Origin of the sequence: Lentibacillus sediminis, assembly GCF_002763455.1 — a bacterium.
GTDB lineage: Bacteria > Bacillota > Bacilli > Bacillales > Amphibacillaceae > Lentibacillus_D > Lentibacillus_D sediminis_A.
The window spans coordinates 115,344-346,029 of sequence record NZ_NIXK01000002.1 but is presented as its reverse complement, the minus strand read 5'-3'; the positions used below and the strand labels follow the sequence as shown (position 1 = coordinate 346,029).

Sequence of the window (230,686 nt, the reverse complement as noted above, 5' to 3'; positions counted from 1 at the left end):
AATGTCCCAGCTCACGTCGCGATCATTATGGATGGCAATGGACGCTGGGCCAAGAAACGGGGGCTGCCGCGGGTGGCCGGGCACAGAGAAGGCGTTACTGTGGTGAAAGAAGTCGTACGGGCAGCGTCCAAGATGAATGTGCAAATTCTTACATTGTATACATTCTCTACGGAAAACTGGAAACGTCCAAAATCGGAAATTGATTTTATTATGAAACTTCCAAAAGAATTTTTGCATGTGTATTTGCCTGAACTGATGGAGAACAATGTGAAACTGGAAACAATCGGGGACATTGACGCACTCCCGGAGCATACAAAGGAAGTCATTCTTTATGCAAAAGATAAAACAAAGAATAATAATGGATTAATCTTAAACTTTGCTTTAAACTATGGTAGTAGGTATGAAATTATGCAGGCTGTCAGGCAAATGATGACAGATGTAGACAGTGCAAAGCTTTCGATTGAAAAATTAGATGAACATACTTTTTCCAGCTATTTATACACAAAAGGTCTGACAGATCCGGATTTGCTGATACGGACCAGCGGTGAACAGCGCATCAGCAATTTCCTGCTCTGGCAATTGGCCTATACGGAATTCTGGTTTACGGATGTGCTGTGGCCGGATTTCAACAAAGATATTCTCAGACAGGCCATCGAAGACTATCAGCAGCGCAAGCGTCGTTATGGAGGAATTTAAGGTGTTGAGACGGACATGAAACAACGAACAATAACCGCCGTTTTGGCAGGGCTTGTCTTATTGCCTGCTATCATCATTGGCGGGTGGCCATTTATCCTTTTGGTATATGTGATTGCAACGATTGGGTTATTTGAGTTGATGCGCATGCATAAAGTGGCCAAGTATTCTTTGTCTTCCATTCTCGCCACTGGTATGTTATGGCTTGTGCTTTTTCCCTATCAGGATGATTTAACCATTTTCGCTTGGTTCACCCAGATGGAAATTGTCATGCTGTTTGTTCTCTTGATGCTGACTTATACCGTTCTGGTGAAAAACAAATTTACGTTTGATGATGTGGGCTTTATTATACTTGCTGTCCTTTATGTTGGGACAGGTTTCTATTATTTAATCCAAACAGAGCATGACGGACTTAATTATATTTTCTTTGCCCTATTTATTATTTGGGCAACCGACACAGGTGCTTACATATTCGGACGGCTGTTCGGGAAGAAAAAGCTTTGGCCGTGGATCAGTCCGAAAAAAACAGTAGAAGGTGCAGTTGGCGGGATCCTGCTGGCCTGTCTGACGGCGGTGATCTTTCAGGTGGTTCACCCATTTGACTACCCGATGACTGTGGTGATCGGTGCTACGATTTTGGCTTCTGTCTTCGGGCAAATTGGTGATTTGGTGGAATCGGCGTTTAAAAGACATTATGGCGTAAAAGATTCGGGAAATATTTTGCCAGGTCACGGCGGCATCCTTGACCGCTTTGACAGTTTGCTGTTTGTCTTGCCTTTATTGCATTTTATCGGTTTTATTCAGTAAAAGAAATATAATAATTTAAATAGCTTCCTGATATAAATAGAATGTACGAGTTAATGCGCACAGCTTTTGCCATTATACTCAAGTTGCGTGAAGGAAGGGGCTTCTTATGACAACAGTTATTGCGTTTATATTTATGTTCGGCCTGCTCGTGTTCATTCATGAATGGGGACATTTAATCTTTGCGAAGCGAGCGGGCATGCTTGCACGTGAGTTTGCGATCGGCTTCGGTCCAAAGGTTTTCTCATTTACCAGGAATGAGACGTTATACACGATACGGCTGATACCTGCTGGCGGCTATGTGCGTGTCGCTGGAGAAGATCCGGAAATCATTGAACTAAAGCCCGGGCATCATGTCGGGCTGGAATTTAATGATTTCGGTAAGGTAAATAAAATAATTGTCAACAATAAATCCAAACATCCAAATGCACGGATTATCGAAGTAGAGCAGGTTGACTTGGATCATGATCTGTTCATTGAAGGCTATGAGGCGGATGAAGAGGACACGAAACTCCGGTTTGAAGTAGATCCGAAAGCATTTTTTGTTATGGATGAGAGAGAAACGCAAATTGCTCCATATGACCGGCAGTTTGCGTCCAAGCGTCCCCGCCAAAAGGCGATGCAGCTTTTTGCGGGACCGATGATGAACTTTATCCTCGCCATCTTCATCTTTATCATTCTTGGTCTGGTGCAGGGTGTACCGGCCGAGCGAGCACTGATTGAAGAGGTCCTTCCTGATAGTCCGGCAGCAGAAGCTGGGCTCCAGGCAGAGGATGAGGTGATTTCAATCGAAGGTAACCCGGTTTCCACCTGGGAAGAATTTACCGCACAAGTACGGGAAAATCCAGGAGAGGAACTGGAGATGACCGTAGCAAGGGACGGGGGACAAGAGACTCTGACAGTCGCACCGGATACGATAGAGACACCACAAGGAATAACCATTGGCCAGGTCGGTGTGCATCGTGCATTTGAGAAGTCATTTTTAGGCACATTTGAATACGGCTTTAGTCAAACGATTGATACGACGAGAACGATTTTGACCAATTTAATGATGCTGATAACGGGTCAACTTCCGATTGATATATTACAAGGACCTGTAGGGATCTATAATACAACAGATCAGGTCGTGCAAACCGGGTTTATGAACTTCATGATGTTGACAGCAATTTTGAGTGTTAACCTTGGTGTTATCAACCTTGTGCCGCTTCCGGCGCTTGACGGGGGCCGGCTGATGTTTGTTGGAATTGAGGCAGTCCGTGGAAAACCGGTGTCACCGGAAAAAGAAGGGGTCTTCCACTTTGTCGGCTTCGCATTATTAATGCTGTTGATGATCGTTGTTACCTGGAATGACATACAGCGGCTGTTTCTGTAGAAAAAGCTTGGAGGATAATTTTCAGAACCCTTGTCGCAGGTGGCAAGGGTTCTCGTTTTTAACAGGATTCCGGCTGGAGAGGTGAGATGACAGATGGATATTTCAAAAAAAGAGAAAATGGACCTATTGCTGAAACAGCTGCAAGTGCCAGAGGAGTATGTCCAGGAATATTTTCAGGACAGTTATCTGGATAAACTGCAAGTCTATAAAAAAAGCAAAACCTGGCATTTTCATTTGCATGTAAAACAGGTGCTTCCGGCAGATATTTATCAGCTGCTGCAGGCAAAACTGAAAGAATCCTTTCAGCAAATTGCCGGAGTCGAGCTGACACTTAATACGGCTGATAAAGCTTGTGATGCAGAAGTGATCGCCAGTCATTGGCAGCATTTTATTCAGTCTATGACTAATTTATCTCCTGCTTATAAGGATTTGGTTTATGAGCAAGTACCCCGGGTAAACAATAATAAGATTATGTTAACTGCGAGAAATGAAGCGGAAGCGAGTGCCCTGAAAAAAAGACTGGAAGAAGGCTTTCGCCAGTATTGCAGCAAAATCGGTGCCAACGCCTACACCCTGGAAATTGATGTGAAAACGGAAGAAGCCGATATTCAGAAATTCAGGGAGCAAAAGGCGATGGAAGACAAGCAGGCAGTAATAAAAACGGTCCAGGAAAAAGAAAAGCGGGCCAAAGAGCAGCCTGCTAAAGGAAACCAGCCATTTATGCTCGGTTACAAAATTCAAGATGAGGCGATGCAAATGGAAGAGATTCTTGAAGAAGAGCGGCGTGTAACCGTTCAGGGGTACATATTTTCCGCAGAAGTACGCGAGCTTCGTTCCGGCAGAAGCCTGCTGATCATTAAAGCAACAGATTATTCGGATTCTCTGCAGATTAAAATGTTTTCCCGCGGGGATGAAGATGCTCAGAAATTTCAAATGGTAAAAAAGGGGATGTGGATCAAAGCCAGGGGAAGCATTCAGACCGACATGTACACCAATGAACTGGCTATGATGGCCAACGATATTCATGAAATAAAAGTAGCGGAGCGGAACGACGAAGCTCCGGACGATGAGAAACGTGTGGAATTGCATGCACATACCACCATGAGTCAGATGGATGCTGTCGTCTCACCGGAGGCTTTGATTGCTCAAGCGGCTAAATGGGGACATAAGGCGATTGCGATTACCGATCATGCTGGTGTGCAGGGATTCCCGGAAGCACATGCCGCAGGGGAAAAAAATGGCATTAAAGTCTTATATGGTGTAGAAGCAAATCTCGTGGATGATGGAGTGCCAATTGCTTACAACGAGGCAGACAGGGATCTTGAGTCTGGCAGTTATGTCGTTTTTGACGTGGAAACAACCGGTCTGTCTGCAGTCTATGATACGATTATCGAGCTGGCGGCTGTCAAAGTGGAGAAAGGAGAGATTGTCGACCGGTTTGAACGCTTTGCCAATCCTCATCATCCGCTTTCCCAGACAACGATGGATTTGACTGGCATCACCGATGATATGGTGAAGGATGCACCGGAAGTGGACGAGGTATTAAAAGATTTTCATGAATGGATGAGTGACAGTATCCTTGTCGCTCACAATGCCAGCTTTGATATGGGATTTTTGAATCAGGGATTTAAACGAATAGATTACCAGAAAGCAGAGAATCCGGTAATTGATACATTGGAGCTTGCCAGATTTCTTTTCCCTGAGTTAAAGAACCACAGGCTTAATACATTGTGCAAGCATTTGGATATTGAACTGACACAGCATCACCGGGCGATTTATGATGCGGAAGCAACCGGATACCTGCTTTGGAAATTGGTTCGGAAGCTGCTGGAAAAGACAATTACCAATCATCGGGAGCTTAACAATCACATGGGGGAAGGCAATGCCTATCAGCGGTCACGTCCGTTTCACTGCACATTGCTTGCAAAAACACAGGACGGGCTGAAAAATCTATACAAACTGGTTTCCTATGCTCATATTGATTATTTTTACCGGGTCCCTCGCATTCCCAGGTCCCTTCTGCAGCGATACAGGGAAGGTCTTCTGGTAGGGAGTGGCTGTGATAAAGGAGAAGTCTTTGAAACGATGATGCAAAAGTCGGCTGAAGAAGCAGAAAAGGCAGCCGAATTCTATGATTATATTGAAATACAGCCACCGGCCAATTATGCCCATTTAATCGAAAAAGATTTGGTGCAGAATGAATCACAAATTTTGGACATTCTTACCAAGCTGACCGAAATGGGCGAAAGGATGGATAAAACAGTTGCCGCGACAGGCAATGTGCATTATCTGGAAGACCATGACAGGATGTACCGGCAAATCCTGATTGCTTCCCAGGCAGGTAATCCGCTCAACCGCCAGACACTGCCGCAGACGCCTTTCCGCACGACGAATGAAATGCTGGAATGCTTCCGTTTCCTTGGAGAAAAGAAAGCTAGAGAGGTTGTCATCACCAACCCGAATACAATTGCTAATGATACGGAAGACATTTCTCCGGTGAAAGACGGACTGTTTACCCCCACCATTGAAGGAGCGGAACAGGAGATTCGCGATCTATGTTACGAGAGGGCAAGGGCTGTCTACGGAGAGAAAGTGCCTGAAATCGTAGTGGACCGTTTGGAGAAGGAACTGGAAAGCATTATCGGCAACGGATTCGCTGTCATCTACCTGATCTCGCAGAAACTGGTGAAGAAATCTTTAAGTGATGGTTATCTGGTAGGGTCACGTGGGTCTGTCGGCTCCTCGTTTGTGGCGACAATGACAGAGATTTCTGAGGTGAATCCTTTGCCGCCGCATTATATCTGTCCGGATTGTCACTATAACGAATTCATTACGGACGGGTCTGTCGGCAGCGGATTTGACCTGCAGGATAAAGCTTGTCCGGAATGCGGATCAGCCTTGACGAAAGATGGACAGGATATTCCGTTTGAAACGTTTTTAGGCTTTAAAGGAGATAAAGTTCCGGATATTGACTTGAATTTCTCCGGAACCTATCAGCCAGTTGCCCATAATTATACGAAAGAATTGTTCGGCATTGACAATGTATACCGCGCCGGAACCATCGGCACGATTGCCGACAAAACTGCTTACGGTTACGTGAAGGGGTACGCGTCCGATCATCAGCTGGTGTATAAAAATGCTGAAATCGACCGGCTTGTTCAGGGATGCACGGGAGTTAAACGAACAACCGGCCAGCACCCCGGCGGTATTATTGTTGTACCGCAAGATAAGGAAATCTATGACTTTACTCCCATTCAGTTTCCGGCAGATGACCGGAACAGCGAATGGCGAACGACCCATTTCGATTTCCATTCCATCCATGATAATTTGCTGAAACTGGATATTCTCGGACATGATGATCCGACGGTGATCCGAATGCTGCAGGATTTAAGTGGGATTGATCCAAAAACCATTCCAATTGATGATCCGGAAGTCATGAAAATCTTCTCGGGCACCGAATCACTTGGAGTTACGCCGGAACAGATTAACTGCAAAACCGGGACACTGGGCGTTCCGGAATTCGGAACCCGGTTTGTCCGGCAGATGCTTGAGGATACCAAACCAGCAACATTTTCGGAACTCTTAATCATATCCGGGCTTTCCCACGGCACGGATGTATGGCTGGGAAATGCCCAGGAGCTGATTAATGACGGAATCTGTGAACTGCCGGATGTTATCGGCTGCCGGGATGATATCATGGTTTATCTGATGCATAAGGGACTCGAAGCCTCACTCGCGTTTAAAATTATGGAATTTGTCCGCAAAGGCAGAGGGCTACAGGATGACTGGATTGACGAAATGAAAAAACACGGAGTGCCGGATTGGTATATCGAATCATGTAAAAAAATCAAGTATATGTTTCCAAAAGCCCATGCGGCTGCCTATGTGCTGATGGCCGTTCGGATTGCCTATTTCAAGGTACATCACCCGATTCTGTTTTATGCTGCTTATTTTACGGTCAGAGCGGACGACTTCGAGCTGGATACAATGATCAAAGGCTCCGCAGTGATCCGGCAGCGTATTGACAATATTGTGGCCAAAGGAAACGATGCACCGCCCAAAGAGAAAAGTTTGCTGACGGTTCTTGAGCTTGCACTGGAAATGAGCGAACGCGGTTTTTCCTTCAGCAAAGTGGATCTTTATAAATCAAGTGCCACGGAATTCATAGTTGAGGGAAACACCCTGATTCCGCCATTTAATGCAGTGGAAGGATTAGGAACAAATGCGGCGAAGGGTATTGTGAAAGCCAGAGAAGAAGGTGAATTTCTTTCAAAAGAAGATCTTCGCGAGCGCAGCAAGATTTCCAAAACCGTACTGGAATATATGGACAATCATGGCTGTCTTGACGGGATGGCGGAGAAGAATCAGCTGTCCCTGTTCTAAAACGGACCTTAAGTATGTGAGGACAGGAGTTTAAAACAGCAAAAAAACGCGTATGCTGTAGGTAGATCCCTGTTTGCCTTGCATCCATGTTATTGGTGTGATATACTTTTTTTGGTAAGAAATGATACGTTTGTGGAAAAGAGTGGGCCTGCACCCACTCTTTCTTCATACTGCCCCAGAGTTGCACCGCTCCCCTTGCCACATCTTCCGGCGGGGGTTTTGTATTGCCAGTGACTAAATGAAAAAACACGCGGTTGTTCATAATAACAGTAATAGATACAGCCTTTTAGAAGAAGGAGGATGAATGATGAGTTCCCAAGCAGTCAATACAACTGAAAGCTTGCTTGAGCCTATTTTGCAGGAAAGAAATCTTGAACTGGTGGATATCGAGTACACCAAAGAAGGGCAGAACTGGTTTCTTCGTGTATATATTGATAAAGAGGGCGGCGTGGATATTACAGAGTGCGGGGAAGTCTCCGAGGAACTAAGCGAGAAGCTTGATGAAGCCGATCCTATTAAAGAAGCATATTTCCTCGAGGTTTCCTCTCCTGGTGTAGAGCGTCCGCTGAAAACAGAAAGCGATTTGAAAGCCAGCGTCGGCCAGCAAGTGTTTATTAAGTTATATGAACCCATTGAAGGACAGAAGGAATATGAAGGACTGCTAAAAAGTTATCAAGATCAGGTGCTGACGATGGAATATAAAGTGAAAACACAGAAAAAAACCGTAGAAATTCCGTATAGCAAAATAGCAAAAGCAAGACTTGCTGTAACGTTTTAAAGGGGGAAAATAAAAAGTGAGCAGCCAGTTGTTCGACGCCATTGATCATTTGGCAAAGGAAAAAGGAATTGATAAAGATATTCTGCTGGAGGCCTTGGAAGCTGCTTTAATTTCAGCTTATAAGAAAAACTTCAAATCTGCTGGAAATGTCCGTGTGGAACTGGATGAAGAGAGCGGCAAAATGGCTGTGTTCTCCCGGAAAACCATCGTGGAAGAGGTAGAGGACGCTCAGGAAGAGATCTCCCTGGATGAAGCAAGGGAAACCAATCCGAATTATGAGCTGGAAGATGTCATTGAAGTGGAGGTTACTCCGAAAGATTTTGGCCGGATTGCCGCCCAGGCTGCAAAGCAAGTGGTGACACAGCGTGTGAGAGAGGCAGAACGCGGCGTGATTTTCAGCCAGTATGTCGACAGGGAAGAAGATGTGATGACAGGCATCATCCAGCGGAAGGATCCACGGTTTGTTTATGTCAACTTGGGTAAAATTGAAGCAAAGCTGGCGGAACCCGAACAGATGCCTACAGAAGAATATCATGTGCATGACCGGCTGAAAGTCTATGTTACGAAAGTGGAAAATACCAGCAAAGGTCCGCAGATTTATATTTCCCGTTCCCATCCAGGACTGCTGAAGCGCCTATTTGAAATGGAAGTACCGGAAATTTACGAAGGCATTGTAGAAATTAAGTCGGTGTCCAGGGAAGCGGGCGATCGTTCAAAAATCTCGGTCCATGCACCAGATCCGGAAATCGATCCGGTCGGCTCCTGTGTCGGACAGAAGGGACAGCGCGTGCAGGCAATCGTCGATGAATTAAAAGGTGAAAAGATCGATGTCGTGGAATGGTCAGAAGATCCTGTAGTGTACGTATCCAATGCACTCAGTCCATCCAAAGTGGTGGATGTGTTGGTGGATGAGGAGGAAAAAGCAACGACGGTAATCGTTCCGGATTATCAGCTTTCCCTGGCCATCGGCAAACGCGGACAGAATGCCAGACTTGCGGCTAAATTAACCGGCTGGAAAATTGATATCAAAAGTGAAACCGAAGCAAGGGAACAAGGTCTTCTTGCGGAAGAGGAAGACATTTATTACGACGAAGATGAAGATCTGTTTTAATCAGAGACAAAAAGGTTTACGCTACCCAAGTGTTATATAGAAAAAGCAATGCCTTTTTAAAGATAAGGAGGGTGTTGACTGTTGAAAAAGAAAAAAATACCGCAGCGCAAATGTGTGGTAACAAATGAAATGAAACCAAAAAAAGAACTGATCCGGATTGTGCGAAACAAAGAAGGAGAGGTTTTTGTCGACCCGACTGGCAAAAGAAACGGGCGCGGCGCTTATTTGACAAAAGATCTGGAGATCATTTCCAAGGCGGAAAAGATGGGGATTCTGGACCGACAGTTAAATACGGCCGTCGATGCCTCTGTGTATGAGGAATTAAAACAGTATGCCGGTGGAGTCAGTTATGAAAAATAATTATTTGAATATGGTCGGGCTCGCGCATCGTGCGGGCAAATGCTCCACTGGGGAAGATTCGATCCTCAAGGATATCCGGCAGCAAAATGCCAAGCTCGTGATTTTGGCGAGTGATATTGGGCCCCAGACCAAGAAGAAACTAACGGACAAATGCAAGACATACAAAATACCATATCGAATAGCAGATGATAGAGAAACACTGTCACAAGCTATTGGAAAATCCCATAGAGTAGCAATTGCTATTTTGGATGCAGGATTTGCTGCTAAGATTAAATCGTTACTCGGGTAATTAAATTCGGGGGTGAACGTATGAGTAAAATGCGTGTATATGAATATGCCAAACAAAATAACACATCCAGCAAACAGGTCATCAATCAGCTGAAACAGATGAATGTAGAAGTATCCAATCATATGTCGATGATTTCTGCTGACACGAAGACAAAACTGGATGAAAAATTAAATGGTTCTGCTGCTTCCCGGGAGAAGCCACAGCAAAAGCAGGGCAACGCGAAAAGTAATTCACAGAACCAAGCAAAACAAAAAAGAGACAATAAAAATACGAACAGGGGAAACCCTGATCAAAAGCAAGGTCAAAAGAACCACCAGAAGAACAAAAATAATCCGCAAAACCGAAATAATTCACAAAACAGAAATCAGCGGGGCGGCAAAAGAGGAAAAGGCGGCAGACCCGCGCCAAAACAGCAGCCGGTATATAAAACTCCGGAAAAGATTACGTACTCAGGCTCACTGACAGTCGCAGAACTGGCTGAGAAACTGTACAAAAAAGAAGCAGAAATTATTAAAAAGCTGATGTTCTTGGGTGTGATGGCAACGAAGAACCAGGAACTGGATGATGATGCCATTGAGTTAATCTGTACGGAATACAATGTAGAAGTGGAAAAAGAAATTGTCCTGGAAGATACGGATTTTGAAAAATACCGTGTGGAAGAAAATGAGGCAAATCTTAAAGAAAGACCAGCTGTGGTCACCATTATGGGACACGTAGACCATGGGAAAACCACTTTGCTTGATTCCATTCGCCATACCAAGGTAACGGCCGGAGAAGCTGGCGGAATCACTCAGCATATTGGAGCATACCAAGTAGAAGATGAAGGCAAAAAAATTACCTTCCTTGACACACCAGGTCATGCTGCTTTTACCAGCATGCGTTCCCGCGGAGCCCAAGTTACGGATGTTGCCATTCTTGTGGTAGCTGCAGATGACGGGGTTATGCCGCAAACTGTGGAAGCAATCAACCACGCTAAAGCTGCCGAGGTGCCGATCATTGTTGCGGTGAATAAGATCGACAAAGAAGGAGCCAACCCCGATCGGGTCATGCAGGAATTGACCGAATATGAATTGATTCCTGAAGACTGGGGCGGCAGTACCATCTTTGTTCCTTTATCAGCGATCAAAAATGAAGGTATTGATGATCTTTTGGAAATGATCGTACTTGTATCAGAAGTGGAAGAATTAAAAGCAAATCCCAACACAAAAGCTGCAGGTACAGTTATTGAAGCCGAGCTTGATAAAGGCCGGGGACCTGTCGCAACACTGCTTGTGCAGAACGGCACCCTGAAAGTGGGAGATGCGATTGTTGTCGGCCACACGTATGGCCGTGTGCGTGCAATGGTAAGTGATACAGGACAGCGGGTGGACGAGGCTAGCCCTTCCACTCCTGTGGAGATTACCGGTCTAGGCGATGTGCCTCAAGCGGGCGATCAGTTTATGGTCTTTGCCGACGAGAAAAAAGCTCGTCAAGTAGGGGAAGCCAGGCAGCAAAAACAAATTGTGGAAAGCCGCGGAGAACAGACGAAAGTCAGTCTGGATGATTTATTTGACCAAATCAAACAAGGTGATATGAAAGAAATAAATATCATTATAAAAGCAGATGTCCAAGGGTCTGCAGAAGCGCTTGGAGGCTCTCTGAAGAAGATCGAGGTAGAGGGCGTGAATATCAAAATCATTCATACCGGGGTCGGAGCAATCACGGAATCTGATATTATTCTTGCCTCTGCTTCCAATGCGATTGTTATCGGCTTTAATGTCCGTCCCGATGTCAATGCGAAAAAGGCTGCAGAATCGGAAAAAGTCGATGTGCGGCTGCACCGGGTTATTTATACTGCCATTGAGGAAATAGAAGCAGCCATGAAAGGGATGCTTGATCCGGAATACGAGGAAAAAGTGATTGGCCAGGCAGAAGTGCGGGAGACCTTCAAAGTTTCCAGGATTGGAACTATCGCCGGAAGTTATGTCACGGAAGGCAAGATAACCAGAGATGCCGGTGTAAGACTTATTCGCAATGGTGTGGTACAGTTCGAGGGTGAAATTGCTGCCTTGAAGCGCTTTAAAGATGATGTAAAAGAAGTCGCCACAAATTATGAATGCGGCATAACCATTAAAAACTTTAACGATATTAAAGAAGGCGATACAATCGAAGCCTTTGTGATGGAAGAAATCAAGCGCGGATGATTGTATACGCCGAAGTCGAATGCATGATGTATACCGGCCATTCTCTAAAGGAGAAACGCTCCATTATTAAGCGGATCACCGCTAGGCTGCACAGAGATTTTAACGTGGCTGTAACAGAACTGGATTATCATGATCTATGGCAGCGAACCAAACTGGGAATTGTTACTATCTCCAATGAGTACCAGCATGCTGAACAGGTCATCCAGGAAGTTCTCCGGGTAATGGATTCCTATTCAGAACTGGAGCGGACGATTACAGATGTGGAGCGGGTATAGATCATAAGGCAATGATATCTCTAATGAGGTGAAAATGATGGCTGACATGCGAGCAAATAGAGTAGCAGAACAGATGAAGAAGGAAATGGGCGAAATCCTGACCCGTAAAATAAAGGACCCGCGGGTAGGATTTGTCACGGTTACCGATGTGGAGGTAACAGGCGATCTGCAGCAGGCAAAGGTATTTATCTCCGTTTTGGGGGACGAACTAGAGAAACAGGATACCCTTTTAGGGCTTGCTAAGGCAAAAGGGTTTATCCGTTCGGAAATCGGCAAACGCATCCGTTTGCGGAAAACGCCTGAAATTAGTTTTGAGTTTGATGAAGCATTAGAGTACGGGAATCGGATTGAGACCATCCTTCGCGATCTGAATAAGTAGTACCATTCTGATCTGGTCCGGCTTCGTGCGGGCCAGGTCTTTTTTCATATTAACATTTAAAGCGAAATATTAGCTGTTACATAATAGATGGAGGCTGGATTAATGAATGGAATTCTTCCTTTGTGGAAGCCAAAGGGAATGACCTCGCATGATTGTGTGATGCGGGTGCGCCGTCTTTATAAAACAAAAAAATGCGGGCATACCGGCACCCTTGACCCAGAAGCGGAAGGCATGCTGCCGATTTGCCTGGGACAGGCTACCAAAATCGTTCCTTTTTTAGTTGATACCAAAAAAACATATCTGGCAGAAGTGTCTTTGGGGGCAGCTACAGATACAGAAGATGGGCAGGGGCAAGTGGTGGAACAAAAACCGGTCACAAGCTTTCCACCCCATGAAGAAATTGATCATGTGCTACAATCATTTAAAGGGACCCTTCTCCAGACGCCGCCGATGTACTCTGCAGTCAAGGTCAAAGGCAAAAAGTTATATGAATATGCAAGAGAAAACAAAGAAGTGGAACGTCCAGTAAGAGAAGTGACGATTCATGATATCCGGCTTCTTTCTGGAAAAGCAGGCGAAAACTGTTTTAAAATAGAAGTAGTTTGCTCCAAAGGCACGTATATTCGAACGTTGTGTGCTGATATTGGCAAGCGGCTTGGCTATCCGGCACATATGGCAGATTTGACCCGGACACAAACAGCTTCTTTTTCAGAAGAGACAGCGGTTGATTTTGAAACGATTGAAGCTGCAGCCGATGCCGGGCAGGCTGAACAGCTGCTGGTTCCCTTAACTGCCGGATTGGGCCATATGGACAAGCTGGAGGTAGATTCGGAAACAAAAATGAAAGTAAAAAATGGCCGGAAGCTCCCGCAAACGCTGGCGCAGCATATGAAAACAGACCCGTTTATGGTACTGCATGAAAAAGAGCTGCTGGCAATCTACCAAACCCACCCGGAAAAACACGGTCAAATCAAGCCCGTACGTGTTTTCCCTGGATAAAAAAAGCAGGTGATTAGAATGAGAACGTTTGAATTAAGTTACCCTCATACACTGAGTCTTGAGGAACTGCCGGAAACAGTGGGAGCCATCGGTTTTTTTGACGGGGTGCATAAAGGGCATCAGAAACTGATACAAACCGCTGTAACCGAAGCAAAAAGGCAAAAGATGGAAAGCGCCGTGATTACGTTTTTTCCGCATCCATCCGTAGTACTTCAAAATAAGCACGATGTTCGCTACATTACACCCTTAAAAGAAAAGAAAGCGATTCTGCAGAAGCTTCATGTGGACAGACTGTACATTATTGAGTTTAACGAAGAACTATCCAAGCTTTCTCCGCAGAAATTTATTGATCATTTTATTAAGGGCCTGAACATAAAGCATTTGGTAGCGGGATTTGACTATACATACGGCCATAAAGGGAAAGGAAACATGACGGAAATCGACGGACATGCCGGCGGATCATTTACTTCGGAAACAATTGATGAAATCACTTCGGGCGGCAAAAAAATCAGTTCCACTCGAATCCGAGAGCTACTGGAAACGGGCAGGACCCGAGAGGCAACTCAGCTGCTTGGCCGGCCGCTCGTCCTGGATGGAATAGTCATTAAAGGAGATCAGCGCGGACGGGAAATTGGCTACCCAACAGCAAATCTTAAAGTCAATCCTGATGCACTGCTGCCAAAAATCGGGGTTTATGCGGTCAAAGTTATTTACAAAAATGAGACCTATGAAGGGATGGCCAGCATTGGGACCAATCCGACATTTACGGCGGATCGAACAGATTTGTCGGTAGAGGTAAACATTTTTGATTATAATAATGATTTGTACGGCGAAGAATTGCTGGTTGAGTGGCATCAGTACATGAGGGAAGAGATAAAATTTGACAATGCAGAAGCACTCATCGAACAAATCGGAGAAGATGAAAAAAACATCCGCAGCTATTTCCATCGTGTTTCCAAATAAATTTAAAGCCGCTGCCTCTTGCATTTTCACTCGAAAAGAGGTACGATAAGGTATGTAAAACCATCGCTTGGCAAAACGCTGCTCCGGCGGTTGCTAGGGGATTGGGGATATAAATGAACAACAGGAGGTGAACCAGATGGCAATCACACAGGAACGCAAAAATCAAATCATCAGTGAATACAAAGTCCATGACAATGATACTGGTTCTCCAGAAGTGCAAATCGCTGTACTTACTGAAGAAATCACAACATTGAATGAACATTTGCGCGTGCATAAAAAAGATCATCATTCACGCCGCGGTCTGTTGAAAATGGTTGGTAAACGCCGTAATTTACTAAACTATCTTCGCAATAAAGATGTTACCCGCTACCGTGAATTAATCAAAAATCTTGGCTTGCGCCGATAATTATTCAAAAAGCAGGAGAAATCCTGCTTTTTTTCTTAGCAGATAGGAAAGTATACGATAGAATGGAGCAGGTTTTTTTATTTCGTTTTGCTACATAAAATTTACTTTTTTCTGTGCAGAATATAAAATGGTAAATAGAATGTATGAGATCCGTCAAAAAATACAGACGGACGACTTACAGAAAACAAGGATATTCGCCTCGGCTTTAGGCGGATCCACGTTTTTCTAATGGAAAGGAGCACGGTTACGCATGTCAGAAGAGAAACAACTATTTACGACAGAAATCGCCGGTCGGACATTCACTGTCGAGACAGGTGAATTAGCGAAACAAGCAAATGGCGCCTGCATGATTCACTACGGGGAGACGTCGGTTTTATCTGTGGCCACAGCGTCGAAGGAACCAAAAGATCTGCCGTTTTTCCCGCTTACCGTAAACTATGAAGAACGGCTGTATGCTGTTGGGAAAATCCCCGGAGGCTTCATTAAACGGGAAGGAAGGCCAAGCGAGAAGGCTATTCTGACTTCGAGATTGATTGACCGGCCGATTCGCCCGCTGTTTCCGGATGGGTTCCGGAACGAGGTGCAGGTAATCAGCACCGTAATGAGCGTGGATCAGGACTGTTCATCGGAGATCGCGGCCATGATTGGTTCTTCCATTGCGCTCAGCATTTCGGATATTCCTTTTGCAGAACCAATTGCCGGTGTGAAGGTTGGCCGGGTGGATGGCGAATTTATTATCAATCCATCCATTGAAAAGGAAGAGAAGAGCGACATCGAACTGACGGTGGCTGGCACGAAGGATGCCATTAACATGGTAGAAGCCGGCGCAGAGGAAGTGCCGGAAGAAGTAATGCTGGAAGCGATTATGTTTGGCCATGAGGAAATCAAGCGGCTCATCGCCTTCCAGGAGGAAATCATCCAGGCCAGAGGGCAAGAGAAATCGCCTGTCACTTTATTGGAAACAGATGAAGAAATTGCTGCTAAAGTTGAAGAACAAGCGAGAGAAATACTGCCTAAAGCGATTCAGGTCAAGGACAAGCATGCCAGAGAAGAAGCGATTGATAACGCAAAAGCGGAAATTCTGGAACAATACGATAAGGAAGAAGAACCGGAAGTTTACAGTCAAGTTAAAAACGTACTGAATAAACTGGTCAAAGAGGAAGTGCGCCGGCTGATTACAAAAGAAAAGATTCGTCCGGACGGCCGCAAGCTCGATGAAATTCGTCCATTGACTTCCCGGATCAATGTCCTGCCGAGAACACACGGTTCAGGTTTATTCACCCGTGGACAGACACAAGCGCTCAGTGTGTGCACACTCGGAGCATTGGGGGATGTGCAAATACTGGACGGGCTTGACCTGGAAGAGTCTAAACGATTCATGCATCACTATAATTTTCCGCAGTACAGTGTAGGGGAAACAGGTCCCATCAGGGGTCCGGGCCGTCGGGAAATCGGACACGGGGCATTGGGTGAACGTGCGCTGGAGAAAGTCATCCCATCCGATAAAGAATTCCCGTACACCATCCGGCTTGTATCTGAAGTGCTCGAATCCAATGGTTCGACATCCCAGGCAAGCATTTGTGCGAGTACACTGGCAATGATGGCAGCAGGGGTACCGATTAAAGCACCAGTAGCCGGGATTGCGATGGGTCTGGTTAAATCCGGTGAAGACTATTCCATCCTGAGTGACATTCAGGGAATGGAAGATGCGCTCGGTGACATGGACTTTAAAGTAGCTGGGACTGAGCAAGGTGTCACGGCACTGCAAATGGATATTAAAATTGACGGCTTATCCAGAGAAATCCTGAAAGAAGCATTGGAACAGGCAAAAATAGGGCGGATGAAAATCCTCGAGCACATGCTTGCAACGATTGCTGAGCCAAAAGATGAGCTGTCGCAGTATGCACCGAAAATCCTGACGATGAGCATCAATCCGGATAAAATTCGTGATGTGATTGGTCCAAGCGGGAAACAGATCAATCAGATTATTGACGAGACCGGAGTCAAAATCGACATTGAACAGGACGGCAATGTCTTCATTTCTTCCACAGATGCAGCAATGAATGAAAAAGCGAAGAAAATCATTGAGGACCTCGTTCGGGAAGTAGAAGTCGGTCAGATTTATTTAGGTACAGTGAAACGGATTGAAAAATTCGGCGCCTTTGTTGAACTTTTCAAAGGAAAAGATGGACTTGTGCACATTTCTGAACTGGCAGAGGAGCGTACGAACAAGGTAGAAGACGCCGTTTCCATCGGTGACGAAATCATGGTTAAGGTAAAAGAAATAGACCGCCAAGGCCGGGTAAATCTTTCCCGTAAAGCGATATTAAAAGAAGAAAGAGAACGCAAAGAAAAGGCGAAGCAGTAGACAAAAAGTTATATCCAATGCAGATATGAAAGTTTTCGGACTTTCCTATCTGCCAAGAACGAAGAAGCTGGATCTCCAGTTTCTTTTTTTAATTTGCAAGGCTCTATTCGTATGTTTTGTTGCTCATTTATTTCGAAGTTGATGGAAACTGCGGCTCAAGCTACACTTTATTGTTGCAGAAAAATGCGACAGAGTGCTCGTTGATTTCCGCTCCGGGCATCCGCTTTCCGCGGGAAGCTGGCAAGCCCCCTTGTGCTGGCGCACAGCGGGGTCTAGCCTAGGCTTTTCTTCCCGCAGGAGTCGGATGCCCTCCGCTCCAATCAACCAGCTACAGAGTGGGTAGCTGTTGTTTAATTTACGAAGCACATCACCCAGCGAGGGGTGTTTCCGCAGCGGCGATGATAAACCCCCACTGATTTATGTCGCAGTTTATGGATTTTGTCAAAAAACATCTTTTAAAAAACATCCATTTGTATAACCGGCATCAAAGCTGGTGACAAAAAAGTTTTCTGACATCTAAACGATTTTTCTAAAGTACTGACATACCATGTCCTCTTATTTCATATGAATGAACGAGGGGGACAAGAGTATGTATCGATATAAAAAAGCAGTAAACTTTTGCATCTTCATCATTATTCTTTTTTTAGCGTTTGATCCGAGTCACAATCCATTCCAGTTTTCTTCTCAAGAGTATCCTGCATCCGATGTGGCTAAACAGAATGATTCCCTTCTCGAGGAAATCAAAAATAAACGTGCAGATTATCATGAAGAACCGGACAATGCCTACATTGATGAAGTGTGGAAAAAAACCCCTGGAAGAAACGGGCTGGAGGTAAATGTCCAAAAATCTTATGAAAAAATGAAAGAAATTGGGGAATTTGACCCCTCCTTGCTGGTCTATGACCAAGTCTCGCCAACGGTCACGCTGAAGGACCTGCCGGCAGCGCCGATTTACCGGGGGCATCCGGAAAAGCAGATGGTGGCACTATTGATCAATGTCTCCTGGGGCGCCGAACATATCCCGGATATTTTAAATATCCTAAATGAAAATAATGTGAAGGCCACTTTTTTTATTGAAGGAAAATGGACTCGTGAGAATGCTGAACTTGTTAAGATGATTGATGAACAGGGCCATCTGATTGGCAACCATGGGTATAATCATCCCGATATGGCAAGGATCTCCGAGCAGGAAGTCATCCGGCAGATCACACAGACCAATGAGATTCTTGAAGCTGTTATTGATAAAAAACCGCTATGGTTCGCACCGCCAAGCGGAAGTTACAATGACCAGGCAGTACGGGCTGCCCATCAGCTGAATATGCAAACAATCCTTTGGACAGTGGACACAATTGATTGGAAGAATCCAGCAGTATCTGTTATGATAAACCGAGTAAATGATCAGGTGCATCCTGGAGCGACGATTTTAATGCACCCTACACCGGCCATTGTAGAAGGACTTTCACCACTGATAAAAACGGTGAAAGATAAGGGCTATAAACTGGGAACGATTGAGAAACTATTGAGTGAAGAAAGATAATCTGCACGACAGGAGGCAAAACATGCTGGAAAAACATACAAGTAAAAACGGGCTTCGGGTAGTATTGGAAAATATCCCCTCCGTTCGCTCGGTAACCATCGGCATCTGGGTGCTGACCGGTTCCCGCAATGAAACAGAACAAAACAATGGTGTTTCCCATTTTCTTGAACATATGTTTTTTAAAGGAACTAATACCCGTTCACCACAGGATATTGCGGAGGCTTTTGATTCCATTGGCGGTCAGGTGAACGCATTTACCTCGAAAGAATACACTTGCTTTTATGCGAAAGTGCTTGATACATATAAAGATTATGCCCTGGAAATATTGGCTGATATGTTTTTCAATTCCGCATTTGATGAAGAGGAAATGGAACGGGAGAAGAAAGTAGTCTATGAGGAAATAAAGATGTACGAAGATACGCCGGACGACATCGTTCATGATGTGCTGGCAACTGCATCGTTTGGCAATCATCCGCTGGGCTATCCTATTTTAGGAACCGAGACACATTTAACCTCTTTTACACCGGAAACATTAAGGAATTATATGCAGGAACGCTATGTGCCGGAAAATGTCGTGATCTCTGTGGCTGGCAATGTAGATAAATCTTTTATCGGCCGTGTCGATGAATATTTTGGCTCCTATTCTTTTGGACCGACACAAACGTCGCTTGAGAGACCAAACTTTTTAGGGAAAAATATCAATCGCCACAAGGATACAGAGCAGGCGCATCTTTGCCTGGGATATGATGGATTTGCCGTTGGAGATAAGCATACGTACAGCTTAGTCATTATGAATAATGTGCTTGGCGGCAGCATGAGCTCCCGCTTATTTCAGGAGGTAAGAGAAAAGCAGGGACTTGCCTATTCGGTTTTTTCCTACCATTCCTCTTTCCTGGATAATGGACTGTTGACGATTTATGCGGGCACAGGTAACAAGCAGCTCCCAATTTTACAGGAGACGATCCATCAAACGGTAGACACCTTGAGAAAGAACGGGTTGACCGATAAAGAACTAACCAACAGCAAGGAATCATTTAAAGGGAATCTAATGCTGAGTCTGGAGAGCACGAGCAGCCGCATGAGCCGCAATGGCCGGAATGAACTGCTGCTTCGCCGTCACCGAACATTGGATGAGATGATTCAGGAAATTGATGCAGTCAGTCATGAGTCCATCCAGCATGTGATTGACGTGGTTTTCGGCAAGCCGCCGGCAAGTGCAGTAATTGCACCAGAACAGGAGGAATAGCCTATGGTTAACATAGGTTATTTTTTTTTGCATATACATGCAGTAGGGAAAAGATATGGGGGGAGTGCAGATGCGCTACAAGGATATCAGCGGCAAGGAGATTGTCAATGTGAGCGAGGGAGCCAGACTGGGGATTTTGGGGCAGACCGATCTGGAAATCAATGAAAAGACCGGGCAGATTGAAGCGTTCATTATTCCAAATTATAAATGGTTTGGTCTCAAGAAAGAGGGAGAGGAACAGAAGATCAGGTGGAACTCCATCAAAAAAATCGGCGAAGATATGATTATCGTGGAAATGGAATAGGCTCTGAACACTCAGATAGGCTGGTGTCCCGAAATGTTGGGATATCAGCCTTTTTGTATGATTTTATAAAAGTACTATCACTAACGGCTTCCTGCCACATAAGCTATAAAGAAATCATATCGAAAGCGCAGTCTGGAGGTTGTTAAAGAACAATGAGTCAATTAATAGCAGTTATCGGCGGGGATGCCCGTTATTTGGAACTGATCCGGCAATTACAGTCCATACCTGATGCAGGCATTGTCCTTGTGGGATTTGATAAATTAGAGCAGGGATTTACAGGTCTAAAGCAGAGCGACTTTACTGATTTGGATCCGGCAGATTTAGACATCGTCATATTGCCGATTACAGGGTGTGATTCCCAGGGAAATGTAGAGACCGTGTTTTCAGATCATTCCATCCAGCTGACCGGGCAATGGTTCAAAGAATTAAAACCGTCTGTCAAGGTATTTACTGGCATCGCCAATGATTTTATCAAATCGGCAGCAAAAGAAGCGAATATATCCCTCATTCCGCTCTTGAACCGGGATGACGTAGCAATCTATAACTCGATTCCCACAGCAGAAGGCGCAATTATGATGGCAATCGAGAACACCGATTATACTATCCATGGGTCACGTGTAATCGTCGTAGGATTTGGAAGGGTCGGCAATACGGTTGCCAATAAGTTTTCTGCGCTCGGTGCCAAAGTATCGGTCAGCGCCAATAGTATTAAGGATTTGGCGAGAATCACGGAAATGGGATTGACTGCAGTCCCTCTGGAAGAGTTGCATGAAGCAACGAGCGGGTGTGATTTGTTAATTAATACCGTACCGGCACCGGTTGTCAACAAAGACTCCATCCAGCAGCTGCCGTCACATGCCTTAATTTTTGATCTTGCTTCCAAGCCAGGAGGAACGGACTTCGCTTATGCCAAGCAGCGCGGAATTCAGGCAATTCTGGCCAGAAGCCTGCCCGGCGTCGTTGCACCACGGACAGCTGGGAAAATACTGGCAGATGTCATTAAGCAAATACTAAGGGAGGATGGGAGCCTAACATGAATTTAGCAGGAAAGCGCATCGGTTTTGGGTTATCCGGCTCGCACCACATGCATAAAAAAGTCTTTCCGCAACTGGAGAAACTGATGGAAGAAAAAGCAGAAGTGATCCCAATTATTTCCCACACGGTAAAAAATACAGATACCAAGCACGGTAAGGCAAGTGAACATATCGGGAGAATAGAATCCATCACGGGCAGGAAGGTCATTTCTACAATTCCCGAAGCAGAACCACTCGGCCCGAAGAACCCGCTGGACTGCATGGTGATTGCCCCAATGACCGGCAACTCACTGAGCAAGCTTGCCAACGCACTGACCGATTCTCCCATTCTAATGGCAGCAAAATCTACGATACGCAATCAGCGGCCTGTCGTATTGGGAATTTCCACCAATGATGCACTGGGGCTTAATGGGGTGAATTTGATGCGGCTGATGGTGACGAAGCATATTTATTTTATTCCCTATGGCCAGGATGACCCATACAGTAAGCCAAATTCGCTGGTGGCCGATATGACACTGCTCGAGGAGACTGTCAAAGCGGCACTCAACCAACAGCAGATCCAGCCTGTTATTATACCTTACAGCAGCTGATTTGTGGTACAATGAATAGCTAAGAGTTTACAATTATTTTAGTTACATGGCGAAGGGAGTATTTACATGACAGAGAAAACAGCTTACAACCTGGCAGTCGTCGGAGCAACGGGAGCAGTAGGACAGAAAATCATCGAAATGCTTGAAGATAAAGACTTCCCTGTTCAAACATTAAAACTTTTATCATCCGAACGATCTGCAGGAAAAACAATAACCTTTAAAAATACGGAAATTACAGTGGAAGCAGCCGTGCCGGAAAGTTTTGACGGGGTGGATATCGCCCTGTTTTCTGCGGGCGGTTCTGTATCGAAACAGCTTGCTCCTGAGGCAGTCAAGCGCGGAGCCGTTGTAGTGGATAACACAAGTGCATTCCGCATGGATGAGAAAGTGCCGCTTGTCGTTCCTGAGGTAAACGAAGGTGATATTCAGCATCATCAGGGAATCATTGCCAACCCGAATTGCTCCACGATTCAAATGGTAGCCGCCCTGAAACCAATTCAAGCGGCGTTTGGTCTGAACCGAGTGATCGTCTCGACATATCAGGCCGTCTCGGGAGCAGGAAACCAGGCTAATCTCGAACTGGAAACACAATCCAGGGATTATTTGGAAGGCAATGAAATGAAAGCAGAGCTGCTGCCCGTAAAGGGAGATGAGAAGCACTATCCAATTGCTTTCAATGCACTCCCGCAAATTGATGTATTCCAGGAAAATGGCTATACATTTGAAGAAATGAAAATGATCAATGAAACGAAAAAAATCATGCATGCCGAGGATCTGTCTGTCGCAGCAACCTGTGTCCGCTTGCCGTTTTTCACTTCCCACGCAGAAAGTGTCTATGTGGAAGTGGAAAAAGCAGGATTGCAAGTGGCAGATCTGTGGGATGTTCTAAAAGATGCCGAGGGAATTATTCTTGAAGACGATCCGGCAACACAAACTTATCCAACGCCGCAGAGTGCTGCAAATAAAGAAGAGGTCTTTGTCGGGCGTGTACGTAAGGATTTGAATGATGATAATGGATTCCATTTGTGGGTAGTCTCTGACAATCTTATCAAGGGTGCTGCCTGGAATACCATACAAATAGCTGAGCGTTTAATTCAAAATAAATGGCTGTAAGGTCGTGTTTATATGCAGATACTTGTTCAGAAGTTTGGCGGCACCTCTGTCGAGACCGAGGAAAACCGCGGCTTCGTGATTCAGCATATTAAAGCTGCACTCAAGCAACAATATAAATTGGTAGTTGTCGTCTCTGCAATGGGGCGTAAACCAGCCCCTTATGCCACGGATACCCTGCTGAATCTTGTCGGCTTTCCCGCTCAGCATAATACGAACCGGGAAATGGATATGCTTCTGTCCTGCGGGGAAACCATATCTGCGGCAGTGCTGTCCAATGAATTAAAGCAACAAAACGTTTCTGCAGCAGCTTTAACGGGTCCGCAAGCCGGCATTCTCACAACAGCGGATTTTACAGAGGCGAAGATTAAACAGGTGAACCCTAAGCGGGTTTTTCATGAACTGGAAACAAATGATGTTGTTGTGGTTGCCGGCTTTCAAGGCCAGACGGCTGCAGGGGAAATCACGACAATCGGCAGGGGCGGCAGTGATACGACGGCGACCGCTCTTGCCAAGGCAGTGGGCGCGGTATGCACCGATATTTTTACCGATGTCAATGGGATTATGACGGCAGATCCGCGTATCGTGTCTCAAGCAAGACCGTTGGATACCGTAACATACACAGAAATTTGCAATCTCGCTTATCAGGGAGCAAAAGTGGTTCATCCTCGGGCGGTGGAGATCGCCATCGAAAGCAAAATACCGATGCGCATCCGCTGCACCTATCTGCAGGATGAGGGGACGCTGGTAACCTCCTCACCTCCTAAGGGGGAAGAGTTTGACGGCGTCTCCGGCAGGCCGGTCACGGGGATTGCTCATATGACCTCCCTGACACAGATTAAAGTGCAAACGAAAGAAGAAACCAGCCAGATGCAGTCGGAGATATTTAAAGCAATGGCTGCAGCGGGGATCTCCGTTGATTTTATTAATATTTCACCAAGCTGTGTCGCCTACACCATTCCCGAGCCGTTTACAAAAAAAGCTGCAGCGATCCTCGGCCGACTGGGGTTTCAGCCGGAGATTACCGCAGGCTGTGCAAAAGTGTCGGCAGTAGGGGCAGGGATGGCGGGAATTCCCGGTGTTGCATCGAAGATCGTGCAGGCACTAATTAATGCAGACGTGCAAATCCTGCAAGCGGCAGACAGTCATACTACTATCTGGGTGCTTGTGCATCAGAAAGATTTAAAGACCGCAGTGAATGCACTGCATGAGAATTTTAAGTTAAGTTCCCATTCCCCACTTTATGCAAAAGAAAGGTGATAACAATGAATTTTGGCCGCGTGCTGACAGCAATGGTGACTCCGTTCAACAAAGAAGGCGGCGTGGATTATGAACAAACTTCCATCCTGATTGAATACCTTCTGGACAATGGCACCCAAGGACTTGTGATCAACGGAACGACTGGTGAATCTCCAACTTTGTCCATTGAGGAAAAAATCCAACTGATTAAGCATGTTGTTGATACAGTCAAGCGGCGTGTGCCTGTAATCGCAGGCACAAGCAGCAATGATACGCTTGCCTCGATTGCGCTGACGAAAAAGGCGGAAGAAGTTGGAGTGGATGCGGCAATGGTTGTTGCCCCGTATTATAACAAGCCGACACAGCGCGGCATGTATGCCCATTTTAAAGCAATTGCCGGGGAAACATCATTGCCTGTTATGCTTTACAACATTCCGGGGCGTTCTGTCGTCAAAATGGATGCAGAAACGATCATTGAACTAAGCAAAATAGATAATATTGTCTCTGTCAAAGAGGCTTCCTGTGATTTGGATCTGGCGGCGGAAGTCATTGAACGAACCAGTGATGATTTTACCCTGTACAGCGGGGAAGACGGGTTAACCCTGCCACTCTTAGCAGTCGGTGCGGATGGCGTCATTTCCGTTGCCTCGCATATCATCGGCAATGAACTACAAGAAATGATTCAGTTATACAAAAGCGGCGAGGTCAATGAGGCAGCCGCCAAGCACCGGCAAATACTGCCGCTGATGCGAGGCTTATTCAAACAGCCATCTCCTGCTCCGGTGAAAGCAGCACTGCAAATGAAGGGGCTGGACACTGGTATTGTAAGACTGCCGCTGCTTGCTCTGACAGAAGAGGAGAAAGCAGAATTAAAAGAATTAATTGACCAATAAAAAATATCGGCTGTAACAAGCCGGTATTTTTTTAACGGAAAAAAGAATAAACTTACGTACATGTAAGGTCTTGAAGCAATCATTTTTTAAATGAGACACTGATTGCCCGGTTTTTACGAAATATTAGCATGTTCCTCTCCATTTCGGTTCATACTACAGGTAGACTTTGTAATGGAAAAGGAGTGATCGGAATGACGGACAATAACAATCCGGATAAAAAAGAAGATCAGAATCAGGAGGACAAGTCACAGAATACCTCCGCATTGGTTCAAAAGATTCAGCAGCTCGGTCAGGCAAACGTGCCACAGGCCCCGGATTCCAATATTCATGTACTTACAATTATTGGGCAGGTGGAAGGCCATGTGCAACTGCCGCCGCAAAATAAAACAACCAAATATGAACATCTGCTGCCACAGCTGATTGCTGTTGAGCAAAACCCGAAAATTGAAGGGCTGATTGTCATGCTCAACACAGTCGGGGGAGATGTTGAGGCAGGGCTGGCTCTGGCGGAAATGGTGGCTTCCATTTCCAAACCAACCGTGTCGATTGTCCTTGGCGGCGGCCATTCGATTGGCGTGCCGATTGCTGTTGCGACAGATTATTCTTATATTGTACCGACTGCCACAATGACGATTCACCCTGTCCGGTTGAACGGACTTGTTATCGGGGTGCCGCAAACATTTGAATATCTGGATAAAATGCAGGATCGGGTGATTGATTTTGTTGTCAATCACTCCAATATCAAGGAAGAGAAGTTCAAGGAATTAATGTTTGCCAAGGGCAATCTGACGAGGGATATCGGCACCAATGTGGTTGGAAAAGACGCAGTGGATTATGGACTGATTGACGGGGTCGGCGGTGTCAAGGAAGCGATGGAAAAAGTCAATGGTTTCATCGGGAACCAGCCGGGAAATCAGGTGATCCAATGATTTTATACACACCATTAGCTCAGGAAGATATTTTCCCTGAAACAGCAGACCCTACTGCTGGCAGACATTTTGTTACGTATGAGGGCCGTTCTGTTTATGTGGAACAAACAGCTGACGGCTCTTATCAGCTACTGCGGCTTTTGTCTACAGACCCGCAGGATTTTTTGAATGAAAGATACGCTCCCGGATCGGTTCTGCCAAAATAAAGTGAAACTTCATTAAGTGGGTCTGACTGCCTGTTAACCTATGATAAAACCAGTACCATCTTTTTCCCGGTTTTTATGCTATAATGAAAGAAAAGCCCTTGCCATTTTCCAGGCAGGGGTTTACTATTCATGTAGGATTGCCTTAAGAGGAATCGGGGTGAAAAGATGGCGAAGAAAAGAAGAAATAAACGTAAAGGCGGCAAGCTGAAAAAACAGATGAAACTGGAACTGCTCGGATTATTATTTATCTTCCTTGCTATTTTTGGCAGCGGGGCGAGTGCGATCAGTGATGGAGCTATTCCCGGTGGCCTGGAGTATCTGTTCCGCTTTCTTTTGGGGATTTGGTATTTTGTCGCATCTCTTTTCCTGTTTATTACTGGGATCATCCTTCTTATAAAAAGAAGATGGCCGGATTTTTCCAACAGAAAGGTCACCGGCTTTTATATTCTGTTTGCCGGGATTGTTCTCTTGACACATATTCAGACAATGGAGCGGCTGCAGGTGCTGGCAGGAGACGTTTCAATCCTTGGGGCAACATGGAATCATTTCCTTTTCTATATGAACGGAGAAGGCATAGCCGTGCAGACAGGCGGGGGTATGATTGGCGGCCTCCTGTTCACCATCTGCTATTTTTTATTTTCTTCAGCAGGAGCACAAATTGTCGCAGCGTTTTCCATTATCATTGGAGTCGTGTTTATGACTGAGTTGTCTTTGGGAGATATTTTCTCTAAGACATGGAAAAAGCTGAGTGAAAGAATACTGGCTTTGCGGAAGAACCGGAAAGAGACACGAGCGAGAAAGAAAGAACAGCGTGAATCCTCCCAGCCGGTTGAATCCGTCCGTGAGGAAACGCCTCAAAAGGAAGAGCCGCTGATTGAGGATTTCAATGAAGTGACCTATTCATTTTCAGAGCCTGCTGTACCGAAAGAACAGCCTGTAGAACAAACAAGTGTTACAGAGAGCGAACCGGCGCAAGCGGACGACATAGAGGACATGCCAATGACGGAACCGGAAAACCACGAGTACGAACTGCCGTCACCGAAATTGCTGGCAGAACCCCAGCAAAATTCCCAGACGCAGGAAAAGTCGCAGATCCAGGCTACAGTGAGGAAGCTGGAGCGAACATTTCAAAGTTTCGGGGTTAAAGCAAGAGTTACCAAAGTCCATGTCGGTCCTGCAGTCACCAAATATGAAGTGTATCCGGAAGCAGGAGTTAAGGTCAGCAAAATTGTCAATCTGCATGATGACCTGGCACTGGCATTGGCGGCGAAGGATATTCGGATTGAAGCGCCCATCCCGGGTAAATCGGCTGTCGGAATCGAAGTGCCCAATCAGGAAATCGCCATGGTTTCACTGCGTGAGGTGCTTGATAATACATGGAGCAAGCAAAATGCGAAGCTGTTATTTGCCCTTGGCCGTGATATTTCCGGGGAGGCAGTAGTGGGTGAACTGAATAAAATGCCTCATCTCCTGATTGCTGGTGCCACAGGAAGCGGGAAAAGTGTCTGTGTGAATGGAATTATTACAACCATTCTGATGCGCACCAAACCGCATGAGGTAAAAATGATGATGATCGACCCGAAAAAAGTGGAGCTAAATGTATATAACGGCATTCCGCATTTATTGGCACCCGTTGTGACAGACCCGAAAAAGGCGTCCAAAGCGTTGAAAAAAGTAGTTTCCGAGATGGAGAGAAGATACGAGTTGTTTTCAGATACCGGGACGCGCAATATTGAAGGATATAATGAGTATATCCGCAAATATAACCAAACGGTTGAAGAGGCTGACCAGCAGCCAAACCTGCCGTACATCGTCGTTCTTGTGGATGAACTTGCTGACTTAATGATGGTTGCTTCCAATGATGTGGAAGATTCGATCACCCGGCTTGCGCAAATGGCTCGGGCGGCAGGTATTCACCTCATCATTGCGACACAGCGACCGTCCGTCGATGTCATTACAGGGGTCATTAAAGCGAATATCCCTTCCCGGATCGCCTTCAGTGTTTCTTCTGCGACCGATTCCCGGACGATCCTGGATTCCGGCGGGGCGGATAAGCTGCTTGGCAGAGGGGACATGCTGTTCTTGCCTGTTGGCAATTCCAAGCCGATGCGGGTGCAGGGAGCGTTTTTATCTGATGAAGAAGTGGAACGTGTTGTTGACCATTGTATTGATCAGCAAAAAGCATCGTATCAGGAGGAAATGATCCCGGAGGAAGCAAATGAAACACAAGAAGAAGTAGATGATGAACTGTATGATGATGCCGTTCAGATGATCACTGAAATGCAAAGCGCAAGTGTTTCCATGCTGCAGCGCCGCTTCCGCATCGGCTATACCCGGGCGGCAAGGCTGATTGATGCAATGGAAGACAGAGGCATTGTTGGTCCATATGAAGGGAGCAAGCCACGCTCTGTTTTGGTAACACAGTCCGCTGAAGAAAAGTCATCCTGATCATGAGGAGGGGTTACTATTTCCATTCGATCAGATGTCCGTCATTTGTACTTGCAGGTGATGGATGAAATCAAGCGGGGGATTGAATCAGTCAAATACAAAGAAAAACAGAAGCTTCCCTCCGAATTTCAGCTTTCCAGAGACTTGGGCGTTTCCCGTGCGACATTGAGAGAGGCGCTGAGGATGCTGGAGGAAGACAATATCGTGATGCGCAGGCATGGGGTTGGCACTTTTGTGAAACCTAAGCCGGTCTACTCGTCCGGCATAGAGCAGTTAAGCAGCGTTACCTATATGATTGAGCAATCCGGAAAGCATGCTGGTTCACAGCTGATCTCTTCGCAAATCACAGAACCAGGAGCAGAGGACAAAGAATATTTTGAACTAGAGGAAACAGGCAATCTCATAAAAATTGAACGGATCCGTACAGCTGACGGAGAGCCTGTTGTCTTCTGTATTGATAAGCTTCCGGCAGAGCTCATTGAACTGGAGAATGTTAAAAAGGATGATTCCCTGTTTAAGCTGCTGGAAGTCTATACAGGGAGATCTATCAGCTATGCGGTAACCAATATAGAGCCAGTCAGCTATCAAAGCAGGGTTTACGAAAAGCTGGGCTGTCATCCGGAACAGCCGCTTCTGCTCTTGAAACAGATGCACTACACGGAGGAAGACGAGCCTGTCCTGTACTCCGTAAATTATTTCCGCCCTGATTTTTTTCAATTTTATGTTCTAAGAAAACGAATGTAATCTCTTATCAGAGTAGATGGAAACTGCAACGTAACTCACTGTTGCGGAAATACCTGCGACAGAGTGCTCGTTGATTTCCGCTACGGGAAGCCGCGCACCTTAGGGCACGGCTTCAGCCTCCTCGGAAGAAAACCGCTTCCTGCTCAGGTCTAGACTCGTGCTGTTTCCGCAGGAGTCGGCTTCCCTTCGCTCCAATCAACTTTCAAAAGTGGTTAAGTGGGGTGGTGATTTCGACAGCAGTAAAGTCGCAAACCACATCTCCCAGCGGAGGAAATACCCCGAGACTCCTGCGGGATGGTAAGCCTAGGTGAGACCCCGTAGCGCGACAGCGCGAGGAGGCTCACCAGCTCCCGCGGAAAGCGAGGGGTATTTCCGCAGCGGCGGTCATAAACCCCATTGGTTTTCGTCGCAGTTTATAGATTTTGCGACAGAAGCAACAAATCTTTTCGGTAGAACTAGTAACCGCAACCCCAATCTTTCAGAAAACGGCCTTCATTCAAAAATCAGACTTGCTGTAATTAGCACGTCTGGTTTTTTTCTCGTATAATGGATGACAGCAGGAAGTGATGTACAGAATAATAGGGATTAATGAGAATTGGAGGCCGGTTAATGAATAAAGTTGAAGAAACAGTTATCAGGGAAAATGGACGAACTATCCATTTCGTTCCAAGCAGAAAGTTTAAAACGCTCAGCATTACAGCAAAGTTCATGGCGCCGCTTGAGCGCGAAACGATAACCAGGCGTGCTTTGCTCCCTTATATTTTGAAACAGGGCACTAAAAACTATCCATCAACAGAAATGTTTCAGAAAAAATTGGATGAGCTGTATGGTGCGGTCCTCTCGGTAAGTGGCGGCAAAAAGGGAGAGAATCACATCATTACATTAAGACTGGAACTGGCTAATGAAAAATTTATCGATGGGGAAGCAAATATCGTGAAAGAAGGAATGGACCTCTTAAACGAAATTATTTTTCAGCCGAATGCGGATGGAGGGAAATTTGACGAGAACATCGTTGCAAGAGAGAAGGATACTTTAAAACAGAAAATTAATGCAATCAGGGACGACAAGATGAGCTATGCCAATATGCGGCTGATTGATGAGATGTGTGAAGGGGAAGCGTATCAGCTTCATGTACAGGGATATGAAGAGGATTTGGGAAAGATTACAGCAGAGAACTTATACGACTATCATCAGACCATAATTTCAGAAGACCAACTGGATGTGTATGTACTTGGTGATTTTGCTGAAGAGGAGATGAAAGCTAACCTCTCCAGTCTGTTCCAGCGAAACACGAACGATTCGCAAGTAAGTGCTGAACCTTCTGTGGGAAAACAAAATCTTAACGTGCAGGAAAAGGTGGAGAAACTCGAGGTACAGCAGGCAAAACTTCATATCGGTTACCGTACCAATATTACGTACAGGGATGATGACTACTTCGCTCTGCAGGTATTTAACGGGCTGTTCGGCGGTTTCCCGAGTTCCAAGTTATTTCTTAATGTGCGGGAAAAGCACAGTCTCGCCTATTATGCATCTTCCCGGCTGGAGAGCCACAAAGGGCTGATGTTTGTTATAAGCGGGATTGCGCCGGAAGATTACGAGAAGGCAAAAGAAATTATTGGCCAGCAGACAAAAGCAATGAAGGAAGGCAACTTTACCGAGGAACAATTAACAGAAACGAAGGAGTTGATCGTCAACCAGCTGCTGGAAACGATGGATCATCCATACGGGATCATCGAACTGTTGTATCAGCAGGTGCTTGCTGGCAGGGATTTGCCGCCGGATGAGCTGATTGCCGGAATCAAAAAGGTAACAAAGCAAGATGTAGTACAGGCCGCGGAAAAGATGCAGCAAGATACAGTTTATTTATTAACAAGCAAGGAGGCTTCGACCAATGCATAAACAGACGTATGAGGAAATAAAAGAAACGATCTATTCCGCCAAGCTTGAAAATGGGCTGTCGGTCTTTTTGCTGCCGCGGCCGGAGATGGCCAAGACGTACGGCCTCTTTTCCACTAATTATGGTTCGATTGATTTAACGTTTGCGCCAATTGGCCAAACCGAAAAGATCACCGTTCCTGAAGGCGTCGCCCATTTTCTGGAGCACAAGCTGTTTGAAAAAGAAGACAGGGACGTATTTGCAGACTTTTCCAAGCAGGGTGCCTCCCCAAATGCCTATACATCCTTTACAAAAACAGCCTATTTGTTTGCGGCAACAAGCCAGATTGAAAAAAATGTGGAGACATTGCTTGATTTTGTTCAAAATCCGTATTTTTCCAAGGAGTCGGTAGAGAAGGAAAAAGGCATCATTGCCCAGGAGATTAAGATGTATGATGATCAGCCGGACTGGCAATCGTTTATGGGCACCATCAAGAGTCTGTTTGAAAATCACCCCGTTAATGTTGACATTGCCGGAACGGTGGAATCGATCCATCAAATCACAAAAGATGATTTGTACACTTGCTACCATACCTTTTACCACCCGGAGAATATGACCCTATTTCTTGCAGGCAAGTTTGATGCAGAGCATATGATGGCCTTTATTGAGAACAATCAGGAGAAGAAAGAATTTGAGAAAATGCACAAGATTGACCGGGAATTCCCGGAGGAACCGGTTGAAGCAGCGAAAAGGGAACATACGATAACGATGCCTGTTTCGATTCCGAAATGCACGATCGGTATCAAGGAATCTTCAGCTGAGCTGGTTAAGGATGATTTTCTGGATAAGGATCTGCTGACAAGCATGGTGCTGGATCACTATTATTCAAAGGGCGGACCGTTCTATCAGGAATTGTATAAGGAGAAGCTGATTGACGGAAGCTTTCATTTTGAAACGAATTTAGAACAGAATTTTGGCTATACCATGATCGGCAGCAACACCTCAGACCCGGAAAAATTCGCAAAAAAGGTAAAGCAGCAGCTGCTCTCCACCAATAATGCAACTCTTACAGAAGAAGAAGTGGAGCGGATGAAGAAAAAGAAAATTGGCCAATTGCTGCGTGCAATGAATTCACTTGAGTTTATAGCGGGCCAGTATACGCATTATCATACGCTGGGAATTGACTTGTTTGAAGTAATTCCCGCCATCCGCAGCCTAAATGTAACTGATGCCAATAGCTTTTTGCAAAACTGGATTACGGAAGACCGGCTCGCAGTTTGCACGATTGCCGATCATTAAGGAGACCGAAAGTTATGGGGAAGAATATACTGATTGTTGGTGCTAGCGGGGAGATCGGTTCGGCGATAGCTGAGGTGCTGACAGAGAAAGGGTACCAGCTGATCTTACATTATAATCAGAGCAGGGAATCTATTCACGAACTGCAGAAAAAGGTACAAGAAGAATCCATTTTAAGTGTCCTCCAGGCAGACTTGACAAATGAGGCGGAAATTGAATCTTTCCTTTCGCGAATTGTGTTTCCTGTCGATGCGATAATTTTTGCCGGGGGTACCGCCCACTACGGTTTATTTCAGGAGACTACCATTCGGGAAATGGAAGACCTCCTTCATTTGCATGTTCAGGCACCCTGGCGGATAACCCGGCATCTTCTGCCAGACATGCTGCAGCGAGAAAGAGGAAAAATTATTTTCATTACTTCTATCTGGGGAGATAAAGGGGCAAGCAATGAGGTCATTTATTCCTCTGTAAAAGGAGCGCAAAACAGTTTTGTTAAAGCACTGGCGAAAGAGGTGGCTGCAAGCGGAATTGCAGTGAATGCGATAAGTCCGGGATTTATTGAAACGAAAATGAATCGCCATTTGTCGGCAGCAGAAAAGGAAGCACTGCTCGCAGAAATCCCTGCAAATCGTGCCGGAAAGCCCTCGGATGTTGCCCACGCTGCAGCTTTTTTACTGGGAGAAGATGCTGGCTATATTCACGGGGAGATCCTCCATATCGATGGCGGCTGGTAATGCTTTTGTTCGTGAGATAATCGCTTATAAAATATGTGTTGTATAGTATTCTTGGCATATAATGCTACATCCAGCTCCAGCGCCCAGCGGCGTATGTGCTTTTGTTCGATTACATGTATAAATCGTTTTTTATCTCACATACTATACCTGACAATAATTGAAGGAGGCAGATGTAATGTCAGTCTTGGATAATTTTGATTCTTGGAAGGGATTTTTGTCGAATAAGCTGCAGCAAGCCCAGCAGCAGGGAATGAGCCAGCAGACAATTTCCAATGTGGCCTCAGATGTGGGAGATTATCTTGCACAAAGCGTTGATCCAAAGAATCCGGAAGAAGCTGTATTGCGTGAATTATGGAATGCCGCATCGGAACAAGAACAGCATGCAATCGCCAATACCATGGTGAAACTCGTGCAAAATAAGGGAAATATGAATTAATGAGGGCAAGGAGAAGCTGTGAATATCACCACAGCTTCTTTTTTTATGCTATGCAAAAGAATATGACTTTTCACCGGACAAAAAATCATTTATAGTAGAAATAAGACATTGCTTTTATCAGCCGGATTGGGTAACATTAAGGAGATTGGAAGAACTTGGCTCTTCGTGTCGAATATTCAGGTAGAAGACCGGGGGTATTCTCCAAAATCCGCCATGATGTATACTTTCTGACGATATATAAAGGAGTTTACTAAATGGAAAAGACAGAATGGTACCTTGAATATGAAATTCGCTATAACCGTCCTGGCTTACTCGGGGATATTTCTTCTTTGCTTGGAATGCTGTCCATCAATATTGTTACGATTAACGGGGTGGAGAATTCTAAGCGGGGCATGCTGATTTTATCGAAATATGATGAAAACATTGAGCGTTTGAAATCGATACTGCAAACGATAAATACAATTAACGTAACAAAAATAAGGAAACCGAAATTGCGCGACAGGCTGGCAGTGCGGCATGGAAAATACATTCACAGGGATTCGCATGACCGGAAGACGGTGCGCTTTGTCCGCGAAGAGATCGGCATATTGGTAGACTTTATGGCCGAACTGTTCAAAAAGGAAGGTCACAAATTAATTGGCGTCCGGGGCATGCCTCGGGTAGGAAAGACAGAATCTGTAGTCGCAGCAAGTGTTTCTGCCAATAAAAGCTGGCTGTTTGTGTCCAGCACCCTCTTAAAGCAAACGGTCCGAAGTCAGCTGATTGTAGGGGAATATAATCCGGACAATATCTATATTATTGATGGTGTCGTGTCCAAAAACCGGGCAAGCGAAAAGCATTGGCAGCTGATCAGGGAAATTATGCAGCTTCCTTCGATTAAAGTAGTGGAGCATCCGGATATTTTTGTTCAAGCAACAGAATATAATATAGAGGATTTTGATTATATTATTGAACTCAGGAGCCATGAAGACGAAGAAATTACATACGAACCAATGGAAAGACAGCAGGAGATGGAGCAAAATGGCTTTTCCATGTTTGATTATTAAAACAAAAATAAGGTAAAGGCTATTGCCTGAATGATTTAGGCTGAGTTTTCTAAAAATGGATGGTGTTTATTATGGAGATTGGAGCAAGGCTGAAAGAAGCAAGAGTTGCGCAAAACCTTTCACTAGATAGTTTGCAAGAAACGACGAAGATACAAAAACGGTATTTGCTGGCTATTGAAGAAGGGAACTTTCAAATCCTTCCGGGCAAATTCTATGCCAGGGCATTTATTAAAGAATACGCTGCAGCGGTTGGGCTGGATCCAAACGAACTTCTGGAAGAATATAAAGATGAAGTGCCAAAAACGGAAGAAGACAATGAAGTGCAGTATACAAGGATGCAAAGAACGAAAAAGGTGAGCAATCCGGAAAAAAGTTCGAACGTTTTCTCAATTATTCCGACCATTATTGTTATCCTCCTGGTGATCGGCATTTTTGCTGTTGCCTGGTATTTCATCCAGCAGGCTATGGCGACTGATGGAAGCCAGCCGGTAGAGGATCCAAATGACAACGTGATTATTAATGAACCGGCTGACAATGAGAACCCAAGCAATGCAGACAGTGGTGCAGAAGACGAGGAGACTGCTTCCGGAACTGATGAAAACGGGTCCGCAGATGAAACTGGCTCTGATTCTGAAGGCGGAGAAGATACAGAGGACACCACTGAAAGTGAAAATGAAGGCACCTTTGAAGTCGTTGAAGAGAGTGCAGCCGGTGGACGGGCGGAGGCGACATTAGATTTTGCCCATAACAGTGACGAAGTAGAAATCACAATGGAATCCTCTGGTGATACCTGGCTGGAAGTTGAAAATGAAGCAGGAGAATCCCTTTATTACAATACGCTGACAGAGGAGGCTTCACCAGAGGAGCTGACTGTCGCGAGCGGGGAAAGCATCTATTTTAATATCGGCAATGCTTCTGATTTGACGATTACAATAAATGGAACAGAACTGGAGTATCCTGCCAATCCAGATGAATATGTCGTCCAGCAAATCTGGGTGAATGTACAATAGATATGTGCATCCGCCGTTTGCTGTCAAAACCCTTCCCTGCGAGGAAGGGTTTTATACCTTATAGAACTGGAGGAATTACCAAATGAATGTACCAAATAAAATCACCTTGTCTCGAATTTTTTTAATCCCTGTTTTTATTGTACTGTTAAGCGTTCCATTTAACTGGGGAGCATGGAATATTGGGCAGGCGGAGCTGCCGGTGTCCCACTTCCTGGCAGCAATCTTGTTTATTATCGCCTCTACTACCGATTGGGTGGATGGCTATTATGCCCGTAAGTATAACCTCGTCACAAATCTCGGGAAATTTCTCGACCCACTTGCGGACAAATTGCTTGTTTCTGCGGCACTTATTTTATTGGTTGAGATGGGTCTTGCACCGGCATGGATTGTTATTCTGATCATTAGCAGAGAATTCGCCGTAACTGGACTGCGGCTGGTTGCTGCCGGTGAAGGGATTGTGCTTGCCGCAAGCAGCATGGGAAAGCTGAAAACCGTTACGCAGATTGTTGCCACTGCCGCTCTTCTGCTCCATAACTTCCCTTTCTCTTATATTGGCTTTCCGTTTGGTACAATAATGCTTTATGCGGCATTATTCTTTACTGTTTATTCCGGAATTGATTATTTTGTAAAAAACTGGCATGTAATGAGGGATTCCAAATGAAAAATTCAATGAATGCGGAAATTATCGCTGTCGGAACAGAGCTGCTTTTGGGGCAAATTTCCAATACGAACGCCCAGTGGCTTTCCGAGCAGCTCGCCCATACCGGGATCAATGTGTTTCATCATGCGGTGGTTGGTGATAATCTGTATCGGGTGGAAGAAATATTTTCTCAGGCGCAAAATCGTTCGGATGTAATTATCGTTACAGGAGGACTGGGGCCGACAGAAGATGATATGACAAGAGAAGCGTTTCAGCGCATAAGCGGTATGGAGCTTATCGAGCATCAGCCGACCATGGATAAGATCACTTCTTATTTCACCGCGGCAAACACGGTGATGACACCAAATAACCGGAAGCAGGCCCGTGTGTTTAAGCATGCCGGAGTTTTGGAAAACAACGCAGGCATGGCACCGGGGATGATCGTCAACCATGAAGAGAAAATCTGGATTTTCCTGCCGGGTGTTCCAAGGGAAATGAAGCATTTGGCGGAAAAGGATGTTTTGCCATATCTGCGAAAAACAGCAGGAACGGACGGATTGATTAAATCGACAGTATTAAAATTTTCCGGGATTGGAGAGTCGGCGCTTGAAGATTCCTTAAGCGAGCTGATCCGCAGTCAAAGCAATCCAACTATTGCTCCTCTGGCTCAGAATGACGGTGTGGTGCTGCGCTTGACAGCAAAAGCAGGGAATGCCCAAGAGGCGGATCAGCTGCTTCAGAATACCAAACAAACGATTCTCCAAAAAGTTGGTGGCTATTTTTATGGAACAGATACGGACACAATCGAGGGACAGATAGTTAGCCGGTTAAGACATCACGGCAAGAAAATTGCTGCTGCGGAAAGTCTGACAGGCGGAATGTTTACAGAGCGGCTGGTTTCTGCCCGGGGAGCTTCTGAGGTCTTAAGTGGAGGAATTGTATCCTATCATACAGACGTGAAACAGGAAGTGCTTGGCGTTTCCTCCCAAACCATTGAAAAGCATGGCACAGTCAGCAAAGAATGTGCCTTAGAAATGGCCAGGCGTGTCCGTGAATTATTGAATACATCGGTTGGCATCAGTTTCACCGGAGTGGCTGGTCCTGACGGGATAGAGGGGAAGCCGGCGGGCACGGTATATATTGCCCTGTCTGACAAGGACAGCGATGATCAGGTGGAATTGTTTACCTTTCAGGGCAGCCGCAATTCCATCAGGGAAAGGGCCAGTAAAAAAGGTTTGGAAATTCTTTTTAAACACTTAAAATAGTCATTTGCCGGGTATATGGGAAAGAAAAAACAAATTTTAGCAGTGGTGTAATAGTGGAAAATATGATTTTGCAGCTTAAATACAGCTGAAAATCGCAGAACGTTTATTCGTTTTTTGCTTGGCAAATACCGAAAAAGAGTGTATGATAGAGATAACAAGGGAAAGGGAGGCATTTACATTGAGTGATAGAAAACAAGCATTAGATAACGCATTAAGACAGATAGAAAAGCAGTTTGGCAAAGGATCCATTATGAAAATGGGAGATCAGGCGGAGCAAAAAATTGCAACGATTCCGAGCGGTTCCCTGGCATTGGATGTCGCACTTGGCATTGGCGGATATCCGCGGGGGCGGGTCGTGGAAATTTACGGTCCGGAGTCTTCCGGGAAGACGACAGTGGCGTTGCACGCGATCGCTGAAGCACAGAATAAGGGAGGACAGGCTGCATTTATTGATGCAGAGCATGCGCTTGATCCTACCTATGCAAGAGCACTTGGAGTAAATGTAGAAGAACTGCTGCTGTCCCAGCCTGATACGGGTGAGCAGGCGCTGGAAATTGCCGAAGCGCTCGTCCGCAGCGGAGCAGTGGACATTATTGTGGTAGACTCTGTCGCTGCACTTGTTCCCAAAGCGGAAATCGAAGGAGACATGGGGGATGCTCATGTCGGGCTGCAGGCAAGACTGATGTCCCAAGCATTGCGCAAACTCTCCGGAGCCATCAATAAATCGAAAACCACCGCCATTTTCATCAACCAGATCAGAGAAAAGGTCGGAGTAATGTTTGGCAATCCGGAAACTACGCCAGGCGGACGGGCACTTAAATTCTATTCCTCTGTCCGGCTTGAAGTACGCAGAGCTGAAAGTCTGAAGCAAGGAAACGAAATGGTCGGAAACAGAGCAAGAATCAAAGTCGTTAAAAATAAGGTAGCCCCTCCGTTCAAACAAGCGGAAGTGGATATTATGTATGGGGAAGGGATCTCCAGAGAGGGAGAAATCCTTGACATCGGCTCAGAACTGGATATTGTCGACAAAAGCGGTGCCTGGTATTCCTATAACAAGGAAAGGCTCGGACAGGGCAGGGAAAACTCCAAACAGTACCTGAAAGAGAACGTGGAGGTACAAGCAGAAATTCATGAAGCCATCCGCAGTCATTATCAGCTGGATGACAAGCCAAATGAAGAAGCAAAAGAGGAAGAAGGAGTTGGACAGGGCAGCCTGGATGTGTAGATAATGAAACAATCCTTTACTGACTTAATCAGTAAGGGATTGTTTTATTTCTTGCGACCGCAGAAAGAATTCTTAACTAAAGAAAGAAGAAAATTATGGCTAAGCCCCTGTATGTCAGGGGTGTCCAAGCTGCTCGTGCGGAAGCTAAAAAATTCCTTCCTTAAATAGTTGTGACGTTTCCTTGACATTTGCGTAACAGGTAATTAAAATTAATATGTATAATTTTATACTTTTTGTTATAAGATGTATGGTTATTTATGCACAGGAACATGGTACATGCCGACAATAATGAATTGTACAACTTTATAGCAATAGGAGGTGAAATCGTGGAAATTATTTATGTAATCATCTCCATTTTGCTTACTCTGATCGTCGGTATTGTTGTTGGTTATCTGATTCGTAAATCTATTGCAGAAGCTAAAATTTCCAGCGCCGAAACGTTGGCAAAGCAAATCGTTGACGAGGCGAACCGGAATGCAGATGCCGCTAAGAAAGAGGCACTTCTTGAGGCAAAGGATGAAATTCATACCCTGCGCCGCCAGACAGAAGACGAACTGCGGGAACGACGCACAGAAACACAAAAGCAGGAAAATCGTCTGACACAAAAAGAAGATAATCTGGACAGAAAAGATGAATCATTGGACAAGCGTGAGCTCTTGTTAGAGAAAAAGGAACAATCACTAACAGACAAACAACAACAAATTGAAGAAATGGAAAGCAAAGTGGAAGTGATGAAACAAGAGCAGCAAACAGAGCTTGAGCGCATTTCAGGATATACAACGGAGCAGGCCAAACAGGTTGTTTTTGAAAAGATCGAGCAAGAGGTTGCCCATGATGCTGCCTTAATGGTGAAGGAAGCCGAAAATCGCGCAAAAGAGGAAGCAGACAAAAAGGCAAAAGACATTCTCTCTTTAGCCTTGCAGCGCTGTGCAGCAGATCATGTGGCTGAAACGACAGTCTCGGTAGTTAATCTTCCAAACGATGAAATGAAAGGCCGGATCATTGGACGGGAAGGCCGTAATATCCGTACCTTGGAGACATTGACAGGGATTGATTTGATTATTGATGACACGCCGGAAGCTGTTATCTTATCAGGTTTCGATCCAATCCGCAGGGAAACGGCAAGAATGGCATTGGAAAAACTCGTGCAGGACGGCAGAATTCATCCGGCACGCATCGAGGAAATGGTGGATAAGGCCCGTCGCGAGGTCGATGATCATATCCGGGAAATCGGAGAAGAGACGACATTTGAAGTTGGGGTGCATGGATTGCATCCAGATCTGATCAAAATACTTGGCCGTTTGAAATACCGGACAAGCTACGGGCAAAATGTCCTGAAACACTCAACAGAGGTGGCATACCTCTCCGGACTGCTTGCTGCTGAATTAGGTGAAGATGTAACGCTGGCAAAAAGAGCTGGTCTGCTTCATGATATTGGCAAGGCCATTGATCATGAGGTGGAAGGAAGCCACGTTGAAATCGGCAAAGAACTTGCCATCAAATACAAGGAACATGAAGTGGTCATTAATTCGGTCGCATCCCACCACGGGGACGAGGAGCCCACTTCAGTAATTTCTGTATTAGTGGCTGCAGCAGATGCTTTATCTGCCGCCCGCCCTGGCGCAAGAAGTGAAACACTGGAAAACTACATCAAGCGGCTGGAGAAACTCGAAGAAATCTCTGAATCCTTTGCTGGTGTAGAGAAATCTTTCGCGATCCAGGCCGGAAGAGAGATCCGGATCATGGTGAAGCCGGATGAAATTGATGATATTCAATCTGTAAGCATTGCCCGCGATATACGGAAACGGATAGAATCAGAACTTGACTATCCTGGTCATATTAAAGTGACGGTAATCCGGGAAACACGATCCGTTGAATATGCTAAATAATCAACCTCTCATTTAGAACAGGGGAGGAAGGAAAAAAGCGGTCACTTGACCGCTTTTTTTCTGTTTTGACATTGTCTGCACTTTATGAAAAACTTAAAGTACTAAAAAACAGGTAGGATGATAGCGAATGAAGATTTTGTTTATAGGCGACGTGGTGGGTGCTCCCGGCCGGGAAATGGTTCAGGAATATTTGCCTAAATTAAAAGAGAAGCACCGGCCAAACATGACGATTATCAATGGAGAGAATGCAGCTGCCGGCAAGGGAATAACAGAAAAAATATATAAGCAGTTTCTAGAATGGGGTGCTCAAGTAATCACCATGGGCAACCATATGTGGGACAAGAAAGAAATTTTCGAGTTTATCGATGAGGCCAAATATATGTTGCGACCAGCTAATTTCCCTAAAGGAACACCAGGCAAAGGGCTGATTTTTGTCAACTTGAATGGGGTGGAAGTCGCCGTTATCAATCTTCAGGGACGGACCTTCCTTCCGGCTATTGACGATCCATTTACCGCTTTAGATGAATTGATTCGGGAAGCAAAAAAGCGCACCAATATTATTTTTGTAGATTTCCACGCGGAGGCTACTAGTGAAAAGCAGGCACTGGGCTGGTATGCAGATGGACGGGTCAGTACGGTTGTCGGCACCCATACCCATACGCAAACAGCGGATGAGCGAATTCTGCCTGGAGGAACAGCCTATATTACGGATACGGGGATGACTGGCCCCTATGACGGAATATTGGGTGTAGAAAGAGAGGCAGTGCTGAAACGGTTTCTGACATCTATGCCGGTACGTTTTGAAATCCCGAAAGAGGGAAGAAAACAACTAAATGGGTTTATCGTGACGGTTGATCCAAAGAGCGGCAAGGCATCCAAGGCAGAAAGAATCCTCATAAACGATGACCATCCTTACTTTGGGTGATAGAATTGTTCGAATTATTAAGGCTCACAGGGAATAAGCGAACCTCTCCACGAATATAGTAGCTGTATGATGACAATAGCATACAAAGGAGGTACCAGTCATGGAAGTATTAAAGGTTTCAGCAAAATCAAACCCAAATTCAGTAGCAGGTGCACTTGCAAACGTATTAAGGGAAAGAGGTTCAGCAGAAATCCAGGCAATCGGAGCTGGCGCGATAAACCAGTCCGTCAAAGCGGTGGCCATCGCAAGAGGTTTTGTCGCTCCGAGTGGAGTGGATTTAATTTGTATTCCCGCCTTTACGGACATTACCATTGATAATGAGGAACGAACAGCCATTAAGCTAATTATAGAACCCAGATAGACAAAAAACAATCCGGGGATAGTGTTGCGTAGAAGCGTAACGCTATTTTTTTGTTATGGTTCTTTTTTTTGCAAGTTTAGTGCTTATTTATGTCGCAGTAGATGAAAACTGCGACATAGGCTGCCGCTGCGGAAATACCCCTCGCTTTCCGCGGGAAGCTGCCGAGCCTCCTCGCGCTGACGCGCTGTGGGGTCTCGCCTATGCTTTTCATCCCGCAGGAGTCTCGGGGTATTTCCTCCGCTAACGGTGTGCTTTTTAAAAGCAACTAAAAGTTACCCACTCTGTTGGTAGTGGTTGGGGCTGACGGCAGACGACTCCTGCATGTGTCTAGACCTGAGCAGGAAGCACTTTTAAACCGTGCTTGCGGAAAGCTACTGCCTGCAACAGAAATCAACTATCAAGAGTGGTGGTTGATTTAAACAGCAGTAGAGTCAAAAAACACATCAGTCAGCGGAGGAAATATACGGAGACTCCTGCGGGAGGAATGGCCTCGGTGAGACCCCGCAGTGCGATAGCACAAGGGGGCTCACCAGCCACCCGCGGAAAGCGTAGTATATTTCCGCAGCGGCGATAATGAACCCATTGATTTATGTCGCAGTCTATAGATAAAAAGACAAACGCCTTTCGGTGGGCCGAATAGTCGCAGTCCCAATCTTTTAGAAAAAAACCTTTGATAAAATGCTTTCTACAATGGGCATTGGAAACTTTGCTATAACAACCTCTCTGCACTTTGAGAATTGATAGCCTGTTTTGCTTTATTCCACTCCCCGCCATCAGCAGGATATTTTAGTTGCTTTCTGCTTGCGATCTGTTGTTAAATTTGCTTATAGGCTTTATACTGTAATAATGTACATCTATGCAAATGGCTGTCTTCATAAACGAAAAAGGAGTGGCAGAATGAACGAGCAGCAGCTTAGGGAACAAGCGCAAATTAAACAAATCGATCCTTCTCAAGATCAGACATCTGATAAAAATAACATAGAACGAATTAAACAGCTGTCCAGTGACGAACTGATCAGCAAATATTTTCAGGCCGAGTATCAGCCGCAGTCTCCTGATATTAAGAAGGCAAGGAAGCGGCGCAAGGAAGACGTGCAGTTTCATTATGATTTTTCCATTCCGGAAGATATGCAGCACATCGGGGAAGGAAAAAAGTTTCTTATTCGTACATACGGCTGTCAAATGAATGAACATGACACAGAAGTGATGGCAGGAATTCTGACAGAAATGGGCTATGAATCCACCTCTGAGACAGCGGAGGCAGATATTATTTTGCTGAATACCTGTGCGATCAGGGAAAATGCCGAGAATAAAGTATTTGGGGAAATCGGCCATTTGAAGCCATTAAAGCTGGAGAATCCTGATTTAATCATCGGGGTATGCGGCTGTATGTCCCAGGAAGAGTCCGTAGTTAATCGCATCCTGAAAAAACATCAGCACATCGATCTGATTTTTGGCACCCATAATATTCACCGCCTGCCGCAGCTCGTCAAAGAAGCGTTGTTCGGCAAAGAGATGATTGTGGAAGTCTGGTCCAAAGAAGGCGATGTCATCGAAAACCTGCCCAGAGCGAGAAAAGGAAAGATTAAAGCATGGGTCAATATCATGTATGGCTGTGATAAATTTTGCACCTATTGCATTGTGCCGATGACACGCGGTAAAGAAAGAAGCCGGCGGCCGGAGGACATTATCCAGGAGGTGCGACACCTTGTTGCCCAGGGGTATCAGGAAGTCACCCTTCTTGGGCAGAACGTAAATGCCTACGGAAAAGATTTTGCGGATCTAGAATACGGGCTTGGCGATCTGATGGATGACATTCACAAAATTGATATACCGAGAGTCCGGTTTACCACCTCCCATCCGCGGGACTTCGACGACCGTTTGATTGAAGTGCTGGCAAAAGGCGGCAATTTGCTGGATCATATTCACCTGCCTGTTCAGTCCGGCAGCAGTGAAATTTTGAAGAAAATGAACCGCAAATATACAAGAGAAGAATACCTGGAATTGGTGAGAAAGATCCGGACAGCAATGCCGAACGCCACCCTGACGACGGATATCATTGTCGGGTTCCCGAATGAGACAGAAGAGCAATTTGAAGAAACCATGACTCTTGTCGAGGAAGTCGGGTTTGAGGCTGCCTATACGTTTATCTATTCCCCGCGTGATGGGACTCCGGCTGCCCGGAAACAGGACGATGTGCCGGAAGAAGTGAAGAAGCAGCGGCTGTACCGGCTGAATGACCTTGTGAACAAGCAGTCGGCAGCTTCGATGAGTACCTATCAGAATAAAACAGTGAAGGTGCTTGTGGAAGGGGAAAGCAAAAAAGATCCGGATGTACTGGCCGGCTACACGGAAAGAAACAAGCTTGTCAATTTCCAAGGCCCTAAATCAGCCATTGGAAAAATTGTGGATGTGACCATAACGGAAGCAAAGACCTGGTCCTTAAACGGTGTAATGGCAGAAAATACAGTTGAGGTGAACTAATATGGCTGAGTATACACGCAAAGAAGTGCTCGATGAAGCGAGAAAACTGGCAGGCATGCTGTCAAACACGGAAGAGATTGACCGTTTCAAACAAGTGGAAGCAAAAATTAATGAAAATAAAAAGGTACAGCAGCTGATTCAAAAAATAAAAACCCTGCAAAAACAGGCAGTGAACTTTCAGGCATATGAAAAAACCGAAGCGCTGAAAAATGTGGAAGCAGAAATTGATCGGCTGCAGGCAGAAATTGATGCCATTCCGGTTGTTCAGGAATTCAAGGAAATTCAAGTAGTGGTCAATGATGTCCTGCAATTGGTTTCCGGTACAATTGCCCGGGAAGTGACCAACAATGTCATTGAATCAACTGGCGGAGATATTTTGGCTGGCGAGACCGGTTCAAAAATGAAAAAAAGCTCTGGCTGCGCCCATTAGTTATTACGGAGAATGCGCCGGCAAGCGGCTCTCTGTTCGACCCCGCTGGCATCAATAGAAATACAAAACCAGGCAAGGAACTAATCCTGCCTGGTTTTCCTTTTCCGCTCTTTTCTCAGTCACTTATGCACTTTAGGTATTTGTCTTGCATAAAATGACTATGAAAATAGAGGAGGTAAACGTAATTATGTCTTTTCTCGAAAATGACTACAGAGAAATCATCACAAAAGCTGTCATCGGCAAAGGGCGCAAGTTCACCAAAGACACCCACACCGTCTCGCCGTCACATAGACCCTCCAGCATTTTGGGCTGCTGGGTGATCAATCATTTATACAATGCCAAGAAAAAATCCGAGGATACCGTGGAAATCACTGGAAGCTACGATATTAACATCTGGTATTCGTACAATGACAATACGAAAACAGAGGTGGTAACAGAGCGGGTGAACTACCATGACCTCGTACCGCTTAGTGTCAAAGATGACAAATCGCTGGATGATGATTGTGACGTTATCGCTAAAGTGATGCAGCAGCCGAACTGCCTGGAATGCAAGATTACACACAAGGGGCAGAAGATTGCAGTAGAAATTGAGCGTGAATTTGTTGTTCAGGTAATTGGGGAGACCAAATTGCGCGTCAAGGTTGATCCAAAATGGGAATATGGTGACGATGATGAGGAAAGCTGGGACTTTGAGCTTACCGATGATGAATTATCCGATGTCGAGCCGGATTTTCTGGATAAAAAGGATTAAAGAAAATTACGAGGGATCTCTTCTCTCGTAATTTTTTTCTGTAAAAATAAGGGTGTCCAGTGGGGAGATCATTTCTCCTTTCTCTGTCTCTAAACGGTCGCCTTTCTTTTTTTAAATGTGCTATAATTAAAGGAAGTTATTTCGTGATTGTTGGAGGATCAGACATGGCAAAACACACACCAATGATGGAGCAATATCTAAAAATCAAAGCAGATTATAAAGATGCTTTTTTGTTTTTCCGTTTAGGCGATTTTTACGAGATGTTTTTTGATGATGCGATTCAAGCGGCAAGGGAACTGGAAATTACTCTGACCAAGCGTGACCCAGGTCAGAAAGAACCGATTCCTATGTGCGGCGTACCCTATCATTCAGCGGAAAATTACATAAAAACTTTAATTAGTAAAGGCTATAAAGTAGCAATATGTGAGCAGGTGGAAGACCCAAAAACAGCCAAAGGGGTTGTCAAACGGGAGGTCATCCAGCTGATTACGCCAGGGACTGTCATGGAAAGCACGATGCTTGAGGAAGGGAAAAACAACTACATTGCCAGCCTTTCGCACTTTCCGGATGAAACCTATACCGTGGTCTATAACGACTTATCAACAGGGGAAAATCGAATTGCCCTTATTTCGCTTGGCTGGGATGCGGTGATTCATGAATTGTACAACCAGCCGATTCGTGAGGTAGTTATCGCTTCAAGTCTGCCGGACGAGCTGCAGCAGCAGCTCCGTGACAGGCTGCAGGTGACCTTATCCTATCAGGACGAAGTGACATTTAACGCAGAATACAGGGACCTGTGTGAGAACCTGCATGATGAGCGTTTAGTGGAGGGCTTCAGTCGTTTGTTAAACTATATTCAATCCACCCAGAAACGCTCGCTTGATCATCTTCAGCAGGCGGAAGTGATTGAACTGAAAAATCATTTATCGCTTGATATGTACTCCAAGCGTAATTTGGAATTGACCGAGACGATGATTAAAAAAGGAAAGCATGGCAGCCTCTTATGGGTGCTGGATCATACTGTCACAGCAATGGGGGCAAGAATGCTGAAAAAGTGGCTCGAACGGCCGCTCTTGAGCAGAGGGAAAATTGAAGCAAGACTGGATGTCGCAGAAGGTTTTTACCGCGGGTTTATCGAACGGGAAGATTTGCGGGAAACACTGAAGTCCGTTTATGATCTGGAGCGCCTGGCGGGAAGAGTCGCATTTGGCAATGTAAATGCCAGGGATTTGATGCAAGTAAAGCAGTCACTGAAAAAAATTCCCGCACTGAAAGAGGTCCTGCAGCAATTTGAACAGAAAGAAATACAGAAATTAGCCGATTCTCTTGCTTACCCCAGGGAAATCGTGGAACTTTTGGATGCCAGTTTAATAGAGGAGCCCCCTATCTCAATAAAAGACGGCTCGATCATTAAGGATGGATATCATACACAGCTGGACACCTACAGAGATGCTTCAAGAAATGGTAAACAGTGGATTGCCGAACTGGAGCAGAAGGAAAAACAGGAGACCGGAATCAAATCACTGAAAATCGGCTACAACCGGGTTTTTGGCTATTATATTGAAGTGACCAGAGCGAACCTGCACCTGCTTCCTGAAGGCAGATATGAACGGAAACAGACGCTGACTAATGCTGAACGCTATATTACACCGGAATTAAAAGAAAAAGAACAGCTGATCCTGGAGGCGGAAGAAAAAAGTGTGGATTTGGAATATAGGCTGTTTATCGAAATACGTGAGCAGTTAAAGGAATTTATCCCGCAGCTGCAGCATCTCGCGGAAACAGTCAGCACCATTGATGTTCTGCAGTCATTTGCGGCCGTCAGTGAAGCCAATCAGTTTAAGCGTCCGACGTTTACTGATGGACGTTTAATGGTAAAAAAAAGCAGACATCCGGTCGTCGAACAGGTGATGACGGACGGTTCCTTTGTGCCAAATGATATCTCTCTCGACGAGGAAAAGCGAATGCTGCTGATTACAGGTCCGAATATGTCCGGAAAAAGCACCTATATGCGGCAGCTTGCCCTGACGGTAATTATGGGGCAAATCGGCTGCTTTGTTCCGGCGGATGAAGCGGAATTGCCGATCTTTGATCAGATTTTCACGCGCATTGGAGCGGCTGATGATCTGGTATCGGGGCAGAGCACGTTTATGGTGGAAATGCTGGAAGCCAATCATGCCTTACAGCAAGCCACGGACCGGAGTTTGCTTTTGCTTGATGAAATCGGGCGCGGGACAAGCACGTATGACGGTATGGCATTAGCCCAGGCGATTATTGAGTATATCCATGAACACATTCAGGCAAAAACCTTGTTTTCCACCCATTATCATGAACTGACAGCCCTGGAAGAGCCCCTGGCAAACCTGAAAAATGTCCACGTAAGGGCGGAAGAACATCAAGGGAATGTGGTTTTTCTCCATCAGATCAAAGAAGGAGCGGCAGATGAAAGCTACGGTATCTATGTCGCCAAATTAGCCGGGTTGCCGGAAGCGTTAATCGGCAGGGCGAGTGCTATCCTGCAGCAGCTGGAAGCCGGAAATGAAGCGGCTTCTGCTGAAGAAGTATCAGAACCCGGGCAGCTATCCTTTTTTGCAGAGGAAGGACCACCCGAAAAGAAAGAAAAGACCACGGCGAGGGAGAGCAAGGTTATCCGTGATTTAAAAGAGCTTGATTTGTTTGCCATGACACCTTTAGAAGCGATGAATGCCCTCCATCAGTTGCAGAAAGCGGCAAAAAAACAGTAATACGGCAGAAAGGACTGGTTGCATGGAAATTACCCAAATGCCTGAAGCCTTAGCAAATAAAATTGCGGCAGGTGAAGTGGTGGAACGTCCTGCCTCGGTCGTCAAAGAATTAGTGGAAAACAGCATCGATGCTGACAGCACATGGATTAAAGTGGAACTGGCTGAAGCTGGACTGCAGCAAATCCGTGTCACTGATAACGGAAACGGAATGAGCGAGGATGACTGCGAAAAAGCGTTTCTGCCACATGCCACCAGCAAAATTAAAAATGAAAATGATCTGTTTCATGTCCAGACCCTTGGCTTTCGTGGCGAAGCCCTTGCAAGCATTGCTTCTGTCAGCAGATTGACAATAAAAACTTCAAAAGGGGATGCAGCCGGCACCCACTTGGTGCTGGAAGGAGGAAAACCTAAAAGCAAGGGCAAGAGTGATGCCCGTAAAGGAACCGAAATTCTGGTGGAAGATCTGTTTTTTAACACACCGGCACGGCTCAAATATATGAAAAGTCTTCATACAGAGCTTGGGCATATTACCGATTTGCTCAACCGACTTGCCCTTTCCCATCCGGATATACGTCTGGAGGCGATCCACAACGGCAAAGGGCTGTTCAGCAGTCCGGGCACTGGTGATCTCTTACAAGTCATCGCCCATGTATACGGGATGGGAACAGCAAAAAAAATGCTGAAAATCAAGAGGGAGAGCCTTGATTTTATTCTTGAAGGCTATATAGCAAAACCGGAAGTGACCAGAGCCTCCCGCTCGTTTATTTCCATGATTATCAATGGACGGTATATCAAGAGTATTCCATTGTCAAAAGCAGTTATGGCAGGCTATCATACCTTGCTGCCGATCGGCAGGTCGCCAATTGTTGTGTTGAGTATACAAATGGACCCATTTCTTGTGGATGTCAATGTGCACCCGACGAAACTAGAAGTTCGCTTCAGCAAGGAAAAAGAATTGTTTTCCTTAATTGAAGAGGCGATTCGTGATAAATTCCGGGAAATAACGCTGATTCCGGAAATGCAGCAAAAGCCACCAGCCAAAGAGCTCACGCAGCAGCAGTCAATAGCGTTCGATCATCTCAAGCCTTCCTTTTCCAGAAATGCAGTTGATTCGAACAGTGTCATCCATGAGCCAAAGCATTCGTTCCCTGTTTTGGAAGATCAGGAGGCGATTGAGCAAAAGCCTGCCAGAGCAGCATACCAGACAACCAGTGAAGCGGCATCGGAAAGCACGCAAGCAACATGGAAAAATGCTCAGGCCACAGAGGAGCGTGCTCAATCAACAGAGAGCAGCGCTCAAGTTACAGAGGAAACGTCTCCCTCGGAGCGAATTCCTTCCATGTATCCAATCGGACAGCTGCATGGCACCTATATTCTTGCCCAAAATGAAAATGGCTTATATATGGTAGATCAGCATGCGGCACAGGAGCGGATTAAATACGAGTTTTTCAAAAGGAAGCTGGGGAAAACGATCAATGAGGCACAGAATTTGCTGCTTCCGATGACATTTGAATTCTCCAGGCAGGAAGCTATTTTCATTGAACAGTATCGGGAGGAATTGGAAAAAGTTGGTCTGTTTTTTGAAGAGTTCGGTCATCAGACGTATGTCATCCGTTCTTACCCCAACTGGTTTCCGCACGGCTTTGAGGAAGAAATAATCAGGGAAATGATCGATCAGGTAATGATGAAGGAAAAAGTTGATGTGGAAGCAATCAGGGAAGATGCTGCGATTCTGATGGCGTGCAAGCGGTCGATTAAAGCCAATCATTCCTTGAATCAGGAAGAAATGCTCCGGCTGCTGGAAGATTTGCGTAAAACAGCTGATCCATTTACCTGTCCGCATGGCCGGCCGATCATTGTCCATTTTTCCACCTATGAATTGGAAAAGATGTTTAAACGTGTCATGTAGCAATGTATAAATCAATCCCGCCTCGTCTAAGCTAGTAAAAAAATCCAGAGGTGGTTATATGGACAATCAAAAGCTAATTTATTTCCTGAATCAGCTGCTTTCCAATTATTTTGTCATGTATGTGAAACTGCATCGTTATCATTGGTTTGTACAAGGAAGGCATTTCTTTCAGTTGCATCAGACATTTGAAGACATGTATAAGCAATTTGCCAGTGAGCTCGACGAAATTGCCGAACGTATTCTAATGATCGAAGGCAAGCCGCTTGCTGTTATGAGCAAATTTTTAAAAGAAGCGACCTTGGAAGAAGCAACGGCGGATGACAAAGAAAACGAAATGATTGCCCAATTGCTGAACGACTACCGTCAATTGATCAAAGAAATCCGTGAAACAGGAGTGCCCGTTGCCCTGGAGCAGCAGGACGAGCCAACAGCGGATCTCTTAATCAACTTGCAGAAACAGCTGGAGAAATATTGCTGGATGCTGCGTGCATACCAGGCATATGAATAATTGTAATACACTAGGGGAATACTTATGAAAACTGTGATCGTTATTGTAGGACCGACGGCTGTAGGCAAAAGCCGTTTAAGTGTGGAGATTGCCAAAAGGTTCAACGGAGAAGTAATCAGCGGTGATTCCATGCAAGTTTACAGAGGAATGGATATCGGAACCGCAAAAATCTCTTCCCAAGAAATGCAAGGGATCCCGCATTATATGGTTGATATCAGGGATCCGAACCAACCTTTTTCAGCAGCGGATTTTCAAAGCTATGTGCAATATTATATAAAGGATATCTCCTCCCGCGGCAGCATCCCTGTAATTGCTGGCGGGAGCGGTTTATATATACAGGCAGCACTGTTTGATTACCATTTTTCCGACCAGGAAAGGGATGTGCAAGTCACGGAACGCATGGAGAAGCAAATGGAAGAAGAAGGATCCATGCCCCTGTATAAGCGTTTGCAGGAAATCGACCCGGCTCAGGCGAAAAAAATCCATCCCAATAACCGCCGGAGAGTGGTCCGCGCGCTGGAAATCTATGAAACAACCGGAATGACCATGACCGAATGGCAAAAAGAGCAGCAGCTGACGTCTCCATATCGGCTTTTATTCATTGGTTTGGAGATGTCCAGGGAGCTGCTGTACCGCCGCATCAATGAACGGGTGGACATCATGCTGGAAAAGGGCCTTCTGGATGAAGTGCGAGGTCTTTATGAAAAAGGACTGGAGGGCTGCGGTTCCATGCAGGCTATTGGCTATAAAGAATTCATTCCGTATTTTAAGGGGGAGCAGTCGCTTGAGAGATCAGTGGAACTGCTGAAACGTAATTCACGCCGATATGCCAAGAGGCAGTATACCTGGTTTAAAAATAAGCTGGATATTCCCTGGTATGAAGTAACACCAGATTCAATTAATGAAAGATTTGCAACCATTTTCAACGATTTAGCAGGAATTTTAGAAGAGACATAGAAGTAGTATAGTACAGACAGAAAAGGGAGGAAGTTTCTAATGGCGCAGTCGGTGAATATTCAGGATCAATACCTGAACGAATTAAGAAAGAACCATATCTCCACAACGGTGTTTCTGACCAATGGCTTTCAGTTAAGGGGTGTGGTAAAGGCGTTTGACAACTTTACCGTGTTAATGGAAACAGACGGCAAGCAGCAGCTGATTTTCAAGCATGCAATTTCCACGTTTTCACCTGTTAAACATGTAACACTGGAAAAAGAATAACTTCAGAGCGAAGCGGGCGCATATTTTGCGTCCGTTTTTTCGTAGAAGCTAAGAGGCTAACTGGGCGTTTGTCACAACTTTTTTCCCGGGGACGTATAATGTCTTGAATGGGAGTGATGGCATGGAAACACAAATGATGCAAAACCGAAATGGAAAAATAAATATTGTGCTTAATGATAAAAAAGAAGTAAAAACAGCAAAGCGCAGTTCCGAGCATTCCATGAAAAATAGTCCGTTCATGAAAATAGACCAGGAATTATCCTCTTTCGTAGCAATGGAGGAACTCAAAACGACAATTAAAGAAATCTATGCAACGATGATGATGAATGCTAAACGGAAACAGGCAGGGCTAAAGGATACCAGACAAGTGCTGCACATGCTGTTTAGAGGAAACCCGGGGACAGGGAAAACCACCGTGGCCCGCAAGCTTGCCAAAATATATTTTGAAATGAATCTTTTGTCAAAAGGCCATTTTATTGAAGTCGAACGCGCGGATCTGGTCGGCGAATACATTGGTCAAACGGCACAAAAAACGAGAGCCATGGTACAAAAAGCGATGGGCGGAATATTATTTATTGATGAAGCATATTCCCTGGCGCGCGGAGGGGAAAAGGATTTTGGGAAAGAAGCAATTGATACACTGGTAAAGCATATGGAAGATAATCACAATGATTTTGTTCTGATCCTTGCAGGTTATCCGAATGAAATGGATCGTTTTCTGTCCTTGAACCCTGGGTTGAAATCGCGTTTCCCGTTTATTTTGGATTTTGACGATTACAGTGTGTCTCATCTTATGGAGATTGCCAGGCAAATGGCTGCAGAACGAGAATATAAGCTCTCCAGAGAAGCGGAGTGGGAATTAAGGTCCCAGCTGTTGAGAACTACCGCTCTGACAGTAAGAAATTTTGCAAATGCCCGTTATGTCCGCAATGTTATTGAAACCGCCATCCGCAAACACGCAGTTAGATTACTGGGAAAAGAAGATGCAACACCGGCGGAGCTGATGGAATTATCATTGGAGGACGTGCAGGCAGAAGGATCCTAAAGAAGTGAGTTTTGCCGGCAATTTTGTGATGGCTGCAAGACTCTGATATGATAAAACCAGATAACACACTCGTGAGATACAGAAAGAGGTACTCTAACATGGCGGAAGAAAAAATACTAATCATCGCAATTAAAAAGGGAAATCAGTCGAACCAACGTTTTCAGTCATCACTGGATGAATTGGTGTCTTTAAGCAAAACCGCAGGCGGAAATACAGTAAAAATCATGACACAGAATCGAAATGATATTCATCCAGCCACCTATATCGGTGAGGGGAAGGCGCAGGAAATCAAGCAGGAAATTGATGAACTGGACATTGATCTCGTTTTGTCCAATGATGAATTATCCGCAGGCCAGATGCGAAATCTCGGTGCTATATTTGGTGTTCGGCTGATCGACCGCAGCCAGCTCATCCTTGATATTTTTGCCCAGCGTGCCCGCACCAAGGAAGGAAAACTGCAGGTGGAGCTGGCTCAATTGCAATATATGCTGCCAAGGCTTCACGGGCAAGGAACAGAAATGTCCAGACTGGGAGCAGGAATCGGCACAAGAGGACCGGGTGAAACGAAACTCGAAACCGATCAGCGGCATATCCGGCGGCGGATTGATGATATCAAAAGGCGATTATCACAGATCGTGCAACAGCGGGAGCAATACCGTAAAAGAAGAAAAACAAATGAGGTGTTTCAAATTGCTATTGTCGGCTATACCAATGCCGGCAAATCGACTTTGTTCAACCAGTTGACAAAAAGCGATTCCCTTGAAGAAGATCAGCTGTTTGCCACATTGGATCCTTTGACAAGGCAGGTTCAGCTGCCTTCCGGTTTTCAAACGCTGGTCACGGATACGGTCGGTTTTCTTCAGGAACTGCCGACCGCACTAATTGCCGCTTTCCGTTCCACACTGGAAGAGGTCAAAGAGGCAGACTTCCTGTTGCACGTGGTAGATGGATCCCATCCCGACAAAGCTCAGCAGCAAGATACCGTCATGAAGCTGCTGGAAGAGTTAGATGCAGGAACACTGCCAATGCTGACAGTATACAATAAGCGCGATCTGTTCCAGGATAATGTAATCCCGGAACAGCATCCTTATATATTTATTGAGGCCCGTGATGAAGAAGATGTGGATAGACTGCGGGAAAGGATAGAGGAAATTCTGGTCGAAAAATGGGACAAGTTTGCGCTGAACCTGGAGCCAGATGAAGGAAGGCTACTCCACCGTCTGGAGCGGGAAACGATTGTACAGGCTAAACATTATGATGAAGAAAATAACAACTATGCTGTACAAGGGGTTATGCGGCCGAACCACCCATTAAAAAGCTTGGTAAAGGAGAAACAATAATTAATGATAGAACAGTTGATTGAACAGGCTCAAAACGATTGCCGAGAGCAGCACGAGAAAATAACTGCTGTCTCTGAAACAAACCAAAGACGCGTGCTGGATGCTTTCCGAACCCACCGCATCAGTGACAGTCATTTTCATTCCACTACAGGTTATGGATATGACGATCTTGGCCGGGAGGGACTGGAGGCTGTATATGCGCAAGTTTTTGGCGGGGAGGATGCGATCGTCCGGCCGCAGCTGACATCAGGCACCCATGCGATCACTACAGCTTTATTTGGTCTCTTACGCCCGGGGGATGAGCTGATGTATATTACCGGGAAGCCGTATGACACGCTGGAAGAGGTGATTGGCAAGCGCGGGGGGAATAACGGGTCGCTGATGGATTACCATATAAACTATCAGGAGATAAAGCTAAAAGTAGATGGCACGGTTGACGCGGATACTGTCACAGAGGCAGTCTCAAGCAAAACCAAAGTCGTAGCAATTCAGCGTTCCAAGGGATATGATGACAGGCCTTCCTTTACGATAGAGGAAATTGCCGGGATGGTGCAGTTGGTAAAATCCCAAAACCCAGAAATAATCGTGTTTGTGGATAACTGCTACGGAGAATTTGTGGAAACAAGGGAGCCTCTGCATATCGGGGCAGACGTAATTGCCGGTTCTCTGATAAAAAACCCCGGCGGCGGGCTGGTTCGCTCTGGAGGTTACATAGCTGGAAAAAAGGACCTTATCAGGCAATGCGCAAACCGTTTAACAGCTCCCGGAATAGGGAAAGAAACAGGTGCTACATTTAATATGCTGCAGGAAATGTTTCAAGGGTTTTTTCTGGCACCGCATATTGTCGGGGAAGCACTGAAAGGGGCAGTATTTACAGCAAGACTGCTAGAGTTGGCTGGATTTCAGACCGCACCTCATTATCAAATGAAGCGTACGGATCTTATACAGTCGGTCACATTTCAGACTAGAGGGCAGATGATTGCTTTCTGTCAGGCTGTACAGCAATTTTCCCCGGTCAATTCCTATGTGACCCCATATCCAAGTGAGATGCCCGGGTACGAAGACGAGGTGATTATGGCTGCCGGTACGTTTATTCAGGGGTCGAGTATTGAATTTTCAGCTGACGGCCCCATTAGAGAGCCATATACTGCATTTGTTCAGGGCGGTCTTACCTACGCGCATGTTAAAATTGCCGTAACCGAGGCCGTAAAATCAGTGATTGGTACGAGATATTGAATCGTATTCCAGCGAGATGAAAATTTCGTGTCAGGTTTCCTCACATATAATTGACAGCATACTTAACATCATGTATAATCGTTTTTAGTAACATAAAGGGGGTTCTTTGATTGAATGATCAGGACCGTCGCTCTATGCCCTTGTTTGCCATCGGACAGGTGATGAAATTGACAGAACTGACTGCCAGGCAAATCAGGTATTATGAGGAACATCAATTAATTCACCCAGAACGGACATCAGGAAATCAGCGCTTGTTTTCTTTCAATGATGTCGACAAGTTATTAGAAATTAAAGATTTATTGGACAAAGGCCTAAATGTCGCCGGAATCAAGCTTCTATTAAACGAAGGAAAGAAACCCCAAAGCAAGACTGATACTTCACGGGCAGCAGATTTATCTGATAAAGAACTAAGGAAAATTCTGCGGAATGAGCTTAATCAGGCCGGAAGACTCGGAAAGGCAAGTATGCGGCAAGGTGAACTTGCCAGGTTCTTTGTCAAACATTAGCTGATATGGAAAATGAAAGCAGGGATGTTTCATTTCTGACTGAATTTTTTCATTCACATACTTAGTAAAAATTAGGAGGAGAAACATTGGGGAAAAAGTTAACCAAGAAGGAAATCCTGAAGCAAATTGAGGAAGAAAATGTCCGGTTTATTCGTCTCCAGTTTACGGATATGCTCGGAACCATTAAAAATGTGGAAATTCCACTCAGCCAGCTGGATAAGGCGTTCGACAATATGATGATGTTTGACGGATCCTCAATTGAAGGGTTTGTCCGCATTGAAGAATCGGATATGTACCTATACCCGGATCTGGACAGCTTTGTGGTATTCCCATGGACATCCGAAAAGGGAAAAGTGGCCAGATTCATCTGTGATATTTACAATCCGGACGGCACCCCATTTGAAGGCTGCCCAAGATATAATCTGAAGCGGAACCTGAAAAAAATGGAAGAACTCGGATATGATGCATTTAATATCGGAACAGAGCCGGAGTTCTTTTTATTCAAACTTGATGAAAAAGGGGAGCCATCTCTGGAGTTAAATGACCATGGTGGTTATTTTGACCTGGCTCCAACGGATCTTGGAGAAAACTGCCGTCGCGATATCGTGCTTGAGTTGGAAGAAATGGGCTTTGAAATTGAAGCTTCCCACCATGAAGTGGCTCCTGGCCAGCACGAAATTGATTTTAAGTATTCGGACGCTGTGAAACACGCAGATGATATCCAGACATTTAAGCTTGTCGTAAAAACAATCGCCAGAAAGCATAATTTGCATGCCACCTTTATGCCAAAACCGTTGTTTGGAGTAAACGGTTCAGGAATGCATTGTAACATGTCCTTGTTCAAAAAAGGAGAAAATGCTTTTTTTGATGAGAAAGGCGATCTGCAACTGAGTGAAGTGGCATACCAGTTTACGGCCGGGATCATTAAACACGCGACCAATTTTACAGCGGTCACGAACCCGACGGTAAATTCCTTTAAGCGGCTGGTGCCAGGCTATGAAGCACCTTCCTATGTTGCCTGGTCAGCGTCCAACAGAAGCCCTCTGGTCCGTGTCCCTAAATCGCGTGGATTGAGCACCCGGATTGAAGTAAGAAGTGTCGATCCGGCTGCTAATCCGTATTTGGCGATGGCCGTATTGCTTGCAGCCGGACTGGATGGGGTCGAGAACAAATTAACACCACCTGCATCAGTAGACCGTAACATTTATGTGATGACGAAAGAAGAGCGGGAAGAAGACGGGATTAAAGATCTGCCGTCAACGCTTTTAGGTGCATTGGAAGAATTGAAAAAAGATGAAACTATTGTTCAGGCCATGGGCGAGCATTTATTCGAGCATTTTGTGGAAGCTAAAGAAATTGAATGGGATATGTTCCGTACAACAGTTCATCCATGGGAACGTGAACAGTATCTGACCAGCTATTAAACGAAAAACCGCCATTTTTGGCGGTTTTTTTCTGTTTAAATAGGAATAAAAAAGCTGCAGACGTGCTCTGCAGCTTTTTCCTTACTGGATGTTCCGGTACAGGCCGATGACTCTGCCCAGAATGGTTACATTTTCATAAATCAGTGGTTCCATTGTGGCGTTTTCCGGTTGCAGACGGAAATGGTCTTTTTCCTTGAAGAAACGCTTCACCGTTGCCTCATCTTCATCAGTCATCGCGACGACAATTTCCCCATTCTGCGCCGTAGTCTGCTGTTTGACAATCACCATGTCTCCGTCAAGAATCCCTGCTTCAATCATACTCTCCCCTTCAATAACTAATACAAACAAGTTATCATCCGGGCTTGCGCTGGAATTCGGCAGTGGAACGAATTCTTCAATATTTTCCACTGCAGTAATTGGAAGACCAGCAGTTACCTTCCCAATGACAGGCGCATACCTCGCTTCTTCTCTGGGAATATGGCTGTCTGGAGATGTATCAAGAATTTCAATCGCTCGCGGTTTGGTTGGATCTCTGCGGATATGCCCTTTGCTCTCCAGCCGGGCGAGATGGCCGTGAACTGTGGAACTCGAAGCCAAACCCACCGCTTCTGCTATTTCTCTGACAGAAGGCGGATACCCCTTTTTCTTTACCTGGTCTTTAATAAAATCAAGTATCATTTGCTGTCTTTTCGAAAGCTTTGTCATCTCGTAAACACCTCGCACATAGTATTTATATTAATAGTTTACCATTAATAGAGAAAAATAACAAACGTTAGTTCGAAAAAATCTTGACAAGACCGTACGTTCGTGTATACTATTAATTATAAGCGAACTATAGTTCTTATTTAGGAGGATGCGTTTATGTTTGAGAAAATCAACAAAACAGATGCGTTTTACTTAGTTGCTTTCGTATTGATGCTGGGATTCTTATATTTCGCTATGGTTACGAGCGGGTAATTGCAAAAGGAGAGTTTGTTAAGTGAAAGCCATCATATATTGCCGTGTAAGTACGGACAAGCGGGAACAGGAAACTTCTCTTGCACGACAGAAGCAGGAACTCAAAGACCTTGCCAGCCGTCACGGTTTTGACATTATTGATTGTATAGAAGAGAAGGAGAGCGGGTATGAAATAGACCGGAACGGCATTTTCAGCATGCTGGAATATTTTTCAGAAGGGAAAGCGGATTGTCTTTTGATCCAGGATGAAAGCAGGCTGGGTCGGGGCAACACGAAAATTGCTTTGTTTCATCAGCTATTTAAAATGAATATCCCGGTATATACGGCGGTTCATGACGGCAAATTGGAACTTTCGGATTCGGATTCCATGGTGATTGATATTGTTGGCATTGTGGAAGAGTATCAGCGAAAAATTCATAATGCGAAAATCAAAAGAGGTATGCAGAAGGCTGTTCGTGAAGGCTATAACCCTGCAAGGAATTTAGCCAATCAGCATAAGGCGCCAGGCAGGGAGCGGATCGACTTTCCAATAGAAGAAGTCGTTCGCCTCAGAGAAAAAAATCTGACATTCAGGGAAATCGCCTCTATTTTGAACAACCTCGGTTATTCTGTATCGAAAGCGACGGTGCACCGGCGGTATCTGGAATATCAAAATACTTGAATATCCCATTGGAGAAAGGTATCATGAAAACGCAGGACTATCATATTCCCTGCGTTTTCTCTATTTTTAATGAAGGCGGGATATCATGTTATCGAAGGAGAAAATTGCCCGCATCAATGAGCTGGCAAACAAATCAAAAAAAGAGGGTTTAACTGAGAAGGAAAAAGAGGAGCAAAAGGAGCTCCGCGAAGCCTATTTGAAAAATGTTCGAAGTTCGTTTAAGAATCAGTTCAAATCCATGACCGTGATTGATCCGGAAGGAAATGACGTTACACCTCAGAAGGTGCGGGACCTGCAGGATCGAAATAAAAAACACTAATATATACAGTGATCATGAAAAGGGAGAAATGCATATGTCTACCAATATTGAACAGCAATCCATTAACACGATACGCACACTTTCCATTGATGCCATTGAAAAAGCGGGATCCGGTCATCCTGGTCTGCCGATGGGTGCGGCCCCGATGGCCTACACATTGTGGACAGATTTTATGAATCATAACCCAAAGAACTCCAAATGGTTTGATCGGGACCGTTTTGTACTATCTGCAGGCCATGGGTCAATGCTATTGTACAGCCTGCTTCATTTGTCAGGCTACAATGTGACAATCGATGACTTAAAAGGATTCCGGCAATGGGGATCCAAAACACCAGGCCATCCAGAAGTGCATCATACAGACGGAGTAGAAGCAACAACTGGACCGCTCGGGCAAGGAATTGCCATGTCCGTTGGTATGGCGATGGCAGAGGCGCATCTTGCAGCAAGATTTAATCAGGAAGGTACAGCAGTTGTTGATCACCATACGTATGCCCTTGTCAGTGACGGGGATCTGATGGAAGGCATATCCCATGAGGCAGCCTCGCTGGCAGGTCATCTGGGGCTCGGGAAATTAATTGCCCTTTATGACTCCAACGATATTTCACTGGACGGGGATTTGAACCAGTCGTTCTCCGAAGATATTGAAAAACGCTTCGAAGCATACGGCTGGCAAGTGATCCGGGTAGATGACGGCACGGACGTTGCAGCCATTAGAGAGGCATTAAAAGCTGCAAAAGCGAATACGGAGCAGCCAACCTTGATCGAAGTAAAAACAGTGATCGGATATGGCTCGCCGAATAAGTCTGCTTCAGCCGCTTCCCACGGTGCCCCGCTTGGGGAAGATGAAGTAAAATTGACCAAAGAATACTATAAGTGGACGCATGAAGATTTCCACGTCCCGGATGAAGTTTATCAGGATTTCCGGGAAAAGATTGGCAAAGATGGAGAAGAAAAAGAAGCAGCCTGGCAGGAACAGCTGAAAACATACAAAGAGAAGTATCCGGAACTTGCTAAAGAATTCCAGCTGGTTTTAGATGGCGAACTCCCGTCAGACTGGGACAAAAATCTCCCAGTATTTGAAGCTGGAGAAGATACGCTTGCAACAAGGGCTGCTTCCGGAAAAGTATTGAATGCTGTCGCCGAAACGCTTCCAAACTTCTTTGGCGGAAGTGCGGATCTGGCAGGTTCAAATAAAACGACAATCAATGATGTGGATGACTTTTCCCGAAATAATTATCAAGGAAGAAATATCTGGTTTGGCGTGCGGGAGCATGCCATGGGTGCAGCACTGAACGGGATGGCGCTGCATGGTGGACTGCAGGTGTTTGCAGGAACATTCTTTGTGTTCAGCGACTATCTGCGCCCTGCCGTTCGCTTGTCCGCAATCATGCAGAATCCGGTAACTTATGTATTCACCCATGATTCGATTGCTGTCGGGGAAGATGGGCCGACACATGAGCCAATTGAACAGCTGGCTGCACTGCGAGCAATGCCTGGTCTGTCGCTGATTCGTCCGGCTGACGGAAATGAAACACAGGCGGCATGGAGACTTGCACTGGAGTCCAAGGACCAGCCGACCGCTCTCGTTCTAACAAGACAAAATTTGCCTACATTGGAAGGAACCAAGAAGCATGCCTATGAAGGCGTTAAAAAAGGTGCCTATATTGTGAGCAAATCAGAGAAAGAAACACCGGACGCATTGCTGCTTGCTACGGGCTCAGAAGTGCAGCTGGCTGTTAAAGCCCAAGCGGAATTGCTCGAGAAGGGAATTGACACAAGTGTTGTCAGCATGCCATCCTGGGATCGTTTCCGCAAACAGGAAGAGTCCTATAAGAATAAGGTGCTCCCACCGAACGTGAAAAACCGTGTAGCAATTGAAATGGCCTCTCCGTTTGGCTGGGAACGCTATGTTGGCGATGAGGGTCATGTATTCGGCATTGAAACCTTTGGCGCTTCTGCAAAAGGGGATAAAGTGGTAGAAGAATACGGCTTTACCGTGAACAATGTAGTAAATTATGTGGAATCTGCAATAAAATAAGAAAAAAGGATGGCGCCAGTACTAAGGTGCCATCCTTTCTTTTTTTAGTCTTTTTCTAATAGAGTGCTGTTTATCACAATATTTTTAAACTGCGAACTAATCCACCGCTCCGGAAATACCCCTCGCTTTCCGCGGGTGGCTGGTGAGCCTCCTCGCGCTGTCTCCGCTTGAGGGGTCTCACCGATGCCATTCCTCCCGCAGGAGTCTCGGGGTATTTCCTCTGCTGAGAATGTGCTTTGCAACTTTCTCACATTTATAACTATAACAGCTATTCACTTTGTTGATGGTTGATTGGAGCTACGGGCATCCGACTCCTGCGGGAAGAAAAGCCTAGGCGAGACCCCGAAGTGCTCATCTCACAAGGGGGCTCGGCAGCTTCCCGCGGAAAGCGGATGCCCGTAGCGGAAATCAACGAGCACTCTGTCGCAGTTTCCATCAACTGCATATGCATCAAAACTTAGGAATAAAGAATTTCTTTAAGAATACATATTGTCTATCAGAATGACAAAACATGGGAATTTTTCTGTGTTCGACAAAACTAGTGGATCTGCGCGCGATGAATTGACATGTTTCTTGAAAAGAATACGTATAATGGAGGGTAAAAGGAGCTGGCGGACCATGTATGAGTATTCTATTTTTTGGATCAAACCTGAAGTAGCAGCACGTTATTTCCATAAGAGCGGGTTATTGTACCGGTTTATAAAACTGTATCAGTCTGCTCCGGAACGGGAAGACGTGAAAGCTCAGTTTAACTATATTACCCATCCGTTTCCACCGGACCTGTTTATTGCCCGTAATTTTTATTTATCCGAACAGCAGATCACCATAAAAATAAACGGCCCATTTATTGATCTGCAAAAGGATGATAGAGCTATTTCTTTACAAGTCGGCGAAAAGCAGATAAAATTTCGTTGTAATACATTACAGGACGCTGAAGAGTTGCTATTTCCAGCATTGCGCGCATTTCAGCCGGTCTTTTTTATCACTGGAAATACGATCGAAAATTACGGCTGGACTTCCCCGCTGCCCGGCGCATGGAAAGAGCGGCAGCATGTATTGTATTCTTATCATTAATTTACTATACTGTATAGAGACAACATGAAGGAGGAAAGCGTTACATGGGCACGATTTGGGTCGTTTTAATTGCTATTGCAGCATTAATTGCCGGGGTTGCTCTTGGATTTTTCATTGCCAGAAAATATATGATGAATTACTTGAAAAAGAACCCGCCTATTAATGAGCAAATGCTTCGTACATTAATGATGCAGATGGGGCAAAAACCATCACAGAAGAAAATCAATCAAATGATGCGTGCAATGAATAATCAGACTGGAAAGTAGACAAGCCATCATTCATTCAAACAATCGCACAATACCCCTTGCTTATTGATATGTCCGGCAAGGGGTGTTTTTAATGGAAATTTAGAATGTTTGCTGGACCTGCAGAAAAATTCGGGGGATTGTCATTTCTTCAGTGCATGATTTGGCAGTTTCTCTGTTAAAATGAAGAAAGCGTATGCTCAAATGCCAGAGGAGGATCAACTTGGAAGAAATCAATATTTTTCTTGCATTCGGTGCTGGATTCCTTTCATTTGTATCACCATGTGTGCTGCCTTTGTATCCAGCCTTCTTATCGTATATTACCGGAATGAGTGTCAGTGAAATCAATGAGGCAAACAGCAGGCTGAACAAACGGGCACTGCTGCATACTATTTATTTCCTGCTTGGATTTTCCAGTATTTTTATTATGATCGGATTTACCACCACGATGATTTCCGAGTTTCTAATGACTTATCAGGATCTTATCCGTCAGATTGGCGCAATATTAATTATATTTTTTGGATTGGTGATTGTTGGAATTCTTAACTTTGAATTTCTGATGAAAGACAGACAAATCCGGTTTAAGAACCGGCCTGCCGGGTTTTTTGGCTCCTTCCTGATCGGTACAGCCTTTTCACTGGGATGGACGCCTTGTACAGGGCCGATCCTGGCGATTGTGCTGTCACTTGCAGCAAATAATCCGGAAATCGGGCTTGTCATGATGATCAGTTACATACTGGGTTTTTCCGTACCCTTCCTGCTTCTGGCCTTTTTCATCGGGAAGCTTACCTGGTTTAAGCGGTACAGTGGCCGCATTGTGAAAATTGGCGGCTATCTTATGATTGTCATGGGGGTTGCACTGTTTTTTGACTGGACGACAAAAATCACGGCATTTCTAGCTGGCTGGTTCGGTTTTTACGGATTTTAATGGATTTTTGTGCCACATTATACTATTATGGTAGTAGTTAAGAGGTGAGCGATTTATGTATAAAACAAATGATCTGATATTGCGTACGACAACATCCTTAATTGCATTTATGATGCTCGGCTTTGCCATCTATCTATTGATTGCCGGTCATAACGCCCCAGGTGGCGGTTTTGTCGGCGGTCTGCTGACGGCTGGAGCAGTACTTTTGATGTATATGGCGTATGGGACGGAAGCTGTGGAGAAAATGATTCCGATTAACTTTACAACTCTTGTGCCGATTGGTTTGGCTGTAGCTGTAGGAACGGGGGTTGGCTCCTTTATTTTTAATCAGCCGTTTTTATCTCACACCTTTGGCTATTTCACCTTCCCGATTTTTGGTGAAATTGAACTGGCCACAGCGATGCTTTTTGATGTAGGGGTTTACTTAACTGTGGTAGGGGTGGTAATGACTATTATCCTGACGATTGCAAATGATCGGTAACCCGGCGGGAGAAAGAGTGATTTTTGATGTTCTGGTTAGTGCTGTCGACGACTGTTGCTGCCTGTATGGCGGCGGCGATGATTGTGATCCGGCTGCGGGCTGCAAAAAAACCCGCTTCTGTCAAAAAAATAGTGCTGCCGCCTCTATTTATGAGTACAGGGGCGCTGATGTTTGTTTTTCCGGTGTTTCAGATTAATGTCATTCAACTTTTTGAAGCAGCGGCGGTCGGGCTGGTTTGTTCCTTTTTTTTGATTAAAACGTCCCGTATAAAAATCCAGGAGCAAGAAATTTATCTCGTTCCATCGAAGTGGTTTGGTGTTATACTGGTGGGCCTTTTGCTTTTCCGGGTTGCCTTTAAGCTGGCTATCGGAAGCTCCATCTCTTTTGGGGAGACGAGCGGAATGTTTTTTATTCTCGCTTTCAGTATGATAGCCACATGGAGAATTGTGATGCTGCTCCAATATCTGCAGCTGGAAAAACAGCTGAAATTTAAAAAAATGCGCCAGACCAATTAGGGGTCGCGGCGCTTTTTGTTATGAATGTTTCTGCCGCCGCCGGTATTGCTTTTGCCATCCTTCTGTATAATCTTCCTTGGATTTGGCGAAAAACGGTTCATATGGAGCGACGTCAATATTTTTCTGTGCTAACTTTTTCCGGAGAAACTTATGGTCACGTTTCGGTGTGGCGATGATATAACCTTCAATTAGTGTATCCTGGGTGACCTTTTCCTCCTTTTTCTGCAAAGCAACCTCACCGACTTTGCTTGCAATTTTGTGTCTGGCCACATCTCTAAACAGTTCCGGGACAGGAGAGATTAGTTCTTCCAGCAATGCCTTTTCATTCTTTTCCCACATATGCTTTGTTTTTTCCATATAATGCTTTTCCCAGTCCATCACTGATTTGCCATCTTCTTTTGGCAGCTGTTTAAGGAATTTGCGAAACATAAAAAATCCGCCGACCGCCATAAAAGCAATCATGAAAAATCCCCATAATATGATGAAATAATCAACGAGTCCACCCATGTTTTCACCTGTTTCCGTCAAAATAGTTGCTTTTAATTATAAAACAATTTATTTTCTGGTATTTTTATAGTAATATTACTAATAATTGAACGTTGTCATGATGCTGGTCCGTGACTGTTTATAGTTACATTATAGTTGGAATTTGGCTGACAGACAAGCAACATATTACATAATAGACCATCATAAGATGAAAAAGAGAAGAGGATTTGTCGATTTAAAAAAGCTTATTTGTGTGAGCAGGATGGAGGGAATGTAATGGGATCTGATGAATTGGAGCAAAACAAAAATCAAGCTGCTGTACTTTCAGACGTTATTAAGGAACAGAGAATGTTAACCGACTTAGCCAGTCTGCCTCCCCATATGCTTACCTGGATCGGGAACAATCAGAACGATATCATCATTGTTTGGGACCAGGAAGGACAGGCACTGTATATCTCAGATACCATTCAGCGAATACTGGGATATGCACCCGCGGATTTCATTTCACTGAATTGGTATGAGCTTATTCCACCAGAAGATATCGCCAGAATTAAAAAAAGCCTTGGTCAGAATGTCAATATGAGTCAGGAATTCAGCTTACGAATTTTAAACGAACAGGGTAAATATATTGACTCGGAATGCACGATCGCCCTGATGCAGGATAAAACCAGCGGCCAGTTATTTTACATTTCAATAATAAAAGATGTGTCTGCCCAGGCGGAAACAAATGAAATGATGATTCACTATGAAAAGATGTCTGTGGCAGGCCAGCTTGCTGCAGGGATTGCTCATGAAATTCGCAACCCATTGACCTCGATGAAAGGATTTCTGCAATTACTGGAAGCAGGAATCAAAGGTAGCGAGGAGTATTATAAAATTATGCTTGATGAAATTGAGAAAATGGAAACGATCACTTCTGAACTACTATTTATTTCCAAACCGTTAACGGAACATTTCACCAGGCAGTCTCTGGAAGAAATGGTTCATGATGTTAAAGTATTATTGCATCAGCAGGCTAAGGCAAATGACATTGACATCGACACAGAAGGAATCAAGGACGGTTATGTATATGGCGACCGAACGCAAATTAAACAGGTTCTGATTAATCTTATAAAAAATGCAATCGAGTCGATGGAAGAAACAGGAAAAGTCATTATCCGTGCAAAAACATTGGAAAAATCGGTAGAACTGGAGATTATCGATGAAGGTGCTGGCATTCCTGCTGATATTATTAATAAACTTGGCGAGCCCTTTTTTACTACGAAACAGAACGGGACAGGCCTTGGAGTCATGATTACCAGGCAAATACTGGATCGTCATAATGCTGTTATGGAAATTTTCCAGAATGAGGTGAAAGGCAGCACATTTCGCATCAGCTTTCCGTTACCAGAGAATAAATAACCCACCGGAGACTGTTTCTGCATCTGTGTATAAGTAAAAATTATCAGAACGCATAAGTTTTTAATATATAACGTTATAGCTCAATCGATTGTTTTCTTTCCCGGATTCGTATACTATAGTTACTGTAGATAAATTTCTATTAACCTATGAAACATGAAAGATATTGTCGTTTGCAGGCGTTTACACGCTGGGATATGTAAGCAAACGATGAATGGAGAAAGGGGCAGTCTAAATGGGGAAGACCAATGCATTCAATGCAAAAAGTGAGTTTGAATCAAATGGAAAAACCTACAATTACTATCGTTTGAAATCTTTGGAAGAAGCGGGTTTGGGTACAGTATCACGCCTGCCTTTTTCTGTCAGAGTCCTGCTGGAATCACTTCTCCGGCAGCATGATGGCCGGCAGATTAAAGATGAACATGTTGAGGCACTTGCCGAATGGGGCAAATGTGAAAAGACAGCAGATGTGCCGTTCAAGCCTTCACGGGTTATTCTGCAGGACTTCACCGGTGTTCCGGCAGTTGTTGACCTTGCGTCACTCAGAAAGGCAATGGTTGATATGGGCGGCGAGCCGAATAAAATCAATCCGGAAGTGCCGGTTGATCTGGTTATTGACCACTCTGTCCAGGTCGATCAGTATGGCACACCAAATGCCCTGAAAGCAAACATGGATCTGGAATTCGAGCGGAATGCTGAACGCTATGAATTTCTGAACTGGGCGCAAAAAGCATTTGATAATTACCGTGCCGTTCCACCGGCAACAGGTATCGTCCATCAGGTAAACCTTGAATACATTGCTAACGTGGTGCATGGACTGGAAAATGAAGACGGAGAATTTGATGCTTTTCCTGATACGCTTGTCGGTACCGATTCCCATACTACCATGATTAACGGACTTGGCGTTCTTGGCTGGGGTGTCGGCGGTATTGAAGCAGAAGCGGGCATGCTGGGACAGCCATCTTATATGCCTGCACCGGAAGTGATCGGGGTTAAATTTACCGGCAGTTTTCCAAACGGAACAACCGCAACCGATCTCGCTCTGAAAGTAACCCAGGTGCTGCGGGAGAAAAAAGTTGTCGGCAAATTTGTCGAATATTTTGGTCCCGGACTGGCAGATATGCCGCTGGCTGACCGTGCCACTATTTCCAATATGGCACCGGAATATGGAGCTACCTGTGGATTCTTCCCGGTGGATCAAGAGGCATTGAACTATCTGCGCCTAACCGGCCGCAGCGATGAGCAAATTGATTTGGTAGAGAAGTATTGTAAAGAAAACGATCTCTGGTATTCCTCCGAACAGCCGGATCCGGAATATACCGAGCTGGTGGAAATTAATCTTTCCGAACTGGAGCCGAATCTTTCCGGGCCAAAACGCCCGCAGGATTTGATCGCGCTATCCAATATGCAAAAAGAATTCAATAAAGCAATCACTGCTCCCGAGGGTAACCAGGGATTCGGACTGGACAAATCCGAATTTGATAAAGAAGTTACCGTGGAACATCCAAATGGCAGTGAGTCTGTCATGAAAACAGGATCCCTGGCAATTGCAGCTATTACATCCTGTACCAATACGTCGAATCCGTATGTCATGCTCGGAGCAGGTTTACTGGCCAAAAATGCGATTGACAAAGGACTAAGCGTTCCGGACTATGTAAAAACATCTCTGGCGCCGGGTTCAAAAGTTGTAACACGATATCTGGATGATGCCGGACTTACCCCGTATTTGGATCAGCTCGGCTTTAACCTGGTAGGCTATGGCTGTACCACATGCATCGGCAACTCCGGTCCGTTGCGTCCGGAAATTGAGCAGGCGATTGCCGACAATAATTTGACCGTTTCATCGGTGCTGTCCGGGAACCGGAATTTTGAAGGAAGAATCCATCCTCTGGTCCAAGCTAACTACCTTGCCTCACCGCCGCTGGTTGTTGCTTATGCTCTGGCAGGTACGGTGGATATTGATCTTACCAAAGATCCGCTGGGCACAGATAAAGATGGCAAGCCAGTGTTTATGAACGATATTTGGCCGGCAATGACGGAAATCAAAGAAGCGGTCGATGGCGTAGTTACACCGGAAATCTTCCGCAAAGAATATGAAAATGTCTTCCACTCCAATGAAAGATGGAACGAAATCGACACAACGGATGAGCCGTTGTTTAGCTGGGATGACGATTCCACCTATATCCAGAACCCGCCGTTCTTTGAAGGTCTGGCAAAAGAAGCTGGTGCGGTTAATTCCCTGGAGAACTTGCGCGCGATTGGCAAATTCGGCGATTCCGTAACGACTGACCATATTTCTCCGGCTGGGGCGATTGCCAAAGATATGCCTGCAGGTCAGCATTTACAGGATAAAGGAGTTTCACCACGGAACTTCAATTCCTACGGCTCACGACGCGGTAATCATGAGATTATGATGCGCGGCACATTTGCCAACATCCGTATCCGCAACCTGCTGGCTCCTGGTACAGAAGGCGGCTATACCACTTATTGGCCGACTGGCGATGTTATGCCAATTTATGATGCGGCAATGAAATATCAGCAGGATGGTACAGGACTGCTCGTAATGGGCGGTAAGGATTATGGAATGGGATCCTCCCGCGACTGGGCAGCCAAAGGTACGAATCTCTTGGGCATTAAAACCGTTATTGCCGAGAGTTTTGAACGGATTCACCGTTCCAACCTCGTCATGATGGGAGTGCTCCCGTTGCAGTTCAAACCGGGAGAGAGTGCTGATAAACTTGGTTTAGACGGAAAAGAGACATTTAACGTGGAAATCGATGAAACCGTCCGCCCGGGTGATTCACTCAAGGTGACTGCAGTCGGGGAAGACGGAAAAACGACAGAGTTTGAAGTCACCGCACGCTTTGATAGTGAGGTGGAAGTGGATTACTATCGCCATGGCGGTATTTTGCAAATGGTACTCCGCAATAAAGTCGGTGCATAAGACCGAGAGTCTAAACCCTGTACGAACTTTACTGGTTTGTACAGGGTTTTTTCTATCGTCCGATAAATGAACGTTTGGTGAAACATGAAAGCACTGTCTTTACAAAATCATCATCGGCAAATATCATAAGAATGGGAAGACAGATGCGAAGGAGCGGCTGTATGCAAAAAAAAGTACTTGGGGTCATGCTTTTGCTAGTATTGGCAGGCATTGCCGTATCACAGTTTATCGAACAAAACAGCAGCGATCAAGACAACGAGGCCAATAATAGCAATTCAGAAGGCGGAATGATTGCTCCTCAGGAAACGGCCGGACTGGAGCCTGGTTCAAAGGCACCGGATTTCGAGCTGGAAACCTGGGACGGGGAAACGATTCAGCTTTCTGAACTGGAGGGAAAAAAAGTCATCCTTAACTTCTGGGCCACCTGGTGCGGACCGTGCCGTGAAGAAATGCCGGAGATGCAGGAATTTTACCGGGAGCGGGGAGATGAAGTGGAAATCCTTGCAGTGAATTTGACAAATACAGAGACTAGTCTTTCTGACGTGGATAAGTATATGGAGGAATACGGGTACAGCTACCCTATTTTACTGGATAAAGATGGGGAAGTAAGTGAAATGTACAGAGGATCGGTAGCTGTGCCGACTACATATTTCATTGGTACGGATGGGCGTATTCAGGCACCGAGAAAAACCGGCCCGATGACCTATGCGTTTATGGAGGAAACAATCAATTCAATCGATTAAATGTTATAAAAACAATGATTAGTGGCGATACTCTTTTATAAAAAGAGGTGAGCTGCTATGGCGCTTAAAAAGAAGCTGACATTTGAAGAACTGGTACAGGAAAATCGCCGCCAGATCCAGGAAGACCGACTGCTAATGGAAAAAATCGAACAAAATCTGGAACAAAAACGAAACGAACGAGCAAAACAAAAAGATCTGAAATGAGAACAAAAGCGGAAGCGCCCGTTTAGCGACATATGGGCTGGACTGAGCCGATGTTGACTTATCGTACGGAGTGAGGGGAGTCCACTAGTCGCTGGAGCTAGCCGTGGCATACCCTGGCTCTGATTAACCACAAAGCGTAGTGATTTTCAATTTCCTAAACAATTAAAAAAGCCTCTTTCTGGTGCGGGTGCCGGGACGGGGCTTTTTAAATGGCATTTTTTCCCTGAATAACCCTTCTGCATTATTGATAAAATAACAACGAACTTTCAGTAATAAAGGAGAATACCGATGCCAGAACATGATAATCAGCCAAAGCTGGATGACCGCAGTGATAATGTGGAAAAGCTCCAGGGAATGGTGCAGGATACCATTCAAAATATCGAAAAAGCGCATGATACGATGAAATTTTCTTCCGGGGAAGAACAGCAGCAAATTGCCGAGAAAAACAAAAGGCGTGAACAAGCTATTGACGGCATGCGTGAGGAAATCCAGGACGAATATAAGGATCATCCGAATCACTAAACAAAAGGCTCTCTGCGGCAGGGAGCCTTTTTGCTTTCGAGCGTTTGCTTCCTATACGTGGCAGATTGTATGATACGATAGAATTGAATGCAGAGTCAAAGGAGGAAGCAGGATTGAAAAAAGTAATCACTCCTATTGAGGTGCGATATCAGGAAACGGACCAAATGGGTGTTGTCTATCATGCAAACTATCTGGTTTGGTTTGAAATTGGCCGAACAAAATATATTGAAGATCTGGGTTTGAATTATGCAAAAATGGAAGAGCACAATGTCGTATCCCCAGTAACGGAGGCTGAGCTGTCATTTAAACAGCCAATACGATACGGGGAAAAAGTGCGTGTGGAAACCTGGCTTGAACAATATGACGGCATCCGCACGGTCTACGCCTATCAAATTGTCGGTGAAGCAGGGAATGTGGCTGTCAGCGGCACTACCAAGCATGTAATTGTAAAAAAAGACAGTTTTCGTCCACAGTCCCTCAGAAAGGCTTTCCCGGACTGGCATGCAAAATACATAGAACAGCTTGAAGGAGAATAAAGCATGGCATTTGGCGTGCAAAGGGAAGAATTAAAGGACTGGAAGCAAAAAGTAAAAGGTGGAGATATTGCTTTTTTGACCCATTTTTGGCTGGATGAGCGGTTTCCCGGTTGCACCACGGTCACCAAGGTCGGCTGCAATGATCTAAAGAAATTGAAAGCCTGGGGGAAACGGTACGGCCTTCGAGAAGAATGGATTCATTTTGACCTGACATATCCGCATTTTGATCTGTTTGGAGAAAGACAGCGGAACATCCTCAAGCAGGAGAATCAGCTTGAGCAGCTCAAGCGATTTAATTTGCTGTAACAAAATATTAAAAAGCCCAAGATCCATCAGTTTCGGATCTTGGGTTTTTATTAATAAATCAAACGTATTTCAGGTCAGGCTCATCTAATTTATGGTTTAGATTGATTTTCAAGTCTTTCCCTTCGAAATACCAGGCATCATTCTGTTCAATAAAAAACGTGACGCCCTCTACTGTTGTGGACGTATGAATCTCCTCCGGTGCTCGCCGGCCAACTCCAAGAGAAAATCCCGGTATGTTGCCGCCGAAACCGCCGTATCGGACATAAAAACGCACATGCGTATCCCCGGTGATATCGAGTTCTTTCCTGTACCATTTAGCAGCTTCTTTGCTGATTTGTATATTCATGGATGTTCGCTCCTTAATCCCTTTCGTTTCTACTGGGTAGCTTATCCGGAACCGTGTCTATCCCGCCCTGGTGAAACGGATGACACTTTCCAATCCGCTTTAATGCCAGGTATCCGCCCTTGATTGCACCAAACCGTCTTAGGGCAGTCACGGCATATTCTGAACAGGTGGGATAAAACCGGCAGGTGGCCGGGGTAAACGGACTGATGGCTTTCCGGTAAAAGTGCACAAGTCCAAGCAGCAGATATTTCATGAATCCTGCCCTATTCCTGTTCGTTACGCTTGTCGTAATGGATCGAGGCGACGGCATCATGCATGTGAATCGATTCCTCATTTTGGCAATGGACATGGAATTTGTTTACAAAAGGCATTTCATATAAATCTGCCGCAACGAGTCGCACAAGGTCCTCAACAAACCGGGGATTTTCATAAGCCTGTTCGGTTACCATTTTCTCATCCGGACGCTTCAGTACTGGATGAATTCTTGCACTGGCATTGCTTTCAGCCGCTTCGAGCAGCTGTTCTTTCCAGTCCATTTCCTGTTCGTCAAATACCTCATCCAGCGATACTTCTATCTTCACGCTTCCCCGCTGGTTATGCGCACTGTATTCGCTGATTTCTTTTGAACATGGACATAAAGTCGTAATCAATGCCGAGAGAGAGGCTTCTATGGCATACCCCTCTTCTTTATCGTACGTGACAGTTAGCGTGACATCTGCATGATTCATCCCTGCCTGTCCAGTAGCAGGACCTTTTCTCTCATAGAACCAGGGAAATGCAACTGTAATCGTGGCATCATTTTGTTTCAGTCTTTCCGCTAAGACCTTCGTAAACTGCTTTAAGGAGGAAATGTCAGCAGTGAATCCATCCTTATGGGATGCCTGCAGCTGCTGGGTGAACCGGCTCATATTGATGCCTTTGCTTGTATTTTTCAGACTGGAAGTGAAAGTGATGGTTCCTACCGTCGTCTGGGTTTTTGGGTGCAGGTGGCTGTTTACCGTGATCGGATGTTTGACATTGGCTACGCCTACTGCATCGATATCAAATAAGAAATCTTTTCTTGTATTCTGCAAGTCTGCCATATCCGCTTTTTCAACAGGTTTTGTTTTTTTCGGTGGGGTGACAGAACCGAATAATTTATGTCGAGCCGCTTTGTCCGGCAATTGCTTTTGCGGGAATGCTGTCGTTTTTTCCATAATAATCCCCTTTCCTGATTGTCTCTTCATCCAGTATACTAAAAAAATCTGTACGGATTCAATTTATTGAACCGTACAGATAAGGCAGCCCATAAGCGTGTTACATCCATTTAATTTTTGGTTCTGTCTTGTTTTTAATCCGTTTAATATTTTCCCTGTGCCGGTAACAGACAAATATCGCCAAAATCGATGTTACAATCAGGAGCCCTGTATCCCGAAAGAGAAGGGAAGCGGCAACAGCTACCACTCCGGTGACCATAGAGGCGAGCGAGACGTATTTTGATATGTACAACGTCAGAAGAAAACTGGCAACCACAATAACGAACAGTAATGGGTTTATGCCCAATATAATCCCTCCTGAAGTAGCAACCGCCTTACCGCCTTTGAATCTGGCAAAAAGCGGGTAGGTATGTCCGATGACAGCAAACATTCCGATAACCAGACGGTTCAGTTCCGCATCTCCCAACAGCGGCAGCAGCACAGCAGCAGTTCCTTTTAAAATATCCCCTAGTGTGACGATAATTCCCGCTTTCATGCCAAGCACGCGAAATGTATTCGTGGCGCCGAGATTTCCGCTTCCATGTTCACGGATATCCAGCTGGTAGCCGACTTTGCCGACGATCAATGCCACAGGTATAGAACCAAGAATGTATGCAATAATAGCAAATAAAATATACTCCATCATCAAGCTTCCTACTTTCCCGATTAGTTAGATAAAGATGATCTGTTGTTATTTTAGCATGAAGTGCCCTCAGAAAGAACCTTTTATTTCGATAAACAGGCAATTTTGCTGTCTATATGAGGTTTTCTACCTCCAGAAACCGGGAAGGTAAAAAAAGCAGACTATAATCAGAAGAAAAAGGAAGAGGCAGATGATTGAATTTAACCAGGCAACGAAAATTTATCCGGACGGAACCGAGGCGTTAAAAAACTTCTCGCTGAAGGTGGAAAAAGGGGAAATTGTCACCTTGATTGGTCCGAGCGGCTGCGGGAAAACGACGAGTCTGAAAATGATTAACCGTCTGATCGAGCCCACATCAGGCACAATATACATAAACGATGAGCCGATTAATGATCTGAAAATGCATGAACTTCGTTGGAATATCGGCTATGTGCTGCAGCAGATTGCCTTATTTCCCCATATGACCATTGAGGAGAACGTTTCGGTTGTTCCTGAAATGAAAAAATGGAAGAAAAATAAGGTTCGGGAGCGGACCGAGGAGCTGCTTCACATGGTAGGTCTTGAACCTGATCAGTACCGCAAACGGATGCCCGGAGAACTTTCGGGCGGACAGCAACAGCGTATCGGAGTGATTCGGGCACTTGCAGCAGACCCGGATATTATTTTAATGGACGAGCCATTCAGTGCACTGGATCCCATCAGCCGGGAGCAGCTGCAAAAAGACATACAAAACCTGCAGAAGGAAATCCAAAAAACGATTGTGTTTGTAACGCATGACATGGATGAAGCATTGGCTCTGGGTGACAAAGTCTGTTTGATGAAGGATGGCGAGGCTGTGCAGATTGACACGCCGCAGCAACTGATTTTGCATCCAAAGAATTCATTTGTAAAGGACTTTATCGGTGAGCGAAAATCCCCATGGCAGACCATGGTGGATATTATTGCCGACCGAACCGGAACCCATGTCATCTCCAAAGCCGACTATGATGAGGGGAACATTCCAGAGAGCGGTTTTTATGCTGTGGCAGGGGAAGAAGATACCTTCGCTGGAACGATTAATAATGGAAACTCTGTCGCAGCTGCCACATTGGATAATAATCCTACCCTGTATAAGGCAACGGAGATTATAGAAGCCAGTAACCAGCATGTTTTTCCAGTTGTCAAAGGGAGCAAACTTATTGGTACGATTACCTATAAGGATATTGTGGAGTTTCTGAGAAAGAACACGAAGATGGAAAACGGGGTGATCACCCATGAATGAGTTTCTTTCCGTTCTCGATCAGCGGCAGGGACAGCTGCTGGAAACAACATGGGAGCATTTACAAATCTCCCTGATTGCCTTGATATTTGCGGTGATCATCTCGGTACCACTCGGGCTGCTGCTAACAAGATATCAGCGTGTGGCTGATCCGGTCATCGGTGTATCAGCAGTGCTGCAGACAATTCCGAGTCTTGCTGTGTTGGCATTTTTGATTCCGTTTTTGGGGATAGGAAAAGTACCGGCGATTGTAGCATTGACAATTTATGGACTGTTGCCGATTCTCCGAAATACGTATACAGGTGTAAAGGAAGTCAGTCCACCACTAAAAGAGGCGGCAACTGCCATGGGGATGAACTCCTTTAAGCGGCTAACCAAGGTGGAATTGCCGATTGCCATGCCAGTAATCATGGCGGGGATCCGCACATCAATGGTATTAATTGTAGGGACAACTACGATTGCTGCACTGATCGGAGCTGGCGGTTTAGGTGAACTGATTTTACTTGGCATTGACCGCGGTGCTGATATCAATTTAATTATACTAGGTGCCATTCCTGCAGCACTTTTGGCTATCATCCTTGATATCATTTTACGCGGATTTGAAAAAATCTCCGCCAAAAGCGGATTTAAATCAATTATTGTGCTCATGCTTGCTGCCATTTTAATTGTCGCTGCCCCATTAATGGTTAATCCTTCAAAAGGCACTGATCTCGTGATTGGGGGGAAACTTGGTTCCGAACCAGCGATTTTAATTAATATGTACAAATTGCTGATCGAAGAGGAAAGCGACCTGAATGTCGCATTGGAGCCGGGACTTGGAAAAACTGCTTTTGTCTTTGAAGCTCTCCAGGGAGGAGAAATTGATATCTATCCGGAATTTACCGGGACAGCGCTTGTTACCCATCTGGATCAGCAGGCAGAAAGCAATGACCGTCAGGAAGTGTATCAACAGGCAAAGCAGGGAATGAAAGAGGAATATAACATGGAATTCCTGCAGCCAATGGCTTTTAACAACACCTACGCGGTAGCCACGACCCAAGAGATGGCCGAAGAGTACAATCTGGAAGAAATTGGTGATCTCAAACCGATAGAGGATGAAATTACAGCAGGTTTCACGCTCGAATTCACTAACAGGTATGACGGCTATGTCGGCATGCAGGAAGTTTACAACCTGGACATCGACAATATTCGCACCATGGAGCCAGGCATCCGTGAACAAGCACTGGCAAACGGCGAGGTGGATGTGATTGATGCTTATGCCACAGACAGTTACATGGTAGAACTGGGACTGGTTACCCTGGACGATCCGGAAAATCTTTTCCCTCCATATCAGGGGGCACCGCTGATGCGCGAAGAGACCCTGGAAAAATATCCGGAGCTTGAGGGTATTTTGAATCAGCTGGGAGGGAAAATAACCGATCAGGAAATGCGCCAGATGAATTATCAAGTCGATTATGAAGGACGAACACCAAATGAAGTGGCGCGGGAATATTTGATAAATGAAGGATTGCTTGAGAATTAAAGGAGGAACTGAAAATGGCTTGGGAAAATCCGTCCAACGAACAGATGAAGGAGATACTCGAATCAGCGAAAACCATTGCGGTCGTAGGGCTTTCCGCTAATCCGGACCGAACGTCCCATCAAGTTTCCAAAGTAATGCAAGAGAACGGATACCGGATTATTCCGGTGAACCCGACGATAGATGGAGAGGTTCTGGGAGAAAAAGCATACCCTTCCCTAAAGGATATACCGGAGGAAGTGGACATCATCAATGTTTTCCGCCGGCCGGAGCATCTGCCTGAGGTCGCAAAGGATGCAGCAGCTGTAAACTGCCGGGTGTTTTGGGCACAGCTGGGGATCAGCAATGAAGAAGCCTATCACTATTTGAAAGAGCGGGATTTCACCGTCATCATGGATCAGTGTATTAAAGTGGTGCACAGTGTACTCGTTGGCAAGTAATACTGGGAAAGAAGAAACTTACTAAATAGCACGCCAGTCCACAATCGCGGCTGGTGTGCTGTTTTTTGTTTGCTGGCGTTTGTTTGGACGCCTCAAACATTGCATGGTTGAAGGGTAGCTGTTATAGTAATTCGGCAAGATCTTGCCCAGGGATCGCTGCAGTTTCTCCGCGAGAAATGGCAAGGAATCGGGAATTATAGTATACTAATAGTTACACTCTAAGCGTTTTGTGCTAGTGGATGAACAGGGACAGAGAAGCACAAGCGAAATTTCATTTGCCAAAAACAAACATTCGTTCTATTATAATAGTAAAGAGAGAAATTGTTATGTTGAAAGGAGACATGGTCAATTGGTTAATCAGTCAACCCAATATACCGACGAATCCATCCAAGTGCTGGAAGGACTGGAAGCGGTAAGAAAAAGACCGGGAATGTATATCGGCTCGACCGATATCCGAGGACTGCACCACCTGGTATTTGAGATTGTAGATAATGCAGTAGACGAGGCATTATCAGGATATGGAAATACCATTAATGTTACGGTACATAAGGATAACAGCATCTCGGTAGAGGACAGCGGGAGAGGGATCCCGACCGGCACGCACCGTACCGGAAAATCGACTGCTGAAGTTATTTTCACCGTCTTGCACGCAGGAGGAAAATTCGGGCAGGGCGGCTACAAGACGAGTGGCGGACTGCATGGTGTTGGGGCTTCTGTTGTCAATGCCCTGTCAGAATGGCTGGAAGTTACAATTTTCCGCGATGGCTACACCTACCATCAGCGTTTTAAAAACGGAGGTATTCCTGCTGGTTCTCTGGAAAAAGGGCGTCCTGTAAGGAAGACGGGGACGATTATTCATTTTAAGCCGGATCCGCAGGTATTCTCCTCTATTGTTTATGATTATGAGACACTGTCAGAAAGGCTTAGGGAATCTGCATTTCTGCTAAAAGGGCTGAAAATTGAACTGGACGATAAGCGTTCAGACGAGAAAGAAGTTTTTCAGTATCCGGATGGACTGAAATCTTTTGCTGCCTACCTGAATGAGGAAAAAGACGTCCTTCATGAAGTTGTTTCCTTTGAGGGAGAACAGCAGGGCTTTGAAGTAGATGTTGCGTTTCAGTTTAATGATGGCTACGCAGAAAGTATGCTTTCTTTTGTAAACAATGTACGGACGAAAGACGGGGGTACCCATGAATCCGGTGCGCGCACTGCCATCACCCGGACATTTAATGACTACGCAAGGCGAAATAATCTGATCAAGGAAAAAGAAAAGAACCCGGAAGGCACGGACATTCGTGAAGGCTTTACCGCCATCGTATCCGTAAGAATTCCGGAAGAGAAGCTGCAGTTTGAGGGTCAGACAAAAAGTAAGCTGGGGAGTCCGGAAGCCCGTTCGATTGTTGACAGTGTCGTTTCCGAAAAACTTTCCTACTTTCTGGAGGAGAACCCGGATACCGCAAGTCTCCTGATCAAAAAGGCGATTAAGGCAAAAGAAGCACGCGAAGCTGCAAGAAAGGCTCGTGAGGACGCGAGAAGCGGAAAAAAGAAACGGAGAAAAGACACACTGCTCAGTGGAAAACTGACACCTGCTCAATCAAAAAATCCAAAACGAAATGAATTGTATCTTGTTGAGGGGGACTCTGCCGGCGGTTCAGCCAAACAGGGCAGGGACCGAAAATTCCAGGCTGTCCTGCCACTCCGTGGGAAGGTCGTCAATACGGAAAAAACCAAACTGGAAGATGTCTTTAAAAATGAAGAGATTTCCACGATCATTCATACAATCGGAGCTGGTGTCGGCGGTGATTTCGATCTGGAAGATGTCCAATATGATAAGATTATCATCATGACCGATGCAGATACCGACGGAGCCCACATTCAGGTGCTTCTTTTGACCTTTTTCTATCGCTATATGCGCTCGCTTGTGGAAGCAGGCAAGGTGTTTATAGCACTCCCGCCTTTATTTAAAATATCCAAGGGCAAAGGAAAAAAAGAACAGATAGCTTATGCGTGGGATGAAGAAGAGATGGCCAAAACAGTCAAGAAATTTAAAAACGGCTATATCATCCAGCGCTACAAAGGTCTTGGAGAAATGAACGCAGATCAGCTCTGGGAAACAACGATGAACCCTGAGACGCGCACATTAATCCGTGTGACAATCGATGATTTGGCCAAAGCCGAACGGCGGGTAACTACCTTGATGGGTGATAAAGTCGACCCCAGAAGGAAATGGATAGAAAACAATGTGAAATTCGGCATGGAGGAAGACTCCAGCATTTTGGAGAACGAGAAAATTTACAGCGAGTAAGGGGGATTTGGCATGTCACAGCAGGAAACATACCTGGACCTGCCATTGGAAGAAGTTATCGGCGACAGATTCGGGAGATACAGTAAATATATCATCCAGGACCGGGCGCTGCCAGATGCAAGGGACGGACTAAAACCCGTGCAGCGGCGAATTCTTTTTGCCATGCATGAAGAAAAAAATACGTTTGATAAAAATTTCCGCAAGTCCGCTAAAACAGTGGGCACGGTCATCGGGAATTATCACCCGCATGGCGATTCATCGGTTTATGAAGCAATGGTCCGGCTGAGCCAGGACTGGAAAATCCGCAATGTGCTGATAGAGATGCACGGAAATAATGGAAGCATGGACGGTGATCCATATGCCGCGATGCGTTATACCGAGGCAAGGCTTGGAAAAATAGCTTCTGAATTATTGCGGGACATCGACAAAGAGACCGTGGATTTTGTCCTAAACTTTGATGAGACTTCTGAGGAACCGGTCGTTTTGCCGGCAAAATTCCCCAATCTTTTAGTTAATGGGTCCACCGGGATTTCTGCCGGATACGCCACAGACATTCCGCCGCATAATTTAGCGGAAGTAATTGATGCGGTAATCATGCGAATGGAGAAACCCGAGGCAGAAGTGGACGAGCTGATGACCGTGATCAAAGGCCCTGATTTTCCCACAGGCGGGATTATTCAGGGCACGGATGGGATAAAAAAAGCGTATGAGACCGGTCGCGGGAAAATAGTTGTACGGGGTAAAGCGGTGGTGGAAAACCTTCGCGTCGGACGACAGCAGATTGTCATCGATGAAATCCCGTATGAAGTGAACAAAGCAAGCATGGTTAAGAGAATGGATGAACTCAGAATTGACCGGAAAGTCGAAGGAATTGCGGAAGTCCGCGATGAGACAGATCGGACCGGCATGCGGGTCGTCATCGAACTGAAAAAGGACGCCAATAGTGAAGGGGTGCTGAATTACCTGTATAAAAACACCGATCTGCAGGTTACTTATCACTTTAATATGGTGGCGATTCAGGATAAAACTCCGAAGCTTCTTTCACTGCCACAAATGCTGGATGCCTATATTGGCCATCAGAAAGACGTGGTCACAAGGCAGACCTCCTTTGATTTAGCCAAGGCGAAAGACCGCGCGCACATTGTCGAAGGATTAATTAAAGCGATCTCCGTTCTTGATGAACTGATTGCTGCAATCCGTGCATCCAAGGATAAGCAGGATGCCAAAAAGCGGATCATGGGGGCGTATGGTTTCACCGAAGCACAGGCGGAAGCGATCGTGACACTGCAATTATACCGTTTAACCAACACGGATATCACCTCACTGGAAAACGAGGCAGAAGAGCTCAGCAAGCGGATCACGGAACTGGAAGCTATCCTCGGGAGCGAGAAGAAGCTGCATCAAACCATTAAAAAAGATTTGAAGCAAATAAAGAAAACCTTCGCTGATCCAAGGAGGTCTGTTATTGAGGAGAAGATTGAGGAGCTCAAAATTAATATTGAAGTGACCGTCGCCAGGGAAGATGTCGTGGTTACAGCAACCAAAGACGGTTATGTGAAGCGGACAAGCCTGCGTTCCTACGGAGCCTCAGGTGGCGAGGATCTGGCAATTAAGGAAGGAGACCATGTAATTGGTCTTCTCGAATTGAATACAACAGATAAGATTTTGCTCTTTACCAATAAGGGAAGGTATCTCGTGCTGCCTGTCCATCAGCTGCCGGATATCCGCTGGAAAGACCTTGGGCAGCATATGTCCAATTTTGCAGCCCTGGATAAGGATGAACAGGTCATTCAAACGATCCCTGTCCGCACATTTGAAACAGACCAATACCTTGTTTTTTTCACCAAAAATGGCATGGTCAAACGAAGCGAACGGAAACTTTATGATACAAAACGGTTTGCCAAGGCGCTGGTTGCGTTAAACTTGAAGGCGGGGGATGAGGTGATCAATGTATGCCAAACCAGCGGACATTCGGAACTATTTGTTGCTTCAAACAAAGGATTTGGACTCTGGTATCATGAAACCGAGGTTTCCCCTGTCGGGCAGCGGGCGGCAGGAGTAAAAGCGATTCAATTGAAGAAGGATGAGTATGTGGTCAACGGCCAGGTGTTTGATGAACTGGCTGCGCCTTCACTGGTGCTCGTCACCCAACGAGGGGCATGCAAGCGGATGCGGCTGCAGGAATTCGAACGAACCGGCCGCGCCAAGCGAGGGGTTGCCATGCTGCGGGAATTAAAACGAAAACCGCATGAAGTACGAGGATTTTTTGCTTTGGAAGAAAGAGATAATTTGCGGTTCACCACAACAAATGGAGTCTCGCACAGCGTTTATCCATTGCAGTTATCTGTCAGTGACCGGTCCAGCAACGGCTCGTTTATCGTAGATTCAGATAACCAGGGCGAAGTGGCCGAAGTATGGAAGGAAGCCGCTTATGTTAAACCATTCGCGGAAGAAGAGGAGAAAGAATAGCGCAATCGTAAAATGGTTCTGCTTCAGCAATAATCCTTTATACATTCTGAAAAATATGGTAAAGTATGAGAGGATTTTGTAAAATGGAGAAGAGGGGAAACGGGCAAATAGATTTTCAAGTTTTCCCTCTCTATCCCGTTTATATCCGATTCAATTAAGATAAAGCACCGGACACTCGGAATAAGGAGGATAAGAGATGGATTTCGAATTATCAAAAGAACAGCTGATGGTTAAGAAGATGGTAAAAGAATTTGCGGATGAGGTTATTCAGCCGCGGGCAATAGAGATTGATAAAGAAGCAAAATTTCCTGTTGACATTTTTGAGCAAATGGGAGAGTTGGGCCTTTTGGGGATTCCTTTCCCAGAAGAATACGGCGGCGCTGGAGCGGATACACTTTCTTATGCACTGGCGGTAGAGGAAATCGGCCGTGTCTGCGGCAGTACCGGTCTGAGCTACGCAGCAGCGGTCTCACTTGGAGCAAGTCCTATATACTACTTTGGTACAGAAGAACAAAAGCAAAATTACCTGGTCCCACTGGCAAAAGGGGAAGCCTTGGCCTCCTTTGGGCTGACAGAGCCGAATGCCGGGTCTGATGCCGGGGGGACACAGACAACTGCAGTGGAAGATGGAGACGATTATGTCATTAACGGAGAAAAGTGTTTTATTACCAACGCAGGGTATGCCAAGTTCCTTATTGTAACCGCTATCACAGGAAAAAATGAAAAAGGGCAAAATGCTATTTCCTCGATCATTGTGCCAGCGGATACGAAAGGAATCACCATCAGCAGTGACTATGACAAAATGGGCGTCCGCGGTTCTGATACAGCAGAGATCGTTTTAAACGACGTGCGGGTTCCAAAAGAAAATTTGCTGGGGGAGGCACATAAAGGCTTTAACCAGTTTCTGCATACATTGGACGGGGGAAGAATATCAATTGCTGCACTTGGCCTCGGCATTGCCCAGGGGTCACTGGACAGGGCACTCAGCTATGCAAAAGAGAGGAAGCAATTCGGAAAGCCAATCTCCAGCTTCCAGGCAATTCAGTTCAAGCTTGCCGATATGGCGATGGAAGTGGAACTGGCGAGAAATATGGTACATAAGGCAGCCTGGCTGAAAGATAACAACAAGCCATTCGGCAAAGAAGCTGCTTATGCCAAATTGTATGCTACGGAAACCGCCTTCCGCAATGCCAATCAGGCTATTCAGATTCACGGCGGTTATGGATACATGCGCGAATATGAAGTGGAAAGGTATTTGAGAGACGCGAAACTTTTGGAAATCGGGGAAGGTACATCAGAAATTCAGCGTATGGTGATTGCGAGGCAACTAGGCTGTTAGTTTAATAGATGCAGCAATTCGGGATGAGGGGGAAAATCTATGATTCGACGAGTGCTTATTGCGAACCGGGGAGAGATCGCAGCAAGAATTATCCGCACCTGCAAAAAACTGAATGTGGAAACGGTTGCTGTATATTCAGAAGCCGACCAGCAGGCGCCATTTGTTTCTATGGCTGATCAGGCGTATTTGATTGGCCCACCAAAAGTAAATGAAAGCTATTTAAACATAGAGAAAATTATTGAGGTGGCCAAAGAAAGGGAAGCAGATGCCATTCACCCGGGCTACGGCTTTCTGAGTGAGAATGGGCAATTTGCTACAAGATGCCGCGAAGAAGGGCTGATTTTCATTGGTCCTTCGAGTGAAGTAATGAAGATAATGGGAAGTAAAATTGCTGCTCGAAAAGCAATGCAGGAAGCGGGAGTGCCAGTCGTTCCGGGAACGGATGGTGCTGTTGCTTCTGCGGAAGAAGCAGTAGAAATCGCTCAGTCCATTGGCTATCCAATCATGCTGAAAGCTTCCGCTGGCGGTGGAGGAATCGGCATGCAGGTCGTTCGAGATGATAAAGAGTTGAAAAAAGCATTTTCTGCAAACTCCAGGCGTGCCGAAACCTTTTTCGGTGACGGCGCGATGTTTATGGAAAAGAAAATTGAGCATGCCCGCCATGTGGAGATTCAGCTGCTGGCAGACGAGCATGGTAATGCCGTACACCTGTTTGAACGAGAATGCTCCATTCAGCGGCGCAACCAGAAAGTAATTGAAGAAGCCCCTTCTCCGTTTATTTCCAAGCAAACACGAAACAAAATGGGGGAGACAGCGATTAAAGCGGCCAGGCAAATCGGCTATACCAACGCCGGAACGATTGAATTTCTAGTGGATGAAGAAGAGCAGTTCTATTTTCTTGAAATGAATACACGCATTCAGGTGGAACATCCGGTTACAGAAGAGATTACCGGCCTGGATATTGTAAAAGAACAGCTGAATATTGCAGATGGCAGAGCACTTAGTATTGTTCAAGATGAGCTGGTGATAGATGGTCATGCCATCGAGGCACGAATCTATGCAGAAGATCCGGTCACCTTTTTCCCATCGCCGGGACATATCTCTGTGTTTGATGTACCTGACGGCCCAAAGGTACGCAACGAAATAGCTGTAAGGAGCAATTATGATGTAACTCCGTTTTATGATCCGATGATCGGTAAGCTGGTCGTAAAAGGGGCCGACCGCAAGCAGGCAATCGCCCGGTTAAAAGAAGCACTCAGCAATTATCATGTGGAGGGGATCAAAACAAATATCCCCATGCTCAGGATTATTGCGGATAATGAACATTTTCAGGCAGGAAATACAACAACTGCCTTTGTCGAGCAGTATTATCTGCCGGAAGTAACCCAAAAAAAGGAGGAAAAATCATGGAAGAAGTAAAAGCAACCATGGCAGGGAACGTATGGAAGATCGTTGTGAAAGAAGGCGAGCAGGTAGAGGAAGATCAGGACATTGTCATCCTTGAATCGATGAAAATGGAAATCCCTATCGCAGCAGAAGAAGATGGTACCGTGAAAGAACTAAAAGTGACAGAAGGCGATTTTGTCAATGAGGGCGACGTTATTGCCATTATCGAATCCTGATAAGTTTGCAGGACTGCCTGCAGTTAAAGGAGTTAGATTATGAATTTAGTGCAAGTTACCCGAGTGGGTGAACATATAGCGGTCATTACATTAAATCGTCCCCAGGCAGCTAATGCCATGTCATTGGCATTGCTGGAAGAACTGGAAGAAGCGTTCAGCAATGCAGCAGAAGATCCGACAATTTATTGTGCCATTCTTACTGGCGCAGGGGAGAAAGCGTTCTGTGCCGGAGCAGATTTAAAAGAACGAAAAGGAATGTCAGATAAGGAAGTGATTAAAGCGGTCAGGCAGATCGGCAATGTAGCAGCTGCCGCTGAAAACTTGCCGGTTCCACTGATTGCAGCGATAAACGGAGCAGCTTTTGGCGGCGGTTTGGAACTCGCCCTGGCCTGTGATATCCGTATCGCTCGAATAGATGCAAAAATGGGTCTTACAGAAACGTCATTGGCGATTATCCCTGGAGCTGGGGGCACTCAGCGCCTGCCTCGGCTGATCGGCATCGGCCAGGCAAAGCGCTTAATTTTCTCAGCAAAGCCGGTCGATGCTGCTGAAGCACTAAGATTAGGGCTGGTAGAACAGCTTTCCGAGAGAGAAACGCTGCTGGAAGAAGCTATAAAGCTTGCCGAAACCATTGCGGCAAATGGCCCGATCGCCTTAAGACAGGCAAAGATAGCGATCAACCAAGGCATGCAGACAGATATCCATACCGGTTTGTCGATTGAACATTTGAGCTATAAAGAAACCATTCCTACCACGGACCGTCAGGAAGGACTGGCTGCCTTTAAGGAAAAACGAAAGCCTGACTACAAGGGAGAATAGAGCGAGGAGGGTGAAGATGTCTTATATAGATGATTTAGAACAGCGCATAGCAAAGATAGAAGAAGGCGGAAGCGAAAAGTATCATCAGAAGAACGAAGCAAAGGGAAAGCTGTTTGTCCGCAAACGGCTGGAGCTGATGTTTGATAATGGAATGGATATAGAAGATGCTTTTTTTGCCAATTGTATAGATGGAAGCCTTCCCTCTGACGGTGTTGTCACCGGGATCGGCAAGGTGAATGGCCAGGATGTAGCGGTTATGGCCAATGATTCTACCGTCAAAGCGGGATCCTGGGGAAAACGAACGGTCGAGAAAATTCTACGCATTCTGGAAACCGCTGAAAAGCTGGAAATTCCTATGATCTATCTGGTTGATTCAGCCGGAGCGCGGATCACAGACCAGATTGAAATGTTTCCAGGCAGACGCGGTGCCGGGAGGATTTTCCATAATCAGATAAAATTATCCGGCAGAGTGCCGCAGGTTTGTCTGCTGTTTGGACCTTCAGCGGCAGGGGGAGCTTACATCCCTGCGTTTTGCGATATTGTCATCATGGTCGAGGGCAATGCCTCGATGTATCTAGGCTCACCGAGAATGGCGGAAAAGGTCATTGGAGAGAAAGTAAGTCTCGAAGAAATGGGCGGAGCCAAAATGCATGCATCTGTCTCCGGCGTGGGGGATGTACTCGTAAAAACCGAAGAAGCTGCAATTGATTACACCCGTAATTATTTAAACTACTTTCCGGCCAGTTTCCGGGAAAAGCCGAAAACTATTCAGGCTAAAGAAGCTAAATCATTCGAGAAAAGCATTACCGATTTAATTCCGGAAAATGATAACGCACCATTCAATATGCATGATTTGATCCAGCAAATCATCGATGAAGACAGCTTTTGTGAAGTGAAGAAAAAGTTTGCCAAAGAGTTAATTACTGGACTTGCACGGATAGACGGCAGACCGGTGGGGATTATCGCCAACCAGCCGAAAATGAAAGGCGGGGTGCTTTTTCCGGATTCGGCAGACAAAGCGGCTAAATTTATCCAGTTATGTGACGCTTTTAATATTCCTTTGCTTTTTCTTGCAGATATCCCAGGATTCATGATCGGAACAAAAGTGGAACAGGCAGGCATCATCCGTCATGGAGCAAAGATGCTGGCAGCGATGAGTGAAGCCACGGTTCCTAAAATTTCTGTAGTAGTAAGGAAAGCATACGGAGCGGGCCTATATGCCATGGCCGGGCCTGCCTTTGAACCGGATTGCTGCATCGCACTCCCCACTGCAAAAATTGCGGTAATGGGGCCGGAAGCAGCTGTGAACGCGGTTTATGCCAACAAGATTGCCGAACTGTCGGAAGATGAACGCGCGGCCTTTATTAAAGAAAAACAGGAAGAATACAAGGAAAATATTGATATTTACCGTTTGGCATCCGAGCTGGTAATTGATGCAGTGGTTAATCCGGACAAACTGCGTGAAGAATTAAGCCGGCGATTCACCATCTATGAAGCAAAACATGTCACCTTTACAGAAAGAAAGCATGGTGTCTATCCAGTGTAACAGCATATAAAAGCTTTGATATTTTAATATATCAGAGCTTTTTTTGTGGCTTATTTGCAATAATAATATTATGTAAACCCAAGGTGTTCAGAACCGATTCAACATCACCGAATAGTATGGTAAAATGGGGGATGGAATACACTTGAACAAAAAAGCAGTTGAGTAAGGTTCAATGGGAAGGGAAAGAAAGCCGTTGGTTGTTAAGAGCCGCATCACAGAACAAACATCACCAATACTAATCGCAGCACTTTACCAGATAATGATCAACCATCAGGATGAGATAAACGCTGCGAAACTAAGCGATATTTATGAAAAATCACAGCAAGGGGAGCTGGTAATCAGTTTTGCCGGGCATTTCTCCGCCGGTAAATCCTCGATGATTAATGCTCTTTTGGGTGAAGAAATTTTACCGAAAAGCCCGATACCGACCAGTGCCAATATTGTCAAACTCACTTCCGGCAAAGGGATAGCAAGGGTGTTTTTCAAAGAAGGAAGACCGGAAGAATACCATGAACCATATGACATGGAAATGATAAAACAATACACCAAGGATAAGGAAGCGATTAAAAAGATAGAGATCAGCACGGCAAAACAGCTGCTTCCGCCTGGTACTGCTCTGGTTGATACGCCGGGGATCGATGCGGCTGATGATGCCGACAGGGTGATTACAGAATCTTCCCTGCATCTGGTGGATCACTTGTTTTATATCATGGATTATAACCATGTGCAATCCGAGGTGAACCTCGTGTTTCTGCAAAATTTGCAGAAACAACGAACCCCATATTCGATTATTATTAATCAGATTGATAAGCATGATGAAACAGAAATCGCCTTCTCTGCATTCGAAAAGAGTGTTAAACAAACGTTTGATCAATGGGAGTTGAAACCCACCAGCGTGTTTTATTCCTCTCTGAAAGAACAAGGGGCGAGCCATAATCAGTTTCCTGCTATACAACAAACAGTTAATGAGATGATGAAAGAAAAAGAATCGCATTGGAATATCGATGCATCTGTTAAACAGGTAGTCAGGGAGCACGAAGCATTTCTTCAGTCCAACTATGAAGAAATGCTCGCGGAATACGAGGAAGAAGCAATTAGTCCTATTGAAGCTCTTTTTCTTGAAAAAGAGGAATTAAAACGTGAGCTTATGGAGCAAAAGAACGAGCCTGCTGATATGGGAAGCAAGTATAAACAGGAATTGAACAATACGCTGAAAAATGCTTATTTAATGCCGGCAGACCTTCGTGATAAAGCAGAACGGTTTCTCGTGTCCCAGGAAAAAAATTTCAAGGTGGGAATATTTGCTTCAAAGAAAAAAACAACGGAGGAAAGAAAGGCTAGAACAGATGATTTCTTAATGGCTCTCCAGGAGAATATCGAGGCAGCCGTTCAGTGGAAACTGCGTGATAAACTGCTACAAGTACTAAATAGTTATCAGGTGGATGATCCCAGTCTGCAAAAAAGGCTGCAGGACCTCAAAATTAATTATACAATAAAGGATTTGCAGCGCCTGTTAAAGCCAGGAGCCAAATTAAACGGGGATTATTTGCTGAATTATACCAATGACATTGCAGCTGATGTGAAACGGCGTTATAAACAAAAAGCTAACGATATATGGACTGCTGTTGAGGAGGCGGTCTGTCAGAAAAACAGGCAATTTATCAAAGAAACCGAGGACAGGCTTTCCCGGCTGGAACATTTACAAAAGCAATCCAGAAAACGATCGGAACTTCAGTCGCAATGGAAAGAAGCACGCGAACTGCTGCACCGGCAGTACTCCGATCCAACACTTGGCGATTCAGGCAGGGTGCTAATAGAGGAAGTGATCAGATCCAGATCTGAACTGGTTATAAAAGACGCCGATACAACAAGAAATAACAAGCGGCAAGCATCTCCAAAGCAAGACAAAATTGCCAGCAAGCCGCGGGAAGAGAACAAAAACCAGACACCTGCAGAAAAAGTCCGGCAAAGCGTGAACGAGACACTTAAAATTATCAATGATCTGCCAGGGTTCAACTCCTTCGTTCCAGACTTGCATGCAAAAGAGGAAAGTTTAGCTAATCGAAGCTATACGATTGCCTTGTTCGGTGCCTTTAGTGCCGGCAAATCTTCTTTTGCCAATGCTCTCCTTGGAGACACGGTTTTGGCTGTTTCGCCCAACCCAACGACTGCTGCGGTAACACGAATTCGCCCAGTCACCGCAGAAAGGAGGCACGGGACTGCCGTTATCACCCTGAAGGATGAGGATAGCTTACGGACTGATTTATTGGAGATCACGAAGCATTTATCGCCAAGTGAGAAGAACCTTAACGGAATGCTTAATTGGATCAGCGAAGAAAAAATTGATCAGAGCGAGACATTAAGCAATATGCATCAAACTTATTTACAGGCAGTCATTGCCGGCTACCCGCAAAACAAGGAAAACATTGGAGAAACAATTACGGTATCGCAGGAAGCGTTCGCCTCTTATGTTACGGATGAAACGAAAGCCTGTTATATTGATTCCGTGGATTTTTATTATGATTGCTCCGTCACCAGAAAAGGGATTACGCTTGTGGACACCCCGGGAGCCGATTCGGTCAATGCGCGGCATACTAATGTATCGTTTGACTATATCAAACATGCGGATGCCATTCTTTATGTCACTTATTACAATCACGCCCTGTCCCGTGCTGATAAAGATTTTCTCATGCAGCTGGGTCGTGTAAAAGACGCATTTGCCATGGATAAAATGTTTTTTATTGTTAATGCTGCAGATTTGGCTGCCGACCACCAGGAATTGAAGCTGGTCACGAATTATGTCCAGGAACAGCTGCTGCTATTGGGAATACGTTTGCCGCGCCTTTTTCCCGTCTCGAGCAAACAGGCGGTGAAAGAAAAGAAACTGGGGCAGAGTCTGAATGCAAATATGGAAGAACTGGAAAGAGAATTTTTCGGTTTCATTCATAATGATTTGCAGGCATTGACGGTTCAATCAGCAATAGAGGACATCAGGAGGGCGGATCAGGCGCTAAAGGATTACATGAAGACCATCCAGCTTGATGCAGCGGAAAAAGAAGATCACAGACAGGAACTGCTTCGTAAAAAGGTGTTGCTTGAACAGGTGATTACTGGGGTGGAAACTGATCTTTTCAGTGAACAAATTAAGCAAAAGACAGAAAAACAAGTCTATTATATTCATGAACGTCTTTCGATCCGCTACCATGACATGTTTAAGGAATCATTTAACCCAACGACCATCACCGAGTCGGGGAAAAAGGCAGTGACGCAATTAAAAACTGCCCTCCAGCAGCTGATTGATTATGCAGGAAGGGAGATAAAGCAGGAGCTACAGGCAGTTTCTCTAAGACTGGAATCCTATATCGCCAGCTGTGAGGACCAGCTTCAACAGCGTCTGGCTAAATCCTCAAGGGAAACCGATGAGACATTTAAGCTGCCGGAAATCACACCTGCTGATCTGGAAACACCCTCCTATCAGCGAGCATTTCAGCATCTCGAACTGACCGAATTTGCCAAGATTTTAGCTGGTTATCGAGGAACAAAAGCTTTCTTTGTTAACAATGAAAAAGAACAAATGAAAGAACAAATTTTCACCGTTTTAAGCGATCATATGAAAGCCTATCTGCAGGAAAACCAGTCGCTGATGCAAGAGCACTATCAAAAGCAATGGAATCGTGCAGCGAATCAGAAAATAAACGAAGCATGGAAGCGGGCTGATGAGCATATTACCCGGCATTTGGAAATGATGGACACACCTGCGGATATGGAGTTTTTACAGGAAAAACAGCAGATGCTGCAGGAGATTACCAATCAATATAAGGAAGAGGAGATGGGATAATTGGATAGACAAAAAGTGCTGCTGGTTGATGGCATGGCGCTACTATTCCGAGGTTTCTTTGCCACCGCTTTTCGCGGAAATTTTATGATGACAAATAGAGGTCTCCCGACGAACGGGGTGTATCAGTTTATGCGTTATTTTCTCGATGCGGTAAATACCTTTCATCCGACCCATGTGATCTGCTGCTGGGATATGGGGAGCAAAACCTTTCGCACAGAGATGTATGAAGGATATAAAGCAAACAGAGGGGAACCGCCGGTCGAGCTGGTTCCGCAGTTTGATCTGGTAAAAGAAGTTACGGAAAGCTTTAATATGCCCAATATCGGTATAGAAAACTTTGAGGCAGATGACTGTATCGGCACCTTGGCAAAAGCTTACCAGAAGGAGAATGACGTGGTTATTCTGACGGGTGATCAGGATATTCTGCAGCTTGTGGATGAAGGCATTGAGGTAGCGATCATGAAAAAAGGGATTGGTAATTACGAAAGGTTTAATGCCAGCAATTTTTATGAGAAAAAGGGAATTACACCAAAGCAGATTATTGACTTAAAAGGCCTGATGGGAGACACCTCGGACAATTATCCTGGTGTAAAAGGAATTGGAGAAAAAACAGCCCTCAAATTGATTCAGGAGTATGAAACGATTGATCAGCTGCTGGAGAATCTTGAACAATTGCCAAAAGGCGTACAAACAAAGATTAAAGCAAATATGGACATGCTGCAGCTGTCGAGACAACTGGCCGAGATCAAATGTGATGTGCCGGTCCATTGTGAACTGCCCCAAGCCATCTGGCAGTATGATAAGAATAAAGTAGGGGAGAAATTCACAGAGCTGGAATTTCGGAATCTCGCTAAATTACTGTAATAGATCGATAAAAAGTCGCCTGAGCGGGCGACTTTTTTATGGTTTCAAAACCACCTTAATACAGGAATCTTTACGCTCATTAAAAATATCGTAGCCATAAGACGCTTCTGCTAAAGGCAGGGAATGGGTAATAATGTCAGTCGGATCTATCTCTTCGTTCACAATTTGCTTATACAGTTTATCCATATAACTCCTGGCAGGTGCCTGTCCCATTTTCAAGGTTACATTACGGACAAAGAATGGCCCCAGCGGAAACATATTGTAAAGCCCGCCGTACACCCCGGTAAGTTGAACAGTACCCCATTTTTTTACTGCTTTTGTGGCGATTTGAATCGGTCCCAGCGTGCCGCCCTGCAATTTCAGTTTTTGTTCCACATATTCCAGCGGGGATTTTTTGCCATCCATCCCCACGCAATCAATTACCTTGTCTGCACCGCCTTTGGTGATCTCTTTCAGGGTTTCTCCCATATCCTTGTCTTCCGTGAAATCAAACACTTCTGTTTTATTGGTTTGTCTGGCAGATTTGAGCCGGTAATCCAGATGATCTACAGCAATGACTCGTTCTGCCCCTTTCTGCCAGGCAAATTTCTGTGCCATTAACCCAATCGGCCCGCAGCCAAGCACAATCACTGTATCGCCCGGCTTGACTCCGGCATGCTCCACACTCCAATAGGCGGTAGGGAGCACATCGGAAAGAAACAGCAGTTTTTCATCCTCCAATTCGCAGTTCTCCGGTATCAGAAATGGCGTATAGTTTCCGAAAGGCACACGTAAATACTCTGCCTGCCCGCCTGGGTAGTTCCCAAACTTCTCGGAATAGCCGAAATAACCACCGGAATCATAATGCGGGTTGGAATTGTCACATTGACTCTCCTGATGGTGATTGCAGTACTCACAGTTGCCGCACGCCACGGTAAACGGGATTACCACACGGTCACCTTTTTTCACCTTAGTGACATCGGGTCCTGTCTCTTCTACAATTCCCATCGGTTCATGTCCGATGATATAGCCAATCGGCAAGGGAAAATTGCCCTGATACAAATGCAGGTCGGAGCCGCATATTGCGGTTGACGTCACACGGATAATGACATCTTCCGAATCCTGGATCGTTGGCGCTTCTACCGTTTTCACAGCAATTTCCTGTTTTCCTTGATAGGTAACAGCCTTCATTAATTTATCTCCTTTTACGTGCCTTTTCCTTAAATTTTACTAAACGCCCCAATTTATACGACCGGGTAATGGGCATACCCAAGGGTGTACCCTTATATACCCCACAAGTTGGACTTTATACACTGCTGGGTATATAGGCATACCCCTGGCCCTCCTCTCGTTGACTTACTGTGGGAAGCTGGTGTACGTTGGAAGAAACAATGATTTTTCGGGGAGGAAATACGATGAATTATCTTTTTGTTTATGGCACGTTATTGCGTGGAGAGAAAAATCATCATTATTTGCATGATGCGGTACTTGTTTACCAGCAGGCCTGGGTGAAGGGTGCCCTGTTTGATACAGGACGCGGTTATCCTGTTATGAAACGAGAGGAAAATAAACGTATCTATGGGGAGATTTATCAGGTAACTGAGGAACAATTGCAAAAGATAAACCAGCTTGAGGAATATAAGGAAAATGCCAGTGATAATTTGTATGAGCGAATCACTGTTTCTGTTTGGAATGATAAGAGTGAGAAGGTCGACGCTCTCACGTTTATCACCGGAGCAGAATTGGCCCAATCCAATAAGGAAACCCCATTTGGAGATTGGAAAGTTTACCACTATTTGAAACGTGAGTCGATCTATTATTTTGCCTATGGTTCGTGTATGGATGATGAACGTTTTCGGCTGGCAAATGTAGAGCAGTATTTTTCAGCGATCACAGGCAAAGGACTACTGCATGATCACGGCTTCCGTTTCACCCGCAATTCAGCAGACGGTGGAAAGGCAGATATCATTGAATCCAGAGAGGAAGTGGTCGAAGGAGCTGTATATAAAGTTCCCCTGGAAGCGATCGATTATTTGTATGAACGGGAAGGTGTGTACAAGCAGGCTTACCGTCCTGCCGTTGTGCTCCTTGAATTGCCGCAGGGAGAAAAGGTGGAGGCGCTCACCTTTATTGGCATAGAAAAAAGTAAGGAAACGAAGCCAACCGAGCACTATGCCACCGAAATAATCCGTGGTGGAACTGGATTGTTGAGCGATGATTATATCAATAGTCTGAAGACACACATTGACCGCCTGATGAATTAATCGCTTCAATATCCTCCCAAAAGGTTTAGCTTTACAGCAATCAGGTAAGAGAAAAATAGAACCATTCATTGGGAGGTAATTTTTTGACTGCAGCTAATTCAACACACATTCAATCATTTTGGAGACAGACAGGCGAAAAAAGAACATATGATAAACTGAATGAAAATCTGGAGGTGGATGTTCTTGTCGCCGGTGCGGGCATTGCCGGAATAGCTTCGGCATATCTTCTTGCAGAAAAAGGCTTTAAGGTAGCTCTTTTGGAAGCCCGGGAGATAATGAGCGGCACAACTGGTTTTACAACAGCCAAGCTTACTGCGCAGCATAATCTGATCTATGATGAACTGATCAACCGCTATGGTCAGGATATGGCCAAGCTTTACTATCAGGCGAATATGGAGGGCATCGCTTTAGCCAGAGAGCTTGCTGAAAAACATAACATCGACGCTGATCTTGAGGAACAGGATGCATTCGTATTTACCCAGGATGCCAAAAACAGAGACAAGGTAAAAAAAGAAGCAGAAGCATATGAGAAATTAGGAATAGAGGGAGCGTTCATTGAAAATCTTCCATTAAATATCGATGTAGAGGCTGCGGTGATGATGCGCAACCAGGCACAGTTCCACCCGGTAAAATTCCTCAATGGACTGCTCAAGGAATTGGAGACAAAAGGAGCAAAGATATTTGAGCATTCCAAACTGATGGAAGCAGAAATAGATGGAGAAAAAGTCCTCGGAAAAACTGATGCAGGGCATACGGTCACCTGCCGTCACTTGGTCCAGGCCACTCACTTGCCGATAGATGAACGGGAGGAAAACTTTTACTCTGCGAATCTTAATCCGGAAAGCTCTTATGCCCTTGCAGTAAAAACAGATAAAGAGTTTCCAGATGGAGTATATATAAATGCTGATCTGCCAAAACGTACGATACGGAAAATGAAGGCAGACGGGGAGGATTACATTCTGGTTGGCGGGGAAAGTCACCCAACCGGAGACGGACTTTCTTCCGAAAAACGCTATAAAGAACTGAAGACATATGCAGATGAACTTCATGGCAATAAGGAAGTTGCATATCAATGGTCTTCCCATGATTATATATCAGCCGACAGAATTCCCTTTATTGGCCAGCTGCATCCGGATGAGCAAGGAATCTACACGGTTACCGGTTTTGGAAAATGGGGGCTGGCAAGCGCCTTAACCGGTGGAAAGTTATTATCTGACATCATCAGTGGGAAAGAAGACAATCCATATCAGGAGCTTTTTTCACCGCAGCGGGAAATCAAAGAGATGGAACATGTCGAACCAAAAGAGGAAAATGATGAGAATTATCCGGATTCCAGTTCCGCTGCATCACGACCAGAGGATTTGCAGGAGAATCAGGGCGCAGTAATGAAGGTCGGCGGCGAAGATGTCGGCGCCTATAAGGATAAAGGCGGCAGCGTTCACTTGCTTGATTTGACCTGTACTCATCTAGGCTGTGGTGTGCAGTGGAATGATGGGGACTGCACATGGGATTGTCCATGCCACGGCTCACGGTTTGGCGCCACTGGCGAAGTAATTGAAGGACCGGCTGTGGAAGACTTGAAAAAAGTAAACGAATAATAAGTTGGATGAACCGGGCAGTAGAGCTGATGCTGCCCGGTTTTCTGCGCAGCTGGCGAGACGCAGTAAAATGCTTGGGAATAAAAGGGAAAGTAAGCTATAATTGGAGTACTACGCAAGTGAAGGGGTTTTTCCAATGTATTTTCGTTCCCGGAAAGATACATGGCTGACCATTCTCATCTGGGGAATTGCCCTGTTTGGGGTTGCTGTACCGATAGCAGGCGGCAACATATTTGGCATGCTGTTTATTCTTCCACTATCGCTGGTGCTTCTTTGGTTCTGGTTTCAAACCGGCTACAAAATTGAAGGGGACCTGATCAGAATTAAATATGGTCCTATCAGGATGAAAGTAGAGATCCAGAAGATCATTCAGATTAGAAAGCATCGAAGCATTTTTGCGGCTCCTGCATTATCCATCCACCGGCTGGAGATTAATTCCGGGCGCTTTAATATCATTTCCATCTCTCCGGAAAATGAAAAAGAATTTATTAATGAAATTTTAAAAATAAATCCGGAACTGGAAATGGAAAGAATAAGACGCTAAAAGCAGAAGGAAGGGACATAAATGAACCGGGCAGACAATATCGCAGAATTAATCGGCGCAACACCAATGGTAAAAATAAATAAACTTCTTCCTGACGAGGCAGCGGAAGTTTATGTAAAACTGGAATTTTTCAACCCCAGCAAAAGCGTGAAAGACAGGGCGGCATACAGCATGATTAAGACAGCGGAAGACGAAGGTTACCTAAAACCCGGCGCCACCATTATTGAGCCGACAAGCGGCAATACCGGCATCGGTCTTGCCATGAATGCAGCAGCAAAGGGCTACAAGGCGATCCTGGTCATGCCGGATAACAGCACGCTGGAAAGGCGGAACATTCTAAAGGCGTACGGTGCGGAAGTCGTGCTCACTCCAAGTGAAGAAAGAATGCCCGGCGCCATCAAAAAGGCACAGGAACTGCAAAAAAGCATTCCAGGCAGTTTTATTCCGCAGCAATTTGAAAATAAAGCCAATCCGGATATTCACCGGACGACAACTGCACTGGAGATCTATCAGCAGATGAACGGCAAACTGGATGCTTTTGTCTGCACAGCCGGTACAGGAGGAACCGTCACAGGAACCGGAGAGGTGCTCAAGGAAAACTTGCCTGATTTACACATTGCTGTCGTGGAACCTGAAGGATCGCCAGTGCTGTCTGGCGGGAAACCAGGCAGCCATAAACTTGTCGGTACGAGTCCGGGTTTTGTGCCGGATATATTGAATACAGAGGTTTATGATGAAATTATCCGGATTGAAGACGATCAGGCTATCAGCATGGTAAAACAGCTCGCGCGTCAAGAAGGTATTTTTGTCGGTCCATCTGGAGGTGCTGCCGTTTTCGCAGCAATTGAAACTGCAAAGCGAATTGGCTCAGGAAAAAAAGTTGTCTGTATTGCACCGGATTCAGGTGAACGGTATTTGAGCATGAATCTGTTTGATGATTGATGGAAAGGGAGGCAGCGAAAGGAACGGTCACTGCCTCCCGATTTAATTAAATTTCCTCTAGTTTACATAATATTTATTATCGGAACTAAAAAATGATCATGAATTTTTTGTGTCACAATTAAAGTATTCTTGTGATAGTGAGACAAAACGAAAATTTTACTGCTTACATGAGCTGTTGATTTCTGCAATTTTATAAGTGGCTTATGATTTGGTCATATTTGATTACTGCTTTTCATTTATGCGGCAGTAAGTTTTTTAGTTATTGAATCTTCAACTGTCATTTCCATACATCCATTATGACTCAAATAAATGATCACAGCTTCACACGTGTAATTCCTGATAAAAAATTTTTGCTGATCCTTGTTTGCCTGGCAGATTTTCAAACTGATTTCTCCATACTATTCGAATCCTCACACGATCTTCTCATCCACAAAGCAAGCATCGTTTAAATTCCTTTTATTTCGGGCATACGTTTAGTAAGGAAAAAATTGAGGTGATACACATGCACAAACACTTAATTGTAAGCGGACGTGTTCAGGGTGTCGGCTTTCGTTTTACCGCCCAGCAAAAAGCAGCGGAATTCGGGTTAACCGGTTGGGTACGGAATAATTCGGATGGTACGGTGGAAATGGAGATCGAGGGCGGAGAACAAAGCATCCAGCCATTTATGGAGCAGCTGAAAGATGGCTTTCATTCCTTTATCCGTGTAGAACATATCGAGGAAAACAGCTCCAATGAAGAAAAAGGTTTTGACACTTTTTCGATAAAATAGCATTAGAAAAAGCCGCTTAACTGCGGCCTTCTATTGTTCTTCAAAAAACTTAGCATTTAGGTCAATATATTTATGCTCCTTTTCAGGAACCTCGTCTTCCATATAAATTGCTTCTACAGGGCATACTGCTTCGCACGCTCCGCAATCAATGCAAATATCCGGGTCAATATAAAACATGTCCTTGCCTTCTTCTATACAATCCACAGGACATACGTCCACACATTCTCCTGACTTTTCACCTATGCAAGGTGATGTAATTACGAAAGCCATGTCTGTTACCTCCTTTATGTATTGCTCTAGCCTCGGCTGAGTTTTTTGCCGCAACTGCAATTATATCGTATTGCTGTTGAAAATAAAACAATCTTCCAATTCCTGAAAGCGAAAATAACAGAGGGAACCACCGGGTTCCCCTGTTAATCCTCTTTAAAGTATTCCTTCAAAAATCCACCGATCCGTCCACTGTTGTCAATAATGAAATAGAACTCGTCCGTTTCGTTCTTAACATCGTATTTCTTTCCAGGTGTTAATTTATTGTCTACAACAAATTTTTTCGCATTCGCATGAACGCATTCAATTTGCTTGATTGTTTCCCGATTTTCCCAATGAAGGTGAATCATTGTGTTCCCCGCTTTCTATTCCTGGTCTTATTTAAACAGGTAGAGATAGTTTTCGTACCCTTCCTCTGCCATCTTTTCTTTTGGAATAAAGCGCATGGCCGCAGAATTCATGCAATAGCGCAGACCGCCCGCTTCTTTCGGTCCATCCTCGAATACATGGCCAAGATGGGAGTCCGCTTTGCTGCTGCGGACCTCAGTCCGTATCATGCCATGTGATGTGTCGGTATTTTCGTTAACCTGGTACTTGTCCACCGGTTTTGTGAAACTTGGCCAGCCACATGCGGCATCAAATTTATCTTTCGAGGAAAACAGCACATCGCCGGATACAATATCCGTATAGATCCCCTCTTCCTCATTATCCCAGTACTCGTTTTGAAAAGGAGTTTCCGTCCCATTTTCCTGTGTTACCTGATACTGCAGCGGTGTCAGCTTTTCTTTCAGCGTATTTTTGTCCACTTCCGGCTTCCATGTCCTTTTAATGAAATCTTCTCTTCCAGACCCCTTTTTATAAAGCCGGTAATGGAAGGATTGCTTTTTATAATAATCCTGATGGCTTTCTTCTGCCGGATAGAAAGTTTTAGCGGGAAGAATCGGTGTTGCGATTGGTTTGGCAAATTTTCCGCTGTCCGCAAGTGCTTGCTTAGATTGTTCTGCCAACTGTTTTTGTTCTTCATTATGATAATAAATTGCTGTTTGGTATGATTCTCCCCTGTCATTAAACTGTCCTCCGGCATCGGTCGGATCAATTTGCTGCCAGAACGTTTCCAAAAGCTGCTGATATGACATGATTTCCGGATCAAAAGTAATTTGGACGGCTTCTACGTGCCCAGTTGTTCCCGAGGTAACCTGTTCATAGGTTGGATTTTCCACCGTGCCACCCGTATATCCGGATACAATTCGATGGACCCCCGGCCGTTCGTCAAATGGTTCTACCATACACCAGAAACATCCGCCTGCAAATGTTGCAACTTCCTGCTTTGCTGTCATATTTTAAACCTCCCATGTCTTCTGTGTCATATCTCTATTTTTTCGTGTATTGGATAAAAAATCAAGTTGTGCGACTTATTATCAGATAAATAATTTCGGCTGGGAGTCTCTAGGTCCGGACTTTCCAGCATTATTGCTATGGCTGCCCGCTTGCTGTTCCGTATATTCTTTCGTGGGAGAGTGCTTCTTCACGTCCTCATTCTTATCATCTTCCGTCCCTTTATCTTCACTTTCCATATCCTTAAAAGCTTTCATCATTTTGTACATGGCAGGCAGGTTTTTAACCATGGGACCGTATTCCTGAATCATTGGCGCAGTTGTCTCCATAACCTTCAACACCTGCTGTACACCGTTTAAGGACTTCGATACACCATCTACCCCTTTATTAATAAGATCCGCTCTTGACTGACCCTGCAGCAGCTTGCCAATCGGATTGCCGCCAGGAGCTTGACTTCTATGCCCCCGCTGAGGAATAAGCTGGTAGGGAGAGCGTCCAGTTGGCCTGTGATGATTTCCTTGCCGTGGTGCGGGAAATAACATGATATATGTCCTCCTTATCATTGTATCTTATGATTTAGTTTATGCGCTGCCCCTTTAACTGTATAGGCATCCGGGCATTATTCTTCAAAAATACAAGATATCCATGGCAATAATCCTGTAAATATTTCCTGGGCAACCGCAGAAAGCAACATATTATATGCTTTCCGCTTTTATGTTTGTCAAAAAATGCAAAATCATGTTGTCATTTGCCACGAAACCAATCTGTGCTCAGAATGGTTGCATTATATAATTTCGTTATATTTTATCTATATTAAAATATAAATTCAAACAAACGTTTGATCAATTTTTTGATAAAAATAAAACCGGGAATTCTCCCGGCCTCAGACTATTCAATATAATTTTGTGTGTATTCTCCCCAGAGCTGGTCAAACGCTTTTAACGCGTTGGGAAAAGGGCTGTTCCACTCCAGGTATTCACTGATCTCATTATAGTCAGCAGAATACTTGGGAAAATTATGATCAAAAAATGCCCAGTCAGCCAGACGGCTATGGTCATCCGGACGTTTTTTCCCGCGATGCGTCAGCAGAAATTGATAAAAAGTTTTCAAGCATGCTCCCTCCCCCGCTATGTTAACTGATCATTTTTCATAAATTCTTCGTGTTTCTTCTGTCTTTTCCGGTAAACAATTGCAGATAAGTAAATACTTATTTCATAAAGAATGATCAACGGCACCGAAATCAATAGCGGCATGATGAAGTCCGGCGGGGTAACCATCGTGGAAATGACGATTAATATTAAATAAGCATACTTTCTGGAGCGGCGCATAAGCCCCGGGTTTAATACCCCCAGCGTTGTCAAAAACATCGCGATAACCGGGATTTCAAACAACACGGCAAATGGCAGTGTTATCCGCAACAGGAATTTGAAATATCGCTCGGTGGTAAACATCTCATTGAACATGCCTTCACTCAGTGATAATAAAAATGGCAGGATGAATTGCATGAACATGACATAGCCAAATACGAGTCCGCCGATAAACAGCAAAAATATTGCCGGAATATAGGCAAGAGAAACCTTTCTTTCATGCGGACGTAATCCTGGCTTTATAAATGCCCAAATCTGGAATGCAAGCACGGGAAGTGTCCCGGTAATCGCTACTAAACCTGCCATGGTGAAATAAAGCCAGACCACCTCGCCTGGGCTGAGAATGCTCAACTGGAAATCGAGTCCATTTGTAAAAAATCCATAAATCTCTTCAACATATATAAAACCGAAAATAAAAAACAGGACAAAGAAAACAGCTGTAACGATCAGCCGGTTTCTCAATTCCGATAAGTGTCCGGTAAGGTTCATTTCCTTGCCATCCATCCGAGTATTTTCATCGGCCATCCTTTACACCTCCATGCAGGTAAACATAAAAGAAGATGCAAGGCAACTCCCTTACACCTTCTTACCATCAGTTTTTCGTTACTTATGTTTTATCCCGCTTCGTCTTCGTATCGTCATCAGCCATCATGTTGCCGGCAGCATTTTTAAATTCACGCAGCGTCTGCCCGGCCGCTTTGCCAATTTCCGGCAGTTTCGATGGTCCAAATATCACGAGTGCAACGACCAGAATTAAAATTAACCCAGGGACTCCAATACTGCTTAACATAGTCTACACTCCCCAAGAAATTATTTAGAATTTTTTTCCTGAACGATATCCTTTGTTTCTTTTACTTCATCGGATACATCGCTGGTCAAATCCTTCGTGGAATTTTTAAACTCCCGCAGTGTCTGCCCTGCTGCTTTACCGATTTCCGGAAGCTTCTTTGGTCCGAATATCACCAGAGCGATGATCAGAATTAAGATGAGGCCCGGAATCCCAATACTTGATAACATCCTTACACCTTCTTTGATATATTATCTTCATTATAGTATAGTGTTTTTATTTCAAAGGTATATCCATTTCGACAAAAATACACATTTCGTTCACAACGGTTCATCTGACAGATTCAGTTTAACACGTATTCCCCATCGGAACAAGCTGCAGTCCACGAGGATCGCCTATAACTTTCTATCGTACTGCATAAAATAATAGTCATATGGATTGGCCTCGTCTTTTATCCCTTTTACGTTGGAAGTAAGTGTCCACTCATCTTCTGGAAAAGTAGGAAAATAAGTATCCCCCTCAAACGCTTCGTTTATCAAGGTGATGTACATACGGTCCGCAAAGGGAAGAATCTGCTCAAAGATATCTCCACCGCCAATTACAAAGAATTCCTTGTCAGGCTCCGCTTCACTCCACTTCTTTATTGTATCCAAATCACGAATTACTTCCACATCACTCGGGTAATTCACCTGTTTTCTCGTGAGCACGACATTTTTCCGGTTGGGCAGAGCTCCATCAAGGGAATCATAGGTTTTGCGGCCCATAATCATTGTCTCACCGGTGGTCTTCTCTTTGAAGAAGCGAAAATCTTTTGGCAAATGCCATGGCAGGTCATTATTCAAACCGATCACACGATTTTTATCCATTGCAAGCAATAAGGAAATCACGCTGCATCCTCCTTTTAACTGGTTTGTATCCGTCTCTAAACAGCGATCGGTGCTTTTATCGCTGGATGAGGGTCATAGTTAATCAGTTCAAAGTCTTCCGGTTCATAATCAAATACCGATTGCTTGTCCTGACGGATGTTCAATGTTGGAAACTGTCTCGGGGTGCGACTCAATTGTGTCTGCACCTGCTCTACATGATTCAGGTAAATATGCGCATCCCCCAGGGTATGCACAAATTCGCCCGGCTCCAGCTGGCATTCCCGGGCGATCAGACAGGTGAGCAATGCGTAGCTGGCGATATTAAACGGAACCCCAAGAAAAACATCCCCGCTGCGCTGATAGAGCTGGCATGACAGTTTGCCATCCGCCACGTAGAACTGAAACAGGGTATGACATGGAGGCAGCGCCATATTCGGCACATCTTCCGGATTCCAGGCGGAAACGATATGCCGGCGTGAGTCGGGATTATCCCGAATCGAAGCAATAACTTCTTTTAATTGATCAATCGTATCATTTTGCGATGTCTTCCAATTCCTCCATTGTTTGCCATAAACCGCCCCAAGGTCCCCGAATTTCCTGGCAAATTCGCTGTCTTGAAGGATTTTCTGTTTGAAAGCTGCCATTTGCTGCTTATATTGCTCATTGAACTTGGGGTCTTCCTGACTGCGGAGTCCAAAATTGTTCATATCAGGGCCGTCGTATTCCCTGCTTTTCACCCATTTTGCAAAGGCCCATTCGTTCCAGATATTATTGTTATTCTCCAGCAGATAGCGGATGTTTGTATCTCCTTTGATAAACCAAAGAAGCTCTGAGGCAACGAGCCGAAATGGAACTTTTTTGGTTGTCAGAAGCGGGAACCCTTCGTTTAAGTTGAATCGCATCTGGTGGCCAAAGACAGAGTAGGTTCCTGTGTTGGTTCTGTCCCCTTTTTTCACTCCGTTTTCCAAAATATAGCTGCATAAATCCAAATATGCCTGTTCCCCTGCGGCCATGAATCTCCCTCGCTTTTTATATCATTTTGTTTTCCTTATTGTAACATAACCGTAAAGCATGAACCCACTATTTCTACATAAGTCTATAAGGCAGTGACAAAAGGAAAGGAGATTTTATATGGTGCCGCAAACAGTGGATCATGTCGTGAAGCACTCTGTCCTTTACAGTTTTGCGCTGTCTCAGCCATTTATTGCTATAGCAGACGCATCTCCTGTTTCTCAGAATAAATCATTAATGGAGTCCGAGCAAGCAGAATACGGACATCACGGAGAAACCGTTCGCCTTCTGCAAAATAAATTAAATCAGCTGGATTATTATAAAGACGCCCTCGACAGTGAATATGGCCTTTTGACCGAGCATGCCGTCAAAAGGTTTCAATATGATCAGCGACTTCCTGTCAATGGCCAGGTAAACAAAGAAACCATTTATGCAATGATCAAAGAAGATGTGAAATCCCAGCTTGAAGAAATAGAATCATTTTCCGGTCCAGTGTCCCCGGGCGTGGTCGATGAAGAGGTAAAGGCGGTGCAGCGCGCACTGGAATATTTTGGCCTTTATGAAGGTGAAATTGATGGAATTTATGGGCCGATGACGAAACAGGCATTGGAAACAGCAGAAGAAGAACATGGACTGGAGATCAGTGAGGAAGTAACAAAGGATTCCTTAATAACCCTGTATGAACAGGCATTTCCCAAAGAAACGGAGCCGGAAACTCCTCAGCTAGCCCATCAGGAAACAGACAACCAACCGTCTGAGTCAGCAGAAACTGGTTCGAATGAGACAAAATCAAAATCTGAAGTGAGTAATCAAGAAAAAACCGTGAAAGAAAATAATCCGGAGAACAAACAAGCGCAAGTAACAAGCTCTGTACATACTGATCTCGCCCAACTGGCCAAATCTTTCATCGGTGCTCCCTATGTGTTTGGCGGGGAGACTCCGTCCGGTTTCGACTGCAGCGGCTTTATCCAATACGTTTTTCAACTGAAAAACGTCAGCATTCCAAGAACAGTAAGTGAGGTCTGGAATTTCGCCAGTCCAGTCGGTTCCCCCTCTGTTGGAGATCTTGTTTTCTTTGAAACGTATAAACCAGGCCCTTCTCATATGGGTATTTATCTCGGCAACGGCACGTTTATCCATGCCAGTTCGTCAAATGGGGTAACAATCAGTGAACTTGGCAGCTCCTATTGGCAGCCCAAATTCCTGGGAGCCAAACGAATTTCCTGGTAATTCGCAGATTCGTGTTTAAATTCGATTCATCCCTCTTTATGAGTAAAAAAGCGTGTCAGTTTCTTGACGAACGCAGTAAAATAAGCTATATTGGAACCAAGCAAAGAAGATGTATGGAATCATTAGGCAACAGGCAGCTTCTATAGAAGTGGGTGCGTTAGTGATCCTTACTTCTATAGGTGCTGCCTATTTTAGTGTTTCTTTTATCGGCTTTGTATTACCACGTATTGCGTGAAAGTTTTTAGGAGGATTATTCACATGGAAAATGGCGTAGTAAAATGGTTCAACGCGGAAAAAGGATACGGGTTCATTCAACTCGAAGAAGGAAATGACGTATTCGTCCATTATTCAGCAATTCAGGAGGAAGGCTTCAAGACACTGGAAGAAGGTCAGGAAGTTTCTTTTGAAATCGTTGAAGGAGAACGCGGACCACAAGCTGCAAACGTAGAAAAAAAATAAACGGATCCTATAGATAAGCGGTAATCTTTTTAAAGATTACCGCTTTTTTTGCTGCCCGCAAATTCGGTCAAGGCCTGCTCTTCTGCCGGTATACGCACAGTCAAAAGCAGAATATGCAAAATCGGAAAGATAATAGCCGTAACAGGTGCACCAAACAAAAGCGGGATGATAAACAGCTCCACTCCGACAATGACATAATTCGGGTGCTTCATGTATTTATATGGCCCCTCTTTAACCAGAGAAAAGTTGGGCGCGATAATAATTTTCGTATTCCAGAATCTCCCCAATGTTTGGATGCACCATATTCTAGCCGCTTGCGTGATTAGGAATAGTGCAAACAACACATAATGAAAGGTTATTTCAGGTGAGTTCAAGAGCATCTCTACCAGCAGGGAAAGAAAGAATGAAACATGCAGAATAATGAACAGGAGATAATGACCGGATCCCCGCTCTATGCCTCCTTGATTCTTCATCCATTTTTCATTTCTCTTGGCAATAACAAGTTCCACCAGACGCTGCAGCACGATAAGCCCTAATAAAACCCATAATGCAATAGGCATAGTCAGCACCACTCCAATAATAATAGTTCCGAACTGAATCCTGGCCCCAATGCGGAGAGAATGCTTTTTTCCTGCTTATCGGCCCCCTGCTTCATTGCTTCGGCCAGTACATATAAAACAGTTGCAGAAGACATATTGCCATGCATAGCCAGCACTTGATGCGAATGGTGAAATTCCCGGCTTGAGCGGTTTACCACTTCCTCCATTGCGTCCAGCACCTTTTTTCCGCCGGGATGAGCCAGAAAGGAAAGTATGCTTGCTGAATCGAGGCGTGTCTCCTGCAAAAATTGCTGAATATGTTCCTTCCAAAAGGAATGTACCAGTGCCGGAATGCTTTTAGAGAACACCACTTCAAGTCCGTGATTCGTAACGTTCCACCCCATTACCGAGGTACTGTGTTTTTTTGTTTGTGAACTTGTTTGCAGCATTTTTGGTTTGTTCTTTTTGCTCCGGTTTAGAAAGGGAGACTCTTCCCCCGCTACCAGCACAGCCGCTGCTCCATCACCAAACAATGCACTGCCCACAAGATTGCTCTTCTTGGCGTCTTCCTTCTGAAACGTAAGACTCGAGAGTTCGCAACAGACGACTAAAGCTAATTTTTCAGGATATGCTGTGGTCCAGTCTGATGCACGGGAAAGCCCAATTGCTCCGCCAGCACAGCCCAGTCCCCATAATGGCATGCGTGCTGTATTCGTGCGGAAGGGCCTGTCATTAAGCATTTCCACCTCCAGGGATGGAGTAGCAATCCCAGTACTGGAAACAAAAACAATCAGATCAATCGCCTCAAATGGAATATCCTCATGCAAAAATTCACTGTTAGACAGACATTCATCAGCCGCGTCCAAGCTGTGCTCTTTGGCAAACGACTGATAAAGTTGATTTCGCTCTTGAAAGGAATGAGGCTGCCTCAGCCATTCTTTATCAACCACAAATTGCCGGTTATTCACTTCGGCATGGTCGAATACAGGCAAAAGACGTTTGATTTTTTTCTCCGACCCGGAAAATACCTCGAGCACTAATTCCTTAATTTCCTCTTGTGTCATATGGTGCCTGGGAATGCCAGTGCCAGCTGAGATAATGAACGACATCTTCCACCCCCCTTTCTGTAGAAAATTTGGCTTGTCGCCAATCTTTATGCGACAAGCCAAAGCCTGAATGAATGCAGGATAAGAAAATTATTATCAGGACAATCGGTAAACAGCAGAATACTTTTGCGTTAAATATCGCACCAGATGATCGGGATTCAATCCCTCGTTTGTCACATTTTTTATAATTTCCAGCGGTTTTTTCATTTTGCCATGCTTGTGAATATGCTCACCAAGCCATTGTTTCACCGGCTGAAAGTCGCCGCTTGCGATGATCGACTCCAGGTCATTTTCACGGGAGAAACGGTCGAAAAATTGAGCTGCATACATGTAGCCAAGCGCATAGGATGGGAAATAACCAAAATCCCCACCGGCCCAGTGAATGTCCTGAAGCACACCCTCTCTGTCTGTTGGCGGCTGGACACCGAGATAGTCTTTCATCTTTTCATTCCACAAACCTGGCAGATCAGCAACTTCGATTTCATTGTTGATTAATGCTTTTTCCAGTTCATAACGCACCATAATGTGGAGTGGATAGGTCAATTCGTCCGCTTCAATCCGGATCAGCGATGGTTTTACCTCATTAATTGTCTGATAGAAATCATCAAGCGGAACATGCTGAAAACTGGCTGGAGCATATTTTTTAAATAAATCATAGTTGGCTTCCCAGAAGGCTTTGCCCCTGCCTACAAAGTTTTCCCAGAATAATGATTGTGATTCATGAATCCCCATAGAAGTCCCGGTGGCCAGTGGCGTATTTGCAAGCTCATCAGCAATATTCTGTTCATACAAGGCATGTCCGCCTTCGTGGATCGTCCCAAATACAGCCGTGCGGAAATCTTTTTCGTCGTATCTGGTTGTAATTCGGACATCCTGCTGATTTAGCGCAATCGCAAATGGATGAATTGTTTCATCCAGCCTTCCCGATGAAAAATCGTAGCCCATCTTTTTTAAGATCTCCATACTGAACGCTTCCTGATCCTGTTTTGGGAAATGATCAGTTAAGATGGAAGGATTCGGTCTAAATGGGCTGGCACTGATTCTTTCAACTAGCTGCTGCAGCGAATTTCTAAGAGATGGAAAAACCTCATCCAGGGTTTTCACCGTAACACCAGGTTCATAATTATGTAGGAGTGCATCATATATATTTTCTTCATAACCCCAATAGCTGGCGAATTTCTTATTGTACTCTACCAGTTCTTCCAAATAAGGCTGAAATAAGGAAAAATCGGCTTTTTCTCTCGCTTCCTCCCAAACCGCCTCCGATTTAGACTGCAGCATGACATATGTTTTATATTCGTCTGTCGGGATTTTGCGGTTTCTTTCATAGGTTTCTTCCTGTTCGGTGACAATTTTTTTCATCACGTCATCTTCCGTATTGTCTTTCAGGATGTCAATGAAGTATTTCATTTTTTCCGAGGTTTCTATCTGATGGATTTTTTCTGCAAGGAAACCAACAACCTCCGCACGCTGTTCCACAGCATTTTTAGGTATTTTTGTCCGCATATCCCACTGCATCAGATTAATTGTTTCTTCATAAGCGCTCCGTTCTTTAAGCAGTTCGTGAAAGTCCTTTTCAATCAGGTATGTATTATCCATGTTACTCCCCCTTGTTTTTTCGTCCGAAGTATTGATGAAAATCGGTACGGATAAAACCATTAAACAATTTCCTTTTTTTTGTGGCCTTTTGGCCGTAATGCTTTTCGAATTCTTCAAATGCAGTCAATACATATACACTCCAGCTTGGGTGATTTTTCATTATGCTGCCAAGCTGGCGGCTGATCTGAGCTGCGGTCTCTTTGTCGCCAAGTCGCTCCCCATATGGCGGATTGCCTATAATATACCCGTTCTCCCTTCGGATAAACAGATCACTGACTTGCATCTGCTTCCAGCTGATCAAATCCGAAAGACCTGCCTCCACTGCATTTGCTTCGGCTGTCTGGACTGCTTTATGGTCAATATCTGAACCCGTAATTTGTAATTTTTGCTCATAATTGGCTTTGTCTTCAATTTCTTGAAATGCTTCATCCCAATAGCTACTTTTAACGAGCGGCCATTCTTCCGAGACAAAGCCACGATTAAAGCCTGGAGCAATATTCTGACCGATAAGAGCTGCCTCTATCGGAATAGTTCCTGAACCGCAAAATGGATCGATGAGCGGATACTCTGGCTTCCAATTGGTCAGCAGTACAAGGGCTGCTGCCAGTGTTTCTTTTAAAGGAGCTTCCCCTTGACCGACTCGGTATCCTCTTTTATGCAATCCTGCTCCTGTGGTGTCAATCGTAAGTGTTGCCATATCCTTCAGAAGGGCAACTTCAATTTTATACATCGCTCCTGTTTCCGGCATGTTGGATGCCATGCCGTATTTAAGCTTCAGTCGTTCAGCTATAGATTTTTTCACGATTGCCTGGCAGTCCGGCACACTGTGGAGCTGGGATTTTACCGATTTTCCGGTGACAGGGAATTTGCCATCTTCCTCAATGAAGTCTTCCCAGGGCAGCGCCTTTGTTTTTTCAAACAGTTCATCAAAGGTTCGTGCTTCAAAGTTGCCAACCAGCAATTTGACACGGTCTGCTGTACGAAGCCATAAGTTGCAGCGAGGAATAGCGGATAGCGGTGCTGTGAACAATACTTTGCCATTTTCCGTCTTCGCTTCATAGCCCAACTGCTTTACTTCCCTGGCGACCACCGACTCCAGCCCCATGGCAGCGGTTGCGATCAATGTTACATTCTGCATAGCAATATTCCCTTCATTCGATTATTTGTTTTTAGTTTATCATATCCTTTGAGAGAAAACGAAGAATGGCATACAAAAAACCCTTCCAGCGGCGATTGCTGCTGAAAGGGTTTGTTTTTAGCCTGGACCAATAAATACTCGATAAGCCATGTTCTGTCCCATTGTACTCCAAACGGGGGTCAGCCTCGTACTCCGGGGGTAATCATCTATCTGCAAGCATGCATGCCTGTCTCTTATTCGGTTGAATTCCCTACTAAAAGAGTGCCCCTACCATGTTTTGGGTTGCTCACTCGCGGGGTTTACCTCGTTCCACCCGAAAGGTTTCCCTTTCAGCTCCGTCACTGTGGCACTTTCAAGGATAATTCCCTATCCTTTTAAAAGAACGTAGGAATCTCTCCTGCCGTTAACCTAGTTGGTTACCTTGACTTATGATTTCGTCAAGCACGAACACTACAAACATCTCAGTTTGTGTGAGCATGGACTTTCCTCTGTATGAAAATACAGCGATTACCTGAGTATCTATTTTTTGCTCAGAATGATATTGTACCATAAGCAGGAGGATTAATCAACAGCTTGAAAAGGCCATACAACCAACCCGCCTGCGCTACGATTCTGTTGAATTCTCTTCCTCGGTGTATTTTTTGCCAAACACAGCCTTCTCCAGGTTTGAAAGCCTTTTTAACACATCATAATTAACCTGTGTTGTTTGCTGTTGGGCAGAGCGTGATCTGGTTTGCTCCCCCGTGTGATTCCGCTTCAGCTTTTCATTCTCCTGCTGCAAGCGTTCAATTTCCTGTTTAAAGGCATCATAGTCCTGAATAATTGTGTCCAGGAACTCATCGACCTCTTCCTGATGATACCCGCGCATGGTGGTCTTAAATTCCTTTTCCAGAATATCTTTTCCACTTAGTTGCATATTTGCTGCCATATTCATTCACCTCGTTTTTTTTAAACCATTCATTTCACAGTGCATCAATAATAAATGTTTATTGTTGTCTTGTCTGTTTATGACTTGCTGATATAATTTATTATAGCATAAAACAGGAAACTGAAAAATCAGCTTCCTGTTTCGCTGTTATTCCTTATTATAAAGGGAATGCGTTATTTTTCAAACAAATCGTGCTGGGTGAAAGAAAATGGCAGCAATTCTTCCATGGTAACCGTTTTGGAATCTCCGTTCAGATTGGTCAGATGAATTTTCATATCCTGGGCAAAAAATTCGCTCATCACTTGCCTGCATGCCCCGCAAGGCGATGCAACTCTTTTCGTGTCAGCCGCCACTGCCATCTCGGAAAAATCTGTTTCCCCCTGGGATATTGCTTTGAAAATAGCCACACGCTCTGCACAACATGTTACCGGATAAGCAGCATTTTCTATATTGACGCCTGTATATAGTTTTCCGGATTTTGTAAGCAAGGCTGCACCAACAGGGAAATTGGAATAAGGAACATAGGCTCTTTCCCTGATTTGGATTGCTTCCTGCAGTAATTCGGTCTTGTTCATAATTCGAATCCCCCTCTTAAAAAATTAGCCGGACACATAAGTAAATGGCTGATTATAATTCCCGCAGCAGCTGATCAAATATATAGTGGATCGAACGATGCAGCTCCATATATCGTTTGCGTCTGACATCAATATAATAACTGTGCATCATAAAAAGTTCCGCGTTTTCCTTTGTGGAGGCAATCTGCTGCGGATGCACATTTACATTTCTTGCTTTCACTGCTTTGAGTGCTTCTGTTTCCCAGTTTTCCAGAAGGTCATAAATGGGTGTTGTTTCTTCTTTGACCCGCATGAAAAGCTGTTTGTCTTTTCTGTTTTCTGGTGCCGGTGTGGTCTCATATCTGTCTTTTAGCCAGTCGATATGCTGTTTCAGCTGTTTCGTTTGTTCTGTTAAATCCATGGGTCGACCTGCCTTTGTAAAATGCTTCTCCCTATTATACCATTTTTTCTAAAGATATGGCATTCTTTTGACAGACCGCTGAATGGAATTAATCTGCTGCAGCTGGCTTTGAAAGTCTTCCCAGATTTGCTTACTTGTTTGCCGGGAAAGCTGCTGTTCCATTTGCTGGACCTGAACCGTCATTTGTTTAATTGCATTTTCGAACTCCTGGTGGGTGACTCCGTTTTTTGCGTAACTGTAAGATTGGGCTGCAAGGGGCATGCTTATCCCTCCTGTTATATGGTTTAGATATAGTTATTCGCCGCGAATTTTCACTCTCCTGCCTGTTCGACAAAACTAGAAGAAAAGGGATAAAACAAGTGCTATTCCTCATCTTTTCATGAAAATAAGACAAACTACAGTTAAAAGGAGGGTTGCATAATGGCTAAGAAAAACAATAAGCAGAAAACAGCCGAAAACGGGACAAAACAATCGCTGAAAACCGGTGACAAAAAGCTGGCCGGACCAAACAGACCTTCCACTTAAAAAGACTTCTTTATGAAAAAGGATTTGCAGTCACTGCAGGTCCTTTTTATTGCACACTCAAATTTTCTTTCCGACGCCCCTATTACCGCCGCTCTCTCCGTAATTTATACTGATAAAGTAAACTCCTCAAGCTGCCAGCAAAAGTTCAGAAATTGTTCAAATAACCTTTAAGCGAATCAGGAAACATTTCCAATATGCCTCTGTTTCTTCCTGACGTACTGGGAAAAACAGGGGTAATTGCTTTTCTTCCAGGGTATCGTCTGTTATATAATATACGTATGGCATGAAGGATTACATGAGTCAGAAATTGCCAGGAATAAGGACTTCCCTTTATTAGTCAGGCGTTTTTCTGGTATGATACTGTCATGATTAAGGGGGAAGATGCGGATGAATTATCCGAACGGAAAGAGACCCCGGAAAGGCACCAGTTCACAGCCAGCCACACGGAACGGGTTTGGCAATCGGGGTATGACATTGGAAGATGACATAAATGCTACCAACCAATATTATTTGGACACGGATAAAGCAGTCATCCACAAAAAGCCGGTTCCGGTTCAGATTGTCAATGTTAATTATCCAAAACGCAGTGCTGCCGTGATTAACGAAGCTTACTTCAAACAGGCCTCCACGACAGATTACAATGGCCTTTACAGGAGCCGCTATATTGACTTTGAGGCTAAGGAAACAAGAAATAAAACTTCTTTTCCCCTGGCCAATATTCATGAACATCAGGTAAAACATATGGAGGCAATTGTCCGTCATGGCGGAATTTGTTTTTTAATTATCCGATTTGCCGTCCATCAGGAGACTTATTTTTTCCAGGCGGAGAAACTTTTTCCTTATTGGCACGACAAATTAAGAGGCGGAAAAAAGTCGGTTTCCTATCAGACAGTTAAAAATGAAGGATCGCTTATCCCCTTTGGTTATCAGGCCAGAGTAGATTATTTATCAATTATTGACAAGCTTTATTCATAGATCGGAGGACATAGAGTTATGGCAGAAAACAGCCAGTCTCGTACAGCAAGGAGAAAACAAAAGAAATCCGGAAAAAAACCAATATGGAAAAAAATCATCATGACTGGATTAATGATTTTCTTAATTTTAGGTGTAGTTGGCGGGGCGCTTGCAACATATTGGATAGCAACAGCACCGGAAATGGAGGCATCTAAGCTTTCCAGCCCGTTATCTTCAAAGGTACTGGATAAGGATGGAGAAGTATTTGCCACACTGGGGGAAGAGCAGCGCACCAGAGTTGAATTTGACGACCTTCCCCAAGTGCTGATTGATGCAGTAATTGCCACAGAGGATGCCCGTTTTTTCAGCCACCCGGGGATTGATATCAAAAGAATCGGCGGTGCCATTATTGCCAATATTACCGAAGGGTTTGGCTCAGAAGGCGCGAGTACTATTACCCAGCAGGTAGTGGAAAAGTCCTTTTTGCCTCCGGATAAAAAAATCAGCTTAAAAGTGCAGGAAATGTGGATGGCACTAAAACTGGAACGCAATTACTCAAAACAAGAAATCATGGAATTTTATTTGAACAAGATCTATTACGGTGCCGGTGCTTACGGGGTTGTCCAAGCTGCAGAAACTTATTTCGGCAAGACCCTGGATGAGCTGACCCTTCCGGAAGCGGCAATCCTGGCAGGTCTGCCGCAGCGTCCGTCCGGCTATAATCCGTTTGAGAATCCGGAATTGATGAAGGACCGGATGGAGACTGTGCTGTATTTGATGGTTCAACACGGAAAAATTTCACAGGAACAGGCAGATGAAGCGGCACAGGTGGATATTCCTTCCCTTTTAAATGAATCAGAACGGGATTCCACACCGTATGAAGCGTTCCTGCAGCAGGTAAGAGCAGAAGTGAGCGAAAAAGTAGACGGTGCGGATATTTATACAGACGGGCTGACGATCCATACAACGCTTGATACGGATGCACAGGAACATGTGGAATATCTCCTGTCGAACAGTGAAGACAACCCAATAGTCTATCCGAATGAAGAACTGCAGGCAGGCATGGTCGTCCTTGATTCCACTAATGGTGCCATACGGGCAATTGGTGGAGCGCGTGGCGGCCTGGAAAATGGTGGCTATAATTTTGCAACCGACGGCGGCCGGCAGCCAGGGTCTGCCATCAAACCGATTGTGGCTTACGGGCCTGCCGTGGAGTATCTGGACTGGTCTACCTATCATCAAATAAATGATAATGAGCCATACCAAATTGGCGACGGTCATGCCGTCAATAATTTCGATAACTCTTTCCATGGCTGGGTATCCATGCGGGAGGCATTGGCAATGTCCTATAATGTTCCCGCACTGAAAACCCTGGAAGAAGTCGGAACTGCCAATGCCCAGGAATTTTCCGAGAGTCTGGGTATTCCAATTAGTAACCAGATTGGAGAAGCAATCGGTGGAACAGAAACAACTGTTACCCCATTGCAGTTAGCGGGGGCATATCGTCCATTTGCCAATGAAGGGATTTATAACGATCCATATGCCGTAACAAAAGTGGAATTCGGTGACGGACGCACAATAGAACTGCAGCCTGAACCGGAAGCGGTGATGTCAGAAGCAACGGCGTACATGATTACCGACGTGCTGAAATCCGTGATGACAGAGGGAACCGGAACTTCTGCGAATATACCAGGACTGCCTGTTGCAGGGAAAACAGGAACAACCAACCTTCCAGGCGGCGGAGCACGGGATGCGTGGTTCAGCGGATATACGACCAATTATACGGTTTCCGTCTGGACGGGATATCCTACTGGAAGCGAGCCACTGGAAGATACAACGGTCGCCCGGCAGCTATTCCAAAACACGATGTCGCAAATTTCCCAGGGCATCGAAACAGCAGACTTTGAACGTCCTGACTCTGTTGTAGAGGTGCAGGTTGAAGAAGGCTCCCGTCCAGCTGCGTTGCCGAGTGAATATACACCGGAATCGCAGATCATTACAGAATTATTTAAACGCGGCACCGAGCCAACCGAGACTTCCGAAAGATATGATCAGCTGGATCCTGTCAGTGATCTTGCAGCCGAATATAACGAGTCATCCAATGCTATTGAAATATCATGGGGCTATGGAGCAGACGAAGATGTCTCCTTTGAAGTAAGTGCCAATGAAGACGGCGGTTCAATGCAAGGACTGTCCACTACGGAGGAAACATCACTGGAAATTTCCGATGTGACGCCAGGTACGGAGTATGAAATTCAAGTAGTAGCGGTGAGCAATGAAGATGAGTCGAGTACAAGTGAAGCAAGCACCGTCTCTGTAACTGTGCCGGAAGCGAACGAAGATGAAGAAGAGAACGAAGAAGCGGAAAATCAGGATGAAAATAATGAAGGTGAAAACGGAGAAGAAGAGCCTGCAAACATTGGCTCTGTCTCCGGCTTAACCGGAACGTATGTCGCCGAACAGGGGATAATCGATGTATCCTGGCAATATAACGGCCCTCCTGCTGCTTTCGAGGTGGAAGTAAATGGACAGACACAAACCGCCTCATCTAACGGTATAGAGATAGGCGGTGTACAGCCTGGCCAGAGCTACACGATTAATGTTACGCCAATCGGTCAGAATGGAGCGAACGAAGGAATCCGCGGGGATACACAAAGCACAGAAGTTTCCGTTCCAGAAGAAAATACAGATGATAGTGAGGAAAACGGAGGAAACGGAGGAAACGGAGATAACGGAGATAACGGAGATAACAATGATGATGGGAATAACAACGGTACCGGAAATGGCAGCGGAGATGGGAATAATGATGAAAACGGAAATAACAACGGAGATGAAAATAACGAAGGAAACGGAAATAACAATGGAGATGGAGGAAACAATTAGTAAAATAAGAAGATGAAAAAGAGCAATAAACTCATAAAAAAGATGTAAACCAGCCCGCTGGTTTACATCTTTTTTATACGCTTCTGCCCTTCCCTGCATAATTCAAGCAGCGGACATTCCGGACAGTTCGGGCTTCTTGCTTTGCAGTGATAGCGGCCGAAAAAGATCATCCGGTGATGCGTTTCGCTCCATTCATCTCTTGGCACTTTGCGCATCAGGGTTTCCTCTACTTCGATCACACTGTCTTTCCAGCGGGAGATAGCGAGCCGTTTGGAGACACGCTCCACATGGGTGTCAACTGCGATCGCTGGTTCATTAAAAGCAATGGAAGCAACCACATTTGCTGTCTTCCTCCCCACCCCGGCCAATTTGACCAACTCTTCTTTGCTTCGCGGTACTTCGCCGTCATACTCATCGATCAGCATCTGACACAGCTTCTGGATGTTTTTGGCTTTATTGCGGTACAGTCCGATCGAGCGGATATCATGCTGCAGTTCTTCCAGCGGGACTGCCAGATAATCCTCCGGCGTTTTGTATTTCTTAAACAGACCCGCGGTGACTTTATTGACGAGCGCATCCGTACATTGGGCGGACAAAAGGACCGCAATCACCAGTTCAAATGGGTTGGAATGGCGTAATTCGCCTTCCGCGTTGGGGAACATCTTTTTCATTTCATCAAGACAAAAGCGGATTTGCTTTTTATTCAGCATGACTACTCACTTCCCCCTTCAAGCCAGTTATAATAAAAGGAAGTATCGCGCTTTTGTTTCGTTTCCTGCTGGTTTCCCTGTCTTTTGTGAAAATGCTTGCTTGCTTCTCTGGCCTGTTCCACGGAATGGATTCCTTTCTTTTTCCACTCCCTGAGGATCCGGTCGATGTATTTAAAATTCAATTTGCCCATCAGCACCGACTCCCGCAAGCCGGCTTTAATCAGCGAAGGAGAAATCCTGTCCTCATCAAGCCAGACATTTACCGTTTCAATTTCAAACGGAGACAGTGGTCTGCCAAATTCCTGTTCAAATAAAAGAAAAATAGTCCCTTCCATATTCCCTTCCTCTGCAGGCGCTGGCCCGTACAACTTTTCCCAAAGCGGATTTAAGGAGTAGGCTTCACTGATTTTCTGCTGGCTGTTTTCTTGCTGTTCAATGGCCAGAAAGCTTTTTTGAATCAAGCTGCGCAGGATATTGGCGCATTCCTTTTCATTTATCGTCATCCCGGCAGAAATTTCATACGGTGTAGGGAAATCATTGTTCTGCTGAAGAAAACGGTGCAATTGCATAATAACCATCACTTCCTGCTCAGTCAGCCCCAGTGAAGCATAATTGCTGATGAGTTTCATCGGCACTGGCAGCTGGTCGAGCAGAACATGCTGAATCGGCACAGAATTCGTCATGGTACCACCTCATCTCTAGTATAGCATGGAAAATCCCTTGCAGTAATTGGCAAGGGATTTTCTTCTTTAACCTTTTTATGGATAAAGTCTGTTTAACAATCTTGGGAATGGAATGGTTTCCCTGACATGCTCCACACCTGCAATCCATGCTACGGTTCGCTCCAGGCCAAGTCCAAATCCGGAATGTGGCACACTGCCGTATTTCTGAAGTTCTAAATACCATTCATAAGCAGGTCCTGTGAGGCCGTGCTGTTCATACCTCTCCTGCATTAATTCCAGGTCGTCAATCCGCTGCGATCCGCCAATAATCTCCCCATAGCCTTCCGGTGCAATCAGATCGGCACAGAGCACCACATCTGATCGGTCTGGGTGAGGTTTCATATAAAATGCTTTAATTTCTTTTGGATAATTGGTGATAAACACAGGTTTATCATAGCTCTCCGCAATTGCCGTTTCATGCGGTGCACCGAAGTCCACTCCCCATTCTATATCGGTGAACCCTTTATCCCGAAGCAATTGAACGGCGTCGTCGTAAGAAATTCTTGGAAATGGCGCCTGCATCTTCTCCAGTTTGACAGTGTCTCGCTCGAGGGCTTCCAGTTCCAGCTTGCAATTCTCCAGTACCGCCTGTATCACAAAGCTTACATACTGTTCTTGAACTTCCAAGCTTTCTTCATGATCAAAAAAGGCCATTTCCGGCTCAATCATCCAGAATTCAATTAAATGTCTGCGTGTCTTTGATTTCTCCGCCCGGAAAGTCGGTCCAAAAGAAAATACTTTGCCGAAAGCCATAGCTGCGGCCTCCATGTATAATTGACCGCTCTGTGATAGATACGCTTCTTCATCAAAATACTGTGTATGAAATAATTCTGTTGTTCCTTCAGCCGATGACCCTGTAAGAATCGGCGGATCAATTTTCACATAGCCGTTGTCATTGAAAAACTGATAGGTTGCCCGAATAATCTCATTGCGGATTTTCATCACGGCATGCTGTTTTTTGGAACGAAGCCACAGATGACGGTGATCCATTAAAAATTCGGTTCCGTGTTCTTTTGGTGTGATAGGATAATCACTGGCTTCATGGATTAATTCCAGGTCTGTTACCTGCATCTCATAGCCAAACGGGGACCTTTTATCTTCTGCAATAGTACCAGTTATGTACATCGATGATTCCTGTGTCATATTTTTGGCCAGCTGAAAAACTTCTTCACTGACATCATTTTTAACCACGACACCTTGCATAAAACCTGTCCCGTCACGGAGCTGCAAAAAGGCGATCTTCCCGCTGGAACGTTTATTTGCAAGCCATGCACCGATTGTTACTTTTTCACCCGTATGTTCGGGTGCCTGCGAAATCGTTATTTTCACTGTATTTCCCTCCAAATTTAAGATTGATGACGGCTGACAAAGCGCTTGATTCGTTTGGCTGCTTCCTCCAATACATCGAGTGAAGCGGCATAAGAAAGACGCACATTGTCAGGGGCGCCGAACCCGGATCCTGGAATAAGAGCGACTTTTTCCTCTTCCAGCAGTTCTTTGGTCCAGTCATCTACATTGACAAATCCATTCATGAGAGCAGCCTCTTTTACGTTCGGGAATAAATAAAATGCTCCCTTTGGCTTAATACAGCTGATACCTGGAATATCAATGATCAGACCGTATAACTGATCAAGTCGTTCGGAAAACATTTTATTCATTTCCGCGGTTGCCGAACTCTCGCCCGCTTCATAAGCAGCTAATGCAGCAAACTGAGAAATCGATGTCGGGTTGGACGTCGAATGGGAAGCAAGGCTGGTCATTGCCTGAATTATTTTTTCCGGTCCTGCGGCATAGCCGATTCTCCATCCCGTCATAGCGTGGGATTTGGACACACCGTTAATAACAACAGTCCGGTCTTTTAATTTGCTGGAAATTGTTGCCATGGATACATGCTTATCTTCTGTGTAGATCAATTTCTCATATATTTCATCAGAAATAATCAGGATATCATGTTTTAGACAAGCGTCCCCAAGCTTTTCCAGTTCTTCTTTGCTGTACATCATGCCTGTCGGATTGCTTGGAGAATTGATAATCACTGCCTTGGTTTTAGCCGTTATTGCTTTCTCCAGTTCCTCAGGATTAATCTTAAATTCATTTTCCTCTCTGGCCTCGAGAATAACCGGTTTGCCGCCTGCCAGCTTTATCTGTTCCGGGTAGCTTACCCAGTAAGGAGCAGGGACAATTACCTCGTCCGCTTCGTTTAAAATTACCTGAAACAAGGTAAACAGCGCATGCTTGGCACCTGTAGTGACGATAATTTCTTTGTTGCTGTAATGCAGTCCGTTGTCGCGCTTAAATTTTTTGGCAATGGCATCAAGCAGCTCCGGTGTGCCGCCCGCAGACGTATATTTGGTTTTTCCGCTGTCCATTGCTTCTTTAGCAGCCTGTAAAATATAATCCGGTGTATTGAAGTCCGGTTCGCCCGCCCCGAGTCCGATCACATCATGACCCTGGCTTTTTAGTTCTTTTGCTTTTGCCGTAATCGCCAGTGTAGAAGATGGTGTTAATGTTTTTACCCGATTTGCTAATTCCATATTCTTGATCACCTTCCTTAATTAAACATTGAAGTAAAACGATACTTCTCATATTGTGCGCCGTCATAAATGGATAAATAATCAAATACATAGCGCCCTGATTCATCGATATAAGTCATTTCCCATAAGGCGTTTCCATCCGAGAGCGCAGGTATTACTTCGATGAGTTCACAATCTGAGCACTGCTCCTGCCATTGTAACTGAACCTGATTTTCCGGGATGATTTCACTCTTGTCAATGGTCGTCAGATTTTTTTCGTTTCCTGCCAAAGGATAAAATACAATTTTTTCTTCCCCTTCCCCATTAACTCCATGCACGACATGATAGGACTGTGCTCCATTAAACTGTTCGATTGCGGTAATTTCTGTCAGGGAAGTATTGGCTAAAAGCTGCTGTCTTGTCTCCTCATATCCGCTTACTTTGCTCTCTCTGATATCTTGATATAAATAAATGGCCAAAACAAGAAAAATCACGGACAAAAGCAGCAAAATGAGCAAACTCCATTTCAGCCATCCGGGAAATTTTCTGCCGGTAAACGCTCCATTTTTCATCATTGTCCTTTGATGTCCTTTCATCTGTTATGTCCGCTTGCAATTTATCTGCCTTTCCCTTTTTATCAGCTTCTGTATTTATCAATTTTTGTCAGTCATAAGATGCCGTTTCTGCTCAAATAATACAGGTAAGGTTGATATGAAATGAAGCACATGTACAGTATAACAAGCATTAGCATGAAAGTGTTTTGTTTTTAATTAATTCAACAAATTTTTTCCTGCCTATACCATTTATTGCTGTTACTGATGCTTGAAGGCCCCAAGCATCAGTATTTTTTTCTGGGCTGTTTTTCTTTAGACTGCGACGTAACTCCTGCCGCTCCGGAAATACCCTTCGCTTTCCGCGGGAAGCTGCCGAGCCCCCTTGTGCTGGCGCACTTCGGGGTCTCGCCTAGGCTTTTCTTCCCGCAGGAGTCTTCGGGTATTTCCTACGCTAGTAGTGTGCTTTTTAAGTTCAACAACAGCAAACTACTTGTTAATGGTTGATTAGAGCGGAGGGCAATCGACTCCTGCGGGAAAGCACGAGTCTAAACCTGAGCAGGAATCGGGGTTTCCATCAACTACGAAATAAATAAACAATAAAAATTAAGAATAGAGCCTTTACTTAAAACCATTCCTTCGCCTTTTGAATCAATTTATTCGTGGAATCGACCGTCGTTGGGACATCAGGAATCGATTCTGTAAAGAACTTCCCATACTTCGCTTTCGTCAGCCTGGCATCACAGACAAATACGATGCCTCGGTCACTGGTGGAGCGGATCAGCCGGCCGAAGCCCTGTTTAAATCGAATCACCGCATTTGGCAGGGACAATTCAAAAAAAGCATTCTTCCCCTGTTCTTTCATATGGCTGGATTTTGCTTCATATACCGGGTGATCGGGCGGCTGAAAGGGAAGACGAACAATCATTAGACAGGATAAATCCTCCCCGGGAATATCGACCCCTTCCCAAAAAGAACTCGTTCCCAGCAAAATCGCTTCATCAAACGTTTGAAAATTTTTCTTCAGTCTGGTTCTGCTCCCGCTTGATATCCCCTGGGCAATCAATACATATTTGTCGATATCGAGAGTTTCCTTTAACAAGTTGTGTGCCCTTTTCAGCATGTCGTAGGAGGTGAACAGCACAAGCATTCTTCCGGACGTGATCTCCGCCAGGGAAATAATCGCCTCACAGGTAGCATAAATAAACTCCTCCTGGCTGTCGTATTTGATATCGGGAAAGTCAGTCGGCACCATCAGCTGCACCTGCTCCTGATAGGAAAATGGTGAACGGATTTTTTCCGTCACGAGCCGATCGCCAGGGAGCCCAAGCCGATCCCGGATAAAGGAGAATGAATTCCTCATCGTAAGTGTAGCACTAGTTAAAACAACACTTTCTTTCACAGCAAAGAAATCAGCTGCCAGCAGTTCCGAAATATCCGTTGGCTCACTGTACAAGTATACGGCGTTTTTTGCTCCATAGGCTTCAATCTCAATCCATTTTACTTCTTTTGTCCGGTCTTCTTCCAGCAAAAACAACCGTTCCAGCTGATCAATGAATGTTTGCAGAATCTCCGTATTACGCCGGATCATATCTTTTTCCGTCTGCTGGAGCGTATCCTTCTTCTCCGCTTGAACCTCGGCGACCGACAGGACATGGATCATATCCCGCATGAAAAAGGTGGAGCGGGTAACCATCTCTTTAATCGGCCCCCACTTCTCGGTGGGTTCCTTTCCGTTTTCAAATCGGTATTGGGTTCTGCCGACATCGCTCAACGACTTATTGTACCGCTTTTGTTCGGCCACATACGTAAACAATGCCCGGAATAGATCGTCTAATTCATATCTCCCATCAATAAAAGCATCATCCCACTTTTCTGCCGGAAAGTCTTCCTCATGCAGTTCCGCACGCTCCAGCAGCTTGCTGAAGGATTTTCCTTCATCAGTGCTTCCAAGCTGGTTAAACACATACTGCATGTTGATATAATCCAGCTTCAGGCCATAATGGCGGGAGGCTGTTTCCTCCAGATGGTGTGCTTCATCAATGATTGCCCTGTCATAGCTTGGCAAAAACTGATAGTCGTTGAACATATCGGTACACAATAACGAATGATTGGTTATAATGATATCCGACTTCCTGGCTTTCTTGAGCGCTTTTTGATAATAGGATCTCCCAAACCAGGGTGAGCGGGGGTCTATATACCCTTCTGCATCTGTTGAAATGCGCTTGAAAAACAAGTATCCGCTTAAAGGCAGTTGAATCTCATCCTTATCGCCTGTTTCTGTTTCCGTAATCCAGACAAGCAGCTTTGCTTTTGTTAATACAATATCATAATTATCCTGCTGGGGCGAATCGAGTTCCTGCGCAAATTTCTCCAAGCTCAAGTAATGACTTTTCCCCTTCAGTAACGCTGCTTGAAAAGGAAAGTCAATCAATGTTCGGATGAGCGGAATTTCCTCTTCCAAGAGCTGTGATTGCAACTGGGTGGTGTATGTACTGATAACAATCCGCTTTCTGGTCCTTACTGCTTCATACACAGTCGGGATCAAATAGGCTAGCGATTTTCCTGTCCCGGTCTCTGCTTCAATCAAGGCATGCTCTTTGGATTGGAATGCATCATGGATCGTCTCAGACATTTCACGCTGTCCTTTTCGCTTTTCATAGTTGCTCATCCGCTTGGCCATGGACCCTTCCATCTCATAAATGCCATCGAGATAATCACCATATGATACGTTTACAGAAGAGGCCTCTGTCTCCAGCTGTTCGATTCGTTTGAACGCCAATCCGCTGTACGTATCGATGTCCTCTCTTTCCTCGGAAGAAAAAGCCAATGCCTGCTGCCTTTCTTCCAATAAGCTGTATACATCAGATTTGAACATTTTTTCCAGCCGGATCAGATGGGTAATCGTTTCATAAGGAAGAGAAGCAAGTTTTTCCTTCAGCTTCAGGAAAAGTTTTGCCGTTACATATGCATCAGATAAAGCCCGGTGCGGGTCCTCATGGGAAATACCCAGAAATTCTGCAAGCTGTCCCAATTTATAGCCGGGAGCCTGAGGATAAAGGATACGCGCCAGCTCTACCGTATCCAATACAGGATTATGCAGCTGGCTCCGCCCAGCATTTGCAAGCTCCACATTTAAAAATCCCAGGTCAAATGGAACATTATGGGCAATAAAATAGCTTTCGGCAAACAAGTCTTTGATTTCCCCCGCTTTTTGATGAAAATGAGGCGCCTCTGCCACATCATCATCCTGTATACCAGTCAAGTTGGCAATAAACGGAGGGATAGGCTTGCCGGGATGGAAAAACGATGCAAACTGGTCGGTTATCTGATCATTTGCAATTACTACGGCTCCGATTTCAATAATCCGGTCACCTTTTGTGGCGGTATGACCGGTCGTTTCCAGATCGATTACGACATATTTTTCCATATGGTCACCTCCTTTTTCACCGCAAGAAATAAATCAGTGTTTAGAGAAAATCGCTTCATCCTCAAGACCAGTCAATTTCTGCGGAATAGAATTTTTCCGTTTCGCCATTTTTATCTGTGGCAAGCAGTGCACCATCCTCCGCAATTCCAAGGAAGGTTCCTTTCCAATGATCACGCATTGTTTTTATTGAGATGGTCCGGCCAACTTTATAACCGTAGCTTTCCCATTTTTGTTTCACGTCACGAAAGCCTTTTTCCATATACAGGTCAAAAGCTTGCTCAAAGGTTGTCAGTATTTCCTGAATCAACGATTGAATCTGCCAATTTTTACCTGTTTCCAGTTTTAGCGACGATGCCCTTCCTTCCAGTTCTGCCGGAAGTTCGGCACTGGAGTGGTTAACATTTAATCCAATGCCAATGACCAGGTACTGAATTTGATCTTGCTCCGCCTGCATTTCTGTTAAAATCCCGGCTATTTTTTTGCCATTAAACAAAATATCGTTCGGCCATTTGATTTGCGGATTCTTCCCGGTATGCTTATGGAGCACATCGGCAAGCACCGTTGCTGTCATTAGTGTAAGCTGCGGAGCCAGCGATGGTGAAATTGATGGCCTTAAAATAATGCTCATCCATATGCCTTTGCCTTTTGCCGAATGCCAGGACCGGTCCATACGCCCCTTGCCCTTTGTCTGCTCATCGGCGATTACTACTGTGCCATGAACAGTGTTTTCCCGTGCTTTTTCATGGGCGATAAGCTGGGTGGAAGCAACCGTCTCTTTATGCAGAAGATTTTTGCCGATCCATGCTGTGTCAAGTCCCCATTGAAGGGTGTTCTCGCTCAGTTTGGCAGGTAAGCTGATAATGCGATACCCTTTTTTCGGTCTTGATTCTATTTTGTACCCATCCTTTTTCAATTCATTCATATGTTTCCAGACAGCATTGCGGGAAATATTTAGTTCGTTAGACAGCTGCTGTCCGGAAATATATGTATCTGGATAAGCATCCAGCAGTTTAATTAATCTGTTTCTGGTGGATTGCATTGGATCCATTCCTTTAACTCAAACGTCGTATTTTTCACCCTGCCGCGCACTACTTCTTCCTCAAGCTGCTGGATCAGGCGCTTAAGCCAGGGTCCTTTTTTAAAATCGGGAAAGATGGCCGCAATTTCGTGGCCTTTGATCGCCAAATCCCGTTTTGATTCAATTGGCAGTTTTGCTGCAAGCTCCTGCACTTGAGAAAGGTTCACTGTTTTCTCCAACTTCAAGTTATTGATTAAGTGAATGAAGCCGTAGAAATAGGCATTGTCAAGCCGGTACACAAGCCATTCGTCCAATCCATTCTCCATAAAATAACGGATGGCTTCCACTAATTGCTTTGCCTCCTGTCTCACTTTATTGGAACATTTCCAGGCACGGCTCCACCTTTCCACTGTCTGCCCAGGCTCCAGCAAGTGAAAAAGCGCTATTACCTCTCCAAAAGACGATAATGGCTGCAGTGAATCCGGGATCCTATGGATGATATGCGAAGCTTCTCTCAAAACCGGCAAGTAATAATACAGGCCGGTACGCTTGATATAAGCGATCCCGTCTCCAAGATAATTTCCGGCAAACAATTTGGCCATCTCATTGGCCAGCCGTTCCACAGCAAGGTGTTCGATTTCCTGTTTAACTTGTCTCATTGCTTCCAGTGTTTCCGGGTCAATGGAAAACCCTAGTTGGCTCACAAAGCGAACGGCACGGATGATGCGCAGTGGATCTTCCTGGAAACGCTGGCGTCCATCTCCGACTGTCCGGATGAGACGTCTGTCTAAATCCTCACGCCCGCCGAACAGATCAATTATTTTCCCGTCTTTGCCCATGGCAAATGCGTTGATCGTGAAATCCCGCCTTTTGAGATCTTCATCGATTTTATCTATGAATTCAACCGAATCCGGATGCCGCTGATCGGAATAAGTTCCATCCACACGGAAGGTAGTGACTTCATAAGACCCGTGATTATGCCGCACAATAACCGTGCCATGTTCAACTCCCACTGGGATCACCTTGGCGAAAATCTCTTGCACCATTTTTGGTGAGGCCGATGTAGCAATATCGATATCCCCGATCTGCCTTTTCAGCAGGAAATCGCGCACACAGCCACCTACAAAGTATGCCTTGTACTGATGGGCCTCTAATTGTTCCAGAATTGGCATCGCCTCCTGAAAATCCTTTCTAAGCAAATTAATCACCTTTTCCTCATGTGGAGTGATAGAGATCCAAGTACTGGCTGACAATTCGCTGGGAGTGAAATTGCTCACTGGCATGCTGTTTGGCATTTCGGGAAAATTGTTCAAGCAATGTTTCATCTTCCAGCAGTTTAACGGCATACGCTGCTGCAGTCTCTGTATCACCAAGATCGATGATAAAGCCGGTTTGGTCATGGGAAATCACTTCAGGAATTCCGCCGATGTTTGTTCCGATGCAAGGCACCTCGCAAGCCATTGCTTCCAAAAGCACCAGTCCGAAGCTCTCTTTTTCTGACATCAGCAATTTCAAGTCAGATATGGATAGGAGGTCACTTATATTCTTCTGTTTACCCAGAAACAGCACTCTATCCTGCAGCCCCAGATCATGAACGAGCTGCATCGTGTCCGAATACTCAGGCCCGTCGCCTATAAGCAAGAGCTTGCTGTCTACTTGTTTTTGTACCTTGTTAAAGGTACGAACCACATCACCGGTCCGCTTCACTTTACGGAAATTGGAAATATGAACAAGCACTTTTTCGTCTGGAGCAATGCCGTATTGCTGTTTCAACTCCGGCAAATCCTTTTTATAATACTCTTTTTCATTAACAAAATTATAAATAACGGAAATGTCTTTGTTCACATCCAGCATCCGCCTCGTCTGTTCCACCAGACTATGTGACACAGCAGTGACTGCATCTGACTGTTCAATGGCATGTTTGATCATTTTCTTAAAGGTATGGTCAATCCCGAGTACAGTAATATCCGTGCCGTGCAAAGTGGTAACGATTTTTACATCATGTTCGGCCATATCTTTTGCCAAAATCGCGCAGACAGCATGTGGCATGGCATAATGCACATGCAGAATATCCAGCTGTTCCTGGTCAATGACCTCGGCCATTTTTGTGGCAAGTGCCAGATCATATGGCGGATACTGGAAGACTGGATAGTGATTCAGCTCCACTTCATGATAATACACCTCCGGGTAGACCTTATTAAGCCGAAAAGGCAACCCTGAGGTAATAAAATGAATTTCATGCCCCCCCTCAGCAAGGAGCAGTCCGAGTTCTGTAGCAATCACACCAGAGCCGCCGACTGTTGGATAGCAGGTAATCCCGATTTTTTTCATAAAGACCTTAGCTCCCTATAAGATGTTTTCCATGCCATAAATTAGCTCTTCCAACTCCATTACCTCTTCTATTGCCAGCTTAATGCCGTCCATAAAGGATTCCCTGTTATAGGAATCATGTTTGATCGAGAGAGTTTGGCCAGGGCCGCCGAACACTACCTCCTGATGTGCCACAAGACCCGGCAAACGGACACTATGGATACGCATTCCTTCATATTCCGCTCCTCTGGCTCCCGGAAAAGTCTCCTTCTCTTCAGGATGCCCCTGGGATTTATAAGAGCGGGAGTCTTTGATCAATTCCGCTGTCTTAACCGCTGACCCGGATGGCGCATCGCGTTTATTGTCATGATGTTTTTCTATAATTTCCACATCCGGTAAGTATTTTGCCGCCATTTTGGAAAAATGCATCATCAAGACGGCGCCAATTGCGAAGTTAGGGGCAATCAGACCGCCAAGTCGTTTTTCCTTTGCGAGCATTTTTAGATCTTCCAGTTGCACTTCAGTAAATCCTGTCGTGCCGATTACCGGCCTGACGTCATGTTCAAGTGCTGCTTTCGTGTGCTCATATGCCACATCCGGAACAGTTAAATCAACGAGTACATCTGCGTCCGTTTCCTCAAAACATGTACTGGTATCTTCGTAAATTGGTATATTAATATCAGGAAGTTCTTCGATATCCTTCAGGCTCATCCCATCGTTTTTGCGGTCAATACAGGCAACTAATTGAAAGTTCTCCTCTTGCCTGACCATTTTCACTGCTTCCGAACCCATTTTTCCTCTGGGCCCGGCGATAACTACCTTAATCGTCATTGCTGTCTGCCTCCTCAGTCTTAGGTGTCCATCGGTTTTTGTCCCGCGTTTCTATTTTTGTCATGGCGATATCAAAGGCTTCAGACATGTCAATGTCCAAGCTGTTCGCAAAACAGGAAAGCACAAACATAATATCACCCAATTCTTCTTCCACTGTTTTTTCTTCTTCTGTACGCTTTTTCGGTTTCTCTCCGTGATAATGACTGACCTCTCTTGCCAATTCGCCGACTTCTTCCGTAAGCCGTGCCAATTGGCTTAAAGGTGAAAAATACCCTTCTTTATATTGCGAAATATAGTCATCTACTCGTTTTTGCATCTGATTTGTGGTATATATTGGTGTATTGATAATAAGTTCCCCTTTGCCGGTTGCGTCTCTTATTATGTTAGCTAATCGCTGTTCGTTTGACAAATTATTTATACGAAAACGCAAAAATCTAAAAAGGCAGGAAAGGAGCGGTATTATGCTGTTCGGGTTAAAAATCAAAAATATTTTATTCATTTTGCTGGGTTCTGCCATCTTTTCGTTTGGAATTGTTCATTTCAATATGCAGAATAATTTAGGAGAGGGCGGTTTTACCGGGATCACTCTTCTGCTTTATTTTCTATGGGGATGGGACCCGGCGATCAGCAATATTGCGCTGAATATCCCCGTGTTTTTAATAGGATGGAAGTTTCTAGGCCGCAATACATTTTTGTATACGATCATTGGGACGGTAGCAGTGTCGGTATTTTTAAGTGTGTTTCAGGAGTATCAGTATTCATTTGACCTGCAGTCTGATATGACTCTGGCTGCATTGTTTGCAGGTGTATTTATCGGGGTCGGACTGGGGATTGTCTTCCGGTACGGCGGAACTACCGGGGGTGTGGATATCATTGCCAGGCTGGTTAATAAGTATGCCGGCTGGAGCATGGGCCGGACCATGTTTCTCTTTGATTTTGTCGTGATTACCACTTCGGTTCTGGTAATTTTAGAACTGCGGGAAGGAATGTACACCTTGGTGGCTGTCTATATCGGTGCAAGGGTAATTGATTTTATTCAGGAAGGCGCGTATGCTGCCAGGGCTGCCATGATAATTTCTTCTCACAGCCCGGCAATTTCCCAAAAAATAAACCAGGAGATGGATCGCGGTGTTACTGTGCTGAGCGGTCGGGGAAGTTTTTCCGGAGAAAACCGGGATGTGCTGTACTGCATTGTCGGCCGTAATGAAATCATCCGGCTAAAAACGATTATCAACCAAGTGGATCCCCACGCCTTTGTAGCAATGAGTTCCGTGCATGATGTGATGGGAGAAGGGTTCACCCTGGATGAAAACAAAAAACCTCTTCATAAAGAATAAAAAAAGATGGATGTGTGGTTGCACATCCATCTCTCTACTCTCTCTGGCCCAAATAAATAAGAATAAATCTGGCCAATTCCATGACAGCTACAAGGGCTGCAGCTACATACGTTAAAGCAGCCGCATTCAGTACTTTTTTCGTTTCCCTTTCCTCGTTGTTCCGAATCACTCCGGAAGCAACCAGCTGTCCCATCGCCCTGTTGGAGGCATCGAACTCCACAGGCAGTGTAACCAGCTGGAACAGCACTGCGGCAGACATGAAGATGATCCCTAGAAGTAGCATGTTGGTCATACCGAAAAATATTCCCATGAGGATAAAGAAGAAAGATATATTGGAGCCGAGACTGGCAACGGGAACCAGCGTACTTCTTAATTTCAAGAAGGCGTATTCCTGTTGATCCTGGATGGCATGTCCGACTTCATGAGCCGCGACCGCTGAGGAAGCCATCGATCTGCCGTCATGAATCCCATCTGAAAGCTTGAGCACTTTCTTTCTTGGGTCATAATGGTCGCTCAAAGTCCCTTTGGTCCGGCCAATTTGCACACTGTACAGGCCGTTGTCATCCAAAATTCTTCGTGCCACCTCTGCTCCTGTCATTCCGGAAGAGATTGGTCTTTTTGAATATTTTTTATACGTGCTTTTCACCCTGGATTGCGCCCATAAAGGTATCGCAATCAAGAGGACAATATAGATCAGATAACCACCTAATCCCATGTGGATTCCTCCATTTATAATTATCTCTTGCTAAGGTCAATTTTAGTCAAAAAAGGCAAATTAGTCAATTGTTTTGTCCTCGTCTGCTTGCTTTTGTTTTTCCCCTTTATATTTTTTCCAGCTGACGTAGGATAATGTAAGGATAATACATCCTCCCACCAGTAAAACCGGCCAAAAAAAAGAGCTTGCCTCCGCCACTGCCTTGCTCTCAGGGACATTCTGAGCAGCTTTAGCTGGCATTGCGGCCATAAAATAAATAACGATCCCTATAGGCAAAAAAAGGAAGACGCGCGCGTTTCTTTTAACCCTTTTCAACACAGAGATCACCTCACATATATCTTCTCCTTCCAATATATGTGAAGCAACTCGCTTTTATAACGCCGGGACATACTGAAACCAGCCGGCTGATTGACCAAGAACTACTCATTCCTTTTATTGCAAAATCTATAGACTGCGATATAAGTCAATGGGTTTTATGATCGCCGCTGCGGAAATACCCCTCGCTTTCCGCGGGAATCTGCCAAGCCTCCTCGCGCTGTCGCGCTGCGGGGTCTCGCCTATGCTTTTCATCCCGCAGGAGTCTCGGGGTATTTCCTCCGATGGGTGAGAAGCCTTTTAAAAGCAAACAACGACTACCTACATTGATGATGGTTGATTGAAGCGAAGGGAAGCCGACTCCTGCGGGAACAGCACGAGTCTGAAGACCCCGCAGGAAGTGTTCTTCTTCCGAGGAGGTTGAAGCCGTGCCCGCGAAAAGCAGCTTCCCGTAGCGGAAATCAACGAGCACTCTGCCGTGGATATTTCCGCAGCGGCAGCCTAAGTCGCAGTCAACTGCGAATTAAAAGCAACAAATTTATGAATCACAGCCGAAGTTTCTTGTCCGAACTGCTGATGGTTAATTTATACGCAATAAAAATGGACAATATGCTCAGCCAGAAGGTGAAATATCCGATTTCATTCATATAGCTGGTTAAGGAGGAATACATTGGCATCATTTCAAAGACGTAATCAATTACGTCATTATGCAGTGTCCAGACTGCAGCAAAAACGATATGCCTCAATTTAATATTGTAATATGGAGCGTAAAGCAGCCCCTGCACCGCCATCGCCCCGTGTGAGGCCATCAGCATATATCCCTGCCAGCCAAGTGAACCATCCACCATAAGTGTCAGCAAATTCATCACAACAGCCCAAACCCCATACTTAAACAGCGTAATCAGACCAAGCGCTTCTATATAGGGGACGTTTTTGCCAAATATAAAGAATAACAGGAAAATGGTAAAAAACAGACTTGCCGTCGGGCTATCCGGCACAAAAATTAAAAAGATATCCGGTGTGATCGACAGTTGCCCCTGATACCAAATGTATCCGTAAATAGTTCCAAAAAAGTTTATTAAAAATAATAAAATCAAAAAGCGTTTATCAAGCAATATGTATCTAAGCATACGTTGATCCTTTCCGAACACATCCATTTAGTAAAAAACACCTTCGCCAACTGTAATGGCAAAGGTGCTTTTACTGTATGTGCCGCTTATTGTTGTGCTTGTTCATTTACCGTCATGATAAAATCAACAAGCTGTTCGAGTTCTTCATCTGTTCCGGTAAACTGATCGGGCGGCATGGAGCCGACCCCTTCTCGGGCAATTTGTGCAATCTCCTCAGCGGAACGGTCAATTCCAATCAGCGTAGGACCGGCGCCCCCGCCTTGGAGTGCATCGCCATGACAGCTCATGCAGTTACTTTCATAAATAGCATAGCCTTCATGGGACGTATCGACCTGTACCTGTTCATCTGGAGGAATTGGGCGATTCTGTTCTGCACGTGCTTGATAATCTATTGGCGCAGCAGAACTCCACGTCAGCCAAATTACAGAAACAAGCCCAAGCAGCATCATACCGACTGCGACCGGACGCTGATGCGGTCTCCGGCCAGGACCAGTATCCAAAAATGGTGCCAGGAAGAGTGCCCCAAAAGCAATGCCCGGGAGGACAAGAATACCCATAAGTGTCCAATTCCCACTGGCAAATTCGTATTTTAACAGTTCATATAAGAACAGGAAATACCAGTCAGGCAACGGTATATATGATGCGTTTGTTGGATCAGCCATTCCTTCCAGCGGTGAAGGATGGGCAAGTGTCAAACAGAGAAATCCAACAAGGAATACTGACCCTACCAGCCATTCTTTAAGTAAATAGTTCGGCCAAAACGCTTCCGTTCTTCCTGGGAATTCCGAATAATCTTTTGGTATATAAGGATTCCGTTCCGCGGAAATTCGGGAATCTCCGACAAACTTCATCCCTTTTCCCTTTTTCACAGCTTTCCCTCCTTTTTATAATGGTCCGGAAATTCCTTGCTTACGAATCAAGATAAAGTGAATGCCCAGCAATGCAAACAATGCAGCTGGCAAGAAGAATACGTGAATCGCAAAGAATCTCGCTAATGTCTGAGCCCCGACAATGGTTGGATCACCTGCAAGCAGGGTTCTTAAAGCATCACCTATAAACGGAACCTGCTGGGCAATTTCCAGTCCAACCTGGGTAGCAAAATATGCTTTGTTGTCCCAAGGCAGCAAATAACCGGTGAATCCTAAGCCAAGAATGACAAAGAACAAGAGCACACCGACCATCCAGTTTAGCTCACGCGGCTTTTTATAAGAGCCGGTGAAGAACACACGACAGGTATGTAACAGCAGCATAACAACTACTACACTGGCGCCCCAGTGATGCATGCCGCGGACAATTTGTCCATGTGCAACTTCCGTCTGTAAGTAGTAAACCGATCTCCAGGCATTTTCAATATCTGGAACGTAATACATGGTTAAGAACATGCCGGACAAAATCTGGATCACAACAACGAAAAAGGTTAAACCGCCAAAACAGTAGACAAAAGCTGAGAAATGATGGGCCGGGTTAACATGTTCCGGTACTTCATGATCCGCAATATCTCGCCAGATTGGCGTAACATCGACACGTTCATCAATCCAGTCATAAATTTTTTGCAGCATTGATCATTACGCCTCCCCTCTAGGTATTGGTTGACCTAAGTATAGCATACCGTTTTCCACACTATGTTCATAAACACTCAGCGGTGCTGTAGGCGGGGTGCCCGGGACATTCGTGCCATCCTTGTAATAGCGTCCATTGTGGCACGGACAGAAGAACTGATCCGGGTATTCTTCACTGCCTTCCCAGGAAACAACACAGCCAAGATGTGTGCATATTGGCGAAAATGCCTGAATCTCATCATTTTCATTGACAAAAACCCACGCTGATTTGGTAACCTCTGACTCATACCAGCCATCCACCTGGGTAATTGTCCAGTCTACACGCTGCGGCTCATTTGTGATATCTTCTACTGCCAAACCTACGTTTGCCATATCACCGGCACCCGACTCCTGAAGCACAGGATCGATAGCCATACGAACCATTGGAGCCAGCATTCCAGCCGCCATAAATCCGCCTAAACCTGTAAGCGTATAATTTAAGAACTGTCTGCGGGTTACTTGCTGCTTTTTTTCGCTCATGATTTTCCCCCCTCTTTCCTGTAATCACGGACAATTACGTTTTAATCATATTACTAGGACAATACAATGATAGCGCAAACTTTTTGCCCGGTCAATCAATATTGTGGACTTCACGATAATTTTTAAACAATAGTCCAGCCTGTATAGCTGTCTGCTATCCTTTTCATTATTACCAATAAGAGCGGATTAATTCGCCCATTTCCTGTGCCTGTCCCCGAATCATTTGATGAGTTTCTGACGTCTGCATCGAATCTGTTGCCATTGCCGGAAGCCATATCAGTGTGCCGGCGAGGGCTTGTTCATGTTTTTTCCATGCTGGATCAAACGTAATGAAAAAGATATGGTTAAACGGCTGCTTTTGAATTTCTTCGCACCAGCTGCTCAGCCGCTCTCCCTCTACTTGTCTGTCAGAAGTTTTTAAGTAAGTGAATTCAGGGATGAGGAGAACCCGGCCGGCCAAATCCCTTTCAATTTCCCCTGCAAAAAGGTTCAAAACTTCACGCTGGAAAGCATTTTTCTTCAGCTCCTGACCCTGAGATAGCTGGAAAGGCACAAGTGGAATTACCGCCGTATCTATGTAATCCTTTGCCTCTTTATATGTCATCATGTCCTGTTGAATCCATTTCATTATGTTCTCCCTCTTTTCTATTTATCATGCTGCCTAAGGAAACGAATACATTATTTAGTAAATCTTATCTTATATGCACAAAAAAAATCAACCTATTGCTTTTGCAATTTAGGCTGATTTGGCTTCTGGAGCTGATGCAGCTGCTCTACCAATTCTGCAAATTTCTGCTGATCCATTTCGTCCAGCGCCTGGTCAATTTCCTCAAGCAAAGTCTGTTTTTTAAATTCATAGAGGGATTCTTCAAGCAGTTTTGCTGCCGTTTCCTGATCCTGTCCAGTGATATAAAACTCTTCCGGAAGATAGGGGTTTTCTACCAAAACCGCTGCATAGCAGGCGTTTTGTTTGGAATTTTTAAAGTTCAGCTGCAGGAACAAAGGCTGATCCCGGTTCAGGCGAATATCATGAAAGGATTTTTCCGCATCCGTTGTGACCAAATGGTTCTTATAAAAACGAAAAGGGGTATCCTCCGCACATTGCGCCGTCATTATGATCCCTCTTGGGCAAAACTTAACCTCCCGGACAAAATGCACATTCTCCAGCAATTCCGGATGGTTTAATAAGTAGTTCAAAATCCAGACGCTTTCCCGCTTTTTTAATTGGCAGGAATTCAGAAACCATTGAATAAATTGCTTCTTATCCTCCACGGACACAGGAGACTGCACGACATTCATACCTCCTTCATGATTTAACAAGCTGATTTACGCTTCATTTTCCTGCCTGAGACGGGTTAAAAACTCCTCTGTTTCCGTATCTTCCGGCTGCTGCTTGAGATAAGCTTCAAAAATCCGGAGAGCCTCCCGGGGTCTCCCCTCCTCGAGCAGAAAATAACCGTATTCCTTCATAAAGTCACTATCGTCTTTAAGACCATTATATGCTTCGTTGTAGTGGTTTAATGCAAGGTCATAAGATTCCATTTCATTATAAGCCTTAGCTAATTCCCATTCGTAAAGCGGATCCTCGGCTCCAGTATTTTTAATTTCTGTAAGAAGGTCGGCAATAGCCGAAAAATTCTCTGCTGTTTTAAATAATTCAATCAGAAACAGCACTGCCTCTTTATAATCTGGATCAAGCGCCAGTGCCTCCCGCACCAATTTTTCACTCCGCTCATCCCGGCCGAGCTGATGAGCCAGACTGCCTGCCAGAAAGTATAATTCTTTATTAAATTCGTCAATTTCCAGGCCTTTTTCAGCTGTTTCGTAAGCCTCTTTCGGCATTTTTTCTTCGTCGTACACTTCAGCAAGCTGGTAATAAACACTATGGTAATAGGCATCTAGCTCAATGACCTGCTCCCAGGCCTTAATGGCGATATCATGACGGCCGGCCTGTTTGGCAGTAAATCCGTATCGGAAAAGGGTATCCGGATTCTCACTTTCTGTTTGCTGATAAAATTCAAGTGCCTCTTCGTATTGACCTGATGCGGCATGGGCCTCGGCGAGTCTGTCATGAATCGATATATTGGCTACTTCTTGTGTTTTTCCCAGCAGTCTTTCATAATAAGTGATCGCACGGAGGTATTCCCCAATAGAGAACAGCAATTCTCCTAAGGCAAAATCAATAATCGGTTCATTGGGCTCTTGCTGTTTGGCGAGCAGCAATTTCTGCTCAGCTACTTCAAAAAGTCCTTGGGCCTGGTACAGATCCGCCAGCTGAATCAAGGCCTGTACAAAAGCTGGATCATCTTCACCGATCTCATTCAGCAAATTAATTGCTTGTTCATCAGCTTCCATTTCAATGTATATATCTGCAAGTTTTACTTTTATTTCACTTTCTCCGGGATATCGCTCAAGTAATTCCCGGAATACCTCGCTTGCTTCCTGCAGCATTCCCCACTGCATATACAATTCGGCAATCGTATACCTTTCCTCTTCTTCAGCTTTTGGCAAGTAATTTTCCAATAATTCAAGCGCCTTTTCAGACTGACTGCTCTCCATTAACTTTACTGCTTGCATGATGGTGTCCAAAGTGAACATCCTCTCTTGTCTTCCTGGTTTCATTATAACCAATGATCCGGCCTTATTAAAGCAGAAAACATCCGCTAAGAAAGGGTGCGGGGACCTAAGATTGTATTTTGGTTAAATCTGCAAAAAAGTCCGGATAGGAAACTGAAATAGAAGAGGCATCATCAAGTACGACTTCGCCTTTAGCAGCCAGTGAAGCAATTGCTGCCATCATCGCAATTCTATGATCCTGGTAAGAAGCTGCTTTTCCCCCTGTCAGTTTGCTTTTTCCATGAATAATCATCCCGTCTGCAGTTGGCTCAATGTCAGCACCGAGTGTTTTTAATACGTCACAAACGGCCGAGATTCGGTCTGTTTCTTTCACACGCAATTCCTCTGCGTCACGAATAACTGTCTTCCCTTCTGCCTGTGTGGCAAGTAAGGCAATTACAGGGATTTCATCAATTAAACGGGGAATCAACTCACCTTCAATCGTTATGCCATGAAGATCTGCATAGCTTACCGTTATGTCGCCAATATCTTCTCCTCCACTGGATTTTCGATTGCTTATCCGGATGTCTCCCCCCATCTTTTGCAGAACGTCCAGCAGGCCTGTCCTTGTTTCATTTAAACCGACAGCTTTTAACACCAAGTGGCTGCCGGGAATAATAGCAGCTGCTGCCATAAAGAAGGCAGCAGAGGAAATATCGCCAGGGACATAAATATTTCCGGCTTCTAATTTTGCTCCGCTCGAGATGCTGGTTTGCAGGCCATTTGCAGTAATATCTGCCCCAAAGGCCTGAAGCATCTTCTCTGTATGGTCCCTGGTGGCTGAACTCTCCCGAACAATGGTCTCGCCACCTGCAAATAAACCGGCGAGCAGCACGGCTGATTTTACCTGGGCACTCTTGACAGGAAGAGAATAATCGATTCCCTGCAGTTTTTTTCCGCGGATGGCCAAGGGCAAATAGCTGCCGCTTTCTCTTCCGTTCATTTCGGCTCCCATTTGTCTCAGCGGATTGACCACACGATCCATCGGTCTGGCAGAAAGCGACGAATCACCATAAACCACCGTAAAAAAGGGCAATCCTGCAAGCAAGCCGAGCATCAACCTTGTCGTCGTACCGGAGTTCCCAAAATATAAAGGTGCTTGTGGTTCTTTTAAGGCTTCTGGTCCATTGCCATGAATTCTTAATACAGGCCCTTCTCTATCAATCTTTATGCCCATCTGCCGAAAAGCTTCTACCGTCCGCATACAGTCTTCCCCTTCCAGGAAGTGACGGACCTTTGTTGTCCCATATGCCAGCGCACCGAAAATAACAGAGCGGTGAGAAATGGATTTATCCCCTGGCACTTCAATTTCTCCTCTTAGCGGCCCGGATGCTGGCTGGAAAGTAATATGTGTCATGTGAGCTCTCCACCTTTTTTAATCTTGGATCATTACTTCATAACCATGTGTTTTGAGCAGGCGGTAACTCGATGCCTGCATTTCCTCTGAAGGAAAACTAACCCGTAAAGCACCGGTTATTCCCTCTCTTATTTCCAGTATCTGGATGTTCTTAATACTAATCTCTTCTTTTGCAAGCAACTGAACCACAGAAGCTAGCGCCCCGGTCTGGTCCTGAATATCCACATATATATCATAAAAGGATGGGATGGCTCCTCTTTTTGCTGCCGGCATATCATCCCGGTATGTTTTTGCCTGATCGAGGTAATCGATCATTGCAGTTTTCTCATTTTCATCGACCAGCTTCTTTAGTGAGGACATCTCAAGAATCCATTCTTCCAGCAGCCGTGACATTTTCAGGCGATTATGATAAAAGATGTCCTGCCACATTTTCGGATTGCTGGAGGCAATTCTGGTAATATCGCGGAATCCTCCTGCTGCAAGTTTAGGAAGAAACGAATGGGTTTCCTCCCAGTTTTTCGCCTGATGCACGAGTGAAGACGCAATTAAATGAGGAAAATGTGAAACCACCCCAGTCATCTCATCATGTTCGTCTGGGTTTAGGATAAGAAAATTGCTGTTCGTGCTGGCAAGCATCCCTTTTAATCCGTCAACCTTCACAGATTCGCAGCCATTTGAAGGAATTAGCACATAGATGGCATTTTCGAATAAGTGTGGTTTAGCAGCCGATATTCCCTTTTTATGGGAGCCGGCCATCGGGTGCCCGCCGATAAACGTGATTCGGTTGTTTGTCAGGCCATTTGCAGCTTCCAAAATACTGCCTTTCACTGATGCCACATCGGAAACAAGCACATCATTGGCAAAGGTTATCTCGTTTAATTTATGAATAAGTGCGATGGTTTCCGAGATTGGTGCTGCCAGAATGATCAGATCGGCACGTTGCACTGCTTTTGTAAAATCCGTTTCCGCTTCATGGATAATGTTGTTTTGTGTGGCGTATTCCAAGGTCTCAGGGCAAATGTCATAGCCAATAATATGATGTTCTCCAGTTTGCATGAGGCTTTTCGCCAGCGATCCGCCGATTAGTCCAAGACCTGCTATTGCTGTCGTTTGTGTCACCTTCTATGTCTCCTTGCTCATTTTTATCTTAGTTCCTTGAGCGTTTCTTGCAGGCGCTTCATATCCGATTCTGCGCCTAGTGTGATCCGTATGGTACCCGGACATCCGATAGCCTCTCCGGGACGGACAATAAATCCATGTTCAAGCAGGTATTGAAAAGCCTTCTCCCCGCTTACAGGGGTGAAAACTAATATAAAATTTGTCTCGGAGTCATAATAATGCCAGCCAGTCTTCTTCAGGAACTGCTGAAAGGATTTTTTCACCGCAAGATTCTTTCGCCTCGTCTCCTCAATAAAATCTTGATCATTCCATGCAATCAGTGCTGCCTGCTGCGCCAGGGACGTTGTATTAAACGGACCTCTGACAACATTTAATGCGGCAATCAGCGTTGCGTTTGCAATTGCGTATCCGATACGCAGGCCTGCAAGCCCGTAAGCTTTGGAAAACGTACGCAGGATTATCAGATTTGGATAGGAAGCAAGATGACTGATTGCTTCCGGATCGGCTGAGGAACTCATATATTCATAATAAGCCTCGTCCAGCGCAATTACTGCATGTTTTGGACAGCGATCTAAGAAGTCATAGAGAGATTCTTTGGCAATCGTGCTTCCGGTAGGATTATTTGGAGAACAAACCCAAACCACGGCAGTATTGTCATCGATTGCTTCAAGCATCTGATCAAGGTCATGATGCCCGTCTTTTGTCGGAATTTCCCTGACCTCTGCACCTTCAATCAACGCATTATGCTTATATTGCGGAAAGGTGGGAGCAGCCATTACCGTATTTACACCAGGGTACAGGTATGCACGGCAAATCATTTGTACGATCTCCTCTGAACCACTGCCAAATAGCAGCTGATCCTCCTTCACATTTAACCGTTCGGCGATTGCAGTACGCAATTCAGCAGTATGCCCATCCGGGTAAATTTCAAATACAGGTTCATTCGTTTTCATATACGCTGCAACGCGGGAGGAAAAGCCGTATGGATTTTCATTCGACGCTAATTTTACAATACGGTCCAGGCCATATTGTGCTTTTATATCTTTTATTTGTTTTCCCTGCTGGTAAGGGGTCAATTGCTGCAAAACCTTTTTTCCTTCCATGACGTGCCCTCCTCGTAATAATTTGCTCTCCGCTATACGTTAGCCTTTTCGCTCTGCTAATAAATCGGGACGCAGCTTGACGGCTTCATGATGAAATGTATGCACAATCTCCTGCTGCTGCTTTTCGGTTTGTACCACCATCATTACTCGAATGCAGAGCTCCAGACTGCCGGGCACATCGATTTCTTTCATGCACATAACAGGAACATACGTCCATCCTGTCAACTGCCGCAGTGCTTTTGCCGGAAACCCGGCATTTATATCCTTCGTGACAGAGATAAATATATGGGAAATGTCTTCCGGATGCACCTGATTTTTTTCTGTCATTTCTTCAATCAGTTCTTTTGTACGGGAAATGATCTGCTCTTTCTCATTTTTTTCGATGGTCGTTGCTCCTCTTATTCCCCTTGTCATTCTTCCACCAGCCTTTTCGCAAAAGATTTTAGAAAAACACGCAGATTGTCTTCGGTTATTTCAACCAGTGCCGGTTTGCCGACAGCTTCTAAAAGCACCATCTTCACCTGTTTATTTACGCTCTTTTTATCTGTTTTCATTCTCGAAATAATAGCCTCTGTATGGAATTTTTGTACATGTTCCAGCGGATAATGGTTAGCCCTGATCCAGTGTAGCAAAGGACGAAAAGGAAGCTTTGCAGAAAAATGGAGTTCACTTACATGCAGTGAAAACAAGAGTCCAACAGCAACTGCTTCCCCATGGGTTAACACTCCATATCCCAGTTCTGCTTCCATCGCATGACCGAGTGTATGACCCAGGTTTAAATACATTCGACTTCCAGCTTCTTTCTCATCCTCTTCAACAATATTCGCTTTTATTTTTATTCCTTTAAATAAATGTTCTGTTAACTTTTGAGACGAAATTTGAGACAGATCGCTTTCTAATAATTGATTAAAAAATTCTTCATCTGCTATTAAAGATTCTTTGATAATTTCCGCATAACCTGAGCGGAATTCCTTTAAGTTGAGCGACTGCAATGTACACGTATCATAAATTACTGCACGGGGCGGGTAAAAACTGCCGATTAGATTCTTTCCCAGCGTGTGGTTAATTGCTACCTTGCCGCCGACACTTGAGTCATGCGCAAGAATGGTTGTAGGCATTTGCACATAATCGATCCCTCTCATGAATGTTGCTGCGACAAAACCTGCCAAATCGCCGACCACTCCGCCACCGAGGGCGATAATCAATGATTTCCGGTCCAAACCGTTAATAATGGCATCGGTATGAAGCTGGTAAAAAAGATTCGCATTTTTTGAAGCTTCTCCAGAAGGAATGATCGACCAATGCACATTGCTTCTTGGGAAAAACTTCTCAAGTCCTTCCCGGTATCTCCGTTCTACTTCTTCGTCCGTTATGATCAAGATCGAATTGTATGTTTTCTTCAGCAAATGCTCCGCCTCAAAGCGGACGTTCTCCCCAATATAAACAGGGTAAGTATGGGAACTGGAGTGTACCAGAAGCTTTTTCACTAAAAACACCTGATTTCTTCACGATAGTCTTCGATGGCCTGTTTTAGCTTAGGGAATTGATCACTTGGAAATTGTTCGGTGATCGCCTTCGCTAATTCAAATGCGACCACATGTTCCATCACCACCGCAGCTGCTGGAACAGCGCATGCGTCAGAACGCTCTACAGTTGCCTTAAATGGTTCCTTTGTCTCAATATCCACACTCTGAAGTGGCTTAAGCATCAGTGTGGGAATTGGTTTCATTACACCTTTTACTACGATTGGCATTCCTGTTGTCATTCCGCCTTCGAATCCGCCAAGACGATTGGTCTTGCGGTAATATCCCTTTGTGTCATCCCAAGCTATTTCATCGTGCACCTGGCTGCCGTTTTTCCTGGCAGCTTCAAATCCGATGCCAAATTCCACCCCTTTAAAGGCATTGATGCTGACAACACTTCCAGCTATCCGGCTGTCAAGTTTTCGGTCATAGTGGACATAAGACCCGACCCCGGCCGGCATTCCTTCCACATAAACCTCTACGACACCGCCAATAGAATCTCCTTCTTTTTTTGCCTGATCAATCGCAGCCATCATTTCCTCTTCCACGCTTTCATCCAGTACCCGGACCGGGGAGTTCTCCGACACAGACTGGCGCTCCTGAACTGGAATTTCTGTTTCAGCAGAGCGGATCCCAGCAATTTCTTTAACATAGCCGCTCAGCTCAATTCCTAAGTGACGCAGAAGTGTTTTGGCAACAGCACCAGCCGCCACTCGCGCCGCTGTTTCTCTTGCCGATGAACGTTCCAGCACATTCCGCAAATCGCGGTGTCCATATTTTAATCCGCCATTTAAATCCGCATGGCCGGGACGGGGCTTTGTCACCACTCTGCGTATCTTTGCATCTTCTTCAACCGGGTCTTCTCCCATAATGTCTGTCCAATGCTTGAAATCATCGTTATGGATAACGAGGGATAGCGGAGAACCCAATGTATAGCCGTGCCGGACACCACTGGTAATATCGGCTGTATCTTTTTCGATTTGCATCCGCTTGCCTCGGCCATGCCCTTTTTGCCGGCGCAAGAGCGACTGATTGATATCTTCTTTCATCAGGGGCATTCTGGCGGGAACCCCTTCAATGATTGTGGTAAGCTGTTTCCCGTGTGATTCTCCTGCTGTTAAATAACGCAAGTGACATTCTCCTTTGCCAGATTTAATTTTTTCTGAGGCTTTTCTTATCATGTATAAGTATCATTATGACTTGTCGCCTCAAGTTTTTCTAATAACTATACCATAACTTTGTTGTAAGTTGGTAAGATTCTTTGCAAAAACTGTGTTTCCTGTTAGTCAGTCGGTGAATGAGGCTGCCGGCTGCATTTTTTGGTAAAAAAAGGTATCCAGCAATCGCAGCTGATACTGATCCGCATGAAATATCTGTTCCGTGCTGCCGACAAACAGCACGCCGTTTAAGCCGAGTGCCTGACTGAAGTTCTTAAGAATAATTTCTTTTGCTTTATCTGTAAAATAAATCAGCACGTTTCGGCAAATGATCAGGTCTATGTTTTCCGGGTAGGTATCTGCCAGGAGATTGTGCGCTCGAAAAGTAATAGCTTTGCGCAGTTCTGGATCAACAATATAACGGCCATCCGCCTCTGTGAAATAATTATCCTTCATGGTATGTGGCACATCCCGGAGAGCCTGCGGGGAATAAGCACCAAGTTTTGCCTGTTGCAGTGCGTTCTTATCCAGATCTGTAGCCAAAATGCGGAAGTCTTTTTCAGGATAGAACTCTTTCAGCATGATGGCAATGCTGTATGGCTCCTCCCCGGTTGAACAAGCAGCACTCCAAATGTGGAGCGTTCCCTGTTTATCCAGAAGCTGAGGAAGGATTTTATGCTGAAGCACATCCCACCGCTTTGGGTTGCGGTAAAATTCCGACACATTGATCGTCAGCCGGTCGATAAATTCATCCAGCAGCCCTTTTTCTGCTAGTAGTGCCTGGTAGTAGGAATCAAAGTCAGAAAAACCGCGTTTATCCCGCAATGAGGTGATTCGCCGCTTCATTTGCGCTTCTTTGTATAAACGGAGGTCAATCCCCAGCGTCAAATAAATCCGCTCGACAAACCCTCCATATTCTTCTGCCATATGTATCCCTCATCTCCCCGAGTTATCACTTGTCAGCCCAGAATGGAATAAAGTTCCACTAACAAGATGTAAAAAGCCCCCCGTTTTACAACGGAGGTTGCTTTTTAATAAATCCATTCACTGTCCTGTTTGGTATAAGAAAGAATGTCCGCCTGATCAAAGAAAAGGCTAATCTCTCTGGAAGCACTCTCAGCAGAATCCGAGCCATGAATAATGTTCTTTCCAACTGTCACTCCGAAGTCGCCACGGATAGTGCCAGGAGCTGCTTCTTGCGGATTGGTCTTTCCCATCATCTCCCGCGCTGTCCCAATTACATTCTCACCTTCCCACACCATCGCGAAAACGGGTCCGGAAGTAATAAAGTCCACCAGTTCACCGAAGAAAGGCTTGTCTTTATGTTCTCCATAATGGGTTTTGGCAAGCTCATCTGTAATATTCATTAATTTTGCTCCTGCCAATTTAAATCCTTTTGCTTCCAATCTTCCTACGATTTCTCCTACCAGGTTGCGCTGTACACCATCTGGCTTTACCATTAAAAAAGTCTTTTCCATGTTCCACCTCACTGATATGTATTAAAAAAACCAACCGATAAAATTCTATCAAAAGTTTAGAAAAATAACAATAGCCTCAGGTTCGTCTTTTGCCGATATATTTGGCTATATCTGTCAGAGTCTCTTTTGCCTTAAGGGCTGGCAGGTCCTCCAGAGAATGCAGCGCTTTTTGCAAATACAAGTCACTCAGCTGGTAGGATCTTTGAATGGCATCTGTTCCCTGCAATTGCTGCAGCAGCTTTTCCATACCTCTTTCTGAAACGGTGTCCGGTTCCCGGAATGTGCTGCGGAGAAGCGCATCAAAGGATGGATCTTCCATAGCGTACAGGATCGGCAAAGTAACATTCCCCTGCAAGAGATCATTACCGACAGGTTTTCCCAGCTCCTTGGCAGTGGACGTGAAATCCAGAATGTCATCAATGATCTGGTAGGACATTCCAATATTGTAGCCATATTGAAACAGCTTTTTTGCCTGTCGTTCCGGCAGTCCGCTTACCATTGCACCAAGCTGGCAGCTGGTCGCTATCAAAAGAGCGGTTTTTCGTTTGATTCTTCGCAAATAATCACGCACCGTTTGATCCCACATGTATTTATCTTTAATCTGCTCAATTTCCCCAACTGAAACTTCCACAATTGTTTTAGACAGCAAGCGATGCACATCTGCTTGTTTAATTGAGGTAATTTCCTGCAACGCTCTTGCCAGAATATAATCACCGGTATACATTGCCACCCGGTTGTTATACATGTGCTTAATCGTCGGCTTTCCTCTGCGCAGTTTTGCATCATCTATGACATCATCGTGTACAAGTGTAGCCATATGAATTAATTCCAGTGACACGGCAACAGTGCGGACCTGCTTTTGATCATAGTCTCCCAATTGCCCTGACAGGACGACAAAAACCGGGCGAATCCGTTTCCCCCCGGCTTCAAGAAGTGCGGTGGAGGCTTCGCGTAATACCGGGTGTTCTGCCTGAATGACCTGGTTGATTGATTTCTCTATTTCCTCTAAATCTTTTTTAATATATCCATAAGTCTTCGCTAATTTCATCTGTGTCACCTTTATTTAAAACCAGTATTATTCTTTCGTTGCCATGTGCATGGCTGCGACTCCTCCTGTGTAGCTTTTCACCCGAATGGAAGAAAAACCTGCATCGAGAAACATTTGCTTCAGCTCATCTTTTCCCGGGAAATCCTGAGCTGATTCATTTAACCAGGCATACTCCTGATAGCTTTTTGCCAGTATTCTCCCGATGAATGGCATAATATAGCGGAAATAAAAATAATATAATTGCCGCCAACCAATAAGTGTTGGCTGGGATGTTTCCAGGCATACTGCTTTGCCTCCGGGTTTTACCACTCGGCGCATTTCTTTTAAAACTGTCATATAGTCCGGGACATTTCTGAGGCCGAAACCAATCGTCACATAATCAAATGAATCATCGGCAAACGGAAGTTCCATGGCATTTCCATGCAGCAAATGCAGCTGGTCAAGCTTCAGTTCATCTTTTTTCTCTTTTGCCACAGAGAGCATATTTTCGCTGAAGTCAAGACCTGTTACCTTTCCATCAGGCCCGACTGTCTCTGCTAATGAAATGGCCCAGTCACCGGTTCCGCAGCACACATCCAGCGCTTTGGCCCCTTCTTCCACTTGCATATGTTTCATTACATCCTTGCGCCATGCCTTGTGCCGCTGAAAGGAGATGACAGAATTCATCGAATCATAGTTTGAATATATTTTCTCAAATACGTGGTGAACACGCTGCTCTTTAGATGGTTCAGTCATTGGTTATCCTTCTTCCGCAAATGATGTGGTATGAGTCGGATATTTGCCTATTATGGATGAAAGATGATGCTTGTAAGGCCGTAAACGCTGCGGGAGTTCAGATAAGGCAAATTCGATATCCCGTTTTTTTGCCGCTATCTGCTGATGAATCAGCTGCAGCAATTCCTCGTTGGAATAACTTTGGTTATATTTTTGCCAATGTGCAAACAAAGGGGTAAATTCTCCTCTTGCAACTTCATCCTTCTCTTTTATCAGTCTTTGGGTAATCAGCCACGGCCCAATTATATTATTCAGCGCCGGTTCCCCGAGAAATCGAGCAACATGTAAAATGAGCAGAGCTTCCACTTTTTCAGCTATACTGATAAATTCGTCAAATGAGCGTGCTTCGTTATAGTAGAGGAGCATTTTGTATTCGTTAATCTCTTTAATTGCTGCAGCTAAAATATGTATGAAATCGAAATCATCAATCTTGGTAAGCAGAAGATAGTACAATCCACTATAATAATCGCCAGCCAAAACAGTTAACTGTTTTTTAGAATTCCGCTGTTCGCGGTTTTCCGTCTGATTCACTTCCGGCACAAGGTCATGAGTGTCCAAAGCTACCTGAGCGAGCATGGCGGACGTTATATAGTGTTCTTTTTGCTTCTTGGATAAAGATGTACAGTCTGTCAATTCGGCCAGAAGAATCAGCTTTTCCTCTTCTATTGCAGGTCTTTTCAGTACACTATCCAAGTATGTATGCTCTAATTGTTGTTCGATATTCGCCTTTAATTGCTGAATCTCTGCACTGCCTTTACTCAACGAAATCACCCAAGTCCTTTCATCCATTCATTTCTTGCTAACCAAAGTATAACACATAACAGGCAGCTTCGATAATAATGCATACCGCGGATGATGCTAGAGGAGTTTCCTGTTCTATTAATCGTTCTCCAATTGCCCGTGGCTGGTCTGGATGATCGCTTTTCCCCGGACTTTCACAGCAGAAGTATGCTCGGTAAACTGGGCAATCATTATTTCGTCTTTATCCAGTTTTTCTGAATGATGAAAGCGTGTATCGGTTCCTCTGGTTAAACCAATCACGTTGACACCGTCTTCCAGTGCTTTAATAACAAAGAAATCACTATTTACGTTTGTACTTGTCATTTTTTGCCCCCCTGTCTTTTTTAAATATCGCTTAATCCTCGCTCAAAGTCAATGAAAGATTGGAAAAATCAGCTTATCGCTTTACTTTCTTCCCTGCCAATATAAAAAGGGTGCGTAATATACGCACCCTTTTTTGCCCTATGTAAATTATTTTACACTGTCTTTCAGGGCTTTTCCTGGTTTGAAAGCAGGAACTTTGCTTGCAGGGATTTCGATTTCTTCTCCAGTTTGTGGGTTGCGGCCTTTGCGGGCTGAACGCTCACGCACTTCAAAGTTGCCGAATCCGATTAACTGAACTTTTTCACCTTTTGTAAGTGAATCCATGACAGAATCGAAAACTGCATCTACGGCTTCCGCAGCATCTTTTTTGGAAAGGTCGCTTCTTTCAGCAACGGCATTTACCAGATCTGTTTTGTTCATGACATTCACCTCCTCCCAATAAAGTCAATCAACAGTTGAACAAATAATCAAGTTACCACCATTTGTTCACCATTTTACCAGCTTTTATACTTTGATGCCATCAGTTTCAAATGATGACAAGGCTTATATTAACCGAGTTTGCAGCAAAATTCAACAATTATTATCCATTTTTCCTTTATTTCTTGAAGAAAGTAGCCCGGAATTGTTAATTTTGATGCCTGTATCTCTACCTCGGGGTAAATATAAGCATATCGCTCATGTACATATATACGACAAGCTGGCGATAATTCCTGCTGTTTGTCCCATTTTTTTTAATAAAAATTACAGAAATGCTTCTTTGAGGTGAAAATTTCAGAAGATCAGGTTTTCGATCACACCCCTCACCACGAATATTTTTGTGGCCGAGAGGCTTTTTGCACAAAAAAAAGCAGCGGTTAATAGCTGCTATAAAATAATCGCTATTAAACCGCCTGAGCCTTCGTTGATAATCCGTTCCAATGTATCTTTTAACTTGTATCTTGCATTCTCTGGCATAAGGGAAATTTTGCCCTGGATGCCTTCCCTCACAATCGAGCTGAGGGATCTTCCAAAAATATCTGATTCCCAAATCGACAATGGATCTTCCTCGAAATCCTGCATTAGATAGCGGACAAGCTCTTCACTTTGTTTTTCGGTGCCGATAATCGGTGAAAACTCCGATTCCACCTCTACTCTTATCATATGAATGGATGGTGCGACCGCTTTAAGTCTGACACCAAACCGGGATCCCTGACGTATGATTTCCGGCTCATCCAACTGCATATCTTCAAGCGTTGGTGCTGCGATGCCATAACCTGTTTGTTTAACCATTTGCAGAGCGCCTGCCACCTGGTCATATTCCCGCTTGGCGTGGGCAAAATCCTGCATCAGTTCCAGCAGGTGGTCTTTGCCGCGTATTTCTTCCCCGACAATCTCTTTCAGCACCTGGTCATATAAGTAATCCGGTGCATGCAGATCAATTTCCGCTACGCCTTCACCCATATCCATTCCGGCGATATTCGCGTTTTCGATGTATTCATAGCCGGAAAACTCCCCAACGATATGATCAACATCCCGAAGCCGTCTGATGTTTTTCACTGTGTCCTGAATGGCCTCCTGGTAGCTTCCTTTCAGCCAGTGGTTATCATTCAGCACCATTACCCAGCTCGGCAGATTGACGTTTACCTCAAGTACCGGAAATTCGTACAATGATTCCCTGAGGACGTTGTAGACATCATGTTCAGTCATGGATTCGATGCTCATCGCAAGCACTGGTATGTCATATCTTTCTGCCAGATCCTGCCGCAGCAGCTCTGTTTCCTGGCTGGTTGGATGTACGGAATTAACCACCATGATAAATGGCTTTCCAACTTCTTTCAGTTCTTCTACCACTTTCGCTTCGGATTCCTCATAATCATTTCTTGGAATCTCGCCGATTGTTCCATCTGTGGTGACAACTACCCCGATGGTCGAATGCTCCTGAATGACCTTCCTCGTGCCGATTTCAGCGGCATCGTGAAAAGGTATCGGATCTTCATACCATGGCGTGTGCACCATTCTCGGCCCATTTTCATCTTCAAATCCTTTCGCACTCTCGACCGCGTATCCTACGCAATCGACCAGTCGGACATTGACATCCAGTGCATCATCTACGTTAATGGAAACCGCCTGATTTGGAATGAATTTGGGCTCCGTAGTCATAATCGTTTTGCCTGCAGCACTTTGCGGAAGTTCATCATGAGCTCTTGCGCGTTCTGATTCTTCTTCGATATTGGGGAGCACAACCAACTCCATGAATTTCTTGATAAATGTCGATTTCCCCGTACGGACAGCCCCTACAATTCCCAGATAAATATCTCCGTCCGTGCGCTGTGAAATATCCTTAAAGATATCAACCTTTTCCAAAAGATCCCCTCCCGATCTCTTCGTACGTTTTCTTAGAAAAACTACGAATAATTGACATTACAAGTCTATGATGTTGTCCTATCAAAATATGCCATAAATAAATATAAAGATTAGAAAACCTGGCTTGTCGGCAAACCTTTATGGCGGCAAGATTTCATCGCACGTAAACAGCATAGGAAAAACTTAAATGAAAAAACCCTCGAAACAATATATGTCTCAAGGGCGGGAATATGTTAGATAAATTTTAAGCGAGAGCATTTATGCTCTCTATTGGTAAATTAGCTTGCAGCAGAGAATACCGGCTCTCCATCTTTAACAGCATACGGGAGAGAGTAAGCGGGTACAAATGGCGTATGTTCTACCAGAAGGTAACGAAGATCTTCTCCATTGCTGTAGCCTTCCTGTCCAAACTCTTTTAATGCCCGGGTGAGATCCAGTCGGTAATCAATATAAACGTTTCCCTCTATATCCATTACCAGTGGAAGATTTTCCTTGGAATAGGGACTTATCACACGTGGAGGACTCTCTAAGCCCAGCTCCTGGTAATCTATGGTAAAAACACCCTCAGCGATCTCCTCACCAAACGGGGGATAGATATGTTCATTCCGGTAAAAATTCATCTGTACATTCACCTGCCTGACTGCTTCTGTTAATCGCAGGTCAAGCAATTTCACACGCGGATTATCTTCCGGAGTGATGAGGGTGTATTGGTAATAACCACCATTTTCAAATGCATTCCCAGGAATTTCTGTGAGTGCGTTCGCTTGTTGCAAAGCGGTGAAATCGATTAAATATTTTTGAAATACAGGCGTGTCGCTGCCTTTTGTTTTGATCGGAACTAATCCGCGTCTATTTTCCCTATACGTCTCAACCGCCGTCTGTACCATCTCCAGCTGCGCCTCATTTGGCAGATCATTTTCTGCACGCTCACTCTGCGGATAGAGACAGCCGCTGAGCAGAATGGTAAACAGCAAAACTGTAAACAAGCGGAAATATGTAAATTTCATGAACAGTCTCCTTCTGTATCTATGATGTCGGACCGCTGAATACGGTATAAAATACAATTAAGGCACCCAAAAGAAAAGATCCGTATGCAAGAAATGAGACTGCTGCTGCAAAAATCCCTTTGAGCTTGTGCCTGCTTAACAGGATAAGCCCCATGGCGACGATAAGCAGTCCCATACCGATAAACGATACCCACATTTTATCCATTGAACTCAAAGTAAATCACTCCTGACTTCACACGCTGGCTCTGGACCACCGCAATTTGTATTATAACATATGCTTGTCCTGCCAGGCATTATAAAATATTTTTCTCTTGTTGCCAAGGAACACTTCTTTTTCCGACTACATTAAAATACGGGATGAAGGGGGGCAGCTTCATCCCGAAATGACTAAATAACACCCGCAGCAAACTCTATCCATGAATGCTTGTGCAATTTATTTTATGCGAGCATGCGGCACAATGTATCCTCACTTGCCCAGGTACCGTTATTTTTTAAATAAGGAATCAAGGGAGTTCATATCAGCGGGAACGTTGTTTTTTGCAATAGATTCCACCAACTTATCTTCCTTTTCCTTGGACAGCGGTTTGTTCGCCATCTTTGCTAGCTGGCGCACCAGCTGGCGAACGGTCTTTTCGTCCGAAAAATCGGCATGTTTTACAGAATCTGCAACTTTATAGATTTCATCTGGACGAATGTTGGAATTTTTTTGGATTTTGTCAAACATTCCTTTTTGAAAATTATTCACCAGGTCTCCTCCTTGCATTCTAAATTCAACATATTATATGCAAGGAGGCCATCCTCTGTTATTGTGAATAGCGTTCGCTAAGCAATTTAGCAATATCGTCCATTTCTTCACGCTTCGATCGGTTCATTAACTGCTCCACCATTTCTCTGGGATCTTTTTCTTCAAACAGAATTTGATGCAGCCCTGAGGTGATAGGCATTTCCACCTGCTGCTCTGTGGCAAATTGATAGGCCGCTTTGACGGTCCGCACACCTTCTACGACCATCCCCATTTGTTCCAGTACTTCATCAAGCTTATGCCCTTTTCCCAATAAATTTCCTGCCCGCCAGTTGCGGCTGTGGACACTCGTGCAGGTCACAATCAAGTCGCCGACCCCGGAAAGGCCCAAAAAGCTGAGCGGATTAGCTCCAAGGGAGGTACCCAGACGGGCAATTTCCGCCAGTCCCCTGGTGATCAACGCCGCTTTTGCATTATCACCATACCCCAGACCGTCGGAGATCCCTGCTCCAAGTGCGATAATATTTTTCAGCGCTCCGCCAAGTTCAATTCCCAGCATATCCGGACTGGTATAAACCCTAAAGGACTCATTGATAAACAGATCCTGCGCATGTTGGGCATTCTTGTGATTTTCTGAAGATACTGTTACGGTAGTCGGCTGTCGTAAGGCCACTTCTTCTGCGTGGCTTGGGCCGGATAATACCACAATATCTTCTTGCGCCACACGCATCATTTCTTCACTGATCATTTGTGAGACGCGTTTTAATGTGACTGGTTCAATCCCTTTCGTTGCATGGATCAATGTCACTTCAGACGTAAGTACCTCATCCAGCTGTCTGCAGACTTCACGAATTGCTTTGGCTGGTACGACGATAACAACCGCGGAAACATCTTCTATTGCTTCCTTCATCTCGTAATAAGCCGTAATCGACGCAGGTATTTCCGCTTCCAGATACCGTTTATTCTGCTTGGTGCGGTTGATCTCCTCCGCTTGGTCTTTGCGGTGTGTCCATAAACGAACATCATGGCCATTATCAGCCAGCATGATGCTCAATGCGGTCCCCCAGCTTCCTGCTCCAAGTACTGCCACTTTTTCCATTTACATCTCCCCCTTTATTGTCTTCTTCTGGCAAAGATTTTTAACGGTGTACCAACAAAACCAAACGCTTCTCTTATTCGATTTTCCAGAAACCGTTGATAAGAGAAGTGCACCAACTCTGGATCATTTACAAAAACAACAAAGCTTGGTGGTTTGACAGCCACCTGCGTGGCATAGAGTACTTTCAGCCGTTTGCCTTTTACCGTCGGCGTCGGGTTCATGGCCAGGGCATCCATAATCACGTCATTAAGCACATTGGTCTGCACCCTTTTGGCGTGGTTTTCGCTTGCTGTTTTTATTGCAGGGACCAGGGTGTGCAGCCGTTTCTTTGTTTTCGCCGACAGAAACACAATTGGCGCATAGTCAAGAAACTGAAAATGATTACGGATATTTGTTTCAAATTCCTTCATCGTTTTATCGCTGGACTGAATGGTATCCCATTTATTAACGACAATGATGACAGCCCGACCTGCATCATGGGCATAACCGGCAATTTTTTTGTCCTGCTCTCTTATTCCCGATTCCGCATCAATCAGAACAAGTACTACATCGGAGCGCTCAATGGCTTTCAAGGCACGCAGCACACTGTATTTTTCTGTTGTTTCATACACTTTGCCGCGCTTTCGCATCCCTGCCGTATCAATAATGACAAAATCCTGGTTATCCTTATGTAAATGTGTATCAATGGCATCCCTTGTCGTGCCTTCCATCTCACTGACGATGACCCGCTCCTCGTTTAGGATGGAATTAACCAGTGAAGATTTGCCGACATTTGGCCTGCCAATCAGACTGAAATAAATCGTGTCTTCATCCTTTTCTTCGTGCTCTCTCTCCGGAAAATAATCCACTACCTGGTCGAGCATATCACCAAGTCCTAATCCATGTGATCCGGAAATTGGGTAAGGATCCCCGAATCCAAGTGAATAATACTCATAAATGGTTTCCCGCATCTCCGGATTATCTATCTTGTTTACCGCAAGAACAACCGGTTTATTCGATTTGAAAAGCAATTTTGCCACTTCCTCATCCGCTGCAGTGATTCCTTCTTTTCCGTTAACGAGAAAAATAATGACATCAGCTTCATCAATCGCAATTTCTGCCTGCTGCCGCATTTGAACGAGCAGCGGCTCATCTCCCATATCAATACCACCTGTATCAATCAGGTTAAAACGAGACGTGAGCCACTCGGCTTCAGCGTATACCCGGTCCCTGGTGACACCTGGCACATCCTCTACAATAGAAATTCTTTCACCAACCAAGCGGTTAAAAATGGTCGACTTTCCTACATTCGGCCTGCCAACAATAGCTACAACAGATTTCCTCATAAAAGGAACATCCTCTCTCTATGTGTCATTCTTTATTTCACCAGCAAAGCAGCATGCCTGTGTCAAATGTTCTGGCATGCTTTCGCGTAATCCTATTTATTCTAGCAAAACTGATACATATTAACAATGGATATCAGTGTTTGACAATGATAAATACTTCCTCACTAAGTGCGTGGGCAATCCCGTCCGTAATGGCTTCTATGTTAGCTGCGGCACTCTCCAGTTCTTTTTTATTGTCACAAATGAAGATCGGTGCTCCTCCGGCTACCCGTGTTTTGTCTGTGGTAATAACAGCCAATATCGCTTTTTCCAGTTTCAATGAGCGTCCTCCTCCTTTTTGTTTGAATCAGATTTGGAGGGCATGCGGAGAGCATTTTCCAGTACAGGCACACTGCCAATTACTTTCTTTGCCTTTTCCACATCGCGCACTTGAGGCAGGATAAAAATACCGATCCTGCCATCATCCAGGTCCCGCTTGATCAGCGGGGACAGGGCGGGAGTTCCCGAGTCGCGGAAGACACCAAGCGATACAGAAGTATCATGCAGGATTGCCTGGCGCTGGCCAAGGTTTCCAATCGTTGTGACTACATTAATATTATTCGGTTTAAGGACGAACCCCATGCCATATTTGCGGATCTCCTCCTGGCGTTCTGGAAGCCCAATGTTCATAATATAAATATTATCCACATACAGACCTGCCCCATCGAACGAGATCTCTTTGTGCTGAATATCCACGATATCCTTAATTGTCGAGCCGCTCATTAAGTATTTTTTGCCAATGAAAAAACATATGGCCGTACCCAAAAGTGCAGCATATATATTGAAAATGATGTACAAAAGCGTCCCAATGAAAGCAGTGAATATAACCAGATAGTTTCTGCTTTCAAAAGAAATAGCAATTCCTTCAATATAAGTTTTCCCGCGGGAGACCAATTCAAACTCATCTACTTCTTTAAGCGTGTTTCTTTCCATATTGCGCACTTCCCGGAATTGCGTAGCTGCAACAGTCAGCAGTGTGACGGCAGTAAATTCCATCTCCATCAGCGCAGGGACTGCTAGCGCACCAAGTGATGCAGCGATAAAACCAAGGGAGACGTGAATAATTTTTCCATGTAAATAGGTAGGGTACTGGCGGTAATCTGTTTTTAGCATAAGCATGCGTACGATGGTGCCGATGATAATACCGAATAGAATGGGGAGGGTATATTCATTCATTTCGCCACCTCCATTGGTGTTTTTGGCAGCTGGGAAGCGATGGTCACTCTCTTCCTGCCTTTTTGTAGTATGTCTATCGCACCGATTATTATCATTACAGCGAGCAGATTATCTAAAAAAGCCATTTCCCCTACTGCCTCCGGGAAACCGTAACTGGAAAGTGTCAATGCATAAACAATTTCTCCGCAACATACCCCAAACAACCCTATTCCCGCCTGACTGATGAACTCCTTAGCCAGCAGGAAAAGAATGAGTGACAGGAGAAAAGAGAGGAGAAATGTGCGCGGCAAAAACAGCCATACTGGAGAGGCCTGTGCCCAATAAAGCATCCCTGTATAGCCAATCGTTAATGTAAACGAAGCAAATATATGATAGGTTACCCTCGGCAGCTGAAGCAGCCAGATAAGGGCCCCAAAAAAAATCCATACAAACCCTAGAGATAGATCATGTTCATTGATGATGATGTATGCATCCGCAAAAATTAATACAAGTAGAATCCAGCAGGCAAGCAATGTACGAACCCTGCCTTTTTTCATAAAAAACGTAACAATTATCCATAATATCCAGCTAAACCAGTAAAACAACATGCCTGTCATAAACGTCACCTGCCATTAGGCATTATAGCTGGTGTGAGCTGTTTTTATACATCAAAGGTCCTGTGCTAGTGACCATTAAAAAGACCCTCCTCTAAAAAGAGAAGGGCCTGCCTCGTTGAAACTTTACTTGTATTTATTTAATTTATCGCCAATGAAGTCGCCAAGCTGGAAGCCAGATTGATCTTCATCTTTTTCGTACTCTCGATATTCACTTGCTTCCTGCTCCTGCTCAAGTTCTTTAATGCTGAGAGAGATCCTTTCTTCTGTCTCGTTCACATCAAGCACTTTGACATTGACTTTTTGGCCGATTTCCAGCACTTCCTGCGGGGTCCCAATATGGCGGGTGGCGATTTGCGAAATATGCACCAATCCTTCCACCCCTGGCTGAATCTCGACAAATGCTCCGAAGTTTACCAGACGCTTTACTGTGCCTTCCAGTACATCTCCCTTGGCGATTCGCTCTTCAATTCCTTCCCATGGTCCGGGAATGGTATTTTTATGGGACAAAGATATACGTCCATTGTCACGGTCTACAGCCAATACTTCCACTTTAATCTTGTCTCCCTCGGAAACAACATCGGAAGCATTCTCGACATGTTCGTGAGCCAATTGGGAAATGTGAACCAGTCCATCGACACCGCCGATATCCACAAATACACCGAAATTAGCTAAGCGCTGTACGGTTCCTTCCAGTACTTGTCCTTCTTCCAGAGCCTGCAGAACGTCATTTCGCTTTGCTTCTGCCTCTTCTTCCACAACGGCACGGTGGGAAAGAATAATACGGTTTTGTTCTTTATTCAAATCTTCAATTTTTACCTGCAGTGTCTTGCCTTGATAATCAGAGAAGTCCTCTACATAATAAGTCTCCACTAAAGAAGCAGGGATAAATCCGCGTATTCCGACATCTACGACCAGCCCGCCTTTAACAATTTCCTTGACGGTTGTTTCAAATGTTTCATTCGATTGATATTTATTCTCCAGCTCTTCCCATGCATTATCGGCATCCACCGCTCTTTTGGAAAGAATGACCTCATCATCATCGACTTTCTTTACTTTCAGTGTAAGCTCGTCTCCCTCCTTTACCACATCGCTTGTAAGTTCTACATGAAGGGTAGACAGCTCGCTGATTGGAAGGATGCCTTCCGTCTTGTAGCCGATATCGACGAGCACTTGTTTTTCTTCTACTTTCACAACCGCTCCAGTCACCGTATCTCCCTGGTGCAGTTCCGTTAATTCGTTGTTTGCTTCACTCATTCTATTGCCTCCTGCCTTTATTCAAATACTTTTTCGTCGGAATAACAAATGCTTCTTCTCTTATTTTAAAAAATATAACAAGAAAATAAAAGTTAAAAGGCTCCCCTATTTTATAACTTCTAATAATTTCAATTATTTGTCAAGCAAAGTGATCTAAGATCGATGTGTTTCTCTAAGTATGCTTATTTCGTTCATGATTGCTTCAACTGTTTCCCTTGCGGAGGCTTTGGAGGCATGGAATGTTGCCATATCTAATGGCTTGCCATAGACGACTTTTAACTGTCTGCCTATTTTATATGGCCCGATAATTGCGCATGGGACAATCACTGCATCCGATCTCAAAGCAAAAAACCCAGCTCCTGCCAGCGGTTTCCCAAGTTCTCCGGTTTTAGAGCGCGTGCCTTCTGGAAACAAGCCAAGGGTTTCTTGGTCCTTCAGAATTCCCAGTCCTTTTCTTAAAGCATTTCTGTCACTTAGTCCGCGCTTCACAGGAAAAGCATGAATCCCTAGTAATAATTTACCCAAAATCGGTTTTTCAAACAACTCACCTTTTGCCATAAAGTAAATATCTCTTGGTGAAGTGATCCCCACTACCGGCGGATCAAAGTTTGAAATATGATTGGAGCAGATAATCACCGGGCCACTTGCTGGGATATTTTCTTTTCCAATCACTTTTATCCTATAAAGCGGAAAAAGGATAGCAGCAACAAGCGCACGTACTATTCGATACAGACTCATCTTCTCCCCCCTTTTTTTGGCGAATAAGAAAATAAACTCTTATCCTGTGTAAGTAAACTGGCGACAAGCCAAGTTTTTTAATCAGCCATTTGTCAGCGTGGCAGCCTGATTCAGAATTTGCTGGGCAACCTCGTTTATTGAAAGCGAAGTAGTATCAATTTCTGTAGCATCCGCCGCTTTGATCAGCGGGGCTGCTTCCCGCTCCGAATCAATCCGGTCCCGTTCCTCAATTTCTCTTTTTAACTCTTCCATATCGGGATAAAACCCTTTTTGCAGATTTTCTTCATATCTTCGCTTCGCCCGTTCCTCCACAGAGGCAACAAGAAAGATTTTTACTTCTGCATCAGGCAATACATGGGTCCCGATATCTCTGCCGTCCATTACCACTCCGCTTCTGGCTGCCAATGCCCGTTGCCTCTCAACCATCTCTTTCCGTATAGCAGGATGTTTGGCTGCATACGATACGTGGCTGGTTACCTTTTGTGAACGAATCTCCCATGTGACATCATTGCCATCCAATAGAACGATCTGCCCCTCTCCCTTTTGCTCCAAAGTGATTTCTGTATGCATTAATAAATCGGCGAGCGGCTTTTCCTCGTCCAGGTCAATCCTCTTTTGCAAAGCCTTCAATGTTAAAGCCCGGTACATCGCTCCGGTATCAATGTAAATATAAGAGAGCTTTTCAGCCACCAGCCTTGCTACTGTACTCTTTCCGGCGGCAGCTGGCCCATCGATCGCGATAGTTATTTCCTGTTCCATGAAACCCCGTCATTCCTCTCCTAACTTTCTATAACTTGGCTTTCTTGAATGATTAACTGTACCTCCCTGAGGATAAGAAGCATATTCGCAAAGAAAACTTGACCTCATGCCAAAATTTGTTGCACCTGTACAGTAAGTGACCACCAAGTAAAAAACCTGGCAGCTGCCAAGTTTTTTGATTAACATGCACTATTTACAATGATAACATACCTATAATTAATTGGTATATTACTTTCTTAGCCTAGAGCAATTCTTTTTTTCTGGTTTGCCGTTGTTTTTCAAAGCAGAATTGAATAATTACCTGTTGGTCATAGGCAGGTATGGAAATAAATTTAAGCGAAGCAACCGGCATGGAATAACCCTCTGTTTTAATATATACAATTTCTCCGGATGTTCGAATGAAATGTGGAGGCTCCAGACTTTGCTGCAATGCGATACAGAGCTCAATTGGTTCATGCTCTGTCAGACCAGGGCGATCCGGAAGCAAAAAAGACAATCCCCCGCCACTGATATCGGAAGTGATTGCTGTAAATGGCGAAAAACGGCCATTTGCGCTATGCACGGCCAAGTCAAGGGAAGATTTCACACGGACATATTTTCTTCGCTGAATCCGTTTAATACGTGATTTGTCCGGTATAGTAACCGCAAGTGCCGGAATGGTCCGGTTTACTTTGGCGGTAATTTCTGTCTGAAATTGATAAATAACCTGATCCTCGCCGACATAAGCAGCTGAAAACTTTGTACCAACCGGAAAAAAAGAAGTTCGATGTGTTGCAGCATTGACCGGATAATCAATGAATAACTGGCCGTCCCCTTTTTCAATCACTTTACAGCGGAATTTTTGCACCTCTTCTCCCGCTTTTTTGTGTTCCAAATGAAGCAATGTACCTATTTTCATTCCGCATCCCCGCTTTCCATTTCCTTCCTTATACCTATTATGACAGAAAAGTTCAAAAAGGGAAAGGCAAATGCCCTTCCCTAAAAACCTGCTGCATAATTGATTTCTTTTCCATCCAGCCGCTCTACTTTTTCTTCTGTTCCGTCCATGGCATTTATGAAGATTCGGTAGGTGTCATTATTCAATACACCTAAAAACTCGTAGGTCAGCACTTCTTCTCCCAAGTCATTGTCAATGACAGCGAGAAATTCCTCCTGGATTTCCACATCCTGATTAACCATTTCCTTTGCTTCTTCTTCTGAGATTTCCGGTTCCGGGTTGTCGCGGTCTTTGTGATTCATAAAATAGTTCCTTGCCGCAAGCCCAAGAATATCACCGTTATCCAGCGCCACTTTTACTTCGATCGCGTCTGAGTAAATCCGGACCCCGTCGTCATTGTATAAAAAGGAATAGACGCCGATATTATCATATTGGTTGCTTTGAAATAAAGTCATGTTCTCAAAGTCGAAAGTGGCCAGATAATCCTCTGCCTGCTTTAAGCCTTCATTCAAACTGATTTCCTGTTCCCCGACTTCGCGGTTTACGAGCAGGGTCAGCGGATGTCCTCCTTTTACGGCCATATCCATATAGGCGTTTTTCTCCCCATTTCGGTAAGAGACACTGTACAAAGGAATGTCTGCCCCGTCCCCGCTTTCCGTGATAGTCAGGTTCTCTTCATTTTCCACGTTAAACAGTTCCATGCCTATTTCCGCGGCTTCGTCTTCGGAAATTTTTTTGCCTGTCAGAAACTGAAATTGATGTTCTTCCGAGGATTGTCCCGGCACAGTAGAATCAACATTTCCTTCAGAAAAGCCATCCACTGTTTTTTCTACCGTCTGAAAGCCATTAATAATTGTGTTATCTGATTGTTCATCCTGGGTGGCTAGAGCCAGCTGCACATCCATCCAGCGAAGGTTATTTTCCATGGCAGTATGCTGCACCTGGCGCAATTCATTCTTGATTTCACCTGACTGCTTATATAGTTCTTTCAGCTGAGCTGTCTCTTCTTCGGACAGCGGGTCATCCTGTAGATTCCTGACAGCGGCCCGGTACGTAAAATCACCGATATTAGACAGAAATTCTTCTGTTTTGTTAAATGGCAAAAGACCAAGCGGAAGATGTCCGACATTGGACAATGCTTCGGAAGTCAGCCGCCAGATGTCCACCAGTTGCGGGGAGAGACGGCTTTCTGAATTCATTGCCAAAGCGGTGCCAATTTCGTCATGCAGAAGGTCCATATCATATGAAAGGTCATGGAAGGCCCGCTGATACGTGTTTTCCGCCTGAATTAAAATGGCGTTTTTTTCCTGATGTTCCTGGTAGCCCCATGCCGCTGTACCGGCAACTCCAGCTGCAAGCACAGCGATTAATATCCAACGAATCATTTCATTTCACACCTTTCTATTTGCAAAATACATGTTTTCCGATGCGTTTGATTTGCGGTCTGGACCAGATCCAGTCAGAAGTAGCGGTCTCCGGATTGAAATAATAAAGCGCATTGCCGGAAGGGTCCCAGCCATTGATAGCATCCATTACCGCCTGTTTCGCTTGTTCATTAGGAGTAAGCCAAATCTGTCCATCCGCCACTGCAGTAAATGCCCGGGGTTCAAAAATTACTCCGGAAACCGTATTGGGGAACGTAGAGCTTTCCACCCGGTTTAAAATCACTGCTGCTACGGCGACTTGTCCCTCATAAGGCTCTCCCCTTGCTTCTCCATATACAGCATTTGCCATTAATTGGATGTCGTTTTGCGAAAATCCCTGGGGGACATTAACCGCAGTGGTTGTCGTTTGCTGATCGGCTGATTCACCGCCCCCTCCTCCGCTCTGTGGTGATGAGCCCGATGATTGAGCCTGATTATCTGTGCCACCGTAGTGAGTAAAATCTCTCCCTTGGCGAATTTGTTCTTTCACATACGCCTCATCATATTCGCTTGCCGAGACCAGTTTTTCTTTTGTCTCAGGACCCGCGAGTCCGTCCACCTTCATTCCAAATTCATATTGGAAATTGCGGAGTCCCCAATAGGTTCCCCAACCGAAAACGCCGTCAATATTTCCATTATAAAAACCCAAATACTGCAGTCTTGCCTGCAATTCAATTACATCATCACCTGAAGCACCATGCTGAATGACTTGCGGACTAAATGCCTCCGCTTGTTTAGGAGCATGTGTGAGGTGCAATCCTATGAAAAAGAAACAAGCAATCATGGTCAACAGGGAAAGCTTCTTGTAGGTCATATTCCATCCTCCTGCTTTTCTAGAGTGTTCTGCTATCTATTCTCTGAACAAATGACCTTTTTATTCATAAATCTGCCTCATTGTATCAATTCCTTGGCAAGCATCGCCCAGCAGCAAGGCAAAGAGGGTTTCTATCATTTAATTAAAGGCTGATATAAAAAAGATTTGTTGATTTTATCGCTATCCATAAACTGCGACGTAAATCAGTGGGTTTCATGATCGCCACTGCGGAAATACCCCTCGCTTTCCGCGGGCGCTGATGAGCCTCCTCGCGCTATCGCGCTGCGGGGTCTCACCTATGCTTATCATCCCGATCCCGCAGGAGTCTCGGGGTATTTCCTCCGCTGGGTGATGTGGTTTGCGTCTTTACTGAATGCTAAATTTAAAAGAACAACAATACACTTATGATGGTTGATTGGAGCAGAGGGCAGCAGACTCCTGCGGGAAAGCACGAGTCTAGACCTGAGCAGGAAGTGCACTTCTTCCAAGGAGGCTGAAGCCGTTCCCTAAGGTGCGCGGATGCCCGCAGCGGAAATCAACGAGCACTCTGTCGCGAATATTTCCGCAACAATGGACGGCGGGTTATGTCGCAGTTTTCATCAAATGCGAGTAAAAAAACGAAAAAATACAATAAGAAAAATAAAAAACCTCCTCTATACCTTGGTATAAAGAAGGTTAGGCCTCTTTTTTCTGTTCTGGCAGCTGACGCCGTGTATGCGGGAGACTGGCTAGTTTCACTCTTCTCAGTCCGAGAGCCCATAGAGCAGCCATAAAGGGGATCAAGAGATAAAGCCAGTTGCTGGAAATATCGTGCAAAATGTAATTGTATATGCCATGGAGCAGCACTGGTATTAAAAGAGCAAGTGCAATATTCCGTTTTACATGAAGTGGGGAAATCTTTGCTTTCCCGAAATAATAACCCATAATCACACCAAATAACGCATGGGAAGAGACAGGGAAAAGCGCGCGTGTGATAGCATACTCCAATCCATTCGTAAATAAATATAGTATATTTTCCACCGTTGCGAAACCCAAACTGATAGCCACCGAGTAGACAATCCCATCGTAATGTTTATCAAATTCAGTATGCTGATAAATGGCATAAAGAAAAATAAACCACTTAAAAAATTCCTCCAGTAATGAGGCAAACAAAAAGGATTGAATAAAGCCATTGCTGCTTTCAGCTTCGGCAGTCAATGCATATTGGATAAACATAATCGGAAACACGAGCAGTGCACCATATAGAAAAGTTCGGATGATTAAAGCAAGCGGCTCGGAAAAGCGATCTCTTAGATAAATATAGGACATCAGGGCAAAAGCAGGTGCGATTCCGGCTGACAAAATGGCGAACATAGCCTGACCTCTTTCCAATTTTCTTGTATTTATCGTATCATTAAGTCAAGATAATTAAAATAGAAAAAGAGGGGATCATCATGAAGAATATATTGATCATACATACAGGCGGAACCATTTCCATGCTGGAGAATAAAGCAACAGGAGAAGTAATTCCGGCAAGTAAGCATCCTTTAAGTGAACTGCAGTTTCATTTACAAACCTATGCGAATGTGGAGGAACAAATTGAATTTGACCTGCCATCTCCGCAGATTACACCTGCACATATGCTAAAGCTGGCCAAACGTCTGGAAAGCCTGCTGCCTTCCTATGATGGTGTCGTGATCACCCATGGTACCGATACACTGGAAGAAACTGCCTATTGTCTGGACTTGTTGCTGGAAACAGACAAACCAGTGATCCTTACCGGAGCGATGCGGTCAAGCAATGAAATCGGCTCAGATGCTCTGTATAATCTGATCAGCTCGGTGAGAACCGCCGTACATGATCACGCCCGGGACAAAGGAGTGCTGGTGGTCATGAACGATGAAATACATACCGCCAACAACGTGACTAAGACGTCAACCAGTAATGTAGCAACATTTCAAAGTCCGCAATATGGACCCATCGGCATTATTACCAGAGAGTCGATCATTTTTCATCATACCATTTTGACCAGACACAATAGGCCTAATACGGACCGGATTTCCAAAAATGTCTATTTGTTAAAGGCATATGCCGGAATGGATGGAGGATTGCTTCAAGCCGTTCACGGTCTACAGCCGGACGGCGTGGTAATTGAAGGGCTTGGCCAGGGGAATTTGCCAAAAGACACAGTAGGCGCACTTCGCTCCCTTGTGAGTGAACAAGTGCCAGTCGTCCTTGTTTCCCGATGCTATCAGGGGATAGTCCAGCCGACCTATGGCTATGCTGGCGGAGGAAGACAACTGCAAGAACTCGGCGTGATTTTCGCCAATGGACTAACAGGTCCGAAAGCACGGATCAGACTTCTGATTGAATTGGAGCATACAAGCAATCTGAAAGAACTAGAGAAAACCTTTGCTGACAATTAAAAATGGCTGGTTCTCCCAGCCATTTTTTCAAGTTATTCCGCCGGACACTATCTGGAATTAACAATCGATTCTGCAATTGCCTCTCCGTGGAACCGGCCATTTTCAATAAATATTCGATTATTATTGTACCCTGCTGCAACAACTCCTGCGACATACAGACCTGGAATCGTTGTCTCATATGTCTCCTGATCATGCACTGGTCTTCCTGTTTCTGTTTCAACTTCCACGCCGATCCGTTTGAGAAAAGCATAATCGGGGCGGTATCCCGTCATGGCAAATACAAAATCATTTTCAATTTTGTAAGACTCTCCGGAAGCAGAAAAATATACGTAATCGTCGGTTATTTTTTTAACCTGTGCCTGGAAATACATTTGCACAATTTCCTTGCGAACAAGGGAACCAAATTCAGGGAGTATCCATGGTTTGATGCTTTTGGAATAAGCTTCCCCCCGGTAAAGCACGGTGATATTCGCGCCGGCTTTGTGAAGCTCCAGCGTTGTATCGACTGCTGAATTTTTCCCGCCGATAACCATTACATTTTTGCCTGCAAACGGGTGGGCTTCTTTAAAATAATGCATGACCTTTGGCGAATTTTCTCCTGGCACATTCATATAATGAGGCTGGTCATAATATCCGGTGGCTATAATGACATGCTCTGCCTGATAAGAACTGAGCTTTCCAAAATAATTCTTTGTAAGGATGTCGAATTTTCCGCTCTGTTTAACTACTTCGGTCACATGCTCATATGTATGAAGGCGCAGCTGTTTTCGCTCTGCGACTTCCCGGTAATAGGCAAGTGCCTGATTCCGTACCGGTTTTTGTTTTTCCGTAATAAATGGTACCCCGCCGATTTCCAGCTTGTCGCTCGAACTGAAAAACGTTTGATGGGTGGGATAATGATAAATGGTGTTTACAATGTTGCCTTTTTCAATAATCAGGGGCTTGATGCCATGTTTTTCCAGTTCGATGGCACAGGACATCCCGCATGGTCCTCCCCCTATAATCACTACTTGTTCTTTCTGCAATGCACGCACTTCCTTTATGTTACTGCTTTTCGTAGTAAAAAAACTCCTATCCAACTATACATGATAAGAGTTTTTTCGTCATATAGTTTGTTCAAGCCTTACTTTTATACCCAGCCGCGGAACCTTGATGCTTCAGCCATTTTTCTGACACCAACCATATAAGCCGCTAATCGCATGTCAACACGTCTTGTCTGCGCTGTGTTGTAAATGGAGTTAAAGGCCTTAATCATGATTTCGTGCAGCTTCTTATCGATTTCCTCTTCTGTCCAGTAATAGCCCTGATTGTTCTGTACCCACTCAAAATAAGAAACGGTTACTCCACCTGCAGATGCAAGTACATCCGGAACAAGAAGAATATCCCGTTCGGAGAGAATTCGGGTTGCTTCCATGGTGGTTGGTCCGTTTGCCGCTTCTACGACGATGCTTGCCTTAATTTTATGTGCGTTTTCTTCGGTAATCTGATTTTCCACCGCTGCAGGCACAAGGATGTCACAATCCAATTCCAGAAGATCTTTATTGGAAATGGTGCTGTTAAAAAGTTTAGTCACTGTTCCGAAACTGTCTCTTCTGTCCAGTAAATAATCAATATCCAGCCCTTCCGGGTCATGCAGCGCACCATATGCATCAGAAATCCCGACTACTTTTGCACCGGCTTCATGCATAAATTTTGCCAAAAAACTGCCGGCATTGCCAAACCCTTGGATCACAACTCTGGCACCTTTCACATCGATCCCCTTCTTTTTGGCAGCTTCATTCAAAACAATGGTAACTCCTTTTGCCGTGGCAGATTCTCTTCCGTGAGAGCCGCCAAGCACGATCGGTTTTCCGGTAATAAAGCCAGGGCTGTTAAATTCATCAATCCGGCTGTATTCATCCAGCATCCATGCCATTATTTGCGAGTTGGTAAACACATCCGGTGCCGGGATATCCTTTGTAGGTCCGACAATTTGACTGATTGCTCTTACATAACCGCGGCTCAGGCCTTCCAGTTCACGGAATGACATCTCACGAGGGTCGCAAATAATTCCGCCTTTTCCCCCGCCATAAGGCAGGTCGACAATCCCTGCTTTTAAACTCATCCAGATCGATAAAGCCTTGACTTCCACCTCGGAGACATCCGGATGAAACCGGACCCCGCCTTTGGTTGGTCCGACGGCATCATTGTGCTGTGCCCGGTAGCCGGTAAACACCTTGATTGAACCGTCGTCCATCCGAACAGGAATCCTTACTGTCAGCATCCGCATCGGTTCTTTTAAAAGCTCAAAAACTTCATCAGGGTAACCCAATTTTTCCAATGCTGTTTTCACAACAGTTCGTGTTGAACTTAATACATCCATTTTTATATTGTCATTTTTGGTAGAGTCTGTTGTATTGTCGGCTACCATGAATTTACCTCCTAGAAATTTCAATAAATATTTATATAATAATTGCTGTGCTCAGAGATTAGTATACACTTTCATCGTAAATATGCAATAAAATCGGACCAATTATTTTTGCCCCATTTATTTGCCATAAATGAAAAGCAGCCGTTTTCCGGACAGTCTGGAAAAGGCTCTTGTCTTTTTCTTCAGGCAGCATGGAAAACAGCTTTTCAGGAGAATGCTTCGGTTATTTGTTTTACAGCTGATTGCTGAACAATTTCTTTACCATATTCTTTTAAACGATATGATGTCACAATACTGGCATTGGCATATTCTGACATAATTGCGATGATGTTTTCCTTATTACGGTCCTTTAGATCCGTTTCCGTCAATAACATGTAATAGCGGCCTTCCATATAATAAACCTGACCGCCTTCAATCGCAAGCGCTGATAAAGAAGCAGCAACTTGGATGACTTCCTCAAAATCTTCAAAGGAGAAAATCAATTCCTGGCTCTCATCAAGAGTAACCTTCATTTCCACAAATTCATCATCCCAGGCAATATCTTCTAATTTCTGTGTCACATAGACATGCATTCCTTGAGCCTGCATCAGATGCACCTGAACCAGCAGCATGCCTTCCAGTTCAAAATCAAGCTCGATACTCGCTTCATACATCATATCACTGAATAAACTACGGACACTTGACGCATCTTGCCATAAATCATCTCTCGTAAACCCTCTTTCGATTAAATCATCAAAGGTCAAAAATATCGTGAATTGATCGTCGGCTACCCGTTCAATACGCATAAAGCATCCTCCTTTGCCTATGGAAATCTGCTGGCAGAAGCTAAATCTGCCGATCATATTTACAGTATATGCATTTCACTTGATTGTTGAACGTTACAGCTATTTTTATTCCGTGTGTTTTTATTATGTACTCACTCAGGACGTTATTTCATTATGCCCAAGTTACAGCAAAACGATAAAAGTTTAAAACGCCAAAACCCGTTTTTGCTTAGACCAGCGGCAGCCATTCGTCTCCCCAGACAATAAAAGCCCCTGCCAGTATAACAAGCAGCAAAACGACCACAAATAGAAACCGTAGAAGTGGTCTGCTTACTTTTAGACTGGTGCTGTTTTTCTGGCCATGTACCTCTTTTCTTGGTGGAAGGTTGAGAACATCAATTTCCTGCTCATTCTTCTGGCCTGCCGCGGCATCGAGGGGTTCGAGGGTGTCCGTGGCTTTATCCTGTTCCTTTTCCTGTATTTGGCCGTGTTCTTCTGTCATTGCAAATCACCTCATTTTTTAGCAGTTAAGAATGACATTTCAAGTAAATTGAATGCATGGTAATGAGCCTATATGAAGACCTGAATTCGGCAAAAATAATGGAGACATCAATTAATAATTAGCCTGTCTAATGTTGTCTAACTCAAAAGTAGCTCTTTTAATTTGATTTCCCAGCTGCCGGACGCTTCTTCCTGTCTGGCTGTCGGCTGTGGATCCCAGTCGGCAAAAGAAAATCCGCAATTGCTGCAGCATTGTTTCTCTACACTCCGGTACGAAGCCTGAAAGTTTTTATACAGGTTCCGCCGGAGGCAGCCTTTTTCCTGAATCCACTCGAGCATTTCTCTAAGTTTTGATTCTTTTAACCATTCCCGCTCGTCCCGTTGCCTCTTTATAGCCTGACAGTGATCATCCCAGCCAGCTTCATTATAAAAAATCCTGTTTCCCTTTATCATACCATGCTTTTCCAGCTGTTGGCGCAAAAAACGCCATTGAATTTCGTTTAGCTGAAACAATTGGGCAGTTTCTTCTTCCTTGTGTGGGAGGTCTCCACCTGCCAGAAATAATTCTTTCAGCTGACGGAAAACAGTGAAAATTGATTTCGGATGTGGAAGTTCATGTTGAATGAACGATTTGGGCAGCATCATATCTTTCGGCGAAAATAGCAGTAAACTGACGCTCCTTCTTCCATCTCTCCCTGCTCTGCCAATTTCCTGAATAAATGATTCCAGTTGCGGGGGAAGGTGATAATGTATAACGAGGCGAATATCAGACTTATCTATTCCCATGCCAAAAGCGCTTGTACAGCAGATTAGGTCGAGCTGAGAATTCATAAATTGCTGCTGAACGCTAATGCGGTCAAGCTGTTCCATTCCCCCGTGGTAGAATGCAATCCTGCGATCTGGCAGTTTATCCGCCAAAGCAGAGGCTACTTCCTGTGCATCATTCCTGCTTGAAAAGTAAATAAGTATGGGTACATGGAATTCGGCTGCAATTTCGGATATCATCGCCTGCTTTGCCTGATCATCTGCAGCCTCCTGCACAAGAAAAGAAAGGTTTTCCCGGTCCATTGGGTAAACATGGCGCACACAGCCATTCATAGCTAAGTGCTGCACAATATCCTGCTGGACTTCCGGTGTTGCTGTTGCACTGAGCGCAAGAACCGGCGGATTGCCCAGTTGTCTCTTGACCCTATCCAGTTTTAGATAATCCGGCCGGAATTCATGTCCCCATTGGGAAATACAGTGTGCCTCGTCCACAGTCAGCAAACTGATTATCTGCTTTTTAAAAGAATCGAGGATCTTCGCCTTCTGCAATAACTCTGGTGAGATATAAATCAGTTTATATGCATCGAGGTGATTCATTACTCTCTTTCTTTCTGCCGGATCCATAAAACTGTTTAAAGCAACCACTTCTTTGAAGCCTGTTGCTCTTAACTGCTTGACTTGATCCATCATCAGAGAAATCAGTGGAGAAACAACCACTGTAATACCTGGCAAAATTCTCGCGGGAAGCTGATAGCAGATCGACTTGCCGGAACCGGTAGGCAATATACCCAGTACATTTTCACCTTTTAATACATTTCTAATGATTTCTTTCTGTCCGGGCCTGAAAGAATCATAAGCGAAATATTTTTTTAACTGATGCTCCAGCACTTGTTCCGTCAATGGGCAGCCCTCACTTTTTTATGCGATTTGTTCGTGCCAATACGAGGCGAATTTGAAAATAGCTGATTTCATCATGGACAGCTTCCTTCAACTGTTTTAATTTCTGTGTCTTTTTCTGATTGATTGCATGGATGATTTCCAGATGAGTGTTCCTGTCCATAAAATGCTCAGTCGGAAAGTTCGCATCATACAGGGCTATTTCGACAACATGGTCATATATGGTATTTTCCTTCAGACGTCTTTTTGCAGCTATTTGTGAAATGGTATTTCCCTGATGAAGCAGTCGCTGAGTAATAGCGGCAGAGTTTGTGAGCATCGGTGACTGCTGCAAATCACTGCGTATGTATGTTAAAACCCGGTACTTTGTATTTTCTTCTTCCAGAAGAGTCAACATTTGATGGGTGATGGCAAGCAGATATAACGGCACATCTGCTTCCGGCAGGCTGTATTTCTCAGCCAGCTGAAACCTGCTCATCCCATAGTTTTTGTACCCTGTCAGCCGATCTACAAACATGCCGGCCTCCCTGTCGGAAAACCGCTTCAGTAAATGATACAATTCCTTGTAAAGCTGTGGCAGCAATTTGTTTTCCTGGAAACGGTTGGCCTGGTAAAACTGCCGAACCCAGTTTTCGGCATCTTGATGGTCCACAACAGGAATAAATGAAAAATGATTATTTTGGCTGTTTGTTAATGTCTGCACAAGCAGAAGCAGGCGTTTGGCGAACAAATTTCCTGCTTCATGGCAGGCCAGTCCATTAAAGTATGCCATTGGCAACTGTTGTGAATGGTGCTTGAGCCATTCTTCCCCCTGGCTGCTCACCTGATAAACAGAAGGTGCAGTTTGCCTCAGCAGGTTTTCCCGGGCTAACTGGTCCACCTTTTTGTCAAAAACCTGTTTATCTAATGACTTTGCTGTCCCGAAGAATGATTCCAATGCATACAGATGGGCATCCTGAAGCGTCTGAATGGAACGTTTGCCTGTAAGAACATGGTAGGTGGCAGCTATCGTTCTATCCTGTTTTATATGAGAGTTGCATGTGAGTATGACAGCTTCAAGAAGCAAATCGGCCACCACCTGTCTATAGAGTTGATTTACATTAAATATAGCCGTTTGATTAACTTAGCAGCGTTCACTTAGAGGAGAATAGAATGCAGTTATACACAATATCAGATAAAGAAACATGTATAGCCTGGTGCTTGCCTGAAGTTTTGAATAGGACGAAGAGGGACTGTCAGAGGAAGTCTTGAGAATACCGGTACAAAAGTAGTAGACAAAGTCTTGGCTTGTGATTTAATGAATGCGTGGGAAGCTTGTATGCTTATCCGAACAGCCATTGCCTCTAAAATTATCGGAAGCGTGAACGATATTTCGATAATTATAGTTTAAAAGGTATTGGAATAATTGTCAAAATAAAACGGGACATCTCATTGGATCTTTTAAAAGAGCCGATATCACAGGAAAAGCGCTTGGAGATAAATGTTTCCAAGCGCTTTTGTACCTTCATTCAGCCTTCATGGCGAATTGGGTTGACCGCTTCCGGCACAGGCAGCGGCTCCGTCAAATTGTACTTCCCTGTTTGTTCAAGTGGAAACTGAAGGAAGTGAACTGTTTCAAAGCCATAGCTTTTAGCAGTCATTAAAATAGACTCAATCATCGTAACAGTTTCCTGGTTATCTAGAACCCCATTGTTGCCTGTATAATGGAGCAGCAGCTGGCTTCCCTCGGTTTCTGCCGAGAAATCCACCCCTTCAGGAATCGTTCGGTAAACGTCAAATGAGGCTTCACTAAGCTTTAATGCCTCTAGTCCCTCCTGAATTGTCGTCTGCTCTTCATTTGGAACCGGCACTAGGAAAGACCGGCTTCCCTGTTCCGTAGTATGCAGTTTAAAGCTTTCCTTCTCATTTTCATAAAGAGGCATCTCCGGAATGACGCCAATTGGGCCAAGTTCCACGCCATTTCCGTTTTCCGATTCAAAAGCAACCTCACGGATATTGTGTGGAGTAAACATCTTTGTTAGCGTTTGTTCAAATAAATAAGAGGCCGTGGCTCCCTCTCCAATAGTAAAATCATCGGGGATATTCATCGTCACTCGTTCTTTCTCTTCATCAAGAGAAAATGACACATCCTCAAACATATAGTCGCTTAGGCCCCAATCTTCAGCATTTATATATGCATCGAGTTGATTATAATAGGCGGAAAGATCCTCCCCTGCTGAAACCGGGAATGCCAAAGGAATAACATACTGCTGCTGCCGGTCGGCTACAGCTCCGTACATAATGGTCTTGTTCTCATCGGACTGTTGAATCACGTAACTCTCGCCGTTTTCCTGCACCCCGGACGCTTTGCTTTCAGCTCCCGGTGCCTCCATTGTCTGACTGGAACTTTCTTCAGCTGTGTCATTCGTAGAAAATTCTGCTGCCGAATCCTCTGCAGCCTGGTTGGCAGACTGGTCTCCGCTGTTCTCAAACGGGGCGTTTCCAATGTAGACCGGTATGATAATCAGCAGAATGGCCGCGGCCATCAGTGTTCCCAGCACCGGAGCAAGTTTTCTCTGCCGTTTCGGTTGTCTTTTTTTCTGGTGGAGGTTTAAAGAGATGCGCTGATACAGATCATCTTTATTGCTGGTGTCCTTTACCTGAGGCAAACTCCTGAGCGTATCGATGATCTGTTTCTTTTCCTTATCTCTCATCATCCATCCCCTCCTTTCTTCTGCTCCTTAAGCATGCTTGTTCTTAATGTCTTTAATCCTCTGTGTTGTGTGGTCTTTACTTTACTAGTACTGAAATTGAGAATATCTGCAGTTTCCTGAATGGAGAAAGATTGAATATACCTTAGAATGAGCACACTTTTTTGATCTGGAGTACATTTATCCAGGTGCCGGTACAATTGCCCGATCTCTTCACTCTTTACTGCTATCTCCTCAGGAAGCGGTGCTTGATCGGGTATCAGCTCTCCCTTTTCCTGCCAGTCAAAAAAATCCATAATGCGTTTTCGTTTCCTGCCTGCTGATCGGAAATAATCGTATGTCACATGTCTTGCAATGGAAAATAACCATGTTTTTTCACTGCTCTCTCCCCTGAAAGATGAATAAGAATTTAATACTTTTATGTAAACATCCTGAACGAGGTCTTCAGCGAGCGCCCTGTCTTTCACCATATAAAAGATAAATTGAAATAAGTCCTGATGATACGCATCGTACAAACGGTCAAAAACAGCTTTCATACAGATCCTCCGTTCACCTTAATAGTCGTTTGCGGGCTGTGAAAAGTTTCAGCTTTGTGTCTAGTATAGAATAGTACAGAAAAGAAAAAAATACCAACTTATTTTTCGTTGGTATTTTGAATGCTGAAACGATCAGCGGCATATTTTTTCAAGAGATAGGCAACTACCGGATAAAGCAGTACCATAAATGCGGCATTTCCGATGGCATGGGAGGTATCAAACGGCAGACCAGCCAAATAATATGGCCAAAACTGCCCGGCAATCTGGTAGGTTGAAAGGGATACAATAAACCCGTAAAAATAGCCGGAAAGAACAGCAAACACCACCAGGAACCAAAACGGCAGCTTTGCCGGCCATTTGCCGAGAAAACCGCTCAGTAATCCGATAATGCTCCATGAAACTACTTGCCAAATGGTCCAGATACCCATGCCGAGAAATACATTGGACAAAAAAGTAGTCAATAATGCCAGGATGACAGCAGCCAACGGACCGAGAAACAGACCGCATATAATAATAATCGAGGTGACCGGCTGCACATTGGGCATGAATGCAAAGGCAAACCTGCCCGCAACCGCCATTGCTGCCAGGAGCGCCAGCAGTGTTAGTTTATATGTGTTCAATCAGATCATTCCCATGACTGCATATCAAAGGTAATCTGATCACCAGGCTGCACTTCATACTCTGCAGCTCCGACTGATGCCGTTTCACCATTTACAAAGTACATCCAGGCCATCTGTTCATCCTCTGACGCTACTTCACCTTCAATCGACATGATAAAGCCGCCATCTTCTTCCACCTCAAGATTTTCTTTCAGTACATCCATCAGGATAGCACCTTCTTCTATAGCTACTTCTTCCTCAGTGATCACTTCTTCTCCCTCGTTTTTGGAAATCGTAATCGTCGCTGTTTCCTGCCCTGCTTCATTGTTTGCCTGTTCTTCCTGCGGTGCCTCGGTCGTCCCGTTATCCTGGGTGTTTTCCTGGGTACCCTGACCGGCTCCGCAACCGGCAAACAAGGTGATGACGAAAAGTAATGCAGTCAAACGCACGGTCCATTTGTTCATGTTTTTAGCTCCCCTTCTTTTTTCTGTTTAGTAATAAAGGACAAGCCGGATAACACTGCCTGCCAGAAATTCGTTAAAAATCGCGCAAACAGCTTAACCAAAAAAAGCCGGCTCCATTAGGGGAACCAGCTTTTGGACAGTGGCATAAATATACAAAATTAAATCTTTATGCATCGCTGTCTCAAACGCTCATGTCCTCGAAGCATTGAAACAAATGAATTCGGCAGGTCTACTGACTGATGATTTTCCTACCTACTCTAAGCCCTTCCCATATGCGGCTGCATACAGTGGCAACGCCTATTTCGTAAATCATTCACAGTTGCGAGGACAGTTCCAGATTCTCACTGGATTCCCTATTAAGCAATGCACCGAAGTTCACGGATGTATTCAATTCTATTACCAGTCTGAGTATAGCATAATCAGCATGGAGAAAACAGTATTAACTTTTTTGCGGAATTTGGAAGCTAAATGACGTCCCCTCATTAATTCGGCTCTGCACCGTGAGTCGTCCATGATGTGCTTCTACAAAATTTTTGGCAATGGCAAGTCCAAGACCGGTTCCTTTTTTGCTCTCGTTTCTGGTTCTTGACTTATCCGCTTTGTAAAACCGTTCGAAAACAAATGGCAAATCCGCCTCGGCAATGCCTGCGCCGTTGTCTTCTACTGTAACCAGAAAAGCATCCTCCCGGCATTCCACCTGCACATGCACAAATCCGTTCTCCGCGGTATGGCGAATCGCATTGTCAATTAAATTGGTGATTACCTGCTCAATTCGGTCCGGGTCTAAGACAGCTGTGTCAACTTGTATCTCTTTCGACAGTGTTAAGCGGATATGGTTATCGGCAGCCAGTCCTTGAAATTTTTTAAAAATCCGATCCACATACTGCCTTGCATCAATGGTCTCCATGTTCAGCTGGATATGCCCTGCTTCGATCCGTGCAAGATCAAGCAGTTCATTTACAAGTCTCCCCATCCTTAGTGATTCTTCGTGGATAATTTGGGCAAGCTCATTTTTTTCCTCTCTGCTGTCGGCCACATTATCGACAATAGCCTCACTGTAGCCCTGCAGCATGGAAATGGGGGTCCGCAATTCATGGGAAACATTGGCGATGAAATCTTTCCGCAGTTTATCGGAGCGACGTTCATCGGTCATATCCCTTATCACTGCTACTGCACCGCGGACGTGTGCCTGATCGTAGAGCGGTGTCATCAGCATTACCCAGTTCCTGCCTTGCAGACTGAACTCGTGTAAAACTTCGGATTCTCCGTCGATTACACGCTGCAGAATAGTATTCAGCTCATCAGGCAGCAGCGGATTTTCTTTCGGCATTTCCAAGTTATGGTCAAAGTACCAGTCCCGGATGAATTTCTCTGCAGGAGGGTTGATGACTAGAATTACCCCTTCACGGTTTAGAGTCACCACGCCATCTGCCATGGAACTGACAATCCCTGAGAGTTGTTCTTTTTCCTGACGCAATGCCTGGATATGAAAATTAAGCTGTCTTCCCATCCGGTTAAACGCAATCGCCAGCTCTCCGATTTCATCATGGGTTAAAATCGGCACTTTCGTATTAAATTCGCCTCTGGTTAAGTCAAATGCCGCTTCCCGCATCTTAATCAACGGTGCAGTGATTCGTGTGGATAAAAAGACCGCAAAAATAGTTGTCAAGACAATTGCGATACCCGCAGTCAGAAAGATAATTCGGCTCGTCTCCGCCTTCGTCTGGTCAATGACATCCAGAGACTGATAGACAAAAACTGCCCCGTCGTTGGTAGAGACCGGAGCACCGACCAGCATAGCCTCTGTTTCACTTCCCGGGAGCACCATGCGCTGTATTACTTCTTCATTATTGGTAATAGCCTGCTGCAGGTCTTCTTCCTCTTCCAGCCAAGACTTATCAAAAGCGGACAATGATTCATTGGCACTGTCCGAAACCCAGATTTCTCCGTCATCAAAAATAATCGCAACCCGGCTGTTCAGATCAATAATACGCTCTGCAGTATCAATCACTAATGATTTATTCGGATACTGCTCGACCAAAGTGGTAATATTGGTTGCTGTCTGCATCATTGCTTTTTCCGCTTCCTGAATATGGAAATTCTCAAAGAACTCCAGCAGCAATATGGTCAGAATCGAAATGATAAAAGAAACTAGCAATAATATGGTTATTGCTAGTTTACCGACTACACTGCGCCAAAACATTATACATCATCTACCTCAAATTTATATCCTACACCCCAGACAGTAACGATCATTTTTGCCGCCTCGGGGGACACATTATTCAGCTTTTCCCTCAGTCGTTTTATATGGGTGTCCACGGTGCGCAGATCACCGAAAAATTCATACTGCCACACTTCCTTCAGCAATTCTTCCCGGCTGAATACTTTATCCGGAGATTTTGCCAGAAACATGAGTAATTCATATTCTTTTGGAGTAAGACTTACTTCCTTTTCATCAGCGGTAACCCGGTGGGCATCATGATCGATGGCCAAATGCGGAAACACCAGAATATTTTTTGCAGTCTGGGCTGCTCCCTTCTGACTGGACTGGGAGACCCTGCGAAGAACTGCTTTGACACGAAGCACCACTTCCCGAGGGCTGAAGGGCTTAACGATATAATCATCAGCACCTGATTCAAACCCTTGCACCCTATTCGCTTCCTCCCCTTTGGCAGTAAGCATGATAATCGGTGTCGTTTTTTCTTTTCTTAGTTCGTGACTTACTTCAATTCCGTCCATTTCCGGCATCATGATGTCCAGGAGAATAACATCATAATCCTGATTCAATGATTTTTGCAGCGCTTCTGTGCCATTCTCAGCTTCTTCAATTACATAATCTTCTCTTTCCAGATACATGCGAAGCAAACGGCGGATTCGTTCTTCGTCATCCACAATCAGTATGGTTCCATTTGTTTCTTGTTCCATCATACCTTCCCCTTTATTCGGCGTTATTTAAAGTATAAACGAATGCCAAGAAAATGTATAAGAATACAGCATTCGATGGTTTGCATGCGAAGCGAATATCTTCATGTGTATAAAACAAGACACCTTAATTTGGTGTCTTGTTTTTTCCTGTTAAGCATAGGAATGCAGTCCGGCCAGCACAAGGTTGACAACAATCAAATTAAACATGATAATCCCAAACCCGATTACTGCCAGCCAGGCGGATTTTTCGCCATGCCAGCCTCTGGAAAGCCTTAGGTGGAGATATGCGGCATAGAAAAACCAGGTTATTAATGCCCAAACTTCTTTCGGATCCCATCCCCAGAAGCGATCCCAGGCGATCTGTGCCCAAATGGCAGCGAAAATCAATCCGCCAAGAGTAAACACCGGAAAACCAATCGCAACGGAACGGTAGTTTATTTCATCTACCAGCTTGGGATTGACGTTTTTTAAGAGTGGCTGAATCGCAGCCCCAATCCGCTTTCTTAAAACGAGCCGCACCAGTCCATAAATGACAGAACCAGCAAGCACAGACCAGATAACCGTGTTGAATTTCCTCCCGGCGTCTGCTCCCTGCATCCAAGCAGGCGCTTCAAACCACGGCTGCATGACTCCCTCTGTAAGCAAGGTGCCTTCATTTGGTGCGGCAATGGCAGGCAAGTTATATTCCGTTGTTGTTGTTGTTGCATTCTGTTCTGTGTATTCAAAGGTTGCCTGATAATCCATGAAATTGAACACGGATGTGATTACAATAAAGCCAATAAATAAGAAAATGGTATAGATAACCGTCTCCAGCCAGGCAGTTCTTTTTGACCCGGTCGTCTGATCAATTTCACTGATCAAATAAATCAGTCCGGCGACAAAACTGATAGCCAATATCCCCTGCCCCAGGGAAACAGTAGTGACATGGATATAAAGCCAATGACTTTGCAGGGACGGCACAAGTGGTGAAATTTCAGTCGGAAACATACTTGCATATGCAATGATCACCATCGCGATTGGCAAAGCAAATAGTCCCAATACGCCTAACCCATAAATAAAGTAAATGATAATAAAAGCAAGGACCATACACATACCCAGGAATGTCATAAACTCAAATAAATTACTCACCGGGGCATGACCGCTTGCGATCCATCTTGTAATAAAATAGCCTATCTGGGCAACAAACCCAATGATTGTCAGCCCAATTGCTATTTTCCCTGATCTGCCCTTTTTATCGTCCGTTCGTTTGTCGCGAATCGTTGCACCGAAGAAAAAGGTGGCGATCAGGTATAAAATAAATGCAGTATAAAGCAAGCTTCCGCTGATACTGACTAAACTCATGAAAACCCTCCTCGGCTGCGCAGCAAATGCCTTGCAGCCTATCCTCTATTCATCTTTTTCCTGCTGGTCTTTTACCATATTAATCGAAGTGCCGTCAATAGCTTGTTCGATGTCCTTTTCCACGCCATACCAGTTTTTGTTAGTATGAGCGCCCAGTAACACTCCGTTTCCTTTCGGGTGAATCCAGATTCTCCGGTGGTGCCAATACATTCCCTGGATGACTCCGATCATAAAAATAGCAGCCCCCGCGCCAAAGAATGGGAGTGTATGATCAACCCGAACCGTCAGCCCGCTGGCATCTCGCATCTCGAAATCGGTGATTCCCACGTTATATTCGTTTTCTCCGGTGGGTTCAATGTTTTTCCCAATTCCCAGAAAGCTTACCTCTGCAGTATCGCTGCCAGGAGGGTAAACAAACAGCACAAATGCCGGATTTCTTGGATAATCCGTTCTCGATGCCGGAATACCATTATCATCTAAATAATAATCCGGATAATATTCACCAAGTTCCACGCGGAAACCGTTATCCAGTTCATAGACACCATCAGGTGAAGTTAAATCAATCGTAAAGTTAGCAAGTGCCTCTTCCTCGGGGTCATCGGTTTCATGGACTTTAAAACTCATACTGGTAAACTCGTTTTGCTGATATCCTGACTGGTATAAAGTGTAATCTTCAAATTTCAAGGGCTCATTTAATCGGATCTGATCCTCCGTGATTGGGGTCAGTTCCGCCTCAGCACCGGCAACCGCATTGGCCGAATCCCGATAAATCGTTACATTGGTCTGAAAATTTCTTGGAATTGTTCCTTCTTGAGCAATCGCTTCACTGAACCGTTCATCGTCCTCATCATAGGTCTCCAGAATAAAGTCATGATTTTCGATATAGTACTCCCTGTCCGTTCCAGGAAGCACTACAGTCTCGCCTTCTCTGACCCAGACATATTCATCCATATACAAAACATCCGAAAAACGCAGGATTGCAGCAAGCAGAATAATGATCAGTCCAATGTGGTTGACATAAGGTCCCCAGCGGGAAAAACGGTTTTTCTCTGCCAGAATATGACCATTTTCTTCACGGAGGCGGTAGCGTTTCTTACGCAGATGTCCTTTGATTTTTTCGAGATCTGCTTCGGAAACATGTTCCGTTTCACTGAATAAGCGCTGTCTGCTGATGAATGATTCGTGACGTTTTGCTTTTTGCATTTTCAATGCTTTGTACAGCGGCACGACCCTGTCGATGCTGGCGATCACGAGTGAAACACCGATCAATGCAATCAGCAGAATGTACCACCAGGAACTGTATAGATTGTGCAAGCCCAGCTGAAAATAAATCAGCCCGATAATCCCGTAGCGGTCTTCATAGAATACTGCCGGGTCCCGGTTGGGGGCATCGGCAGGTATGTACATTTCCTGCGGGAAGATGGAACCGATGGCAGAAGCGATGATCGTTAATACGATTAACCAGACACCGACTTTAACCGAAGAAAAGAAGTTCCATACTTTGTCTATGATTGATTTATTATATGTTTGCGAGCGCCGGGCACTGCCGTCATAACGCATATTGAGCAGTTGTTTTTTTCCGCTGGCATCTGTCTGCTGACTCTCTTCCAGCGGTTTCCCGCAGGCTTCACAAAGGGTTGCTCCTTCCGGATTCAGATGTCCGCATTCACATTTTTTTCCTTTCATTGCCATCCCTCACATTATTAACCGCTTTCTCTTCTCTTAAAAGTAAATCCGTGAATCTCCAGTACGCTTAGGCTTCCGGCAGGATATTCTGCAAATGACCTTCCAAACTTTCCAGTGTTAATGCACCTTCAACATATTCCACGATTTCTCCTTCGGGGTTAATAAAGAACGTGCTTGGAAGCGGTCCAACTTTATACAGGTCGCGAACTTCCTCTGTTGTATCATGGGGAACAGGAAACGTCAGGTTATGTCTGTCAACAAACCGGTCGACGACAAGCTCTGTTGAATCCAGGCTGACTGCGACGATTTCAATTCCCTTGTCTTTATACTTTCCGTACAGCTCCTGCATATATGGCATTTCCCGTTCACAAGGTTTGCACCACGTGCCCCAGAAATTAAGCATAACCCCTTTTCCTTCCAGATCGCTCAGCTGAACCGATTCCCGTTCATTGCTTTCGTTAATCTGCTGCAGTTTGAAATCAGGGGCCTGATCCCCGGCACGATAAATTGTATTATCAGCCTGTATATTGGAAACAAGGGTAAATACTACCGCACCCAAAAGCGCGCCAATAATGGAAACCCGGAAAACGAAGCGGCCTCTCTTTTTTCTTTTCTTTTTTTGTTTAACTTCTTCCAATCCCACTCTTAACAACTCCCCACTGTAGTATAGCATTTATATACAATGAAAAATTTGACTAATTTTTAACATTATCCATGGCCATGTTGCGCATTTGTTTTACCTCTTTTGGTGTGAGCGGGCGGTATGTACCTGCCCGGAGCCCATCAAGGGTCAGCATACCGTACTTTTCCCGTTTTAATTTCATTACTGGGTAGCCAAGTTCCTCCATCATTCTTCGCACATGCCTGTTTTTGCCTTCTCTTAGTGTGAGTTCAAGGATCATCGTGTCTTTCTTCCTGTCTGCGGATAAAACCTGATACCCCACAGCCTTAAGCAAATCGTTATCCGAACGGACCCCTTTTTTCAGTTTGCTTAATTCCGCTTTGCCCGGAATGCCTTTAATTTTGGCGACATATTGCTTGTCCACCTCGTATTTTGGATGCATTAAAAGATTGGCAAATTCGCCGTCATTGGTTAACAGCAGCAAACCGGATGTATCATAATCCAGTCTGCCGATCGGGAAGATGCGCTCGTTCACTTCCCCTAAAAGATCAGTGACAGTTTTTCGTCCTTTATCATCGTTTAAACTGGAAATGACTCCACGCGGTTTATTTAACATATAATAAACTGAGACTTCTTTTTCCAGCTGCACACCATCCACTTCAATTTTATCACTTGTACTTACTTTGGTTCCCAATTCGGTAACGCGCTTGTTATTTACTTTTACTTTTCCTGCAGCAATGAGTTGTTCGGCTTTTCTGCGTGACGTGACGCCACTCTGGGCGATGACTTTTTGCAGCCGTTCTGGTTTCTCCATCATTATATCACCAAATCCTTTTCTTTTTCGGCAAAGAGGAATAATCCCCCTGATCAAAGACAAGGAAGGCTTGCAGCAAGAACTTCCTGTGCCGGGATTTCTTATTACAACATAATAATAGCGCCAACCCATGGTTAACGCTACTTAAACGATTTATCCAAATACTAAGCTGACAATAAGAATTGATGCAAGTATACCAATTAGATCAGCAATTAGTCCAACTTTTAGGGCGTAGCGCATGCGGTGAATACCTACAGCCCCAAAGTAAACCGTTAAAACATACAAGGTCGTATCCGTGCTTCCCTGCATCGTGGAAGCTAACCTGCCAATGAAGGAATCCGGTCCGTGTGTGCTGATAAGTTCCGTGGTCATTCCCAAAGCGGCTGTCCCGGAAATCGGCCGCACAAGAGCAAGCGGCACGATATCCGGAGGAATGCCGACCATGACAAGGAGCGGAGTAATCAGCCCGACAAATGCTTCCAGTGCCCCCGAACTTCGCAAAATTGCAATAGACACAATCATGCCTACTAAAAAAGGGAGCAAAGAAAAGGCCATTTTGACGCCTTCTTTTCCTCCTTCTACAAATGCTTCATATGCCGGTACCTTTTTCCATGTGGCAGTGAGCAGCACCAAAAAAATAAACAGTGGTATTAACCAGGTGCTGATTACTGTGATGATGCCCATAATTAGTTCCTCCTGGTGCTTTTATAGTGATAGAACCGGTCCACGACCAAGGCGCCGGCAGTGGAAATCGTGGTGGCAATGATGGTTGTGCCGACAATCTCTGTTGGTGATGCAGAATCATATTGCATCCGAATAGCGATTACCGTTGTTGGTATGATAGTCAGACTGGATGTATTCAAAGCGAGGAAGGTAATCATCGATCTTGAAGCAGTATCACTGCCGCTTAATTGTTTCATTTGTTCCATTGCCTTAATCCCCATCGGTGTTGCTGCATTTCCCAGTCCGAAGAGATTTGCCGTTAAATTGGATAAAATATATCCTAGTGCCGGATGATCTTTTGGAAGTTCCGGAAACAGTCTGGACACCGCCGGCCGCAAAATTTTCGTCAGTACTTTCAAAATCCCTGCCTGCTCAGCGACCCGCATGATCCCCAGCCAAAAAACGAGCACACTGATTAAACCGATCGATAAGGTCACTGCTTCTCCTGAACTCGCAAAAATCGCCTCATTCACCTCGTCCATCGTGCCATTTACCATGGCATAAAGAATGCCGATCATTGCCATCGATGCCCATATAATATTAACCATCAGCTATCCAACCCAATTACTTTTTTGTATAACATAAATACCTCTGTGAAAAACCAATTCTCAGGCTGTTCTGCATAAATTGGTGCACTAACCAAGGGGCCGTTATTCAAGTAATAAACCGTTTTTCCGACCTGGTAACTCTTCTCTGCTTCCGCCTCTTCAAGTAAAAAAGACTCTTTTTCGATTTGGTTCTGTTCCTCTTCTGTTAAAGGAAACAGCAGATTATTATGCAGGTAGCCAGTCCTTGAATTTTCGTCTCCTTCCAGCTGATAAAGCTTCCTGCCTTTTTCGGCAAGTTGCGTCATATCGTAATTTTCAAAGCCCCATTCAAACATGGAAATGTGGTCGCGCCAATCATCTGATGCATTCAATGTTACGGCGACCAGCTTCATGTCATCCTTCTCGGCTGAGGAGACCAGGGTTCGTCCGGATTTTCTGGTGAACCCGGTTTTCCCGCCTGTTGAATGATCATACAGCTGTGTCACCAGTTTGTTTTTATTTTGCCAGCTATAGGACCGGTTTTCCGACAGATAGGAGGATGAACCGGTAATTTCCCGGAATTTTTCATTGTTCATAGCATAGCGCATGAGGATCGCCATATCGTAAGCAGTGGAATAATGTTCGTCGGCATCCAGTCCATGCGGATTCTCAAAATGGGTATTGGTCATTCCCAACCAGCTGGCTTTTTGGTTCATTAAGTGGACAAAGCCATCAAGACTCCCTCCGATATGCTCACTTATTGTCACCGCAGCATCATTGCCCGAACGCAGCATCAGGCCATATACCAAATCTTCTATTGTCATTTTTTCTCCCTGTTCCAGATAAATAGAAGAGCCTTCGGTATAAACTGCATTTTCGCTTGTCGTCGCCAGTTCGTGCATTTTCCCCGATTCAATGGCAATAATTGCGGTCATTATCTTTGTAATACTGGCTATCAACTGTTTTTCATGGGCTGCTTGTTCAAACAGCACGCGTCCTGTTTCCTGTTCCATCAGTACAGCATTATTTGCTGAAACCCCTGGCTGGGCTTGTCCTTTTGACGGAAGTACGAAAAAGAACAGCATAACACAAAGAATGCTTAGAAAAAATCGCATAGCAGGCTTCCTCCCACAGTAATCATCTCTGTACAATTTATGCAGGGACAAGCGGAATATGAATAAAAGACAACGCCTTGGCGAGACGTCCTGCAGGAGGCCTGACTATACCAGATTTAATATGGATGCCACTTCAATTTTTGCGCCTTTTCAAAACGGTCATTGACGTCCTGCCAGTTCACTACATTCCACCAATTGCGAATGTAGGCATCTTTATCCGTCTGGTATTGTAAATAGTAAGCATGCTCCCACATGTCCAGTACCAGAAGAGGAATAGTATCGGCTATTTGAAACATTTGATGTTTTTCAAACGATTGGACAGCAAGTTTTCTGCTCCTTGGTGACCACAAGAGCACAGCCCAGCCTACTCCCTCAACGGAGGAAGCAGTTTTTGTAAATAATTGTTTAAATTCCTTCCAGGATCCGAAGTCTTTGTCTATTTGCTTTCTTATTTCGCCGAGAGGTTTTTTGCTGGAATCCGGCGTCATATTGAACCAGAAAATAGTATGCAAATAATGGCCGGATCCGTTAAACGCCTGCTCTCTGAGCCAATGTTTGATGGTTGCATCCTGCGGGTTTTCCAAATACAATTCTCTCTCGGCACGATTTAACCCGTCCACATAGGACTGGTGGTGGTTATCATGATGCAGCCGCATGATTTGCTCACTAATATAGGGCTCCAATGCGTCATAAGCATATGGCAGCGGTGGCAGTTGGTGCTTGCTGTAGGGGACCGCCGATACTGACTGCTGCTCTTTTTCATTGCCCTCTTTGATGCCGAAAAAAAGCCGCTCGCCTTCTGCCCTTATTGCAGACATTTTTTCTTCTGTTAGCTGCTGCTCTCGGTTCAAATGCTGGCTGATTTCTGCCTGCCATTGATCGATCTGCGCTTTCCATTCTTCTTTTCCGGAAAATGGGAGGTTATTCTTGGTTTCGTCTCCCCACCAAAACAGTTCATTTAAATACGTTTGTTTCTTATCATCCATGTCATCACCCCAAGCTAGCCTATGCAAAATAGGCGGGTGCTGTTAACCTGTAAAACAGAAAAACCTTGCACCGGCATGACCGAATGCAAGGTTTTATTCGTCTCCGAATTCCTGATTAAACTGCTCGAAAAACAAATCGGCATCCTGTTCCGCTGTGTCCCTGTCCGCTAAATCCTCCGGCAGTGGAGGCAATTCCTCCAAAGAAGTCAATCCAAAATAGGTTAGAAAGTCTTTATTTGTTGCAAATAATGCGGGACGGCCAATGCTGTCCCGCCTCCCGACTTCTTCAACCAGCGATCTGGCAATTAACGTTTTTACAGGGCGATCGCTCTTTACACCTCTGATTTCCTCGATTTCCGTCCGGGTAATCGGCTGTCGGTAAGCAATGATCGCAAGGGTTTCCAAGGCTGCCTGCGACATTCTGGTTGCCTGTGGGGTCTCAAGCAATTTTTTGTAGTAATCGCTGTGTTCAGGTTTGGTTGTTAAATGGAACACTTCATGGGACTTTATTATCATAATCCCGCGCCCTTCATGTTCATAATCATATTTCAGCTCGTCAATAAGATGACTAACGGTCGCTGCTGTGACCTCAAGTATGCTGGACAGCTGCCGGAGGGTAATTCCCTCATCACCGCTTGCAAATAGCAGACCCTCGATTACTGCTTTCATTTTATCCATTTCCATCGTTATTCCCCCATGCTGTACACAACTAATTCATCAAAATGCTGTTTTTGCCTGCAATAAACCTGATTATTTTTCATTAACTCCAATAACGCGATAAAGGTAACCACAATATGCTCACGAACATTTTCTGGAAACAGATCACTAAACACTACCCCATCCTTCGCGTTCTTCGTAAGCTGCAGAATATCTTCCATTCTTTGTTCTATCGGGATTTCGGCACGTTTTATTTTTGTGTCAAGCGGTTCCTTCCATTTTTTCCGCTCCATCATTTTCCCCAATGCACCAAGCATATCGTAAATCGAGATATCACCCCGCTCGACTGGCTTCCTCTCTGAGATCAGTCCGTCGAAAACTACTGGCGGTCTTGTGAAAATATGATTTGCCTCGGTTTCCTTTTCTTTTAGTGTATCGGCAGCGTCTTTATATTTTCTGTATTCGATTAGCCGTGCCATCAATTCTTCCCGCGGGTCCTCCATATATTCTTCGTCGCCCTCGAGCACTTCCGGCTTCGGAAGCAGCATCTGACTTTTTATTGCTACCAATTCGGAAGCAACGACCAAGTATTCGCTTGCAACATTTAATTCCAGTTGCTGCATGGTATGTATATAGTTCATATACTGCCCGGTTAATTGTGCCATGGGAATGTCGTAAATATCAATCTCGTATTGTTTAATTAAATGCAATAACAAATCAAGCGGGCCTTTAAAGGCGTCCAGCTTTACTTGATAAGCCTGATTCATTTGATAACTCCTCCACACTGTTTAAAGAAACCTTAGCTTTGGCCAAAGCCCGCATTTGATGCAGGATAAGAAGTAATTTTTCTTTTTTATCTGCCACAAATAATGGGAAAAAATAACGGCTGTTGTCATAAACGCCCATACAAGATAGCCGCCCCTGTCATAGGTTAGTAATGTAAGATAAATGTTACCACAAAACATTGGGGAAAAGTATAAAAAGGAGGAATTTCAATATGAGTGGCAGTCATGGCGGCGGTTTCGCCTTAATCGTAGTTCTGTTCATTCTTCTGATTATCGTTGGTGCCGCATGGATGTAGATCCGGCCTGACGGGAAAACCAGCCCTTTTTATGAAAAGGGCTGGTTTTTTATTACAGGTTAATAGGCATTAAATTTCCACTGAAAAGAAATTTCACTCTATGCATCTTCCTCTTTTGAAGCACAGCATTTATCAAAGAAGTTCTGCACTTCCTCGGTCGCTGAGACTGCGTATTTATCCTCATAGAGCCGCATCACTTCTACCATCATTTTTCTGCCGACGCCGGCATTGCGATGGGATGGTGTAACCGAGACATGCTGAATAACTGCATTCAAGTCATCTTCCACTCTAATGCCGATAGCCCCAAGCAGATCTTCCTCTTTCCAGAGAAAAAGGTGCCAGTCCGGGTTGGTTTCATATTCTCTTATGGTCTGCTGCAATTTCTTTACGTCTTTCTTTTCTTCCGGCATGAAAGAGAGCAGGCCCATGGCAATTTTTTCCTGATTCTTTTTATAACGAATTAACATATTGACCCCTCTTAACTCAATCAGCTTAATGGATTCCATCATACCTTCTATTCTCTCTTGGTGCAGGATATCCGTATTTATATAACCATTTATACACTAAGATACGAAATTGTCAAATTGTCTGTGAGTCAAAAAATAACTCAAGTATAAGTATTGACAATATGTGATTAAACATACCATGAATTTTGCGGAAGGCCAACCGAACGAGCTGCCAGCACGTGCCCAAGCTCATGAAAGATAAAACTTTACTCTCCTGTCACAATGATCAAAATGAAGCAATTCATCAATCGTGCCCATGATGGCTAGGCAGAATATACCTTTACCTCTTTCATCACATCTCCATTTTTCATCTGCTTGGCAAATTCGATACCTGAGGTCACCTGACCAAATACCGTGTGGACACCATTTAGGTGAGGCTGCGCTTCATGGACAACAAAAAACTGACAGCTTCCCGTGTCTTTTCCGGCATGGGCCATCGATAAGGAGCCCTCGACATGCTTGTGGGGATTTCCCTCTGTTTCACATTTAATCGTGTAGCCGGCATTTCCGGTGCCTGTGCCATTTGGGCAGCCGCCCTGGCTGACAAAACCGTCAATCACCCGATGGAACGTTAAACCATCATAAAAATTCTCATTGGCCAATTTTTCAAAGTTAGCTACCGTATTTGGTGCCTCCTCAGGAAAAAGATCAAACTCAAGTTTATTGCCATTTTCCATTAAGATAAAACCTTTTTTGCTCATTATTGCATCTCCTTTTCGCCTTATTGCGATCGCTCTATATTTTATCATTACATCTGCTGTTTTGAAAAGAAAAGATTATGCCTGGTAAAACATATCATTGCGGACGACATCTTCATACGTTTCTCTTCTGACAACTAGCTGATCTTCGCCATCCTCAACAAAAACAACGGCTGCTTTTGGGATCCGGTTGTAATGGCTGGCCATGGAATAACCGTATGCCCCGGTAGAAAAAACAGCCAATATGTCTCCATATTCCGCATCCGGCAGCGGAAGATCCCAAATCAGCATATCTCCGGATTCACAGCATTTCCCGGCAATCGAAGCCGTGTCAGTCGGTTTCTGATTCGCCTTGTTTGCAAGCACTGCTTCATATTTAGCCTGATATAATGCAGGCCGCAGATTATCTGTCATGCCCCCGTCTATAGAAATATATTTTCTGACATCGGGAATATCCTTCATGGAACCGATGGTATACAAAGTAATGCCCGCATTTCCGGCAATTGCCCGCCCCGGTTCCAGCCAAATTTCCGGCATCGGCAAGTCCAGCTGTTCGGCGTGCACTTTTACCGTTTCAGTCAATTGTTCGGCATAAGATTTAAGACCAAGCGGATGATCGTCTCCCGTATAACGAATACCAAAACCTCCGCCGAGATTTAATACTTCCGGGACAAAGCCATCCAATCTGTTCCACCGGGATAAATAGTCAAACAGCACATCAGCTGTTTGAATAAACCGGTCTGTTTCAAATATTTGCGAGCCAATATGGCAATGCAGCCCTTTGAAGTGAATCCGTTTCTCGCGCCTTAGCAGCTTGAATGCTTTCTCCGCCTGGCCATTTTGCAGGTTAAACCCGAATTTGGAATCTTCATTTCCTGTCATAATATATTGGTGGGTTTTTGATTCCACCCCTGGTGTTACACGCATTAAGACATCCATCGTTTGATCATGCGTTTCCAGAAGCTGGCTGATTAATTCGATTTCATGGAAATTATCAACGACGATGCAGCCAATGCCCTCTTCAATCGCCATTGTCAGTTCCTGTATGCTTTTGTTGTTCCCGTGCAGATGTATTCGTTCTCTAGGGAAATCAGCCCGAATTGCCGTATACAATTCGCCTTCAGAGACAACGTCCAGACACAAGCCTTCCTGCTTGACTACCTGCAGCATGGCGATCGATGAAAAAGCTTTGCTCGCATAAGCTACTTTTGCCTGTACACCGAGTTTTTGAAAGGTATCCACAAAAGCCCGGCAATTTTCTCTGATGAGGGACACATCGTATACATATAACGGTGTGCCGTATTTATTTGCAAGTTCAATGGTATCAATGCCGCCAATCTGCAAATGCCCTTGCTGATTGACTTCAAATGGGTGGTTATCTTTAATCATGGGCAAATTTCCTCCAATTCTGCGACATAATATTAAAACTTTACCATAATAAAAATAAAAAAAAAAGAGCTAAAGTCTAGCTCTTCTTAACGGGTTGCCGGTAATTGTTTTTTGGATGAACGATGCTTGGCCTGCTGTTTGTAAAGGGAACCGGCACACGGACCAGTACGTGGAGCATGGCTCTGGGATTAAATGGAATAAATGGCCATAAATATGGTGTTCTTAAAGATTTTAGATTTACCAAAAACAGCAGATGGGCCGCAACACCCACGATAAATCCATAGAGCCCAAAGGCTCCAGTAAGGATCACCAATAACACATTGACAACCTTGTTCGCTGTGCTTAATTCATAGCTTGGTGTGACATAACTGCCAACTGCACTAATTGCAACATAGAGAATAACCTCTGGTATAAACATTCCGACGTCAATAGCAATCTGGCCGATCAGCACCGCAGCAATCAAACCGAGAGAAGTGGCCAGCGCTGTCGGAGTATGAATAGCGGACAAACGGAGGAATTCCATCCCAGTGAGGGCTATCAGCATTTGAACGGCAATCGGTATATTTCCCACATCATTTGGTCCAATAAATGACAACTCCCCTGGCAACAAGCTTGGTTCAGTGGAAAACAAAAGCCACAGAGGCAATAGATATAAAGAGGCAAAAACCGCAATGTAGCGCACCAAGCGAACAAAGCTGCCGATCGTCGGTGATTGCCGGTATTCTTCGGCATGCTGCAGATGATGAAAATGAGTTGTCGGCAAAATGATCACACTTGGCGAAGTATCGACAATGACCAGCACATGCCCCTCTAAAAGATGATTTGCCGCCACATCGGGCCTTTCGGTGTAACGTACAAGCGGATAGGGAGAAAACTTTCGCTCCATAATGAACTCTTCTACTGTCTTATCTGCCATCGAAATGCCATCGATTTCAATCGCTTCAATTCTCTTTTTTATTAAGTCAATTAACCCTTTATCAGCAACATCTTGCAAATAGCTGAGGCACACATCCGTTTTCGAGCGTTCACCGACTTTGAGCATTTCATGGCGAAGACGCGTATCCCGCAGTCTTCTTCTGGTGAGTGCGGTATTTTCAATGATATTTTCCGTATACCCGTCCCTGGCTCCGCGAATGACCCGCTCAGTATCAGGTTCCTCCGGTGTTCTTCCAGGATAATGACGGACATCGACAACCAAGGAAAATCTTTCCCCATTGATAAAGATGGAAATCAGACCGGAAAGCATCTGATCCACCGCTTCATCCATGGTCTTCACTCGCTCCACCTGCTGGTGAACGAGTCGGTTTTCAATGATTTCAGGCAACTTTCTTTTATTGCTTTCCACATCATTGATTTCAATTAATTCCTTCAATAACTGCTGAATGAAAGAAGTATCACAGAGACCGGTGACATAGTAAATTTGCACCTTCTGTTTTAATACAATGATTTCGCGAAAGCCGAGATCAAAGGAAACATCTACGCCGAGACGTGATTTCATATAGGTTTCCACTTCTGAGACACGAGCAGGTATGGGTGTGTTTTTTTCCGTCGTTCGCATGCTTATCCCCTCCATTCTTAGAAAACTTCACATGACGCGACAAGTCTTTGTTGCATTTATGCAGGATTTAGTTATTTCACAAAATATAGCCACTGAAATAAAGAACCGGCAATTTTGCCAAATACAATAGCCATGAGGAACCATAGAAGATATGTGTCCATCCCAATACGTTTAGATATAATTGGAAACACATTCAGCACCTCCGTGAGCGCCGCAGCCAGCATACCATTGAAAATGCCGTGAAAGATGCCCCATAATATCAGGAGGACAGTGGGCTGATCCCAAGTAATCCCGCTGAAGGATAAAAAGGTGCCGAACAATGTACCAGTAATTACACAGGCCGTATACATCTTTAATAAGTGGTATGTTTTGGTTAACTGAATCAATCTGGGGAGAATGCCAAGCAAGGTCAGAAAGGCAACAAACCCGCCCCCCACAGCAAGTCCTGCAGCCAGCCCAATGAGAGCCTGGACCGCGTTAATCAGGAGACTTGGTATCATTTAACTTATTTTCATAATGCATGACATAATCATCAAGATCCTGCTGGTATTTATGAATCTCTACTTCAAGAGGGCTTGGCTCCTCATTAAACCGTATTTTGAACCAGTGGTTGAAAAATAAAAGCATTCCTATCCCCAGACCGATGGAATAAGGGACCTGGATCCACAGCGGAAATTCATTTTCCTCTCCGGTCAGCAGAAAGTGCAGCTTTTGCTGTACCTCCTGCATGCTGACATCATAATGAAAATTCATGATGGTCATTGCCGTACCGATGAACAAAAGCAGCCATACTCCGGCAACCACCGGAATAGGCGCCTTTTTTTGATTTCTGGCAATTTGGATAATGGTTTGCGACGGGCCAATCAGCTGAAATTCCAGCTCCCGGTATTGAGCATGGAAATGATCAATGATCAAAAAGCTGTCGATCACTACATTGCTTTTGTCCTTTGGGGTTATCCGGTAAATGACGGTGTTTTCGAGTTCCGGTTTTTTGGCGGTTAAAGTGGAGATATAGGCAATGTCTTTTAATTTAACTTCATGAAAAACCGGCCGTTCTATATGTTTTTTTAATCGCAGATAGACCGTTTCAGGCATAGCGCACCATCCTTTGCCATGAGGTTATCTCTAGTATTTGCCCAATGAGGATTTTTTATCATAAGAAATACTTGGCTTTTGTTCAGAGAGAGGATTAGAAACAGAAAAAATCACCACATGAAGTGATGATTTTAGGGTCCCATATTGTCTTTCATCTCATTCAGTATCTTTTTCTCCAAACGGGATACCTGCACCTGGGAGATACCCAGCCGTTCGGCGACTTCTGTCTGTGTCTGATCTTTGTAATAGCGTAAATAGACAATCAGTCTTTCTCGTTCATTTAACCCGCGAATTGCCTCCTGTAAGGAAATTTTATCAAACCACGTACTGTCCTGATCGGCAATTTGATCCAGCAGTGTGATCGGATCCCCGTCATTCTCAAATACCGTTTCATGAATGGAATGCGGTGATTTTGCCGCCTCCTGTGCATGGACAATCTCTTCGGCAGTAATGTCTAGGGCATCAGCGATTTCTGTCACGGTCGGCGAACGGCCAAGGGTTTTGGTTAATTCATCTTTCTTTTTGCGAATCTTGTTGCCCGTTTCTTTTAAAGAGCGGCTAACTTTTACACTTCCGTCATCGCGGATAAATCGCTGGATTTCTCCAATGATCATTGGCACAGCATATGTAGAAAATCGGACTTCATAGGACAAGTCAAATTTATCAATGGATTTAATCAGTCCGATGCTGCCAATTTGAAACAAATCATCCGGATCATACCCTCGGTTGATAAACCGCTGCACCACAGACCATACCAGCCGGATATTTTTCTCGACTAGAATTTCTCTAGCCTCCGTGTCCCCCTCCTGGCTTTTGCGGATGTACTCTTTTACTTGTTCATCGGTTAACGATTCTTTACGTTTTGTATGTTTCACATGGACATCCATAGACGAACCCCTAATTATAAACCGTTGTGCTTTTGGTCAGCTGCTTCGTCATGTTAACGGTTGTCCCTTCCCCTGCTGATGAGATGACTTCCACTGTATCCATGAAATTTTCGATGATCGTAAAGCCCATCCCCGATCGCTCCATTTCCGGTTTGGATGTATAAAGCGGCTGGCGTGCCTCTTCAATATCAGCAATTCCCATACCTTCATCCTTGATGGTCAGCTCAATTTCTCCGTCATGGAGCATACAGGAAATGGAAATTTTATGATGGGCCTCATTGTTATACCCATGGATGATGGAATTGGTTACTGCTTCTGATACTACCGTTTTAATTTCCGTTAATTCATCCATTGTCGGGTCAAGCTGAGTAATAAACGCCCCTACGGTTACCCTGGCAAATGCTTCATTTTCACTGATGCTGGAAAATTCGATAAACATTTCATTTTTCATGAAGCCACCCCCAATGTTTCAAGCGCAAATGTTTCGTTCTCCTCCAAACGCACAATCTTGAAAATACCGGACATCTCAAATAAACGCCGGACTGGATGGGAAACGGAACAAACGACCATCTCGCCTCCAAGCTGCAGCACTTCTTTATAACGGCCGAGCACAACTCCAAGACCGGAGGAGTCCATGAAGGAGACATCTTCCAGATTTAAAATCACATGCTTCACTGGACTGTTATACAACATTTCTTTCCATTCGCTCCTGAGCTCTTCCGCCTCATGGTGATCCAGCTCCCCACGCAGCCTGACAATCAGTACATTTTGTTTTACTTCAAACAGTGAATCGAGAGCCATTCATTTTTCCTCCTTTATGAATCCTTGCTATACTATCTTCTCGTTTCCCTTGCTTAATTCCTGCAAGAAGACAAAAATAGAAGCAATTCGCTAAAGGTAGAAAAAATCAGTCAGTCTTCACCAATTCCTGCAATGTCCGTTTTAAAAATGTCAGGTAAGATGCTTTGTTAACATCCTGATTAACAGTCAATGGTGTCTCGGATACCACTTCTCCTTCTTTATGAACTTTCAGGATGCCGACCTGATCGCCTTTTTTCAGTGGCAGGGACAAATCATCTGCCATCTCCGCTGTGGTGCGAATTTTGTCGGTATCTTCCCCTTTTTGGAAAACCGTACTAATCGATTCTGAAGCGACGATATCGATTTGCCGATTTTTGGCTTTAAGCAGGCGCAGCTCCGTGATTTTCTCATCTTTTTCGAACAATTTCTTCGTTGAAAAATTATTAAAAGCATAATCGAGCATCCCGGCAACGGCTTTGTTTCGTTCCTTTGGTGTATCAGCACCCATAGCAACAGCGATTACCCGCATATCATTCTTTTCCGCTGTGGCGGTGAGGCAATATTTTGCTGCATTGGTAAAACCTGTCTTCAGGCCATCCACCCCGGGATAGGAACGAATCAGTTTATTGGTATTGACCAGCCAGAATTCGTTTTCCTGGCCTTTACGCAAATAATCCTCATAGATGGAAGTATAGTTGGTTACTTCTTCATACTTCAACAGTTCTTTCGCCATCATTGCCATGTCGTAAGCGGTGCTGTAATGATCATCAGCAGGCAGGCCGGTCACATTCTGAAATTTGGTGTTCTCAAGCCCCAGCTGCTTGGCCCGCTCGTTCATTCTCTCGACAAAGGCTTCCTCACTTCCCGCAATTCTTTCTGCCAGCGCAACGCTTGCATCATTCCCGGAAGCTACCGCTACTCCTTTAAGCAAATCCTTCACTGACATTTCTTCTCCAGCTTCCAGGAAAATCTGCGAGCCTCCCATGGATGCTGCACGCTCGCTTACCTGTATCACTTCATCATACTCAAGAGTTCCCGTTTCCAATGCTTCCATGATTAACAGAAGGGTCATAACCTTTGTCATGCTTGCAGGCGGAAGCTTTTCATCGGTGTTTTTGTCAAAAAGGATTTTGCCTGTATCCCGTTCAATCAGTATTGCTGACTTGGCATCTCCTGCTAGCTCGGGAGTTGAATTTGCACTATTTGTGTCCTCTTCTGCAGCGGCAGGAATAGCAAATAGGAAGAGCAAAGAAACTATCACACTAAACATTAATGCAGTATTTTTCATCGTTTTCCCTCCAACATCAATATATGCCTAGGTTTTCCATTCGTTTGGTTTTTATACGAGCTGTTGGAGGGAATAGCTGTCGGTGCAGAAGCTTTTTTTGACTAAGAATTTTATCGCAAAATCAATAAACTGCGATGTAAAACCAATGAGGTTCATAATCGCCGCTGCGGAAATACCCTTCGCTTTCCGCGGGCGCTGGTGAGCCTCCTCGCGCTGTCGCGCTGCGGAGTCTCACCTATGCTTACCATCCCGCTGGAGTCTCCGGGTATTTCCTCCGCTGACTGATGTGGTTTGCGACTCTACTGCTCTTTAAACCAACCCCTACCCATCCACTTTTGATGGTTGATTGGAGCGGAGAGCAACCGGTTCTTTTCTTTATACTATAATCGAAATGACTTTCCTATAGGGGGAAAAAAATATACATATTTTTTTCCCCTTTTTTCGAGTTGAATTCTATTATATATGTGATGGACTCCTACGGGGACAGCACGTATCTATATTTGAGCAGGAGGTGATGTTCTTCCAAGGGGGCTGAACCCGTGCCCTAAGGTGTACGAAGGTCCGCAGCGGAGATCAACAAACACTCTTGTTGCATTTCCCACCAACTGTGAAGCAAAATCCAACAAAACGGACGAAAAGCGCAACCACCAAAAAAGCACACGGTGTCAGCGTGTGCTTGTTTTTTGTTAGGTAATCATATCATAAATAAGCTTGGGTGCTTTTGTCGGTTCTCCCGTAATTTCGATGCTTTCATACAGTTTGTTTTTTACGTCTTCTATTTCCTCATTGCTGGCATGAATCGTCAGCAGGGATTCACCTTCCTCTATGGAGTCGCCAACTTTTTTGTTGAGGACAATTCCGACTGACAAATCAATTTCCGAATCTTTTGTCGCCCTGCCTGCGCCGAGCATCATGGCAGCTGTTCCAACGTCATCTGCGACAATATTTGAGACAGTGCCGGATGTTTTTGCTGGCAGTTCCAACTGATAGGGAGCTTGGGGCAGGACTGACGGGTCGTCAACAGCGGCTTCATCTCCACCCTGGGCCTTGAGAAAGCGTTTAAATTGATCAATCGCTTTTCCGTTTGTTAAGTTTTCTTTGAGTTTATCTCTTGCTTCTTCAAGTGTGGCTGCTTTTTCTCCCAGCACTACCATCTGCGAGCCCAGTGTGAGGCACAGCTCAGTTAAGTCTTCCGGCCCTTCCCCGTGCAGTGTCGCAATCGCCTCTTTTATTTCCAGGGCATTGCCAATTGCGTTTCCCAGTGGCTGACTCATATCGGAAATGACCGCCATTGTTTTTCTCCCTACCTGGTTGCCGATAGACACCATTGCTTCCGCCAGAATTTTTGCTTCCTCTAGCTCTTTCATGAAAGCGCCTGCACCTGTTTTGACATCAAGCACGATAGCGTCGGCTCCAGAGGCAATCTTTTTGCTCATGATTGAGCTTGCAATCAAAGGAATGGAATTCACCGTCGCAGTAACATCCCTTAGTCCATACAATTTCTTATCAGCTGGAGTGAGGTTTCCGGACTGGCCGATAACTGCTACTTTATTTTTGTTTACCAAATCGATAAATGCTTCGTTGGTAATTTCCGTATGAAAGCCTGGCACTGATTCCAGCTTGTCAATCGTTCCACCGGTATGTCCCAGCCCGCGCCCGCTCATTTTGGCAACAGGAACTCCGAGAGAGGCGACTAATGGAGCAAGCACCAATGTGGTGGTATCACCAACGCCTCCGGTAGAATGTTTATCTACTTTTGTTCCGGAAATGGCGGAAAGATCAATTTGATCACCTGATTCTGCCATGGCGGTAGTCAGGTAGGCCCGTTCCCCCGCTGTCATATCCTGAAAGTAGACGGCCATTAACAAGGCACTTACTTGATAATCAGGTATCTTATCCGCCGTGTACTGGTTAATAAAGAATACAATCTCTTCTTCTGTCAGCGGATGACCGTCACGTTTCTTTTCAATAATGTCATACATTCTCATAAAACAGCGTCACCCTTTCTTTTTTTTATGGCAGCTGGCTGAGTATTTTTTTAACAAAACGAAGAAAATCTTCCCGTACCTTGCCCGTCGTTTCGATTACCTCGCTGTGGGTCAAAGGCTGGTCCAAAATCCCTGCAGCCATATTGGAGATACAGGAAATTCCGAGTACCCGGATACCCGCATGGGCTGCGGTGATAACTTCCGGAACGGTAGACATTCCGACAGCATCTCCTCCTATCGTACGCAGCATCCTCACTTCTGCGGGAGTTTCATACACAGGGCCGCTGTTGCCGACATATACGCCTTTCTGTATCTTGAGCCCAAGTTCTTCCGCTGCGGATTCTGCGTACTGATTCAATTCTCGGTTATATGCCAGGGACATATCTGGAAAGCGGACACCGAGTGCATCATCATTTTTACCGATCAGCGGGTTATCGCCCATGTTATTGATATGATCGGTTATCAGCATTAAATCTCCCGGCTCAAAATCCTGATTGATGCCGCCTGCTGCATTGGTTACGATCAGAGAATCAATGCCCAATTCTTTCATGACACGGACAGGAAACGTGACTTGCTGCATGTTATAGCCTTCATAGTAGTGAAAACGGCCCTGCATGGCGATCACCTGCTTGCCCTCGAGCTGACCGGCAACCAACTGCCCTTTATGGCCGGAGACAGTGGATTCCGGGAAATGCGGAATGTCTTTATATGGCAGGTGGACAGCATGTTGGATCTCTTCTGCCAGTACACCTAAACCGGAGCCGAGAATTAAACCGATTGCCGGTTCTCCTGATAAATGTTTTTTTATATAGCTGCTTGCTTCCTGAATTGCTGTCTGATTCATTTCGTCACCTCTCCCTATTTGACATTGTTTAAAAAGCTGGTGCCGTGCTTTGGCATGCTGACCTGGAAGTTCTCTGCGATGGTTGCTCCAATATCAGCAAACGTCTCTCTTAAAGGCAGCTTCTTTCCTTCTTCTATTCCCTGATGATAAACAATTAGTGGCACATACTCCCGTGTATGATCGGTACCGTGGTGCACAGGATCATTGCCATGATCAGCGGTAATAATTAATAAATCATCTGTCTGCAGCCGCTCGAACACTTCCGGCAGTCTTGCGTCATATGCTTCCAATGCTTTTCCGTATCCTTCCGGGTCACGGCGATGTCCAAATTTGGCATCAAAGTCAACAAGGTTAAGAAAGCTGATGCCGCGAAAATCTTTGTCCATTGTATCTACTAACTTCGTCATTCCATCCTCATTATCTGTCGTGCGGATGGCCTCCGTTACGCCTTCTCCATCGTATATATCGGAAATTTTACCAAGGGCAATCACATCATAGCTGCTGTCGGCCAATTCATTCATAACCGTCCGGCCGAATGGTTTCAATGCATAATCATGCCGATTGGCTGTACGCTGAAAGGTTCCCGGATCACCGACAAATGGCCGGGCAATCACTCTTCCTACCATATATTTTTCATCCAGTGTAAGCTCCCGGGCAATTTCGCAGATCCGGTACTGTTCCTCAATTGGGATAATCTCTTCATGGGCAGCAATTTGCAGAACAGAATCGGCAGACGTGTAGACAATCAAGGCTCCTGTTTTCATATGCTCTTCGCCCAACTCTTCAATGATTGCCGTGCCTGAAGCCGGTTTATTACCGATTATGCTGCGCCCGGTTTTTTCTTCCAGTTCATCGATCAGCTCATCGGGAAACCCGTCAGGAAATGTGCGAAACGGCTGTTCAATGTTCAGCCCCATGATTTCCCAGTGTCCCGTCATTGTATCTTTGCCATTAGACGCTTCCTGCATTTTGCCGAAATGCGCCTTTGGTACATCTGCCTTTTCAATACCCTGAATCTCCCGGATGTTGCTCAGGCCTAACTCTCCCATATGCGGCATTTTCAGGCCATTCATATGCTCGGCAATATGCCCAAGCGTGTCGGCGCCTTTGTCATTAAACTGTTCGGCATCTGGTGCCTCCCCGATACCAACAGAGTCCATTACAATTAAGAAGATTCGGTTATAACTTGCCATTTTTATCAGCCTCCTGTAGTTATCTTCCCTTTTCCCGGATTAACTATGTCTTATTCGATGGTTGTAGGATGTCAGACAACTATAGATTTTCCTATGCCCTCGGATGATACGTCTTATAAATATCTGTTAATCTGGCTTTGGTTACATGGGTGTAGATTTGTGTGGTGGAAATATCCACGTGACCGAGCATTTCCTGAACGATCCGCAAATCTGCCCCATTCTCCAGCAGATGTGTTGCAAAGGAATGCCGCAATGTATGGGGGGTAATCGCCTTCTTTATCCCAGCTTCGTCTGCCCGCGCTTTCAGTATTTTCCAAAACCCCTGGCGTGTCAAGGGTCTGCCGTGCTGATTGACGAATAACTCTGGTACATCCCCGCGGCTTTTCGTCAGCTTGCCCCTTCCGTTCTGAAGATAATCATCCACTGCCTGCTGAGCTGCATTCCCCATAGGGACAATCCGTTCCTTCGAGCCTTTGCCGAAACATTGTACAAACCCCATCGTCATATGTAAGTCGGTGACCTTTAATGTAATTAATTCGCTGACACGCAGTCCGGTAGCATAAAGCAGTTCGAGCATGGCCTTGTTTCTCAGGTTTAATGGTGATCTGCCGTTAATATTGAGTAATGTGTCGATATCGTTTACAGATAGGATATCAGGCAGTTTCCTGTCCTTTTTCGGTGTTTCAATATGTAAAGTAGCATCCGTTTCTGCCAGCTGTTCCCGGACAAGGAACTGATGGAACGAACGAACGGATGATAAATGCCGGGACAGTGTAGCTGAAGATTTGCCCTGGTCTTTCAATAAATGAAGAAAAGCAATAATATCCGTCCTGCCCACTTGCGTCCATTCTTCTTTTTGCTGGACACTCGTGATAAAGCTTTGATACCGATCCAGATCGCGTTTATAGGCAGTTAGTGTATTTTCAGCCAGTCCCATCTCAATCTGTAAATAATGAAAAAAATCTTCCAAGGCATATTTCAGCATTCGTTACTCCCCCAGCCGGAAAAATAAATGCAGGCGGTCAATCACATTTTCATCCGGATTAAATACCTTGACAGCAGGACCTTCAGGCGGGTCATAGCGATGATAGTATTCATACTCCGCATGCATCACACGCAGACCGAAGTAAAATAACAGTGTACACGCGGTGAAGATGACAAACACCTTGATGCTGTCCCATAGCAACCGTTTCATCTGGCATGTCCCCTCTTTTTAAAAAACTATTCTATTTAGAAGATATGCCAAAAAAGAGGGACAATATACATGCAACCTGAAATTCGCCTGCTTAGCCTGCCTTTATTTTCAATGTAACTTTTTTTGTTGTGATTGTAAATGAAAACGAAGGTCGTAATCTAAGGCTGTTTTCTAAAAGAATGTTGTTTTTTTCCACAAAAGCTATAGACTGTGACGTAACTCAATGGGATTTAGGATCTCCGCTGCGGAAATATACTACGCTTTCCGCGGGTGGCTGGTGATCCCTCTTGTGCTGTCGCACTGCGAGGTCTCACCGGGGCCATTCCTCCCGCAGTAGTCTCCGTATATTTCCTCCGCTGACTGATGTGGTTTTTGACTCTAATGTTGTTTAAATCAACTACCACTCTTGATGGTTGATTTCTGTTGCAGGCAGTGGCTTTCCCGCAGGAGTCGACTGCCGTCAGCCTCAATCAACCCCAACAGAGTGGGTAGCTATTTGGTTGCTTTTAAAACGCACACCATTAGCGGAGGAAATACCCCGAGACTCCTGCGGGATGAAAAGCATAGGCGAGACCCCGCAGCGCGACAGCGCGAGGAGGCTCGGCAGCTTCCCGCGGAAAGCGAGGGGTATTTCCGCAGCGGTGGCCTATGTCGCACATTCCATCAACTGCGTAATAAATAAGTAACAAAAATTACGAAAAGAGCTTAATCTGAAAAGAAAAAAGCCTTCATTCCCGCTGGAAAAAAGGCTGGTCCTGACTGCTTATTATGTTGCTTTAACGGTAATTTCCTGGCATACTCTGCAGACTCCGTGAAAGGTCAGACGGTGGTCCTTGACCTGGAATCCCCAATCGTTCTGCACAATTTTTTCAACATCTTCCAATAGGTCATCAACAATTTCCTCTACAGAACCGCATTCGGTACAGACGAGATGGTGATGAAAATGTTTGGCCCCTTCTTTGCGCAGGTCGTAGGAAGAAACCCCGTCGCCAAAGTTTATTTTATCCACGATCTTCAATTCTGAGAGTAAATCAAGCGTCCGATAAACAGTGGCCAAACCGATTTCCGGTGCAATTTCTTTTACGAGTAAGTATACCTCTTCTGCGCTTAAATGGTCCTCTTCCCGTTCCAATAAAACCCGTACAATTGCCTCCCGCTGTGGCGTCAGCTTGTAACTCTGGGCATGGAGCTGTTTTTTAATCCGGTCCAATCGATGTTCCATGGCAGATACCTCCCTCATATCCCATCTTTATTATATGCATCCATGAAACCTGTGTCAAAGTATTTTATATCAGTTTGTATTTATAATAATTATAAACTAATATTTATTCTTTGTAAAATGATTGGATTATCGACTCCATTGCTTCATTGGCTACATACGCTTCTACCCCTGCCGCGAGAAAGGAAACCCCAAGCAAAAGGGAGAAAAGGACGACATAACGGCCGAATGGCTGGAACACGGGCTGGGAGATATTCCGTGTAAATATTTTTCTGAGCAGTGTCAGAGAAAAAATCATCGACAGGCTGCCAGCAATGATATAGACCGGGATAATTAAAATGTTTTGCGGTGCGATCGACAAAGATGCAAGCAAAAGACCCTCACCGTGGAGCTGGTTGACAATAAAGCCAACAGAGAAACCGACGACCAGCCCTTTTACAAACAGCAGGATCCAGACAATCGGCAATCCAATAACAGAAAGCCCCAAGATAAACAAGAGCGCCAAGTATTTCGCATGATAAAAAAAGCTCTCTTTCAAAATTTCCCTGTTTGCTATTTGCTGATCGCCGGCAATTTGGCCGAAAAATTGTTCCAAATAAAAAAACAAATCCTGCTTTTGCACGAAATTCATGCTGTTGACGATAATTGCTCCAAAAACGATTCCGGTGAGAAACAGGATAATCATAAACAAATAAATGGTTGCATGTGTTTTTACATGGTTAGCAGCGAGTGCTCGGTAGTTATACATCGGAATCCTCCATTCTGATGATGTTTCTACTAGTAAATCTATGAAGGATTCCGGACAAACATACCAAAATCTCTTTGCTTTTTCTCATGCAATTATCATCAGAAAGGGCGTATACTGCCGTATTTCCCGCCACCTCCAGCCTGGATGTTCAGTTTTCCTTCCCGCATATGGATAATAGACCATGCTAGTTTTTCGGGAACTACTTTTTTTAATTCCTCCAGTGAAGTATCGTGCAGGACATTCATTTCTGTTTGAAAATGCTGCAGGAGCTTTTCAAACGTCTTTTTCCCTACAGAAGGCAAATATTCCAAGGGTACCTGATATAAATAAGGCGGCCGTTCCTGCACTTTTTCTCCTGTATCTTTTAATTCCTGAATCCGGTCAAATACACCTTTGACAATTTTCGTCGACCCGCATGCTGTGCATATTGCTGCATCGGGCGTGAGGGCAGTCAGGCAATTTGAGCACACAGTTGTATGATATTTTCCCAACTCCGGGTTCATTCCGAAGTTCTTACTGATATGCCTGCCTTCTACATGATGCAGTGCCCAGTAAAATTCCTGGAATGATGGCTGCTTCATGGCCACTTCCTGGTATTCTCTGGCAATTTTCGGCAGGGAATGAGCGTCAGAGTTTGTTACAAATGTGTATGCTTGCAATTCGTGAATCTGATCTGCCATCGATGTATCTGAACTGAGACCCAGCTCGACCGCGTCAATCAAATCCGGGTCCAACACCTCTCTTAGTGAGCGAACAACCCCTTTACCATATAAACTTTTAAATGGTGTGAATACATGAGCAGGAATAAAGATGCCGCCAAGTTCTTTCACTTTATACTGCAGTTCTTTTGCCGTACCATAATAGCGCTGGGAACTGAGGGTGATATTCTTCATTCGAACCGACAGCCAGTCAGTGAATTGCCCGATGCTGGCGAGATCGGGAAAGTAAGCGAGCACATGAATGGGCCCTTGGCAGTTCTCGTCATAAACTTCAATCTCTGAGCCAGGTATCAGGGTGACTTGTTCAAATTGAAAACCGCCCTCTGCCAGCGCTTGTGCTTTCCCTTCATCAAGCAGCTGCTTCAGTTCCTCCTGGACGGCAGGGGCGTGGCAATCAATCACTCCGACCAGATCAATGCCTTTATTGCGGCTGGCTTCTATTAGTATGTTGGTTAAGGTCAGGCTTTTTGCCCCGGTGATCTTAACCGGCTTGCCGGTGATGTCTCTTCCGATATGGATATGCATATCAGCGAAATACGTATTCAATTATTTCTCCCCCAGTGCATGCAAGTAGAGAATGGCATAGTTGGTTTTTGCGTCATGGATGCGTTCCCCTTCCACATACTGTTTTGCCTCGTCAAGGGTCAGCTCCAGTACTTCCACAAATTCATCCTCATCAGCTGAAGCAGGATACTCCAGAGGCTCGATTTGATCGGTGATGTACAGGTGCATCAGCTCGTCCGCAAACCCGGGAGAAGTATAGAAAGAAGCAATATATGTCAGTTGCGTTGTGGTATATCCTGTTTCCTCTTCCAGCTCCCTTACTGCAGCAGTAAGCGGGCTCTCCCCTTCATCCAGTTTTCCCGCAGGCAATTCGATTAGCGATTTCTCCAGCGGTTTGCGATATTGCTCCACAAAAACTATCTTATTATCCTTGGTAATTGGAATAACAGCTACAGCACCGGGATGCTTAACTAGTTCCCGTTTGGCTGTTTTTCCATTGGGCAATGTGACCTCGTCTACTTGGAGGTGAATCACTTTGCCCTGATAAATTGTTTCTGTGCTGATTGTTTTCTCTTCAAATTTTTTCATGATTATCATCCTTTATTTATCGTCCATTTGCTCTATTCTAGCATACACCCTAAAACCGCCTGATGTGAAATAGTTGTATTATCGTGCGGCTGTTTTTAGAATAGAAAGAGAAATGGAGCGTGTTATGATGAAGAAAAACCAAGTAGGGAAATCGGGGCTTTACGTTTCTGCTTTAACACTTGGCTGTATGTCTCTGGGAACAGATAAGAAAAAGGCGGCCCGAATGATAGACGAAGCCCTGGATGCCGGCGTCAACCACCTGGATACTGCTGATCTTTATGACTTTGGGGAAAACGAGAAAATCGTTGGGGAAGCAATTAAAGGTAAACGCGATCAGCTGCTGTTAACTTCCAAGGTTGGCAATCATTTTGACAAAGACAAAAAAGACTGGTTCTGGGACCCTTCCAAAGACCATATCAAAAATGGACTAAAAGAGAGTTTGCGCCGGCTGAAGACAGATTATCTGGATTTTTATTTGCTGCACGGCGGAACAATTGATGATCCGATCAGTGAATCAATTGAAGCATTTGAAGAACTGAAAACAGAAGGCTATATTCGAGCATATGGCATTTCCTCGATCCGGCCGAATGTCATCAGGGAATATGTCGCGAATTCTCAGGTTGACGCAGTGATGATGCAGTACAGTATGCTTGATAACAGACCGGAAGAAGAAATCCTTGATCTTCTCCATGCCAACAGCATCAGTGTGTTCGCCCGCGGCCCGCTGGCAAAAGGCCTGCTCAGCAATCACAGTGCTGAAAAACTTAAAGGAAAGGGAAAAGATGGCTATCTGGAATATTCCGGTGAAGAACTGCAAAATTTATTGCCAAGAATAGAGGAACAGACAAGAGAATCAGCAGATTTAAATGCTTTAGCCTTTCGTTATGTTCTGCAGCACCCGGCTGTGGCAAGTGCGGTATTTGGTGCCAGCTCACTTGAACAGTTGCGGGAAAATTCCCGTGCAAATGTGTCCGAATCCTTGCCAAATGATGTCTATCTCGAACTACAGCAGCTGACAAAACGGTTAACCTATAATCAACATCGGTAATAAGCGGGAAGCCCGGCGCAACCGGACTTCCCGCTTTGGTTATTTTTTATTGAATTGACGCTCGAGCAACTTCTCCGTCAAGGCGGGAAACAGCTGATATACTTTGCTGCCCGCTTCCATCCACCGTGGCAGATTTATCTCCCTCTTTTTGGTGAACAGACTGTTTACGATCTTGATTGCGACAGCATCCGGATCCAGCATATAGCGTTCCACCGCTTTTTGGTAAGTCCCGCCAGGATCAGCTTCTGTGAAAAAGTTAGTCCGAACTGGTCCGAGATTTACCGAGGTAACATGGATCTTTTGCTCTTTAACTTCCATGCGCAGCGAATTGGTAAACCCAAGCACTGCATGTTTGGTCGCCGCATACACAGCCGATTTGGGGGTGGATATCTTCCCAGCCTGGGAGGCCACATTAACAACATGCCCTTGCCTGTGCTGTAAAAAATGCGGGAGCAGTTCTTTGGTCATCCGAATCAGCGCCATTACATTTAACTGCATCATCCGCTCAATATGCTGCCAGGAGATGTCGGTCACATGTTGAAACATTCCTGCCCCTGCATTATTGATTAACCCGTGGATTTGCTTGTGCTCGCTATACAGCTGCTTGCAAAGAGAAGTGATCTCTCCCTCTACCTGTAAATCTGCCTGATAGATATGCGCTTGGATCCCGAATTCTTCCTCCATGTTATATTTGAGAGCCGCCAATTTTTCTTGGGAGCGTGCGACCATAATCGGTGTTCCACCGTGTTTGGCAATATGCCAGGCGATTCTCTCGCCAATTCCTGAGGAGGCACCTGTGATAACAATGGTTTTGCCGTTAACACTATTTTGCCGCATACATGAGTCGCCCTTCCTCCATGGCTTGCTCAATTTTCCCCTCATCCTCCAGATAATCAAGCTGGGCAAAGGTTTCCGACATGGTAAGCTCCAGCTGCGACTCATACTGCCTTGGAAATATCTTCTGACAAAGCTGAAAAGGAGACTGCGCTTCTGCAGCTATCAGCTGATATACTTTTTCTGCCCGTTGTACCTGTCTTTTCATTTGTTTTGGAAGGATTTCCTCCAAATCGGAAAACACATCACCGTGACCAGGCAGAACCTTCGTAATCCCTAACTCCAGGCATTTCTGCAAATTTCTCCGATACTGCAGAATGGGGCGTGGCCGTTCTGCAGACGGGTCACCTGGCGGTTCAATTAAGGGGTTTGGTGAAATTGACTTTAATAAATGGTCCCCTCCGATAAATAATCCATCTTCCTGACGAAAAAAGGACAAATGGCTCTGAGCGTGGCCCTTTGTTTCAATCACCTGCCATTCCCCATGTCCAGGCAGTGTATCTCCCTCATCTAACGCATCGGTCACTTCTCCCCTGCCAGCTAAGATAAGAGGCTTGCGCATTTGATCTAGAAATCCTTGAAAGCGTGCCGGGATTCCGCTTTGGATGAAAAGAACGTGAAAAAAATGCTCATACCCTCGGAAATAAGCTTCATCCCTTCGCAGCCAGACATCGACATTTTGATGTGCGGCAATATGTTTTAACCGGGGAAATTGTTCAATCAAGCCAGTATGATCCGGATGGTGGTGAGTCAGGATAATCTGTTCAATGTCCTCCGGATGATATCCTGATTCTTTTAATTGCTCAGTAACTGCCTGCCAGGCTTCCTTCGTTTTCACCCCGGCATCGACCAGTGACAGCATATCTCCTTTCAAAAGATATACATGTACGTCGCCCACTGCAAACGGGGTGGGCACGGTCAATTGCTTGATCGTTTTATCCAATACTTGCATACGTTTTCCTCCAAAATGAATCGTCATTCAGTTATGTGATCATTTTACCGTTTCTCCAGTATAAAGTCATGTTATTTGTTTTTTAGCAAATGGCTGATTGCTTCAGTAAGAATCACTGGCAGGTATTCAAAACTGTAGGTCAACTCCAGCCGCTCGGTCCATTGATGCGGATCCCTGCCCAATGGGCCGATATTCAACACCGGCATGCTTAAATTTTCCATCATATCTTCCGGAAAGACAAAGCCATTATGCTGCAGTGGCAGATTGGCCGTCAGCTGCTGCAATTTGCTCGTGGAAGAGACTGGACCGACATAGCTTAAATCCGACAACCCTGTAAAAAATTCTGAAACCGTCAGTTCTATTTGGTACGTCTGTTTGACAAACTGCTTCACATGACTGACCGTTCCCTGGATGAACGGATCATGCATGGAGGAAACAGCCGGATAAAACGGCGGACTGTAGAACAGCACAATCATTGGTGCCAGATCTTTACACAACACCGCCAATTCCTGAACGATTCGTGCGGAAAAATCCCGGTCACCTTCTGTACGCTGGCTGACAAGCAGGTTTTGCCTGCGAGTGATTTCCTCCTGACCGAATCGACGGACTGCTTCTTTATACAGGTCCTCGTACATAAGCACATTCACCTTGGCCTTTGGCACAGTAAAGTCGGCCGCTTTTTCACTGAATGCTGCCGCTTTCCTGTTCACATGGGACTCGACGGCCTTTGCCGCCTGTTTGCCTGCTGCCAGCAGTTTTTCATTCAATCCGGCAAAAGACTGTTTCAGATAATGCACATTGTACATAACAATCGCGGCATGCGGTGTCTGCACTGAGTACTTTTCCTTTAAATCACGCTGCATCAGACTGACTGGCGGCGGAGTGACTTCATCATCTGCATGCTCTAGAAAGGCTTCACTCAATTCCATTTCCTGTGTGAGATAACTTGTCATCAAATTTGGGTTGATACCGGCAAACGGTTCTCCGACATGAGATTCTTTTCCATAGCAGTAAAAACCGGGCAGCACCTTTCCAATTGAACCAGTATAAACATAATGAGACTCATCACCAGGGTATTTGCTGAACATGGGCTCGCCGTTTAAACAAGCCTGATAGTGCAGATTCTCTTTATACTTTAATTCCTCAAGGACTGGTAATGCGGTAAGCATCCCTTTGGAATTGACTTCTTCATCAGGTACACTCAGAAGCAGGACATTTCCGGAGAATTCTCCCTCCATCGCCTTCTCAAGCATCGATAAATGTACAGCGATCCCTGCTTTCATGTCCATTGCTCCCCTGCCGAACAACCATTCACCCGAAGCTAAATCACTCTGTATTTGTCCAGGGAGCTGGCTGTGCCGCTTTTTCATCTCCCTGGTTAACTCCATTGGATGGAAGGCTAGGTTTTTCAAGGAACCATAATCCTCAATTTCTACTACATCAAAGTGACTCAGCAGGATGACGGTCTCTGCTTTCTCCTCTTTCCCTTTCACCAATGCACTAAGGAGCCGTCTGCCGTCATCCAGGGGGTGCAATTTTAAATGAGACGGGTTGGTTTGGAAATACGCTGTTTGTGCCAGCAGATGATGCAGATACTCTGCAAGCGCAATCTCTGCACTCGTGCCGGTAATGCTTTGGTGGTTGACAAGGGAGCATAATAAATCCGTCAATGCTTCTTTGGACTGCCAGTTTTTCATGTGAATTCCTCCTGTACAAATTGACTTTTATCTGAAAATAAAACACAATCAAAGGGGGTGAAAAAATGAATACAGAAATTTTTGCACATAGGGGAGCTTCTCAATACGCCCCCGAAAATACCATGCCGGCTTTTGATCTTGCCTGGAAAATGCAAGCCGACGGGATAGAGACAGATGTCCAGTTGACCAAGGACGGTGTTCCGGTGCTGATCCACGATGAGAGACTTGAGCGCACCACAGATGGCGCCGGTTATGTAAACAATTTTACCTTTAAGGAACTCAGAACACTTGATGCTGGCACCTGGTTTGAAGAGAAATTCTCCGGCACCCTGATTCCTTCACTGGATGAAATGCTCGGGTGGATTCAGGGGAAGCCTTTATATTTAAATATTGAGCTAAAAAATAATAAAATAGACTATGAGCATCTCGAAGCAATTGTTATTGAAAAAGTGAGACATTATCAATTACTAAATCGTACCATATTATCCACCTTTAATCCAGACAGTGTCATACGGCTGAGACCGTTTAATCATGAAGTGGAGGTAGCTTATTTGACATCAAAACGCAATAAATTCCTTGCTTCAGCTGCAAAAGACTTGGGGGCAAACGCGCTCCATATCAAATACAGGCTGCTTACCCCCAGGCTTAGGGAAGCGTGTCAGAGGGAACAGATGAACATACGCGTGTATACAGTTAATCATCCAGCCCATGTACATAAATGCCTGGAATACAAATGTCACGGAATTTTCACAGATGTTCCTGACGTGGCACTGCGCTTGCGGGAACAGTATTAGCATCAGGAAATATCATCTTAGGAGGATCATAATGACTAAACTATTTAATCCAATGCAAATAAAAGACATCACACTAAAAAACCGCATCGTTATGTCACCAATGTGCATGTATTCCTGCATGGAAGAAGACGGAAAGGTGACAGCCTTTCATTTGACACATTACACGTCAAGAGCGGTAGGCCAGGCTGGTCTCATTATGACAGAAGCAACCGCTGTTCAACCGGAGGGCCGTATTTCTGCAAATGATCTGGGCATTTGGAGTGACGAGCACATCGAAGGGCTGAGTAAATTAAATGAAAATATTCACGCTTATGGGGCCAAATCAGCGATTCAACTGGCTCATGCCGGGAGAAAAGCACAACTGGAGGGTTCCATTTATGCCCCGTCTCCCCTGGCATTCAATGACAAGCTAAACACCCCAGTGGAAATGACCAAGAGAGACATTAGACAAACAGTGGAAGCATTTAAGCAGGCTGCCGTTCGGGCAGAAAAATCCGGGTTCGATATTCTTGAACTGCATGGTGCCCATGGTTATCTGATCAATCAGTTTCTTTCGCCGCTCGCCAATAAACGGACAGATGAGTATGGCGGCAATCGGGAGAACCGCTATCGCCTCCTGCAGGAAATCATTGATGACGTGCAATCCGTGTGGGACGGGCCATTGTTTGTCCGGCTTTCTACAAATGAATATCATGAAGACGGAAATTCGCTGGATGATATCCTTTATTTTACCAATCAGTTAAAACTTAAAGGAATCGATCTAATTGATTGCAGTTCAGGCGGCGTGGTCCCTGTTTCTGTATCCGCATATCCAGGCTATCAGATCAAACGATGTGAAACGATCCGGCAAACTTCCGAGATAGCCACCGGGGCCGTCGGACTAATCACGACAGGGCTGCAGGCGGAAGAAATTTTGCAGAATGACCGCGCGGATCTAGTATTTATCGGTCGGTCACTGCTTAGGAATCCATATTGGGCAAAAGCAGCAGCGGATGAATTACAGGCAGAGCTAAATGCTCCGGTGCAATACGAACGAGGATGGAGATAGAAAGCTGGTGAATGAAACATGGAATTAATTTTTCTCGGGACGGGGGCCGGTGTGCCTTCCAAAGAACGAAATGTATCTGCTATCGCCCTCGATCTCTTACAGGAAGAAAACAGCATCTGGTTGTTTGATTGCGGGGAATCCACCCAGCAGCAGATTCTCCACACTTCCATTAAGCCACGAAAGATTACGAAAATATTCATCACCCATATGCATGGGGATCATATTTTTGGCCTTCCCGGTCTGTTAAGCAGCCGCTCCTTTCAAGGAGGAGACGATCTATTGACCGTCTATGGACCGGCAGGGATTCGCACATATATCGAGACTAGCCTGAAAGCGAGCGGTAGCCGTCTATCCTATCCCCTGTCCATAATCGAAATCTCCGAGGGCCAGATTATGGATGAAGGAAATTTTCGCATCATTGCTGGGAAATTGGACCATGGAATCACCTCTTATGGCTACCGGGTGGAAGAAAAGGACAAGCCAGGAGAATTACTGGTGGAGCGATTGCTGGAAAAGGGCATTGCCCCTGGGCCGATTTACCGGCAAATAAAAGAAAATAGTGTTACCATTACAGCAGAGGGGGAGCGGATCTACCGAAAAGATGTAATTGGACCGGATAAAAAAGGACGGGTTCTCAGCATTCTGGGGGACACCCGATTTTCTCCAGCCCACACGCACCTCTCCACCGATGCCGATGTGCTTGTACACGAAGCCACGTTTGGCGAGGAGAAAACGGAACTGGCCCGGGATTACTTTCATTCAACGACCGTGCAGGCGGCAGAGCTTGCCAGAAAAAGCAATGCGGCAAGGCTGGTTCTAACACATATTTCTTCCCGTTATCAAAAAGAGGACTATCAGCAATTATTGGCGGAAGCGTGTGCGATCTTTCCAAATACGGAATTGGCCAATGACTTCCACCGCCTCAGTATTAACTACCAGACATAGAGGAGAGAGACTTACATGAAAGATATTTCAAGCATATTTGCCGATCAGCGGGCATTTTTTCTGCATGGAAATACCATGACTTATTCTTTTCGCAAAGAACAGCTGCAAAAACTCCGGGATATGTTAAAGAATAATGAGAATGCTGTATATCAGGCACTAAAAAGAGATTTGAATAAGTCAAAACAGGAAACGCTGACAACCGAGCTGGGGATTTTGTATGCAGAAATTGATTTTGCCTTAAAACACCTGCAATCCTGGATGGAGCCGGCAAAAGTGGATGCGCCGATTACCCATAAAGGGACGAAAAATTTTATTCTAAAGGAGCCATATGGAGTCACGCTGATTATCTCGCCGTGGAATTATCCGCTGCAGCTTGCACTGGCTCCTGCGATTGGCGCAATTGCAGCAGGTAACTGTGTGATGATAAAACCATCCGAGTATGCAGAAGCAACCTCACACTTGATCGCTGAAATGGTAGAGCAAACCTTTGATCCTGCCTATTTCACTGTTGTCGAGGGAGAAAAGGAAGAAACCGAGCGATTGATGGAAGAACCATTTGACTACATATTTTTCACCGGCAGCACGGCGGTCGGCAAAATAATTATGCAGGCGGCAAGCAGACATTTGACGCCAGTTACACTCGAACTCGGCGGCAAGAGCCCAGCCCTTGTGGACAGTGATGCCAATATCAACCTGGCAGCTAAGCGGATTGTGTGGGGCAAATTCACTAATGCTGGTCAAACCTGTGTGGCACCGGATTATGTTTATGTGCACGAAAAAGTAAAGTTCAAGTTCCTCAAAGCGATGAAAAAGCACATTCAATCCTTCTATGGCAAAGAGCCGCTGAAAAACAGGGATTATGTGCGGATTATTAATGAAAAACATTTCAGCAGACTGGAGGAGTTTCTTGATAACGGAACCGTTTTGCATGGCGGTACCTCAGATCAGAGCACCCTGATGATAGAACCGACTATTCTTGATAAAGTAACATGGGAATCCCCGGTGATGCAGGAAGAAATCTTCGGGCCAATATTGCCGGTCCTGGTGTTTTCTGATATAGAGGATGCGGCAGCAATTGTTAAAACGAAAGAAAAACCTCTCGCTCTCTATTACTTTGGGGAAAACAACAAAATGCAGGAACAAATTATGCAATTCCTTTCCTTTGGGGGTGGTTCCATTAATGATACCCTGTACCATCTTGCCAACCCGCATCTTCCTTTTGGAGGTGTTGGCGCCAGCGGCATGGGTGCGTACCACGGGAAATACAGTTTTGACACGTTTTCCCACCACAAAAGTATTATGAAGCAATCAACCAAGTTTGACCTGCCATTCCGCTATCCTGGAGGCAGGATAAGTAGTTCGGTCGTTAAAAAGCTGATGAAATAAGAACAAAAGCGGAAGCGCCCGTTTAGCGACATATGGGCTGCGCCTGGCCAAGCCAGGTGGACCAGCGTTGCCGCGCAAAGCGGCGAATTTAGCTGATCATTCTTTCGGAGGAGATAAAGGAAACATGCCCCAGCAAAAGGGGTATGCCGGCGTTGGCCGCAAAGACCACACTTAGCCGGCCTTCCTTTACCTTACGAGCCGATGTTGACTTATCGTACGGAGGTGAGGGAAGCCCACTAGTCGCTGGGTGCTGAAGCTGGCCGTGGCATACTTTAACCCTGAAGTGAATAGGGCGTTATTAATTATAACTTTTTAAGAAATGAAAAACTCACATCTTTACAGGGATGTGAGTTTTCATCGTTTATAATCATCAAGAAAATCTTTTTGAAAGCTTGTACGCGCTATCTCGCTGCTTTTCGCCTCATTGTCTGCACTCAGCTGCTTGAAAGGATTTTTTCCATACTTGGCTGACAGTGCTTCGATAGCCAAATGCAGCTGTTCCTTGCTTGCCTCTCGTTCATAGGTGAATAAATCGAGTTGCTGGCCGATGTTCCGCTTTTCATCCACATCCTGCAAGGTGATGCCTAAGAGGCGGATCGGCTCCAGGTTCCAGTGTTTATCCAAGAGATCCATAGCAATTTGCAGAATATCTTCTTTTTTTTCTATATAGGTCTGCAGTTTTCTGCTGCGGGTGATTGTTTTTCTGTCATGGTAGCGAATCATCAGCTGCACATTGCATCCTGCTGCCTGTTTTCGCTTCACCCGGCGTTCCACATTTTCTGCAAGCTGGTTCATTAGTGTCTGGATTTCCTTCTCATTCGTTGTATCATGAGACAGTGTCTGGGAACTTCCGATGCTTTTAAAATCATGCACTGCATCGGGATCGACCGGCCGGTCATCTATCCCATTTGCGCGGTTTTTCAAACGCTCGCCATTAATGCCAAGCACCTGTTTCAGCTGGTAGACATCCTTTAAGGCTAAATCACCAATCGTATGAATGTCATACGATTTCAGCTTTTCCGCTGTCTTACCTCCGATTCCGTACATATCATCAATAGGGAGTGGCCATAGTACTTTGGGTAATTCCCGTTTACGCAATACCGTGATCCCCATCGGTTTTTTCATATCCGAAGCCATTTTCGCCAAAAACTTATTTGGAGCAATCCCAATACTGCAAGGAAGATCCAATTCTTCGGAAATTTTTTGTTGTAAATGATGAGCAAGCTCTATCGGATTAGCGAACTCCTTAGCGTCTGTCACATCCATATAGCCTTCATCAATCGATACTGGCTGCACCAATGGAGTAATCTCTGAGAGCATTTTAAATATTTCCTTGGATGCCATGCGATAACGTTCAAAATTCGGGCGCATAGCTATTAGTCCGGGACATTTCTTTCTTGCTTCCCAGAGATTCATCGTTGTTTTGACTCCGTATTTACGAGCTTCATAACTGCTGGTTACCACAATCCCCTTACGTTCTTCCGGATTGCCGGCAATGGCCAGCGGTTTTCCTTTAAGCTTGGGATTATAAGCCATTTCAACGGAAGCATAAAAGCAGTTCATGTCAATATGAAAAATGACCCGCCTTTTTGCGGGAACCTGCTGGCCCATGCGGCAACCTCCTTTGCAGTTCTTTCTTTTAGACTCTTTTCGTTGTTGCTTGTTTATTTCGGGGTTGATGGAAACTGCGACATGGCCCTTCCCGCCGATGCGGAAATACCCTTCGCTAACGGTGTGCTTTGTTACTACTGCTTGTTAAATTTAAAAAGGCATACGTTCATGTTTGAGAGTTGACTTCCACTGTGGGCAGCCGCGCACCTTAGGGCACGGCTAACTACTTGCGGGAAACCATCGCTGCATAGGTCAAGACTCATGCTAACCCGCACTCCAATTAACAGTGTAGGCTTCTGTCTTAATTGATTTTAAAAAACAACACCACCAGCGAAGGAAATACATGGAGACTCCTGCGAGAAGAAAAGCCTAGGTGAGACCCCGAAGTGCGACAGCACAAGGGGGCTCACCAGCTTCCCGCGGAAAGCGGAGGGTATTTCCGTAGCGGCAGGAGTTATTTCGCAGTTTATCGATGTTCAGATTAAAATAACCTTCTATCAGAAAACCGCCTTCTTCTATTATAGCACATATGATTGCCTGCTTCAGCTAAGCAGTTCAATATATTCCGTTAAAAAGGCCTCTCTAGTCAAGAGAGGCCTTTATCACATATTATTTTGCGGCTTCCTCAATAATCGCCCTTACCAATTCAGTAATCTTTACCAGTTCACTGACAGGGATACGCTCATTGGTGGTATGGATTTCTTCATAGCCAACCGCCAAATTGACGGTAGGAATACCGTGACCGGCAATGATGTTGGCATCACTTCCGCCACCGCTTTTTAGTAATTTGCTTTCCCGGCCGATCGACGCTGCTGCACGCCTGGCGACTTCCACGACTTCATCGCCAGCTTGCTGGTTAAACCCAGGATACATGACTTTGACGGTGACTTCAGCAGATCCCCCGAGTTCTTCCGCAGTGGTTTCAAACGCTTCTTTCATCTTTGCCACCTGTTTTTCCATTTTTTCCGGGGCGAGTGAGCGGGCTTCTGCAAGTATTTCCACATGGTCTACCACAATATTTGTTTGCTTGCCGCCCTCAAATCGGCCGATGTTGGCGGTTGTTTCCTCATCAATCCGGCCATGCGGCATTTTGGAAATAGCTTTGGCTGCGATGGTAATCGCAGATACGCCTTTTTCCGGTGCCAATCCGGCATGAGCGGTTTTTCCCTTGATAGTGGTAAATACCTTCGCTTGTGTTGGGGCTGCTACAATAATGTCACCAACATCGCCATTGCTGTCAAGGGCGTAACCATACTTAGCATTAAGAAGTGATCCATCCAGTGATTTTGCACCTACCAGTCCGGATTCTTCGCCAACCGTGATAACAAATTGAATATCACCATGCTCTATCTGATTTTCCTGGATGGTACGAACGGCTTCCAGCATGGCTGCAAGGCCGACTTTATCATCGGCCCCTAAAATTGTCGTACCGTCGGAAACAATGTAACCATCCTTGAGCTTAGGGTTTATTCCTTTTCCCGGGACGACAGTATCCATATGGGAGGTGAAATAAATCGTTTCTGTCTCCGGTTTTGTCCCTTTGAGTGTACAGATGAGATTGCCGGCCCCGTGTCCGGTCTCCTTCATGCTGTTATCCTCTGTCACATGCAGTCCAAGCTTGGTAAACTTCTCCTTTAGTACACGGGCAATTTCTTCTTCGTATTTTGTTTCTGAATCAATTTGCACCAGTTCCAAAAATTCATCAATTAAACGCTGTTCATTTACTGTTGTCATTATACTTCCTCCATTGTTAAAATCTTGGCTACAGTGGAATATTCCCGTGTTTTTTCTGCGGCCGCTCTTCCTGTTTTTGTCGGAGCATTTCCAGTGACTGGATCAGTTTGATGCGCGTTTCCCTTGGATCAATAACATCATCGACCATGCCAAGTCCGGCTGCTACATATGGATTGGCAAATTTCTCGCGGTATGTATCAATTTTTGCTTTACGGGTTGCTTCCGGATTCGGACTTTCTGCAATTTCTTTGGCAAAAATGATATTTGCCGCTCCGTCCGGTCCCATTACAGCAATTTCAGCATTCGGCCAGGCAAAAACGAGGTCAGCGCCTATTGATTTACTGTTTAGTGCAACATAAGCCCCCCCATATGCTTTTCTGGTGATTACCGTAATTTTTGGCACGGTGGCCTCCGAGTAGGCATATAAAATTTTTGCTCCATGACGGATGATCCCCCCATGTTCTTGCTTCACTCCAGGGAAAAAGCCGGTGACATCCTCAAACGTGATAATCGGAATTTGGAAGGAATCACAAAAACGGATAAATCGAGCTGCTTTGTCACTGGAATCGATATCCAGCCCGCCTGCTAATACTTTTGGCTGATTGCAGATAAGCCCTATGGTTTCCCCGTTTATCCGGGCAAACCCTACAACGATATTCTTGGCAAAGTCTGCATGGATTTCAAAAAAGCTGTCATCATCTGCTATCTGGCCGATCACTTCTTTTACATCATAAGGGCTTCTTGCATCAAACGGAACCATATCTGCTAAATCCGGACGGCTTTCATCTGCTGGCTCAACCTCAATTTTTTCTGCTTTCTGCCGATTATTGGCAGGAAGGTAGCTGATCAGCCGGCGGACGGCATCAAGTGCTTCCTCTTCACTTTCCGCTCTTACGTGAGCATTTCCGCTTTTGGAATTATGAATGTGCGCCCCACCAAGATCTTCTGCAGAGATTTTTTCTCCTGTGACCGTTTCAATCACTTTCGGACCGGTGATAAACATTTGTGACGTTTTCTCCACCATGATAACAAAATCGGTAATCGCCGGGGAATAGACGGCCCCGCCGGCACTTGGTCCCATAATAACGGAAATCTGCGGAATGACACCGGAATAAATCGAGTTGCGGTAAAACACCTGGCCATACCCATCCAGCGAGGAAACTCCCTCCTGAATCCGTGCACCACCGGAATCATTCAGTCCAATAAAAGGGACACCGTTTTTTGCAGCCAGATCCATCACCGAGGCTATCTTCTTGCCGTGCATTTCCCCAAGTGCCCCGCCATAGACCGTGAAATCCTGAGCAAACAGATAGATTGGTTTGCCGGAAATTTTGCCGTAACCGGTAACCACACCCTCCCCCTTAGCCTGGCTTTTGTCCATACCAAAATCAGACGTGCGGTGTTCGATAAATGGGTTCAGTTCGACAAACGAGCCGTCATCCAGCAAATAATCAATCCGTTCCCTTGCTGTCATTTTCCCCTTATCATGCTGCTTGTCAATCCGCTTATCCCCGCCGCCCAGTTCCACTTGGCGCCGTTTGTCGTACAATTCATTGATTTTATCAAACATATCCATTATTATTCTTCACTTCCTCCGTACTGGGATAGCTCTATTAATACACCATTCGCTGCCTTTGGATGGATAAAGGCAATCTGGCTGTCATGGGCACCCTGTTTAGGCTCAGAGTTAATCAACTCAAAACCTGCTGTGTGCAGTTTCTTCAAGCGGGTTTTCAGATGGTCCACCTCAAGGGCAATATGGTGGATCCCCTCTCCTTTTTTGTCCAGAAATCGCTGAAGCGGGGAAGCAGCATCCAGCGGTTCCAATAACTCTAATCGTGACTCGCCGATTTTCAAAAAAGCTACTTTCACCCCTTCTGATTCTACTTCTTCCACCCCTTCTAATTCAAGGCTCAGTGCATCTGTGTAGAAGGGAAGTGCTGCTTCAATATGGTGAACAGCAATCCCGATATGAGCAATTTTTTTCGGTGGTTCGGCTGGTTCCTGCTGCCCCCCAACAAGCTCGCTTATATAGTCGGCTAATGCTTCCGTTGAGGAACCGCTGGTGAAAATTTTATTTACCCCTTGCTCCAGCAGGTATGGGATGTCTTCACTCGGGATAACCCCGCCTCCGACAACCGGGATATCTTCGGCGTTTCGTTTCTTTAATTCCTCGATTACCTTGGGGAATAATGTTTTATGAGCCCCTGACAGTGACGATAATCCGATAACATCCACATCTTCCTGAATGGCGGCCTGAGCAATCTGTACCGGAGACTGGCGGAGACCGGTGTAGATCACTTCCATCCCATGATCTCTCAAGACTTGAGATATGACCAGTGCCCCCCGGTCATGACCGTCGAGTCCCGGTTTTGCTACTAACACACGAATTTTTGCCATCTTGCTTTCCCCCTATACTCCCATATACTCGCCAAATTCATCCCTCATGACGTTGCAGATTTCCCCGACTGTTGCATATGTTTTTACTGCTTTTAAAATATATGGAATCAGATTTTCCTTTTCTGTTTTTGCAGCCATTCTCAAGTCTCCAAGCGCTTCTTCGACAGCCTTGCTATCCCGCTCACTCCGCAGGGATTTTAACGATTGCACCTGCGCCTCTTCGAAAGCTTCATCAACTTTCAGCAGTTCAGGATTGATTTCTTCTTCCAGCTTGAACTGATTCAGACCGACGATAATTTCCTCCTGTTTCTCTATCTGCTTTTGGGTTTCATAGGCGTTCTGATGAATTTCCCGCTGCATATATCCTTCTTCCACTGCTTGAACCGCCCCGCCAATTTCTTTAATCAGCTCCAGGTAGCTGTTCACTTCTTTTTCCATACGGTCAGTCAGCTCTTCGACATAATAGGAACCGCCCATCGGATCAACCGTGTCAGCCACGCCGCTTTCATGTGCAAGGATCTGCTGGGTTCTAAGTGCGATTCGTGCAGAATCCTCTGTCGGCAGGGACAGCGCCTCATCACGGGAATTGGTATGCAGACTCTGGGTGCCGCCCATCACCGCCGCCAGCGCCTGCAGCGTTACCCGGACGATATTATTGTCGGGCTGTTGTGCGGTTAGTGTGGAGCCACCTGTCTGTGTATGAAAGCGCAATTTCCAGCTTTTGGGGTTCTCCGCCTGATAATGCTCTTTCATGATCTTTGCCCAGATCCTCCGTGCTGCCCGGAATTTTGCAATCTCTTCAAAAAAATTATTATGGGCATTGAAAAAGAATGCCAGCCTTGGTGCAAAAGTGTCCACATCCAGTCCGGAAGCAATTGCTGCATCCACATAGGCCATTCCGTTGGCGATGGTGAACGCAGCCTCCTGTACCGCATTAGACCCTGCTTCACGTATATGATAGCCGGAGATGCTGATCGTGTTAAATTTCGGCACCTTTTCCTGGCAGTAAGCAAATATATCCGTGATCAGCCGCATGGAAGGTTTCGGCGGATAAATATAAGTTCCCCTGGCAATATATTCTTTTAAAATGTCATTTTGAATCGTGCCGGTCAGTTTGTCGAGAGGGACGCCCTGTTTTTCTCCGACGGCTATGTACATAGAGAGCAGTACTGCTGCAGGCGCATTAATCGTCATCGATGTACTTACCTGATCAAGCGGAATCTGATCCAGCAGTGTTTCCATATCCTTCAGTGAATCAATCGCAACACCAACCTTCCCCGCTTCTCCTTCCGCCATCGGATCATCCGAGTCATAGCCGATTTGCGTTGGCAAGTCAAAGGCCACGGAAAGTCCTGTCTGCCCCTGTTCCAGTAAATAACGGAATCGTTTATTGGTTTCCTCCGCTGAGCCGAAGCCCGCGTATTGCCGCATCGTCCAGAACCTGGAACGGTACATGGTCGGCTGAATCCCGCGTGTATACGGATACTCTCCCGGAAACTCATGATCATTATCGGCTGAATACAACCGATCGACCTCGATATCTGAAGAAGTGGCAAAGGTTTCCTTTCTCTCGGGAAAGCGCTTTAATGTTGAAGCTACAGCGTCCTCCCATGCCTGTCTCTCTTCCTCTGTATTCTTATTTCCCATTTTACCTTAACCTCCGTTTCATCCTGAAGTTTATCGGTAATTCTATTGTTAATTATTTTTTATACTTGTCCAATTTCCCATTTAACGATAAAATACAACTAGCTAATCGTTTAAAGGAGGACTTACTTTGGCTGCAAAACCAAGAAAATCAAAACGCGCCCGCAGAACGAAAATCATTATCTATATTATGATCCTTGCTATGATTCTTTCCACATTTACGTATGCGTTTTCTATGTTTATATAATGGGGAGTAACTTTCACAAGCCCTCTCCTTTGTCTGAGCTTCTGCTAAGAATGAAGACTGGTCCCTGCTTTAGTCGGTTCCAGTCTTCGTTTTTTGTTAATGCGCGAATCTGCTAGCCCGACTTTTGTGTTTTTGTTTGTTCACGCTTGCTCTTTTTCACATCACTAGGCTTGTATTTCTTTTTAAGTATAAGATAATCTTCTATATCATGCAGCAGACGGAACAAGTTTGCTCTTGTTTCAAATTCTTCGCGCGTTGCCGGTAATTCATCAGAGTCAAATTCCTTGCGCAGTCCATTTAATTCTTCCAAAAAAACCTCCGCCCGATTTTGCGGTGTCACGGCCTCCGACAAGGCTTCAAAAAAGCGGGCAATGTTTTCTGACGTTTTGTCCGTGTTCGGCAGTTTTGTTACGAGCGGAAGCATCCGCTGCAGCAGTTCAAACTGCCTTGTCCGCATATGAAAATAATCTTTATAGGGATGCTTATTGCGAAAAAGGTGATTCTCCCTATCCCTCTCCACCAAATCGGTGGCTTCCTCGAGAATGCTCTCCGTATCGGTAATTTCCTTCCCATCCCATTTCTCTTCCTTGTTGCGAATATATAAGGCAATTTCATACAAAATGATGCGGAAGTTTTCTTCCAGTCTCTTCTGTTTTTCTTTTAAATTTTTATCCAGGCTGGGCATATATAAATTAAGCAAAAGTCCTGTTCCTATGCCGATAATGATGATTAGGAACTGATCCACAATGAAACTGGGTGAAATACCGGCAGCACTGTAAAGATTTAATATAATGACGGAACTGGTGGCAATTCCGGGTGTAATCTTTAAAAAAACCGTTACCGGAATAAAGACGGCAAGCATCAGTCCGATTACAACCGGGTGATAGCCAATCGTCTCAAAAAAAACAAACGAAAATAATATAGCCAGCACACAAGCCAAAAAACGGGACCAGGCACTTAAAAATGATTTCTTTCTTGATGGCTGGATGCACAAAATTGTTAAAATACCAGCTGATACAAAATTGCTGACACCAAGTAATTGAGCAATCGAAATGGCAACCGGCGTTCCTATTGCCGTCTTAATCGTTCAATAGCCAATTTTCACGTTAATATCTCCCTTATGCTTACATTTACTAAAAGGAGGCTGACCTAATCTTTATAGCGCCAGCCTCTGATAAAAGAAGGAAGACCTTCTCTTGGATTATGGGATCATAGATAGCAGAAGTGATTTAGACTTCTTTACAATTTTCGTCAAATACTTGCTGCAATTTGCCAATCACTTCTACGGCACTGGATCCTTCGATATCATGACGTTCCAGCATGGTAACCATTTCTCCGTCTTTTAATAGAGCAAAGGATGGAGAAGAAGGCGGATATCCTTCGAAATACTGTCTTGCTTTCTCTGTCGCTTCACGGTCTTGTCCGGCAAATACCGTCACCAGATGATCCGGACGTTTATCATAATGGATAGAGTTTGCAGCAGCAGGACGAGCTACTCCACCGGCACACCCACAAGTGGAATTGACCATAAACAATGTGGTTCCTTCCCGGTTGACTGCTGCATCCACTTCTTCAGGCGTCCGCAGTTCTTCGTATCCAGCTTCACGTATGTCTTTACGGGCTGCATCGACGACATCATTCATGAACAGATTGAAATCCATGTATTTTTCCATCCCCTTAAATGTAGTTAATAGCTTGAAAACTTATTCTAAGCATATCAACTTTGCTGCCTGATTTCAATTATCAGATTCTCCAGGGACCCTGTCTCCTAATAAACATTCGTGCTTGACTGATTCATGTTTTCCAAAATCGCTTTTACGCGCTGCAGGAATTGTCCGCAGACAAGTCCGTCCAGAATGCGGTGATCCAGGGACAGAGACAGGTTCACCATATCTCTTGCCGCAAACATGTCGTTTACAATGACCGGACGTTTAACAATCGATTCCACTTGCAGGATGGCAGCCTGCGGGTGGTTAATAACCCCCATGGAGTGGATCGATCCGAATGAGCCTGTATTATTTACTGTGAACGTTCCGCCTTGCATATCTTCAGCTGCTAATTTACCCGTGCGTGCTTTCATTGCCAGCTCATGGATAGATTTGGCAATTCCTTTAATACTTTTTTCGTCGGCATGCTTAATAACCGGCACAAACAGCTCCTGCTCTTTGGCAACCGCGATGGAAAGATTGATATCTTTGCGCTGAATGATTTTATCCTCGGCCCATGTGCTGTTCAGCTGCGGGAATTCTTTCAGGGCCTGCGCCACTGCTTTGACGAAAAAAGAGAAAAACGTCAGGCTGAATCCTTCTTTTTGTTTGAATTCATCTTTGATACTGTTCCGGTACCCAACAAGATCTGTTACATCGGCCTCGACCGTCATCCAGGCATGCGGAATCTCCTGGGTGGAGCGTACCATATTCTGAGCAATCGCCTTGCGGACGCCAGTAACCGGGATTTCTACATCTCCTGATTGTGCAGTCGGCGCTTGAGCAGTCTGCTGCTTCGGTTTTACCGGTTCTGCGGTTGCTGCTGAAGTACGGGCAGGTTCCGTTTCCGGTGCAGACGGTTTTTCTCCGGATGCGATGACTTTTTCGATATCTTTTCTGGTAATCCTGCCGGAGCGGCCCGATCCAGTTACTTGCTCCAGATCAATGTCATTTTCCTGAGCGAGGCGCAAGACGGCAGGAGAATAACGTTTTTTCATCGACTGATCGCCCGTGGACTCTTCTGCCTGTTCCCCTGCTTTTTCTGTTTCCGCTTCTGTTTCAGATGGGCTATCAGCCGATTCCTCTGTGCCATTCTCTGTTTCGATATAGCACATGAGCTGGCCGACTTCAATAGTTTCCCCTTCCTGGGCAACCAGTTCTTTGATTACGCCAGTAAAGGAGGATGGCACTTCTGCATTGACTTTATCGGTCATGACTTCAGCGATAGGATCATACTTGTTCACATGATCGCCGGCACTGACAAGCCATGTGCTGATTGTTCCTTCTGTCACACTTTCACCCAGCTGGGGCATATTAATTTTTTCCGAAGCCATTGGCAATCCCTCCTGTTCGTTAAAATTCTGCTAAATCACGCATCGCTTTTTCGACTTTATCGGGGTTGATCATGAAATATTTTTCCATTGGTGGTGAATATGGCATTGCCGGTACATCCGGACCTGCAAGACGCTGGATTGGCGCATCCAGATCAAACAGGCAGTTTTCCGCTATAATTGCCGCAACTTCACCGATAATACTTCCTTCTTTGTTGTCTTCCGTTACTAATAAAACCTTGCCTGTCTTTTTCGCCGCTTCGATAATCGCTTCCTTGTCCAATGGGTAAATGGTGCGCAGGTCGAGGATATGGGCGTCAATTCCTTCCTCGGCTAGCTTCTCCGCTGCCTGCAGGGCAAAATGAACGCTGAGCCCATAAGTGATCACTGTAATATCCGAACCTTCCCGCTTTACATCAGCCTTGCCAATCGGCAGGATGTAATCCTCATCCGGAACTTCTCCTTTAATCAGGCGGTATGCACGTTTATGTTCAAAGAATAGCACCGGGTCATTGTCACGGATCGAAGCTTTTAACAGTCCTTTCACATCATACGGAGTGGAAGGCATAACAATTTTCAGTCCCGGCTGGTTGGCAAACACCGATTCCACAGATTGCGAGTGATACAATGCTCCGTGAACACCGCCTCCATATGGAGCGCGAATCGTAATCGGCGCATTCCAGTCATTATTGGAACGGTAGCGTAATTTTGCCGCTTCTGAAATGATCTGGTTTACCGCAGGCATGATAAAATCGGCGAACTGCATTTCTGCTACCGGACGCATGCCGTACATGGCAGCACCTATACCGACACCAGCAATCGCCGACTCGGCAAGCGGGGTATCAAGCACACGTTCCTCCCCAAATTCTTCGTAGAGTCCATCCGTCGCGCGGAACACTCCGCCTTTTTTCCCTACGTCTTCTCCTAAAATAAATACTTTTTCATCACGCTGCATTTCTTCTTTTAAGGCAGCTGTTACTGCCTGTATATATGATTGCACCGGCATTTGTTTTCCCCCTCCCTACTCTTCGTATACATATCTCAGTGCATGCTCCGGCTCGGCATATGGGGCATTTTCCGCATAATCGGTTGCCTCGTTGACCAGATTGGCTGTATCATCCTCGATCGCCTTTTCGTTTTCTTCTGTTAAGATGCCGGCCTCTTTTAAATAGCTGGCAAAAGCAATAATTCCGTCTTTCTTCTTCGCTTCCTGAATTTCGTCTTTTTCCCGGTACCGGTCATCATCATCACTGGAATGGGCAGTAAAACGATACGTTACCGCCTCAATCAGTGTTGGGCCCTCCCCGCTCACTGCTCGCTCTCTGGCAGTCTGTACTGCTTCGAAAACTGCCAGCGGATCGTTTCCATCGACCGTAATTCCCGGCATCCCATAACTTGAAGCCCTCTCAGCAACGGTTTCGCTGGCCAGCTGTTTCTCAAGTGGTACGGAAATCGCGTATTTGTTGTTCTCCACCATGGTAATAACAGGCAAGTTATGCACACCGGCAAAATTTAAACCTTCATGAAAATCTCCCTGGTTGGATGACCCTTCTCCGAGGGTGGTAAATGATACAATCGGCTTTTTTTCCATTTTGGCTGCAAGCGCAACTCCCACAGCATGGGGCAGTTGAGTTGTAACCGGAGAAGATCCGCTTAAAATATTGTTTTTCTTTTGGCCAAAATGACCAGGCATCTGCCGGCCGCCGGAGTTGGGATCCTCCGCTTTGGCAAAGCTCGAAAGCATCAGTTCTTTTGCCGTCATACCAAAGGCAAGCACCACTCCCATGTCCCGGTAATACGGTGCAGTATAGTCGGTCTCTCTGTCCAGGGCAAATGATGCCCCCACCTGAGCTGCTTCCTGCCCCTGACAGGAAATTACAAATGGAATTTTCCCCGCACGATTGAGGAGCCACATTCTTTCATCCAGTTTTCTTGCCAGGAGCATTGTTTTATACATTTCGATGACTTGCTCTTCTGTCAAGCCTAATTTTTCATGACTCTTCTTGCTCACGTTTATTCCCTCCCTTGTTCTTATCCTGGATAATTGCAACGAAAGCTTGTCGTGATAATAGCTTGCTGACAAGCCAAGTTTTCTTTATCCATGTATCTGCTTTCCTTCAACCGCCAGTGCTGCTTCACCTATTACTTCAGAAAGAGTTGGATGCGGGTGGACCGTATGGGCGATTTCCCATGGTGTTGCATCAAGCACTTTGGCAAGACCTGCCTCGGATATCATATCGGTTACATGCGGACCAACCATATGGACACCCAGCAGATCCTCTGTTTTCTTATCCATAATTATTTTGACAAAGCCATCTGACTCTCCGTGCACCAGTGCTTTTCCGACAGCTTTAAACGGGAATTTTCCTGTTTTTATATCAAATCCTTTTTCCTTGGCCTGTTGTTCGGTTAACCCGACGCTGGCCGCTTCCGGACTGGAATAAATACAGGAAGATACGCTGTCATAATCCATTGGCAGCGGCTTTTTATCAGCCATATGTTCTACAGCAATGATTCCTTCATGGGAGGCAACATGTGCCAGTTGCATACCCCCGATGACATCACCGATGGCGTAAATATGCGATTCTTTCGTCTGATAATAAGAGTTTGTCTGAATAACCTCGTTATCCACTACGATATCAGTGTTTTCCAAGCCAATATTGGTCGTATTCGCTTCCCTGCCAACGGAAATCAGCATGCGGTCAGCCTGAAAAGTTTCTTCCTTATCCCCGATTTCTGCCTTCACTGTCACGCCATTCTCTTTTTGCAGTGTGTCCGGCAGCACTTTTGCCCCTTTAATGAAGGAAACGCCTTTTTCCTTCAGCTGTTTTTCTACTTCTTTGGCAATTGCTACGTCTTCTGTCGGCAGAATTCGTTCCAGGTATTCAATGACCGTGACCTCCACACCGAAATCTGCCAGCATTGATGCCCATTCGATGCCAATAACGCCACCGCCGACAATTACGATTTTCTCAGGAAGCTCCTCCATCGACAACGCATCATCCGAACTCATTACATATGTACTGTCAAACTCCAGGCCCGGCAATGATTTTGGCTTTGAACCGGTTGCTATCAGGACATTTTTTGGCACAAGCATCGTGTTTTCTTCGCCATTTGCATACTCAATCGAGATCGTGCCGGGAATTGGAGAAAAAATACTCGGACCAAGGATGCGGCCAAACCCTTCATACACATCAATTTTACCTTTTTTCATTAATCCCTGCACGCCTTGATGCAAGGATTGAATAATCCGCTGCTTTCTTTCCTGCACTTTAGGAAAGTTTAAGGTCGTATCTTTTGTATCAACGCCATAATCAGCCGCTTCTTTTGTCTGTCTGTAAACTTCTGCACTTCTGAGAAGCGCTTTGGAAGGGATGCATCCGCGATGAAGACAAGTTCCTCCCAGTTCTGCTTTTTCCACAACAGCAACCTGCATGCCAAGCTGGGAGGCACGAATGGCGGCAACATATCCGCCCGTGCCGCCGCCGAGCACAACAAGATCATAATCCTTTTCCTTTGCCATCTGTATACACTCCTTTAAGAATTAGGCGGGGTAGACTTTAGGTTCTTCCTGCTGCCGCAGTACCCTCAGCACTCCCTCGTTGAGTGCCTGCAGCTCATTTTCCCCGGGAAAAATAAGCGTATCAGCAATCCAGTTAATTCTACTTGTAATCATATCAACAAATTCTTTCCCGTAAGCAAGTCCGCCAGTCAGGACGATCGCATCCACGTTTCCTTCTAAAACGGTACTCATCGAGCCGATTTCCTTTGCGATCTGATATGCCATTGCCTCGTAAATTTGCTTAGCTTTTTCTTCCCCTGCAGCAATTCGTTCTTCTACGTCCAGCGCATCATTTGTTTGCAGATAGGCCATCAAACCGCCGCCGCCGACTATTTTCCGCATAATTTCATCCCGATAATAGCTGCCGGAGAAGCACATTGCGACCAAATCCCCCGCCGGTACCGTTCCAGCCCTCTCCGGTGAAAAAGGCCCGTCACCGTGCAGTCCATTATTAACATCGACAACCTTGCCACTCTTATGGGCGCCGATTGTAATGCCGCCGCCCATGTGGGTGACAACCAGATTTGCCTCTTCATATGGTTTTTTAAGCTCGTCCGCTGCTTTTCTGGCAACTGCTTTTTGGTTTAACGCATGAAAAATACTTTTGCGTGGTATTTCCGGAACACCGGAAAATCTTGCCACCTCATCCAGTTCATCCACCACTACCGGATCAACGATAAAAGCAGGAATATTGAGCCCACCGGCAATCTCATTGGCGAGAATGCCTCCCAGATTAGATGCATGTTCACCGTTAAAGCCAATTTTTAAGTCGTTAAGCATCGGCTCGTTTACTTCATATGTTCCGCCCTCGATTGGCTTAAGCAGACCGCCCCTTCCACAGACGGCGCTTAATTTGGATATATTGATTCCCTCGTAATCCAGGGTTTCCAGAATAACATTTTTCCGGTATTCATACTGATCAATAATGCGCCGGAATGGATCCAATTCCTCCGGTTTGTGCCGGATGGTTTGTTCAAATATACAAATTTCATTATCAAATACACCGATTTTTGTAGAAGTGGAGCCTGGATTGATAACGAGTACTCGTAATAATCGCTGCAAAATGCTTACCTCCGTTGCCTGTATTCCTTATCTTCTGCTTAGGATATGATGTTCATTTACTAGAAATTGATTTCGCGATTTTTTCAATGATGCGATCCGTTCTTCTGCCATCCGGTCAGCGGCTGCAGAGGTAGGAATGTTGTCTCTTCTGGCTATTTCAAACACTCGCTGGAGACTATTGTAAATCGTTTCAACTTTTTTCATCGCCCTGTCTTGATTATAACCGTTTAATTCGTCAGCAACATTAATCACCCCGCCGGAATTTATCACATAGTCCGGTGCATAAACGATGCCTTCCTCATGAAGAATTTCACCATGTTTCAGTGATTTCAGCTGATTGTTGGCAGAGCCGGCGATTACTTTCGCCTTTAATTTGGGAATCGTCTCATCATTAATCGTCGCGCCTAATGCACATGGAGCGTAAATGTCACATTCCACTTCATAAATTGCTTCCGGAGCTACTGCCTCTGCCCCAAAAGCCTCCACTGCACGGTCAATTGCATCCTGGTTAATATCAGTGACCACCAGTTTCGCCCCTTCTTCATGCAGGTATTGACACAAGGTGAATGCTACACTCCCAATCCCTTGAATAGCAACCGTTTTTCCTTCAAGTGAATCGGAGCCAAACGCTTCTTTCGCAGAAGCTTTCATTCCTTTGTAGACCCCGTATGCAGTGACAGGTGATGGATTTCCTGAAGATCCGGATTCCGGGGAAATGCCTGTTACAAAATCAGTCTCCATATGGATTAAGTCCATGTCAGCCACGGTTGTCCCTACATCCTCTGCAGTAATATAGCGGCCATTCAAACTTTGAATATATCTGCCGAATGCACGGAACATTTCCGGATTTTTATCTTTTTTCGGATCTCCGATAATCACGGTTTTCCCGCCGCCGAGATTTAACCCTGCAGCAGCATTTTTGTAGGTCATGCCTTTGGCCAGCCGTAAAGCATCTTCAATTGCCTTGGCCTCTGAGTCGTATGTCCACATTCTGGTTCCTCCGAGTGCAGGCCCCAGAGTGGTGTCGTGAATGGCAATAATCGCTTTTAAACCGGAGTTTTTATCCTGACAAAAAACAAGCTGTTCGTAATCATATTTTTCCATATAAGTAAAAATTTCCACGTTTAATTCCTCCTAAAAATTTCTCGATGCAACCAGCGCCAGTGATAATGAATTGAGTTTGCTTTCAGCTGAATCGGCGCGTGATGTTAAAATAATCGGTGCTTTTGCGCCGCTGATCATCGCGGCCACTTTGGCATTGGCAAAATACATAAACGATTTATAAAGGGCATTACCTGCTTCGATTGTCGGCACCACCAGAATATCAGCATTTCCGGCAACTTCGGATGTAAGTCCTTTTTGCCGGGCAGCCTCCAACGATACCGCATTATCAAAAGCGAACGGCCCATCGACAACAGCATCGCTGATTTGCCCTCGCCGGTTCATCTGGGCTAGTACAGCAGCATCTAATGTAGATTGCATTGCTGGATTAATAACTTCCACCGGGGCAAGAAGCGCAACTTTTGGGAGCTGCATACCGACTCGCCCGGCAACATGCACCGCATTATTGATAATCTCTGCTTTTTCCTCCAGCGGCGGGGAAATATTCATCGCTGCATCAGTTAGAAAAATGAGCCTGTCATGTGCCGGCACTTCAAACAGAGCCACATGTGACAATACTTTTCCTTTACGCAGTCCGCTTTCCTTGCTGAGCGCAGCTTTTAATAAATCTTTTGTGGCGATATTGCCTTTCATCAAAATTTGTGCTTCCTGATGATGGACAGCTGCAACTGCCTTTTGGGCAATAGCTGATTCCTCCGCGACATGTCTGATTTCCAGTTCGGGAACCGACAGGTCAAGTCCTGCTTCTTCGGCAATCGGCCGAAGCCGCTCCTCCTGCGCAATCAGGATAAACCGGCAAAGCTTTTCGCTGATTGCCTGTTTCACCGCAAGCAGCACTTCCATGTCTGCTGCATTCGCAACTGAAACCACTTTGCTGTTACCTTGTTTTGCCTGTTGCCTGATTTCTTGTAATGTCTTCATTGGGTCCCCTCTTCCTCGTCCGCCCCACTTATCTTACTGCAAAAATCATGCCAACTACAAACACATGAAAGCGCTTCATTTTACCGCGGATGGCTCTGCAGATGTTTGCATTTTTGCAATTAATTGCATGCTATTTTTGTCAATCAGTCAATCTGATATTTGTTCATTTTATAATACAGATTGCGGATGGAGATTTGTAAATCCTCTGCTGTTTTCGTTTTATTGTAATTATTTTGCTGATAAACCTCTCTAATTAACTCTTTTTCATACTGCTCCATTGCTGCCTGAAGAGGTAATATGCCGGCCCGTGGTGCAGCACTAATTTGTGAGCCTTGGGAGGACGTGCCAAGTTCCGGAATATGCTGCCGCTGGATAACCTCATCATTTATATGCATGTAAATCATTGCACGGCCAATAACATTTTCCAATTCCCTTATGTTCCCCGGCCATTTATAGCTTTTCAAATATTCCATCGCCCGTTCATTTACAGCATGAACTTTTCTGCCGTAATCTTCGTTGAGTTTCTGGATAATGTGCTCAGCCAGTTCCGGAAGATCAGATAATCGCTCCTCTAAAGAAGGAATAAAAATGGGCAGACGGTTTATCCGGTAATAAAGATCCTCCCGAAAAGACTGATGCATAATGGCTTTTTCCAAGTTAACATTGGTTGCAGCGATAATCCGCACATTCAGCGCAATCGGCTCTGTTCCTCCTACGCGGATAATTTCATTTTCCTGAAGCACACGCAGCAGCTTTGCCTGCATATTTAAAGAAAGCTCGCCGATTTCATCAAGAAAGATGCTTCCCATGTTTGCCTCTTCAAACAAGCCCTTTTTCCCGCCATGCTTCGCTCCCGAAAAAGCTCCCTCTTCATAGCCAAAGAGTTCGCTTTCCAGGATAGATTCTGCAATGGCGGCACAATTGACACGGATGAACTTATGATGTTTCCGATCGCTTTCATTATGTATGGCATGGGCAAACAGTTCTTTTCCTGTACCGGAAGCGCCTCGCAGTAAAACGGTGGCAGGAGTTTTTGCCCCCACTTTGGCTTGTTCGAGTGCCAGTTTCATTTCCGGAGACGTGCCGATAATATCGTCAAACGTATATTTT

The 230,686-nt window shown here is 45.0% G+C and carries 232 protein-coding genes, 1 other RNA gene and 1 riboswitch (2 of these 234 only partly in view); of the genes, 98 read left to right on the top strand and 135 right to left on the bottom strand.

Going from position 1 to position 230,686, the window contains the following annotated elements; genetic code table 11:
- From CEG13_RS05820 to glnA, 52 genes are all read left to right on the top strand, one after another.
- Positions 1 to 696, top strand: partial view of an isoprenyl transferase gene (locus tag CEG13_RS05820; protein ID WP_100010932.1) — the 3' portion only. 66 nt of this gene lie to the left of the window's left edge; 696 of the gene's 762 nt are visible here — the last part of the coding sequence; its start codon lies beyond the left edge, outside the window; its stop codon occupies positions 694 to 696.
- 15 nt (positions 697 to 711) lie between these two features.
- On the top strand, positions 712 to 1,500 hold the full coding sequence (locus CEG13_RS05815; RefSeq protein ID WP_100010931.1) for a phosphatidate cytidylyltransferase: 789 nt from the start codon (positions 712 to 714) through the stop codon (positions 1,498 to 1,500).
- Positions 1,501 to 1,606: 106 nt separating this feature from the next.
- Positions 1,607 to 2,869, top strand: coding sequence for an RIP metalloprotease RseP (gene rseP, locus CEG13_RS05810; RefSeq protein WP_100010930.1), 1,263 nt, complete (start codon positions 1,607 to 1,609; stop codon positions 2,867 to 2,869).
- A 93-nt stretch (positions 2,870 to 2,962) separates the two neighbouring features.
- A complete protein-coding gene (locus CEG13_RS05805; protein WP_100010929.1) occupies positions 2,963 to 7,252 on the top strand; it encodes a PolC-type DNA polymerase III in 4,290 nt (1,429 codons plus the stop codon).
- Between the two features lie 307 nt (positions 7,253 to 7,559).
- Entirely contained in the window at positions 7,560 to 8,030 is a 471-nt protein-coding gene (rimP, locus tag CEG13_RS05800; RefSeq protein WP_100010928.1) for a ribosome maturation factor RimP, read from the top strand.
- A 16-nt stretch (positions 8,031 to 8,046) separates the two neighbouring features.
- Entirely contained in the window at positions 8,047 to 9,141 is a 1,095-nt protein-coding gene (gene nusA, locus CEG13_RS05795) for a transcription termination factor NusA (RefSeq protein WP_100010927.1), read from the top strand.
- A gap of 78 nt (positions 9,142 to 9,219) precedes the next feature.
- Positions 9,220 to 9,501 carry an RNase P modulator RnpM gene (gene rnpM, locus CEG13_RS05790; protein WP_100010926.1) on the top strand — a complete coding sequence of 94 codons (282 nt, stop codon included), beginning with the start codon at positions 9,220 to 9,222 and terminating at the stop codon, positions 9,499 to 9,501.
- Positions 9,491 to 9,790 (top strand): L7Ae/L30e/S12e/Gadd45 family ribosomal protein, encoded by a 300-nt coding sequence (locus CEG13_RS05785; protein ID WP_100010925.1) that lies wholly within the window; start codon positions 9,491 to 9,493, stop codon positions 9,788 to 9,790. Before rnpM ends, CEG13_RS05785 begins: the two co-directional genes overlap by 11 nt.
- Before the next feature lie 20 nt (positions 9,791 to 9,810).
- Complete coding sequence (gene infB, locus CEG13_RS05780; protein ID WP_100010924.1) at positions 9,811 to 11,973, top strand: translation initiation factor IF-2; 2,163 nt, start codon at positions 9,811 to 9,813, stop codon at positions 11,971 to 11,973.
- Positions 11,970 to 12,248 (top strand): DUF503 domain-containing protein, encoded by a 279-nt coding sequence (locus tag CEG13_RS05775; protein ID WP_100010923.1) that lies wholly within the window; start codon positions 11,970 to 11,972, stop codon positions 12,246 to 12,248. Before infB ends, CEG13_RS05775 begins: the two co-directional genes overlap by 4 nt.
- A gap of 37 nt (positions 12,249 to 12,285) precedes the next feature.
- Positions 12,286 to 12,627: a 30S ribosome-binding factor RbfA gene (gene rbfA, locus CEG13_RS05770; RefSeq protein WP_100010922.1), complete on the top strand. Its 342-nt coding sequence runs from the start codon at positions 12,286 to 12,288 to the stop codon at positions 12,625 to 12,627.
- A gap of 102 nt (positions 12,628 to 12,729) precedes the next feature.
- Positions 12,730 to 13,626 (top strand): tRNA pseudouridine(55) synthase TruB, encoded by an 897-nt coding sequence (truB, locus tag CEG13_RS05765; RefSeq protein WP_100010921.1) that lies wholly within the window; start codon positions 12,730 to 12,732, stop codon positions 13,624 to 13,626.
- An 18-nt stretch (positions 13,627 to 13,644) separates the two neighbouring features.
- A complete protein-coding gene (gene ribF / locus CEG13_RS05760) occupies positions 13,645 to 14,589 on the top strand; it encodes a riboflavin biosynthesis protein RibF (protein ID WP_100010920.1) in 945 nt (314 codons plus the stop codon).
- Between the two features lie 136 nt (positions 14,590 to 14,725).
- Positions 14,726 to 14,995 carry a 30S ribosomal protein S15 gene (gene rpsO / locus CEG13_RS05755; protein ID WP_100010919.1) on the top strand — a complete coding sequence of 90 codons (270 nt, stop codon included), beginning with the start codon at positions 14,726 to 14,728 and terminating at the stop codon, positions 14,993 to 14,995.
- A gap of 250 nt (positions 14,996 to 15,245) precedes the next feature.
- Entirely contained in the window at positions 15,246 to 17,363 is a 2,118-nt protein-coding gene (locus CEG13_RS05750; protein WP_100010918.1) for a polyribonucleotide nucleotidyltransferase, read from the top strand.
- Between the two features lie 589 nt (positions 17,364 to 17,952).
- Positions 17,953 to 18,900 carry a polysaccharide deacetylase family protein gene (locus tag CEG13_RS05740; protein WP_100010916.1) on the top strand — a complete coding sequence of 316 codons (948 nt, stop codon included), beginning with the start codon at positions 17,953 to 17,955 and terminating at the stop codon, positions 18,898 to 18,900.
- Positions 18,901 to 18,922: 22 nt separating this feature from the next.
- The gene (locus CEG13_RS05735) at positions 18,923 to 20,146 is read left to right on the top strand and encodes a M16 family metallopeptidase (RefSeq protein WP_100010915.1); all 1,224 of its coding nucleotides are present in this window, start codon (positions 18,923 to 18,925) and stop codon (positions 20,144 to 20,146) included.
- Between the two features lie 70 nt (positions 20,147 to 20,216).
- Entirely contained in the window at positions 20,217 to 20,450 is a 234-nt protein-coding gene (locus CEG13_RS05730) for a YlmC/YmxH family sporulation protein (RefSeq protein ID WP_100010914.1), read from the top strand.
- A gap of 152 nt (positions 20,451 to 20,602) precedes the next feature.
- Positions 20,603 to 21,487 carry a dipicolinic acid synthetase subunit A gene (gene dpaA, locus CEG13_RS05725; RefSeq protein ID WP_100010913.1) on the top strand — a complete coding sequence of 295 codons (885 nt, stop codon included), beginning with the start codon at positions 20,603 to 20,605 and terminating at the stop codon, positions 21,485 to 21,487.
- On the top strand, positions 21,484 to 22,074 hold the full coding sequence (dpaB, locus tag CEG13_RS05720; protein ID WP_100010912.1) for a dipicolinate synthase subunit B: 591 nt from the start codon (positions 21,484 to 21,486) through the stop codon (positions 22,072 to 22,074). The genes dpaA and dpaB overlap by 4 nt, the downstream gene beginning before the upstream one ends.
- Positions 22,075 to 22,140: 66 nt before the next feature.
- On the top strand, positions 22,141 to 23,187 hold the full coding sequence (gene asd / locus CEG13_RS05715; protein ID WP_100010911.1) for an aspartate-semialdehyde dehydrogenase: 1,047 nt from the start codon (positions 22,141 to 22,143) through the stop codon (positions 23,185 to 23,187).
- Between the two features lie 12 nt (positions 23,188 to 23,199).
- Complete coding sequence (gene dapG / locus CEG13_RS05710) at positions 23,200 to 24,444, top strand: aspartate kinase (RefSeq protein ID WP_100010910.1); 1,245 nt, start codon at positions 23,200 to 23,202, stop codon at positions 24,442 to 24,444.
- 5 nt (positions 24,445 to 24,449) lie between these two features.
- Positions 24,450 to 25,316 (top strand): 4-hydroxy-tetrahydrodipicolinate synthase, encoded by an 867-nt coding sequence (gene dapA / locus CEG13_RS05705; protein ID WP_100010909.1) that lies wholly within the window; start codon positions 24,450 to 24,452, stop codon positions 25,314 to 25,316.
- 191 nt (positions 25,317 to 25,507) lie between these two features.
- Positions 25,508 to 26,245: a ClpP family protease gene (locus tag CEG13_RS05700; RefSeq protein WP_143469651.1), complete on the top strand. Its 738-nt coding sequence runs from the start codon at positions 25,508 to 25,510 to the stop codon at positions 26,243 to 26,245.
- Complete coding sequence (locus CEG13_RS05695; RefSeq protein WP_100010907.1) at positions 26,242 to 26,451, top strand: YlzJ-like family protein; 210 nt, start codon at positions 26,242 to 26,244, stop codon at positions 26,449 to 26,451. The genes CEG13_RS05700 and CEG13_RS05695 overlap by 4 nt, the downstream gene beginning before the upstream one ends.
- 165 nt (positions 26,452 to 26,616) lie before the next feature.
- A complete protein-coding gene (locus tag CEG13_RS05690; protein WP_100010906.1) occupies positions 26,617 to 28,899 on the top strand; it encodes a DNA translocase FtsK in 2,283 nt (760 codons plus the stop codon).
- Between the two features lie 18 nt (positions 28,900 to 28,917).
- Complete coding sequence (locus tag CEG13_RS05685) at positions 28,918 to 29,643, top strand: GntR family transcriptional regulator (protein ID WP_100010905.1); 726 nt, start codon at positions 28,918 to 28,920, stop codon at positions 29,641 to 29,643.
- Between the two features lie 609 nt (positions 29,644 to 30,252).
- Complete coding sequence (gene yfmF / locus CEG13_RS05680; protein ID WP_100010904.1) at positions 30,253 to 31,542, top strand: EF-P 5-aminopentanol modification-associated protein YfmF; 1,290 nt, start codon at positions 30,253 to 30,255, stop codon at positions 31,540 to 31,542.
- Positions 31,535 to 32,818: an EF-P 5-aminopentanol modification-associated protein YfmH gene (gene yfmH, locus CEG13_RS05675; protein WP_100010903.1), complete on the top strand. Its 1,284-nt coding sequence runs from the start codon at positions 31,535 to 31,537 to the stop codon at positions 32,816 to 32,818. The genes yfmF and yfmH overlap by 8 nt, the downstream gene beginning before the upstream one ends.
- Positions 32,819 to 32,832: 14 nt before the next feature.
- Positions 32,833 to 33,549: an elongation factor P 5-aminopentanone reductase gene (gene ymfI / locus CEG13_RS05670; protein ID WP_100010902.1), complete on the top strand. Its 717-nt coding sequence runs from the start codon at positions 32,833 to 32,835 to the stop codon at positions 33,547 to 33,549.
- Positions 33,550 to 33,724: 175 nt separating this feature from the next.
- A complete protein-coding gene (locus CEG13_RS05665) occupies positions 33,725 to 33,985 on the top strand; it encodes a DUF3243 domain-containing protein (protein ID WP_100010901.1) in 261 nt (86 codons plus the stop codon).
- 254 nt (positions 33,986 to 34,239) lie between these two features.
- Positions 34,240 to 35,031, top strand: coding sequence for a DUF3388 domain-containing protein (locus CEG13_RS05660; protein ID WP_100010900.1), 792 nt, complete (start codon positions 34,240 to 34,242; stop codon positions 35,029 to 35,031).
- A gap of 71 nt (positions 35,032 to 35,102) precedes the next feature.
- Positions 35,103 to 36,041 carry a helix-turn-helix domain-containing protein gene (locus tag CEG13_RS05655; RefSeq protein WP_100010899.1) on the top strand — a complete coding sequence of 313 codons (939 nt, stop codon included), beginning with the start codon at positions 35,103 to 35,105 and terminating at the stop codon, positions 36,039 to 36,041.
- A gap of 82 nt (positions 36,042 to 36,123) precedes the next feature.
- The gene (pgsA, locus tag CEG13_RS05650) at positions 36,124 to 36,702 is read left to right on the top strand and encodes a CDP-diacylglycerol--glycerol-3-phosphate 3-phosphatidyltransferase (RefSeq protein WP_100010898.1); all 579 of its coding nucleotides are present in this window, start codon (positions 36,124 to 36,126) and stop codon (positions 36,700 to 36,702) included.
- A complete protein-coding gene (locus CEG13_RS05645; protein WP_100010897.1) occupies positions 36,699 to 37,946 on the top strand; it encodes a competence/damage-inducible protein A in 1,248 nt (415 codons plus the stop codon). Before pgsA ends, CEG13_RS05645 begins: the two co-directional genes overlap by 4 nt.
- A 178-nt stretch (positions 37,947 to 38,124) precedes the next feature.
- Entirely contained in the window at positions 38,125 to 39,171 is a 1,047-nt protein-coding gene (gene recA / locus CEG13_RS05640) for a recombinase RecA (RefSeq protein WP_100010896.1), read from the top strand.
- Positions 39,172 to 39,428: 257 nt separating this feature from the next.
- A complete protein-coding gene (rny, locus tag CEG13_RS05635; protein ID WP_420843789.1) occupies positions 39,429 to 41,060 on the top strand; it encodes a ribonuclease Y in 1,632 nt (543 codons plus the stop codon).
- A 127-nt stretch (positions 41,061 to 41,187) separates the two neighbouring features.
- Positions 41,188 to 41,985, top strand: coding sequence for a TIGR00282 family metallophosphoesterase (locus tag CEG13_RS05630; protein ID WP_100010894.1), 798 nt, complete (start codon positions 41,188 to 41,190; stop codon positions 41,983 to 41,985).
- A 100-nt stretch (positions 41,986 to 42,085) separates the two neighbouring features.
- Positions 42,086 to 42,346, top strand: coding sequence for a stage V sporulation protein S (locus tag CEG13_RS05625; protein ID WP_100010893.1), 261 nt, complete (start codon positions 42,086 to 42,088; stop codon positions 42,344 to 42,346).
- 897 nt (positions 42,347 to 43,243) lie between these two features.
- Positions 43,244 to 44,830: a tRNA (N6-isopentenyl adenosine(37)-C2)-methylthiotransferase MiaB gene (gene miaB, locus CEG13_RS05620; RefSeq protein ID WP_100010892.1), complete on the top strand. Its 1,587-nt coding sequence runs from the start codon at positions 43,244 to 43,246 to the stop codon at positions 44,828 to 44,830.
- Position 44,831: 1 nt separating this feature from the next.
- Positions 44,832 to 45,260, top strand: a complete 429-nt coding sequence (locus CEG13_RS05615) for a YlbF/YmcA family competence regulator (protein ID WP_100010891.1) — start codon at positions 44,832 to 44,834, stop codon at positions 45,258 to 45,260.
- Between the two features lie 187 nt (positions 45,261 to 45,447).
- A complete protein-coding gene (locus CEG13_RS05610; protein WP_100010890.1) occupies positions 45,448 to 46,011 on the top strand; it encodes an outer spore coat protein CotE in 564 nt (187 codons plus the stop codon).
- 164 nt (positions 46,012 to 46,175) lie between these two features.
- Complete coding sequence (gene mutS / locus CEG13_RS05605; protein WP_100010889.1) at positions 46,176 to 48,755, top strand: DNA mismatch repair protein MutS; 2,580 nt, start codon at positions 46,176 to 46,178, stop codon at positions 48,753 to 48,755.
- A gap of 22 nt (positions 48,756 to 48,777) precedes the next feature.
- On the top strand, positions 48,778 to 50,664 hold the full coding sequence (mutL, locus tag CEG13_RS05600; protein WP_100010888.1) for a DNA mismatch repair endonuclease MutL: 1,887 nt from the start codon (positions 48,778 to 48,780) through the stop codon (positions 50,662 to 50,664).
- Between the two features lie 58 nt (positions 50,665 to 50,722).
- Positions 50,723 to 51,172: a Dps family protein gene (locus tag CEG13_RS05595; RefSeq protein WP_100010887.1), complete on the top strand. Its 450-nt coding sequence runs from the start codon at positions 50,723 to 50,725 to the stop codon at positions 51,170 to 51,172.
- Between the two features lie 24 nt (positions 51,173 to 51,196).
- Complete coding sequence (miaA, locus tag CEG13_RS05590; protein WP_100010886.1) at positions 51,197 to 52,129, top strand: tRNA (adenosine(37)-N6)-dimethylallyltransferase MiaA; 933 nt, start codon at positions 51,197 to 51,199, stop codon at positions 52,127 to 52,129.
- Positions 52,130 to 52,168: 39 nt separating this feature from the next.
- Positions 52,169 to 52,393, top strand: coding sequence for an RNA chaperone Hfq (gene hfq, locus CEG13_RS05585; protein WP_100010885.1), 225 nt, complete (start codon positions 52,169 to 52,171; stop codon positions 52,391 to 52,393).
- Between the two features lie 121 nt (positions 52,394 to 52,514).
- On the top strand, positions 52,515 to 53,438 hold the full coding sequence (spoVK, locus tag CEG13_RS05580) for a stage V sporulation protein K (protein ID WP_100010884.1): 924 nt from the start codon (positions 52,515 to 52,517) through the stop codon (positions 53,436 to 53,438).
- A gap of 98 nt (positions 53,439 to 53,536) precedes the next feature.
- Positions 53,537 to 54,778, top strand: a complete 1,242-nt coding sequence (hflX, locus tag CEG13_RS05575) for a GTPase HflX (protein ID WP_100010883.1) — start codon at positions 53,537 to 53,539, stop codon at positions 54,776 to 54,778.
- A 3-nt stretch (positions 54,779 to 54,781) separates the two neighbouring features.
- Positions 54,782 to 56,014 (top strand): methionine gamma-lyase family protein, encoded by a 1,233-nt coding sequence (locus CEG13_RS05570; RefSeq protein ID WP_100010882.1) that lies wholly within the window; start codon positions 54,782 to 54,784, stop codon positions 56,012 to 56,014.
- A gap of 110 nt (positions 56,015 to 56,124) precedes the next feature.
- Positions 56,125 to 56,520 (top strand): MerR family transcriptional regulator, encoded by a 396-nt coding sequence (locus CEG13_RS05565; protein ID WP_100010881.1) that lies wholly within the window; start codon positions 56,125 to 56,127, stop codon positions 56,518 to 56,520.
- An 86-nt stretch (positions 56,521 to 56,606) separates the two neighbouring features.
- Positions 56,607 to 57,944 (top strand): type I glutamate--ammonia ligase, encoded by a 1,338-nt coding sequence (gene glnA, locus CEG13_RS05560; protein ID WP_100010880.1) that lies wholly within the window; start codon positions 56,607 to 56,609, stop codon positions 57,942 to 57,944.
- 81 nt (positions 57,945 to 58,025) lie between these two features.
- Here glnA and lexA read toward each other — a convergent pair whose 3' ends face one another.
- Positions 58,026 to 58,649, bottom strand: a complete 624-nt coding sequence (lexA, locus tag CEG13_RS05555) for a transcriptional repressor LexA (RefSeq protein ID WP_100010879.1) — start codon at positions 58,647 to 58,649, stop codon at positions 58,026 to 58,028.
- Positions 58,650 to 58,923: 274 nt separating this feature from the next.
- Here lexA and CEG13_RS05550 point away from each other — a divergent pair, with 274 nt between their 5' ends.
- The 8 genes from CEG13_RS05550 (at position 58,924) to CEG13_RS05510 (ending at position 65,162) form a co-directional block, all read left to right on the top strand.
- Positions 58,924 to 59,562 carry a YneB family resolvase-like protein gene (locus CEG13_RS05550; protein WP_100010878.1) on the top strand — a complete coding sequence of 213 codons (639 nt, stop codon included), beginning with the start codon at positions 58,924 to 58,926 and terminating at the stop codon, positions 59,560 to 59,562.
- An 85-nt stretch (positions 59,563 to 59,647) separates the two neighbouring features.
- A complete protein-coding gene (locus tag CEG13_RS05545; RefSeq protein ID WP_100010877.1) occupies positions 59,648 to 59,881 on the top strand; it encodes a DUF896 domain-containing protein in 234 nt (77 codons plus the stop codon).
- Positions 59,882 to 59,915: 34 nt separating this feature from the next.
- Positions 59,916 to 61,919 carry a transketolase gene (tkt, locus tag CEG13_RS05540; protein ID WP_100010876.1) on the top strand — a complete coding sequence of 668 codons (2,004 nt, stop codon included), beginning with the start codon at positions 59,916 to 59,918 and terminating at the stop codon, positions 61,917 to 61,919.
- A gap of 618 nt (positions 61,920 to 62,537) precedes the next feature.
- Positions 62,538 to 62,993 carry a sporulation inhibitor of replication protein SirA gene (gene sirA / locus CEG13_RS05530; RefSeq protein ID WP_158234652.1) on the top strand — a complete coding sequence of 152 codons (456 nt, stop codon included), beginning with the start codon at positions 62,538 to 62,540 and terminating at the stop codon, positions 62,991 to 62,993.
- Between the two features lie 44 nt (positions 62,994 to 63,037).
- Positions 63,038 to 63,259, top strand: coding sequence for a YneF family protein (locus CEG13_RS05525; RefSeq protein WP_100010873.1), 222 nt, complete (start codon positions 63,038 to 63,040; stop codon positions 63,257 to 63,259).
- A gap of 202 nt (positions 63,260 to 63,461) precedes the next feature.
- Entirely contained in the window at positions 63,462 to 64,166 is a 705-nt protein-coding gene (locus tag CEG13_RS05520; RefSeq protein WP_100010872.1) for a cytochrome c biogenesis CcdA family protein, read from the top strand.
- Positions 64,167 to 64,221: 55 nt separating this feature from the next.
- The gene (locus CEG13_RS05515; RefSeq protein WP_100010871.1) at positions 64,222 to 64,647 is read left to right on the top strand and encodes a Na(+)/H(+) antiporter subunit B; all 426 of its coding nucleotides are present in this window, start codon (positions 64,222 to 64,224) and stop codon (positions 64,645 to 64,647) included.
- A 26-nt stretch (positions 64,648 to 64,673) separates the two neighbouring features.
- Positions 64,674 to 65,162, top strand: coding sequence for a CcdC family protein (locus CEG13_RS05510; protein WP_100010870.1), 489 nt, complete (start codon positions 64,674 to 64,676; stop codon positions 65,160 to 65,162).
- Between the two features lie 18 nt (positions 65,163 to 65,180).
- Here the strand turns inward: CEG13_RS05510 and CEG13_RS05505 are convergent, their stop codons facing one another.
- Positions 65,181 to 65,669 (bottom strand): DUF2621 family protein, encoded by a 489-nt coding sequence (locus tag CEG13_RS05505; protein ID WP_100010869.1) that lies wholly within the window; start codon positions 65,667 to 65,669, stop codon positions 65,181 to 65,183.
- 255 nt (positions 65,670 to 65,924) lie between these two features.
- On the opposite strand from CEG13_RS05505, the gene CEG13_RS05500 reads away from it, so the two are divergent.
- The 7 genes from CEG13_RS05500 to CEG13_RS05470 all read left to right on the top strand — a co-directional run bounded on the left by CEG13_RS05500 (position 65,925) and on the right by CEG13_RS05470 (position 72,301).
- Positions 65,925 to 67,049, top strand: coding sequence for an ATP-binding protein (locus CEG13_RS05500; protein WP_239984579.1), 1,125 nt, complete (start codon positions 65,925 to 65,927; stop codon positions 67,047 to 67,049).
- A gap of 232 nt (positions 67,050 to 67,281) precedes the next feature.
- Positions 67,282 to 69,990, top strand: coding sequence for an aconitate hydratase AcnA (acnA, locus tag CEG13_RS05495; protein WP_100010868.1), 2,709 nt, complete (start codon positions 67,282 to 67,284; stop codon positions 69,988 to 69,990).
- A gap of 161 nt (positions 69,991 to 70,151) precedes the next feature.
- Positions 70,152 to 70,733, top strand: coding sequence for a TlpA family protein disulfide reductase (locus CEG13_RS05490; RefSeq protein WP_100010867.1), 582 nt, complete (start codon positions 70,152 to 70,154; stop codon positions 70,731 to 70,733).
- A gap of 57 nt (positions 70,734 to 70,790) precedes the next feature.
- Complete coding sequence (locus CEG13_RS05485) at positions 70,791 to 70,937, top strand: FbpB family small basic protein (RefSeq protein WP_100010866.1); 147 nt, start codon at positions 70,791 to 70,793, stop codon at positions 70,935 to 70,937.
- 288 nt (positions 70,938 to 71,225) lie between these two features.
- Entirely contained in the window at positions 71,226 to 71,459 is a 234-nt protein-coding gene (gene tlp / locus CEG13_RS05480) for a small acid-soluble spore protein Tlp (protein ID WP_100010865.1), read from the top strand.
- Positions 71,460 to 71,572: 113 nt separating this feature from the next.
- Complete coding sequence (locus tag CEG13_RS05475; RefSeq protein WP_100010864.1) at positions 71,573 to 71,995, top strand: acyl-CoA thioesterase; 423 nt, start codon at positions 71,573 to 71,575, stop codon at positions 71,993 to 71,995.
- Positions 71,996 to 71,998: 3 nt separating this feature from the next.
- Positions 71,999 to 72,301 (top strand): hypothetical protein, encoded by a 303-nt coding sequence (locus tag CEG13_RS05470; protein ID WP_100010863.1) that lies wholly within the window; start codon positions 71,999 to 72,001, stop codon positions 72,299 to 72,301.
- Between the two features lie 58 nt (positions 72,302 to 72,359).
- Here CEG13_RS05470 and CEG13_RS05465 read toward each other — a convergent pair whose 3' ends face one another.
- The 4 genes from CEG13_RS05465 to plsY all read right to left on the bottom strand — a co-directional run bounded on the left by CEG13_RS05465 (position 72,360) and on the right by plsY (position 74,525).
- Complete coding sequence (locus CEG13_RS05465; protein WP_100010862.1) at positions 72,360 to 72,647, bottom strand: HesB/YadR/YfhF family protein; 288 nt, start codon at positions 72,645 to 72,647, stop codon at positions 72,360 to 72,362.
- Positions 72,648 to 72,660: 13 nt separating this feature from the next.
- The gene (yidD, locus tag CEG13_RS05460) at positions 72,661 to 72,900 is read right to left on the bottom strand and encodes a membrane protein insertion efficiency factor YidD (protein WP_204758483.1); all 240 of its coding nucleotides are present in this window, start codon (positions 72,898 to 72,900) and stop codon (positions 72,661 to 72,663) included.
- A 10-nt stretch (positions 72,901 to 72,910) separates the two neighbouring features.
- Positions 72,911 to 73,843, bottom strand: a complete 933-nt coding sequence (folE2, locus tag CEG13_RS05455) for a GTP cyclohydrolase FolE2 (protein ID WP_100010861.1) — start codon at positions 73,841 to 73,843, stop codon at positions 72,911 to 72,913.
- A 100-nt stretch (positions 73,844 to 73,943) separates the two neighbouring features.
- On the bottom strand, positions 73,944 to 74,525 hold the full coding sequence (gene plsY / locus CEG13_RS05450) for a glycerol-3-phosphate 1-O-acyltransferase PlsY (protein ID WP_100010860.1): 582 nt from the start codon (positions 74,523 to 74,525) through the stop codon (positions 73,944 to 73,946).
- 190 nt (positions 74,526 to 74,715) lie between these two features.
- On the opposite strand from plsY, the gene CEG13_RS05445 reads away from it, so the two are divergent.
- The 12 genes from CEG13_RS05445 (at position 74,716) to CEG13_RS05390 (ending at position 92,544) form a co-directional block, all read left to right on the top strand.
- On the top strand, positions 74,716 to 75,786 hold the full coding sequence (locus CEG13_RS05445; protein ID WP_100010859.1) for an ABC transporter ATP-binding protein: 1,071 nt from the start codon (positions 74,716 to 74,718) through the stop codon (positions 75,784 to 75,786).
- Complete coding sequence (locus CEG13_RS05440; protein WP_100010858.1) at positions 75,779 to 77,305, top strand: ABC transporter permease/substrate-binding protein; 1,527 nt, start codon at positions 75,779 to 75,781, stop codon at positions 77,303 to 77,305. Before CEG13_RS05445 ends, CEG13_RS05440 begins: the two co-directional genes overlap by 8 nt.
- Before the next feature lie 14 nt (positions 77,306 to 77,319).
- Positions 77,320 to 77,742, top strand: a complete 423-nt coding sequence (locus tag CEG13_RS05435; protein WP_100010857.1) for a CoA-binding protein — start codon at positions 77,320 to 77,322, stop codon at positions 77,740 to 77,742.
- 349 nt (positions 77,743 to 78,091) lie between these two features.
- On the top strand, positions 78,092 to 80,047 hold the full coding sequence (gene parE / locus CEG13_RS05430) for a DNA topoisomerase IV subunit B (RefSeq protein WP_100010856.1): 1,956 nt from the start codon (positions 78,092 to 78,094) through the stop codon (positions 80,045 to 80,047).
- A 12-nt stretch (positions 80,048 to 80,059) separates the two neighbouring features.
- Positions 80,060 to 82,516 (top strand): DNA topoisomerase IV subunit A, encoded by a 2,457-nt coding sequence (parC, locus tag CEG13_RS05425; protein ID WP_100010855.1) that lies wholly within the window; start codon positions 80,060 to 80,062, stop codon positions 82,514 to 82,516.
- A gap of 196 nt (positions 82,517 to 82,712) precedes the next feature.
- Positions 82,713 to 83,855, top strand: a complete 1,143-nt coding sequence (locus CEG13_RS05420) for an acyl-CoA dehydrogenase (RefSeq protein WP_100010854.1) — start codon at positions 82,713 to 82,715, stop codon at positions 83,853 to 83,855.
- A gap of 39 nt (positions 83,856 to 83,894) precedes the next feature.
- On the top strand, positions 83,895 to 85,274 hold the full coding sequence (locus tag CEG13_RS05415; RefSeq protein WP_100010853.1) for an acetyl-CoA carboxylase biotin carboxylase subunit: 1,380 nt from the start codon (positions 83,895 to 83,897) through the stop codon (positions 85,272 to 85,274).
- Positions 85,262 to 85,477 carry an acetyl-CoA carboxylase biotin carboxyl carrier protein subunit gene (locus tag CEG13_RS05410; RefSeq protein WP_100010852.1) on the top strand — a complete coding sequence of 72 codons (216 nt, stop codon included), beginning with the start codon at positions 85,262 to 85,264 and terminating at the stop codon, positions 85,475 to 85,477. The genes CEG13_RS05415 and CEG13_RS05410 overlap by 13 nt, the downstream gene beginning before the upstream one ends.
- A gap of 39 nt (positions 85,478 to 85,516) precedes the next feature.
- Complete coding sequence (locus CEG13_RS05405) at positions 85,517 to 86,296, top strand: enoyl-CoA hydratase (protein WP_100010851.1); 780 nt, start codon at positions 85,517 to 85,519, stop codon at positions 86,294 to 86,296.
- Between the two features lie 16 nt (positions 86,297 to 86,312).
- Positions 86,313 to 87,842, top strand: a complete 1,530-nt coding sequence (locus CEG13_RS05400) for an acyl-CoA carboxylase subunit beta (protein WP_100010850.1) — start codon at positions 86,313 to 86,315, stop codon at positions 87,840 to 87,842.
- A gap of 172 nt (positions 87,843 to 88,014) precedes the next feature.
- Positions 88,015 to 91,680 carry a dynamin family protein gene (locus CEG13_RS05395; RefSeq protein ID WP_100010849.1) on the top strand — a complete coding sequence of 1,222 codons (3,666 nt, stop codon included), beginning with the start codon at positions 88,015 to 88,017 and terminating at the stop codon, positions 91,678 to 91,680.
- The gene (locus tag CEG13_RS05390; protein ID WP_100010848.1) at positions 91,681 to 92,544 is read left to right on the top strand and encodes a 5'-3' exonuclease; all 864 of its coding nucleotides are present in this window, start codon (positions 91,681 to 91,683) and stop codon (positions 92,542 to 92,544) included.
- Between the two features lie 36 nt (positions 92,545 to 92,580).
- On the opposite strand, the gene CEG13_RS05385 is transcribed toward CEG13_RS05390, so the two are convergent.
- Positions 92,581 to 93,714, bottom strand: coding sequence for a zinc-dependent alcohol dehydrogenase (locus CEG13_RS05385; protein WP_100010847.1), 1,134 nt, complete (start codon positions 93,712 to 93,714; stop codon positions 92,581 to 92,583).
- 224 nt (positions 93,715 to 93,938) lie between these two features.
- Here CEG13_RS05385 and CEG13_RS05380 point away from each other — a divergent pair, with 224 nt between their 5' ends.
- The 5 genes from CEG13_RS05380 to CEG13_RS05360 all read left to right on the top strand — a co-directional run bounded on the left by CEG13_RS05380 (position 93,939) and on the right by CEG13_RS05360 (position 98,643).
- A complete protein-coding gene (locus CEG13_RS05380) occupies positions 93,939 to 94,787 on the top strand; it encodes a gamma-glutamylcyclotransferase family protein (protein ID WP_158234651.1) in 849 nt (282 codons plus the stop codon).
- Between the two features lie 83 nt (positions 94,788 to 94,870).
- Positions 94,871 to 96,385: an FAD-dependent oxidoreductase gene (locus CEG13_RS05375; protein ID WP_158234650.1), complete on the top strand. Its 1,515-nt coding sequence runs from the start codon at positions 94,871 to 94,873 to the stop codon at positions 96,383 to 96,385.
- A 136-nt stretch (positions 96,386 to 96,521) separates the two neighbouring features.
- Positions 96,522 to 96,929 carry a PH domain-containing protein gene (locus CEG13_RS05370; RefSeq protein WP_100010844.1) on the top strand — a complete coding sequence of 136 codons (408 nt, stop codon included), beginning with the start codon at positions 96,522 to 96,524 and terminating at the stop codon, positions 96,927 to 96,929.
- Between the two features lie 21 nt (positions 96,930 to 96,950).
- A complete protein-coding gene (cysK, locus tag CEG13_RS05365; RefSeq protein ID WP_100010843.1) occupies positions 96,951 to 97,871 on the top strand; it encodes a cysteine synthase A in 921 nt (306 codons plus the stop codon).
- Between the two features lie 502 nt (positions 97,872 to 98,373).
- Positions 98,374 to 98,643, top strand: coding sequence for an acylphosphatase (locus CEG13_RS05360; protein WP_100010842.1), 270 nt, complete (start codon positions 98,374 to 98,376; stop codon positions 98,641 to 98,643).
- 30 nt (positions 98,644 to 98,673) lie between these two features.
- Here the strand turns inward: CEG13_RS05360 and CEG13_RS05355 are convergent, their stop codons facing one another.
- The 10 genes from CEG13_RS05355 to CEG13_RS05310 all read right to left on the bottom strand — a co-directional run bounded on the left by CEG13_RS05355 (position 98,674) and on the right by CEG13_RS05310 (position 104,278).
- The gene (locus CEG13_RS05355; RefSeq protein ID WP_100010841.1) at positions 98,674 to 98,913 is read right to left on the bottom strand and encodes an indolepyruvate ferredoxin oxidoreductase subunit alpha; all 240 of its coding nucleotides are present in this window, start codon (positions 98,911 to 98,913) and stop codon (positions 98,674 to 98,676) included.
- A 143-nt stretch (positions 98,914 to 99,056) separates the two neighbouring features.
- On the bottom strand, positions 99,057 to 99,260 hold the full coding sequence (locus CEG13_RS05350; RefSeq protein ID WP_100010840.1) for a DUF6501 family protein: 204 nt from the start codon (positions 99,258 to 99,260) through the stop codon (positions 99,057 to 99,059).
- Between the two features lie 27 nt (positions 99,261 to 99,287).
- Entirely contained in the window at positions 99,288 to 100,247 is a 960-nt protein-coding gene (gene msrB, locus CEG13_RS05345; protein ID WP_100010839.1) for a peptide-methionine (R)-S-oxide reductase MsrB, read from the bottom strand.
- Positions 100,248 to 100,328: 81 nt separating this feature from the next.
- Positions 100,329 to 100,787 (bottom strand): YqfQ family protein, encoded by a 459-nt coding sequence (locus tag CEG13_RS05340; protein WP_239984578.1) that lies wholly within the window; start codon positions 100,785 to 100,787, stop codon positions 100,329 to 100,331.
- A 346-nt stretch (positions 100,788 to 101,133) separates the two neighbouring features.
- Complete coding sequence (locus CEG13_RS05335) at positions 101,134 to 101,355, bottom strand: YozE family protein (RefSeq protein ID WP_100010837.1); 222 nt, start codon at positions 101,353 to 101,355, stop codon at positions 101,134 to 101,136.
- Between the two features lie 17 nt (positions 101,356 to 101,372).
- Positions 101,373 to 102,137, bottom strand: a complete 765-nt coding sequence (gene tatC / locus CEG13_RS05330) for a twin-arginine translocase subunit TatC (protein WP_100010836.1) — start codon at positions 102,135 to 102,137, stop codon at positions 101,373 to 101,375.
- Between the two features lie 82 nt (positions 102,138 to 102,219).
- Positions 102,220 to 102,402: a twin-arginine translocase TatA/TatE family subunit gene (locus CEG13_RS05325; RefSeq protein ID WP_100010835.1), complete on the bottom strand. Its 183-nt coding sequence runs from the start codon at positions 102,400 to 102,402 to the stop codon at positions 102,220 to 102,222.
- A gap of 20 nt (positions 102,403 to 102,422) precedes the next feature.
- Positions 102,423 to 102,629 carry a twin-arginine translocase TatA/TatE family subunit gene (gene tatA, locus CEG13_RS05320; RefSeq protein WP_100010834.1) on the bottom strand — a complete coding sequence of 69 codons (207 nt, stop codon included), beginning with the start codon at positions 102,627 to 102,629 and terminating at the stop codon, positions 102,423 to 102,425.
- A gap of 165 nt (positions 102,630 to 102,794) precedes the next feature.
- Complete coding sequence (locus CEG13_RS05315) at positions 102,795 to 103,286, bottom strand: dihydrofolate reductase (protein ID WP_100010833.1); 492 nt, start codon at positions 103,284 to 103,286, stop codon at positions 102,795 to 102,797.
- Between the two features lie 35 nt (positions 103,287 to 103,321).
- Entirely contained in the window at positions 103,322 to 104,278 is a 957-nt protein-coding gene (locus tag CEG13_RS05310) for a thymidylate synthase (protein ID WP_100010832.1), read from the bottom strand.
- Between the two features lie 118 nt (positions 104,279 to 104,396).
- Between CEG13_RS05310 and CEG13_RS19205 the strand changes: the two genes are divergently transcribed.
- The gene (locus tag CEG13_RS19205; RefSeq protein ID WP_100010831.1) at positions 104,397 to 105,506 is read left to right on the top strand and encodes a C40 family peptidase; all 1,110 of its coding nucleotides are present in this window, start codon (positions 104,397 to 104,399) and stop codon (positions 105,504 to 105,506) included.
- 258 nt (positions 105,507 to 105,764) lie between these two features.
- Positions 105,765 to 105,965 carry a cold-shock protein gene (locus tag CEG13_RS05300; protein WP_100010830.1) on the top strand — a complete coding sequence of 67 codons (201 nt, stop codon included), beginning with the start codon at positions 105,765 to 105,767 and terminating at the stop codon, positions 105,963 to 105,965.
- A 29-nt stretch (positions 105,966 to 105,994) separates the two neighbouring features.
- Here the strand turns inward: CEG13_RS05300 and CEG13_RS05295 are convergent, their stop codons facing one another.
- The 9 genes from CEG13_RS05295 to CEG13_RS05255 form a co-directional block, all read right to left on the bottom strand.
- A complete protein-coding gene (locus tag CEG13_RS05295) occupies positions 105,995 to 106,525 on the bottom strand; it encodes an isoprenylcysteine carboxyl methyltransferase family protein (protein WP_100010829.1) in 531 nt (176 codons plus the stop codon).
- A 2-nt stretch (positions 106,526 to 106,527) separates the two neighbouring features.
- Positions 106,528 to 107,613: a type III polyketide synthase gene (locus tag CEG13_RS05290; RefSeq protein ID WP_100010828.1), complete on the bottom strand. Its 1,086-nt coding sequence runs from the start codon at positions 107,611 to 107,613 to the stop codon at positions 106,528 to 106,530.
- Positions 107,614 to 107,706: 93 nt separating this feature from the next.
- On the bottom strand, positions 107,707 to 109,209 hold the full coding sequence (locus tag CEG13_RS05285; RefSeq protein ID WP_100010827.1) for a carboxypeptidase M32: 1,503 nt from the start codon (positions 109,207 to 109,209) through the stop codon (positions 107,707 to 107,709).
- Between the two features lies 1 nt (position 109,210).
- The gene (locus tag CEG13_RS05280; protein ID WP_100010826.1) at positions 109,211 to 110,347 is read right to left on the bottom strand and encodes a THUMP domain-containing class I SAM-dependent RNA methyltransferase; all 1,137 of its coding nucleotides are present in this window, start codon (positions 110,345 to 110,347) and stop codon (positions 109,211 to 109,213) included.
- Between the two features lie 137 nt (positions 110,348 to 110,484).
- An RNA gene (gene rnpB, locus CEG13_RS05275) (RNase P RNA component class B) lies at positions 110,485 to 110,866 on the bottom strand.
- 85 nt (positions 110,867 to 110,951) lie between these two features.
- Positions 110,952 to 111,275, bottom strand: coding sequence for a cell division regulator GpsB (gpsB, locus tag CEG13_RS05270; RefSeq protein WP_100010825.1), 324 nt, complete (start codon positions 111,273 to 111,275; stop codon positions 110,952 to 110,954).
- A 173-nt stretch (positions 111,276 to 111,448) separates the two neighbouring features.
- Positions 111,449 to 111,850, bottom strand: coding sequence for a cytidine deaminase (gene cdd, locus CEG13_RS05265; protein WP_100010824.1), 402 nt, complete (start codon positions 111,848 to 111,850; stop codon positions 111,449 to 111,451).
- A gap of 52 nt (positions 111,851 to 111,902) precedes the next feature.
- Positions 111,903 to 112,250 (bottom strand): DUF1798 family protein, encoded by a 348-nt coding sequence (locus CEG13_RS05260; protein ID WP_100010823.1) that lies wholly within the window; start codon positions 112,248 to 112,250, stop codon positions 111,903 to 111,905.
- A gap of 48 nt (positions 112,251 to 112,298) precedes the next feature.
- The gene (locus CEG13_RS05255; RefSeq protein ID WP_100010822.1) at positions 112,299 to 112,511 is read right to left on the bottom strand and encodes a hypothetical protein; all 213 of its coding nucleotides are present in this window, start codon (positions 112,509 to 112,511) and stop codon (positions 112,299 to 112,301) included.
- Positions 112,512 to 112,670: 159 nt separating this feature from the next.
- On the opposite strand from CEG13_RS05255, the gene CEG13_RS18875 reads away from it, so the two are divergent.
- The 3 genes from CEG13_RS18875 (at position 112,671) to CEG13_RS05245 (ending at position 116,612) form a co-directional block, all read left to right on the top strand.
- A complete protein-coding gene (locus CEG13_RS18875) occupies positions 112,671 to 112,775 on the top strand; it encodes a spore protein (protein WP_192869518.1) in 105 nt (34 codons plus the stop codon).
- 387 nt (positions 112,776 to 113,162) lie between these two features.
- Positions 113,163 to 113,750, top strand: a complete 588-nt coding sequence (gene recU, locus CEG13_RS05250; RefSeq protein ID WP_100010821.1) for a Holliday junction resolvase RecU — start codon at positions 113,163 to 113,165, stop codon at positions 113,748 to 113,750.
- 18 nt (positions 113,751 to 113,768) lie between these two features.
- Positions 113,769 to 116,612 (top strand): PBP1A family penicillin-binding protein, encoded by a 2,844-nt coding sequence (locus CEG13_RS05245; protein ID WP_100010820.1) that lies wholly within the window; start codon positions 113,769 to 113,771, stop codon positions 116,610 to 116,612.
- A gap of 62 nt (positions 116,613 to 116,674) precedes the next feature.
- Here the strand turns inward: CEG13_RS05245 and nth are convergent, their stop codons facing one another.
- The 11 genes from nth to CEG13_RS05190 all read right to left on the bottom strand — a co-directional run bounded on the left by nth (position 116,675) and on the right by CEG13_RS05190 (position 129,106).
- On the bottom strand, positions 116,675 to 117,322 hold the full coding sequence (gene nth, locus CEG13_RS05240) for an endonuclease III (protein ID WP_100010819.1): 648 nt from the start codon (positions 117,320 to 117,322) through the stop codon (positions 116,675 to 116,677).
- A 2-nt stretch (positions 117,323 to 117,324) separates the two neighbouring features.
- Positions 117,325 to 118,005, bottom strand: coding sequence for a DnaD domain-containing protein (locus CEG13_RS05235; RefSeq protein WP_100010818.1), 681 nt, complete (start codon positions 118,003 to 118,005; stop codon positions 117,325 to 117,327).
- Between the two features lie 75 nt (positions 118,006 to 118,080).
- The gene (gene asnS / locus CEG13_RS05230; RefSeq protein ID WP_100010817.1) at positions 118,081 to 119,373 is read right to left on the bottom strand and encodes an asparagine--tRNA ligase; all 1,293 of its coding nucleotides are present in this window, start codon (positions 119,371 to 119,373) and stop codon (positions 118,081 to 118,083) included.
- A gap of 17 nt (positions 119,374 to 119,390) precedes the next feature.
- Positions 119,391 to 120,578 (bottom strand): pyridoxal phosphate-dependent aminotransferase, encoded by a 1,188-nt coding sequence (locus tag CEG13_RS05225; protein WP_100010816.1) that lies wholly within the window; start codon positions 120,576 to 120,578, stop codon positions 119,391 to 119,393.
- A gap of 17 nt (positions 120,579 to 120,595) precedes the next feature.
- On the bottom strand, positions 120,596 to 121,153 hold the full coding sequence (locus CEG13_RS05220) for a cell wall elongation regulator TseB-like domain-containing protein (RefSeq protein WP_100010815.1): 558 nt from the start codon (positions 121,151 to 121,153) through the stop codon (positions 120,596 to 120,598).
- Positions 121,154 to 121,733: 580 nt separating this feature from the next.
- Positions 121,734 to 124,538, bottom strand: a complete 2,805-nt coding sequence (gene dinG / locus CEG13_RS05215; protein WP_100010814.1) for an ATP-dependent DNA helicase DinG — start codon at positions 124,536 to 124,538, stop codon at positions 121,734 to 121,736.
- 61 nt (positions 124,539 to 124,599) lie between these two features.
- Positions 124,600 to 125,577: a biotin--[acetyl-CoA-carboxylase] ligase gene (locus tag CEG13_RS05210; RefSeq protein ID WP_100010813.1), complete on the bottom strand. Its 978-nt coding sequence runs from the start codon at positions 125,575 to 125,577 to the stop codon at positions 124,600 to 124,602.
- Positions 125,553 to 126,764 (bottom strand): CCA tRNA nucleotidyltransferase, encoded by a 1,212-nt coding sequence (locus CEG13_RS05205; protein ID WP_239984577.1) that lies wholly within the window; start codon positions 126,762 to 126,764, stop codon positions 125,553 to 125,555. Before CEG13_RS05205 ends, CEG13_RS05210 begins: the two co-directional genes overlap by 25 nt.
- A 7-nt stretch (positions 126,765 to 126,771) precedes the next feature.
- The gene (bshA, locus tag CEG13_RS05200) at positions 126,772 to 127,887 is read right to left on the bottom strand and encodes an N-acetyl-alpha-D-glucosaminyl L-malate synthase BshA (protein WP_100010811.1); all 1,116 of its coding nucleotides are present in this window, start codon (positions 127,885 to 127,887) and stop codon (positions 126,772 to 126,774) included.
- Positions 127,888 to 127,902: 15 nt separating this feature from the next.
- Positions 127,903 to 128,697 carry a 4-hydroxy-tetrahydrodipicolinate reductase gene (gene dapB / locus CEG13_RS05195; protein WP_100010810.1) on the bottom strand — a complete coding sequence of 265 codons (795 nt, stop codon included), beginning with the start codon at positions 128,695 to 128,697 and terminating at the stop codon, positions 127,903 to 127,905.
- Positions 128,687 to 129,106 (bottom strand): nucleotide pyrophosphohydrolase, encoded by a 420-nt coding sequence (locus tag CEG13_RS05190; protein WP_420843787.1) that lies wholly within the window; start codon positions 129,104 to 129,106, stop codon positions 128,687 to 128,689. The genes dapB and CEG13_RS05190 overlap by 11 nt, the downstream gene beginning before the upstream one ends.
- A gap of 52 nt (positions 129,107 to 129,158) precedes the next feature.
- On the opposite strand from CEG13_RS05190, the gene CEG13_RS05185 reads away from it, so the two are divergent.
- The gene (locus tag CEG13_RS05185) at positions 129,159 to 130,034 is read left to right on the top strand and encodes a YitT family protein (protein WP_100010809.1); all 876 of its coding nucleotides are present in this window, start codon (positions 129,159 to 129,161) and stop codon (positions 130,032 to 130,034) included.
- 34 nt (positions 130,035 to 130,068) lie between these two features.
- On the opposite strand, the gene CEG13_RS05180 is transcribed toward CEG13_RS05185, so the two are convergent.
- The 38 genes from CEG13_RS05180 to prsW all read right to left on the bottom strand — a co-directional run bounded on the left by CEG13_RS05180 (position 130,069) and on the right by prsW (position 163,157).
- Complete coding sequence (locus CEG13_RS05180) at positions 130,069 to 130,749, bottom strand: zinc metallopeptidase (protein WP_100010808.1); 681 nt, start codon at positions 130,747 to 130,749, stop codon at positions 130,069 to 130,071.
- A gap of 60 nt (positions 130,750 to 130,809) precedes the next feature.
- A complete protein-coding gene (locus tag CEG13_RS19060) occupies positions 130,810 to 131,100 on the bottom strand; it encodes a sporulation protein YpjB (protein ID WP_239984576.1) in 291 nt (96 codons plus the stop codon).
- Positions 131,101 to 131,609: 509 nt separating this feature from the next.
- Positions 131,610 to 132,194 carry a lipoprotein heptaprenylglyceryl N-acetyltransferase LhaT gene (gene lhaT, locus CEG13_RS05170; RefSeq protein ID WP_100011189.1) on the bottom strand — a complete coding sequence of 195 codons (585 nt, stop codon included), beginning with the start codon at positions 132,192 to 132,194 and terminating at the stop codon, positions 131,610 to 131,612.
- An 86-nt stretch (positions 132,195 to 132,280) separates the two neighbouring features.
- Positions 132,281 to 133,063 (bottom strand): menaquinol-cytochrome c reductase cytochrome b/c subunit, encoded by a 783-nt coding sequence (locus tag CEG13_RS05165; RefSeq protein ID WP_100010807.1) that lies wholly within the window; start codon positions 133,061 to 133,063, stop codon positions 132,281 to 132,283.
- 15 nt (positions 133,064 to 133,078) lie between these two features.
- Positions 133,079 to 133,753: a menaquinol-cytochrome c reductase cytochrome b subunit gene (gene qcrB, locus CEG13_RS05160; RefSeq protein ID WP_100010806.1), complete on the bottom strand. Its 675-nt coding sequence runs from the start codon at positions 133,751 to 133,753 to the stop codon at positions 133,079 to 133,081.
- Between the two features lie 6 nt (positions 133,754 to 133,759).
- Entirely contained in the window at positions 133,760 to 134,272 is a 513-nt protein-coding gene (locus CEG13_RS05155; RefSeq protein WP_100010805.1) for a QcrA and Rieske domain-containing protein, read from the bottom strand.
- 169 nt (positions 134,273 to 134,441) lie between these two features.
- Entirely contained in the window at positions 134,442 to 134,900 is a 459-nt protein-coding gene (locus CEG13_RS05150; RefSeq protein WP_100010804.1) for a YpiF family protein, read from the bottom strand.
- Between the two features lie 92 nt (positions 134,901 to 134,992).
- A complete protein-coding gene (locus CEG13_RS05145) occupies positions 134,993 to 135,562 on the bottom strand; it encodes a ReoY family proteolytic degradation factor (RefSeq protein ID WP_100011188.1) in 570 nt (189 codons plus the stop codon).
- Between the two features lie 36 nt (positions 135,563 to 135,598).
- Positions 135,599 to 136,870 (bottom strand): tetratricopeptide repeat protein, encoded by a 1,272-nt coding sequence (locus CEG13_RS05140; RefSeq protein ID WP_338033002.1) that lies wholly within the window; start codon positions 136,868 to 136,870, stop codon positions 135,599 to 135,601.
- Positions 136,871 to 136,955: 85 nt separating this feature from the next.
- Complete coding sequence (aroA, locus tag CEG13_RS05135; RefSeq protein ID WP_100010803.1) at positions 136,956 to 138,245, bottom strand: 3-phosphoshikimate 1-carboxyvinyltransferase; 1,290 nt, start codon at positions 138,243 to 138,245, stop codon at positions 136,956 to 136,958.
- Positions 138,246 to 138,263: 18 nt separating this feature from the next.
- The gene (locus CEG13_RS05130) at positions 138,264 to 139,364 is read right to left on the bottom strand and encodes a prephenate dehydrogenase (protein ID WP_100010802.1); all 1,101 of its coding nucleotides are present in this window, start codon (positions 139,362 to 139,364) and stop codon (positions 138,264 to 138,266) included.
- A 23-nt stretch (positions 139,365 to 139,387) separates the two neighbouring features.
- A complete protein-coding gene (hisC, locus tag CEG13_RS05125; RefSeq protein WP_100010801.1) occupies positions 139,388 to 140,467 on the bottom strand; it encodes a histidinol-phosphate transaminase in 1,080 nt (359 codons plus the stop codon).
- Between the two features lie 39 nt (positions 140,468 to 140,506).
- Positions 140,507 to 140,881, bottom strand: coding sequence for a chorismate mutase (gene aroH / locus CEG13_RS05120; protein ID WP_100010800.1), 375 nt, complete (start codon positions 140,879 to 140,881; stop codon positions 140,507 to 140,509).
- Entirely contained in the window at positions 140,878 to 141,954 is a 1,077-nt protein-coding gene (gene aroB, locus CEG13_RS05115) for a 3-dehydroquinate synthase (RefSeq protein WP_100010799.1), read from the bottom strand. The genes aroH and aroB overlap by 4 nt, the downstream gene beginning before the upstream one ends.
- Entirely contained in the window at positions 141,954 to 143,120 is a 1,167-nt protein-coding gene (gene aroC / locus CEG13_RS05110; protein ID WP_100010798.1) for a chorismate synthase, read from the bottom strand. The genes aroB and aroC overlap by 1 nt, the downstream gene beginning before the upstream one ends.
- A gap of 156 nt (positions 143,121 to 143,276) precedes the next feature.
- Positions 143,277 to 144,074 (bottom strand): CheR family methyltransferase, encoded by a 798-nt coding sequence (locus CEG13_RS05105; RefSeq protein WP_100010797.1) that lies wholly within the window; start codon positions 144,072 to 144,074, stop codon positions 143,277 to 143,279.
- A 104-nt stretch (positions 144,075 to 144,178) separates the two neighbouring features.
- The gene (ndk, locus tag CEG13_RS05100) at positions 144,179 to 144,625 is read right to left on the bottom strand and encodes a nucleoside-diphosphate kinase (RefSeq protein ID WP_100010796.1); all 447 of its coding nucleotides are present in this window, start codon (positions 144,623 to 144,625) and stop codon (positions 144,179 to 144,181) included.
- Positions 144,626 to 144,701: 76 nt separating this feature from the next.
- Positions 144,702 to 145,673 (bottom strand): heptaprenyl diphosphate synthase component II, encoded by a 972-nt coding sequence (gene hepT, locus CEG13_RS05095; protein ID WP_100010795.1) that lies wholly within the window; start codon positions 145,671 to 145,673, stop codon positions 144,702 to 144,704.
- 27 nt (positions 145,674 to 145,700) lie between these two features.
- Positions 145,701 to 146,408: a demethylmenaquinone methyltransferase gene (menG, locus tag CEG13_RS05090; protein ID WP_100010794.1), complete on the bottom strand. Its 708-nt coding sequence runs from the start codon at positions 146,406 to 146,408 to the stop codon at positions 145,701 to 145,703.
- A gap of 3 nt (positions 146,409 to 146,411) precedes the next feature.
- Entirely contained in the window at positions 146,412 to 147,236 is an 825-nt protein-coding gene (locus tag CEG13_RS05085; RefSeq protein WP_100010793.1) for a heptaprenyl diphosphate synthase component 1, read from the bottom strand.
- Between the two features lie 90 nt (positions 147,237 to 147,326).
- A complete protein-coding gene (mtrB, locus tag CEG13_RS05080) occupies positions 147,327 to 147,551 on the bottom strand; it encodes a trp RNA-binding attenuation protein MtrB (protein WP_100010792.1) in 225 nt (74 codons plus the stop codon).
- Positions 147,552 to 147,698: 147 nt separating this feature from the next.
- Positions 147,699 to 147,971 carry an HU family DNA-binding protein gene (locus CEG13_RS05075; RefSeq protein ID WP_100010791.1) on the bottom strand — a complete coding sequence of 91 codons (273 nt, stop codon included), beginning with the start codon at positions 147,969 to 147,971 and terminating at the stop codon, positions 147,699 to 147,701.
- 444 nt (positions 147,972 to 148,415) lie between these two features.
- Positions 148,416 to 149,894, bottom strand: a complete 1,479-nt coding sequence (spoIVA, locus tag CEG13_RS05070) for a stage IV sporulation protein A (protein WP_100010790.1) — start codon at positions 149,892 to 149,894, stop codon at positions 148,416 to 148,418.
- A gap of 278 nt (positions 149,895 to 150,172) precedes the next feature.
- Positions 150,173 to 150,901, bottom strand: coding sequence for a hypothetical protein (locus CEG13_RS05065; protein ID WP_100010789.1), 729 nt, complete (start codon positions 150,899 to 150,901; stop codon positions 150,173 to 150,175).
- 19 nt (positions 150,902 to 150,920) lie between these two features.
- Positions 150,921 to 151,106 carry a DUF2768 domain-containing protein gene (locus CEG13_RS05060; protein WP_192869519.1) on the bottom strand — a complete coding sequence of 62 codons (186 nt, stop codon included), beginning with the start codon at positions 151,104 to 151,106 and terminating at the stop codon, positions 150,921 to 150,923.
- Between the two features lie 279 nt (positions 151,107 to 151,385).
- Positions 151,386 to 151,646, bottom strand: a complete 261-nt coding sequence (locus CEG13_RS05055) for a stage VI sporulation protein F (RefSeq protein ID WP_100010787.1) — start codon at positions 151,644 to 151,646, stop codon at positions 151,386 to 151,388.
- Positions 151,647 to 151,704: 58 nt separating this feature from the next.
- A complete protein-coding gene (locus tag CEG13_RS05050) occupies positions 151,705 to 152,742 on the bottom strand; it encodes an NAD(P)H-dependent glycerol-3-phosphate dehydrogenase (RefSeq protein WP_100010786.1) in 1,038 nt (345 codons plus the stop codon).
- Between the two features lie 14 nt (positions 152,743 to 152,756).
- Entirely contained in the window at positions 152,757 to 154,067 is a 1,311-nt protein-coding gene (gene der / locus CEG13_RS05045) for a ribosome biogenesis GTPase Der (RefSeq protein ID WP_100010785.1), read from the bottom strand.
- A gap of 133 nt (positions 154,068 to 154,200) precedes the next feature.
- Entirely contained in the window at positions 154,201 to 154,386 is a 186-nt protein-coding gene (locus CEG13_RS05040) for a capping complex subunit for YIEGIA (protein WP_100010784.1), read from the bottom strand.
- On the bottom strand, positions 154,383 to 155,282 hold the full coding sequence (locus CEG13_RS05035) for a YIEGIA family protein (protein WP_100010783.1): 900 nt from the start codon (positions 155,280 to 155,282) through the stop codon (positions 154,383 to 154,385). The genes CEG13_RS05040 and CEG13_RS05035 overlap by 4 nt, the downstream gene beginning before the upstream one ends.
- Positions 155,279 to 155,878 carry a YphA family membrane protein gene (locus CEG13_RS05030; RefSeq protein WP_100010782.1) on the bottom strand — a complete coding sequence of 200 codons (600 nt, stop codon included), beginning with the start codon at positions 155,876 to 155,878 and terminating at the stop codon, positions 155,279 to 155,281. The genes CEG13_RS05035 and CEG13_RS05030 overlap by 4 nt, the downstream gene beginning before the upstream one ends.
- A gap of 123 nt (positions 155,879 to 156,001) precedes the next feature.
- Positions 156,002 to 157,132, bottom strand: coding sequence for a 30S ribosomal protein S1 (gene rpsA / locus CEG13_RS05025; protein ID WP_100010781.1), 1,131 nt, complete (start codon positions 157,130 to 157,132; stop codon positions 156,002 to 156,004).
- 153 nt (positions 157,133 to 157,285) lie between these two features.
- Positions 157,286 to 157,870, bottom strand: a complete 585-nt coding sequence (locus tag CEG13_RS05020) for a lysophospholipid acyltransferase family protein (RefSeq protein ID WP_100010780.1) — start codon at positions 157,868 to 157,870, stop codon at positions 157,286 to 157,288.
- An 81-nt stretch (positions 157,871 to 157,951) separates the two neighbouring features.
- The gene (gene cmk / locus CEG13_RS05015) at positions 157,952 to 158,629 is read right to left on the bottom strand and encodes a (d)CMP kinase (RefSeq protein ID WP_100010779.1); all 678 of its coding nucleotides are present in this window, start codon (positions 158,627 to 158,629) and stop codon (positions 157,952 to 157,954) included.
- A 241-nt stretch (positions 158,630 to 158,870) separates the two neighbouring features.
- Complete coding sequence (locus CEG13_RS05010; protein ID WP_100010778.1) at positions 158,871 to 159,527, bottom strand: flagellar brake protein; 657 nt, start codon at positions 159,525 to 159,527, stop codon at positions 158,871 to 158,873.
- A gap of 80 nt (positions 159,528 to 159,607) precedes the next feature.
- Positions 159,608 to 160,951, bottom strand: coding sequence for a germination protein YpeB (gene ypeB / locus CEG13_RS05005; RefSeq protein ID WP_100010777.1), 1,344 nt, complete (start codon positions 160,949 to 160,951; stop codon positions 159,608 to 159,610).
- A 16-nt stretch (positions 160,952 to 160,967) separates the two neighbouring features.
- Positions 160,968 to 161,774 (bottom strand): spore cortex-lytic enzyme, encoded by an 807-nt coding sequence (gene sleB, locus CEG13_RS05000; RefSeq protein WP_239984587.1) that lies wholly within the window; start codon positions 161,772 to 161,774, stop codon positions 160,968 to 160,970.
- A 705-nt stretch (positions 161,775 to 162,479) separates the two neighbouring features.
- The gene (gene prsW / locus CEG13_RS04995; RefSeq protein WP_100010775.1) at positions 162,480 to 163,157 is read right to left on the bottom strand and encodes a glutamic-type intramembrane protease PrsW; all 678 of its coding nucleotides are present in this window, start codon (positions 163,155 to 163,157) and stop codon (positions 162,480 to 162,482) included.
- An 80-nt stretch (positions 163,158 to 163,237) separates the two neighbouring features.
- Between prsW and CEG13_RS04990 the strand changes: the two genes are divergently transcribed.
- Positions 163,238 to 164,209 (top strand): asparaginase, encoded by a 972-nt coding sequence (locus CEG13_RS04990; protein WP_100010774.1) that lies wholly within the window; start codon positions 163,238 to 163,240, stop codon positions 164,207 to 164,209.
- 47 nt (positions 164,210 to 164,256) lie between these two features.
- On the opposite strand, the gene CEG13_RS04985 is transcribed toward CEG13_RS04990, so the two are convergent.
- The 23 genes from CEG13_RS04985 to CEG13_RS18705 form a co-directional block, all read right to left on the bottom strand.
- Positions 164,257 to 165,234 carry a YpdA family putative bacillithiol disulfide reductase gene (locus CEG13_RS04985; RefSeq protein ID WP_100010773.1) on the bottom strand — a complete coding sequence of 326 codons (978 nt, stop codon included), beginning with the start codon at positions 165,232 to 165,234 and terminating at the stop codon, positions 164,257 to 164,259.
- A gap of 104 nt (positions 165,235 to 165,338) precedes the next feature.
- The gene (locus CEG13_RS04980; RefSeq protein WP_100010772.1) at positions 165,339 to 166,619 is read right to left on the bottom strand and encodes a Glu/Leu/Phe/Val family dehydrogenase; all 1,281 of its coding nucleotides are present in this window, start codon (positions 166,617 to 166,619) and stop codon (positions 165,339 to 165,341) included.
- Positions 166,620 to 166,825: 206 nt separating this feature from the next.
- Complete coding sequence (locus tag CEG13_RS04975; protein ID WP_100010771.1) at positions 166,826 to 167,404, bottom strand: genetic competence negative regulator; 579 nt, start codon at positions 167,402 to 167,404, stop codon at positions 166,826 to 166,828.
- Positions 167,405 to 167,612: 208 nt separating this feature from the next.
- On the bottom strand, positions 167,613 to 167,885 hold the full coding sequence (locus CEG13_RS04970; RefSeq protein ID WP_100010770.1) for a hypothetical protein: 273 nt from the start codon (positions 167,883 to 167,885) through the stop codon (positions 167,613 to 167,615).
- 137 nt (positions 167,886 to 168,022) lie between these two features.
- Positions 168,023 to 169,549 carry a RecQ family ATP-dependent DNA helicase gene (locus CEG13_RS04965; protein ID WP_100010769.1) on the bottom strand — a complete coding sequence of 509 codons (1,527 nt, stop codon included), beginning with the start codon at positions 169,547 to 169,549 and terminating at the stop codon, positions 168,023 to 168,025.
- 10 nt (positions 169,550 to 169,559) lie between these two features.
- Positions 169,560 to 170,612, bottom strand: a complete 1,053-nt coding sequence (locus CEG13_RS04960; RefSeq protein ID WP_100010768.1) for a YpbB family protein — start codon at positions 170,610 to 170,612, stop codon at positions 169,560 to 169,562.
- Between the two features lie 442 nt (positions 170,613 to 171,054).
- Entirely contained in the window at positions 171,055 to 172,242 is a 1,188-nt protein-coding gene (locus CEG13_RS04955; RefSeq protein ID WP_100010767.1) for a hypothetical protein, read from the bottom strand.
- The gene (gene sigX, locus CEG13_RS04950) at positions 172,239 to 172,772 is read right to left on the bottom strand and encodes an RNA polymerase sigma factor SigX (RefSeq protein WP_100010766.1); all 534 of its coding nucleotides are present in this window, start codon (positions 172,770 to 172,772) and stop codon (positions 172,239 to 172,241) included. Before sigX ends, CEG13_RS04955 begins: the two co-directional genes overlap by 4 nt.
- A gap of 98 nt (positions 172,773 to 172,870) precedes the next feature.
- Positions 172,871 to 173,392 carry an ECF transporter S component gene (locus CEG13_RS04945; RefSeq protein WP_100010765.1) on the bottom strand — a complete coding sequence of 174 codons (522 nt, stop codon included), beginning with the start codon at positions 173,390 to 173,392 and terminating at the stop codon, positions 172,871 to 172,873.
- Positions 173,393 to 173,397: 5 nt separating this feature from the next.
- On the bottom strand, positions 173,398 to 173,835 hold the full coding sequence (locus CEG13_RS04940; protein WP_100010764.1) for a DUF4430 domain-containing protein: 438 nt from the start codon (positions 173,833 to 173,835) through the stop codon (positions 173,398 to 173,400).
- A 205-nt stretch (positions 173,836 to 174,040) separates the two neighbouring features.
- Positions 174,041 to 174,223: riboswitch (cobalamin riboswitch) on the bottom strand.
- Between the two features lie 51 nt (positions 174,224 to 174,274).
- Entirely contained in the window at positions 174,275 to 176,038 is a 1,764-nt protein-coding gene (locus CEG13_RS04935; protein WP_100010763.1) for an ATP-binding protein, read from the bottom strand.
- Complete coding sequence (locus tag CEG13_RS04930) at positions 176,038 to 176,760, bottom strand: response regulator transcription factor (RefSeq protein WP_100010762.1); 723 nt, start codon at positions 176,758 to 176,760, stop codon at positions 176,038 to 176,040. The genes CEG13_RS04935 and CEG13_RS04930 overlap by 1 nt, the downstream gene beginning before the upstream one ends.
- Before the next feature lie 150 nt (positions 176,761 to 176,910).
- A complete protein-coding gene (ccsB, locus tag CEG13_RS04925; protein ID WP_100010761.1) occupies positions 176,911 to 178,101 on the bottom strand; it encodes a c-type cytochrome biogenesis protein CcsB in 1,191 nt (396 codons plus the stop codon).
- Positions 178,102 to 178,146: 45 nt separating this feature from the next.
- Positions 178,147 to 179,787 (bottom strand): cytochrome c biogenesis protein ResB, encoded by a 1,641-nt coding sequence (resB, locus tag CEG13_RS04920; RefSeq protein WP_100010760.1) that lies wholly within the window; start codon positions 179,785 to 179,787, stop codon positions 178,147 to 178,149.
- Between the two features lie 67 nt (positions 179,788 to 179,854).
- Positions 179,855 to 180,430, bottom strand: a complete 576-nt coding sequence (gene resA, locus CEG13_RS04915) for a thiol-disulfide oxidoreductase ResA (protein ID WP_100010759.1) — start codon at positions 180,428 to 180,430, stop codon at positions 179,855 to 179,857.
- 52 nt (positions 180,431 to 180,482) lie between these two features.
- Positions 180,483 to 181,226, bottom strand: a complete 744-nt coding sequence (locus tag CEG13_RS04910; RefSeq protein WP_100010758.1) for a pseudouridine synthase — start codon at positions 181,224 to 181,226, stop codon at positions 180,483 to 180,485.
- A 150-nt stretch (positions 181,227 to 181,376) separates the two neighbouring features.
- Positions 181,377 to 181,907: a spore maturation protein gene (locus CEG13_RS04905; protein WP_100010757.1), complete on the bottom strand. Its 531-nt coding sequence runs from the start codon at positions 181,905 to 181,907 to the stop codon at positions 181,377 to 181,379.
- A 2-nt stretch (positions 181,908 to 181,909) separates the two neighbouring features.
- Positions 181,910 to 182,494, bottom strand: coding sequence for a nucleoside recognition domain-containing protein (locus CEG13_RS04900; RefSeq protein WP_100010756.1), 585 nt, complete (start codon positions 182,492 to 182,494; stop codon positions 181,910 to 181,912).
- Positions 182,494 to 183,588, bottom strand: a complete 1,095-nt coding sequence (locus CEG13_RS04895) for a D-alanyl-D-alanine carboxypeptidase family protein (protein WP_100010755.1) — start codon at positions 183,586 to 183,588, stop codon at positions 182,494 to 182,496. Before CEG13_RS04895 ends, CEG13_RS04900 begins: the two co-directional genes overlap by 1 nt.
- Positions 183,589 to 183,704: 116 nt before the next feature.
- Complete coding sequence (locus CEG13_RS04890) at positions 183,705 to 184,574, bottom strand: superoxide dismutase (protein WP_100010754.1); 870 nt, start codon at positions 184,572 to 184,574, stop codon at positions 183,705 to 183,707.
- 93 nt (positions 184,575 to 184,667) lie between these two features.
- Positions 184,668 to 185,258: an SMC-Scp complex subunit ScpB gene (gene scpB, locus CEG13_RS04885; RefSeq protein ID WP_100010753.1), complete on the bottom strand. Its 591-nt coding sequence runs from the start codon at positions 185,256 to 185,258 to the stop codon at positions 184,668 to 184,670.
- A gap of 2 nt (positions 185,259 to 185,260) precedes the next feature.
- Positions 185,261 to 185,998: a segregation/condensation protein A gene (locus CEG13_RS04880; protein ID WP_100010752.1), complete on the bottom strand. Its 738-nt coding sequence runs from the start codon at positions 185,996 to 185,998 to the stop codon at positions 185,261 to 185,263.
- On the bottom strand, positions 185,961 to 186,137 hold the full coding sequence (locus CEG13_RS18705) for a hypothetical protein (protein ID WP_158234649.1): 177 nt from the start codon (positions 186,135 to 186,137) through the stop codon (positions 185,961 to 185,963). Before CEG13_RS18705 ends, CEG13_RS04880 begins: the two co-directional genes overlap by 38 nt.
- 91 nt (positions 186,138 to 186,228) lie before the next feature.
- On the opposite strand from CEG13_RS18705, the gene CEG13_RS04875 reads away from it, so the two are divergent.
- A complete protein-coding gene (locus CEG13_RS04875; RefSeq protein WP_100010751.1) occupies positions 186,229 to 186,312 on the top strand; it encodes a YjcZ family sporulation protein in 84 nt (27 codons plus the stop codon).
- 98 nt (positions 186,313 to 186,410) lie between these two features.
- Here CEG13_RS04875 and CEG13_RS04870 read toward each other — a convergent pair whose 3' ends face one another.
- The 19 genes from CEG13_RS04870 to CEG13_RS04780 form a co-directional block, all read right to left on the bottom strand.
- Complete coding sequence (locus tag CEG13_RS04870; protein WP_100011186.1) at positions 186,411 to 186,779, bottom strand: GNAT family N-acetyltransferase; 369 nt, start codon at positions 186,777 to 186,779, stop codon at positions 186,411 to 186,413.
- A 302-nt stretch (positions 186,780 to 187,081) separates the two neighbouring features.
- Positions 187,082 to 187,519: a peptidylprolyl isomerase gene (locus CEG13_RS04865; RefSeq protein ID WP_100010750.1), complete on the bottom strand. Its 438-nt coding sequence runs from the start codon at positions 187,517 to 187,519 to the stop codon at positions 187,082 to 187,084.
- A gap of 75 nt (positions 187,520 to 187,594) precedes the next feature.
- Positions 187,595 to 188,905, bottom strand: coding sequence for a diaminopimelate decarboxylase (gene lysA / locus CEG13_RS04860; RefSeq protein ID WP_100010749.1), 1,311 nt, complete (start codon positions 188,903 to 188,905; stop codon positions 187,595 to 187,597).
- Positions 188,906 to 188,981: 76 nt separating this feature from the next.
- Positions 188,982 to 190,463 (bottom strand): spore germination protein, encoded by a 1,482-nt coding sequence (locus tag CEG13_RS04855; RefSeq protein ID WP_100010748.1) that lies wholly within the window; start codon positions 190,461 to 190,463, stop codon positions 188,982 to 188,984.
- A 71-nt stretch (positions 190,464 to 190,534) separates the two neighbouring features.
- Positions 190,535 to 190,963 carry a stage V sporulation protein AB gene (locus tag CEG13_RS04850; RefSeq protein WP_100010747.1) on the bottom strand — a complete coding sequence of 143 codons (429 nt, stop codon included), beginning with the start codon at positions 190,961 to 190,963 and terminating at the stop codon, positions 190,535 to 190,537.
- Positions 190,941 to 191,558 carry a stage V sporulation protein AA gene (locus CEG13_RS04845; RefSeq protein WP_100010746.1) on the bottom strand — a complete coding sequence of 206 codons (618 nt, stop codon included), beginning with the start codon at positions 191,556 to 191,558 and terminating at the stop codon, positions 190,941 to 190,943. The genes CEG13_RS04850 and CEG13_RS04845 overlap by 23 nt, the downstream gene beginning before the upstream one ends.
- Positions 191,559 to 191,689: 131 nt before the next feature.
- The gene (gene sigF, locus CEG13_RS04840) at positions 191,690 to 192,445 is read right to left on the bottom strand and encodes an RNA polymerase sporulation sigma factor SigF (protein ID WP_100010745.1); all 756 of its coding nucleotides are present in this window, start codon (positions 192,443 to 192,445) and stop codon (positions 191,690 to 191,692) included.
- A 10-nt stretch (positions 192,446 to 192,455) separates the two neighbouring features.
- Complete coding sequence (spoIIAB, locus tag CEG13_RS04835) at positions 192,456 to 192,896, bottom strand: anti-sigma F factor (protein WP_100010744.1); 441 nt, start codon at positions 192,894 to 192,896, stop codon at positions 192,456 to 192,458.
- Positions 192,893 to 193,246, bottom strand: a complete 354-nt coding sequence (gene spoIIAA, locus CEG13_RS04830; protein WP_100010743.1) for an anti-sigma F factor antagonist — start codon at positions 193,244 to 193,246, stop codon at positions 192,893 to 192,895. The genes spoIIAB and spoIIAA overlap by 4 nt, the downstream gene beginning before the upstream one ends.
- Positions 193,247 to 193,352: 106 nt before the next feature.
- Positions 193,353 to 194,534 (bottom strand): D-alanyl-D-alanine carboxypeptidase family protein, encoded by a 1,182-nt coding sequence (locus tag CEG13_RS04825; protein WP_100010742.1) that lies wholly within the window; start codon positions 194,532 to 194,534, stop codon positions 193,353 to 193,355.
- Between the two features lie 686 nt (positions 194,535 to 195,220).
- Positions 195,221 to 196,522, bottom strand: a complete 1,302-nt coding sequence (locus tag CEG13_RS04820) for a pyrimidine-nucleoside phosphorylase (protein WP_100010741.1) — start codon at positions 196,520 to 196,522, stop codon at positions 195,221 to 195,223.
- Between the two features lie 25 nt (positions 196,523 to 196,547).
- Entirely contained in the window at positions 196,548 to 197,366 is an 819-nt protein-coding gene (locus tag CEG13_RS04815) for a purine-nucleoside phosphorylase (RefSeq protein ID WP_100010740.1), read from the bottom strand.
- A 14-nt stretch (positions 197,367 to 197,380) separates the two neighbouring features.
- On the bottom strand, positions 197,381 to 198,559 hold the full coding sequence (gene deoB, locus CEG13_RS04810; RefSeq protein ID WP_100010739.1) for a phosphopentomutase: 1,179 nt from the start codon (positions 198,557 to 198,559) through the stop codon (positions 197,381 to 197,383).
- Positions 198,560 to 198,650: 91 nt separating this feature from the next.
- A complete protein-coding gene (gene xerD / locus CEG13_RS04805) occupies positions 198,651 to 199,544 on the bottom strand; it encodes a site-specific tyrosine recombinase XerD (RefSeq protein ID WP_100010738.1) in 894 nt (297 codons plus the stop codon).
- Positions 199,545 to 199,547: 3 nt separating this feature from the next.
- On the bottom strand, positions 199,548 to 199,754 hold the full coding sequence (locus tag CEG13_RS04800) for a YqzK family protein (RefSeq protein WP_100010737.1): 207 nt from the start codon (positions 199,752 to 199,754) through the stop codon (positions 199,548 to 199,550).
- A gap of 766 nt (positions 199,755 to 200,520) precedes the next feature.
- Positions 200,521 to 200,976 carry a ferric iron uptake transcriptional regulator gene (gene fur, locus CEG13_RS04795; protein WP_100010736.1) on the bottom strand — a complete coding sequence of 152 codons (456 nt, stop codon included), beginning with the start codon at positions 200,974 to 200,976 and terminating at the stop codon, positions 200,521 to 200,523.
- Between the two features lie 103 nt (positions 200,977 to 201,079).
- The gene (gene spoIIM, locus CEG13_RS04790; protein ID WP_100010735.1) at positions 201,080 to 201,721 is read right to left on the bottom strand and encodes a stage II sporulation protein M; all 642 of its coding nucleotides are present in this window, start codon (positions 201,719 to 201,721) and stop codon (positions 201,080 to 201,082) included.
- A gap of 98 nt (positions 201,722 to 201,819) precedes the next feature.
- Positions 201,820 to 202,986, bottom strand: a complete 1,167-nt coding sequence (locus CEG13_RS04785; protein WP_100010734.1) for an endonuclease Q family protein — start codon at positions 202,984 to 202,986, stop codon at positions 201,820 to 201,822.
- Complete coding sequence (locus CEG13_RS04780; RefSeq protein WP_100010733.1) at positions 202,987 to 203,532, bottom strand: NUDIX hydrolase; 546 nt, start codon at positions 203,530 to 203,532, stop codon at positions 202,987 to 202,989. It abuts the gene before it with no gap.
- 127 nt (positions 203,533 to 203,659) lie between these two features.
- On the opposite strand from CEG13_RS04780, the gene CEG13_RS04775 reads away from it, so the two are divergent.
- Positions 203,660 to 204,580, top strand: a complete 921-nt coding sequence (locus CEG13_RS04775; protein WP_100010732.1) for an aldo/keto reductase — start codon at positions 203,660 to 203,662, stop codon at positions 204,578 to 204,580.
- A gap of 39 nt (positions 204,581 to 204,619) precedes the next feature.
- On the opposite strand, the gene CEG13_RS04770 is transcribed toward CEG13_RS04775, so the two are convergent.
- The 3 genes from CEG13_RS04770 to CEG13_RS04760 all read right to left on the bottom strand — a co-directional run bounded on the left by CEG13_RS04770 (position 204,620) and on the right by CEG13_RS04760 (position 208,063).
- Positions 204,620 to 205,417, bottom strand: coding sequence for an SDR family NAD(P)-dependent oxidoreductase (locus CEG13_RS04770; protein WP_100010731.1), 798 nt, complete (start codon positions 205,415 to 205,417; stop codon positions 204,620 to 204,622).
- Positions 205,404 to 206,366, bottom strand: coding sequence for an MBL fold metallo-hydrolase (locus CEG13_RS04765; RefSeq protein ID WP_100010730.1), 963 nt, complete (start codon positions 206,364 to 206,366; stop codon positions 205,404 to 205,406). Before CEG13_RS04765 ends, CEG13_RS04770 begins: the two co-directional genes overlap by 14 nt.
- 71 nt (positions 206,367 to 206,437) lie before the next feature.
- The gene (locus CEG13_RS04760; protein WP_100010729.1) at positions 206,438 to 208,063 is read right to left on the bottom strand and encodes a M20/M25/M40 family metallo-hydrolase; all 1,626 of its coding nucleotides are present in this window, start codon (positions 208,061 to 208,063) and stop codon (positions 206,438 to 206,440) included.
- A gap of 65 nt (positions 208,064 to 208,128) precedes the next feature.
- Between CEG13_RS04760 and CEG13_RS04755 the strand changes: the two genes are divergently transcribed.
- The 4 genes from CEG13_RS04755 to CEG13_RS04740 are packed head-to-tail and all read left to right on the top strand — an operon-like array spanning position 208,129 to position 212,236.
- Complete coding sequence (locus CEG13_RS04755) at positions 208,129 to 208,857, top strand: glycerophosphodiester phosphodiesterase (protein ID WP_100010728.1); 729 nt, start codon at positions 208,129 to 208,131, stop codon at positions 208,855 to 208,857.
- 31 nt (positions 208,858 to 208,888) lie between these two features.
- Complete coding sequence (gene namA / locus CEG13_RS04750; RefSeq protein ID WP_192869517.1) at positions 208,889 to 209,905, top strand: NADPH dehydrogenase NamA; 1,017 nt, start codon at positions 208,889 to 208,891, stop codon at positions 209,903 to 209,905.
- A gap of 18 nt (positions 209,906 to 209,923) precedes the next feature.
- Positions 209,924 to 210,850, top strand: a complete 927-nt coding sequence (gene rnz / locus CEG13_RS04745) for a ribonuclease Z (RefSeq protein ID WP_100010727.1) — start codon at positions 209,924 to 209,926, stop codon at positions 210,848 to 210,850.
- A gap of 15 nt (positions 210,851 to 210,865) precedes the next feature.
- Entirely contained in the window at positions 210,866 to 212,236 is a 1,371-nt protein-coding gene (locus tag CEG13_RS04740; protein WP_100010726.1) for an aldehyde dehydrogenase, read from the top strand.
- A gap of 354 nt (positions 212,237 to 212,590) precedes the next feature.
- On the opposite strand, the gene CEG13_RS04735 is transcribed toward CEG13_RS04740, so the two are convergent.
- The 5 genes from CEG13_RS04735 to CEG13_RS04715 all read right to left on the bottom strand — a co-directional run bounded on the left by CEG13_RS04735 (position 212,591) and on the right by CEG13_RS04715 (position 219,628).
- A complete protein-coding gene (locus CEG13_RS04735; protein WP_100010725.1) occupies positions 212,591 to 213,847 on the bottom strand; it encodes a DNA polymerase IV in 1,257 nt (418 codons plus the stop codon).
- 609 nt (positions 213,848 to 214,456) lie between these two features.
- On the bottom strand, positions 214,457 to 215,581 hold the full coding sequence (locus tag CEG13_RS04730; RefSeq protein ID WP_100010724.1) for a M20/M25/M40 family metallo-hydrolase: 1,125 nt from the start codon (positions 215,579 to 215,581) through the stop codon (positions 214,457 to 214,459).
- Positions 215,582 to 215,609: 28 nt separating this feature from the next.
- Positions 215,610 to 217,157 (bottom strand): acyl-CoA carboxylase subunit beta, encoded by a 1,548-nt coding sequence (locus tag CEG13_RS04725; protein ID WP_100010723.1) that lies wholly within the window; start codon positions 217,155 to 217,157, stop codon positions 215,610 to 215,612.
- Positions 217,158 to 217,159: 2 nt separating this feature from the next.
- Complete coding sequence (gene mce, locus CEG13_RS04720; protein WP_100010722.1) at positions 217,160 to 217,981, bottom strand: methylmalonyl-CoA epimerase; 822 nt, start codon at positions 217,979 to 217,981, stop codon at positions 217,160 to 217,162.
- A gap of 12 nt (positions 217,982 to 217,993) precedes the next feature.
- Positions 217,994 to 219,628, bottom strand: coding sequence for an acyl-CoA mutase large subunit family protein (locus CEG13_RS04715; RefSeq protein WP_100010721.1), 1,635 nt, complete (start codon positions 219,626 to 219,628; stop codon positions 217,994 to 217,996).
- A 127-nt stretch (positions 219,629 to 219,755) separates the two neighbouring features.
- Between CEG13_RS04715 and prli42 the strand changes: the two genes are divergently transcribed.
- Positions 219,756 to 219,872, top strand: coding sequence for a stressosome-associated protein Prli42 (gene prli42, locus CEG13_RS18700; protein ID WP_158234648.1), 117 nt, complete (start codon positions 219,756 to 219,758; stop codon positions 219,870 to 219,872).
- Positions 219,873 to 219,984: 112 nt separating this feature from the next.
- On the opposite strand, the gene CEG13_RS04710 is transcribed toward prli42, so the two are convergent.
- The 10 genes from CEG13_RS04710 to CEG13_RS04665 all read right to left on the bottom strand — a co-directional run.
- Positions 219,985 to 220,956, bottom strand: coding sequence for an aromatic acid exporter family protein (locus tag CEG13_RS04710; RefSeq protein ID WP_239984586.1), 972 nt, complete (start codon positions 220,954 to 220,956; stop codon positions 219,985 to 219,987).
- Positions 220,957 to 221,101: 145 nt separating this feature from the next.
- The gene (locus CEG13_RS04705; protein WP_100010720.1) at positions 221,102 to 221,533 is read right to left on the bottom strand and encodes a BrxA/BrxB family bacilliredoxin; all 432 of its coding nucleotides are present in this window, start codon (positions 221,531 to 221,533) and stop codon (positions 221,102 to 221,104) included.
- 107 nt (positions 221,534 to 221,640) lie between these two features.
- A complete protein-coding gene (locus tag CEG13_RS04700) occupies positions 221,641 to 222,912 on the bottom strand; it encodes a dihydrolipoamide acetyltransferase family protein (RefSeq protein ID WP_100010719.1) in 1,272 nt (423 codons plus the stop codon).
- A gap of 19 nt (positions 222,913 to 222,931) precedes the next feature.
- On the bottom strand, positions 222,932 to 223,915 hold the full coding sequence (locus tag CEG13_RS04695) for an alpha-ketoacid dehydrogenase subunit beta (protein ID WP_100010718.1): 984 nt from the start codon (positions 223,913 to 223,915) through the stop codon (positions 222,932 to 222,934).
- 15 nt (positions 223,916 to 223,930) lie between these two features.
- Positions 223,931 to 224,866 (bottom strand): thiamine pyrophosphate-dependent dehydrogenase E1 component subunit alpha, encoded by a 936-nt coding sequence (locus tag CEG13_RS04690; RefSeq protein ID WP_100011184.1) that lies wholly within the window; start codon positions 224,864 to 224,866, stop codon positions 223,931 to 223,933.
- Positions 224,867 to 225,004: 138 nt separating this feature from the next.
- Positions 225,005 to 226,432 (bottom strand): dihydrolipoyl dehydrogenase, encoded by a 1,428-nt coding sequence (gene lpdA / locus CEG13_RS04685; protein ID WP_100010717.1) that lies wholly within the window; start codon positions 226,430 to 226,432, stop codon positions 225,005 to 225,007.
- A gap of 21 nt (positions 226,433 to 226,453) precedes the next feature.
- Positions 226,454 to 227,536: a butyrate kinase gene (buk, locus tag CEG13_RS04680; protein WP_100010716.1), complete on the bottom strand. Its 1,083-nt coding sequence runs from the start codon at positions 227,534 to 227,536 to the stop codon at positions 226,454 to 226,456.
- Positions 227,537 to 227,560: 24 nt separating this feature from the next.
- Positions 227,561 to 228,655 (bottom strand): Leu/Phe/Val dehydrogenase, encoded by a 1,095-nt coding sequence (locus CEG13_RS04675; RefSeq protein WP_100010715.1) that lies wholly within the window; start codon positions 228,653 to 228,655, stop codon positions 227,561 to 227,563.
- Positions 228,656 to 228,667: 12 nt separating this feature from the next.
- A complete protein-coding gene (yqiS, locus tag CEG13_RS04670) occupies positions 228,668 to 229,576 on the bottom strand; it encodes a phosphate butyryltransferase (protein WP_100010714.1) in 909 nt (302 codons plus the stop codon).
- A 143-nt stretch (positions 229,577 to 229,719) separates the two neighbouring features.
- Positions 229,720 to 230,686, bottom strand: partial view of a sigma 54-interacting transcriptional regulator gene (locus tag CEG13_RS04665; RefSeq protein ID WP_100010713.1) — the final stretch only. Its footprint extends 1,082 nt past the window's final position; 967 of the gene's 2,049 nt are visible here — the last part of the coding sequence; its start codon lies off the right edge, out of view; it ends in the stop codon at positions 229,720 to 229,722.

What these genes read in the sequence shown, in the direction of transcription:
- CEG13_RS05815 (WP_100010931.1), top strand. Translation starts at nt 712, where the DNA reads ATGAAACAACGAACAATAACCGCCGTTTTGGCAGGGCTTGTCTTATTG.
- rseP (WP_100010930.1), top strand. Translation starts at nt 1,607, where the DNA reads ATGACAACAGTTATTGCGTTTATATTTATGTTCGGCCTGCTCGTGTTC.
- CEG13_RS05805 (WP_100010929.1), top strand. Translation starts at nt 2,963, where the DNA reads ATGGATATTTCAAAAAAAGAGAAAATGGACCTATTGCTGAAACAGCTG.
- rimP (WP_100010928.1), top strand. Translation starts at nt 7,560, where the DNA reads ATGAGTTCCCAAGCAGTCAATACAACTGAAAGCTTGCTTGAGCCTATT.
- CEG13_RS05785 (WP_100010925.1), top strand. Translation starts at nt 9,491, where the DNA reads ATGAAAAATAATTATTTGAATATGGTCGGGCTCGCGCATCGTGCGGGC.
- infB (WP_100010924.1), top strand. Translation starts at nt 9,811, where the DNA reads ATGAGTAAAATGCGTGTATATGAATATGCCAAACAAAATAACACATCC.
- CEG13_RS05775 (WP_100010923.1), top strand. Translation starts at nt 11,970, where the DNA reads ATGATTGTATACGCCGAAGTCGAATGCATGATGTATACCGGCCATTCT.
- rbfA (WP_100010922.1), top strand. Translation starts at nt 12,286, where the DNA reads ATGGCTGACATGCGAGCAAATAGAGTAGCAGAACAGATGAAGAAGGAA.
- truB (WP_100010921.1), top strand. Translation starts at nt 12,730, where the DNA reads ATGAATGGAATTCTTCCTTTGTGGAAGCCAAAGGGAATGACCTCGCAT.
- ribF (WP_100010920.1), top strand. Translation starts at nt 13,645, where the DNA reads ATGAGAACGTTTGAATTAAGTTACCCTCATACACTGAGTCTTGAGGAA.
- rpsO (WP_100010919.1), top strand. Translation starts at nt 14,726, where the DNA reads ATGGCAATCACACAGGAACGCAAAAATCAAATCATCAGTGAATACAAA.
- CEG13_RS05750 (WP_100010918.1), top strand. Translation starts at nt 15,246, where the DNA reads ATGTCAGAAGAGAAACAACTATTTACGACAGAAATCGCCGGTCGGACA.
- CEG13_RS05740 (WP_100010916.1), top strand. Translation starts at nt 17,953, where the DNA reads ATGTATCGATATAAAAAAGCAGTAAACTTTTGCATCTTCATCATTATT.
- CEG13_RS05735 (WP_100010915.1), top strand. Translation starts at nt 18,923, where the DNA reads ATGCTGGAAAAACATACAAGTAAAAACGGGCTTCGGGTAGTATTGGAA.
- CEG13_RS05730 (WP_100010914.1), top strand. Translation starts at nt 20,217, where the DNA reads ATGCGCTACAAGGATATCAGCGGCAAGGAGATTGTCAATGTGAGCGAG.
- dpaA (WP_100010913.1), top strand. Translation starts at nt 20,603, where the DNA reads ATGAGTCAATTAATAGCAGTTATCGGCGGGGATGCCCGTTATTTGGAA.
- dpaB (WP_100010912.1), top strand. Translation starts at nt 21,484, where the DNA reads ATGAATTTAGCAGGAAAGCGCATCGGTTTTGGGTTATCCGGCTCGCAC.
- asd (WP_100010911.1), top strand. Translation starts at nt 22,141, where the DNA reads ATGACAGAGAAAACAGCTTACAACCTGGCAGTCGTCGGAGCAACGGGA.
- dapG (WP_100010910.1), top strand. Translation starts at nt 23,200, where the DNA reads ATGCAGATACTTGTTCAGAAGTTTGGCGGCACCTCTGTCGAGACCGAG.
- dapA (WP_100010909.1), top strand. Translation starts at nt 24,450, where the DNA reads ATGAATTTTGGCCGCGTGCTGACAGCAATGGTGACTCCGTTCAACAAA.
- CEG13_RS05700 (WP_143469651.1), top strand. Translation starts at nt 25,508, where the DNA reads ATGACGGACAATAACAATCCGGATAAAAAAGAAGATCAGAATCAGGAG.
- CEG13_RS05695 (WP_100010907.1), top strand. Translation starts at nt 26,242, where the DNA reads ATGATTTTATACACACCATTAGCTCAGGAAGATATTTTCCCTGAAACA.
- CEG13_RS05690 (WP_100010906.1), top strand. Translation starts at nt 26,617, where the DNA reads ATGGCGAAGAAAAGAAGAAATAAACGTAAAGGCGGCAAGCTGAAAAAA.
- yfmF (WP_100010904.1), top strand. Translation starts at nt 30,253, where the DNA reads ATGAATAAAGTTGAAGAAACAGTTATCAGGGAAAATGGACGAACTATC.
- yfmH (WP_100010903.1), top strand. Translation starts at nt 31,535, where the DNA reads ATGCATAAACAGACGTATGAGGAAATAAAAGAAACGATCTATTCCGCC.
- ymfI (WP_100010902.1), top strand. Translation starts at nt 32,833, where the DNA reads ATGGGGAAGAATATACTGATTGTTGGTGCTAGCGGGGAGATCGGTTCG.
- CEG13_RS05665 (WP_100010901.1), top strand. Translation starts at nt 33,725, where the DNA reads ATGTCAGTCTTGGATAATTTTGATTCTTGGAAGGGATTTTTGTCGAAT.
- CEG13_RS05660 (WP_100010900.1), top strand. Translation starts at nt 34,240, where the DNA reads ATGGAAAAGACAGAATGGTACCTTGAATATGAAATTCGCTATAACCGT.
- CEG13_RS05655 (WP_100010899.1), top strand. Translation starts at nt 35,103, where the DNA reads ATGGAGATTGGAGCAAGGCTGAAAGAAGCAAGAGTTGCGCAAAACCTT.
- pgsA (WP_100010898.1), top strand. Translation starts at nt 36,124, where the DNA reads ATGAATGTACCAAATAAAATCACCTTGTCTCGAATTTTTTTAATCCCT.
- CEG13_RS05645 (WP_100010897.1), top strand. Translation starts at nt 36,699, where the DNA reads ATGAAAAATTCAATGAATGCGGAAATTATCGCTGTCGGAACAGAGCTG.
- rny (WP_420843789.1), top strand. Translation starts at nt 39,429, where the DNA reads ATGCACAGGAACATGGTACATGCCGACAATAATGAATTGTACAACTTT.
- CEG13_RS05630 (WP_100010894.1), top strand. Translation starts at nt 41,188, where the DNA reads ATGAAGATTTTGTTTATAGGCGACGTGGTGGGTGCTCCCGGCCGGGAA.
- CEG13_RS05625 (WP_100010893.1), top strand. Translation starts at nt 42,086, where the DNA reads ATGGAAGTATTAAAGGTTTCAGCAAAATCAAACCCAAATTCAGTAGCA.
- miaB (WP_100010892.1), top strand. Translation starts at nt 43,244, where the DNA reads ATGAACGAGCAGCAGCTTAGGGAACAAGCGCAAATTAAACAAATCGAT.
- CEG13_RS05615 (WP_100010891.1), top strand. Translation starts at nt 44,832, where the DNA reads ATGGCTGAGTATACACGCAAAGAAGTGCTCGATGAAGCGAGAAAACTG.
- CEG13_RS05610 (WP_100010890.1), top strand. Translation starts at nt 45,448, where the DNA reads ATGTCTTTTCTCGAAAATGACTACAGAGAAATCATCACAAAAGCTGTC.
- mutS (WP_100010889.1), top strand. Translation starts at nt 46,176, where the DNA reads ATGGCAAAACACACACCAATGATGGAGCAATATCTAAAAATCAAAGCA.
- mutL (WP_100010888.1), top strand. Translation starts at nt 48,778, where the DNA reads ATGGAAATTACCCAAATGCCTGAAGCCTTAGCAAATAAAATTGCGGCA.
- CEG13_RS05595 (WP_100010887.1), top strand. Translation starts at nt 50,723, where the DNA reads ATGGACAATCAAAAGCTAATTTATTTCCTGAATCAGCTGCTTTCCAAT.
- miaA (WP_100010886.1), top strand. Translation starts at nt 51,197, where the DNA reads ATGAAAACTGTGATCGTTATTGTAGGACCGACGGCTGTAGGCAAAAGC.
- hfq (WP_100010885.1), top strand. Translation starts at nt 52,169, where the DNA reads ATGGCGCAGTCGGTGAATATTCAGGATCAATACCTGAACGAATTAAGA.
- spoVK (WP_100010884.1), top strand. Translation starts at nt 52,515, where the DNA reads ATGGAAACACAAATGATGCAAAACCGAAATGGAAAAATAAATATTGTG.
- hflX (WP_100010883.1), top strand. Translation starts at nt 53,537, where the DNA reads ATGGCGGAAGAAAAAATACTAATCATCGCAATTAAAAAGGGAAATCAG.
- CEG13_RS05570 (WP_100010882.1), top strand. Translation starts at nt 54,782, where the DNA reads ATGATAGAACAGTTGATTGAACAGGCTCAAAACGATTGCCGAGAGCAG.
- lexA (WP_100010879.1), bottom strand. Translation starts at nt 58,649, where the DNA reads ATGACAAAGCTTTCGAAAAGACAGCAAATGATACTTGATTTTATTAAA.
- CEG13_RS05545 (WP_100010877.1), top strand. Translation starts at nt 59,648, where the DNA reads ATGTTATCGAAGGAGAAAATTGCCCGCATCAATGAGCTGGCAAACAAA.
- tkt (WP_100010876.1), top strand. Translation starts at nt 59,916, where the DNA reads ATGTCTACCAATATTGAACAGCAATCCATTAACACGATACGCACACTT.
- sirA (WP_158234652.1), top strand. Translation starts at nt 62,538, where the DNA reads ATGTATGAGTATTCTATTTTTTGGATCAAACCTGAAGTAGCAGCACGT.
- CEG13_RS05525 (WP_100010873.1), top strand. Translation starts at nt 63,038, where the DNA reads ATGGGCACGATTTGGGTCGTTTTAATTGCTATTGCAGCATTAATTGCC.
- CEG13_RS05515 (WP_100010871.1), top strand. Translation starts at nt 64,222, where the DNA reads ATGTATAAAACAAATGATCTGATATTGCGTACGACAACATCCTTAATT.
- CEG13_RS05510 (WP_100010870.1), top strand. Translation starts at nt 64,674, where the DNA reads ATGTTCTGGTTAGTGCTGTCGACGACTGTTGCTGCCTGTATGGCGGCG.
- CEG13_RS05505 (WP_100010869.1), bottom strand. Translation starts at nt 65,669, where the DNA reads ATGGGTGGACTCGTTGATTATTTCATCATATTATGGGGATTTTTCATG.
- CEG13_RS05500 (WP_239984579.1), top strand. Translation starts at nt 65,925, where the DNA reads ATGGGATCTGATGAATTGGAGCAAAACAAAAATCAAGCTGCTGTACTT.
- acnA (WP_100010868.1), top strand. Translation starts at nt 67,282, where the DNA reads ATGGGGAAGACCAATGCATTCAATGCAAAAAGTGAGTTTGAATCAAAT.
- CEG13_RS05490 (WP_100010867.1), top strand. Translation starts at nt 70,152, where the DNA reads ATGCAAAAAAAAGTACTTGGGGTCATGCTTTTGCTAGTATTGGCAGGC.
- CEG13_RS05485 (WP_100010866.1), top strand. Translation starts at nt 70,791, where the DNA reads ATGGCGCTTAAAAAGAAGCTGACATTTGAAGAACTGGTACAGGAAAAT.
- tlp (WP_100010865.1), top strand. Translation starts at nt 71,226, where the DNA reads ATGCCAGAACATGATAATCAGCCAAAGCTGGATGACCGCAGTGATAAT.
- CEG13_RS05470 (WP_100010863.1), top strand. Translation starts at nt 71,999, where the DNA reads ATGGCATTTGGCGTGCAAAGGGAAGAATTAAAGGACTGGAAGCAAAAA.
- CEG13_RS05465 (WP_100010862.1), bottom strand. Translation starts at nt 72,647, where the DNA reads ATGAATATACAAATCAGCAAAGAAGCTGCTAAATGGTACAGGAAAGAA.
- yidD (WP_204758483.1), bottom strand. Translation starts at nt 72,900, where the DNA reads ATGAAATATCTGCTGCTTGGACTTGTGCACTTTTACCGGAAAGCCATC.
- folE2 (WP_100010861.1), bottom strand. Translation starts at nt 73,843, where the DNA reads ATGGAAAAAACGACAGCATTCCCGCAAAAGCAATTGCCGGACAAAGCG.
- plsY (WP_100010860.1), bottom strand. Translation starts at nt 74,525, where the DNA reads ATGGAGTATATTTTATTTGCTATTATTGCATACATTCTTGGTTCTATA.
- CEG13_RS05445 (WP_100010859.1), top strand. Translation starts at nt 74,716, where the DNA reads ATGATTGAATTTAACCAGGCAACGAAAATTTATCCGGACGGAACCGAG.
- CEG13_RS05440 (WP_100010858.1), top strand. Translation starts at nt 75,779, where the DNA reads ATGAATGAGTTTCTTTCCGTTCTCGATCAGCGGCAGGGACAGCTGCTG.
- CEG13_RS05435 (WP_100010857.1), top strand. Translation starts at nt 77,320, where the DNA reads ATGGCTTGGGAAAATCCGTCCAACGAACAGATGAAGGAGATACTCGAA.
- parC (WP_100010855.1), top strand. Translation starts at nt 80,060, where the DNA reads ATGTCACAGCAGGAAACATACCTGGACCTGCCATTGGAAGAAGTTATC.
- CEG13_RS05420 (WP_100010854.1), top strand. Translation starts at nt 82,713, where the DNA reads ATGGATTTCGAATTATCAAAAGAACAGCTGATGGTTAAGAAGATGGTA.
- CEG13_RS05415 (WP_100010853.1), top strand. Translation starts at nt 83,895, where the DNA reads ATGATTCGACGAGTGCTTATTGCGAACCGGGGAGAGATCGCAGCAAGA.
- CEG13_RS05410 (WP_100010852.1), top strand. Translation starts at nt 85,262, where the DNA reads ATGGAAGAAGTAAAAGCAACCATGGCAGGGAACGTATGGAAGATCGTT.
- CEG13_RS05405 (WP_100010851.1), top strand. Translation starts at nt 85,517, where the DNA reads ATGAATTTAGTGCAAGTTACCCGAGTGGGTGAACATATAGCGGTCATT.
- CEG13_RS05400 (WP_100010850.1), top strand. Translation starts at nt 86,313, where the DNA reads ATGTCTTATATAGATGATTTAGAACAGCGCATAGCAAAGATAGAAGAA.
- CEG13_RS05395 (WP_100010849.1), top strand. Translation starts at nt 88,015, where the DNA reads ATGGGAAGGGAAAGAAAGCCGTTGGTTGTTAAGAGCCGCATCACAGAA.
- CEG13_RS05385 (WP_100010847.1), bottom strand. Translation starts at nt 93,714, where the DNA reads ATGAAGGCTGTTACCTATCAAGGAAAACAGGAAATTGCTGTGAAAACG.
- CEG13_RS05380 (WP_158234651.1), top strand. Translation starts at nt 93,939, where the DNA reads ATGAATTATCTTTTTGTTTATGGCACGTTATTGCGTGGAGAGAAAAAT.
- CEG13_RS05370 (WP_100010844.1), top strand. Translation starts at nt 96,522, where the DNA reads ATGTATTTTCGTTCCCGGAAAGATACATGGCTGACCATTCTCATCTGG.
- cysK (WP_100010843.1), top strand. Translation starts at nt 96,951, where the DNA reads ATGAACCGGGCAGACAATATCGCAGAATTAATCGGCGCAACACCAATG.
- CEG13_RS05360 (WP_100010842.1), top strand. Translation starts at nt 98,374, where the DNA reads ATGCACAAACACTTAATTGTAAGCGGACGTGTTCAGGGTGTCGGCTTT.
- CEG13_RS05355 (WP_100010841.1), bottom strand. Translation starts at nt 98,913, where the DNA reads ATGGCTTTCGTAATTACATCACCTTGCATAGGTGAAAAGTCAGGAGAA.
- CEG13_RS05350 (WP_100010840.1), bottom strand. Translation starts at nt 99,260, where the DNA reads ATGATTCACCTTCATTGGGAAAATCGGGAAACAATCAAGCAAATTGAA.
- msrB (WP_100010839.1), bottom strand. Translation starts at nt 100,247, where the DNA reads ATGACAGCAAAGCAGGAAGTTGCAACATTTGCAGGCGGATGTTTCTGG.
- CEG13_RS05340 (WP_239984578.1), bottom strand. Translation starts at nt 100,787, where the DNA reads ATGTTATTTCCCGCACCACGGCAAGGAAATCATCACAGGCCAACTGGA.
- tatC (WP_100010836.1), bottom strand. Translation starts at nt 102,137, where the DNA reads ATGGCCGATGAAAATACTCGGATGGATGGCAAGGAAATGAACCTTACC.
- CEG13_RS05325 (WP_100010835.1), bottom strand. Translation starts at nt 102,402, where the DNA reads ATGTTAAGCAGTATTGGAGTCCCTGGGTTAATTTTAATTCTGGTCGTT.
- tatA (WP_100010834.1), bottom strand. Translation starts at nt 102,629, where the DNA reads ATGTTATCAAGTATTGGGATTCCGGGCCTCATCTTAATTCTGATCATC.
- CEG13_RS05310 (WP_100010832.1), bottom strand. Translation starts at nt 104,278, where the DNA reads ATGGCCGCAGGGGAACAGGCATATTTGGATTTATGCAGCTATATTTTG.
- CEG13_RS19205 (WP_100010831.1), top strand. Translation starts at nt 104,397, where the DNA reads ATGGTGCCGCAAACAGTGGATCATGTCGTGAAGCACTCTGTCCTTTAC.
- CEG13_RS05300 (WP_100010830.1), top strand. Translation starts at nt 105,765, where the DNA reads ATGGAAAATGGCGTAGTAAAATGGTTCAACGCGGAAAAAGGATACGGG.
- CEG13_RS05295 (WP_100010829.1), bottom strand. Translation starts at nt 106,525, where the DNA reads ATGCCTATTGCATTATGGGTTTTATTAGGGCTTATCGTGCTGCAGCGT.
- CEG13_RS05290 (WP_100010828.1), bottom strand. Translation starts at nt 107,613, where the DNA reads ATGTCGTTCATTATCTCAGCTGGCACTGGCATTCCCAGGCACCATATG.
- CEG13_RS05285 (WP_100010827.1), bottom strand. Translation starts at nt 109,209, where the DNA reads ATGGATAATACATACCTGATTGAAAAGGACTTTCACGAACTGCTTAAA.
- CEG13_RS05280 (WP_100010826.1), bottom strand. Translation starts at nt 110,347, where the DNA reads ATGCAGAATGTAACATTGATCGCAACCGCTGCCATGGGGCTGGAGTCG.
- gpsB (WP_100010825.1), bottom strand. Translation starts at nt 111,275, where the DNA reads ATGGCAGCAAATATGCAACTAAGTGGAAAAGATATTCTGGAAAAGGAA.
- cdd (WP_100010824.1), bottom strand. Translation starts at nt 111,850, where the DNA reads ATGAACAAGACCGAATTACTGCAGGAAGCAATCCAAATCAGGGAAAGA.
- CEG13_RS05260 (WP_100010823.1), bottom strand. Translation starts at nt 112,250, where the DNA reads ATGGATTTAACAGAACAAACGAAACAGCTGAAACAGCATATCGACTGG.
- CEG13_RS05255 (WP_100010822.1), bottom strand. Translation starts at nt 112,511, where the DNA reads ATGCCCCTTGCAGCCCAATCTTACAGTTACGCAAAAAACGGAGTCACC.
- CEG13_RS18875 (WP_192869518.1), top strand. Translation starts at nt 112,671, where the DNA reads ATGGCTAAGAAAAACAATAAGCAGAAAACAGCCGAAAACGGGACAAAA.
- recU (WP_100010821.1), top strand. Translation starts at nt 113,163, where the DNA reads ATGAATTATCCGAACGGAAAGAGACCCCGGAAAGGCACCAGTTCACAG.
- CEG13_RS05245 (WP_100010820.1), top strand. Translation starts at nt 113,769, where the DNA reads ATGGCAGAAAACAGCCAGTCTCGTACAGCAAGGAGAAAACAAAAGAAA.
- nth (WP_100010819.1), bottom strand. Translation starts at nt 117,322, where the DNA reads ATGCTGAATAAAAAGCAAATCCGCTTTTGTCTTGATGAAATGAAAAAG.
- CEG13_RS05235 (WP_100010818.1), bottom strand. Translation starts at nt 118,005, where the DNA reads ATGACGAATTCTGTGCCGATTCAGCATGTTCTGCTCGACCAGCTGCCA.
- CEG13_RS05225 (WP_100010816.1), bottom strand. Translation starts at nt 120,578, where the DNA reads ATGGAATTAGCAAATCGGGTAAAAACATTAACACCATCTTCTACACTG.
- CEG13_RS05220 (WP_100010815.1), bottom strand. Translation starts at nt 121,153, where the DNA reads ATGAAAGGACATCAAAGGACAATGATGAAAAATGGAGCGTTTACCGGC.
- dinG (WP_100010814.1), bottom strand. Translation starts at nt 124,538, where the DNA reads ATGGAAAAATATGTCGTAATCGATCTGGAAACGACCGGTCATACCGCC.
- CEG13_RS05210 (WP_100010813.1), bottom strand. Translation starts at nt 125,577, where the DNA reads ATGCAATCCACCAGAAACAGATTAATTAAACTGCTGGATGCTTATCCA.
- bshA (WP_100010811.1), bottom strand. Translation starts at nt 127,887, where the DNA reads ATGAAAAAAATCGGGATTACCTGCTATCCAACAGTCGGCGGCTCTGGT.
- dapB (WP_100010810.1), bottom strand. Translation starts at nt 128,697, where the DNA reads ATGACGATTAAGGTAGTTATCGCCGGGCCCAGAGGAAAAATGGGTTCG.
- CEG13_RS05185 (WP_100010809.1), top strand. Translation starts at nt 129,159, where the DNA reads ATGCTGTTCGGGTTAAAAATCAAAAATATTTTATTCATTTTGCTGGGT.
- CEG13_RS05180 (WP_100010808.1), bottom strand. Translation starts at nt 130,749, where the DNA reads ATGGGATTAGGTGGTTATCTGATCTATATTGTCCTCTTGATTGCGATA.
- lhaT (WP_100011189.1), bottom strand. Translation starts at nt 132,194, where the DNA reads ATGCTTAGATACATATTGCTTGATAAACGCTTTTTGATTTTATTATTT.
- qcrB (WP_100010806.1), bottom strand. Translation starts at nt 133,753, where the DNA reads ATGCTGCAAAAAATTTATGACTGGATTGATGAACGTGTCGATGTTACG.
- CEG13_RS05155 (WP_100010805.1), bottom strand. Translation starts at nt 134,272, where the DNA reads ATGAGCGAAAAAAAGCAGCAAGTAACCCGCAGACAGTTCTTAAATTAT.
- CEG13_RS05150 (WP_100010804.1), bottom strand. Translation starts at nt 134,900, where the DNA reads ATGAAATGGATTCAACAGGACATGATGACATATAAAGAGGCAAAGGAT.
- CEG13_RS05140 (WP_338033002.1), bottom strand. Translation starts at nt 136,870, where the DNA reads ATGTTCACTTTGGACACCATCATGCAAGCAGTAAAGTTAATGGAGAGC.
- aroA (WP_100010803.1), bottom strand. Translation starts at nt 138,245, where the DNA reads ATGACACATATTACTTTCCAGCCAGCATCCGGGCCGCTAAGAGGAGAA.
- hisC (WP_100010801.1), bottom strand. Translation starts at nt 140,467, where the DNA reads ATGGAAGGAAAAAAGGTTTTGCAGCAATTGACCCCTTACCAGCAGGGA.
- aroH (WP_100010800.1), bottom strand. Translation starts at nt 140,881, where the DNA reads ATGACAAGGGGAATAAGAGGAGCAACGACCATCGAAAAAAATGAGAAA.
- CEG13_RS05105 (WP_100010797.1), bottom strand. Translation starts at nt 144,074, where the DNA reads ATGGCAGAAGAATATGGAGGGTTTGTCGAGCGGATTTATTTGACGCTG.
- ndk (WP_100010796.1), bottom strand. Translation starts at nt 144,625, where the DNA reads ATGGAAAAGACTTTTTTAATGGTAAAGCCAGATGGTGTACAGCGCAAC.
- hepT (WP_100010795.1), bottom strand. Translation starts at nt 145,673, where the DNA reads ATGAAATTAGCGAAGACTTATGGATATATTAAAAAAGATTTAGAGGAA.
- menG (WP_100010794.1), bottom strand. Translation starts at nt 146,408, where the DNA reads ATGACTGAACCATCTAAAGAGCAGCGTGTTCACCACGTATTTGAGAAA.
- CEG13_RS05085 (WP_100010793.1), bottom strand. Translation starts at nt 147,236, where the DNA reads ATGGATGAAAGGACTTGGGTGATTTCGTTGAGTAAAGGCAGTGCAGAG.
- mtrB (WP_100010792.1), bottom strand. Translation starts at nt 147,551, where the DNA reads ATGACAAGTACAAACGTAAATAGTGATTTCTTTGTTATTAAAGCACTG.
- CEG13_RS05075 (WP_100010791.1), bottom strand. Translation starts at nt 147,971, where the DNA reads ATGAACAAAACAGATCTGGTAAATGCCGTTGCTGAAAGAAGCGACCTT.
- CEG13_RS05065 (WP_100010789.1), bottom strand. Translation starts at nt 150,901, where the DNA reads ATGAAATTTACATATTTCCGCTTGTTTACAGTTTTGCTGTTTACCATT.
- CEG13_RS05060 (WP_192869519.1), bottom strand. Translation starts at nt 151,106, where the DNA reads ATGGATAAAATGTGGGTATCGTTTATCGGTATGGGACTGCTTATCGTC.
- CEG13_RS05050 (WP_100010786.1), bottom strand. Translation starts at nt 152,742, where the DNA reads ATGGAAAAAGTGGCAGTACTTGGAGCAGGAAGCTGGGGGACCGCATTG.
- der (WP_100010785.1), bottom strand. Translation starts at nt 154,067, where the DNA reads ATGAGGAAATCTGTTGTAGCTATTGTTGGCAGGCCGAATGTAGGAAAG.
- CEG13_RS05035 (WP_100010783.1), bottom strand. Translation starts at nt 155,282, where the DNA reads ATGAATGAATATACCCTCCCCATTCTATTCGGTATTATCATCGGCACC.
- CEG13_RS05030 (WP_100010782.1), bottom strand. Translation starts at nt 155,878, where the DNA reads ATGACAGGCATGTTGTTTTACTGGTTTAGCTGGATATTATGGATAATT.
- rpsA (WP_100010781.1), bottom strand. Translation starts at nt 157,132, where the DNA reads ATGAGTGAAGCAAACAACGAATTAACGGAACTGCACCAGGGAGATACG.
- CEG13_RS05020 (WP_100010780.1), bottom strand. Translation starts at nt 157,870, where the DNA reads ATGAGTCTGTATCGAATAGTACGTGCGCTTGTTGCTGCTATCCTTTTT.
- cmk (WP_100010779.1), bottom strand. Translation starts at nt 158,629, where the DNA reads ATGGAACAGGAAATAACTATCGCGATCGATGGGCCAGCTGCCGCCGGA.
- CEG13_RS05010 (WP_100010778.1), bottom strand. Translation starts at nt 159,527, where the DNA reads ATGAAAATAGGTACATTGCTTCATTTGGAACACAAAAAAGCGGGAGAA.
- ypeB (WP_100010777.1), bottom strand. Translation starts at nt 160,951, where the DNA reads ATGATTCGTTGGATATTAATCGCTGTGCTTGCAGCTGGAGTTGCCGGT.
- sleB (WP_239984587.1), bottom strand. Translation starts at nt 161,774, where the DNA reads ATGATTGCTTGTTTCTTTTTCATAGGATTGCACCTCACACATGCTCCT.
- prsW (WP_100010775.1), bottom strand. Translation starts at nt 163,157, where the DNA reads ATGTTCGCCATTTTGTCAGCCGGAATCGCACCTGCTTTTGCCCTGATG.
- CEG13_RS04990 (WP_100010774.1), top strand. Translation starts at nt 163,238, where the DNA reads ATGAAGAATATATTGATCATACATACAGGCGGAACCATTTCCATGCTG.
- CEG13_RS04980 (WP_100010772.1), bottom strand. Translation starts at nt 166,619, where the DNA reads ATGGTAGCCGACAATACAACAGACTCTACCAAAAATGACAATATAAAA.
- CEG13_RS04975 (WP_100010771.1), bottom strand. Translation starts at nt 167,404, where the DNA reads ATGCGTATTGAACGGGTAGCCGACGATCAATTCACGATATTTTTGACC.
- CEG13_RS04970 (WP_100010770.1), bottom strand. Translation starts at nt 167,885, where the DNA reads ATGACAGAAGAACACGGCCAAATACAGGAAAAGGAACAGGATAAAGCC.
- CEG13_RS04955 (WP_100010767.1), bottom strand. Translation starts at nt 172,242, where the DNA reads ATGATGAGAGATAAGGAAAAGAAACAGATCATCGATACGCTCAGGAGT.
- sigX (WP_100010766.1), bottom strand. Translation starts at nt 172,772, where the DNA reads ATGAAAGCTGTTTTTGACCGTTTGTACGATGCGTATCATCAGGACTTA.
- CEG13_RS04940 (WP_100010764.1), bottom strand. Translation starts at nt 173,835, where the DNA reads ATGAACAAATGGACCGTGCGTTTGACTGCATTACTTTTCGTCATCACC.
- CEG13_RS04935 (WP_100010763.1), bottom strand. Translation starts at nt 176,038, where the DNA reads ATGTTTTGGCGCAGTGTAGTCGGTAAACTAGCAATAACCATATTATTG.
- CEG13_RS04930 (WP_100010762.1), bottom strand. Translation starts at nt 176,760, where the DNA reads ATGGAACAAGAAACAAATGGAACCATACTGATTGTGGATGACGAAGAA.
- ccsB (WP_100010761.1), bottom strand. Translation starts at nt 178,101, where the DNA reads ATGAGTTTAGTCAGTATCAGCGGAAGCTTGCTTTATACTGCATTTATT.
- resB (WP_100010760.1), bottom strand. Translation starts at nt 179,787, where the DNA reads ATGAAAGGAAAAAAATGTGAATGCGGACATCTGAATCCGGAAGGAGCA.
- CEG13_RS04910 (WP_100010758.1), bottom strand. Translation starts at nt 181,226, where the DNA reads ATGATGGAGAAACCAGAACGGCTGCAAAAAGTCATCGCCCAGAGTGGC.
- CEG13_RS04905 (WP_100010757.1), bottom strand. Translation starts at nt 181,907, where the DNA reads ATGGGCATCATCACAGTAATCAGCACCTGGTTAATACCACTGTTTATT.
- CEG13_RS04900 (WP_100010756.1), bottom strand. Translation starts at nt 182,494, where the DNA reads ATGGTTAATATTATATGGGCATCGATGGCAATGATCGGCATTCTTTAT.
- CEG13_RS04895 (WP_100010755.1), bottom strand. Translation starts at nt 183,588, where the DNA reads ATGCGATTTTTTCTAAGCATTCTTTGTGTTATGCTGTTCTTTTTCGTA.
- CEG13_RS04890 (WP_100010754.1), bottom strand. Translation starts at nt 184,574, where the DNA reads ATGGATGATAAGAAACAAACGTATTTAAATGAACTGTTTTGGTGGGGA.
- scpB (WP_100010753.1), bottom strand. Translation starts at nt 185,258, where the DNA reads ATGGAAATGGATAAAATGAAAGCAGTAATCGAGGGTCTGCTATTTGCA.
- CEG13_RS04880 (WP_100010752.1), bottom strand. Translation starts at nt 185,998, where the DNA reads ATGAATCAGGCTTATCAAGTAAAGCTGGACGCCTTTAAAGGCCCGCTT.
- CEG13_RS18705 (WP_158234649.1), bottom strand. Translation starts at nt 186,137, where the DNA reads ATGGGCGTTTATGACAACAGCCGTTATTTTTTCCCATTATTTGTGGCA.
- CEG13_RS04875 (WP_100010751.1), top strand. Translation starts at nt 186,229, where the DNA reads ATGAGTGGCAGTCATGGCGGCGGTTTCGCCTTAATCGTAGTTCTGTTC.
- CEG13_RS04870 (WP_100011186.1), bottom strand. Translation starts at nt 186,779, where the DNA reads ATGTTAATTCGTTATAAAAAGAATCAGGAAAAAATTGCCATGGGCCTG.
- CEG13_RS04865 (WP_100010750.1), bottom strand. Translation starts at nt 187,519, where the DNA reads ATGAGCAAAAAAGGTTTTATCTTAATGGAAAATGGCAATAAACTTGAG.
- lysA (WP_100010749.1), bottom strand. Translation starts at nt 188,905, where the DNA reads ATGATTAAAGATAACCACCCATTTGAAGTCAATCAGCAAGGGCATTTG.
- CEG13_RS04855 (WP_100010748.1), bottom strand. Translation starts at nt 190,463, where the DNA reads ATGCGAACGACGGAAAAAAACACACCCATACCTGCTCGTGTCTCAGAA.
- CEG13_RS04850 (WP_100010747.1), bottom strand. Translation starts at nt 190,963, where the DNA reads ATGATACCAAGTCTCCTGATTAACGCGGTCCAGGCTCTCATTGGGCTG.
- CEG13_RS04845 (WP_100010746.1), bottom strand. Translation starts at nt 191,558, where the DNA reads ATGCCTGAAACGGTCTATCTGCGATTAAAAAAACATATAGAACGGCCG.
- sigF (WP_100010745.1), bottom strand. Translation starts at nt 192,445, where the DNA reads ATGGATGTCCATGTGAAACATACAAAACGTAAAGAATCGTTAACCGAT.
- spoIIAB (WP_100010744.1), bottom strand. Translation starts at nt 192,896, where the DNA reads ATGAAAAATGAAATGTTTATCGAATTTTCCAGCATCAGTGAAAATGAA.
- spoIIAA (WP_100010743.1), bottom strand. Translation starts at nt 193,246, where the DNA reads ATGGCTCTCGATTCACTGTTTGAAGTAAAACAAAATGTACTGATTGTC.
- CEG13_RS04825 (WP_100010742.1), bottom strand. Translation starts at nt 194,534, where the DNA reads ATGAAAAATACTGCATTAATGTTTAGTGTGATAGTTTCTTTGCTCTTC.
- CEG13_RS04820 (WP_100010741.1), bottom strand. Translation starts at nt 196,522, where the DNA reads ATGAGAATGTATGACATTATTGAAAAGAAACGTGACGGTCATCCGCTG.
- CEG13_RS04815 (WP_100010740.1), bottom strand. Translation starts at nt 197,366, where the DNA reads ATGAATCAGACAGCAATTCAGGAAGCAAGCAGCTATATAAAAAAACAT.
- deoB (WP_100010739.1), bottom strand. Translation starts at nt 198,559, where the DNA reads ATGGCAAGTTATAACCGAATCTTCTTAATTGTAATGGACTCTGTTGGT.
- xerD (WP_100010738.1), bottom strand. Translation starts at nt 199,544, where the DNA reads ATGCTGAAATATGCCTTGGAAGATTTTTTTCATTATTTACAGATTGAG.
- CEG13_RS04800 (WP_100010737.1), bottom strand. Translation starts at nt 199,754, where the DNA reads ATGAAACGGTTGCTATGGGACAGCATCAAGGTGTTTGTCATCTTCACC.
- fur (WP_100010736.1), bottom strand. Translation starts at nt 200,976, where the DNA reads ATGGAACATCGATTGGACCGGATTAAAAAACAGCTCCATGCCCAGAGT.
- spoIIM (WP_100010735.1), bottom strand. Translation starts at nt 201,721, where the DNA reads ATGTATAACTACCGAGCACTCGCTGCTAACCATGTAAAAACACATGCA.
- CEG13_RS04780 (WP_100010733.1), bottom strand. Translation starts at nt 203,532, where the DNA reads ATGAAAAAATTTGAAGAGAAAACAATCAGCACAGAAACAATTTATCAG.
- CEG13_RS04775 (WP_100010732.1), top strand. Translation starts at nt 203,660, where the DNA reads ATGAAGAAAAACCAAGTAGGGAAATCGGGGCTTTACGTTTCTGCTTTA.
- CEG13_RS04770 (WP_100010731.1), bottom strand. Translation starts at nt 205,417, where the DNA reads ATGCGGCAAAATAGTGTTAACGGCAAAACCATTGTTATCACAGGTGCC.
- CEG13_RS04765 (WP_100010730.1), bottom strand. Translation starts at nt 206,366, where the DNA reads ATGCAAGTATTGGATAAAACGATCAAGCAATTGACCGTGCCCACCCCG.
- CEG13_RS04760 (WP_100010729.1), bottom strand. Translation starts at nt 208,063, where the DNA reads ATGAAAAACTGGCAGTCCAAAGAAGCATTGACGGATTTATTATGCTCC.
- CEG13_RS04755 (WP_100010728.1), top strand. Translation starts at nt 208,129, where the DNA reads ATGAATACAGAAATTTTTGCACATAGGGGAGCTTCTCAATACGCCCCC.
- namA (WP_192869517.1), top strand. Translation starts at nt 208,889, where the DNA reads ATGACTAAACTATTTAATCCAATGCAAATAAAAGACATCACACTAAAA.
- rnz (WP_100010727.1), top strand. Translation starts at nt 209,924, where the DNA reads ATGGAATTAATTTTTCTCGGGACGGGGGCCGGTGTGCCTTCCAAAGAA.
- CEG13_RS04740 (WP_100010726.1), top strand. Translation starts at nt 210,866, where the DNA reads ATGAAAGATATTTCAAGCATATTTGCCGATCAGCGGGCATTTTTTCTG.
- CEG13_RS04735 (WP_100010725.1), bottom strand. Translation starts at nt 213,847, where the DNA reads ATGGGCCAGCAGGTTCCCGCAAAAAGGCGGGTCATTTTTCATATTGAC.
- CEG13_RS04730 (WP_100010724.1), bottom strand. Translation starts at nt 215,581, where the DNA reads ATGACAACAGTAAATGAACAGCGTTTAATTGATGAATTTTTGGAACTG.
- CEG13_RS04725 (WP_100010723.1), bottom strand. Translation starts at nt 217,157, where the DNA reads ATGGATATGTTTGATAAAATCAATGAATTGTACGACAAACGGCGCCAA.
- mce (WP_100010722.1), bottom strand. Translation starts at nt 217,981, where the DNA reads ATGGCAAAAATTCGTGTGTTAGTAGCAAAACCGGGACTCGACGGTCAT.
- CEG13_RS04715 (WP_100010721.1), bottom strand. Translation starts at nt 219,628, where the DNA reads ATGGGAAATAAGAATACAGAGGAAGAGAGACAGGCATGGGAGGACGCT.
- CEG13_RS04705 (WP_100010720.1), bottom strand. Translation starts at nt 221,533, where the DNA reads ATGGATTTCAATCTGTTCATGAATGATGTCGTCGATGCAGCCCGTAAA.
- CEG13_RS04700 (WP_100010719.1), bottom strand. Translation starts at nt 222,912, where the DNA reads ATGGCTTCGGAAAAAATTAATATGCCCCAGCTGGGTGAAAGTGTGACA.
- CEG13_RS04695 (WP_100010718.1), bottom strand. Translation starts at nt 223,915, where the DNA reads ATGCCGGTGCAATCATATATACAGGCAGTAACAGCTGCCTTAAAAGAA.
- CEG13_RS04690 (WP_100011184.1), bottom strand. Translation starts at nt 224,866, where the DNA reads ATGTATAAAACAATGCTCCTGGCAAGAAAACTGGATGAAAGAATGTGG.
- lpdA (WP_100010717.1), bottom strand. Translation starts at nt 226,432, where the DNA reads ATGGCAAAGGAAAAGGATTATGATCTTGTTGTGCTCGGCGGCGGCACG.
- yqiS (WP_100010714.1), bottom strand. Translation starts at nt 229,576, where the DNA reads ATGAAGACATTACAAGAAATCAGGCAACAGGCAAAACAAGGTAACAGC.